General features: G+C 65.5%; 203 protein-coding genes, 1 tRNA gene and 3 pseudogenes (1 of these 207 cut by a window edge). 63 read left to right on the top strand and 144 right to left on the bottom strand.

What is annotated here, in order from left to right:
• Together ACQR03_RS03850 and eutC are read left to right on the top strand one after the other, a co-directional pair.
• Positions 1 to 654, top strand: the final stretch of a protein-coding gene (locus tag ACQR03_RS03850) for an ethanolamine ammonia-lyase subunit EutB (RefSeq protein WP_315749873.1). The gene continues 732 nt to the left of window position 1, outside the view; only the last 654 of its 1386 coding nucleotides appear in the window; the start codon falls outside the window, past its left edge; the stop codon is at positions 652 to 654.
• Positions 654 to 1445 carry an ethanolamine ammonia-lyase subunit EutC gene (gene eutC, locus ACQR03_RS03845; RefSeq protein WP_315749872.1) on the top strand — a complete coding sequence of 264 codons (792 nt, stop codon included), beginning with the start codon at positions 654 to 656 and terminating at the stop codon, positions 1443 to 1445. Before ACQR03_RS03850 ends, eutC begins: the two co-directional genes overlap by 1 nt.
• A gap of 20 nt (positions 1446 to 1465) precedes the next feature.
• Here the strand turns inward: eutC and ACQR03_RS03840 are convergent, their stop codons facing one another.
• Genes ACQR03_RS03840 through ACQR03_RS03805 form a run of 8 tightly spaced genes read right to left on the bottom strand, consistent with a single transcriptional unit; the run spans position 1466 to position 9851 of the window.
• Entirely contained in the window at positions 1466 to 2185 is a 720-nt protein-coding gene (locus tag ACQR03_RS03840) for an ABC transporter ATP-binding protein (RefSeq protein WP_315712527.1), read from the bottom strand.
• Positions 2178 to 2933 carry an ABC transporter ATP-binding protein gene (locus ACQR03_RS03835; RefSeq protein WP_315749871.1) on the bottom strand — a complete coding sequence of 252 codons (756 nt, stop codon included), beginning with the start codon at positions 2931 to 2933 and terminating at the stop codon, positions 2178 to 2180. Before ACQR03_RS03835 ends, ACQR03_RS03840 begins: the two co-directional genes overlap by 8 nt.
• The gene (locus tag ACQR03_RS03830; protein WP_315749870.1) at positions 2930 to 3931 is read right to left on the bottom strand and encodes a branched-chain amino acid ABC transporter permease; all 1002 of its coding nucleotides are present in this window, start codon (positions 3929 to 3931) and stop codon (positions 2930 to 2932) included. Before ACQR03_RS03830 ends, ACQR03_RS03835 begins: the two co-directional genes overlap by 4 nt.
• Entirely contained in the window at positions 3931 to 4803 is an 873-nt protein-coding gene (locus ACQR03_RS03825; protein ID WP_315712531.1) for a branched-chain amino acid ABC transporter permease, read from the bottom strand. Before ACQR03_RS03825 ends, ACQR03_RS03830 begins: the two co-directional genes overlap by 1 nt.
• Positions 4804 to 4813: 10 nt before the next feature.
• On the bottom strand, positions 4814 to 6064 hold the full coding sequence (locus tag ACQR03_RS03820) for an ABC transporter substrate-binding protein (protein WP_315712532.1): 1251 nt from the start codon (positions 6062 to 6064) through the stop codon (positions 4814 to 4816).
• Between the two features lie 24 nt (positions 6065 to 6088).
• Positions 6089 to 8464, bottom strand: coding sequence for a xanthine dehydrogenase family protein molybdopterin-binding subunit (locus ACQR03_RS03815; protein ID WP_315749868.1), 2376 nt, complete (start codon positions 8462 to 8464; stop codon positions 6089 to 6091).
• Positions 8461 to 8994 carry a (2Fe-2S)-binding protein gene (locus ACQR03_RS03810; protein WP_315749867.1) on the bottom strand — a complete coding sequence of 178 codons (534 nt, stop codon included), beginning with the start codon at positions 8992 to 8994 and terminating at the stop codon, positions 8461 to 8463. Before ACQR03_RS03810 ends, ACQR03_RS03815 begins: the two co-directional genes overlap by 4 nt.
• Entirely contained in the window at positions 8991 to 9851 is an 861-nt protein-coding gene (locus tag ACQR03_RS03805; protein ID WP_316202201.1) for an FAD binding domain-containing protein, read from the bottom strand. Before ACQR03_RS03805 ends, ACQR03_RS03810 begins: the two co-directional genes overlap by 4 nt.
• Before the next feature lie 264 nt (positions 9852 to 10115).
• Here ACQR03_RS03805 and ACQR03_RS03800 point away from each other — a divergent pair, with 264 nt between their 5' ends.
• Positions 10116 to 10754, top strand: a complete 639-nt coding sequence (locus ACQR03_RS03800; RefSeq protein ID WP_315749866.1) for a TetR/AcrR family transcriptional regulator — start codon at positions 10116 to 10118, stop codon at positions 10752 to 10754.
• Between the two features lie 22 nt (positions 10755 to 10776).
• Here ACQR03_RS03800 and ACQR03_RS03795 read toward each other — a convergent pair whose 3' ends face one another.
• The 5 genes from ACQR03_RS03795 to ACQR03_RS03775 all read right to left on the bottom strand — a co-directional run bounded on the left by ACQR03_RS03795 (position 10777) and on the right by ACQR03_RS03775 (position 14648).
• On the bottom strand, positions 10777 to 10983 hold the full coding sequence (locus tag ACQR03_RS03795; RefSeq protein ID WP_315712536.1) for a hypothetical protein: 207 nt from the start codon (positions 10981 to 10983) through the stop codon (positions 10777 to 10779).
• Between the two features lie 193 nt (positions 10984 to 11176).
• Positions 11177 to 12622, bottom strand: coding sequence for a cytochrome c oxidase accessory protein CcoG (gene ccoG / locus ACQR03_RS03790; protein WP_316173881.1), 1446 nt, complete (start codon positions 12620 to 12622; stop codon positions 11177 to 11179).
• 37 nt (positions 12623 to 12659) lie between these two features.
• Positions 12660 to 12863, bottom strand: a complete 204-nt coding sequence (locus ACQR03_RS03785; protein WP_315827454.1) for a YgaP family membrane protein — start codon at positions 12861 to 12863, stop codon at positions 12660 to 12662.
• Between the two features lie 61 nt (positions 12864 to 12924).
• On the bottom strand, positions 12925 to 13365 hold the full coding sequence (gene trxC / locus ACQR03_RS03780; protein ID WP_315749863.1) for a thioredoxin TrxC: 441 nt from the start codon (positions 13363 to 13365) through the stop codon (positions 12925 to 12927).
• Entirely contained in the window at positions 13362 to 14648 is a 1287-nt protein-coding gene (locus tag ACQR03_RS03775) for an NAD(P)/FAD-dependent oxidoreductase (RefSeq protein ID WP_315712541.1), read from the bottom strand. The genes trxC and ACQR03_RS03775 overlap by 4 nt, the downstream gene beginning before the upstream one ends.
• A gap of 120 nt (positions 14649 to 14768) precedes the next feature.
• Here ACQR03_RS03775 and ACQR03_RS03770 point away from each other — a divergent pair, with 120 nt between their 5' ends.
• The 4 genes from ACQR03_RS03770 to ACQR03_RS03755 all read left to right on the top strand — a co-directional run bounded on the left by ACQR03_RS03770 (position 14769) and on the right by ACQR03_RS03755 (position 19767).
• The gene (locus ACQR03_RS03770) at positions 14769 to 15068 is read left to right on the top strand and encodes an ArsR/SmtB family transcription factor (protein WP_315827472.1); all 300 of its coding nucleotides are present in this window, start codon (positions 14769 to 14771) and stop codon (positions 15066 to 15068) included.
• Positions 15069 to 15194: 126 nt separating this feature from the next.
• Positions 15195 to 16184: an efflux RND transporter periplasmic adaptor subunit gene (locus ACQR03_RS03765; protein WP_434840966.1), complete on the top strand. Its 990-nt coding sequence runs from the start codon at positions 15195 to 15197 to the stop codon at positions 16182 to 16184.
• On the top strand, positions 16181 to 19402 hold the full coding sequence (locus tag ACQR03_RS03760; protein WP_316170374.1) for an efflux RND transporter permease subunit: 3222 nt from the start codon (positions 16181 to 16183) through the stop codon (positions 19400 to 19402). Before ACQR03_RS03765 ends, ACQR03_RS03760 begins: the two co-directional genes overlap by 4 nt.
• An 8-nt stretch (positions 19403 to 19410) precedes the next feature.
• Entirely contained in the window at positions 19411 to 19767 is a 357-nt protein-coding gene (locus ACQR03_RS03755) for a carboxymuconolactone decarboxylase family protein (protein ID WP_315712545.1), read from the top strand.
• Between the two features lie 8 nt (positions 19768 to 19775).
• Here ACQR03_RS03755 and ACQR03_RS03750 read toward each other — a convergent pair whose 3' ends face one another.
• The 6 genes from ACQR03_RS03750 to ACQR03_RS03725 are packed head-to-tail and all read right to left on the bottom strand — an operon-like array spanning position 19776 to position 27234.
• The gene (locus tag ACQR03_RS03750; RefSeq protein ID WP_315827452.1) at positions 19776 to 20990 is read right to left on the bottom strand and encodes a M20 family metallopeptidase; all 1215 of its coding nucleotides are present in this window, start codon (positions 20988 to 20990) and stop codon (positions 19776 to 19778) included.
• A gap of 17 nt (positions 20991 to 21007) precedes the next feature.
• Positions 21008 to 22582 (bottom strand): ABC transporter ATP-binding protein, encoded by a 1575-nt coding sequence (gene nikE, locus ACQR03_RS03745; protein ID WP_316170373.1) that lies wholly within the window; start codon positions 22580 to 22582, stop codon positions 21008 to 21010.
• Positions 22579 to 23409 (bottom strand): ABC transporter permease, encoded by an 831-nt coding sequence (locus ACQR03_RS03740; protein ID WP_316170372.1) that lies wholly within the window; start codon positions 23407 to 23409, stop codon positions 22579 to 22581. The genes nikE and ACQR03_RS03740 overlap by 4 nt, the downstream gene beginning before the upstream one ends.
• On the bottom strand, positions 23402 to 24349 hold the full coding sequence (locus ACQR03_RS03735; protein WP_316170371.1) for an ABC transporter permease: 948 nt from the start codon (positions 24347 to 24349) through the stop codon (positions 23402 to 23404). The genes ACQR03_RS03740 and ACQR03_RS03735 overlap by 8 nt, the downstream gene beginning before the upstream one ends.
• A gap of 15 nt (positions 24350 to 24364) precedes the next feature.
• Positions 24365 to 25915: an ABC transporter substrate-binding protein gene (locus ACQR03_RS03730; protein WP_316170370.1), complete on the bottom strand. Its 1551-nt coding sequence runs from the start codon at positions 25913 to 25915 to the stop codon at positions 24365 to 24367.
• Complete coding sequence (locus tag ACQR03_RS03725; RefSeq protein WP_316170369.1) at positions 25915 to 27234, bottom strand: M20 family metallopeptidase; 1320 nt, start codon at positions 27232 to 27234, stop codon at positions 25915 to 25917. Before ACQR03_RS03725 ends, ACQR03_RS03730 begins: the two co-directional genes overlap by 1 nt.
• A 66-nt stretch (positions 27235 to 27300) precedes the next feature.
• Here ACQR03_RS03725 and ACQR03_RS03720 point away from each other — a divergent pair, with 66 nt between their 5' ends.
• Positions 27301 to 28077 carry a GntR family transcriptional regulator gene (locus ACQR03_RS03720; RefSeq protein WP_316170368.1) on the top strand — a complete coding sequence of 259 codons (777 nt, stop codon included), beginning with the start codon at positions 27301 to 27303 and terminating at the stop codon, positions 28075 to 28077.
• Between the two features lie 12 nt (positions 28078 to 28089).
• On the opposite strand, the gene dhaK is transcribed toward ACQR03_RS03720, so the two are convergent.
• The 14 genes from dhaK to ACQR03_RS03650 all read right to left on the bottom strand — a co-directional run bounded on the left by dhaK (position 28090) and on the right by ACQR03_RS03650 (position 39385).
• Entirely contained in the window at positions 28090 to 29079 is a 990-nt protein-coding gene (gene dhaK / locus ACQR03_RS03715) for a dihydroxyacetone kinase subunit DhaK (RefSeq protein WP_315749856.1), read from the bottom strand.
• Complete coding sequence (locus ACQR03_RS03710; protein WP_315712557.1) at positions 29076 to 29528, bottom strand: hypothetical protein; 453 nt, start codon at positions 29526 to 29528, stop codon at positions 29076 to 29078. The genes dhaK and ACQR03_RS03710 overlap by 4 nt, the downstream gene beginning before the upstream one ends.
• Positions 29525 to 31144, bottom strand: a complete 1620-nt coding sequence (ptsP, locus tag ACQR03_RS03705; protein ID WP_315749855.1) for a phosphoenolpyruvate--protein phosphotransferase — start codon at positions 31142 to 31144, stop codon at positions 29525 to 29527. Before ptsP ends, ACQR03_RS03710 begins: the two co-directional genes overlap by 4 nt.
• A 2-nt stretch (positions 31145 to 31146) precedes the next feature.
• Positions 31147 to 31449: an HPr family phosphocarrier protein gene (locus tag ACQR03_RS03700; RefSeq protein WP_315749853.1), complete on the bottom strand. Its 303-nt coding sequence runs from the start codon at positions 31447 to 31449 to the stop codon at positions 31147 to 31149.
• 12 nt (positions 31450 to 31461) lie between these two features.
• Positions 31462 to 31860: a dihydroxyacetone kinase phosphoryl donor subunit DhaM gene (gene dhaM / locus ACQR03_RS03695; RefSeq protein ID WP_284416623.1), complete on the bottom strand. Its 399-nt coding sequence runs from the start codon at positions 31858 to 31860 to the stop codon at positions 31462 to 31464.
• Complete coding sequence (gene dhaL / locus ACQR03_RS03690) at positions 31857 to 32468, bottom strand: dihydroxyacetone kinase subunit DhaL (RefSeq protein ID WP_315712561.1); 612 nt, start codon at positions 32466 to 32468, stop codon at positions 31857 to 31859. Before dhaL ends, dhaM begins: the two co-directional genes overlap by 4 nt.
• Positions 32469 to 32471: 3 nt before the next feature.
• A complete protein-coding gene (locus tag ACQR03_RS03685) occupies positions 32472 to 33482 on the bottom strand; it encodes an ABC transporter ATP-binding protein (RefSeq protein WP_315749851.1) in 1011 nt (336 codons plus the stop codon).
• Positions 33475 to 34587, bottom strand: a complete 1113-nt coding sequence (locus ACQR03_RS03680; protein ID WP_434840965.1) for an ABC transporter ATP-binding protein — start codon at positions 34585 to 34587, stop codon at positions 33475 to 33477. The genes ACQR03_RS03685 and ACQR03_RS03680 overlap by 8 nt, the downstream gene beginning before the upstream one ends.
• A gap of 4 nt (positions 34588 to 34591) precedes the next feature.
• Complete coding sequence (locus tag ACQR03_RS03675; protein WP_434840964.1) at positions 34592 to 34810, bottom strand: hypothetical protein; 219 nt, start codon at positions 34808 to 34810, stop codon at positions 34592 to 34594.
• Positions 34807 to 35760 (bottom strand): carbohydrate ABC transporter permease, encoded by a 954-nt coding sequence (locus ACQR03_RS03670; protein WP_315712568.1) that lies wholly within the window; start codon positions 35758 to 35760, stop codon positions 34807 to 34809. The genes ACQR03_RS03675 and ACQR03_RS03670 overlap by 4 nt, the downstream gene beginning before the upstream one ends.
• Complete coding sequence (locus tag ACQR03_RS03665; protein ID WP_315712570.1) at positions 35757 to 36719, bottom strand: carbohydrate ABC transporter permease; 963 nt, start codon at positions 36717 to 36719, stop codon at positions 35757 to 35759. The genes ACQR03_RS03670 and ACQR03_RS03665 overlap by 4 nt, the downstream gene beginning before the upstream one ends.
• Before the next feature lie 124 nt (positions 36720 to 36843).
• Positions 36844 to 38175: an ABC transporter substrate-binding protein gene (locus ACQR03_RS03660; protein WP_315749849.1), complete on the bottom strand. Its 1332-nt coding sequence runs from the start codon at positions 38173 to 38175 to the stop codon at positions 36844 to 36846.
• A 331-nt stretch (positions 38176 to 38506) separates the two neighbouring features.
• Positions 38507 to 39154, bottom strand: coding sequence for a 4'-phosphopantetheinyl transferase family protein (locus ACQR03_RS03655; protein ID WP_315749848.1), 648 nt, complete (start codon positions 39152 to 39154; stop codon positions 38507 to 38509).
• Complete coding sequence (locus tag ACQR03_RS03650; protein ID WP_434840963.1) at positions 39155 to 39385, bottom strand: hypothetical protein; 231 nt, start codon at positions 39383 to 39385, stop codon at positions 39155 to 39157. It lies immediately after the preceding gene.
• Positions 39386 to 39616: 231 nt separating this feature from the next.
• Between ACQR03_RS03650 and recQ the strand changes: the two genes are divergently transcribed.
• Entirely contained in the window at positions 39617 to 41422 is a 1806-nt protein-coding gene (recQ, locus tag ACQR03_RS03645; RefSeq protein WP_315749846.1) for a DNA helicase RecQ, read from the top strand.
• Positions 41423 to 42159: 737 nt separating this feature from the next.
• Here the strand turns inward: recQ and ACQR03_RS03640 are convergent.
• A pseudogene (locus ACQR03_RS03640) lies at positions 42160 to 42530 on the bottom strand (hypothetical protein).
• 217 nt (positions 42531 to 42747) lie between these two features.
• Positions 42748 to 43398 (bottom strand): hypothetical protein, encoded by a 651-nt coding sequence (locus tag ACQR03_RS03635; RefSeq protein ID WP_315749844.1) that lies wholly within the window; start codon positions 43396 to 43398, stop codon positions 42748 to 42750.
• A 171-nt stretch (positions 43399 to 43569) separates the two neighbouring features.
• Here ACQR03_RS03635 and ACQR03_RS03630 point away from each other — a divergent pair, with 171 nt between their 5' ends.
• Positions 43570 to 44307: a hypothetical protein gene (locus tag ACQR03_RS03630; protein ID WP_315749842.1), complete on the top strand. Its 738-nt coding sequence runs from the start codon at positions 43570 to 43572 to the stop codon at positions 44305 to 44307.
• 24 nt (positions 44308 to 44331) lie between these two features.
• Entirely contained in the window at positions 44332 to 45912 is a 1581-nt protein-coding gene (locus ACQR03_RS03625) for an endonuclease/exonuclease/phosphatase family protein (protein ID WP_315749839.1), read from the top strand.
• Positions 45913 to 46837: 925 nt separating this feature from the next.
• Here ACQR03_RS03625 and ACQR03_RS03620 read toward each other — a convergent pair.
• The 6 genes from ACQR03_RS03620 to ACQR03_RS03595 all read right to left on the bottom strand — a co-directional run bounded on the left by ACQR03_RS03620 (position 46838) and on the right by ACQR03_RS03595 (position 51467).
• The gene (locus tag ACQR03_RS03620; RefSeq protein WP_315749838.1) at positions 46838 to 47656 is read right to left on the bottom strand and encodes an HlyD family efflux transporter periplasmic adaptor subunit; all 819 of its coding nucleotides are present in this window, start codon (positions 47654 to 47656) and stop codon (positions 46838 to 46840) included.
• Positions 47657 to 47911: 255 nt separating this feature from the next.
• Positions 47912 to 48613 carry a VIT1/CCC1 transporter family protein gene (locus tag ACQR03_RS03615; protein WP_315749836.1) on the bottom strand — a complete coding sequence of 234 codons (702 nt, stop codon included), beginning with the start codon at positions 48611 to 48613 and terminating at the stop codon, positions 47912 to 47914.
• On the bottom strand, positions 48610 to 49014 hold the full coding sequence (locus tag ACQR03_RS03610; RefSeq protein ID WP_315750037.1) for an OsmC family protein: 405 nt from the start codon (positions 49012 to 49014) through the stop codon (positions 48610 to 48612). Before ACQR03_RS03610 ends, ACQR03_RS03615 begins: the two co-directional genes overlap by 4 nt.
• 141 nt (positions 49015 to 49155) lie before the next feature.
• Entirely contained in the window at positions 49156 to 49722 is a 567-nt protein-coding gene (locus tag ACQR03_RS03605) for a cytochrome b (protein ID WP_315718501.1), read from the bottom strand.
• Between the two features lie 81 nt (positions 49723 to 49803).
• Positions 49804 to 50712: a sigma-70 family RNA polymerase sigma factor gene (locus tag ACQR03_RS03600; protein ID WP_315749835.1), complete on the bottom strand. Its 909-nt coding sequence runs from the start codon at positions 50710 to 50712 to the stop codon at positions 49804 to 49806.
• Complete coding sequence (locus ACQR03_RS03595; RefSeq protein ID WP_315749833.1) at positions 50709 to 51467, bottom strand: SDR family oxidoreductase; 759 nt, start codon at positions 51465 to 51467, stop codon at positions 50709 to 50711. The genes ACQR03_RS03600 and ACQR03_RS03595 overlap by 4 nt, the downstream gene beginning before the upstream one ends.
• A 143-nt stretch (positions 51468 to 51610) precedes the next feature.
• Here ACQR03_RS03595 and ACQR03_RS03590 point away from each other — a divergent pair, with 143 nt between their 5' ends.
• Complete coding sequence (locus ACQR03_RS03590) at positions 51611 to 52816, top strand: M20/M25/M40 family metallo-hydrolase (protein ID WP_434840962.1); 1206 nt, start codon at positions 51611 to 51613, stop codon at positions 52814 to 52816.
• A 578-nt stretch (positions 52817 to 53394) separates the two neighbouring features.
• Positions 53395 to 53775 carry a hypothetical protein gene (locus ACQR03_RS03585; RefSeq protein ID WP_315718505.1) on the top strand — a complete coding sequence of 127 codons (381 nt, stop codon included), beginning with the start codon at positions 53395 to 53397 and terminating at the stop codon, positions 53773 to 53775.
• Positions 53776 to 54041: 266 nt separating this feature from the next.
• Here the strand turns inward: ACQR03_RS03585 and ACQR03_RS03580 are convergent, their stop codons facing one another.
• From ACQR03_RS03580 to ACQR03_RS03530, 11 genes are all read right to left on the bottom strand, one after another.
• Positions 54042 to 54506 carry an RbsD/FucU family protein gene (locus ACQR03_RS03580; RefSeq protein WP_316202124.1) on the bottom strand — a complete coding sequence of 155 codons (465 nt, stop codon included), beginning with the start codon at positions 54504 to 54506 and terminating at the stop codon, positions 54042 to 54044.
• A gap of 106 nt (positions 54507 to 54612) precedes the next feature.
• Complete coding sequence (locus tag ACQR03_RS03575; protein WP_315718526.1) at positions 54613 to 54957, bottom strand: hypothetical protein; 345 nt, start codon at positions 54955 to 54957, stop codon at positions 54613 to 54615.
• Positions 54958 to 55788: 831 nt separating this feature from the next.
• On the bottom strand, positions 55789 to 57486 hold the full coding sequence (locus tag ACQR03_RS03570; protein WP_316170522.1) for an FAD-dependent oxidoreductase: 1698 nt from the start codon (positions 57484 to 57486) through the stop codon (positions 55789 to 55791).
• Positions 57487 to 57488: 2 nt separating this feature from the next.
• Entirely contained in the window at positions 57489 to 58199 is a 711-nt protein-coding gene (locus ACQR03_RS03565) for an SDR family oxidoreductase (RefSeq protein ID WP_315827432.1), read from the bottom strand.
• Entirely contained in the window at positions 58196 to 59185 is a 990-nt protein-coding gene (locus tag ACQR03_RS03560; protein ID WP_316170359.1) for an NAD-dependent epimerase/dehydratase family protein, read from the bottom strand. Before ACQR03_RS03560 ends, ACQR03_RS03565 begins: the two co-directional genes overlap by 4 nt.
• A gap of 10 nt (positions 59186 to 59195) precedes the next feature.
• Positions 59196 to 59618 (bottom strand): cupin domain-containing protein, encoded by a 423-nt coding sequence (locus ACQR03_RS03555; RefSeq protein ID WP_315718509.1) that lies wholly within the window; start codon positions 59616 to 59618, stop codon positions 59196 to 59198.
• A gap of 70 nt (positions 59619 to 59688) precedes the next feature.
• Positions 59689 to 62268, bottom strand: coding sequence for a branched-chain amino acid ABC transporter ATP-binding protein/permease (locus ACQR03_RS03550; protein ID WP_316170358.1), 2580 nt, complete (start codon positions 62266 to 62268; stop codon positions 59689 to 59691).
• Entirely contained in the window at positions 62265 to 63134 is an 870-nt protein-coding gene (locus tag ACQR03_RS03545; RefSeq protein WP_315739227.1) for a branched-chain amino acid ABC transporter permease, read from the bottom strand. The genes ACQR03_RS03550 and ACQR03_RS03545 overlap by 4 nt, the downstream gene beginning before the upstream one ends.
• A gap of 46 nt (positions 63135 to 63180) precedes the next feature.
• Positions 63181 to 64419, bottom strand: coding sequence for an ABC transporter substrate-binding protein (locus tag ACQR03_RS03540; RefSeq protein ID WP_316170357.1), 1239 nt, complete (start codon positions 64417 to 64419; stop codon positions 63181 to 63183).
• A gap of 42 nt (positions 64420 to 64461) precedes the next feature.
• A complete protein-coding gene (locus ACQR03_RS03535; protein ID WP_316202125.1) occupies positions 64462 to 66252 on the bottom strand; it encodes a thiamine pyrophosphate-binding protein in 1791 nt (596 codons plus the stop codon).
• 30 nt (positions 66253 to 66282) lie between these two features.
• Positions 66283 to 67737 carry an aldehyde dehydrogenase family protein gene (locus ACQR03_RS03530; protein ID WP_316202126.1) on the bottom strand — a complete coding sequence of 485 codons (1455 nt, stop codon included), beginning with the start codon at positions 67735 to 67737 and terminating at the stop codon, positions 66283 to 66285.
• A gap of 156 nt (positions 67738 to 67893) precedes the next feature.
• Here ACQR03_RS03530 and ACQR03_RS03525 point away from each other — a divergent pair, with 156 nt between their 5' ends.
• Positions 67894 to 68865 (top strand): LysR substrate-binding domain-containing protein, encoded by a 972-nt coding sequence (locus ACQR03_RS03525; protein WP_315718515.1) that lies wholly within the window; start codon positions 67894 to 67896, stop codon positions 68863 to 68865.
• Between the two features lie 66 nt (positions 68866 to 68931).
• Here the strand turns inward: ACQR03_RS03525 and ACQR03_RS03520 are convergent, their stop codons facing one another.
• From ACQR03_RS03520 to ACQR03_RS03485, 8 genes are all read right to left on the bottom strand, one after another.
• Positions 68932 to 69465, bottom strand: a complete 534-nt coding sequence (locus ACQR03_RS03520; RefSeq protein ID WP_315718516.1) for a GlcG/HbpS family heme-binding protein — start codon at positions 69463 to 69465, stop codon at positions 68932 to 68934.
• 93 nt (positions 69466 to 69558) lie between these two features.
• Positions 69559 to 70857 (bottom strand): MFS transporter, encoded by a 1299-nt coding sequence (locus ACQR03_RS03515; protein WP_434840961.1) that lies wholly within the window; start codon positions 70855 to 70857, stop codon positions 69559 to 69561.
• 265 nt (positions 70858 to 71122) lie between these two features.
• Entirely contained in the window at positions 71123 to 71992 is an 870-nt protein-coding gene (locus tag ACQR03_RS03510) for a transporter substrate-binding domain-containing protein (RefSeq protein WP_434840960.1), read from the bottom strand.
• Positions 71989 to 72261 carry a hypothetical protein gene (locus ACQR03_RS03505; RefSeq protein WP_434840959.1) on the bottom strand — a complete coding sequence of 91 codons (273 nt, stop codon included), beginning with the start codon at positions 72259 to 72261 and terminating at the stop codon, positions 71989 to 71991. Before ACQR03_RS03505 ends, ACQR03_RS03510 begins: the two co-directional genes overlap by 4 nt.
• A 9-nt stretch (positions 72262 to 72270) precedes the next feature.
• The gene (locus ACQR03_RS03500; protein WP_434840958.1) at positions 72271 to 73707 is read right to left on the bottom strand and encodes an MmgE/PrpD family protein; all 1437 of its coding nucleotides are present in this window, start codon (positions 73705 to 73707) and stop codon (positions 72271 to 72273) included.
• A gap of 17 nt (positions 73708 to 73724) precedes the next feature.
• The gene (locus ACQR03_RS03495; protein ID WP_316192682.1) at positions 73725 to 75182 is read right to left on the bottom strand and encodes an MmgE/PrpD family protein; all 1458 of its coding nucleotides are present in this window, start codon (positions 75180 to 75182) and stop codon (positions 73725 to 73727) included.
• A complete protein-coding gene (locus ACQR03_RS03490) occupies positions 75172 to 76203 on the bottom strand; it encodes a PdxA family dehydrogenase (protein ID WP_434840957.1) in 1032 nt (343 codons plus the stop codon). Before ACQR03_RS03490 ends, ACQR03_RS03495 begins: the two co-directional genes overlap by 11 nt.
• A 5-nt stretch (positions 76204 to 76208) precedes the next feature.
• Entirely contained in the window at positions 76209 to 77519 is a 1311-nt protein-coding gene (locus ACQR03_RS03485) for a cation:dicarboxylate symporter family transporter (RefSeq protein ID WP_434840956.1), read from the bottom strand.
• A gap of 136 nt (positions 77520 to 77655) precedes the next feature.
• On the opposite strand from ACQR03_RS03485, the gene ACQR03_RS03480 reads away from it, so the two are divergent.
• On the top strand, positions 77656 to 78591 hold the full coding sequence (locus ACQR03_RS03480) for a LysR family transcriptional regulator (RefSeq protein ID WP_315749806.1): 936 nt from the start codon (positions 77656 to 77658) through the stop codon (positions 78589 to 78591).
• 273 nt (positions 78592 to 78864) lie between these two features.
• Complete coding sequence (locus tag ACQR03_RS03475) at positions 78865 to 80397, top strand: PLP-dependent aminotransferase family protein (protein ID WP_434840955.1); 1533 nt, start codon at positions 78865 to 78867, stop codon at positions 80395 to 80397.
• A gap of 121 nt (positions 80398 to 80518) precedes the next feature.
• On the opposite strand, the gene ACQR03_RS03470 is transcribed toward ACQR03_RS03475, so the two are convergent.
• From ACQR03_RS03470 to ACQR03_RS03460, 3 genes are all read right to left on the bottom strand, one after another.
• Complete coding sequence (locus tag ACQR03_RS03470) at positions 80519 to 81163, bottom strand: FMN-binding negative transcriptional regulator (RefSeq protein WP_434840954.1); 645 nt, start codon at positions 81161 to 81163, stop codon at positions 80519 to 80521.
• Between the two features lie 70 nt (positions 81164 to 81233).
• Positions 81234 to 81452 carry a rubredoxin gene (locus ACQR03_RS03465; RefSeq protein WP_316184772.1) on the bottom strand — a complete coding sequence of 73 codons (219 nt, stop codon included), beginning with the start codon at positions 81450 to 81452 and terminating at the stop codon, positions 81234 to 81236.
• 184 nt (positions 81453 to 81636) lie between these two features.
• Complete coding sequence (locus ACQR03_RS03460; RefSeq protein ID WP_315749801.1) at positions 81637 to 82062, bottom strand: DUF6194 family protein; 426 nt, start codon at positions 82060 to 82062, stop codon at positions 81637 to 81639.
• An 86-nt stretch (positions 82063 to 82148) separates the two neighbouring features.
• On the opposite strand from ACQR03_RS03460, the gene ACQR03_RS03455 reads away from it, so the two are divergent.
• A complete protein-coding gene (locus ACQR03_RS03455; protein ID WP_434840953.1) occupies positions 82149 to 82718 on the top strand; it encodes a PadR family transcriptional regulator in 570 nt (189 codons plus the stop codon).
• Between the two features lie 214 nt (positions 82719 to 82932).
• Here the strand turns inward: ACQR03_RS03455 and ACQR03_RS03450 are convergent, their stop codons facing one another.
• The 7 genes from ACQR03_RS03450 to ACQR03_RS03420 form a co-directional block, all read right to left on the bottom strand.
• Positions 82933 to 83415 (bottom strand): hypothetical protein, encoded by a 483-nt coding sequence (locus ACQR03_RS03450; RefSeq protein ID WP_434840952.1) that lies wholly within the window; start codon positions 83413 to 83415, stop codon positions 82933 to 82935.
• 38 nt (positions 83416 to 83453) lie between these two features.
• Positions 83454 to 85058 (bottom strand): glutamine-hydrolyzing GMP synthase, encoded by a 1605-nt coding sequence (guaA, locus tag ACQR03_RS03445; protein WP_434840951.1) that lies wholly within the window; start codon positions 85056 to 85058, stop codon positions 83454 to 83456.
• Positions 85059 to 85460: 402 nt separating this feature from the next.
• Complete coding sequence (locus tag ACQR03_RS03440; RefSeq protein WP_434840950.1) at positions 85461 to 86762, bottom strand: RsmB/NOP family class I SAM-dependent RNA methyltransferase; 1302 nt, start codon at positions 86760 to 86762, stop codon at positions 85461 to 85463.
• 15 nt (positions 86763 to 86777) lie between these two features.
• Positions 86778 to 87119, bottom strand: coding sequence for an MAPEG family protein (locus ACQR03_RS03435; RefSeq protein ID WP_316225333.1), 342 nt, complete (start codon positions 87117 to 87119; stop codon positions 86778 to 86780).
• A 139-nt stretch (positions 87120 to 87258) separates the two neighbouring features.
• Positions 87259 to 88281 carry an NADP-dependent oxidoreductase gene (locus ACQR03_RS03430; RefSeq protein ID WP_434840949.1) on the bottom strand — a complete coding sequence of 341 codons (1023 nt, stop codon included), beginning with the start codon at positions 88279 to 88281 and terminating at the stop codon, positions 87259 to 87261.
• 152 nt (positions 88282 to 88433) lie between these two features.
• Positions 88434 to 89921: an IMP dehydrogenase gene (guaB, locus tag ACQR03_RS03425; protein WP_315827414.1), complete on the bottom strand. Its 1488-nt coding sequence runs from the start codon at positions 89919 to 89921 to the stop codon at positions 88434 to 88436.
• 263 nt (positions 89922 to 90184) lie between these two features.
• A complete protein-coding gene (locus ACQR03_RS03420) occupies positions 90185 to 90433 on the bottom strand; it encodes a hypothetical protein (protein WP_315749790.1) in 249 nt (82 codons plus the stop codon).
• Positions 90434 to 90569: 136 nt separating this feature from the next.
• On the opposite strand from ACQR03_RS03420, the gene ACQR03_RS03415 reads away from it, so the two are divergent.
• Complete coding sequence (locus ACQR03_RS03415; protein ID WP_316192689.1) at positions 90570 to 92057, top strand: MDR family MFS transporter; 1488 nt, start codon at positions 90570 to 90572, stop codon at positions 92055 to 92057.
• Between the two features lie 16 nt (positions 92058 to 92073).
• Here the strand turns inward: ACQR03_RS03415 and ACQR03_RS03410 are convergent, their stop codons facing one another.
• Positions 92074 to 93267 (bottom strand): sialate O-acetylesterase, encoded by a 1194-nt coding sequence (locus ACQR03_RS03410; RefSeq protein ID WP_316202145.1) that lies wholly within the window; start codon positions 93265 to 93267, stop codon positions 92074 to 92076.
• A gap of 113 nt (positions 93268 to 93380) precedes the next feature.
• Between ACQR03_RS03410 and ACQR03_RS03405 the strand changes: the two genes are divergently transcribed.
• On the top strand, positions 93381 to 94805 hold the full coding sequence (locus ACQR03_RS03405) for an O-antigen ligase domain-containing protein (protein ID WP_434840948.1): 1425 nt from the start codon (positions 93381 to 93383) through the stop codon (positions 94803 to 94805).
• On the opposite strand, the gene ACQR03_RS03400 is transcribed toward ACQR03_RS03405, so the two are convergent.
• The 11 genes from ACQR03_RS03400 to ACQR03_RS03350 all read right to left on the bottom strand — a co-directional run bounded on the left by ACQR03_RS03400 (position 94790) and on the right by ACQR03_RS03350 (position 106858).
• Positions 94790 to 95848 (bottom strand): acyltransferase family protein, encoded by a 1059-nt coding sequence (locus ACQR03_RS03400; protein WP_316164621.1) that lies wholly within the window; start codon positions 95846 to 95848, stop codon positions 94790 to 94792. The genes ACQR03_RS03405 and ACQR03_RS03400 overlap by 16 nt on opposite strands.
• A gap of 324 nt (positions 95849 to 96172) precedes the next feature.
• A complete protein-coding gene (locus ACQR03_RS03395) occupies positions 96173 to 98149 on the bottom strand; it encodes a glycosyltransferase family 2 protein (RefSeq protein ID WP_434840947.1) in 1977 nt (658 codons plus the stop codon).
• A complete protein-coding gene (locus ACQR03_RS03390) occupies positions 98149 to 99366 on the bottom strand; it encodes a hypothetical protein (protein WP_316192694.1) in 1218 nt (405 codons plus the stop codon). Before ACQR03_RS03390 ends, ACQR03_RS03395 begins: the two co-directional genes overlap by 1 nt.
• Entirely contained in the window at positions 99363 to 100838 is a 1476-nt protein-coding gene (locus ACQR03_RS03385; RefSeq protein WP_434840946.1) for an HlyD family secretion protein, read from the bottom strand. The genes ACQR03_RS03390 and ACQR03_RS03385 overlap by 4 nt, the downstream gene beginning before the upstream one ends.
• 196 nt (positions 100839 to 101034) lie before the next feature.
• Entirely contained in the window at positions 101035 to 102534 is a 1500-nt protein-coding gene (locus ACQR03_RS03380) for a tripartite tricarboxylate transporter permease (RefSeq protein ID WP_315714419.1), read from the bottom strand.
• Complete coding sequence (locus tag ACQR03_RS03375; RefSeq protein ID WP_315714420.1) at positions 102534 to 103028, bottom strand: tripartite tricarboxylate transporter TctB family protein; 495 nt, start codon at positions 103026 to 103028, stop codon at positions 102534 to 102536. Before ACQR03_RS03375 ends, ACQR03_RS03380 begins: the two co-directional genes overlap by 1 nt.
• Complete coding sequence (locus tag ACQR03_RS03370; protein WP_315714421.1) at positions 103025 to 103993, bottom strand: Bug family tripartite tricarboxylate transporter substrate binding protein; 969 nt, start codon at positions 103991 to 103993, stop codon at positions 103025 to 103027. Before ACQR03_RS03370 ends, ACQR03_RS03375 begins: the two co-directional genes overlap by 4 nt.
• Positions 103994 to 104158: 165 nt before the next feature.
• Positions 104159 to 104518, bottom strand: a complete 360-nt coding sequence (locus tag ACQR03_RS03365; RefSeq protein ID WP_315714422.1) for a hypothetical protein — start codon at positions 104516 to 104518, stop codon at positions 104159 to 104161.
• A gap of 81 nt (positions 104519 to 104599) precedes the next feature.
• A complete protein-coding gene (locus ACQR03_RS03360; RefSeq protein ID WP_315714423.1) occupies positions 104600 to 104878 on the bottom strand; it encodes a DUF3551 domain-containing protein in 279 nt (92 codons plus the stop codon).
• A 102-nt stretch (positions 104879 to 104980) separates the two neighbouring features.
• Positions 104981 to 105676 carry an RlmE family RNA methyltransferase gene (locus ACQR03_RS03355; RefSeq protein ID WP_315714424.1) on the bottom strand — a complete coding sequence of 232 codons (696 nt, stop codon included), beginning with the start codon at positions 105674 to 105676 and terminating at the stop codon, positions 104981 to 104983.
• A 108-nt stretch (positions 105677 to 105784) separates the two neighbouring features.
• Positions 105785 to 106858, bottom strand: coding sequence for a Ppx/GppA phosphatase family protein (locus ACQR03_RS03350; protein ID WP_315827407.1), 1074 nt, complete (start codon positions 106856 to 106858; stop codon positions 105785 to 105787).
• Positions 106859 to 107058: 200 nt separating this feature from the next.
• On the opposite strand from ACQR03_RS03350, the gene ACQR03_RS03345 reads away from it, so the two are divergent.
• Positions 107059 to 109434: a xanthine dehydrogenase family protein molybdopterin-binding subunit gene (locus tag ACQR03_RS03345; RefSeq protein WP_315827406.1), complete on the top strand. Its 2376-nt coding sequence runs from the start codon at positions 107059 to 107061 to the stop codon at positions 109432 to 109434.
• A gap of 388 nt (positions 109435 to 109822) precedes the next feature.
• Here the strand turns inward: ACQR03_RS03345 and ACQR03_RS03340 are convergent, their stop codons facing one another.
• Positions 109823 to 110623 (bottom strand): hypothetical protein, encoded by an 801-nt coding sequence (locus ACQR03_RS03340; protein WP_316225327.1) that lies wholly within the window; start codon positions 110621 to 110623, stop codon positions 109823 to 109825.
• A 125-nt stretch (positions 110624 to 110748) separates the two neighbouring features.
• Between ACQR03_RS03340 and ACQR03_RS03335 the strand changes: the two genes are divergently transcribed.
• The 3 genes from ACQR03_RS03335 (at position 110749) to ACQR03_RS03325 (ending at position 114266) form a co-directional block, all read left to right on the top strand.
• Entirely contained in the window at positions 110749 to 111252 is a 504-nt protein-coding gene (locus tag ACQR03_RS03335) for a YaiI/YqxD family protein (RefSeq protein WP_315714429.1), read from the top strand.
• A 4-nt stretch (positions 111253 to 111256) separates the two neighbouring features.
• Positions 111257 to 113068, top strand: a complete 1812-nt coding sequence (locus ACQR03_RS03330; RefSeq protein WP_315714430.1) for an ABC-F family ATP-binding cassette domain-containing protein — start codon at positions 111257 to 111259, stop codon at positions 113066 to 113068.
• A 118-nt stretch (positions 113069 to 113186) separates the two neighbouring features.
• Positions 113187 to 114266, top strand: coding sequence for a D-TA family PLP-dependent enzyme (locus ACQR03_RS03325; RefSeq protein ID WP_316164617.1), 1080 nt, complete (start codon positions 113187 to 113189; stop codon positions 114264 to 114266).
• 423 nt (positions 114267 to 114689) lie between these two features.
• Here the strand turns inward: ACQR03_RS03325 and ACQR03_RS03320 are convergent, their stop codons facing one another.
• The 9 genes and pseudogenes from ACQR03_RS03320 to ACQR03_RS03280 form a co-directional block, all read right to left on the bottom strand.
• Positions 114690 to 115934, bottom strand: a complete 1245-nt coding sequence (locus tag ACQR03_RS03320; protein ID WP_434840945.1) for an NAD(P)/FAD-dependent oxidoreductase — start codon at positions 115932 to 115934, stop codon at positions 114690 to 114692.
• Positions 115935 to 116030: 96 nt separating this feature from the next.
• Positions 116031 to 116948: an SDR family NAD(P)-dependent oxidoreductase gene (locus tag ACQR03_RS03315; RefSeq protein WP_316192698.1), complete on the bottom strand. Its 918-nt coding sequence runs from the start codon at positions 116946 to 116948 to the stop codon at positions 116031 to 116033.
• Between the two features lie 132 nt (positions 116949 to 117080).
• On the bottom strand, positions 117081 to 117557 hold the full coding sequence (locus ACQR03_RS03310) for a MaoC family dehydratase (RefSeq protein ID WP_434840944.1): 477 nt from the start codon (positions 117555 to 117557) through the stop codon (positions 117081 to 117083).
• Between the two features lie 6 nt (positions 117558 to 117563).
• Entirely contained in the window at positions 117564 to 119294 is a 1731-nt protein-coding gene (locus ACQR03_RS03305) for an AMP-binding protein (RefSeq protein WP_316192700.1), read from the bottom strand.
• Positions 119294 to 120202, bottom strand: a pseudogene (gene mmsB / locus ACQR03_RS03300) (3-hydroxyisobutyrate dehydrogenase); the annotation flags it as partial. The gene ACQR03_RS03305 and the pseudogene mmsB, both read right to left, overlap by 1 nt.
• A 10-nt stretch (positions 120203 to 120212) precedes the next feature.
• A complete protein-coding gene (locus ACQR03_RS03295) occupies positions 120213 to 121289 on the bottom strand; it encodes an enoyl-CoA hydratase/isomerase family protein (protein ID WP_434840943.1) in 1077 nt (358 codons plus the stop codon).
• A complete protein-coding gene (locus ACQR03_RS03290; RefSeq protein ID WP_316192702.1) occupies positions 121286 to 122431 on the bottom strand; it encodes an isobutyryl-CoA dehydrogenase in 1146 nt (381 codons plus the stop codon). Before ACQR03_RS03290 ends, ACQR03_RS03295 begins: the two co-directional genes overlap by 4 nt.
• Positions 122432 to 122615: 184 nt before the next feature.
• Complete coding sequence (locus ACQR03_RS03285; protein WP_316192703.1) at positions 122616 to 124112, bottom strand: CoA-acylating methylmalonate-semialdehyde dehydrogenase; 1497 nt, start codon at positions 124110 to 124112, stop codon at positions 122616 to 122618.
• Positions 124113 to 124298: 186 nt separating this feature from the next.
• The gene (locus ACQR03_RS03280) at positions 124299 to 124955 is read right to left on the bottom strand and encodes a TetR/AcrR family transcriptional regulator (protein ID WP_316192704.1); all 657 of its coding nucleotides are present in this window, start codon (positions 124953 to 124955) and stop codon (positions 124299 to 124301) included.
• 154 nt (positions 124956 to 125109) lie between these two features.
• Between ACQR03_RS03280 and ACQR03_RS03275 the strand changes: the two genes are divergently transcribed.
• The 3 genes from ACQR03_RS03275 (at position 125110) to ACQR03_RS03265 (ending at position 128576) form a co-directional block, all read left to right on the top strand.
• On the top strand, positions 125110 to 125880 hold the full coding sequence (locus ACQR03_RS03275; RefSeq protein ID WP_315714441.1) for an enoyl-CoA hydratase: 771 nt from the start codon (positions 125110 to 125112) through the stop codon (positions 125878 to 125880).
• A 138-nt stretch (positions 125881 to 126018) separates the two neighbouring features.
• Entirely contained in the window at positions 126019 to 127206 is a 1188-nt protein-coding gene (locus ACQR03_RS03270; RefSeq protein ID WP_316192705.1) for a thiolase family protein, read from the top strand.
• 86 nt (positions 127207 to 127292) lie between these two features.
• A complete protein-coding gene (locus ACQR03_RS03265; protein WP_316192706.1) occupies positions 127293 to 128576 on the top strand; it encodes an MFS transporter in 1284 nt (427 codons plus the stop codon).
• Positions 128577 to 128578: 2 nt separating this feature from the next.
• Here the strand turns inward: ACQR03_RS03265 and ACQR03_RS03260 are convergent, their stop codons facing one another.
• Together ACQR03_RS03260 and ACQR03_RS03255 are read right to left on the bottom strand one after the other, a co-directional pair.
• A complete protein-coding gene (locus ACQR03_RS03260; protein WP_315749753.1) occupies positions 128579 to 130138 on the bottom strand; it encodes an acyl-CoA carboxylase subunit beta in 1560 nt (519 codons plus the stop codon).
• Positions 130068 to 131054 (bottom strand): IclR family transcriptional regulator, encoded by a 987-nt coding sequence (locus ACQR03_RS03255; protein WP_316164610.1) that lies wholly within the window; start codon positions 131052 to 131054, stop codon positions 130068 to 130070. Before ACQR03_RS03255 ends, ACQR03_RS03260 begins: the two co-directional genes overlap by 71 nt.
• A 384-nt stretch (positions 131055 to 131438) precedes the next feature.
• Here ACQR03_RS03255 and glsA point away from each other — a divergent pair, with 384 nt between their 5' ends.
• Positions 131439 to 133298 carry a glutaminase A gene (gene glsA, locus ACQR03_RS03250; protein ID WP_316185944.1) on the top strand — a complete coding sequence of 620 codons (1860 nt, stop codon included), beginning with the start codon at positions 131439 to 131441 and terminating at the stop codon, positions 133296 to 133298.
• Positions 133299 to 133973: 675 nt separating this feature from the next.
• Here the strand turns inward: glsA and ACQR03_RS03245 are convergent.
• The 4 genes from ACQR03_RS03245 to ACQR03_RS03230 form a co-directional block, all read right to left on the bottom strand.
• Entirely contained in the window at positions 133974 to 134330 is a 357-nt protein-coding gene (locus ACQR03_RS03245; RefSeq protein WP_316172012.1) for a Zn-ribbon domain-containing OB-fold protein, read from the bottom strand.
• Positions 134327 to 135463 carry a thiolase family protein gene (locus ACQR03_RS03240; RefSeq protein ID WP_315749747.1) on the bottom strand — a complete coding sequence of 379 codons (1137 nt, stop codon included), beginning with the start codon at positions 135461 to 135463 and terminating at the stop codon, positions 134327 to 134329. Before ACQR03_RS03240 ends, ACQR03_RS03245 begins: the two co-directional genes overlap by 4 nt.
• 184 nt (positions 135464 to 135647) lie before the next feature.
• Positions 135648 to 136814: an acyl-CoA dehydrogenase family protein gene (locus ACQR03_RS03235; protein ID WP_315749745.1), complete on the bottom strand. Its 1167-nt coding sequence runs from the start codon at positions 136812 to 136814 to the stop codon at positions 135648 to 135650.
• A 4-nt stretch (positions 136815 to 136818) separates the two neighbouring features.
• A complete protein-coding gene (locus ACQR03_RS03230; RefSeq protein WP_315749743.1) occupies positions 136819 to 138024 on the bottom strand; it encodes a CaiB/BaiF CoA transferase family protein in 1206 nt (401 codons plus the stop codon).
• Positions 138025 to 138280: 256 nt separating this feature from the next.
• Here ACQR03_RS03230 and ACQR03_RS03225 point away from each other — a divergent pair, with 256 nt between their 5' ends.
• Complete coding sequence (locus ACQR03_RS03225; RefSeq protein WP_315749742.1) at positions 138281 to 138706, top strand: GFA family protein; 426 nt, start codon at positions 138281 to 138283, stop codon at positions 138704 to 138706.
• A 678-nt stretch (positions 138707 to 139384) separates the two neighbouring features.
• A complete protein-coding gene (locus ACQR03_RS03220; RefSeq protein ID WP_315749740.1) occupies positions 139385 to 139948 on the top strand; it encodes a DinB family protein in 564 nt (187 codons plus the stop codon).
• Between the two features lie 214 nt (positions 139949 to 140162).
• Here ACQR03_RS03220 and ACQR03_RS03215 read toward each other — a convergent pair whose 3' ends face one another.
• The 7 genes from ACQR03_RS03215 to ACQR03_RS03185 all read right to left on the bottom strand — a co-directional run bounded on the left by ACQR03_RS03215 (position 140163) and on the right by ACQR03_RS03185 (position 147943).
• Entirely contained in the window at positions 140163 to 140717 is a 555-nt protein-coding gene (locus ACQR03_RS03215) for a GNAT family N-acetyltransferase (protein WP_316173940.1), read from the bottom strand.
• A gap of 200 nt (positions 140718 to 140917) precedes the next feature.
• The gene (locus ACQR03_RS03210) at positions 140918 to 142087 is read right to left on the bottom strand and encodes an acetyl-CoA acetyltransferase (protein WP_316173942.1); all 1170 of its coding nucleotides are present in this window, start codon (positions 142085 to 142087) and stop codon (positions 140918 to 140920) included.
• A 75-nt stretch (positions 142088 to 142162) separates the two neighbouring features.
• Positions 142163 to 143146: a D-erythronate dehydrogenase gene (gene denD / locus ACQR03_RS03205; RefSeq protein ID WP_316192707.1), complete on the bottom strand. Its 984-nt coding sequence runs from the start codon at positions 143144 to 143146 to the stop codon at positions 142163 to 142165.
• A gap of 220 nt (positions 143147 to 143366) precedes the next feature.
• Positions 143367 to 144275 carry a carbohydrate ABC transporter permease gene (locus ACQR03_RS03200; protein ID WP_315714455.1) on the bottom strand — a complete coding sequence of 303 codons (909 nt, stop codon included), beginning with the start codon at positions 144273 to 144275 and terminating at the stop codon, positions 143367 to 143369.
• Positions 144272 to 145225 carry a carbohydrate ABC transporter permease gene (locus tag ACQR03_RS03195; protein ID WP_316192708.1) on the bottom strand — a complete coding sequence of 318 codons (954 nt, stop codon included), beginning with the start codon at positions 145223 to 145225 and terminating at the stop codon, positions 144272 to 144274. Before ACQR03_RS03195 ends, ACQR03_RS03200 begins: the two co-directional genes overlap by 4 nt.
• 266 nt (positions 145226 to 145491) lie before the next feature.
• Positions 145492 to 146814: an ABC transporter substrate-binding protein gene (locus ACQR03_RS03190; RefSeq protein ID WP_315714457.1), complete on the bottom strand. Its 1323-nt coding sequence runs from the start codon at positions 146812 to 146814 to the stop codon at positions 145492 to 145494.
• Between the two features lie 67 nt (positions 146815 to 146881).
• Complete coding sequence (locus tag ACQR03_RS03185; RefSeq protein WP_315714458.1) at positions 146882 to 147943, bottom strand: ABC transporter ATP-binding protein; 1062 nt, start codon at positions 147941 to 147943, stop codon at positions 146882 to 146884.
• 285 nt (positions 147944 to 148228) lie between these two features.
• Between ACQR03_RS03185 and ACQR03_RS03180 the strand changes: the two genes are divergently transcribed.
• The 7 genes from ACQR03_RS03180 to ACQR03_RS03150 all read left to right on the top strand — a co-directional run bounded on the left by ACQR03_RS03180 (position 148229) and on the right by ACQR03_RS03150 (position 154798).
• The gene (locus tag ACQR03_RS03180; protein WP_316194065.1) at positions 148229 to 149308 is read left to right on the top strand and encodes a LacI family DNA-binding transcriptional regulator; all 1080 of its coding nucleotides are present in this window, start codon (positions 148229 to 148231) and stop codon (positions 149306 to 149308) included.
• Positions 149309 to 149446: 138 nt separating this feature from the next.
• Positions 149447 to 151270: an IlvD/Edd family dehydratase gene (locus tag ACQR03_RS03175; protein WP_315714460.1), complete on the top strand. Its 1824-nt coding sequence runs from the start codon at positions 149447 to 149449 to the stop codon at positions 151268 to 151270.
• Between the two features lie 141 nt (positions 151271 to 151411).
• Positions 151412 to 152146: an SDR family oxidoreductase gene (locus ACQR03_RS03170; protein ID WP_315749728.1), complete on the top strand. Its 735-nt coding sequence runs from the start codon at positions 151412 to 151414 to the stop codon at positions 152144 to 152146.
• Between the two features lie 115 nt (positions 152147 to 152261).
• Positions 152262 to 153008, top strand: coding sequence for an SDR family NAD(P)-dependent oxidoreductase (locus tag ACQR03_RS03165; protein ID WP_315714463.1), 747 nt, complete (start codon positions 152262 to 152264; stop codon positions 153006 to 153008).
• A gap of 201 nt (positions 153009 to 153209) precedes the next feature.
• The gene (locus ACQR03_RS03160) at positions 153210 to 153599 is read left to right on the top strand and encodes a GFA family protein (protein ID WP_315714464.1); all 390 of its coding nucleotides are present in this window, start codon (positions 153210 to 153212) and stop codon (positions 153597 to 153599) included.
• Between the two features lie 55 nt (positions 153600 to 153654).
• Positions 153655 to 154335: a site-2 protease family protein gene (locus tag ACQR03_RS03155; protein ID WP_315714465.1), complete on the top strand. Its 681-nt coding sequence runs from the start codon at positions 153655 to 153657 to the stop codon at positions 154333 to 154335.
• A 61-nt stretch (positions 154336 to 154396) separates the two neighbouring features.
• Positions 154397 to 154798 carry a hypothetical protein gene (locus ACQR03_RS03150; protein WP_315714962.1) on the top strand — a complete coding sequence of 134 codons (402 nt, stop codon included), beginning with the start codon at positions 154397 to 154399 and terminating at the stop codon, positions 154796 to 154798.
• Between the two features lie 21 nt (positions 154799 to 154819).
• Here the strand turns inward: ACQR03_RS03150 and ACQR03_RS03145 are convergent, their stop codons facing one another.
• From ACQR03_RS03145 to ACQR03_RS03115, 7 genes are all read right to left on the bottom strand, one after another.
• The gene (locus ACQR03_RS03145; RefSeq protein WP_315749724.1) at positions 154820 to 155608 is read right to left on the bottom strand and encodes a cell envelope integrity protein TolA; all 789 of its coding nucleotides are present in this window, start codon (positions 155606 to 155608) and stop codon (positions 154820 to 154822) included.
• 16 nt (positions 155609 to 155624) lie between these two features.
• On the bottom strand, positions 155625 to 156089 hold the full coding sequence (gene exbD / locus ACQR03_RS03140; protein WP_315749723.1) for a TonB system transport protein ExbD: 465 nt from the start codon (positions 156087 to 156089) through the stop codon (positions 155625 to 155627).
• Positions 156090 to 156095: 6 nt separating this feature from the next.
• Positions 156096 to 157034: a tonB-system energizer ExbB gene (gene exbB, locus ACQR03_RS03135; protein WP_315749722.1), complete on the bottom strand. Its 939-nt coding sequence runs from the start codon at positions 157032 to 157034 to the stop codon at positions 156096 to 156098.
• Between the two features lie 11 nt (positions 157035 to 157045).
• Positions 157046 to 157735 (bottom strand): Fe2+-dependent dioxygenase, encoded by a 690-nt coding sequence (locus ACQR03_RS03130; RefSeq protein WP_316172022.1) that lies wholly within the window; start codon positions 157733 to 157735, stop codon positions 157046 to 157048.
• Between the two features lie 2 nt (positions 157736 to 157737).
• A complete protein-coding gene (locus tag ACQR03_RS03125) occupies positions 157738 to 160158 on the bottom strand; it encodes a TonB-dependent receptor (protein WP_434840942.1) in 2421 nt (806 codons plus the stop codon).
• A gap of 259 nt (positions 160159 to 160417) precedes the next feature.
• Entirely contained in the window at positions 160418 to 160678 is a 261-nt protein-coding gene (locus tag ACQR03_RS03120; protein ID WP_316172024.1) for a hypothetical protein, read from the bottom strand.
• Positions 160679 to 161055: 377 nt separating this feature from the next.
• Positions 161056 to 161517 carry a MarR family winged helix-turn-helix transcriptional regulator gene (locus ACQR03_RS03115; protein ID WP_315749714.1) on the bottom strand — a complete coding sequence of 154 codons (462 nt, stop codon included), beginning with the start codon at positions 161515 to 161517 and terminating at the stop codon, positions 161056 to 161058.
• Between the two features lie 146 nt (positions 161518 to 161663).
• On the opposite strand from ACQR03_RS03115, the gene ACQR03_RS03110 reads away from it, so the two are divergent.
• Together ACQR03_RS03110 and ACQR03_RS03105 are read left to right on the top strand one after the other, a co-directional pair.
• The gene (locus tag ACQR03_RS03110) at positions 161664 to 162845 is read left to right on the top strand and encodes an efflux RND transporter periplasmic adaptor subunit (protein WP_410052832.1); all 1182 of its coding nucleotides are present in this window, start codon (positions 161664 to 161666) and stop codon (positions 162843 to 162845) included.
• Entirely contained in the window at positions 162842 to 165985 is a 3144-nt protein-coding gene (locus tag ACQR03_RS03105; protein ID WP_316172026.1) for a multidrug efflux RND transporter permease subunit, read from the top strand. Before ACQR03_RS03110 ends, ACQR03_RS03105 begins: the two co-directional genes overlap by 4 nt.
• A gap of 18 nt (positions 165986 to 166003) precedes the next feature.
• On the opposite strand, the gene ACQR03_RS03100 is transcribed toward ACQR03_RS03105, so the two are convergent.
• Positions 166004 to 168283, bottom strand: a complete 2280-nt coding sequence (locus tag ACQR03_RS03100; RefSeq protein ID WP_434840941.1) for a sulfatase-like hydrolase/transferase — start codon at positions 168281 to 168283, stop codon at positions 166004 to 166006.
• Between the two features lie 167 nt (positions 168284 to 168450).
• Here ACQR03_RS03100 and ACQR03_RS03095 point away from each other — a divergent pair, with 167 nt between their 5' ends.
• The 4 genes from ACQR03_RS03095 to ACQR03_RS03080 all read left to right on the top strand — a co-directional run bounded on the left by ACQR03_RS03095 (position 168451) and on the right by ACQR03_RS03080 (position 172257).
• Positions 168451 to 169158, top strand: a complete 708-nt coding sequence (locus ACQR03_RS03095; RefSeq protein WP_316192716.1) for a TetR/AcrR family transcriptional regulator — start codon at positions 168451 to 168453, stop codon at positions 169156 to 169158.
• A 182-nt stretch (positions 169159 to 169340) separates the two neighbouring features.
• Positions 169341 to 169414, top strand: a tRNA-Gln gene (locus tag ACQR03_RS03090).
• Positions 169415 to 169638: 224 nt separating this feature from the next.
• A complete protein-coding gene (locus ACQR03_RS03085) occupies positions 169639 to 171867 on the top strand; it encodes a tetratricopeptide repeat protein (RefSeq protein ID WP_316192717.1) in 2229 nt (742 codons plus the stop codon).
• Between the two features lie 231 nt (positions 171868 to 172098).
• Positions 172099 to 172257 carry a hypothetical protein gene (locus ACQR03_RS03080; protein WP_315714481.1) on the top strand — a complete coding sequence of 53 codons (159 nt, stop codon included), beginning with the start codon at positions 172099 to 172101 and terminating at the stop codon, positions 172255 to 172257.
• Positions 172258 to 172329: 72 nt separating this feature from the next.
• Here the strand turns inward: ACQR03_RS03080 and ACQR03_RS03075 are convergent, their stop codons facing one another.
• Positions 172330 to 172848: a hypothetical protein gene (locus ACQR03_RS03075; RefSeq protein WP_315749704.1), complete on the bottom strand. Its 519-nt coding sequence runs from the start codon at positions 172846 to 172848 to the stop codon at positions 172330 to 172332.
• Here ACQR03_RS03075 and ACQR03_RS03070 point away from each other — a divergent pair.
• Positions 172848 to 173024 carry a hypothetical protein gene (locus ACQR03_RS03070; RefSeq protein WP_316172358.1) on the top strand — a complete coding sequence of 59 codons (177 nt, stop codon included), beginning with the start codon at positions 172848 to 172850 and terminating at the stop codon, positions 173022 to 173024. The two genes, ACQR03_RS03075 and ACQR03_RS03070, sit on opposite strands and share 1 nt — an antisense overlap.
• 6 nt (positions 173025 to 173030) lie before the next feature.
• Here ACQR03_RS03070 and hpaD read toward each other — a convergent pair whose 3' ends face one another.
• Entirely contained in the window at positions 173031 to 173948 is a 918-nt protein-coding gene (gene hpaD, locus ACQR03_RS03065) for a 3,4-dihydroxyphenylacetate 2,3-dioxygenase (RefSeq protein WP_315714484.1), read from the bottom strand.
• Positions 173949 to 174117: 169 nt separating this feature from the next.
• On the bottom strand, positions 174118 to 174639 hold the full coding sequence (locus tag ACQR03_RS03060) for an Hsp20/alpha crystallin family protein (protein WP_315714485.1): 522 nt from the start codon (positions 174637 to 174639) through the stop codon (positions 174118 to 174120).
• A 479-nt stretch (positions 174640 to 175118) separates the two neighbouring features.
• Here ACQR03_RS03060 and ACQR03_RS03055 point away from each other — a divergent pair, with 479 nt between their 5' ends.
• Positions 175119 to 176873 (top strand): ATP-binding protein, encoded by a 1755-nt coding sequence (locus ACQR03_RS03055; protein ID WP_315827377.1) that lies wholly within the window; start codon positions 175119 to 175121, stop codon positions 176871 to 176873.
• Positions 176874 to 177032: 159 nt separating this feature from the next.
• Entirely contained in the window at positions 177033 to 177617 is a 585-nt protein-coding gene (locus ACQR03_RS03050) for a peroxidase-related enzyme (protein WP_315749700.1), read from the top strand.
• A 5-nt stretch (positions 177618 to 177622) separates the two neighbouring features.
• Here ACQR03_RS03050 and ACQR03_RS03045 read toward each other — a convergent pair whose 3' ends face one another.
• Positions 177623 to 178249: a ParB-like protein gene (locus ACQR03_RS03045; RefSeq protein WP_315714488.1), complete on the bottom strand. Its 627-nt coding sequence runs from the start codon at positions 178247 to 178249 to the stop codon at positions 177623 to 177625.
• Positions 178250 to 178486: 237 nt separating this feature from the next.
• Between ACQR03_RS03045 and ACQR03_RS03040 the strand changes: the two genes are divergently transcribed.
• The 7 genes from ACQR03_RS03040 (at position 178487) to ACQR03_RS03010 (ending at position 183816) form a co-directional block, all read left to right on the top strand.
• A complete protein-coding gene (locus ACQR03_RS03040) occupies positions 178487 to 178837 on the top strand; it encodes a hypothetical protein (RefSeq protein WP_315714489.1) in 351 nt (116 codons plus the stop codon).
• 217 nt (positions 178838 to 179054) lie between these two features.
• Complete coding sequence (locus ACQR03_RS03035) at positions 179055 to 179336, top strand: acyl carrier protein (protein ID WP_006609130.1); 282 nt, start codon at positions 179055 to 179057, stop codon at positions 179334 to 179336.
• Between the two features lie 9 nt (positions 179337 to 179345).
• Complete coding sequence (locus ACQR03_RS03030) at positions 179346 to 179816, top strand: 3-hydroxyacyl-ACP dehydratase FabZ family protein (RefSeq protein ID WP_315714490.1); 471 nt, start codon at positions 179346 to 179348, stop codon at positions 179814 to 179816.
• Positions 179813 to 181018, top strand: coding sequence for a beta-ketoacyl-ACP synthase (locus ACQR03_RS03025; protein ID WP_316171234.1), 1206 nt, complete (start codon positions 179813 to 179815; stop codon positions 181016 to 181018). The genes ACQR03_RS03030 and ACQR03_RS03025 overlap by 4 nt, the downstream gene beginning before the upstream one ends.
• A 38-nt stretch (positions 181019 to 181056) precedes the next feature.
• Positions 181057 to 182331, top strand: coding sequence for a beta-ketoacyl-ACP synthase (locus ACQR03_RS03020; RefSeq protein WP_409977896.1), 1275 nt, complete (start codon positions 181057 to 181059; stop codon positions 182329 to 182331).
• A 16-nt stretch (positions 182332 to 182347) separates the two neighbouring features.
• A complete protein-coding gene (locus tag ACQR03_RS03015) occupies positions 182348 to 183280 on the top strand; it encodes a lipid A biosynthesis lauroyl acyltransferase (protein ID WP_434840940.1) in 933 nt (310 codons plus the stop codon).
• 158 nt (positions 183281 to 183438) lie between these two features.
• On the top strand, positions 183439 to 183816 hold the full coding sequence (locus ACQR03_RS03010) for a VOC family protein (RefSeq protein ID WP_315714493.1): 378 nt from the start codon (positions 183439 to 183441) through the stop codon (positions 183814 to 183816).
• A gap of 134 nt (positions 183817 to 183950) precedes the next feature.
• Here ACQR03_RS03010 and ACQR03_RS03005 read toward each other — a convergent pair whose 3' ends face one another.
• The 13 genes from ACQR03_RS03005 to ACQR03_RS02945 form a co-directional block, all read right to left on the bottom strand.
• Positions 183951 to 185057, bottom strand: a complete 1107-nt coding sequence (locus ACQR03_RS03005) for a polyamine ABC transporter substrate-binding protein (protein WP_434840939.1) — start codon at positions 185055 to 185057, stop codon at positions 183951 to 183953.
• A gap of 10 nt (positions 185058 to 185067) precedes the next feature.
• The gene (locus ACQR03_RS03000; RefSeq protein WP_315714495.1) at positions 185068 to 186231 is read right to left on the bottom strand and encodes an aminotransferase; all 1164 of its coding nucleotides are present in this window, start codon (positions 186229 to 186231) and stop codon (positions 185068 to 185070) included.
• 9 nt (positions 186232 to 186240) lie between these two features.
• Positions 186241 to 186570: a rhodanese-like domain-containing protein gene (locus tag ACQR03_RS02995; RefSeq protein ID WP_315714496.1), complete on the bottom strand. Its 330-nt coding sequence runs from the start codon at positions 186568 to 186570 to the stop codon at positions 186241 to 186243.
• Positions 186571 to 186678: 108 nt separating this feature from the next.
• A complete protein-coding gene (locus ACQR03_RS02990) occupies positions 186679 to 188601 on the bottom strand; it encodes a potassium transporter Kup (protein ID WP_434840938.1) in 1923 nt (640 codons plus the stop codon).
• Between the two features lie 151 nt (positions 188602 to 188752).
• Positions 188753 to 190651 (bottom strand): potassium transporter Kup, encoded by a 1899-nt coding sequence (locus ACQR03_RS02985; protein WP_434841201.1) that lies wholly within the window; start codon positions 190649 to 190651, stop codon positions 188753 to 188755.
• Positions 190652 to 190930: 279 nt separating this feature from the next.
• Positions 190931 to 191761, bottom strand: a complete 831-nt coding sequence (locus ACQR03_RS02980) for a flagellar motor protein MotB (RefSeq protein WP_315714498.1) — start codon at positions 191759 to 191761, stop codon at positions 190931 to 190933.
• 36 nt (positions 191762 to 191797) lie between these two features.
• Positions 191798 to 192571 (bottom strand): motility protein A, encoded by a 774-nt coding sequence (locus tag ACQR03_RS02975; RefSeq protein WP_315714499.1) that lies wholly within the window; start codon positions 192569 to 192571, stop codon positions 191798 to 191800.
• Between the two features lie 163 nt (positions 192572 to 192734).
• A complete protein-coding gene (locus ACQR03_RS02970) occupies positions 192735 to 193097 on the bottom strand; it encodes an Hpt domain-containing protein (RefSeq protein WP_315749694.1) in 363 nt (120 codons plus the stop codon).
• Positions 193094 to 195283, bottom strand: a complete 2190-nt coding sequence (locus tag ACQR03_RS02965; protein ID WP_434840937.1) for an ATP-binding protein — start codon at positions 195281 to 195283, stop codon at positions 193094 to 193096. Before ACQR03_RS02965 ends, ACQR03_RS02970 begins: the two co-directional genes overlap by 4 nt.
• Before the next feature lie 289 nt (positions 195284 to 195572).
• A complete protein-coding gene (locus tag ACQR03_RS02960) occupies positions 195573 to 196292 on the bottom strand; it encodes an RraA family protein (protein ID WP_316192722.1) in 720 nt (239 codons plus the stop codon).
• A gap of 109 nt (positions 196293 to 196401) precedes the next feature.
• Positions 196402 to 197292 carry a CDP-alcohol phosphatidyltransferase family protein gene (locus ACQR03_RS02955; protein ID WP_315714503.1) on the bottom strand — a complete coding sequence of 297 codons (891 nt, stop codon included), beginning with the start codon at positions 197290 to 197292 and terminating at the stop codon, positions 196402 to 196404.
• An 88-nt stretch (positions 197293 to 197380) separates the two neighbouring features.
• Entirely contained in the window at positions 197381 to 198115 is a 735-nt protein-coding gene (locus ACQR03_RS02950) for a phosphatidylserine decarboxylase (RefSeq protein ID WP_315827468.1), read from the bottom strand.
• A gap of 93 nt (positions 198116 to 198208) precedes the next feature.
• Complete coding sequence (locus tag ACQR03_RS02945; RefSeq protein ID WP_315827368.1) at positions 198209 to 200179, bottom strand: ABCB family ABC transporter ATP-binding protein/permease; 1971 nt, start codon at positions 200177 to 200179, stop codon at positions 198209 to 198211.
• A 244-nt stretch (positions 200180 to 200423) separates the two neighbouring features.
• On the opposite strand from ACQR03_RS02945, the gene ACQR03_RS02940 reads away from it, so the two are divergent.
• Positions 200424 to 201026 carry a TIGR00730 family Rossman fold protein gene (locus ACQR03_RS02940; protein ID WP_315749687.1) on the top strand — a complete coding sequence of 201 codons (603 nt, stop codon included), beginning with the start codon at positions 200424 to 200426 and terminating at the stop codon, positions 201024 to 201026.
• A gap of 4 nt (positions 201027 to 201030) precedes the next feature.
• Here the strand turns inward: ACQR03_RS02940 and ACQR03_RS02935 are convergent, their stop codons facing one another.
• From ACQR03_RS02935 to cysS, 5 genes and pseudogenes are all read right to left on the bottom strand, one after another.
• Positions 201031 to 201408, bottom strand: coding sequence for a VOC family protein (locus tag ACQR03_RS02935; RefSeq protein ID WP_315749685.1), 378 nt, complete (start codon positions 201406 to 201408; stop codon positions 201031 to 201033).
• Between the two features lie 115 nt (positions 201409 to 201523).
• Positions 201524 to 203137, bottom strand: coding sequence for a citramalate synthase (gene cimA, locus ACQR03_RS02930; RefSeq protein WP_315749684.1), 1614 nt, complete (start codon positions 203135 to 203137; stop codon positions 201524 to 201526).
• A complete protein-coding gene (locus ACQR03_RS02925) occupies positions 203134 to 203637 on the bottom strand; it encodes a GNAT family N-acetyltransferase (RefSeq protein WP_315781082.1) in 504 nt (167 codons plus the stop codon). Before ACQR03_RS02925 ends, cimA begins: the two co-directional genes overlap by 4 nt.
• Before the next feature lie 113 nt (positions 203638 to 203750).
• Positions 203751 to 203990, bottom strand: coding sequence for a CysS/YqeB C-terminal domain-containing protein (locus ACQR03_RS02920; RefSeq protein ID WP_434841200.1), 240 nt, complete (start codon positions 203988 to 203990; stop codon positions 203751 to 203753).
• Positions 203991 to 204203: 213 nt separating this feature from the next.
• Positions 204204 to 205481, bottom strand: a pseudogene (cysS, locus tag ACQR03_RS02915) (cysteine--tRNA ligase); the annotation flags it as partial.
• Positions 205482 to 205870: 389 nt separating this feature from the next.
• Here cysS and ACQR03_RS02910 point away from each other — a divergent pair.
• Positions 205871 to 206179, top strand: a complete 309-nt coding sequence (locus ACQR03_RS02910) for a hypothetical protein (RefSeq protein WP_315714511.1) — start codon at positions 205871 to 205873, stop codon at positions 206177 to 206179.
• A gap of 153 nt (positions 206180 to 206332) precedes the next feature.
• Positions 206333 to 207490, top strand: coding sequence for a DUF2865 domain-containing protein (locus ACQR03_RS02905; RefSeq protein WP_316185896.1), 1158 nt, complete (start codon positions 206333 to 206335; stop codon positions 207488 to 207490).
• Positions 207491 to 207504: 14 nt separating this feature from the next.
• On the opposite strand, the gene ACQR03_RS02900 is transcribed toward ACQR03_RS02905, so the two are convergent.
• Genes ACQR03_RS02900 through ACQR03_RS02890 form a run of 3 tightly spaced genes read right to left on the bottom strand, consistent with a single transcriptional unit; the run spans position 207505 to position 210644 of the window.
• A complete protein-coding gene (locus ACQR03_RS02900) occupies positions 207505 to 208890 on the bottom strand; it encodes a nitrilase-related carbon-nitrogen hydrolase (protein ID WP_316185895.1) in 1386 nt (461 codons plus the stop codon).
• A gap of 12 nt (positions 208891 to 208902) precedes the next feature.
• A complete protein-coding gene (locus ACQR03_RS02895; protein ID WP_315827363.1) occupies positions 208903 to 209256 on the bottom strand; it encodes a diacylglycerol kinase in 354 nt (117 codons plus the stop codon).
• Entirely contained in the window at positions 209256 to 210644 is a 1389-nt protein-coding gene (locus tag ACQR03_RS02890; RefSeq protein WP_315714515.1) for a class II 3-deoxy-7-phosphoheptulonate synthase, read from the bottom strand. The genes ACQR03_RS02895 and ACQR03_RS02890 overlap by 1 nt, the downstream gene beginning before the upstream one ends.
• A gap of 174 nt (positions 210645 to 210818) precedes the next feature.
• Between ACQR03_RS02890 and ACQR03_RS02885 the strand changes: the two genes are divergently transcribed.
• From ACQR03_RS02885 to ACQR03_RS02875, 3 genes are all read left to right on the top strand, one after another.
• Positions 210819 to 211691, top strand: coding sequence for an alpha/beta hydrolase family protein (locus tag ACQR03_RS02885; protein WP_434840936.1), 873 nt, complete (start codon positions 210819 to 210821; stop codon positions 211689 to 211691).
• A 727-nt stretch (positions 211692 to 212418) separates the two neighbouring features.
• Positions 212419 to 213471, top strand: a complete 1053-nt coding sequence (locus ACQR03_RS02880) for an alpha/beta fold hydrolase (RefSeq protein WP_434841199.1) — start codon at positions 212419 to 212421, stop codon at positions 213469 to 213471.
• 90 nt (positions 213472 to 213561) lie between these two features.
• Positions 213562 to 214539, top strand: coding sequence for a sensor histidine kinase (locus tag ACQR03_RS02875; RefSeq protein ID WP_434840935.1), 978 nt, complete (start codon positions 213562 to 213564; stop codon positions 214537 to 214539).
• 38 nt (positions 214540 to 214577) lie between these two features.
• Here ACQR03_RS02875 and ACQR03_RS02870 read toward each other — a convergent pair whose 3' ends face one another.
• The 3 genes from ACQR03_RS02870 to ACQR03_RS02860 form a co-directional block, all read right to left on the bottom strand.
• Complete coding sequence (locus ACQR03_RS02870; RefSeq protein WP_316164582.1) at positions 214578 to 215159, bottom strand: hypothetical protein; 582 nt, start codon at positions 215157 to 215159, stop codon at positions 214578 to 214580.
• Between the two features lie 432 nt (positions 215160 to 215591).
• Entirely contained in the window at positions 215592 to 219083 is a 3492-nt protein-coding gene (locus ACQR03_RS02865) for an indolepyruvate ferredoxin oxidoreductase family protein (RefSeq protein WP_434840934.1), read from the bottom strand.
• Between the two features lie 315 nt (positions 219084 to 219398).
• Positions 219399 to 220043: a trimeric intracellular cation channel family protein gene (locus ACQR03_RS02860; protein ID WP_315749670.1), complete on the bottom strand. Its 645-nt coding sequence runs from the start codon at positions 220041 to 220043 to the stop codon at positions 219399 to 219401.
• A 149-nt stretch (positions 220044 to 220192) separates the two neighbouring features.
• On the opposite strand from ACQR03_RS02860, the gene ACQR03_RS02855 reads away from it, so the two are divergent.
• Positions 220193 to 220597, top strand: a complete 405-nt coding sequence (locus ACQR03_RS02855; RefSeq protein ID WP_434840933.1) for a hypothetical protein — start codon at positions 220193 to 220195, stop codon at positions 220595 to 220597.
• Positions 220598 to 220768: 171 nt separating this feature from the next.
• The gene (locus ACQR03_RS02850) at positions 220769 to 221086 is read left to right on the top strand and encodes a hypothetical protein (RefSeq protein ID WP_434840932.1); all 318 of its coding nucleotides are present in this window, start codon (positions 220769 to 220771) and stop codon (positions 221084 to 221086) included.
• Positions 221087 to 221188: 102 nt separating this feature from the next.
• Here the strand turns inward: ACQR03_RS02850 and ACQR03_RS02845 are convergent, their stop codons facing one another.
• Together ACQR03_RS02845 and ACQR03_RS02840 are read right to left on the bottom strand one after the other, a co-directional pair.
• Positions 221189 to 222007 carry an isocitrate lyase/PEP mutase family protein gene (locus ACQR03_RS02845; RefSeq protein WP_434840931.1) on the bottom strand — a complete coding sequence of 273 codons (819 nt, stop codon included), beginning with the start codon at positions 222005 to 222007 and terminating at the stop codon, positions 221189 to 221191.
• A 46-nt stretch (positions 222008 to 222053) separates the two neighbouring features.
• Positions 222054 to 222368, bottom strand: a complete 315-nt coding sequence (locus ACQR03_RS02840) for an NIPSNAP family protein (RefSeq protein ID WP_434840930.1) — start codon at positions 222366 to 222368, stop codon at positions 222054 to 222056.
• A 75-nt stretch (positions 222369 to 222443) separates the two neighbouring features.
• Here ACQR03_RS02840 and ACQR03_RS02835 point away from each other — a divergent pair, with 75 nt between their 5' ends.
• Together ACQR03_RS02835 and ACQR03_RS02830 are read left to right on the top strand one after the other, a co-directional pair.
• Positions 222444 to 223142 carry an ArsR/SmtB family transcription factor gene (locus tag ACQR03_RS02835; RefSeq protein ID WP_434840929.1) on the top strand — a complete coding sequence of 233 codons (699 nt, stop codon included), beginning with the start codon at positions 222444 to 222446 and terminating at the stop codon, positions 223140 to 223142.
• A 111-nt stretch (positions 223143 to 223253) separates the two neighbouring features.
• Complete coding sequence (locus ACQR03_RS02830) at positions 223254 to 224258, top strand: alpha/beta fold hydrolase (protein ID WP_434840928.1); 1005 nt, start codon at positions 223254 to 223256, stop codon at positions 224256 to 224258.
• A 98-nt stretch (positions 224259 to 224356) separates the two neighbouring features.
• Here the strand turns inward: ACQR03_RS02830 and ACQR03_RS02825 are convergent, their stop codons facing one another.
• Complete coding sequence (locus tag ACQR03_RS02825) at positions 224357 to 224716, bottom strand: twin-arginine translocation signal domain-containing protein (protein ID WP_434840927.1); 360 nt, start codon at positions 224714 to 224716, stop codon at positions 224357 to 224359.
• 1573 nt (positions 224717 to 226289) lie between these two features.
• On the opposite strand from ACQR03_RS02825, the gene ACQR03_RS02820 reads away from it, so the two are divergent.
• Positions 226290 to 226988, top strand: coding sequence for an N-acetylmuramoyl-L-alanine amidase (locus tag ACQR03_RS02820; protein WP_315749658.1), 699 nt, complete (start codon positions 226290 to 226292; stop codon positions 226986 to 226988).
• The last annotated feature ends 415 nt before the right edge of the window (positions 226989 to 227403 follow it).

The following is a 227403-nucleotide window of genomic DNA, read 5'->3' as shown; positions in this document are numbered from 1 at the left end:
TTCCAGTCCCTGGCCGGCAGCGAGGAGGCCAATCGCGGCTTCGGCATCACGCTGTCGCTGCTCGACGAGGCGCTCGCCGCGGCCGAAGGCCTGCAGCGCTGCCCCGTCGGGGGCAACGTGATGTATTTCGAGACCGGACAGGGCAGCGAGCTCTCCTCCGGCGGCCATTGCGGCGTCGACCAGCAGACCTTGGAAGCACGCTGCTACGCGGTCGCGCGGCGCTATCGGCCGCTGCTCGTGAACACCGTGGTCGGATTCATCGGTCCGGAATATCTCTACGACGGAAAGCAGATCATACGCGCGGGCCTGGAGGATCATTTCTGCGGCAAGCTGCTGGGGCTGCCGATGGGCTGCGACGTCTGCTACACCAACCACGCCGAAGCCGACCAGGACGACATGGATGCGCTGCTGACCCTGCTTGGCGTCGCCGGCTGCACCTACATCATGGGTGTGCCGGGCGCTGACGACATCATGCTGAACTATCAAAGCACCTCGTTCCATGACGCGCTCTATGTGCGCAAGGTGCTCGGCAAGCGCGCGGCGCCGGAGTTCGAGACCTGGCTCGCGGCCACCGGCCTCAGCGATGCCAAAGGCGAGCTGCGCTTCGAGCCGGCGCGGCTGATGCCGGCGCTGCCGCTGCTGGAGGCCAAGTGATGGGCGGCTCCGACAAGAGCGACTCGCCGGCAACGTCGTCATCGGACGATTGGCGCTGGCTGTCACGCTATACCGAAGCGCGGATCGCGTTGGGACGCTGCGGTCCTGGCCTGCCGACATCGGCACATCTCGCCTTCCAGGCTGCCCACGCCGAAGCGCGCGATGCCGTGCTGAAGCCGTTCGACGCCGAGCGCTTTGCCGCCGAGGCGACCGCGCATGGCTGGCCGGCCCTTGCCGTGCACAGCCGCGCTGCCGATCGCGCGACCTATCTGCAGCGTCCCGATGCAGGGCGCCTGCTGTCGCCGGCGTCGGAAGCGCTGTTGTCCGAGCCGCGCGCGCCGGCAGACATCGTGCTGGTGGTGGCTGATGGCCTGAGCAGCCGCGCGGTCCAGGTCAACGCCCTGCCCGTGCTCGACATGTTGATGCCGCGCCTGGCTGCAACCGGCAGACGGCTGTCGCCGGTGATCGTTGCTTCGCAGGGCCGCGTCGGGCTCGCCGATCATGTTGGCGAGCTGTTCGGCGCGTCGGCCTCGATCATCTTGATCGGCGAGCGCCCGGGCCTGAGCGCGGCCGATTCCCTTGGCCTCTATCTCACCTGGATGCCGCGCCGGGGCCGCGTCGATGCCGAACGCAACTGCATCTCCAACGTCCGCCAGGGCGGCCTCGCACCGGCGGATGCGGCGAGCCAGGCGGCCGAACTGATCCAGCGCATGTTCCTCCACCAGGCCGCCGGCGTCAGCCTCGCCCGGCTGCCGCAGCTGCCGGCGCCGGATGGAGATGGCGCGTCATGATGCCGGCGCAGTCCGAAACATCACACCGCGCAATAGCGGTCCTGGATATCCTTGTCGGCCAGCAGCGCCGCGGCGCTGCTCTCATGCACGACCTCGCCCTGGTCGATGATGACGGCGCGATCGGCGAGCCGCAGCGCCCATTCGACGTTCTGCTCGACCAACAGCAGCGTCTTGCCCTGGTCGCGCAATCGCCGGAACAGCACGCCCATCTCTTCGACGAGCACCGGCATGATGCCTTCGGACGGCTCGTCGAGCAGAACCATGCGCGGCCGCGCGATCAAGGCCCGCGCGATCGCCAGCATCTGCTGCTCGCCACCCGACAGCGTGACGCCCTCCTGATCCAGCCGCTCGTTCAATCGTGGAAAGGTCTCCGCAACCTCGGCGAACGCCGCGCGCTCCTCGATATCGGCGCTGGCGGCGACCAGCCCAAGCCGCAGGTTCTCGCGCACCGACAGGCCCGGCACGATGCGGCGCTCCTCCGGAACATAAGCGAGCCCGAGATGAAAGCGCTTGTGGGCCGCAAGCGGCAGCAGATCATGGCCGGCAAAGCGCACGCGCCCCGCGGCCCGGGGCATCAGCCCCATGACGGTGCGCAATGTCGTGGTCTTGCCGGCGCCGTTGCGGCCGACGAGCGCGACCACCTCGCCCTCGCTCACGCGCAGCGAGATGCCGTGCAGGACGTGGCTGGCGCCATACCAGGCCTGGAGGCCGTCGAGCTCGAGCAACGCGGTCTCAGCCATAGCCTTCACTCTGTCCCAGATAGACCCGGCGCACGTCGGGGTTGGATCGGATGTCCTCAGGACGACCGTCGGCGAGCAGCCGGCCGTGATGCAGCACCAGCACCCGCTGGCTCAGGCCGAGCACCATCTTCATCTTGTGCTCGACCAGCAGCACCGTGCGCTTCTCCGCCAGCCGCTCCAGCAGCGCCACCATCTCCTTGGTCTCTTCCGGCCCCATGCCCGCGGTCGGCTCATCGAGCAGCAGAAGCTCCGGTTCGGAGACCAGCGCAATGGCGATCTCCAGCGCGCGCTGCTGGCCGTGGGCGAGATACTTCGCGAGCTCGCCACACCTGCCGATCAGGCCGACCGCCATCAGGGCCGCATCGGCGCGTTCGCGGAGTTCGGCAAGATCGGCGCGCTTGCGCCAGATGTCGTAGCTTACCCGCATGGCCTGGGCGGCGACCCGGACATTCTCGTGCACCGACAAATCGGGAAAGATGTTGGTGATCTGGTACGAGCGCGAGATGCCCTGATGCACGAAGCGATGCTGTGGCAGGCCGTTCAGCTCGCGGCCCTTGAACCGCAGGGTGCCGCTGCTCGGCGACAGCGTGCCGGAGAGAATGTTGAAGAAGGTGCTCTTGCCTGCCCCGTTCGGGCCGATGATCGAGGTCAGCTCACCGGCCGCGAACGCGACTGAGATGCCTTCGAGCGCGACGAAGCCGCCGAAGCGACGGCCGATCCCGTCCGCGCGCAACAACTCGGTGCTCATCGGCGTTGCCTCGCGATCGGCAGCACATCGAGGAACGTGCCCCAGATGCCCTTGGGCAGGAACAGCACGAACACGACGAAGATGGCGCCGACCACGATCTGCCAGTGCGGCGTCCACAATGACACGACGTCCTCCAGAATCAGGAAGACCGCGGCCCCGACGAACGGCCCGAAGAAGCTGCGTGCGCCACCGAGCAGCACCATCATCACGATCATGCCGGAGGTCTGGTAGTGCAGGATGTCGAGCGGCACGATCGACAGATGCAGCGCCGACATGCAGCCGCCGACGGCGGAGATGGCACCCGACAGCATGAACACGATCAGCTTGCAGCGCTCGACGTCGTAGCCGCACGCCCGCGCGCGCTGCTCATTCTCCCTGATCGCCTCGATGACCGCGCCGAACGGCGAGTTGAGGATGCGCGACTGAACCCAGATCGCGATCGCCGCGAGCACCATCAGCACGTAATATTTGTTCACGGGATCGAGGAAGTTGATCTGCGCGCCGAACAGACCGATGTGGTCGACCGTGAAGCCGCGCAGCCCGTTCTCGCCGCCAGTGAAGGAGGAGGCCTGCAGCGCCACGTAGTAGACGAGTTGCGCCAGCGCGAGCGTGACCATGGAGAAATAGATGCCGCGGGTGCGCGTCGAGATCGTTCCGATCAATGCGGCGAGCGCCATGCTCGCCGCGATCGCCAGCGGCACTGCGGCAAACCACGGCAGGCCCCAGCGGCCGATGGCGATGCCGGTCAGATACGCGCCGGTGCCGAAGAAGGCGGCGTGGCCGAACGACAGCAGCCCGGTGTAGCCGAACAGGAGATTGTAGCCCATCACCACGACGCCGTAGATCAGGACGTTCACGGCGAGCGCCTTCGACGGCAGCAGCCAGGGCAGCAGCGCCAGTGCGAGCAGCGAGACCAGCACGCGGTGATCCGCGAGAAGCGCGAAGAGGCGCTGCGCCTGAGGAAGCGGCGGTGCTTCGCCGGTCGAATGCACCGTCATCACGCTCTCCCCTTGAGGCCGAACAGACCCTGTGGCCGGATCAGCAGGACCGCGGCCATGAGCGCGAACATCACGATCGTCGCCATCTCGGGCGCAAACAGCGCGACCATGCTGATGCAGATGCCGACCATCAGCCCCGCGACCACGGCGCCGACGATCGAGCCGAGGCCGCCGATCACGGTGACGACGAAGGCCTCCGCCAGCACCAGCGTTCCCATCTCGGGATTGACGCTGCGCATGGGTCCCGCCAGCACCCCGCCGAGCGCGGCAAGGCCGACGCCGAGGCCGAAGATCGCGAGCCACACCTTGCCGATGTCGACCCCGAGCACCCGCATGATCAGGGGATCACGGGCGCCGGCCCGCACGATCAGGCCGACCCGGGTCTTCTCCAGCATCAGCCAGAGCACCAGCAGCACGACGGCGACCAGCGCGATCACGAACAGACGATATTTGGGGAAGAAGCCGACGCCGAGATCGACGACGCCGATCAATTGGGACGGTGTCGGAAACGGAATACCGTCGCTGCCGAACACGATGCGCACCCCCTCGACCAAGATGTAGCTGAGACCGAAGGTGAGCAGCAATGGATCATCGATCGACCGGCCATACAGGCGCCGGACCAGGACGAGTTCGATCAGCATGCCGAACGCGCCGACCAGAATTGGGGCGAGCAGCAAGCCCCACCAGAAGCTGCCGGTCAGCGATGCCAGATACAGACCGGCATAGGCCCCGATCATGAACAGCGCCCCATGGGCGAAATTGACCACGCCGAGCATGCCGAACACGATGGTCAGGCCGAGCGCAGTGATGACCAGCACCGCCCCAAGGGCGATGCCGGAAAACAGCTGCATGATGATCAGCGAGAGGTCCATGCGATCAGGATCAGGTGGCGTGGCCGAGTTCGCCGCAGCTGCGCAGCATCTCGTCCGCCCCGGGATCGCTGGCCACGATCGCGAACAGGTCGTTCTCGCTCGCCATCGCCGACTTCTTCTTGGATTCCAGCACAAGCACCGATTGCACCGACTGGTGGTCGCATTTGCGGTAATGCTGCGGGCCCTTGGTCAGATCGTATTGCAGCCCCTCCAGCACCGCGATGACCTTATCGGTGTCGGTGCCACCGGCGGCCTGCATCGCCTGCAGCAGCGAGCCGACGCCGGAGTAGCCATAGGCGCCGTAGTCGGTCGGGATCGCGCCGCCATTGGCGGCCCGGAACGCCTTGTTGAACTCGGCCGCGGTCTTGTTCTGTGTCTCAAGACCCCAATAATAGTTGGCGCCGCCGACGACGCCCTCGAACACGTCGGGCCCGACGGCGAGGCGCTGATTGTGCAGGATCACCGGCACCACGATCTTCATCTGCTGCTTGATGCCGAAATCCACCGCCTGCTTGATCGCGTTGGCCTGGTCGCGGCCGAAATTGCTGATGCACAGCACGTCCGGCCGCAGCGACATCAGCCGCGGCATGAAGGTCGAATAGTCGGCTGCACCGAACGGATGCAGGATCTCGCCGACGCTCTCGGCACCGATCGCCGTCTGCGCCCGCTTGAAGCCGCGCAGCATCTCATGGCCATAGGCATAGTCGGCCACGAGATGGGCGACCTTCATGCCCTTCTTGATGGTCTGGCGGGCCACGGCCGCCGTGGTCATGTGCGGGTTCAGCGCCTCGTGGAAGGTGTATTTGCTGAAATCCTTGACCTCGTTGATGGTGTCGGACTGGCTGATCGACACGTAGATCACGCCGCGAGCGCGCGTCACCTCGTTGACGGCAAGCTGGACGGCGCTGGAGAGCGCGCCGACGATAGCGTGCACCTTGTCCTTCTCGATCAGCTCGAGCGTCCGCGTCGCCGCCTCGCCGGCGTTGAGCTTGTCGTCGCGCACAAGCAGCTCGACCTTGCGGCCGGCGACGCCGCCTTTGTCGTTGACCAGCTTGACGGCGAGTTCGGCGCACTTGACCTGGTCACGCGCCTCGGCGGCGAACGGACCGGTCAGCGGCGTCGGAAAGCCGATGCGGATGGTGTCATCGGCGGCACGCCCCAGGCGCGGCATCGCGAGCGTGGCGACACCTGCCGACATCCCCATCAGCGCCGTGCGGCGGGATATTCCTGCGCGTCGCAACTTCGTCTCGTAGACTTGCATGATGTCCTCCCTAACCTTGTTTTCTTAGTATCGATTGAGCGTCTTGAGCACGCGCGCTGGCGTGATCGGAATGGTGTTGATGGAGGCGCCGAAGGGCATCAGCGCATCATTGACCGCATTCAGCACACAGGCCGACGCGGCCGCGGTGCCGGCCTCGCCGCAGCCCTTTGCGCCGAGAATGGTGTCCGCCGTCGGCGTCTCGACGTGATCGATGGTAATGTCTGGCATCTCCATCGCCATCGGCACCAGATAGTCGGCCAGCGATCCGTTGAGCAATTGGCCGGTCTCACTGTAACGGCATTCCTCGAACAGCGCAGCGCCAAGACCCTGTACGACACCGCCGCGCAACTGCTCGTCGACCAGCATCGGATTGATGATGCGGCCGCAATCCTCGACGACATAGTGCTTCAGCAGCTTGATGAAGCCGGTTTCGACATCGACTTCAAGGTAGCTGCCCTGGATGCCATTAGTGAAGGCAAAGGGGTAGCCCTGCGGCGCGAAATGATGGCTGACCGTCAGTTGCGCCTGAGTGCCCGGTGGCAAGGTGTCGGACCGGAAATAGGCGATGCGCGCGATCTCAGCGACCGGCAGACGCGGCTGCCCCGTCGCGACACTGACGATCTGGCCATCGATGACGTCGAGCGCAGCAGGCTGCTCCTGCAGCACCAGCGCGGCGATCTCCAGAATGTTCGCCTTGAGCTTTCGCGCGGCCTGCAGCGCCGTCTCGCCGCCGATGCCTGCACCGCGGCAGGCCCAGGTCGCACCACCATGCGGCGTGACCTCGGTATCGCCGGTGATGATCTTGACACGCTCCTGGGCGAGACCAAGCTGGTCGGCGACGATCTGGCTGATGATCGCCTCGGTGCCCTGGCCCTGCTCGGTCACGGAGATCGCACAGCGCACCTCGCCCGACGGCGTCAGGCTGACGGTCGCGCCATCCTGCGAGGAAATGCGCGCGCCGCCGACGCCGTAGAACGCAGGGCTCGGGTTGGTGATCTCGACGAAGGTCGCAATGCCGATGCCGCGATAGATGCCGCGCCGACGCAGCTCGGCCTGCTCGGCGCGGAGCGCGTCATAGTCCATGATCCCGCGCAGCCGCCGCAGGCAGACTTCGTGCGACAGCGCCTCGAACCTGTAGCCGGTCGGCGATGCCGTCGGATAGGCGCTGTCGACAATCACGTTCCTGGCGCGCATCGCGAATGGATCGAGCCCGACGCGGGCAGCAGCGAGATCCACCATGCGCTCGGTGACCGCGCAGGCGATGGGATGTCCAACCGCGCGATACTGGCTGGTCTGCACCTTGTTCTGGAACACGACCTCGAGCGCGGCGCGGTAGGATTTGAAATCATACGGCGCACCGATCAGGCGGATGACCTGATTGCCTTCGACGACGCTGGTGCGCGGATAGGTCGAGAACGCGCCGATCGCCGTGGCATCGTGGACGTCCATGGCAAGGATCTTGCCGTCGGCGTCGACGGCCATGCGCGCGCGGACGTGGTGATCGCGGGCATGAATATCCGACACGAAGGACTCGATGCGATCGGCGACGTATTTGACCGGGCGCCCGAGCAGGATCGACAGCCCGACAACCGCCATGTCCTCGTGGTAGACATGCAGCTTCATGCCGAACGACCCGCCGATATCGGGCGCGATCACGCGCACGCTGGCTTCCGGGATGCCGTAGTGGCGAGCGTACAGATCCTGGAACTGGTAGGGCGTCTGCGTGGCGTGGTGCACCGTCAGCGCGCCGCTCTCGGAATCATAGTCCGCGACGATGGCCCGCGGCTCGAGCGTGACCGGGGTATGACGGCCGAAGCTGAATTCTTCCTCGATCACATGCGCGGCCGACGCGAAGGCCTCATCGACGCGGCCGCTGTCGAGCTGCGTGCGGAAACAGATGTTGGACGCCGCAACCGGATTGACCAGCGGCATCCCCGGCCGACGCGCGGCGTCGAGATCGACCACCGCCGGCAGCTCCTCGTAGTCGACCGAGATCAGCTCCAGCGCATCCTCCGCGATCGCCCTGCTCTCGGCGACCACGGCAATCACGGCCTGCCCAGCCCAGACGACGCGATCCAATGGCAACGGCAGCTGCGGCTCGGACATCATGCCCTTGAAATGATCGAGCGTCCCGGTCCACGGTGTGCAGATCTTCGCCAGATCGGCGCCGGTCGCAACCAGATGCACGCCCGCAAGCGCCCGCGCCGCATCGACCTCGATGCCGGTGATCCGTGCATGAGCATACGGGGTGCGCAGGAAGGCGGCATACAGCATGCGCGGCAGGCGAATGTCGGTCACATAGCGCCCGCGTCCGGCGAGCAGCCGCTTCGCATTCGGTCGCGGCACGGAGCGGCCGATATAGGAATTCGGGCGGTCCAGCGACGTCAGCGGCGGGCTCATGGCGACGAGCCCTCCGCGCCCTGCGATGCCGTTGCTGCCCGTGCCGCGGCGACCGCGGCGATGGCGTCGACGATCGCTTCATATCCGGTGCAGCGGCAGAAATTGCCCGAGAGCGCGTCGCGAATGGTCTCGCGACTCGGCCGTGCCACGTGGGTCAGCAGCTCATGAGCGGTGATCAGCATGCCCGGCGTGCAGAACCCGCATTGCAGCGCATTGCGCCGATGAAACTCGGCTTGCAGGTCGGCGATCACGCCGCTCTCCGAGAGCCCCTCGATCGTATCGATCCGCGCGCCATCGGCCTGCACGGCGAACATCAGGCAGCCATGCACGGCAGCGCCGTCGAGCTGAACCAGGCAGGCGCCGCAGGCCCCCATCTCGCAACCGGCATGCGTGCCGGTCAGCTCGAGCTGCTGGCGAAGACAATCCACCAGCGTGTCGCGAGGCGCGACGTCACACGCCACCTTGCGGCCGTTGACGATGAGGCGAATGCGGACCTGCTCCTCGGTCTCGATGTTGACCGGCGGGCTCATGCGGCTTCTCCGATCCGTCCCAGCAGCCGGCCGAGCAGAACGCGCGCCAGATGCAGACGCATCGCCGCCGGAACATCGTCGCTGTCAGCGGGCGAGAGATCGGCGTCGAGCGCAGCCTGCGCCGCCGCAATCCGTGCAGCATCGATCCGGTTGCCGGTGAGCGCTGTCTCCGCGTGCCTCGCACGGGTCGGGACGTTGCCGACCGAAAAGAATGCAATGCGGATGCGCTCGATCAGATCGCCCTGGCAGGTCGCGAGCAGGCCGCAACCGACCAGTGCATAGTCGCCGCGCCGGCGGGCCAGCTCATCGAACGCAACGCGCTGGCCGGCTCTGAAGAGAGGAACATGAACCGCGACGAGGATCTCGCCGGGCGCGATCGCCGTCTCGAAAAGATCGGTGAAGAAGTCATCGGCTTTGACGCGGCGCCGGCCGGACGCGCCGGCAATCTCAATCTCGGCGTCGAGCGCCAGCACCATCGCCGGAAACTCGGAGGCTGGGTCGGCCAGCGCGACACTGCCGCCAAAGGTCCCGCGATTGCGGATGGCAGGATGCGCAACGAACGGGGCTGCGGCGCGCAACAGCGGCGCAAACTCAGCGATCAGCGGATCGGTCAGCATCTCGCAGTGCCGGGTCAAGGCGCCGATCCGCAACCATTCGCCGTCCCGCGTGATGCCGCGCAGCTCTGCAATGTGGTTGATATCGATCAGAATTCGCGGGGCCTGAAGACGCAACGCCAGCGCCGGAACCAGGCTCTGACCACCAGCAATGAAGCGCACATCGTCGCCCGCGCCCGCATGAGCTTCGAGCGCCTCGCCGATCGTGTGTGCACGAAAATAGCTGAAAGCCCTCGCTTTCATCCGTTTCCTCACCGCCAGGGCTCGCCAGCCCGGATTCCCAAATTTGTGACCATCTGGTCTCAAAAGAGTTGCACGCAGCGGCACCGCGGTCAACCAGAAACGAACGATTGGTCACAAATCAGCTTTCGGCTATCAAGCAGGCTGTCGCCGCAATCGATAGAGACCATGGCTAGGACCCCGAAGACAGCGAGCGCTGAGACAACAGGCCGAGTTGATGGACGCCCGCGCAGGTCCGAGAACCGTCCTCAGGCGAGGCGCCGCAACATGCGCGCCGCCGACCGCGAGCGCGTGATCGTGGATGAAGCGATCCGCTTTTTCGCCGAGCGCGGCTTCGAAGGCCAGACGCGGGAGCTCGCCAAGCGCATGGGCATCGCGCATTCGGTGATCTACCGGCACTTCCCCAGCAAGGAAGCCCTGATCGAGCGCGTCTATCAGGAGGTCTATCTCAGCCGCTGGTCGCAGGACTGGGGCCCGCTGATCCGCGATCGCAGCCTTCCACTCAAGGCGCGACTGACCGGCTTCTATCTCGACTACGTGGCACGCGTGTTCGAATACAACTGGGTGCGGATCTTCGTGTTCTCCGGCATGAAGTCGTTCGGCATCACCGGCCGCTATCTCGACCTCGTCCGGCACGAGATCATCGAGCCTGCCGCGATCGAGCTGCGGCATGAACTGCAGCTGCCAGACGCCGCCACCTGCCCTCTCGGCAGCCGCGAGACGGAGATGTTCTGGGGACTGCACGGACGCATCTTCTATCTCGCGATCCGAAAGTTCATCTACGAGACACCGGTTCCATCAGATCTCGAGCAAACCGTGCGTGATGCGATCGACCTCTTCATGGACGGCGCCAGACTGGCGCTCCCTCGGCTCCTGCGCGACGATCAGGCCGGACCAGCACGATGATCCGGCCCGTCGTCGATGACCGTCACGCCGTCCGGCCGCGCCCGCCCTTGATCTTCGCGGCGACGAGATAGGATAGCGGCATGGCGACGACGAATCCGACCAGCGCCGCCAACGGCAGGTCTTTCATCGGACTCGCGACCAGCCCCTGCACCGTCAACAATGCCGTCACCGCGCTGCCTGCCAGCACCGTGCCCAGCATGACCCAGATGAGAATTGCGACCTTGAACATCTGTCTTTCTCCGTCAGTAGGAAAGCTTCCGATCCCTTGACGCGAGAATGCTCTGCCTGCGGCTTCCGAGCGGCATTGATTTGGAACAACCGGACTCGGCAATCGAGGGAGGAGCGACCTGCTCCTCCCTCGATCAGTCCGTATAAGCCAACGGCCTATCGCTGGCGCCTCGCAATCGGCGAACGACGATGGTCTATCGTGTCGCCGGAACGAAGTGATCGCGCTTGCTGACCGACGTCCCGGTCGCCGGATCCGTGATCTTGATCTCGATGTCCACCGGCGCGGAGGGAAGGTCGGCCCCCTTGGCCTCGATCGACATGCGGATCTCGCGGGTCTGATCCTGGCCGACGTCGATCACCATACGACCGTCCTGCTCGCGCGTTTCGCCGGCCACCGTCACCTTGGCGTTCGGAAGCCCCACGACGTCCAGCACGAAGTCGCGCGGCCCGCGCTTGTTGAGCAGACGAACCGTGTAGTCGTTGCGGACGCCGCCATCCGACAACTGCACGAACAGCGGGTTACGTTCATGCAGCACGTTGATGCCCATCGTGCCGCGCGTCACCAGCGAGTACAGCATGATCCCGCCGACGATCGCGATGAAGGTCGCATAGATGATCGTGCGCGGTCGGATGATCCGGTAGATCTCGGGCTTGCCTTCCTTGCGGCGCTGGACGTTGATGTCGGTGTCGTAACCGATGAGGCCCGTCGGACGGCCGATCTGGGTCATCACGCTGTCGCAGGCATCGATGCACAGGCTGCACTGGATGCAGCCGAGCTGGATGCCGTGGCGGATGTCGACGCCGGTCGGGCAGACGTTGACGCATTGATGGCAGTCGATGCAATCCCCGGCGGGTGCGCCCTGCAGCCGTGCAGCTTCCGCCTTCTTGACCGACATGCGCGGCTCGCCGCGGTCGCCCTTGTAGGTGACGTTGAGCGCCCACTCGTCGGTCAGCGCCGCCTGGATGCGCGGCCACGGGCACATGTAGATGCAGACCTGCTCGCGAGCGTGGCCGGCGAACACATAAGTCGTCGCCGTCAGGATGCCGATCCAGAGATAGGCGGTGAACGGCGCCTGGAAGGTGGCGAGGTCCTTCACCAGGGTCGGCGCATCGTCGAAATACAGCACCCAGGCGCCACCGGTCCACCAGCCGATCATGATCCAGAGGAAATGCTTCAGCGCGGCCTGGCGGATGTGGGTGAAGGTCCAGCCGCGCTTGTCGCTGAGCATGCGCTCACGGCGGTCGCCCTCGGCCCAGCGCTCGACGGCGTAGAACAGGTCGGTCCACACCGTCTGCGGACAGAGATAGCCGCACCACAGCCGGCCGGCGACCGCGTTCATCAGGAACAGGGCGACCGCCGCGATGATGAGCAGGCCGGTGAAGTAGTAGACCTCCTGCGGCCACAGCTCGATGAAGAAGAAGTAGAACCGGCGATGCGGGAAATCGACCAGCACCGCCTGGTTCGGCATGCCGGGTCCGCGATCCCAGCGGACGAAGGGCAGCAGGTAGTAGATGCCGAGCGTGATGCACAGGATCGTCCACTTGATGCGCCGGAAGCGGCCGTGCACGGCCGCCGGATAGACCTTGTCGCGCGCCTTGTAGAGCGGCCCGACGATATAGGTTTCGTCCGAGTCAGCCATGATATCCCCGCTTCATCTTGCCGTCCTTCCGACCGATTCAGGAGAACGCGTTGCCGCTTTTGAGCCCCAGCTTCTTGAAGACGATCGCCGCCGGGCAGAAGCCCGTGAACGAGGCCTGGATCATGTTCACGCCCGCAAAGGCCGCCAGCAAGAACCAGTAGGGACTGACGTACCAGCCCAGCGTCAGGCTGAGCAGGACGACGACGCCCGCGAAGGTGAGAACTGCTTTGTCGACGTTCATGACATACTCCTTCATGGTTGCATTTGAGCGTAATCAAGCAAGTGCCGGCCCGGCCGTACGGCTACTGCCGCAGGCCGGACAGTGTCCAGGCGACGATTCGTTGCGAGTCCATCGCACCCGAGATTCGCGCCAGCTCCCGCCCCTGCTGCAGCAGCAGCATGGTCGGAATTCCGGAGATGCCGAACCGCGCCGACACCTCCGGCGCCTCGTCCGAGTTCAGCTTCAGAAGCTGCACACGCGGCTCCAGCTCTTGCGCAGCGCGCGCGAACATCGGCGCCATCGCGCGGCACGGGCCGCACCATGGCGCCCAGACGTCGACGAGCAGCGGCAGACTGCTATGCGCGACATGGCGTTCGAACGCGGCCTGGTCGACCTCGATCGGATGGCCGCTGAACAGCGGCGTATGACACTTGCCGCATTTCCCCTGCGTCGGCGCCCGGTCCGCGGGCAGACGGTTGATCTGCCCGCAATGGCCGCACACGATCTGCAAACCGTTGCTCATGTGCCGGTCCTGACTTCCTTGATCTTGGCGATGTTGAGCCGGTCGAGCAGGAACTTTTCGTAGAACGGCTCGGGCGTCCCGCGCCTCATCTTGCGCAGGAAGTACTTCTCGAAGGCGACCTTGGCATAGTGCACCCACTCTCCCTTCGACGACCAGTTGACGTTGCGCGGCGGGATCTGCGGCTGGGCCAGGAAGGCGACGCCGGAATCGCCGAAATCGGCAAGACAGATCGCGTTCCAGGTCGGCTCGGCTTTGGGCTCCTGGCCGCGCAGCAGCGCCCCGATGTTCAAGGCCGTCGCCGTCACCATCGATTCGATCATGAAGCCGGTCTTGGGCACGCCGACCGGCACCGGAGTCGGCCCGATCGGCGGAATCGCAACGCAGACGCCGATGGCAAACACGTTGGGGAAGGTCGGATTACGCTGATGCTTGTCCACGACAACGAAGCCGCGGGGATTGGTGAGCTTGTCGATGCCGCGGACGGCCCCCACGCCGCGAAAGGCGGGCAGCATCATCGAATAGGCAAACGGTAGCTCGTGCGTCTTGCGGACGGTGCCGTCGTCGGCGACCTCCTCCACGAACATGCGGCCATCCTCGACCTTGGTGACACGCGCGCTGGTGATCCACTTGATGTGCTTTTCGCGCATCTCGCTTTCCAGCAGACCCTTGGTGTCGCCGACGCCGTCGAGGCCGAGATGGCCGATATAGGGCTCGGACGTCACGAAGGTCATCGGCACCTGATCGCGCATCTTGCGCCGGCGCAGCTCGGTTTCCAGGATGAACAGGAATTCGTAAGCGGGGCCGAAGCATGAAGCGCCCTGTACCGCACCGACGATCACCGGCCCGGGTTTCTCGGCGAGCCTGTCAAAGGCCGCCTTGGCATGAGCGGCGTGGTCGACGTGGCACACGGATTGCGTATGCCCATCGGGTCCAAGCCCCGGGATTTCGTCGAAGGCGAGTTCGGGACCGGTGGCGACGACGAGATAATCGTATGCCACCATGCCGCCGTCCGTCAGCTCGACCTGGTTCTCGGCCGGATGCACGCGCTTGGCGCCCTGCGTCAGCAGCCGGATGCCCTTGCGCTGCATGACGTCGACCAGATCGATCTCGATCTCGTCGCGCTTGCGCCAGCCCACGGCCACCCAGGGGTTGGATGGCACGAAATGATAGGAGGAGCCCTGCGAGACGACGGTCACGCGATCCTCCTTCCTCAGTTGCGGCAACATTTCATAAGCCATCAGCGAGCCGCTCAGCCCCGCCCCGATCACCACGATTTCCGCCATTGGGATCCTCCATCCGCACTTGATTCATTCTTGCTTCATGTCACCGCGGCGCCGCCGCCGGCCTTGACTATATATTCGAATATCTGTATATACGCAACTATGAAAATTAACGCTGACATCATGGAAGCGGCGGCGGACCAGGCCAGCGACCTGCTGAAGGCGCTGTCGAACCGCCATCGCCTCCTGATCATCTGCCAGCTGGTCGACGACGAGCGGTCGGTCGGAGAACTCGCCGAGTTTCTCGGCCTGCGCGATTCGACCGTGTCGCAGCACCTGGCGCTCCTGCGCAAGGACGGCCTGGTCACCGCCAGGCGCGAGGGGCAGACGATCTACTATTCGATCACAAGCGATCCGGCCCGCGAGGTCCTCAAGACGCTCTATCAGGTGTACTGCGGGCCGAGACCGTCACCGAGACTATGAGGATGCCGGACCGGCATCTTGACCGATATCAAACGGGAACTCCCATCCAGGTGAGATGTCTGCAGCCGGCTGCGGACGGCTCGCCCGAACCTCACAAATCGAATCAAACCAGACAGGAATAGGCTGATGCGCAGATTATCGGTCCTGAGCTTGATCGCCGCGATGGCGTGGCAGGCAGCACCGGCCCTTGCGGAGACGCTGACGGTGGCGCCGCGGCAGGTCGCCGACGAGAAGGCGGTGTTCGCGACGGTGGAGAGCATCAGCGTGGTCCCTGCCCGCGGCCGCATCGGCGGCACCATCGTGCAGCTTTCGGTGCGCGAAGGCGACCCAGTCAGGCGCGGCCAGCCCATCGCCTTGATCGGCGACGACAAACTGGCCCTGCAGATCAAATCGCTCGACGCCCAGATCGAAGCGCTGCAGGCGCAAGCGAACCAGGCGCAGATCGACTTCACCCGCACCGAGGGCCTCGTCGAGCGCGGCACCCTGCCCCGCATCAAGCTCGACGAGACGCGCACGGCGCTGAACGTCGCCGAGAACGGGCTGCGGGCTAAGACCGCCGAGCGTGCCGTGGTCAACCAGCAGATGACTGAGGGCCAGGTGCTGGCTCCCGATGACGGCCGCGTGTTGAAGAAGTTGGTTGCCGTCGGATCTGTGGTTCTGCCCGGAGATCCCGTGGTCACGGTGGCGCAGCAGAACTTCAAGCTGCGACTGCGCGTGCCCGAGCGCCACGCTCTCTTTCTCAAGGCCGGCGACAAGGTCCGGGTCGACGGTGCCGAGTTCGGCGACAGCGCCGACAAATGGGGGGTGATCGACCTGGTCTATCCGCAGATCGAGGAAGGCCGTGTCGTGGCCGACGCGATCGTCTCCGGTCTCGGCCAGTATTTCGTCGGCGACCGGCTCCGGGTCTGGATCTCCGGCGGCCAACGCGATGCCTACGTGATCCCGCAGCGCTACGTCACAACGCGGTTCGGCATCGATTATGTCCAGTTGCAGCAAGGGACGCAGAAGGTGAGCGTTCCGGTGCAGCGCGGCCGCGCTCTGCCGAGCACCGATCTCCCCGATGGACTCGAAATCCTGTCCGGCCTGCGCGCCGGCGACCAGTTGGTGCAGCCGTGAAACTCGGACTCTCAGGCAAGCTTACCCAGGCGACCATCGCCTCGCCGCTGACGCCGCTGTTCCTGCTCGCGGCGCTCGTGGTCGGCCTCATCGCCGTCGTCGTGATCCCGCGCGAGGAAGAGCCGCAGATCAGCGTGCCGATGGTCGACATCCGCGTCAACGCCGACGGCCTGCGTGCGCCTGACGGCGTCGAGCTCGTGACCAAGCCGCTGGAGACCATCGTCAAGGCGATCGATGGCGTCGAACACGTCTACAGCCAGACCGAGGACGACCGTGTCATGGTCACCGCGCGGTTCCTGGTGGGGACCAAGTTCGAGGACGCGATCCTGCGCGTCCACGAGAAGCTACGCGCCAACCTCGACCGCATCCCCGTCGGCATTCCCGAGCCGCTGATCGTCGGCCGCGGCATCAACGACGTCGCCGTCACCGTGCTGACGCTGTCGCCGAGGCCGGAGGCCGCCGGGCGCTGGTCGGACAAGGACCTCTACGAGCTCGCCGACAAGCTGCGTGCGGAGCTGACCAAGGTCGACAATATCGGCCTGACCTATATCTCCGGCGGCGGCGCCCAGCAGATCCGGGTCGAGCCCGATCCGGAAAAGCTGTCGCTGTTCGGCGTCACCCTGCAGCAGCTCGTCGCCAAGGTGAAGGACGCGAACCGCTCGTTCCTGGCCGGAGACGTTCGCGACGGCGGTATCGTGCGCAACGTCGCCGCGGGCCAGACGCTCACGGGCATCCCGGACATCGGCCTGCTGCTGATCTCGACGCGCGACGGCCGTCCCGTCTATGTGCGCGACGTCGCCACCGTCGTCATCGGGCCCAACCTCGCAGAGCATCGCGTCTGGGACGACGCCCGCACCGACAAGGGCGACTGGCACCGGGTGCCGGCGGTGAGTCTTGCGCTCGCCAAGCGCGCCGGCGCCAATGCCGTGGTGGTGTCTCACGACATCGCGCAGCGCCTCGAAGGGCTGAAGGCCAGTCTCATTCCGAGCGACGTCGCAGTCACGGTGACGCGCGACTACGGCGAGACCGCCAACGAGAAGGCCAACGAGCTGCTGTTCCATCTCGGCCTCGCCACGATCTCGATCGTCGTGCTGATTGCTGTCGCCATTGGCTGGCGCGAAGCCCTCGTCACCTTCGTGGTGATTCCGACCACGATCCTGCTGACGATGTTCGCCGCCAATCTGATGGGCTACACGATCAACCGGGTCAGCTTGTTTGCCCTGATCTTCTCGATCGGCATCCTGGTCGACGACGCCATCGTCGTGGTCGAGAATATCGCGCGCCATTGGGGCATGCATGACGGCCGGCCGCGCCTGCAGGCCACCATCGAGGCGGTCGCCGAAGTCGGCAACCCCACCGTTGTCGCGACCTTGACCGTGGTCGCCGCCCTGCTGCCGATGCTGTTCGTGTCGGGACTGATGGGCCCCTACATGGCGCCGATCCCGGCCAACGCCTCGGCGGCGATGCTGTTCTCGTTTTTCGTCGCCATGGTGGTGGCGCCGTGGCTGATGCTGCGGCTGGCGCCGAGGTCCACCAGCGCCTCGGCGGACTCTCATGACGCGCATGGCGAAGGCCGTCTCGGACGCATCTACCGCAGCGTCGCGCGCCCGATCGTCGCCAGCAAGCGCTCCGCCTGGATCTTCCTGCTCGGCGTCGGCATCGCCACCTTGCTGTCGATGACGCTGTTCGCCACCAAGTCCGTCACCGTCAAGCTGCTGCCGTTCGACAACAAGTCGGAGATCGCGGTGATGGTCGATCTGCCCGAAGGCGCGAGCCTGGAGGATACCGAGCGCACGCTGTTCGCGGCCGCCGACATTGCGCATGGGCTGCCGGAGATCACGACCGTGCAGAGCTATGCCGGCACGGCGGCCCCGTTCAACTTCAACGGTCTCGTGAGGCACTACTATCTGCGGGAGCGGCCCGAGCTCGGCGAGCTCCAGGTCAATCTCGCCGCGCGCGGCGACCGCAAGCGCGCGAGCCACGACATCGCGCTCGAGCTGCGCCAGCGGCTGAAGAGCATCCCTGTGCCGGCCGGCACCAGCATCAAGGTGGTCGAAGTGCCGCCCGGGCCTCCGGTGCTCGCCACCCTGCTGGCGGAGATCTACGGTCCGGACGCGGCGACCCGGCGCGCCGTCACCACCGAACTCAAGAAGGTCTTCGCCGACGTTCCCTTCATCGTCGACATCGACGATTCCATCGGTCAGCGACGGCCGCGTCTGCGACTGTCGATCGACCAGGACAGTCTCGAGTTCTTCGGTGTCGAGCAGCGCGACGTCTACGACACGATCCAGACGCTGTTCGGCGGCGTCTCGGTCGGCTACTCGCATCGCGGCGAAGACCGCAATCCGATCGAGATCGCCGTGCGTCTGCCGAAGCACGACAAGAGCTGGAGCCAGGCCCTGGCCTCGACGCCGGTGCCCGCCAACACGGTGCCCGGCAGCAAGACCGTCGTCGAACTCGGCCAAGTCGTGAAGGCCACCATGGAAGAGGGGTCGCCGATGATCTTCCGCCGCGACGGCCGCTTTGCCGACATGGTGATGGCAGAACTCGCCGGCCGCTTCGAGGCCCCGCTCTACGGCATGCTCGCGGTCGCCGACCGGATCGACGCCCATGACTGGGGCAAGCTGCCGAAGCCCGTGATCGGCTTCCACGGCCAGCCCAAGGACGAGTCCCGTCCGACGCTGCTGTGGGATGGCGAATGGGAGATCACCTACGTGACCTTCCGCGACATGGGCGCCGCATTCGGCGCGGCCATCCTCGGCATCTACGTTCTGGTCGTGGCGCAGTTCAAGAGCTTCCGGCTGCCGCTGGTGATCCTGACGCCGATCCCGCTGACCCTGATCGGCATCCTGCTCGGCCACTGGTTGCTGGGCGCGCCGTTCACGGCGACGTCGATGATCGGCTTCATTGCTCTGGCCGGCATCATCGTCCGCAACTCGATACTGCTGGTCGACTTCATCCGGCACAGTGGCGGCGAGGGCAAGACCCTGCGCGACGTCGTGTTGGAGGCCGGCGCCGTGCGCTTCAAGCCGATCCTGCTGACGGCGCTCGCGGCGATGATCGGTGCTGCGACGATCCTGCTCGACCCGATCTTCCAGGGGCTGGCGATCTCGCTGCTGTTCGGCCTGGCCTCCTCCACCCTGCTCACCGTACTCGTGATCCCCGCGATCTACATCGCACTGCGCGAGCCCGGCAAACCCACCACGAAGATGTCGTAGGAGCTATCATGACCAAGCTGTACAGCGAGATCTGCAAGGACATCTCGGGTAACCTGAAGACGCTGCGCAAGGACATTCCGGACGTCATGCAGGGCTTCTCTGCACTGGCGAGGGCCGCCGCCGCTGATGGCGCGCTCGACAAGAAGACCAAGGAGCTGATCGCGCTGGCGATCGGGGTTGCCGTTCGGTGCGACGGCTGCATCGGCTTTCACGCGGAGGCGCTCGTCCGTCTCGGTGCAAGCCGGCAGGAGGTCGAGGAGACGCTCGGCATGGCGATCTACATGGGCGGCGGACCGTCGTTGATGTATGCCGCCGATGCGATTGCGGCGTTCGAGCAATTCCAGCAACAGGCAGCCGCCGCCTGAGCGCGGGTTCAGCCGCAGATATCGAGAATGGCCAGCATGTAGATGCGGATCATGTCGAGATAGTCGGGAATGTCGACGCGCTCGTCCGGCATCGTGTTGTAGCGGCCGCCCGGTCCGCAGACGATGCCCTCCATGCCGCCATAGGTATAAAGATGGCCGGCATCGGTGCCATAGAAGCAGCTCGGCGTCACCGGGCCTGTCGGCTGGGCGGCGCCGCGCACGACACGATAGGCATTGTTGACGGCACGGACGATCGGGCTGTCCGGCGCGACCTCGAACGGCGGCATGGTCGGCACGCCGGCGCGGTCCTCCGACATCAGATGGGCCTTCAGGCCGGGAAAACGCCCCTCCAGCGCATCGAGCTCGCGCCGCATGTCCGCGAGCGCGCCCTGCTCGGTCTGCCCAGGAGCGTAACGACCGGAGCCCTTGATGCGGACGAAATCCGCGACCTGCGGCGTTCGCCATTCGTGCAACTCACGACCGAGCGCGCCGTGCACGACGCCGACATGAACGCGGTTGATGGCCTCATGTGCCGGCGAACGCGCGCCGGAGAACCGCATCGCATTGAGGCGCGGAATGAGATCGCAGGCGGCGGTGATGGCGTCCACCGCCTCCTCGCGCTTCGACAGATGCCGCGTGTTGCCGACGAGCTCGATGATGAACATGAATGCCGCGGCATGCATCGTCATCGCCTTGAGGTCGGTTGGCTCGGAATTGATGAAATAGTCCGCGCGCAGCCCCTGCTCCAGCAACGAATAGGTGCCGACTCCGCCTTGCAGCTCGCCGACCACATAGGTCAGAACGACATCACCCCTCAGCCTGACGCCGGCCTCGATCAGCGTCTTGACCGCGCAGAAATAGGCGGCGTCGCCGGCCTTCATGTTTGACACGCCGATTCCGTAGACGAAGTCGTCGTCCACCTTCCCCGCCCAGGGATCGAGGGTCCAGCCCTCGGTCACCGGATTTGTATCGACATGGCCGTTGAAGAGCAGGCTCTTGCCGCCGCCGGTGCCGTGCCAGCGGCCGACCGCGTTGACACGGCCCTCGGCCCCGAACGGGGCGACGGCGGCATCCAGGCCGATCGCGCTCATCTGTTCAGCCATGAAGGTCGCGAGCTGCTTCTCGCCCTCGGTCTTCGAATAGCTCTTGTGCTGAACCATGCGCGACAGCAGCGCGAGCGAAGCTGGAATGTCGATGCGGGCGAGCAGGTCGTTGCGATCCATGGGGGCAATCCTTGCGGTCAGCCAACGGGCGCTGGCGAGGCCGCCATCAGCTCGCGGGTGTAAGGGTGAACGTCGTCTGCGCCGAAGGCATCGACGGCACGGCTGTCGACCAGCCGGCCGTGGCGCATCACGACGATGCGGTGCGCGATCTGCCTGATCAGGTTGAGATCGTGGGTGATGAAGAGATAGGCCGCACCCGTCTCGGCGCGCAAAGCCAGCAGCAGCTCGATGATCTGGGCCTGGACCGAGACGTCGAGCGGCGCCGTGATCTCGTCGCAGATCACCAGGCGCGGCCGCGCCGCAAAAGCACGCGCGATCGCGACGCGCTGCTTCTCGCCACCCGAGAGCTGGTGCGGCCAGCGCATGGCATACGACGCCGGCAGCCGGACCTGTTCGAGCAGGCGCGGCACGGCGGCGACGTCGCCGCCATAGAGCTTCAAGGGGCGCGACAGGATCTCACCGATCCGGTGGCGCGGATTGAGCGAGGAATCCGGGTGCTGGAACACGATCTGGACATCGCGCCGATAGGCACGGTTCATGTCACCGGCCCTGCGCAACGTTCGGCCGTCGAAGCTGATCGTGCCGTCGAAGCGGGCAAGCCCGGTGAGGGCGCGAGCGACGGATGACTTCCCCGAGCCGGATTCACCGACGAGGCCGACGATTTCGCCGGCACGGACGCGGACATCGACGGCCCTGGTCGCCGGTGGCGGAGCCGCACGGAACAGCCCGCCCCTGCCGTAATGGACTTCGATGCCGCGTGCGTCCAGCACCAGGGCCGCGCCCGGCTGATCGTTCACGAGCCGCCGCTCCGGACGCGGCACGGCGGCGATGAGAGCCTTGGTGTAGGCGTGCTGCGGCGTCCTGAAGATGTCAGACGCGGGCACCTGCTCGACGATGCGGCCGTGCCGGATCACCGCGACACGATCGGCGACCCGGGTCATCATCGCGAGATCGTGCGAGATGTAGAGCGCAGCGACGCCCGTCTCCGCACGCAACCGCGCAAACAGCTCGATGATGCGGGCACCGGTGATGACGTCGAGCGCCGTCGTAGGCTCATCGAACAGGATGACATCGGGCCGGCACCCGAAGGCCGTCGCGATGACTACCCGCTGCTTCTCGCCGCCGGAGATCTCGTGCGGATAGCGCCGCAGCACCGCCACGGGGTCGCGCAGCTCGACATGGCCGAGCAATTCGATCGCGAGGTTCCTGGCGGCCCGCGCATTCAGATCGCGATGACGCATCAGCGCCTCGGTGATCTGGCGGCCGATGGTCAATGTCGGATTGAGCGCGGTCGACGGATCCTGGAACACCATGCCGATGCGGCGGCCACGGACCGCGGTCAGTCGCTTCAGGCTGAGGGACCGCAGGTCGAGGTCACCCAGACACAGGGAGCCCGAGACCTCGCGGGCATTGGCCGGCAGATGCCGCATCAACGCCCAAGCCAGCGAGCTCTTACCGGAGCCGGATTCGCCGACGAGGCCGAGCACCTCGCCGGGCGCGATCTCGAGCGACACGTCACGCAGCACCTCCACAGCGCCCGCCGGGGTGACGTAATCCAGTCCGTAAGCAGTGATGGCGAGCGCCGGCTTCATCGATCGTCCCGCGGATTCAGCGCGTCGCGCAGGGCATCGCCGACGAGATTGAAGGCGATCGCCGACAGCGCGATCGCGGCCGAGGGCGCGATCAGGATCCATGGCGCCCGGTGCATGTATTGGCGCGCATCGGCCACCATCAGGCCCCATTCCGATGCCGGCGGCTGTGCACCCAGGCCGAGGAAGCTGAGCGTCGCGAACAGCATCACCGCAAATGACACCCGGATGGTGGCCTCGATGATGATTGGGCCCATCACGTTCGGAAGCATCTCGCGGAAAATGATCTGCGATGCCGCTTCGCCGCGCGCGATGGCGGCCTTGACGTAGTCCTGACTGCGCACAGCAAGCGCCACGGAGCGCGTGACCCGCGCCATGCCCGGCGCAAACGCAAAGGCAATCGCGATCACCGCGTTGACTGCCCCATTGCCGAGCGTGCTGACCAGCAGCAGCGCCATGAGGAGGCCAGGAACGGCCATCACAGCATCGTTGGTGCGCATGATGAATTCGTCGGCCTTGCCGCCGAGATAGGCCGATGCGACGCCGACCACGGCGCCCATCGCGCTGCCGGCGAGCGTCGCCGCGAGCGCCATCGGAACGGTGGCGCGCGCGCCGGACAGCAGCCGGCTCAGCACGTCGCGGCCGAACTGATCGGCGCCCAGCCAGTTCTGCCATCCCGGCGGGCGGAAACGGCCGAGAAAATCCATCTTCTCCGCCCCATAGGGCGCGAGCCACGGGCCGAGGATGCAGACGATGGCGAGGGCAACGAGCAGCATCACGCTGATCGCCCCCTGCGGCTTGCGGATCATCCTGCCGAGCAGCTCAGTCATAGCTGATCCGCCTGTCGAGCAGCGCGTAGACGACATCCGCCAGCGTGTTGGTGATCGCATAGGTGACCGCCATGATCATCGCGCCGGCCTGGATCGACGGCAGATCGCGGGTGGTGATGGCGATCATCAATGCCCGGCCGATGCCGGGAATGGCGAAAATCTCCTCGATGACGATGATGCCGCCCAGGAGATAGCCGACGTCGAGCGCGACGATGGTGATGACCGGCAGCAGCGCGTTGCGCATCACGTGCCGCACCAGCACCGTCCGCTCGGGCAGGCCTTTCAGCCGCGCCGCGCGGACGTAGTCGGACTGCAGCACGTCCAGCGTCTCCGAACGCATCATGCGCATCACATGCGCGACGAGAATGACCGAGACGGTCAGGACCGGAAGGATCAGATGGCGCAGCGCCGGCCCGGCATCCTCCAGCGGCGACACGTAGCCGGTCGCCGGCAGCCATGGCAGAATGTCGGTCAGCAGCAGCGCGAGCACGGTTGCGGTGACGAACTCCGGCAGGGAGACCCCGAGATAGGCGACCACGCTGGTGGCCGTATCCGCCGGCCGCCCCTTGCGGAGCGCCGCGAAGATTCCGAGCGGGACCGCGATCAGGAGGGTGACGACGAGTGCGCCCGCTGCCAGCAGCAGCGAGCGCGACAGCGCCGTCAGCATCTCCGGCGCAACCGGCAGGCCGGTGCGCATGGAGACACCGAAATTGCCGATGGCCGCGTGCGCGACCCAATGCGAGAATTGCAGCCAGACCGGGTCGTCGAGCCCGAGCCGGCTGCGAATTGCGGCCAGCGCCTCCGGCGAAGCGTTCTCGCCAAGCAGCGTCTGCGCGGCATCAGCCGGCAGCGCCTGTGTGATGGCAAACACCAGCACACTGACGACGACGACCGTATAGACCATCAGGAGCAGCCGCCGCAGCAGCCAGGCGAATGACACCGCTCGGATCCCGTCTCAGCTGCGCCTGGGCGCGCCTGCGCCGAGCGAGACGAGATCGAGCCGGAACACCGATCCGCGCGGATGCAGCTGGTATCCTTCCACATAGGCGCGCTGCGCCGCCAGGATGTCGAAGAAGACCGGAATGACCGACGGCACCTCCTCGCTCATCATCGTCTGGGCCCGCGCATAGAGCGCGGCGCGATTGGCATCGTCGGTCTCGCTACGCGCCGCATTGACGATCTCGTCGAAGCGCGCATTGTTCCAGCGTGTCTCGTTCCAGGCGGCATCCGAGGTGTAGAGCAGCTTGAAGATCGCGTCGGCGGTCGATTGCATGTTGTAGAATCCGACGTAGAAATTGCCCTTCTTCCAGACCTGGTCGAGATAGGTCGCGTGCGGCATCGTCTGAACGTTGATGCGGAAGCCGGCCGGTGCCGCCATCTCACGGATCGCAACGCCAAGCTGCGTGCGCGTGTCCGGTTTGTCGGATGCCACCATCGTCAGGTCGATGCCGGAGGGATAGCCGGCATCGGCGAGCAATTGCCTGGCTTTCGCGATGTCGGGCTTCTTCAGCTTGCTGTCCTGATAGAACCGGTAGGCGGGGCTCAGCGGCGTGTCGTTGCCGGGCGTGCCGTAGCCGCCGGCCACGAAGCCGGCCATGGCCTCGCGATCGATGGTCAGCGCCAGCGCCTGGCGCACGCGAACGTCGTTGAACGGCTTCTGATCGCAGCCCATGTTGACGTTCAGAAACTGCCCCGAGGGGACCCGCACCGCCTTGACGCCGCTGGCCTTGCCGAGCCGCTCATATTCGCCGGGCGTGGTCGACAACATGAGATCGATGTCGCCCGAAATCAGAGCCGATGCTTCGGCGGTGCGGTCGGGATAGACGAGAATCTCGACGCGATCGAGCAAAGGCCGCGCCGGATCGTAATACGCCGGGTTGCGCTCGACGACGATCTTGCGGTCCGGCTCATAGGACACGAGCTTGAACGGCCCTGAACCATTCGCCTTTGTGGCGAGGCTGGCGAGATCGGCAGCAACGACTTTCGCAGGCACGATGCGCGCATTGTTGTAGGCGAGCGCGACCGGAAAATCGGCAAAGGCAACCGACAACGTGAACCGCACGGTCGACGCATCGACGGCAGCGACATCCTTGATCGGGCCGACATTGGTGCGCGCCGGTGATGCGGTCTTCGGATCGAGGATCGCCTTGAAGGTCGCGACGACATCCTCCGCCGTCAGCGGCGAGCCGTCGTGGAAACTGAGATTGGGCCGCAGCCTGAACGTCCACTCGGTGAGCCCCGCGCCGGCCTGCCACGACAAGGCGAGGTCCGGCTCGACCGACATGTCCGGCTTCAACCGGGTCAAGTTGGAATAGAGCAGCTCGGTGATGAGGTATTCCGGATTGACACGCGCGAGCAGCGGATGAATGACCGCCGCGCCCTGGTCGACCGAGATCCGCAACACGCCGCCGTGCTTCGGCACCTCGGCAGAGAGAGAGACTTGCGGCAGAGCACCAAGCACGAGCGCGGAGCCGGCAAGGAAATGACGACGGGTCACGGACGGCATCAGGCGAAGTCCTTTTCAGGCGTGATGGCTTCGGGACAGAGTTCGGGACGGAACTCGGCTGCAAGATAGGCGAGCACCGATTTCGCCAATGCGACGATGTCGGCGAGCGTCGTGGATTCGCCCGGCGCATGAATGCGGCTATCGGGCCTGCCGAGGCCCGTGAGCAGCACCTCCTGCACGCCCGTGGCCTGCTGCACCCAGCCGAAATCGGAGCAGCCGGCCGCCCCCCAGCGAGCGAAGTCTTCCGCGGCATAGCCGAAGCCGGCCGACAGCGCCTGCTGCCAGCGCGACCAATGCGGCCCGCCGGGATCGGATGTCGGCATCAGATGGCCGGTGAGGATGATCTCGACGTCGAGGGTGCCGGCCGCCTGCCGGACGGCCGTTTCGATCTCGCGGCGTGCAGCGGCGAAGTCCTCCTCGGGCGTGTATCGGCGGCACAGGAGAATCTCGACCAGCGAGGGGATCTGTCCGCCGCATTGGCCGCCATGAATGGCTGAGATGTCGAGGCTCGCGGCGAGCGGTCCAGCCGCCTGCGGCGGTGGCGGCAACGCCGACGTCCGCTGCGCGATGACCGGCTCGAGGGCCGCGAGCGCATTGAGGATCGGCAGCGCCGCCTCGATCGCGTTGGCGCCGGCGCGGCGCTGCTCGCCGGCATGCGCTGCCTTGCCGTGAACCCGCACCGTGAGCGTGAACAGGCCGAAGCAGCCGGCCCAGATCCGCGGCATGGCACTGCCGTTGAAATTCAGAATATGCCCTTCGAGACGGCCCTGCTCGGCAAGGTAACGCACGCCGGGATAAAGCCCTGCCTCCTCGTCCGTGCACAGCAGCAACATCGGATCATAGGCCAGCGGCAATCCAGTCTGCTGCGCGCCGCGGAGTGCGAGCAGCGCCGCCGCAATCGATCCCTTCATGTCGGCCGCGCCGAGTCCGATCAGACGGTCACCGTCGCGGCTCAGCTGCAGCGGATCGGTGGCCCAGCCGGGCGCCGCCGGTACCGTGTCCACATGGAAATAGAGCCCGAGCACCGGTCTGCCGGCGCGGCGCCGTGCGATCAGATTCGTCCGCGATCCGCGCGCCCCCGGTGCGCGCCATAGGTCCTCCGGAACGATCACGCGCTCGCTATCCAGTGCCAGCGGGGCAGCGAGCTGCTCCATCACGTCGGCAAATGCATCGTAGCCGGCCCCCGGAGGAAAGCTGGTGTCGACCGCCACCATCTTCCGCAGGTCCTCGACCGCCGTCTCGGCCATGGCGTCGATCGCGGCAAAAGCGCTGGCCAGGCTGCGCGCGCCCCGGTCCGCTGGAATGCCCTCAGAAATCATTTGCCGCCAGCTCTATCCTATATTCTATATAGAAATAGAATTCACGACGCGGCGTTTGTCAATTCCATGAAAAAGGCAGCTGTGGCCAGCAAAGCGGCAGACGGGGTGGGGGCGGGTCCGGGCGCGCTGCCGGTGCCGCTCTACGAGCATGTCAAGCGCCAGATCGCCGAGGCGATCCTGATCGGCGACATGCCGCCCGGCACAGTGCTGCCCGGCGAGGTCGCGCTCGCCAATCAATATGGCGTCGCCGTCGGCACCATCCGCCGCGCGCTGGCCGATCTCACCGCGGGCGGCATGCTGATGCGCCGGCGCAAGACCGGCACGGTGGTGACGGGCCGCGCGTCGCAGCATGGGCTCAGCTTCTTCTTCCAGTACTTCCGCCTGCTCGCCGCGGACGGCAGCCTGCTGCACTCGGAGGCCGAGGTGCTGTCGGTGACGACACGCGCCGCCGAGTCACGCGAAGCCGCGCTGTTCGCGATGGCCGAGGGCGGGCCGCTGCTGCATCTTCATCGCATCCGCCGCGTCGCTGGCGCGCCGGTGCTGCATTCGCGGATCTCGATGGTCGCGAGCCGCGTGGCGGGATTTCCGGCCGAGCCGAAGAAGGTCCCTGCCCTGATCTACCGGCATCTGCTCGAGGCCTATGGCATCCGGATCGCCGCGGTGCGCGAGAAGGTGACGGCGGAGGTCGCCACCAAGGAGGACCGCAAGCTGCTCGGCCTGCCCGCTCCGAGCGCCGTGCTGGTGATCGACGAGGAGGCCTACGACCAGACCGGCGCGCTGGCGATCCTCAGCCAGCACCGCGCCACGACGGCGCAACACTACTACTCGAACGAGATCCGCTGAGCACGTATCGCTTCAGCAGCCCCAGCGCAGCGCCGCGGTGTGCACCGGCGCGTCCCACAGTCCCAGCGATGCATCATCGAGCGCGGTCACGGTGAGCGAGCAGCCGGCCATGTCGAGCGAGGTGACGTAGGAGCCGACCAGCCCGCGCGCGATGGCGAGCCCGCGCCCTTCCAGGATGCGCCGCGCCGCATTGGCCATCACGTACAACTCCATCGCTGGCGTAGCCCCGAAGCCGTTGACCAGCAGCAGGCACGGAGTCCCGGGCTTCGCTGCAAGATCGGCCAGGATCGCGCCCATCATCTCCTCGGCGATGGCGTCCGCGGACGCCAGCTTGACCCGGCGCCTGCCGGGCTCGCCATGGATGCCGACCCCCATCTCCATCTCGTCCTCGCCGAGCGTGAAGGTCGGCTTGCCCGCGGCCGGCACCGTGCATGAGGTCAGCGCCACGCCCATCGAGCGGGTGCGCCTGTTGACGTCGTCACCAAGCGCCTTCAGCGCGTCGAGATCGCGGCCCTGCTCGGCCGCAGCACCCAGCATCTTCTCCACGATCAGCGTGCCGGCAACGCCGCGGCGGCCGGTCGAATAGGTCGAGGTCTCGACCGCGACGTCGTCGTCGGTAATGACGGTCGCGACCTTGCCCTCCATCATCTCCGCGGCCATCGCGAAATTCATCACGTCGCCTTCGTAGTTCTTGACGATGAACAGCGCGCCCGCGCCGGTGTCCACGGCCTGCGCGGCCGCGAGCATCTGGTCAGGCGTCGGCGAGGTGAAAACCTGGCCCGGACAGGCGGCATCGAGCATGCCCGGCCCGACGAAGCCGGCGTGGAGCGGCTCATGGCCGGAGCCGCCGCCGGAGATCAGCGCGACCTTGCCCGGTTTGAGGCTCTTGCGGCGAACGAACTTGTTGTCCTCGCCCAGCGTGACGATGTCGCCATGCACGGCGGCAAAACCCTGCAGGCTCTCGGTCAGCACGTCGGAAACGGCGTTGATCAGCTTCTTCATGGCTTCCCTCCCGGTTCGGCGTCGTCGTTGTTTTCGTTGGCTGAGATCAGCGCGGTGATGCCGCGCGCGACGCCGGTGATGATGCGGTCGGCATGGGCGTTGAGCGCGGGGTCGCCGAAGTCCGGCAGCTCGACCACGAGGCGCCGCATCGGCCGCTGCGCCTCGACCTCGTCCAGCCGGCCCGGATGGGCGGCGCGGTAGGCGGTCAGAAAAGCCTGCTGCTCATGCGGCGAGAAGTGACAGATGTGGAAGATGGTCTCGAGATGCTGCAGCGGGATCGGCGTCGCATAGGCCGGATTGACGATCTGCGAGATGAAGCTGCGATTCTTGCCGATCGCCTCCGCCAGCCGCTGCCGTGTACCGGAGGGACGGCTGTCGATCACCGCGCGCAGGATCGCCTTGTATTCGGCGAGCGGACTCGCGGCCCCCGATGCATCCTGGTCACTCATGCGCCCTCTTCCGCGGTCTTTTCCGTGCCCTTGGCGAGGTCAAGCTCGCGGATCGCCGCCTTCACCAGCGGCAGCAGGCCCGGCGCGACCGACAGCGCGCGCACACCGAGCTCAAGCAGCGCCGGCATGGCTCTGACATCACCGGCGGCGTCGCCGCAGATCGAGACTTCCACGCCCCGCGCGCGACCAGCGCGCACCACATGGGCAATCATCGCCAGCACCCCGGGATGCAGCACGTCAGCATAGTCGGCGACCTCGGCGCCGTCACGCGAAGCAGCGGTCGCGTATTGGGTCAGGTCATTGGTGCCGATCGAGAAGAAGTCCGCAGCGAAGTCATGCGCTGCCAACGCAGCAGCCGGCACCTCGACCATCATTCCGAAGGCCGGCGCGGCGAACGCGACGTTGCCGGCGGCCAAGTCGGCGAGCACGGCGCGGAGATGGCGACGCGCCACGTCCAGCTCCGCTGCATTGGTCACCATCGGCAGCATCACCTTGAGCGGTCCGAGCGCAGCGGCGCGAGCCAGCGCGCGCAGTTGAACGCGGAAGATCTCGGGGTGACGCAAGGACAGACGGAGGCCACGAAGGCCGAGAAACGGGTTGCTCTCGCCATCGATCGTGTAGCCCGGAATCGGCTTGTCGCCGCCGGCATCGAGCGTGCGGATCGTGACCGGCCGGCCTTCGGCCCAGCGCACGAGCTCGGCATAGGCGTGATATTGTGCCTCCTCGTCGTGAAGCAGGTTGCCGGTGAGAAACTCGGTGCGTGCCAGGCCGATGCCGTCGCAGGCTGCGGCCGGAAGCAGCGTCATGTCGGCAGGGCCGGAGATGTTGACGAGCACCGAGACGCGGGTGCCGTCGCGCGTCAGTGCCGGTTCGTGCTGGCGCGCGATCGCGTCCGCCTTGCGGCGCGAGGCGGTCGCATCCTCCGCCCGGGCGGCAGCGATACGCTGCGCACTGGGATCGGCAATGACGACACCGCGACCGCCATCGACCAGCAAATCCCCTGTCAGCTTGTCCCAATCGTGACCGAGCCCGACCACCATCGGCACGCCGCGGCTGCGCGCCAACATCGCGACATGGCTGGTCGGGCTGCCCTCGCCGAGCGCGATGCCCCCTCCATTCGTCCACTCGATGGCGAGGAAAGCCGATGGCGCCAGATCACGCGCAACGACGATCGCCCCCTTCGGCAACTTGCCGTTCTGCTGCAAGCCGAACAAGTGTCGCAGCACGCGATCCCGGATGTCGGCGAGGTCGCCGGCGCGGGCGCGGAAATATTCGTCCTCAGCGGACTCATACCCCGCCATCTCCTCCGCCATCGCCGCACGCCAAGCCGCATCCGCAGCGACGCCGCCCTCGATCTGGACGTAAGCCGCCTCGGTCAGCGCATCGTCTTCGAGCAGCGCGAGCTGAAAGCCGATCAGCTCGGCCGCGTCTCCTTCGAGCCTGTCGATCAGCTCGGCCACGGCCTCGCGCGCATGCGCGACCGCTACGGCGAGCGCTTCATGCTCCTCGGCGATCGCCCCTTTCGTCCGGCTGGCGCCCTCCAGCGCATGCAGGATCGCCGCGGGCCCGATGGCCATCCCGTCCGACGCCGCCCGCCCGAAGATACGCCGCTCCATCGTCACTCCTCGTCGAACTTGCGGTTCACCAGATCGACCAGCGCGGCGATGGCGGCCTCGGCATCGGTTCCATTGGCGCGCAGGAACAGCGTCTCGCCCTTGGCGGCCTTGACGCGCATGATCTTCACCGGGCTCTTGGCGTCGGTCCAGGGCCCGTCGGCCGCGATCGCGACTTCGATGCTCGACGCAAAGCGCTTGGCGAGCTGGGTCAGCTTGACCGAGGGCCGCGCATGCAGCCCGACCTCGTTGGTCAGCAGCGCGTGCGCCTTCGCTTCCTGCATGCCGATCTCTCCACCGTCAGCCATTGTCGTTCCCGCTCATCCGCCCATCAGCTCTTCGGCGGTCGCGCGCACCGCATCGAGCGGCGAGCCGCCGGAAGCTTCCGTCGCCGCCATCACGGCGCCCTCGACCAGCGGCGCGTTGCAGATCACGATGCGCTCGCGCCGCTCCTCCGGCATCATCTCCACCGCCATCTCGCTGTTGGTCTCGGCGCCGCCGAGATCGACCAGGATCGCAACGCCCGACTCCGACCATGCCTTGTCGATCGCGCCCATGATGGCGCCGACATCGGTGCCGAGCCCGCCATCGGCATTGCCGCCGACCGCCGCGAGCGGCACGCTGTCGCCGACCATCTGCCGGACCATGTCGGCCGCGCCTTCCGCCACCTTGGCGGAATGCGACACGATGACGATGCCGACATTCTTCTGCTCACTCATGTCCAGGCCTCATTGAATACGCCGCAGATCGCCTGCACCAGCAGGCTGGACGAGCGCGCGCCGGGATCCATGTGCCCGATCGAGCGCTCGCCGAGAAACGAAGCGCGGCCGCGGATCGCCAGCATCGGCACCGTCGCGTCGGCGGCTTCGGCAGCGATCGCGGGCAGCCGAGCGGCGAGATCGTCGCCACCGGCCGCAAAAGCGACCTGCACAGGGATCAAGACGTCGAGCATGGTCTTCTGACCTGCTTCCGACTTGCCACGCGCTTTGACGTCCGCGATGGCGCGACCGAGCGCCGCCGCCGCTTCGGCGGCAGAGGGCTCTGATGGCAGCGCCTTGCCAAGTCCCATCGCCAGCGTGCCATAGAGCGGACCGGACGCACCGCCGACCTTCATGACCAGCGCCATGCCGACCGCCTTCAGCGCCTCGGGAAGAGGCTTGGCGGAGATATTGTCCACTTCGGCGAGCACGGCCTCGAAGCCACGCTTCATGTTGAGGCCGTGATCGCCGTCGCCGATCGCCGAGTCGAGCGCGGTCAGTTCCTCGGCATGGGCGATGATGACATCGGCCATCGCCACGATCACCTTGCGCTTGAACGCCTGGTCCATTGTCTATCTCACCCGCTGGCCCGCCCGGTCGAACAGCAGCGGCCGGGTGAACTCGATAGCGACGGAGTCGCCGACTTTCAATTCCGTATCCGGCTCCACCAGGCTGACGATGGTCTGGTCCTGCAGCGTGATATGCAGATGATTCTGATCGCCGAGATGCTCGATCCATTTCACCCGTGCGTCGGCACGGCTCTCGGCGCGCCGGACCGTCATGTGCTCGGTGCGCGCGCCGATCGTCGCGACGTCGCCCGGCACCGCAAGATCCGGAAACAGCCCGCGCGGCAGCAGATTGATGCCGGGACTGCCGAGCCGGGTCGCCACATAGGTATTGGCCGGATCCTCATAGACCTCCCGCGGGCTGCCGACCTGCACCAGCCGGCCCTGCTCGATCACGCCGATGCGGTTGGCGAGCGTCATCGCCTCGATCTGGTCGTGGGTGACGTAGAGCATGGTGGCGCCGAGATCCTGCTGGATACGCTTGAGCTCGATGCGCAGCTCGGAACGCAGCTTGGCGTCGAGCGAGGACAGCGGCTCGTCTAGCAACGCGATCGCAGGTCTGCGCACCAGCGCGCGGCCAATCGCCACGCGCTGCATCTGGCCGCCGGAGAGCTGAGTAGCGCGGTTGCCGAGCTTGTCCTCGATCCGCAGCATCGCCGCGACGTCACCGACGATGCGCCTGATCTCAGCCTCCGCAATCTTGCGCACCGGCGAGCGCAGTGGAAAAGCCAGATTGTCGTACACCGACAGATGCGGATAGAGCGAATATTGCTGGAACACGAACGTGACGTCACGCGCGGCCGGCGTCGCCTTCGTCTGGTCGACACCGCCGATGGTGATGCTGCCGCGATCCGGCATCTCGAGGCCGGCCACGAGCCGCAATGTCGTGGTCTTGCCGGCACCGGTCGGCCCGAGCAGCACGACGAGCTCGCCATCGCGGATGGTCAGCGACAAATCCCGTACCGCCGGCTTGGAACCGAACGACTTGCTGACGGCGTTGAGCCGCGTCTCAGCCATGATGGCGCCCTCCTCTCACCGGCTGCTCATACAGCGCCGTGCGGACCGCGCGGCCCGTGGCGGCGTCGAACAGCGACAGCCGGTCGGCGCGGAAGCTGAGCCCGACCGGCTCCGCACGCTGCACCCGGACCGCCGCGGGCGCGCGCGCCTTGACGATGCCATGAGACGTCGTGACGGTGATGATCTGGGTGGTGCCGAGATATTCGGCGCCGAACACCTCGCCGCGCAGCACGCCTTCGGCGCTGAGCGCCACCTGCTCCGGCCGCACGCCGAGGATCAGCTCATCGCTCCCGGCATCCTCGCGCAGCTCGGGCACACCGATCTCGGCACCGTCGATCCGCACGCAGTTCGCGCCGGCGCCAAGCCTGCCCGCGAAGCGGATGAAGTTCATCGCCGGCGAGCCGATGAAGTCTGCGACGAACATGGTGGCGGGACGGTCGTAGATCTCCTGGGGCGTTCCGAGCTGCTCCACGACGCCGCGGTTCATCACCGCGATCGTGTCGGCCATCGACATCGCCTCGAGCTGGTCGTGAGTCACGAACACGGTGGTGGCCTTGAGCCGGTCGTGCAGGGCGCGCAGCTCGCCGCACATGATGTGACGGAACTCCGCATCGAGCGCGCCGAGCGGCTCATCCATCAAGAACGCTTTCGGCTCGCGGACGATGGCGCGGCCGAGCGCGACGCGCTGGCGATCGCCGCTCGACAACCCGCTCACCGGACGGTCGATCAGATGGTCGATGCGCAGGATGCGCGCGGCTTCCTCGACCCGCCGCCGGATCTCCCCCTTGGGCACCCCCATCGAGACCAGGGGAAAAGCGATGTTCCGGCGCACGTTCATGTGCGGGTAGAGCGCGAACAGCTGGAACACCATGGCGATGTCGCGCTCGCGTGCGCGGCGGAAGGTGACGTCCTCGCCGCCGAGCCTGATCGTCCCCGAGGTCGGCAGCTCCAGGCCTGCAATCATGCGCAGCGTCGTGGTCTTGCCGCAGCCGGACGGACCGAGCAGGCAGAAGAACTCGCCGTCGGCGATCGTAAAGCTTGTGCCGCGCACGGCGGCAAAGCCGCCGAACTCCTTGAACAGATTCTCGATCCGGATCTCGGCCATGGCGTCAGTCCGGAAACTTGGAGACGATGGTGAACATCACGACGCCGGCGAGCGTGGTGATGAAGGAATAGGTGTAGAGCACCAGTGCGAACGGCTGCAGCAGCATCAGCACGCCAGCCGCAATGAGGATCGTCGCCAGCGTCTCCATCGGGCCGCGCCGCAACGCCCGTGGCCAGCGCGAGTGCGCCGAATCGGCCGGCTGATCTTGTGCCATCTCGCTCATTTGCGCACCGCTCCGAAGGTGATGCCGCGCAACAGATGTTTTCGCAGCAGCACCGTGAACACGACGATCGGGATCAGGAACAGCGTGGTGCCCGCCGCGACCGCCGGCCAGTCCTGCCCCCCCTCGCCGATGATGATCGGGATGAAGGGCGGCGCGGTCTGCGCCGTGCCCGAGGTCAGAAGCACCGCGAAGGCATATTCGTTCCAGGCGAAGATCAGGCAGAAGATCGCGGTGGCGACGATGCCGGTGGTGGCCTGCGGCAACACGACCTTGAAGAAGGCTTGCAGGCGGGTGTAGCCGTCGACCATCGCCGCCTCCTCGTATTCGCGCGGGATCTCGTCCATGAATCCCTTGAGCAGCCAGACCGCGAGCGAGATGTTGACGGACGTATAGAGCAGGATCATGCCGAGCCGCGTGTCGGACAGGCCGAGCTCGCGATACATCAGGTAGATCGGGATCGCGACCGCGATCGGCGGCATCATCCGGGTCGACAGGATGAAGAACAGCAGATCATCCTTCAACGGCACCTTGAAGCGCGAGAACGCGTAGGCCGCCAGCGTGCCGAGCACGACCGACAGCGCCGTCGAGCCGAACGCGATCACCAGCGAATTCACGTAGCGTGGGATGTAGTTCGATGGACCCGCGACCACCATGTTGCGGCCGCGCGAGATGCGGTCGCACAGACTGGCAGCCGGCGGCAGCTTGGCCATGTACTCCGGCGCCTGCCGGGTCCGGGTCGTGAACAGGTTGCAATAGCCCTCCAGGCTCGGCTCGGCGACGAGCTTCGGCGGATAGGCGATCGCGTCCGACGGCGACTTGAATCCGGTCATGAAGATCCACAGCAGCGGCACCAGAGTGATCAGCGCATAGGCGATCACCACGGTTGCCGCGATCCGCTTGGTCAGCGGCGACGGATCGACGACGGAATGGGCGGTTGCGAGACCGGTCATCGGCTTTTCACCCGGTTGAGCGCCTTGACGTAGATGTTGGCGAGGCCGAACACGGTGACGAACAGGATGATGGCGAAGGCCGAGGAATAGCCGGTCCGCCACTTCTCGAACGCCTCCCGCTTCAGGGTGATCGAGGCGACCTCGGTCGTCGAGCCTGGACCGCCGCCGGTCAGGAGGTTGACCATGTCGAACATCTTGAAGTTCTCGATGCCGCGGAACAGCACCGCCAGCATGATGAACGGCAGCGCCATCGGCAAAGTGATCGACCAGAACTGCCGCCACGGCGAGGCGCGATCGACCTCGGCCGCCTCATAGATGTAGTCGGGAATCGAGCGGAGACCTGCAAGGCAGATCAGCATCACGTAAGGCGTCCACATCCAGGTGTCGACGATGACGATCGCCCAGGGCGCGAGCGGCACTTGCGCCAGCATCTGGAAAGACGATGCGGGCGCGCCCGTCGCGGCGGAGATGACGTAGTTGAAGAGCCCGATCTGCGGCTGGTAGAGGAACGTCCAGAAGTTGCCGACCACAGCCGGCGACAGCATCATCGGCAGCAGGATCAAGGTGGTCCACAGGCCGTGGCCGCGGAACTTCTTGTCGATCAGCCAGGCTAGCGTAAAGCCCAGCAGGGTCTGGATCAGGATGGTCCAGAACACGAAGCGCGCGGTCACCGTCATCGCCGCCCAGACGTCCGGATCGGTCAGGATCGACTGGTAGTTGGCGAGTCCGATATCGAGCACGGTGGCGTTCGGACGGTTCGCGCGATAATTGGTAAAGGACAGCCGGATGGTCCAGATCAACGGGAAAATGTTGATCGCGAGCAGCAGCAGCATGGTCGGCATGATGAATAGCCAGGCGATGGCGCGCTCGGACAGGCCGCGCACGCGCCCCGCCACGGCGGGCGGCGTCACCAGGGCGGCGCGGTCGACGAGGCTGCTCAGTCCGGTTTGGTCGGTCATGCGAGGGGCTGCTTCACTGGCGGCTTCGGGCTGGCGGTGAGACTGGCTGGTCCGCCCGGCAAGCCGAAGCTCGCCGGAGGGATTGTCGTGGCGGATCTCGCTTGCGCGAGAGGTGCCGCCTCCATCACAGCTTGCCGTCCTCCTTGAACACCTTGGTCCAGTCGGCGATCAGCCCGTCGAGCGCGCCTTTCGCCGTACCCTGGTCGGCGACGACATAGTCGTGGACGCGCTTCTGCATCGCGAGCAGAAGCTGGGCGTAGGACGGCTCGGCCCAGAAGTCGACCACCTGGTCCATCGCCACCAGGAAGTCGGCGGCGAACGGCGCGGTGTTCTTGAAGTTGGGATCGTTGAGCACGCCCTTGTGGCAGCTGTAGCCGCCGAGCGCCCACCACTTCTTCTGGGTGTCGAGCGCGGCGAACCACTTGATATATTCGAGCGCTTCGGCGCGGTTAGGCGAATATGCCACCACCGAGATGCCCTGCCCGCCGAGCTGCGAGCCCTTCTCCTTCTGCGCGGGGTTGACGAAGAAGCCGATCTTGTCGCCGCCGACATTGGGGTCCTTGTAGAGGCCCGGGAAGAAGGCGAACCAGTTCATCTGCAGCGCGACCTGGCCGGACTTGAAGGCATCGAGGCCTTCCTGCATGTAGCCGTTGGAATAGCCGGGCGGCGTGCAGCATTTGTACAGCGCCTTGTAGAACTCGAGGCCCTTCACCGCATCGTCCGAGTTGACGAAGCCCTGCATGTCATACGGCTTCTTCGGGTTCTGATACTTGAAGCCGAACGGATAGAGCGCGTTGGTGACGCCCATGGTGATGCCTTCCGAGCCACGCTCGGTGAAGATGGCCGCGCCATAAACGGTCTTGCCGTCGATCACCCGCTTCTGGAAGAACTCGGCAATGTCCTTCAGCTCTTCCTGCGTCTTCGGCACCTCGAGCTCGCGGCCGAACTTCTTCTTGAATTCCTCGCGAATCTCCGGCCGCGCGAACCAGTCCTTGCGATAGGTCCAGCCGTTGGCGTCGCCCATCGCCGGCAGCGCCCAGTAGTTCGGCGAGCCCTTCGGCCATTCGGCGTAGCCGGCGACGGTGGCCGGCATGAAATCAGAGATCTTGATGCCTTCCTTGTCGAAGAACTCGTTGAGCTTGACGTATTGGCCATTCTCGGCCGCGCCGCCGATCCATTGGGAATCGCCGATCATCAGGTCGCACAGCTTGCCCTTGGAGTTGAGCTCGTTGAGCATGCGGTCGGCGAAGTTCGGCCATGGCACGAACTCGAACTTCATGTTGACGCCGGTCTTGGCGGTGAAGTCCTTGGACAGCTCGACCAGCGCATTGGCCGGGTCCCAGGCGGCCCAGCACAGGGTGATCGTCTTTCCTTCGGCGCGCGCCGGCGCGGACGCGCCGAGCACGGTCGCGGCGGCGACCGTCGCCGCCAGTGCAAATGTCTGCAGCAACTTCATCTGGCACTCCCTCCCTGTTGGCGCCGTCCCCGCTTCGCGTGGGTGACGGCGATGCATGGCCCGCGGCGAGCGGCGCCGTCACAACGACAGCGCGAGCCGCAAGCGTTTCCCCTGGCCCTCGGATCATCCGTCCGAGTTAAGTATTTTGTTTAGTAGATTGCGAACGACTAAACATGTCAAGCGCGTTTTCGCGACGTTTGCAGCGCATCATGTTTAGCGACTGCGGTAAGCTGCTCGTCGTCCGGAGGTTTGCCGGGATGGCGATGGCGCGGCTCACCGGCGCAGCTGCCAGGACGCAGGCTCGGCCCAACTCCAGGCTGCATCCGCGTGATCAGCCCTTCGCCAACGTCACGCCGCAACTGACCCGGCCGTCAGCGATGAAGAAGCGTCCGGCAAGGCGAGCAACGGCGGCCGGCCAATCCTCTCTCATGACACGCACCTCGAAGGTGCCCGCCGCCCATGCGATCGCGAGCTCGACATCCTGGAAATCCAGGAAGCCGCGCGTGAGCGGATACTGGCATTTGTAGTAGGCTTCCTTGGCGCTGAAGATCACGATCGGCAGCATCGGCTGCAACGCGTCGGGCTGGCCGCGAAGCCATTGCCGTTCGGCCGGCGTGAGCACAAGATCGCGCATCGACGGATCGAGCTCGCGCAGGTCCTCGACATCCAGTCCAAGGGACGGGACATCCCTGCTTCGGGCCACGGCCACGGCGCAATGATCGGCACAATGGGAGATGCTTCCCGCATAGCCCGACGGCCACACCGGCGCGCGATCCGGCGTCGGGACGAGCGCGACCGGCGAAGCTCCCAGCGACGCCAGCGCCCTGCGCGCCAGGATCCGCGCGGTCGCGAACTCGGCGCGCCGCTTGGCGACCGCGGCCTGGATATGCGCGCGCTCTTCGGGAAACAGCTCATCCTCCGCCAGCGAGAGGCTGGACGCCGCCACCACGACCGGACCGTCAAACAGATTTGCAAGCACTCACATCACCAACTCTGCACGCGCGTCTCTTTGCGGACCGGCCTCGACCAGCCGCCACCGTATACGAAACGGCGACGTCGAAGCGAATTCCAACGATTCAACATGTCTCGCGATCTCGCGGCGCCACGCCCCCGAGCTTTGCATGGCGAGCGCACGCTGCCGCTCGGCGAGCTGCACCACCGACCACTGCGGATCGGCATCGACCAGCACTTGCGCCCGGCGAGGTGCCAATGCACCCGGCTCCCCCCGGGAGCCCATGGTTGGATCAGGATCAGAACATACTGCGATGCAAGTCGATTCTGCCATAACTCGCCGGCTTGTCCAACGCGCCCCGGCCGCTGTCCCCCGGTCCATGCTTTTCGGCCCCGCTGACATGCGCGTCGGCGGCCAGCTTTTGCTTGACGGCAGCGGGCTGCAACGGGACTTATCCAGTCCCTCTGTCTGCCGAAGAAGTGCGTTCCCATGGCCGCCGATCCGCTCTCGATCCTCAAGACCGTGTTCGGTTACGACAGTTTCCGCGGCCGGCAGCGTGACATCGTCGAGCACGTGATCGCCGGCCACAATGCCTTCGTGCTGATGCCGACCGGCGGCGGCAAGTCGCTGTGCTACCAGATCCCGGCGCTGGCGCGTCCCGGCCTCGGGCTGATCATCTCGCCGCTGATCGCGCTGATGGAGGACCAGGTCACCGCGCTCCGGCAGGCCGGCGTGAAGGCCGCGGCGCTGAACTCGCGGCTCTGGGGCGCCGAGAAGGACCTGCTGTGGCAGGACATCGAACGCGGCGAGCTCGATCTCCTCTACATGGCACCCGAGACGCTGCTCAAGGCGGAGAACCTCGAGCGGCTCAAGACCGCACGGTTGTCGCTGATCGCGATCGACGAGGCGCATTGCGTCTCGCAATGGGGCCATGATTTCCGTCCCGAATACCGCGCCCTCGACTGCCTCGCCGGGCTGTTCCCGACCATCCCGCGCATCGCACTCACCGCCACGGCCGATGCGCCGACGCGCGCGGAGATCGTCGAGCATCTTTCGATCGGCGACGGCAACAGCTTCATCGCCGGCTTCGACCGGCCGAACATCCGCTATGGCGCAGCGGAGAAAACCAGCACGATGCAGCAGATGCTGGCCTTCCTGAAATCGCGCGAGGGCGAGAGCGGCATCGTCTATTGCCTGTCCAAGCGCAAGACCGAGGAAGTCGCCGCCTCGCTCAGCGATCATGGCTTCCCGGCGCTGCCCTATCATGCCGGCATGGAGATGAAGGCGCGCGAGAAGAACCAGCGCCGCTTCCAGCTCGAGCAGGGCCTGATCATGGTCGCCACGATCGCCTTCGGCATGGGCATCGACAAGCCCGACGTGCGGTTCGTTGTTCATGCCGATCTGCCCTCCAGCATCGAGGCCTACTACCAGGAGACCGGCCGCGCCGGGCGCGACGGCCTGCCCTCCGAGACTCTGATGCTGTACGGGGCGGAGGACATCGCGCTGCGCCGCCGCTTCATCGATGAGTCCGACGCGCCCGATGCGCGCAAGCGCACCGAGCGCCGCAAGCTCGATGCGCTGCTCGGCTTCGCCGAGACCTGCCAGTGCCGCCGCCAGGTGCTGCTGCGCTATTTCGGCGACGATTGCGCTCCGTGCGGCAATTGCGACATCTGTCTTGACCCGCCGGAGACCTTCGACGGCACCATCGCCGCGCAGAAGCTGCTGTCCTGCATCCACCGCACCGGCGAGCGCTTCGGCCAGGCCCACGTCATCGCGGTGTTGCTCGGCGAGACCGACGAGCGCATCGAACGGCTCGGCCACGACAAGCTCTCGACCTTCGGCATCGGCAAGGAGCACGACCGCAACGCCTGGCGCTCGATCGTCCGCCAGCTCGTCGCGCATGGTCTGATCAGCGTCGACGTCGCCGGCCATGGCGGCCTGTCGATCTCGCCCGAGGGCCGCCAGTTCCTGCGCGACAAGCCGCAGCTCAGCCTGCGCGTGCTGAAGAAGCCGCGGCGCGACCGCAAACCCCGGGAGCGGCAGACCACGGCGGCATTTCCCGACCTCGACCGCGACCTGTTCGAGAAGCTGCGCGTACGCCGGATGGAGCTCGCCAAGGCGCAGAACGTCCCGCCCTATGTCATCTTCCACGACAAGACGCTGGCCGAAATGGCGGCCCGCCATCCGCGCTCCGTCGCGGAGCTTGCGAGCATCCCCGGTGCCGGCACGGTCAAGCTCGCGCGCTACGGCGAGGCCTTCGTGGCGGTGATCAATGCGCATGATGCGGGCGCCTGAGCCGGCCATCGTCCAGCAGCACCGCGGCTCCTTCGCTCGACGATCAGACGGCACACATGGCTCACACATGGCCTCGCGATCCCGCCGCTGATGACGCCCGGGTTATGCAACTGAAGTCCCCTTCTCCTCGAAGAAGAGGCGCAGGGAAGACCGGGTATCAGCTGATACCCGCGGTCCGCGTGCAGCAAAAAGCACGCGGCAGAACCACAGGTTCAGCCCAATATCCGGCCTTCCCTGCGCGACGGTTTGACGACTTATAGGCGCTCTCCCCGGGGATCGGCTGTCTTGCCCCCGTCGCCGGCGGATCATCATCACCGCCGGTTTGGCATCAGCACCGCGATGCCAGGACCACACCACTTCGCCGTCGCATCGCTCCGTTCGTCGGCGCGGGCTTTGACACCCGGCTGCGGAGCAACGCGCCCGTCGCCTCCCCGGCTCGACGCTCGTGACGATCGCGAAACGTCCCTCTTCAGCGAGCCGGGATAACAGGAAATGTGGATGTGATTTGCCCGACGGTGCAAGTGATGAGTTTGCGACAAACTGGCACGACGGGCAGTTGGCGCATACGCGCCATGCAGAGATTGCCCGTCGTGCAGCTCGGGATGGCGCGAGTTCGTCGGGTCACAGCAGCCGGTCCCATCGACGCCTTCAAACGTCTTCAGTGATTGGAATGCACCGTCACAGTGATGAGCTTGGCTCCGGCACCGAGCTGCCGGGTCGGCAAAGCACGAGCCATTCTACTTCTCCGCGTGCCCGGCGGCACTGGTCCGACCGCATGGAAGTTCGGGCGGGGCCGGAAGATCGATGCTGCCAATCAGGTCCGAGCGCAACGTTTCAGCGGCGGCCGTCGCCGCCATGGTCTGTCGCAAGGTGCTGACGTTCGATCCGAGCGAAACGATGCCGCCGAGCACCGCGGCAATCGTCCCGAGGACGACGACCGCATTGGACCCCAGCAGGCCCAGCACCGCCCCGAGCAGCAACGCGGCGCAGCCGGATATCACGATCTTCGAGGCCATGATGATCTTTCGACACCGCTCGGCCGCGTCGGCCAGCTGTTCGATCCGCGCCTCGATGAGGGAGATTGATCGCTCGGGTCGTCCTCATCCATCAGACCAACTGTTCTCCACGGTGTTGCTTTGGGCTAATTCCGTCCCCGCCCACCAACGTACGGCCATTGGTTGGACAATCCAAGAGATGGTTTGCGGCCGTGAGGCATCGACCTTGATGAAGCTCGCGATCATCTGAGATATTACAGGCCTTGGATCACACCAACGCATGGCATCTGGCTTTGTTACGGCGCGACCAAGCCGAGGAGCCTCTCGAAACTAGGCCGGCACGGGAACCCCGGCTTTCTTCTCCAGCGCGGCCACCCGGTCGCGAAGGCTGCGGATCTCCGCGACCAGGTCAAGGACGTCCGGCGCGGGTTGATGCCCCATCATCCCGACATGGCTCGTTGTCACACGAATGGTCGACGAGCTGATCTCCATGCTGGTGCGGGAGCTCGCAACTGATAGACCCGGTTGCAATGCGGGCGGTGCGGGGACTGCGATCGTAACGCCACCCGCGACAATTCCGTCTGGAGCGGTAACGGTTTTCTCGAACCGCGCGGCGCCTTTAACGGTCACGTCTTCGAGTTTCGCCGCACCGTGAATCGAAACGCCCCCGGCGTAATGCTTGCCATCGTTGAGAACAAGTTCGTCAGCCTGGGAGTGAGAGAGCGCCGCGCGCGCCGCCGGAGGCACTTTCGGGCTCTGGAGCTGCACGGTCTCGACGTTGCATGCCATTATCGCTCGCCCCAACCAAGCCGGGGCTAGCAAGAGACGTCCCGCGTGGGCCGCCGCGCCGTCAAACTCGATTCTGAGCATGCCGGGATAGCCCTGCGCGTCGACGGGAACCCTGACATTGCCGCTCTGCAGCACAGTCGTTGATCCTTCCAGGATGACCGACGTGTCGGTGAGTTTGATGTCGCTCGTCATGTTCGCCGCCTCCCGCTGAAGATGTAACTTAAAATATCGTCAACTCGGCCGCCGCAGTTTGATTCACGTCAACGCTCCATCGGCTGGCGCCTGCGACCGTTAACTACGAAGTAGGATGTTCTGGCGCGCGCCAGGCCGCGCTCAGAACATGGGAACTGGCGGGGTCTTGAAATGCCCAATGATCTGCACACCGTCCTGAGCGGCATTCACGGATTGAAGGTCGACGCAGTCGAGAGGTCGGTTCCGGCCTGCGCGGACCATGCCTTCGCCTGGGCAGGCAAGCTGCTCCCCACGCCCCACGTTCGAGCCCGCGCCGATTTCAGCTCGGCTCATCAGCGGGCTTGGCTCGAGGCCATGAGCAATCTAAGTGCATGGAAGACGCGGCAGATCGATCTGAACCTGCCGGCATCGGGGAAGCTGCTGATTGTCGGATGGTACTTCCCGGAGCTCGCTAGCCTGCTCGGCACTGCGGACAAAAAGCATGTGATCGTTCTGGTATCGAATGATGCTCCCTGGCTCTCCGAGTTGAAGGACGCAGGCACCACACTGAACTTCCGGGCCGCAGGCGGTGCGGAGGCGCTCGCCGCGTACATGCGCGAAGGCCGCAACGTGTTCGCGATGATGGACAATATTCATCCGGGCACCGAGTTCATCCGCAGCCCATTCTTCGGGCGCCCCGCCAAGACTCCGGCCGCCATTCTGAGGCTTGCGATCCGCAACGGCTACACGCTGGCGCTGATAGCGCCCAGGGACAGCCGCGTGGAAGTGGTGGCGACGCTGCCCACCGCCGGCAAGCAGCCGGAGGATCTCGCTGCCTGGGTGAACCAGAAGATCGAACAGGAAGTCAGACGGGCGCCGGAACGCTGGCTGTCGTGGCCGACGCTCGCCTACCGCTTCCAGGCAAGCTGATTCACCAGTCAGGAGGACGCGCGCATGCCCACCACGTCGTTCAATCAGCTCGCGCAGCAGGCCGACGCACTTTACCCGCCGCAGTCGATGCACAGCCTGTTGTCCAGGCTGCGCTACCCCGGAGCGGCACCGGGAACGACCCTGCCGACGGCTTCGTTCGCCGAGGCGGCTTGGCGCCTGTCGGGCCCCTCCACGACACGAATTTCATTCCTCCACTACAACATCTGGTGCCTGCGCGCGAAGATCGGATTGAAGGAGATCGTCGCCGCTGCCGGAGGGGTGGGCCACTTCGCGGCTTGTCTTGGGGTCTCATCGGCTGAGTTCATCGGCAAGGCACTGGAGATGATCGGGGCCGACATCGGAGATGTCTGCGACCGCATCTTCCCGCCGATCGTGGAAGTCTGCGGCGTTTCCGCCAACCCGCTGAACGATGCCTGCAAGCTGGTGGGCAACAGCCTCTCGCTCGGCGGATACATCATCGAAAATCTCAGTTCCGACCTCGACTGGCTGATAAGCCTCTTCTCGATCCCCGAGGAGGTCGTATTCGAGGTGCTGATGCAGTTGGTCGCGCCGGTGCTTGGCGTGTTCGAAGTGAGTGTCATGGAGAAGCCGGTCATCCCCGAGCGCGCCGGCGAAATCGGCCGGAGGGTGTTCGCCTACGACCTCGTATCGCTGGTCGAGGCTTGGGACCAGGATACGCGGGATACGATCCTGGCACATGGCACCGCGCAGCATGTCGACGGACCGACCGGCTCCCTCGCCTACAAGCAACTGCAGAGCGGGATCCTCGTCCTCAGCCCGACGCGGACGATCGAGAATGGCGGCGGGCATGTCTATGCCGCGGACGGCGTGTCGCGAGTGATGCCCGGCGGATGCGAGATGGGCTACATGTTCGATTCTGACAAATGGGCGAACAAAGGGGTGCAACTCACGCGTATCCCGGTCGGCTTCGGTGCGATCGAGCTCTATTCGACGCATGTTTATGCCGGCGATGGCGGCCTTCTGCCGCCCGGCCCAACTGACGCGGAGAAGATCGACGTCAGGCGCAGGCAGATTGATGAGTTGATTGCCTTCATCAAGGCGACGCACCTTCCATCCAACGTGGCCATTGTCGCAGGAGATTTCAACATCGGTGCTGATACCGACGAATACCACAACCTGGTCGCGGCGATGGAGCAGGCCGGCTTCTATGACCTGTGGAGCGTCCCGTACGATACGATGAAAAGCGACGGTTTGACCGACCGTCACGGCGAGGGCGACGAGCCGATCTACAACGACTTCAATACCAACTGTAAGGTCTATCGCGCCAGCGAGGCATATCGGCAAGCCTACGATCCGGCCGTTGCCACGCCGACGATGTCAGATGATGTCGATTATTACTGCGACGACATGCAGCCAGACGACGCGAATCCCACCGGATCGAGGATCGACTACCTGTTCATGGAACGTGCGACTGCATTTCACGGCTTCAATCTCGACGTCTCACGTGTGCGCCGGCGTGCTTTCAAGTCACGCATTCGCTGGGTCGTCACCCCCGGCCCGCAGGACTACCTTTCGAACCACATCGGACTGGAGGCGACTTTGTTCGCCAGCTCAAGGCACTAGAGCTCCGGGCGTTCAAGAAGCGCGGCAGAGGCTCGGAGTCACAGAATGGGTCACTCATCGTCGACAATGCCGACTTGGCCGTCTGCGCAGCGCTTGTCGGCGGGGATGCCAAGTTGAGGCGTCTTGGCACTCGACCTGGTAAACGGTAGGCGATTAGCATCACCAACCTCTCGCCGACCGCTGAGCATAAGGGTTCGGCCAGCTTCATGTTCATGCGCGCCGGCAGACCGCCGACCTCGTGGTGCGACTTGATCGTCACCGACAGGCCGCCGGTGAAGAAGACGCTCTCGATCACGTCGAGATAGGGCCGCAGATCACCTTGCGACTGCCCACTTTGTGCGGGACATCGCACGACCGCGTGTTGTACGTTTCAAACAGCAGGCAAGGCTGAGCCATCTCGCGGCGGCATCCGCCCGAGTTGTCATCTTGAGTGAACCTCTTCCTCCGAAGAAGAGACGCAGGGAGGACCGGGTATCAGCTGATACCCGCGGTCCGCGTGCAGCAAAAAGCACGCGGCAGAACCACAGGTTCAGCCCAATATCCGGCCTTCCCTGCGCGACGGTTTGACGACTTATAGGCGCTCTCCCCGGGGATCGGCTGTCTTGCCCCCGTCGCCGGCGGATCATCATCACCGCCGGCTTGGCATCAGCACCGCGATGCCAGGACCACACCACTTCGCCGTCGCATCGCTCCGTTCGTCGGCGCGGGCTGTGCCCCCCGGCTGCGAAGCAACGCGCCCGTCGCATCTCCGGCTCGACGCTCGTGACGATCGCGAAACGTCCCTCCTCAGCGAGCCGGGATGCGCGAGAATGTGAGGGTGATTTGCCCGACGGTGCAAATGATGAGTCCGCGACAAACTGGCACGACGGGCAGTTCAGGCATGAGAGGCATGCACGGATTGCCCGTCGCGCAGGAATGGCCGTGGTCAGATGCGCCGCTGCACCGACGCGGGCTGGAGATCCTGCTCGCAGTGGCAGGTCCTCTGCGCCCTCTCCCGCAGGATCTGCGAGACCATCCGCTCCGTCCCGGTCAGGCCGGTCAGGATCGTCGCGCCGACAGCCATGCCCGATCGCAATCCGGCGGGCATGGCCGCCTTCAGCAGGCTGATCTTCAGCGCGATCCGCGCTTCGCCGGTTGGCGAGCCGGACGCCGCGCCGATCCACTCAGCATCCGCGACATGTCCATAGAGCCGGACGGGCAGGCCCGGCACGTCGATCGTGACCGCCTGTCCGATCGCGACATAGGTGATCTCGGAAACCGCGAGAGCTGCGATGACGTGGGGCTCGCCTGGCGTGACCACCGCCATCAACGACCGATCTGTCGTCACGGCGTCGCCGACATGGAGACCGCTTGCAGCCACGACGCCGGCGACGGGAGCGATGACGTCGTTCAGCGCGACCGTCGAAGCGCGCTCGTCCCGGTGCTCGATCCGCGCGAGAACCTGTCCCGCAGCGATCTCCTGATTGTCGGTCACGAGCAGGTCCCTGACCAGGCCGGACACCGCCGACCTGACCGGGATCTCGTTCATACTGACATAGGCGTCATCGGTGTGAACCAGATATTGGCCCACGGTCACATACTCGACCATCCACGGCACCGCGACCAGCATTCCGAACATCAGGCTGAGCGCGGCGAGCAACCACAGCGCACGTCCTGCGGACGCCCCGGCGCGCGGCTCCGCTGGGGGACGCTCCTGATGCAGAATGACCGGCCGGGATCCACCCGGCGCTTGCTGTCCGTCCACCACTCGCTCCTCACGACCACGGCATGGGGCGCGTTGCCGCCTCGGCGGCATCCTGTTGACGTCAGGGTCGCACCCATCGAATGCCCGTGACGCGAGATGTGGCGGCTCGCGGGCCGGTTGATAATGGCGCCTGGACCGAATTGGGTCTTCAATTTCTCGAAATAATGCCCGTGTCGACGACACCGCGACACCGCCGCAGCCTCGACACGAGACGGGGGTAACGCCGTTGACCGTCGCGCAAGCTTTGCCAGCGCTTCAAACAACGGCCCCAAACAGCCTTCCGATGCCTGCGGTGAGACCCAGGGCGAAGGCCCCCCAGAACGTCACGCGAAAGGTGGCGCGCGGAATGTTGGCCCCGCCTGCCTTTGCGCCGATCGCTCCCAGCACCGCGAGAAAGGCGAGAGAAGCCGCGGAGACGATCGGGACCAGCAAATTGGCGGGCGACACGACGACCATCAGCAAGGGCATGGCGCCCCCCACCGAAAACATCATGGCCGAGGTCAGGGCAGCCTGGATCGGCCGCGCTGCGGTGATCTCCGAGATTCCCAATTCGTCGCGGGCATGAGCCGTCAGTGCGTCTTTCGCCATCAACTGCTCGGCCACCTGCCGCGCAAGGGATTGATCCAGACCTCGCTTGACGTAGATTTCGGCAAGCTCGTCGCGTTCGAATGCGGGGTTGTCGCTCAGCTCCTTGCGTTCCCGGGCCAGGTCGGCCTGCTCCGTATCCGACTGCGAGCTGACGGAGACATATTCACCGGCGGCCATCGACATCGCTCCGGCGACCAATCCCGCCACGCCTGCGATCAGGACGTCGTTTCGTGTCGCTGCTGCCGCAGCAACACCGACGATCAGGCTCGCAGTCGAAATGATGCCGTCATTGGCTCCCAGAACGGCCGCTCTGAGCCATCCGATCCGCGCCACCAGATGGCTTTCGGGGTGGACGTGAAGGCGGCTCATGTCTTTCTCCTGATCACGCCTTGCAACTTCGTGGCGGCCGCCACGGTGTTGGAAATCGTTCCATACTTCCTGACATTCTGATGAAGCAGCTCGAGCCGGCGGTCGTCTTCGTCGGTGTCGACGATCAGCTCGTAATCGATCGACGCCATCATCGGCGGGCTGTCCTGACGGAAGCCGATCAGTCGCACCTCGACGCCACGAATATGGAACTTGAGCATCGGCGTCACGCGTTCGATTCCCTTGATCATGCAGGCGGCAACCGCGGCGAGAAGAAGCTCGGCCGGGTTGAACGCATCCCGCCGTCCCTGGACATCGGTGTCGAGCACCACGGTCGCATCCTTGCAGTCAGCCACGCTTTCATGCGCATCGATCCGTCGGGCGTTGACGCGATACTCTAGCATTGGGGGAGTCTCCGGGCCGCGTGTCCTTGGGGTTGGCAATCCGAACCATGAGCGGAGTGATCGATCGGATCGCGACCGTCCGGTTACGGCGGCGGAAGCGACCGGCGCAATCCATGGTTTCCGACAGGCGTGTCGCCTTCCCTAGTCGTCCGAGTGAGGCAGCATGCGAAGCAGCGTCCGATCCCGGAAGATCCAGTGATGGATCAGCGCGGCGGCCGCATGCATTGCGGCCACGATGACGAGGGCGTGGGCGAGAATTTCATGCACTTCCTTGACGTTGTGAGCAAACGCGCGGTCCTTGGGCCAGGGCGACGCGATCTCGGCAATGCCAAACAGCGGCAAGGAATCACCGCGCGCAAACTGCAACACGATGCCAACGACGGGCACGGCAAAGAGCAGCGCATAGAGAACGTAGTGCGCGAAACGCGCGGCCGGATCCTGCCACTTTCCCATCCATGTGGCGAATTCGGTCGCTTCGGGCGGCGGAGAAGGATCGGCCAGCCGCCAAGCCAGGCGCACCGCCAGAAGCATGAGGATCGCGATCCCAGCCGTGACATGGACGAGCAGGCCGGACTCGCGCGGCGCGCCCTTGGGCAGCACGTCACCGAAGACCCCAAGCGCCCAGGCGACGGCCACGAGAACGACCGTCAGCCAATGCAGCGTCTGCGGAATCGCCCCGTAGTCCCTCGTCGAGTTGAAGAGCTGCATCTCAGACCTCTTTGATCAAAAGATGCTCCTGGCGCGACCGTCCCTCGTTGATGTGGATCAAGCCCTTGCCGGTCTGGGTGCTCAGGACGGCGGGGCGAGTGCCAGCTCTGCATCGGCGATGACATAGCGGACGTAGCGGTAGTCGCGGATGAAGCTGATCTTGCCGTCGCGCCAGCTCAGCCACATGACGTAGCTGGGCCGCGGATCGCCCTGGCGTTCGAACACGGCGATCACTTCCCGGCCCTCGAGCCAGGCCGGCGCCAGCCAGACGCCGTCCATCCCGGCGTAAATGCTGAAGAACATCCCGACATCGGCCGGGCCGACACGGACGGGATGAGTGGACTGGTGCAGTTTGACGTCGTGTGCCAGCAGCGCGCGCAGGCCGTCCCAATCACGCCGGTTGAACAGGCTCACATAGCGTGTCGCCGCATCGGAGGCGGGTCTCGCCGCCGGCCGCGCCTCGGCCACAGCGTTGATCTCGGAGAGCCGCGCCCGGGCGCGGGCGAGATGCGCCTTCACCGAGTCCACCGTCAGGTCGAGCAGCGCCGCGATGTCGGCGAGCGACTCATCGAGCACATCCTTCAGAACGAGGACACTCCGCTGAGGGATCGGAAGCTCCGTGAAGCGCGACACCGCGGTCCGGATCGCCTCGTCGCGCATCATCGCCTCCACGGCATCCGGCACGGTGTCGTCGGCGACACCGTCAGCCGCCTCCATCGGTTCGGCGGCCCGGATCGCACGGCTGCGCAGCAGGTCCAGCGCCCGGTTATGCGCGACCCGGAACAGCCAGGCGCGCAGCATCACGACGTCGCGCATCTCGTCCACCGCGACGAGCGCTTTTGTCAGGGTGTCCTGCACGACGTCCTCGCCGTCGATCACAGAGCCCATCAGGCGCGCGCAATAACGATGCAGCTCGGGCCGCAGCTGCTCTGCGAGGGCCACGAGCTCGGCGCTGCGCGCGCCGCGCGAAGCATGTCCGCCGTCGCTCAAGCTGCCGCTCCTTCCATCACCGTCACGCCGGAATCTCCGTTGAGACCGAACACGACGCCGTCGACGAACCGCGGGTCCTCCAGCACTGCGACCACACGATCGCCGAACGCCCGTGGCGGCATCGGCGCGCCGAAGCGGGCAACGAACGCTTCCGGCGCAATGCCCATGGACCCGGCATAAGCACCCGCGGCCGTATCCCCCACTCCCGTGCCGAGGATCATCATACGCGGCACGATCGCCTGGAAGCGGATGCCGAGCCTGTCGTCCTGCGACACGCCGTTGGCGTATTTCGCCATGAACCAGAGCATGCGCTTGGCGCCGCCGTAGCCGCCTGACATCTGCGAACCGCCCACCGCCGCGCCGCTCGATCCGACCAGGACGCGGCTTCCTGGTTTCAGGGGGAGCTTGAGCGCCGCCTGGATCCAGTACAAGCCCGCCTTGACGTCCGTTTCCCAGGCAACCGAGAAATCCCTCCAGGTCAGCCGATCCAGCCGGTCCATGTGCGGCGTTGTGCCGGCGTTCAAGATCAGGATGTCGGGGCTGATATCGCCGACGATGCGATGCGCAGCGGCCTCGTCGGTGACGTCGGCCGCGATCGTGGCCACACCCAGGCGCGCAGCAATCGCGTTCAGCGCCTCGGTTCCGCGCGCGACGACGGTCACCTTGGCGCCGCGATCGACGAGGGCCTCCACGACTCCCAAGCCAAGGCCGCGGCTTCCGCCGGTCACGACGATCGTCTTGTCTTTCAGGCTCATGATGATGCTCCAATGTCCAGATGACATGAAAACGATCGAGGCATCGGAAAAGAGTCAGGCGGCGAAACCAATGCGAGCCCCCTTGCGCAACCGGCCGCCCGGCTGGATGCTCCGGGCACATCGTTCATCACGGGAATCGCTTCATGTCCGTCGACACCACCGCCGCCACCGATCGTCTGATGCGTTTTCTCGCCGTCCAGGGCGTGACCGGACAGGAAAAGGCGATCGGGCGCGAGATCATGGCGGCGCTGAAGCAGGCCGGCGTGCCGGCCAAGGCGATGCGGCTCGACGATGCCAATACGCGCATTCCGCTGCCGACCGAGACCGGCAACCTGATCGTCGAGCTGCCCGGCCGCGGCAGCCAGCACAATCAGCCGCGGATCATGTTCATGACCCACATGGACACGGTGCCACTGTGCGCCGGCGCGCAGCCGAAGATCTCCGGTCGCAAGATCGTCAACCAGGCCAGGACCGCGCTCGGCGGCGACAATCGCTGCGGCTGCGGCATTCTCGTCACGCTCGCGGCCGAGCTGATCCGGCAGAAGCTCGATCATCCGCCGATCACGCTGCTGTTCTGCGTGCGCGAGGAGAGCGGGCTCTATGGCGCGCGGCACGTCAACACCGACGACCTCGGCGCGCCCGAGATGGCGTTCAACTTCGACGGCAGCTCGGCCTCCGCCGTCACGATCGGCGCTGTCGGCGCCGACCGCTGGGAGGTCGAGATCTTCGGCCGCGCCTCGCATGCCGGCGTCGCGCCTGAGCGCGGCATCAGCGCCACCATGATCCTGGCGCTCGCGCTCGCCGAGGTGAAAGCCGGCGGCTGGTTCGGCAAGGTGGTGAAGGGCAAGGGCAAGGACGTGAGGCTTGGCACCAGCAATGTCGGTCCGGTCACCGGCGGCGAAGGCCGCCCCGCGGGCGACGCCACCAACGTCGTCACCGACTACGTCCACGTCCGCGGCGAATGCCGCAGCCACGATGCCAAATTCATCCGCGAGATCACCAAGGCCTACAAGGCGGCCTTCGAGAAGGCGGCCAAGCAGGTCACCAACAGCGAAGGCAAGTCCGGCCGCGTCAAGTTCAAGGCCGAGACCGACTATCATCCGTTCCGGATGAAGGAGACCCTTCCCGTCGTCAAGCGCGCCATGGCTGCCGTTTCCGACATCGGCGCAGCGCCGACCCTGCGCGCCGGCAATGGCGGCCTCGACGCCAACTGGATGGTCCGCCACGGCATCCCCACCGTGACCTTCGGCACCGGCCAGAACGAGCCGCACACGATCGACGAATGGATCAACCTGGACGAATACGATCGGGCGTGTGCGCTGGCGGTCAGGCTGGCGACGATGGGGTGAGACGACGCCATCCGGACACGCACTTGGATGGCTGCAACCTCCTTGCTCCCGCGCAACGTCGTGATGACGGGCTCGCCAGCAAACGCGCATGTTCCGAACAGGTCGAACAGCGAGGCCATGACGTCGCGCTCCCGCGGCGGATGGCACCCAGGCAGAGATTGCCCGTCGTGCAGCTCGGGCTGGCGCGAGCTCGTCGGATCACAGCGGCCAGTCTCATCGACGCCCTTCAAACGTCTTCAGTGATTGGAATGCACCGTCACAGTGATGAGTTGGCTCCGGCACCGGGCTGCCGGGTCGGCAAAGCACGAGCCATTCCTCCTCTGCGTGCCCAGCGGCCCCTGTCCGATCGCATGGAAGTTCGGGCGGGGCCGGAACTCCAAAGCGGGACGGCGGTTCTAGTGCGATGGACCTGCCATTCGCGTTGGACCGTCGCCAACTCCTCGGCGAGGTCAGGTCCAGAACCGCAATCGATCATCCGTTTGCCGGCATTGTACGGCTCTGACGTTCGTCACAGTTCTCGGCAGAGCCGGACACCGGAGACATCAGCCAATCACGGCGCACTTCACTGGAGGCCTGACATGTCGACCAAACTAGCTCTGCTCGGCCGCACGGCCGCAATTGCTTCATTGACTGCACTCGCGATCGGCGCCTTCACCCCGACCAGTGCCGACGCGCGAAATGGGCGCTGGCACGGCGGCGGCGGCGGCGCTGCGATCGGCGCGGCGCTTGCGGCGGGTGCCATCGGCACCGGTCTTGCGATCGCCGCAAGCCGCGACGCCTACGATTATTACGATGGCCCGGTCTATGACGGCCCGGCCTATTACGCGGCTCCGTCCTACTACGGCGTGAACCCCCACGCCTATGGCTATTACCGCAAGGGCGAATACCCCTATCAGGTCTATGGCGGCGACAGCCCGAACGCGGTCTGCGCGCAGGGCACGACCTGGAATTGCCGCTGAGACCGCGTCCAATTGAAACCTCCACGCGGCATCGGGCGAGGTCTCGCGGCGCTCGCCCGGCGCTGGACTCGATTCTCTGCCGTCGGGATCAGTCCCGTAACATGCCATGAGCGCAGCGACATGCGGGACCGATCTCTCGCCGGGTCGCTTCCCCGAAGCCCATTTGAGCCGCGGCGGGCGCTACGCGTCGAACGCGAGGCGGATGACCGATCGCGATACCCTTGCCGGCATGCGCACCGCTGCCCAAATGCGCGCGCCAGCCGGCATCATGATCCCGATGCGACATCCGGCGGGATGACTCCCTTGCTGAAGATGAAGCAGCCGTAGAACCGGCGCTCGCCGGTGGCGATCACGCAATAGGCTGATCTGGCCATCTCATAGAATGCGAAGCGCTCGACGCCGACCAGCGGCCACGACCTGCCCTCGGCGCGGTCGATCACCGCCTGCACCTCCTGCTGCACCGGCGTCACCTCCGCAGGACTGCCCACGACCTCCATCCGCACGGCGGCATCGTCGATGAAGCTGTCGAGCGGCAGCACCGACAGCACGGCCTGGACCGCGCGCGCCGCGCTGACATTATCGATGCGCAGCAGCCCGCCGAACACTGTCTGCCGCGCGATCGCATCCGCCGGAAAATTGGTGTCGCAGATCACGAGACGGTCGCCATGCCCCATCGCGCGGAGCGCATGGAGCACGTCGGCATTGAGCAGTGGATCGATCCCCTTGAGCATGTGGTCTCCCTGTCATTTTCATCGAACGGACCAGGTCGCCGGGCCATCGGCCAAGGGCAACTGCTGCCAACACCTGGAGCGCGTCACGCCATCATCCCATCGCGAACTACACGCTCCCTCGCCTTTCGCCGACCAGGCGAAGATCGATGCTGCCGATCAGGTCCGAGCGCAGCCTTTCAGCGGCGGCCATCGCCGCCATTGTCTGTCGCAACGTGCTGACATTCGATCCGAGCGACACGATGCCGCCGAGCAGCGCCGCAATGGCGCCGAGGAGCGCGACCGCATCGGATCCGAGCAGGCCCAGCACCGCGCCGAGCAGCAATGCGGCGCCGCCCGCTATCGCGATTTTCGAGGCCAGGATGATCTTTCGGCACCGCTCCGCCATCTCGGCAAGCTCGTCGATCCGCGCCTCGATCCGGGATATCTCTCCGCTCGGGTCGTCCTCATCCATCACGCGAGCTGCCCTCCGCGCCATCAGCGCCTCATCCTGAAACGACCCGGTCCCCGATCATGCCACCTGTCACGTGGCGCGCGAGCGTACGACGCCGCCATCCCACCGGCAACCATCCACGGCCTGACTTCACCGCGCACAACAGGTCCCGATGCACGCGGACGCTCCTCCAGGGCCGCGGCCGCAGGCCCGGAACAAAGCCGGCAACTCCGGATTGTCGTACCCGGAATTTCCACACGGCGGATGGGCGGCTCATGCCGAGCGCCCGTTCGGCAACCATCGGCTGCTATTGCCTACACGGCAATGAGCAACTTCTGACCTTGGTGCCAGCAGCTCATGAATGAGAGCTGAGCGGAAACGACAATTCAACTACGAAAGCAGCGCGTCGGCCAGGCGATATCAGGAAAAGGCCGCAGAGGCGCGTGATGCTCAAGGCGCCTCGTTACGGGGACGCGCAACCATATCATCTCGAGTTGCCCAAACACGAGCACCGTCCGCTACTCGCGGCGGCCCGAGCCGTTCGTCAATTGCAAACTTCCCAAGTTGATCCCGTGTTGCACGCGATATAGTAGCGAGCCGGCGGGGATCCGAAGCGGCGCGACTCCACTAGCGAGCCATTTGCGTGCGTCGGCCGGGCGGCGGGTGGGGAAGGCCACCCCACCCTGGACAACGACAACAGTTCTCCTAACCACTGCCGCGTCCCCACTTCAGGCAACAACCCGTGGCCGACTTTCACAAGCCGCGAAGTGTGACCAAGTCGTTCTCATGCCTCCAGGCTCCGAGAGGTCACATCGAGCCATGCCTGGAGCGAGCTCACGAGCATGAGAGCCCTCAAACGTTCGCGCCGGCGACGTTCCTGCCCGCGAGCCAGCCGAAGACCAGCGCCGGACCCAACGTGATGCCGGGCCCGGGATAGGCCCCTTCCATGATCGAGGCCATGTCGTTGCCGCAGGCGAACAGGCCAGGAATGGGTGAGCCATCCGCGCGCAACACCCGCCCGCGCGCATCGGTGACGAGGCCCGCGGACATGCCGAGATCGGCCGGATAGACCGGGACGGCATGGAAAGGCGGCTCCAGGATCGGCGCGACGCAGGGATTGGGATGCCGATCGGCGTCGCCGAGCGCACGCTGATAGATGTCGCCGCCGCGGCCGAAGGCGGGATCTTCGCCGCGCACCGCACCGGCGTTGAACTGGTTGACGGTCGCAGTCAGCGCCTGCGCGGGGACGCCGATCGTCTCCGCGAGCGCGTCCAGGCTGTCGGCACGCTTGAGATAGCCCGCGGCGACGTCGTCAGCGACACTGCGCGTGAACGGCTTGATCTTGCCGAGGCCGTATCTCCACAGGAAGCGGCGATCGCAGATCAGCCAGGCGGGAATGGCCGCAGCGTGATCGAGCTGCGCGCGCACGAACTCGTGGTAGGACACCGCCTCGTTGACGAAGCGGCGGCCGGTGCCATCGACCGCGATCAGGCCGGGTTTGGCGCGGTCGGTGACCGTGTGCGGGAAGACGCCGCTTCTGCCGTCGGCCCGTGTGAAGGTCGAAGCCGGCACCCAGAACGCGCCCGCTTTCGTCGGTGCCGACAGGCACGCGCCCAGGGCCATGGCCAGCCGCGCACCGCGTGGTGCAGCGCCGGGGTCAACGGTGACCGACAGCAGGCCGGCGCCCTGCGGCACATAGCAGCGGCGCAGCTCGGCATCATGCGACAGCCCGCCGGTCGCGAGCACCACGCCGCGCCTTGCGGTGATCCAGGAGCGGCCGGAGCGATCGACAATTTCGAGCCTCGAGACCCTGCCCTGCGCGTCGGCCTCAAGCTGCTGGGCGGAGGTGCCGGTGCGTATCACGACGCCACGATCGAGTGCCGAGCGCAGCAGCCGCGCCGCCAGCGCGTTGCCGAGATAAAGCGTCGTGCCGCGCCGCGCCGTGAGCCGTTGCAGGCCATAGCGCGCGATCAACCTGGCCGCATGCAGAGCCGAGCGCAACGATCGGCCGGCACGGCGCAGATGCGGGATATCCTGGCGGCTGATCATCATGCCGCCGAACAGCATGAACTCCGGCAGCGGATCGCGCAGCAGCGCAAAGGCGTCGCCGAGGCCGCGCGCATCGAATGGCAGCGGCTCCAGCACCCTGCCTCCCGCGGTGGCACCTGGCAGGTCGGGATAATAATCCGGATAGGTCGGCACCGGCTGCAGCCGCAGCGCAGTGCGGGCCTCGAGATCGCGCAAAGCTTCGTCGCCGAATGCAAGGAACGTCTCGAGCCGCGTGCGGTCCTGCCCCGGCACGGTCCGGGCCAAATACGTGCGCGCCGCCTCCAGCGTATCCGCCCGCCCCTCCGCGGCCGCCTTGTGATTGGCAGGAATCCAGACCATGCCGCCGGAGATGGCGGTGGTGCCGCCGATAAATTCGGCCTGCTCCAGCAGCAGCACCGAGCAGCCGTCAGCAGCCGCGATCGTCGCCGCCGTCATGCCGCCCGCGCCGGCTCCGACGACCACGACATCGAACGTCTCGCCGGCGTGCGCCGCCGCCGTCATGCTCACACCATGCCGCCATTGGGCTGCACGATCTGTCCCTGGATCCAGGAGGCCTCGCCGGAGGCCAGGAAGCGCACCACCTCCGCAATCTCGCCCGGCTTGCCGATGCGATTGAACGGGCTCAACGCCGCCATGCGCTGCTTGGCCTCCTCGGTCTTGCCGGCATTGAAAAGTTCGGTGTCGACGGGACCGGGCGCCACCGCATTGACGCGAACACCGCGCGCCGAGAGCTCCTTCGCCATCGACCGCACCAGGCTTTCGACCGCTGCCTTGGTCGCCGCATAGGGCCCGGTGCCCGGCACCGCGTGGCGGACCAGCGACGTCGTGATCGCGACGATGGCGCCGCCGTCGCGCACGCGCCGCGCTGCCTCCGCCAGCACGTTGAAGGCACCTACGACGTTGACCTCCATCAGCAGCCGGAAGTCCTCCGGCCTGAAGCTCGCCAGCGGACCTGCCGGCACGTTGATGCCGGCGTTGGCAATGACGGCCTGCGGCGCACCACCGAAGTCGGCGGCAACTTGCGCGAAGACCTGCACGACCGACGCGGCATCGCGGATGTCGACCTTATATTGCCTGCCGGGCCCTCCGTCCGACGGGCTGGTGGCGTAGGTCGAGGCCACCTGCCAGCCGGCGACGGCAAACGCCTGCGCGCAAGCGGCGCCGATGCCGCGGGAGCCGCCGAAGATGAGAACGATCGGAGAAGAGGTGGTCATTTTCGATTCCCTGATGCAGATGGTGTCTTCGCCATCGCGGCCCGCGTCGCTTCGATCGTCGCCTCGATGCCTTTTTGCAGATCGTAGCGCGGCTGGTAGCCGAGCTCCGCCTTGGCGCGGCCGATGTCGAGCGCGCCCTTGACGGCGCTCAGCACGCGGCCGCCATGATGATAGGGACCGGTGTCGCCGACCGTGATCCTCGCACCGGGAATGGCGCGATTGACGGCGTCGGCCGTGTCGCGCAGCGTCGGAGCCACTCCGGTCGCGACATTGTAGGCGTCGAAGCTGTGATGCGGCTTGTCGAGCGCGAGCAGCACGCCGGCCACGGTATCGTCGATATAGACCTGATCGACCGCGAGATTGCCGCCGTCCTCTTGATGAAATGGCTCGCCGCGCAACGCGGCCTCGATGAAGGTGCGCGGCATGCGCAGGCGCGGCAGATGCGGTCCGTAGACCCAGCAGGTCCGCACATTGATGCATTCGAGGCCGTGATCGCGCGAATAGACGCGGCCATAGTGCTCGGCTGCGAGCTTGGTCACGCCGTAGACGCTGGCCGGCTTCTGTGGGTGCTCCTCGTCGATCACGGCGGATTGGAAGTCGCCATAGGTCTCCTCGGTCGAGATCTGCACGACGCGCCTGACGCCGGAGAGCCGCATCGCCTCGAACAGGTTGATCGCGCCCTCGACATTGACCCGCAGCGCCTTCAGCGGGATATCCGCGGCCTGAACCACGCCGACCACCGCGGCGGCGTGGATGACGGCGTCGGGACGAAATGTCTGGAACGCCCGCAACACCTCATGCCATTCGCCGAGATCGATCGTCGCGGTGACGAGCAGCTGTTGTTGCGAGGCGAGTGCGGCCATGGCCGGCGAGACCATCAGGTCGATGGCGACGACGCGATCGCCGCGGGCGAGCAGCGCCTGCACGATCGCCGAGCCGAGCCAGCCGCAGGCGCCCGTGACCAGAATGGTCTTGCTCGTGGTCATGCCCGGCCCCTCACCGCGGCGCCGGCTCCTCATCGGTCGGCGGGCTGGTGATCACGAGGAACAGCAGCGGGTCGTTGCCGGTGCAGTGGAATTCGTGCACCACGCCCGGCGGAATGTAGGTGACGTCATTGGCACGGACCAACCGGCGCTCGCCGTCGAGGATCAGGATGCCCTCGCCCGACAGCACGTGATAGATCTGCTCCTGCACCTTGTGGGAATGGCTCTCGACATGCGCGCCGGGCTCGTAGGAGGAGATGCGATGGTCGAAGAAGCGGCTGCCGGTGGTGTCCGGCGTCACGATCGCCTTCGACAGCGCCTGGTTATAGTGGCCCGGATACTGGGTCCAGAAAATCTCGGCGAGATTGCGCGTCACCGCCTTCTTCTCTGTCGCCGCATTCGCGTAGGCGTTCGGTCCGGGAACGACGATGGTCATGTCTCATCTCCTCAGGAAGGTTCAGATTGGGCCGGCCAGCCGGTGCCGATGGTCACGAACTCGCAGCTGCTCATGACCGGTTTGCCGCGCGTTGCACTGCATCAGCGGTCTGAGTGATGCCAAGCAAACGCCCTTGCAGCTCGTGATCGGCCGCGAGCGCGGCAGCATCGCCGACATGGGCCACGCGCCCATTCACCAGCACATAGGCGCGGTCCGCCATCGCCAGCACGCTCTCGGCATGATGCTCCACGATGACGAGGCTCGCGCGCGACCTCAATTTGGACACGGCGTCGCGGACCTCCTGCACCACGGCGGGCGCCAGGCCCTCGAACGGCTCGTCGAGCAGAATCAACCGGCTCGGCACCATCAACGCGCGCGCGATCGCCACCATCTGCCGCTCGCCGCCGGAGAGATTTTCGGCACGCGCCTTGTGCAGGATGCGCAGCTTCGGGAACAGATCGAACACGTCGTCGAGCGACGCGCCGCCGGCGCGGCTCGCGAGCTTGAGATTCTCCTGCACGGTCAGATTCGGAAACAGCCGGCGTCCTTCCGGTACCAGCGAGATGCCAAGACGGTTGATCTCGTCCGGCCGTAACCGGTTGAGCTGCCTGCCGTCGAACGTGATGCGACCGCCGCTCGCCGGCACCGTGCCTGTGATGGCCCGCAGCGCGGTGGTCTTGCCGACGCCGTTGCGCCCTAGCAGCGCCACCACTTCGCCAGGCCGCACGGCCAGGTCGAGCCCGTCGAGCACGGTGCCACCGCCGTAGCCGGCGCGCACGCCCTCGAGCCTGAGCAGCGGCTCGGCGGCGGCGCTGCCGGGAAGCGGCGTCACATTGGTCGCCCGCGACGGAGCCGCCGCGATCTGGCCATGGGCGGTGCCGAGATAGGCCGTGACGACTTCGGGATGGGCAGCCACTTCCACCGGCTTGCCGTCGGCGATCAGCCGGCCCTGATGCAACACCGTGATGCGGTCGGACATGGCCAGCACACGGTCGATGTCATGCTCGATCAACAGCACGGCGTGGGACTTCGCCAGCCGCATGATCAGCTCGCCTACGATCTTGCGGTCCGACTCCGCCAGACCAGCCAGCGGCTCGTCGAGCAGCAGGAGCTTGGCATCGATCGCGAGCGACACCGCGATCTCGAGCAGCCGCTTCTCACCATGCGCCAGCGCGGAGCAAAGCTCGGCGGCGCGATCGGCGAGGCCTACGGCATCGAGCAGCGACCACACCTTCGCGTTTGCAGCCGCATCGTCATAGGCATCGCGCCAAAGACCTGTCCATTGCCGGTTGGCAGCTTGGACCGCGATACGCACGTTCTCGAATGCGGTGAGGCTGGGAAACACGCTCAGGATCTGGAACGAGCGGGCGATGCCGAGCCGCGCGCGCTTGTACGGTGACAGCTGATCGATCGGCATGCCCTCGAACAGGATGGTGCCGGCGTTGGCCCGCAGCACACCGGTCAGCAGATTGAACAACGTGGTCTTGCCGGCGCCGTTGGGACCGATCAGGCTGTGCAGTCCGGTCCGGCTCATCTCGAACGACACGTCGTTCTGGGTCACGATCGAGCCGAAATGCTTGGAGAGGTTGCGGATTGCGAGAATCGGCACCTGTGAGGCCGTCGCCGCAGCCTGACGTGCACGATCCGGCGCATAGGGAATGATGTCGCGCGGCCGCGGTGGAATGACATTGCGCGTCAGGGTCCAGCGGCTGCGGCCGGCGATACGCTGGAAGATGCCGTGAATGCCCTCATCTGACAGCAGCGCGAAGGCGATGATGATGGGGGCGAAGACCAGCCACCAATTCTCCGTGATGGCGCTGAGCCGGTCCTCCAAGACGATGAAGACGATGGCGCCCCACAACGGCCCCAGGAAATGATGCACGCCGCCCAGCGCCGCCATCATCACCGGATCACCGGCATGCTCCCAGTTCAGATTGTTGGCGTAGACGCCCTGCAGCAGCAGCGCCATCAATCCGCCCGCGGCGCCGATGCCGCCGCCGGCAATGACGAGCGCAATCAGCTTGGTGCGGTAGGTGTCGAAACCCAGGCTTGCGACCCGCTGCTCATTGTCGCGCAACGCCTGCATCAGTCGGCCGAACGGCGCATGCGCCAGCCGCCACAGCATCCACAATGATCCGATCACCACGACGAGCGTGAAGCCGTGGAAGGCAAGCGCGGAGCGAAACAGCGGACGCGCGACGTTCTGCAGGCCGTTCTCGCCTCCGGTCACCGAGGTCCATTTGAACGCAATCTCGAACGCGATCTGGGAGCACGCCAGCGTCAGCAGCGAGAAGTAGAGTCCGCGCCGGCGAAGGATGATGGCGCCGACGATCAGCGCCAGCAGCAGCGAAAATGCCACCGCGATCGCCAGACCGGTGATTTCGTTGGCGGCCGGCATGAAGCCCAGGCCGATTGCCAGCGCATAGCTCGCGCAGCCGAAGAAGAAGGAGGCGCCGAACGGCACCAGGCCGAGATAGCCGATCAGGAAGTTCACCTCCGCGCCGTAGAGCGTGTAGATCGCGATCTGGGTCACGCGATGGATCGGCATGCCCACAGCGAGCGCGATGCCGGAGGCGAGCGCCAGTATCGCGGCCGCCACGAGCACCGGGTGACTTGCGAGCCGCTGCAGCACGGACTTGGCCGTCGTCATTCGAAACGCTCCCAGCGCTCGCCGAATAGCCCGCGCGGCCGCAGCAGCATGATCGCGAACATCAAGGCATACATCGATGCGGCAGCCGCCTCTGGCCAGAACTGAATGGTCAGCGAGGTGACGATCCCTACCGCGAGTCCGGCGACCACTGCGCCCCGAAAGGAGCCGAGGCCGCCGATGGCCACGATCACGAACGCTGGCATCACCGCATTGGCAGCCATGGACGGCGACACCGTCCACAACGGCGCGGCCAGCACGCCAGCGATCGCCGCCAGCATGCAGCCGAGCCCGAACACTGCGGTGAGCACCCGCGGCAGATTGATGCCGAGCAATTCCACCATCTCCGGGTCCCGGCTGCCGGCACGCAGGATCCGGCCATAGGGTGTGAACGCCAGGAAGCCCCATAGGCCGAGCAAGGTCGCGGTGGTCGCGCCCAGCACGGCCACGCGATATTTGGTGATCAGGAGAGGACCAACTTCGACGATCCCTGCGAAGGCCGGCGGCGGATTGAACGGCTTGCCGTCGGCGCCCCAGGCGTAGCGGATCACCGCTTCGATCAGCAGCGCCAGCGCGAAGGTCACGATCAGGCTGAGCAACGGCTCCTTGCCGTAGAGGCGGCGGATGATCGTCACCTCCACAGCCATGCCGATCAGCCCGACCACTGGCGGCGCCAGGATCACGGCGCTCCAGCCGAACAGCTGGAACAGCTGCCAGGCCACGTAGGCCCCCAGCGCGAAGAAGGCGCCATGCGCGAAGTTGATGACGCCGAGCAGGCCGAAGGTGATCGACAGACCTACGGCGATCAGCACGTAGATGAAGCCGAGCACGAGTCCATTGGCCGCCTGGGAGACGAGAGTGTCGAGCATCGTTCGAGCCTGTCAGTACGCTGCAGGAACAAGGGTCGCCGCCGCCTCAGAGCGAGGGCATGCTGCAGCCGATATCCTCCTTGGTACCGAACGCCTTCGCCGTCTCCTCGGCGGTCGCCGAAGTGTTCTTCAGCACGTCGAAATAGTCGAACTTGTCGGTGATCTGCTTCTTGATCTGGACGATGACGGCCGGGCGCACCAGCTGGTGATCCCAGTCGCGGAAGAAGAACGGAAACTCGCCTTCGGTGTTCTTCCACTGCTCGAGATGCGCCACGAGCTGAGCGGCCTCGGTCGACTTCGCCGCCTCGATCGATTCCAACAGCGCCCGCATGCCGATCCAGCCCGACCACGTCTTGTCCGATGGCGGCTGATTGTACTTCTTCTTGAAATCCTCGATCAGCTTCTGTTCGGCGGCGGTATTCTTCGGATTGTTGTAGTACCACGGCTTGATGTAGATGCCGGTCGAGGCCTGCGGCCCGACGTCCCAGAAGTCGGTGTCCGTGACGGCGACCGCCGCATAGGGGATCTTGTCCTTCATCCCCATCTCGTTCCACTGCTTCAGGAAGTTGGAGAAGTCGCCGCCCACCAGGCCGCCGACGATCACGTCCGGCTTGGCCTGGCGGATCTTGAGGATGTAGGAGCTGTAGTCCGCGGTGTTGATCGGCACCTCGTCGACCCCGACCTCGGTGGCGCCGACCTGCTTCAGCATCGCGCGCGAGGCGCGCAGGATGTCCTGGCCGAAGGCGTAGGACGCCGTGATGAAATAGACCTTCTTGCCGATGCTGGAGACGTAGGGCATCAGGCCGGCCATTTGAACCGGCACGGTCGCCTGGGTGCGGAACGTGTACTTGCTGCAGCTCTTGCCGGTGATCTCGCTGGCCGCGGCGCCGGTCAGGATCAGCGGCACCTTCTCGCGATTGGCAACGCTCATCATGGCGAGCGCCGAGGACGAGTAGTTGCCGCCGACCACGGCGACCACCTTGCTCTCGTCGACAAGCCGCTGCATGTTCTGCTGCGACACCTGGGGATTGGGCTCGTCGAGCCAGACCAGCTCGATCGGGCGGCCCAGCACCTTGCCGCCGGCCTGCTCGACCGCAAGCGCGCTGCCGCGTTGCAGGTACTCACCGATCGAGGCGCCCGGCCCCTGCTTGGCATAGATCATGCCGATGCGGACGGGCCCATCGGACTGGGCTCGCGCGGGACCGCCGACGCCGAGCACGGATGCGGCAGCCACGCCGGCCGACGCGCGCATGAAAGATCGCCGGTTCAGATCACGCTTCAACATGGTGCTCCTCCCTCTCAACGTTGTTATCTTTGTTTTGTATCGTCAGTCGCGTTTGTAAGGCTTGCCGAACACCGGCTCCTTGAATGGGATCGGCGGCAGCTCCCAGGTGCCCGTCGACGGCGGGCGCACCTCGGCGTCGACATGCAGATCGATCACGCAGGGGCGGCGGTTCTTGATCGCGGTCTCGACTGCGCCGCGCAGGTCGGCGCTGCGGGTCACCGTCACGCCGTCGGCGCCGCAGGCGCGCGCCCAGGCCGCGAAGTCGGGGTTGTAGCGATCTCCGCCGGGCCCCTGATTGCCGCGATAGAACGCGGTGCCGAGCTCGCGGCCCTCGAACAGGCCATACTGCAGATCGCGGATCGCGCTCCAGGCGAAGTTGTTCCAGACGATCCAGATGCACGGCAGGTCATATTCGACGGCCGTGGCGACGACGTAGGGTGCCATCATGAAGCCGCCGTCGCCGACGACGGCGACGCAGGGACGGTCGGGCGCGGCCAGCTGCGCGCCGAGCACGCCGCAGACGCCGAACCCCATCGACGAAAAGCCCCAGCTGTTCAGCATGCTCTGCGGCCGCTTCGGCTGCCAGAACTGCATGAACCAGTTGTGATGCACGCCGGAATCGAGCGACAGGATGACGTCGTCCGGCAGCACGTCCTGCAGGGCTCCGACGACATATTCCGGCCGGATCGGCGTAGTGTCGGCGCTGAAGTGCGGCCGCACGAACGCCTCCCACTCCGCCTTCCAGGTCGCGATCTCGTCGCGCCACGCCGCGAAATTTTCGCGGCGGATCGCGGGGCGATGCTCCAGTGCCGCGAGCAGTTGCCCGGCGAAGGTCTTGGCGTCGGCGATGATGCCGAGCGTCGGCGGATAGTTGCGGCCGAGCTCCGCCGGATCGATGTCGACCTGCAACAGCTTCGTCGACGGAAAATTCCACGAGTAGCCCTGGTGCCAGCTCGAGGACGAGCGATCGTCGAAACGCGTTCCGATGCAGAGCACGAGATCGGCGTGACGGCCGGCCTGGTTGGCCGGATAGGCGCCGTTGCGGCCGATGAAGCCGAGCGTCAGTGGATCATCCGCCGGCACGCAGCCCATGCCATTGGGCGAGGTGATGACTGGAATGCCGTAGCGGCTCTGCAGCGCGCTGATCTCGGGACCGGCCTCCGAGAGCGTCGTGCCCTGCCCGATGAAGAACACCGGCCGCCTGGCGGCTTCGATCAGATCGAGCGCCCTGGTGACGTCGGCCTCGCTCGCACTCGGCCGGTGACTGCCGTGAACATGCGACAGCGCCGGCAGCTCGACGTCGGCCTCCTCCTGGAAAACATTGTACGGGATATCGAGATTGACCGGGCCGGGACGTCCCGTGACCATGGTGTCGAAGGCTTGGCGCAGCGCCAGCGGCAGCATGTCGACGCGGCTCGGCTGGAACGAGCGTTTCACCACCGGGCGCAGCACCTGGGCGAAATCGGCCTGGTTGTGCGCGTACAATTCCTGGAACGGCGCGCGATTGGCCTGCGACGTCGGAACATTGGCGGTGATCGCAAGGAAGCTCGAGGAGTCCGACAACGCAGTTGCGAGCGACATCACCATGTTGGCCGAGCCCGGCCCGGTCGAGGTCAGGGTCGCGACCGGACTGTGTTTGACGCGGAAATAGGCGTCGGCCATGTGGCCGGCGCATTGCTCGTGGCGGGGCGAGACCAGCTTGACGCGGTCACGCACCTGGTAGAGCGCATCAAGAATGCCGACATTGCCGTGTCCGCAGATGCCGATTACGAAGGGCACCTTCTGCTTGACGAGATATTCGGCGATGACTTCGCCGCCCTTCATCTTGGTCATGGTCAGATCCTTGTCAGGTGACGGTTCGCGTCATGCGAGGATCGTCACGATACGCTCTTCGCTCATTTCGCGGATCGCGTAATGCGGCCCTTCGCGGCCGAACCCGGAATCCTTGGAGCCGCCATACGGCATAAGGTCCACGCGGGAGCTCGGAGTCTCGTTGATGTGAACGCCACCGACTTGCAATTGCCGCGCGGCCTGCAGAGCCTCGTCCAGGCGTTTTGTGAAGATGCCCGTGGCAAGTCCATAAGGTGTGTCGTTGACGCGCGCGATCGCCTCGTCCAGCACATCGAAGGGCGCGACGCACATCACAGGCCCGAACACTTCCTGGCAGCCGAGCGGGGTCGCCTTGTCGACATTCGTGAGCAGCGTGGGAGGAACCACGGCGCCCACCCGCGCGCCGCCGACCAGACGCCGCGCGCCGCTCTGCTCGGCCAGCGCGATCCAGGACTCGATGCGCTGGGCGGCGGCCTCGCTGACGACCGGCCCAACAACGGTGTCGTCCTCGCCGGGGTCTCCGTAGGGCAGCCCGGCAACGAGCTCTGAAAGTCTCTGCTCCACCTGCCCGATCAGCGAACGCTGCACCAGCAGCACCTGGATCGATGTGCAGACCTGGCCGGCCTTGCGGAAGCCCGCGTTGACGACCTTCGGCAACGCAATATCGAGATCGGCGTCCTCGCAGATCACGCAGTGCGAGATCGAGCCGAGCTCCATCTGCGTGCGGCGCAGTCCCGCCTTGCCCTGGATGATGCGGCCGACGTCCGTGCTGCCGGTGAACGCGAAGAATTTCACTGCCGCCTCGGCCATCAACCAGTCGGCGACCTCACCATCGCCATGCAGCACCGACATCAGCCCCGATGGCAGACCTGCCGCGATCAGGCACTCCGCCATGATGCAGGACGTCATCGGCGTATGCAGCGACGGTTTCAGCACCACGGCGTTACCAGCCGCCAGTGCAGGCGCAACCTTGTGCGCCACCGTATTGAGCGGAGCATTGAACGGCGTAATCGCGGCCACGACGCCGAGCGGCACGCGGATGGTGAAGCCGATGCGGCCCTTCTGGCCTGCGGCCCCTTCCATCGGCACCATCTCGCCGGCCAGCCGCCGCGCCTCTTCGGCGGAGAGCCGAAACGTCGTCGCACAACGCTGGACTTCGCCCATTGCATCGCGGCGTGGAAAGCCCGCCTCCTGGCGCAGCACCTCCACCAGCTCCGACGCACGCGTCTCAAGCTCGACCGCAGCGCGATCGAGGATGAGGCCGCGATCATAGGGCGTCAGTACATTGGCTTCGAACGCCCGCTCCGCGGCGACAATGCAGCTGCGGACCTGCTCGCGCGACGGCAGATGCGCGGACATGGCGGGCCGCAGGCGATATTTGTCGAGCACGGCGACGGTGTGCGGACCATTCACCCATTCCCCGGCGATCAAGAGGCGGCACGATGGCAGACCGGCCGACGCCTGTCCCTGAACCGCAGCGTCCGCCATCGTCTGGTTCCTCCCAAAGGGTCTTCACACCTGTTACCCTCGTCCTTAGAGAGAAATTGACATTAGCAAAAATACTGTTTTGGATTAGTTGCCATAAGCTGAGCATATAGCCCGGCGGCAAGGTCTCGTTCTTCCCAGGCAGTGCGGTTCCCGCTCATGGATTTGCGTCAGTTGCGCTATTTCGCCCAGATCGTCGAGAGCGGCAGCCTGTCGAAGGCGTCGCGCTGCCTGTTCGTTGCGCAGCCCGCACTGAGCCAGCAGATCGCAAAGCTCGAGGAGGAAGTGGGCAGGCCCTTGCTGCAGCGCTCCTCGCGCGGCGTGATCCCGACCGAGAACGGCCTTGCGCTCTACCATCACGCCCGGTTCATGCTGCGGCAGCTCGACCATGCGCTGTCGATCGCCCGCCAGGATTCGGCAGAGGTCAGCGGCATGGTATCGGTCGGCTTGCCCGCGACGACCGTGCTCGCGATCGGGCTGCCGCTCACCAAGTGCATCCGCGCCAAATATCCCGGCATCCTGCTCAACGTCGTCGAGGGAATGAGCGGCCACATCGCCCACATGATGCGGCTTGGCCAGCTCGACCTGGCCATCCTGTTCAACAACGACGTGTCATCCAAGCTCGACGCGATTCCGCTGCTCGACGAGGAATTGTTCGTGCTTCTCCCTGCCGACAGCCCGCTGGTGCCGCGCCACCGTTGCAGCATCACAGTTGCAGAAGTTGCAGAGCTGCCCCTGATCCTGCCGACGGGAACTCATGGCCTGCGCCGGCGTGTAGCTGCGGAGTTCGAGCGGCGCAACATCACGCCGAATGTGGTCGCCGAGATCGACTCGCTCTCGCTGGTGATGAGCTGCGTCGGTGAGGGCATCGGGGTCACCATCAAGCCGATGTCGGCGCTGCAGGCAGGAGGACGAAGCAGCGAGGACTGGCGCGCCCTGCCGATCTCGGACGCCCGGATCACGCGACGCAACTATGTCTATTCAATCAAGCCGGACCTGCTGGCGCCTGCAGCCCTCGCCGTCGCCAAGGAACTCCAGGATACTGCGCGAACGCTCGTCACATCCGGACAATGGCGCGGCGTCAGCTTGGTCGACGACTCCATGTCTTCCGCCATCCCGCCGGCGGCCTAGCGCACGCGCCGACCGTCTGACCGGCGGTCGCGACTGCATCACGCCCCGCCTCCGGCCCGGTCTCGTCTACTTCAGCGCCGCTTGCCCGGCCAGGGATACGACGTTGTCCTGGGCGCCCGACCCACCACTCACACCGACGGCACCGATGATCTTGCCATCCACGACCAGCAGATTGCCGCCTCGCGATGCGATCATGTCATCGAGCGTGGCGAGATAGGCGAAATACGCACCTTTGCCCAGCAACGTCTCGAACACCAGCGTGGGGCGTCGATAACGTGCCGACGTGCGCGCCTTGTGCTGAGACAGGCCGATCGACGCATATTGGCAATTGTCCTGCTTTTCGAAATAGACCAGATCGCCGCTCGGATTGACCACGGAGATGCAGAATGCGTTCCAATTGCGCTTCGTCGTCTCGGCAACGGCCGCAGCAGCCACCTTCTTGGCCATCTCCAGGCTGATCGGCTCGCCATAAGGAGGCGGAGTCAGTGCATCCGCGACCGCGTCGTTGGGATTGTCGGTGTTCGATGTCTGGGCGAGGCTGTTCGATAAGTGCAGAGCTGCGACGCATGCGATGACGCTCAAAATGGTCCGATAGTGCATGTCTTCCTCCCGACCCTGTTGCCTTCTCCGTGCTCTCGTCGGCCAGCCTGGGCGCCTTGTTTCGCTCGACGAGGCGTGTCGTTCTCAGCCTCCTCATTCCGACGGCCGTGCTTGGAGGTTGCCGAGATCTCCCGGCTGCCCTGCTTGCATCTCCAACGGAGTCATACGCTGCAGGTCAGCGCCGCTCGTCTCGGGCAAAGCCATCGCGGCGATGAAAGCAAGTCCATAGGCGGCGAGCGCGCAAAGGCCCATCGACAAGCCAAGAGGATGCGACGCAGCAAGCACGCCCACGGTCGCAGGCACGACCGAGCCAAACCCACGCCCGCCACCGAGGCAGAAACCCTGCCCGCTCGCACGAATCTCGGTCGGAAACAATTCGGCAAAGGTCGGCAACATTCCTGATGCCAACCCACCCTGGAACGCGCCCAGAAAGAAGCTGAGCAGGATCGTCGCGTTGGCGCCGATCGGAGCAAGCAGGTAGATGCTCGCGTTCACGGCCTGGCATAGCAGGAAGATCATGAACGCGGGACGCCGGCCCGTGCGATCCGAAAGCCAGCCATAGAGCAACGGTCCGACCAACGAACCCAGGATGTTCATGGCAAGATAACCTGCACTGCTCCCCACGGTCAGGTTGAGGACGGTGCGCAGATAGGTCGGCAGCCACGTGATCATCACATAGGCACCGCCGAAAATGCCGGTGGCCATCGTGACCGCCGCCACGGTACGCCGCACATGGGCCCTGGTGAAGATCGTCCAGGCGGGCAGTCCGGCTGTCTCGTCCGCGCGGCTTTGACGATAAAGCCCGGACTCCGGCACAAGGCGGCGGATGAAGAACACGAGAAAGGCCGGCGCGATGCCGACCGCAAAGAACACGCGCCAGCCGAGCTCTTCAGAAAACAGCGATGAAATGACGGGGAGCAGCGCGACGGAAATCGCATAACCCACCGCGTAGCTGCTCTGCACCGACGCGGCCACCCGGCCGCGAAGCGCGGGCCTGACGACCTCGCTGATCAGGACGCCACCCACGGCCGCCTCACCGCCGTAGCCGAGGCCCTGGAGAAAACGCACGATCAGCAAGTAGTTGAAGCCGGTCGCGAAAGCCGATGCGAGCGTGAACAGGGCAACCCAGAGGATCGTCAGTTGCAGGACCTTGATGCGGCCGGTGCGATCGGCAAGGATCCCCCCGCCCCAGCCACCGATGGCTGCACCGACGAGGGCTGCGGTCGCGAGATAGCCGGCTTCAGGGCGCGTCAGTCCGATTGTTGCAATCAGCGCCGGGATGACCAGCGCGTAGATCGTCGAATCCAGCGAGTCGAGACCAAAGCCCGCGAAGCAAGCCCAATACGTCCGGCGTTCGACCTCGTCGAGTTCGGAATACCAGCCCAGTTTCATGATCGTTCACTTTCAGGCCAGGACTCGAACCAGATGCGCTTCTTCGTTGGCCGGGAGAACAAGCGCGAGTGCAGTACAATCGGGTGGCCGCATGGACCATGCAGGCGCACTTTCCGAGCGTGCCTGCCGGTCGTGTCCATCATGATTGCCGACAGCTTCATCGCCCGCCGATTGGAGATAGACGGAATTCCAGCACAGCCAAAATACGATTTGGCGTTGGCGCTCATAAGCCAAAGATATGGCTTGGCCGGAGTTCACCACGGCATCACGGGGCGACCTTGGCGGTGACAAATCCACTTTGATCGAGCACTCGGCGCACCGTGCCATTCGCCTTGGCATCTGCAAGAAATCGGGCCGCCCACTCCCGCGCCGTCACTTTGCCCTTCGGGACGACCACGACGACGCCCGTTGATTGGATGACCTCGTTCAAGACCCGGCTGCCCGACAGGCGCCGCGACAGCTCCTCCAAGGCTTCCATGCCCATGGCGAGGGCGTCGAGCCGACCCTGGCCGATCAGCTCAGCGGCCTCTTCAGGCTTGATGAATTTCGTCACGCTGGCACTTTTCATGCTCGCCTCGACCGTTCTGGACGTCGAGGTGCCTTCGATGCAGCCGACCCGGATTCCCGGACGGTCGATATCGGCGACGGCCGTGATGTCCGAGTTCGCGCGAATGAGATACCCGCTCATGTAGGCGACATAGGCAGGTCCTTGATCGACGAACTGCTCCCGCTTGCGATCCGCCGGCATGAAGGACAGATCCCACGCCCCTTTGCTGCCGGCGGCCGCGATTTCGTCCGAGCTCTGATAATCGACGAGCTCAAGCGGCACATTGAGCTTGCCTGCGGCCGCCTTGGTCAGTTCGACTGTCACGCCGACAGGCTTGCCTGTCGCCGGATCGCGTGTCGTCCAGAACGCGGAGGCGGCCGGCCCGACCGCAACAGCGACGCGCAGCACGCCGGTCGGAGCGATCTCGCGCGCATCCTGCGCAGCTGCTCCCGCCATCATGGCCGAGAGGCCCAAGCAAAGACTTGCGATGGCAAAGCAAAGCGATGCGAGCAGACCGGTCGATTTCATGCGTGGTCTGGCGCGATCCGACATCGGTACCGCCGTGCTGACAATGTGCCGGTCCTTCATAGCGTCGGATTCCACGATGATGGGATCAGCCGATAGCCGGCGCCGTCTTTCTCGACGTGTCCGACCGACGGGAACGCGAAGTCGAATCCGATCACGGTCGCCTTCTCCGCCGCTGCATCCGCCTCTGCTTCATGTCTCGTCTCTCCCGCTTCGTCTTCTTTTTTCGTCAATCCGCAGAATGCACCGGAGAAGACCGAGCCGACGCGCTGCCCGCCGCGCCGCCACGGGAATGGATCAGACGATGATGTTCCGTCGCCTCTCATCGCCATGACAGCCGATCACGCCGCGAATAGTGCGCGCAACCGGCCGATGTCGTCGATTTCTTCGAGCCGCCCAACCATGTCGATCAGCTTCTCCGTCTTCTCACGCCCCAGAACGGGCGTCATCAGATCCCTGGTCTTGGCGTTGACGGCCTCCGTGCTCAGCGGATTTTCCCTGGTGCCCGGCGGGTGTTTGGTGAAATGATCGACCTTGCGGCCATCGACCAGAGTCACCTCGACGATCGCACCGCGTGGCGCGGCCGGATCCATCAGATTCTTGTCGCCTACAAGCGTCACCTTCCCACGCTGCTCCAGGATCGTCGGGTCGCGCATCAGCGCGACATCATGACTGTCTCCGAACGAGACCGCCCCCTTGACCAACGCAAGCGCGACGAGATGCTGACAGTTCACGTCGGGCATGGCGCTGTCGCCGACGATTCCCATCGCGTCGGTCGGAAGCTTGACCAGGATGCTGCGGACGTTGTCCGGAGTGAGCCCGTGCTGTCGGCGCAGCGTGAGCAGCGCATCCAGCGGCGACTGGATCGGATAGCCGACCGAAAAGGTCTTGATGGCCGTCTCCGTGACGTAGAAGCGGCTGCCGAGATCCCTGACCATCTCCTCCGGCTTCGGATCGCTCGACAGCGCGATGAACAGGTTGTGGGTGCCATCGAGCACGTCATCGACGCCGGTGAGCCCGGCCATCACCATGTCGACCGCCATGACACCGTTGCGCGCGCCCATTCCGGCGAAATCGAATGCCTTCTCGATGTGGTCCGTGTCCTTGACCCAGCTCCACAGCCCCGAGACCTGCTGCGCCGAATAGGAGATGGCGTGACGCATGCCCCGCTCGTCCAGCCGCGCCAACGAGGCCGCCGCGCCGAGCGCACCGAATGTCGACGACGTGCCCTCGGCACTGCGATGCGAGCCGCGCACGAGGTCCGGTCCGAGCGCCATCAGAAGGCGGCAGGTCAGGTCATAGCCGAGCACAACGGCGCGGATCACGTCGCGCCCGCTGCGATGCTCCCGTTCAGCCATAGCGAGCGCGGCAGGGATGACCGCGCACCCCGGATGCGCCTTGGTGACCGGTTCGAAATCGTCGGTCTCGTCGGCGTGAGCGCACATGGCGTTGGCCATCGCCGCATTGACGGCCGTCGTCCGGACGTCGGAGCCGACGACGGACGCCTGCGGCGCGCCGCCGAGGCTGCGCACGTATCTCAGCGCCATCTCGCCCGGATGCATCCGAGCGCCGGACACCATGGCGCCGAGCGTGTCGAGCATGCGGTGCTTGCATGCGAGCACCACCTGCTCCGGCAGTTCCTGGTCACGCGCCGCAACCATGTAGCGCGCCAGGCGCTCGGTCACGCCCGGGCCGGCGGCCTGGGAGAAACGGATCGGCATCGCCGAGATTGCAGCAAACGCCCCCGCCGATTGCAGCAGACGGCGGCGCGACGGCATGGCGCTCCTCGCCATCGTCAGGCCGACGCCGACATCTTCGCGATGTCGGCAGCATTCGACACACTCTCGACATTCCAGCAGGCGTCCATGATCCGCCGGATCGACGCCGCCGGAACGATGCCGTCGGCGAGGTCCACGAACTTCGCCTCGAGCTGCTGGTCGGTCATCGGCACTTCCACGCTGCCGACGGCGTGCTCGATGCGGCGGCTGAGCTTCCGCCCATCCTTCAGCACGATCGTCATCTCGACCTGCTCCGGCTTGATCTCGGGCGTGATGACCGGAATGACCTTGCTACGCAGCGACAGCACCGTCGGATCGGTTACCGCGCGATCGCTGAACTGCTTCTCTCCGCCCGCGCCTTCCACGATCGCCACGGCCACCGCGTGATAGATGCTGAACTTGCCCTCGAGCCCCTGCTGCGGCGTCTTTTTGCCGGTCAGCTCGAGCACGAGCGGGTTGACCTTGAGATCGACATGGTCGATCTGGTCGGCCGTCAGCCTGTTCTCGTTGCGCAGCTGAATCGCAGCGTCGATCGCCGGATGCAGAACGATGCCGCAGGCGAACGGCTTGTAGGTGTTGAGGGCGGCTTCGTAACGCTTGCCGAGATCGCCGACGATCTCGCCATAGTCCTGCTTCGTGCTGATCGTGTTGGCCCAGCCGCGCTTCGCCTCGATCATCCCGTCCGACGACGTGAAATTCTTCGACGCCAGAAGGGCGGCAAATATGCCGTTTGACGCCGCACGGCCGGGGTTGAAGCTCTTGTTCATGGACCCGAACGATTCGCGCAGGCCGACCGGCTGCGACGCGGCGAGACCCAGCGCCCAGGTCATCTGCCGCTCGTTGAGCTTCAACAGCTTGCCGGCAGCCGCAGCCGCACCAAACACCCCGGCAGTCCCGGTGATGTGCCAGCCGACATCGTAGTGGTTCGGATAGACGGCGTTGCCGATCCTGCACTCGGTCTCGACACCGAGGACGAGCGCATTCAGGAACTCCTTGCCGGACACCGGCTGCATTTCCGAGAGCGCAATGATCGCCGAAACCACCGGGCCGGCCGGATGGATGATCGTCTTCAGATGGGTGTCGTCGAAATCGAAGATGTGGCTGGACACGCCGTTGATGAAGGCGGCGTTCATGATGTCGAACCGCTCGCGCCGGCCGAACAGCGACGCCTGCTGCGGGCCGGAGAACGGCGCCAACGCCGCGACCGCGATATCGACCGTTTCGTGTCGCGACCCGCCGATCGCGACGCCGACCCAGTTCAGCAGCGTCCTCACGCCTTCCTTGCGGACCTTGACCGGCAGAACATCATATCCCGCCGAGACGATGTACCGCGCAAGCGTACGCGTGACCTCCTTGGGCGGCGCCGCGGCGGGCGCCGCCGGTGCCTGAGCCTGTGCAAATGCCGTAGTCGCGCCGACCGCGGACAAGGGAAGAGCGGCGGCGGCCTGAAGCAGGGTCCTGCGATCAGTGTGCATGTGACATCTCCCGGGCTTTGAACGAGGCCAATTGCGCGGCGAGCCGGACCGCGCTTTCGAGCGCGCCGGTGTTTGCGACGCCCTTGCCGACGATGTCGAACGCCGTGCCGTGCGAGGGCGTGGTGAAGACGGTCTCGAGGCCGGCCGTGACCGTCACTCCGCGATTGAAGCCGCGGAGCTTCGTCGCGATCTGCCCCTGGTCATGATACATCGCGACGACGCTGTCGAACTCGCCGGCAAACGCGCGAATGTAAACCGTATCCGCCGGATACGGACCGCTGCAGACAATGCCCTGTTTCGCAATCGCCTCGACCGTCGGCTTGATCATCTCGATCTCGTCGCGACCGAACAAGCCGCCCTCGCCGGCATGCGGATTCAGTGCGGCCACGGCGATCCGCGGCGCGGCGACTCCGGATCTCCGCATCATCCTGTCGACGAGGACCACCGCATCGGTGATCCGCGGCGGGCTGATGTCGTTCAGCGCCTCGCGCAGGGACTGGTGCCCGGTGACGCGCGACATCCATTGTCCATCCAACACGTTCATTTCAGAAAAATACGTACGGTGCCCGAGCAGGTCCGCGAACATCTTGTGCTCGTCCGGGTACCTCCAGCCGCCGTCGAACATCGCCCGCTTGTTCAAGGGCGCGAAGGTGATGGCATCGATCGCGCCGTCCTTGGCAAGATCGATCGCCCGCGACAGCGTCTCTCCGGTGAGCCGCCCGGACTCGGCGCTGGCCTTTCCGATCGGGTGCCTCGACGGGTCGGTGTTGCCGAGATCGATCAGCTGGATCTTGCCGGAAACCCAGGAAGCCTCGCTGGGTGAGCCGATCCGCTCGATATCGAGGCTCACGCCGGCATGCGCCATTCCCATCTCCAGCACGCGGGCATCGCCCACCACGACGAGGCGCGCCGCGTCGGCCAGCCGGTGATCGGAGAGGATTCGCGCCGTCTGCTCAGGACCGATACCGGTGCAATCACCGGGAACCAGCGCCACGATCGGCAAGTCTTCACTGAGAACCATGGATCCTACTTCGCTGCTTTCATCTGGACGACCCGCCCCCAATCGTCGCGGTCGAATTCACCATCCCATTTCGCCACCACGATCGCGGCCACTGCGTTGCCGATGGTGTTGGTGATCGCGCGCGCCAGCGACATGAAGCGGTCGATTCCGAGCAATAGCGCGAGGCCTTCGACAGGCAGCCCGGCCGCAACGACGGTCGCCGCCAGCGCGGCGAACGCCCCGCCCGTGACACCGGCTGCGCCCTTACTGGTGAACAGCATCACGACAAACAGGCTCAACTGCTGTGCCGTGCTCAGCTCGATGCCGTAGACCTGCGCCACGAAGATCGTGCTCAGCGGCAATGTCAGCGCCACGCCGTCGAGATTGAAGGAATAGCCGGACGGAATGACGAGACCGGTCACGGCGCGTCCCACCCCCGCACTTGGCAGCTTCTCCATCATTCCGGGAATCGCCGTCTCCGACGACGACGTTCCGAGCACGACGAGAAGCTCGGGGCGCAACAGCCGGAGCAGGTCCATCAGCCGGATGCCGACCAGACGGCAGATCATTCCCAGGACGACGAAGATGAAGAACGCCATCATCGCCCAGGCCGTCCCGACCAGGAGCGCGAGGGCGTACAATGTGGCGGCGCCGAACTTGCCGACCGTGAAAGCCATGGCGCCGAAGGCCCCGATCGGTGCCAGCATGACGACGACATGGACCACGCTGAACACGAGCTCGGTCAACCGCTCCATGCCCAAGCGCAACGGCAGCGCCTTTTCGCCGAGCATCAGGAGGCCAATGCCGCACAGCAGCGCGAGCACGAGAACCTGAAGCACGTCGCCGCTGGCAAAGGCGCCGAAGAAGCTTTCGGGGATCATGTGCTGGATATAGGCCGACAACGAGCCGACATGGGTCTGCGCATAGCGGGCCACGGCTTCGGCCTGTTGCGGGGTGGCGTGCGCCACACCCGCGCCGGGCTGGACCCATCGCACCACGATGAAGCTGAACAGCAGGCAGAGCGTCGTGACGATTTCGAAATACAGGAAGGCCTTGAGTCCGATGCGCCCGACCGCCTTCATGTCGCCGACCTGCGCGATGCCGGTCACCACGACCAGGAACACCAGCGGCGCAATCGTGACCTTGATGAGCGAGATGAAGCCGTCGGCGAGCGGCTTGAATTCGAGCGCTGCAGCCGGAAACAGCGCGCCGACGAGCGCGCCGAGCACGGCGCCCGCCACGATCAGGACATAAGGCTCCCGCCAAAGCGAGCCGGCACGGGGGGCAGCAGCCTGCGTCGGGAGCGCCTCGGACAAAGGAGTCGTTGTGATCGTCAATTCCGTGTCCTCCCGCCTCGTGCTCTTCGGCGCTGCAAACAGCGTCTCCGCGGCCCTTGTCTTTGGCCTGACATTGGACCAGCCGGTGCCGCGGTGCTAATGCCGTATTGGAATAATTCAATAACAAGCTGGCATCATGGACCTGAGCTGGATCGAGGATTTCCTCGCCATTGCGGAGGACGGCGGCTTCTCCCGCGCAGCGCTGCGCCGGCACGTGACGCAGCCGGCCTTGAGCCGGCGGATCAAGTCGCTGGAAGCGTGGCTTGGAGCGCCTCTGTTCGAGCGCAGCACCCATGTCGTGAAGCTGACGCCGGCGGGGGAGAGTTTTCGCCCGGTGGCGGAGGACGTCATTCGCAGGCTGTCAAACGGCCGCGAGGAGGCCCTGGAAGCGGCGCGCCTCAAGGCCGAGACCGTTCAATTCGTCGCCACCCACGCACTGTCGCAGACGTTCTTTCCGGACTGGATCCGCCGGGTCGACCGCGCGCGATCCGGATCCGCCGTTCAGCTCGTGGCGTCGAACTTCGCCGGGTGTGAGAAGCTCCTGCTCGAGGCCCATGCGCATTTCATGCTGGCGCATTACCATCCATCGCTCGCCAGCCGTCTGAATAACGATCGCTTTCAGCGCATCGATCTCGCCGACGACGTCCTGGTCCCAATCAGCGCGACCGGTTACAAGGCCGTCACGCGCAGCGGTCGCCGGCGGCAATCGATGCCGCGGTTTGCGCTGCCTGGCTCTGCGGACAAGCCGCTGCCCTATCTCGCCTATCATCCGGGTTCCGGCGTGGGCCGCATCGTGACCGCGTTCCTCGCGACGAAGCAGCCGAGCGCCATGCTGCTCCCCAGCTTCTCGGCACCGGTGATGCTGCTCATCAACATGGCCCGAGAAGGCCGCGGGATCACCTGGGCTCCACGCAGCCTGGTCGAGCTCGATCTCCAGAGCGGCCGATTGGTGAGAGCCGGCCCGAAGGACTGGGACATCAAGATCAGCATATGCCTCATCCGCGCGCGGGCGCGGATGATCCATGCCGCTGAGAGTCTTTGGAGCACGGCAAGGAAGTTGGCAGCGACTTAGCCAATTGGCGAAGATGGCTGCATAGCCAGCGTTGCTGGTCAGCCCAGGCAGGGCTTCGGAGTCGCGCTCCATCTCCGCATGTCCAGCGCCTCTTCGACCCGCTACCAGCGGCAGGTTCCGGTATGCGAATTCGTAGCCCGATACCCTGATCGGGGTTCTTTCTCAGTTCAGACCTTCGCAACCCCTCGCAATTGGAGCGAATCCGGCACCGGCGTCTGGAACTGATCTATTGTTTGGTCCAAGATTCGGGAGAACAGTTGGACCAGAGAACCGATGGCACGACGCCGAACCATCATCGCAATTCCCTCGCTGGGCTCGCTCGACCGGACTGCCGGCCGCGTTGGATACCAACTGACTCAAGCGCTTCGCGAGGCGATATCGAAGGGGATCTTGAAGCCTGGCGAGCGACTGCCATCCACTCGCGCCCTTGCCAATTCATTGCAGCTCGCGAGAGGAACCGTCATCGAGGCGTTTCATCAGCTCCATGCAGAAGGCTACCTCGAGGCCCGGGCCAGAGGCAGCACGATCGTCGCGAACGTCAATGCCGACACCGATTTGATGACCCGCGCTCCGGCGTTGATCGAACGCGCAGACCCCAGTCCTCTGTTGCCGGAGAAAGTCGCCCGTCTTGCTGAGGTCGCGCGGACTCTCCGGCCTCAAGACCCGGCGCCGTTTGCGATCGCTCATCCCGCGGGTGCAGTTGCCCCTGGCGACCAATGGCGACGGCTTGGCAATCGCGTCCGGGCTCTGCGGGCAGCCGCCCCGTCGGGCTACATTGATCCGAAAGGAGTACCCGATTTGCGGATCGCAATTGCCGAATATGCACGGAAGGCTCGGGGCGTGAAATGCGAGCCCGATCAGGTCATCGTTACGGCGGGCACGCAACAGGGGCTTTTCATATCGGCGACCGTCCTTCTCTCTGACGGCGATGCCGTGTGGGCCGAAGACCCGGCCTACCCCGGCATCATCGCCGTGCTCGAAAACTTCAATGTCCGGACGTTTCGGATTCCCGTGGATGATCAGGGCATCGACGTCCAAGACGGTCTCGTCCAGTGCCCGAACGCCCGGGTCGCTTTCGTCACGCCTTCGCATCAGTATCCGTTGGGCATGCCCATGAGCATGGTGAGACGCACCGCGTTGCTGTCGTGGGCGCGGCAGAACAATGCCTGGATCGTCGAAGACGACTACGACAGCGAACTTCGCTACGCCGGACATCCATTTCCATCGTTGCAGGGACTTGATCCCGCGCGCGTCGTGTACCTTGGGACGATGAGTAAGGTCTTGTTCTCCTCGATGAGGATCGGATATGCGATCGTTCCCCCTCCCCTGGTCGACGCGTTCGCTGGTGCGCGCGCCCTCATCGATCGCCATTCGCCGGCGGTCGACCAGCACGTCCTCGCGCAGTACATGCGCGAAGGCCATTTCGAAGCCCACATCCGGCGCATTCGCGGCGCTTACGCAGAACGACGCGCCGCCCTGATCTCCGCCCTTGTCAAGGACCTACCGTCCTGGGCAACGCTGCAGCCGAGCGACCAGGGCATGCACCTGTTACTCTGGCTTCCGCCCGGCCTCGACGATGTCACGATCGCGGAGCAGGCGCACAAAGCGGGGCTGGTGGTGCGACCGATCTCGCCCATGTACCATGCGACCCCGCCTCGTGGCGGACTCATGCTCGGGTTCGGCGGCTTTTCGATTGCCGAGCTACAGTCCGCCGTCGTCCGCCTCAGAGGCGTCCTCGATGCATTCGTTGCAGCCAAGGGGACGGCTCGCCCATCCAAGCCCGCGCCGCTGAAGGCGGTCAGATAGGGAGACAGTCGCTCATGCTCACACCGGCGCGCCGGACGTCTCCTCGCACGGCATGGGGACGCTGACAAATACGAAAGCTGGATCGCTCGCGCGTTGCTCTTATCACCTGATTGCCGCGTCTCTACTCCTGGCTTGCCTTGACGGCTGCGGCCGCCAGCATGGCGTCTCCGATGGCATGCTCGCCTCGTTCTTTCAAGGCCTCGCCTGCGGAGCGTATGTCTCGCACCTCCTTGTTCTGGCTCAGCTTGGATTTTCCGACCAGGTTCGTGATTGCGATCTCCAGCCCGACGATCGCCTTGAGCATCGTGTCGATATAGTCCTTCGGACCGTCAGTCATCTTCCAAGGGACCGGTTGAGACGCCTCATGCTTCCGTGTCAAACGGGCGACATTGCCACGCACGTAGCGTTCGTCGTCGTGAATGGTCACGCGCCCGTACGCATGCGCGACGAGATAGTTCCAGCTCGGCACCTGCTTGTGGAAATCCTGCTTGCTCGGGTACCATTGAGGGGAGATATAGGCGTCAGACGCGCGGAACACCACGAGCACCTCAGCGCCAGTGTCCAGATCCCGCCACACCGGGTTCGCGCGCGCCACGTGGCAGTGCAACGTTCCCCACTGCCCCTGCGCTCTGTTCAGCTCGAACGGAATATGATTGGCGTCCAAGCCGCTCTTGCCGTGCGTGATCAAAATGCCAAGCGGATTCTTTTCGATCAGATCGCAGAGCATCTCAGAACGGGCTTCGTCGAAGTGCGAGGGAACGTACATTGCAACTCCTTCGGCAGGAAGAGAACGCCACGTCACCGTTGACGGTCACGCAGCCATTGTCAGGATTTGTTCAGACCTCGACCATCGCGAAGTCGCTCTTGCCTGCACCACAGTCGGGGCAGATCCAGTCTTCGGACACGTCCTGCCAACGCGTGCCGGGTGGAATGCCGTCGTCGGGCCATCCGTCGCGTTCATTGTAGACGAGTCCGCAGAGCACGCATGTCCAACTCTTGTAGACGGGCGCCTCAGCGGTCGTTTCGGAGTTCGGGTGAGCGCTGTCCTTGCTCATGATGGCTTGCCCTTGTGTCAGGAGGCGGTTCACGAGCGATTTAGGTCAGGCCTGCCCCATTCAACAGTGCCAGTTTTTGGCATTATCACTGGACCAGAATTGTCCTTGATGCGGCAGACTCGATGCTTTGCCTGAAGATGAGCTGCTCGTCGCCATTGCCCCTCTCCGAACCACTGCGCTGCAGTCACCAGCTATTCGGCCGAAGCTCTCGAATTTTGCGTGCTCGGGCCAATAGCGTCTTGCACTTCGGCCACACAGAGTCTGGGTTTATCACGCTCACCCAGCGCATCGCGCCATAAACCGGATGAGGGAAGAACGTGTCTGACGCCTGATAGTCAAAGCTCGCTTTTTGGAGATCAGCCTTACCTCTGATTTCCGGAAAGAGACTTTGAAAGGTCTCCTTGTCGGTCGCAAAATTCAGGCGGTATCTGCCCTCGCGGTTCAGTTGCGAGGAACTATCGTGATCTTCGTCACGGGTCACGATAGTCGCGAAAGGGAATTTTGTGTTGCCGTCCGCAAGGAAATACAGGTCAGGCGTGGTGTCATGAACCTCGACGTCATCGAATTCCGTTTGAATCCAGTCGCAAATGTCTTTGAGCGCAATTTCCACAACGATCTCCTCAGGTAGCCAAGTTTGGCTACCTATCTAGCGCGGGAAGTCAAATTTGTCTAGTCTCGAGGCGAAAGGTGCTTATGATGAATGTAGTTAGACTGCTGGTGCTGGGAGTGATCCGGGAACTCGGGCGTTGCCACGGCTACGCCATTCGGCAGACGTTGGAGGAATGGCAGGTGCAAACGTGGAGCCAGCTGCATTCAGGCTCCATCTATCACGCGCTGCAGCAGCTCACAAAAGAGGGCCTGCTAGAAAGCGGCGCTCCCGAACCGGGCAACCGAGGCCCAGGAAAGCTGACCTTCGCGATAAACGAGGCCGGAGAAGTCGAGTTTCACGACCAGTTGCGACAGGCCTTGGCCAGCTTTGACCTCATCGAGTTGAGCGCGGGCATCGCGTTCGTCGGATGCCTACCGGCAGCCGAAGCCAAGTCCCTAATTTCTGAAACCATCGACCGCTTGAGGGACAACGCAGAACGTTTGGCGCTCATCGCCTCTTCGGTCCAGCCGAGCGTCAAGCCGCCCCGCACAAAGAACCTGCTTGATCTCTGGCGCGCAAATTTGGCGACGACGGCTACATCATTGGAAGAAATCCGCGGCACGCTGCATACACTCGCCGCGCCGCCAAAACGTGCCCGCACGACCCGTAGCCACTGAATAACTGCCATGAGAAGCTATCTGATTTGTACGCTATAGCCCGATATCTCCGCATGCATTCACGCTGGGGCTTCAAATCGAATATCTTTCGTCTTCTATCTCCAAATATCAAAACACTGGAGATACGGTATGAGCGCCGCGCAGCATGTCGCCCGCAGGACAATTCGCATTACGGTGACAGTGCACAAAATTAAACACCCGCCCCGCAGCGCCGTCAGATCAGCACCTTGAACGACGCCATGAACTTCCGGTCTGCCGCATCCCAGCCCTCCAGCGGTTTGCGTTTCATGACCTGCACGAGGAAGGTGTGCGGTCCGGAGACCGTCGTCAGGCCGCCTCCCCAGACCTTGTCGCTGCTGAAGGTGAAGCGCTTGGCGGGGAGCATGGCGCCGCTCGCCGACTTGAACTCGGTCTTGTCGATCGAGAGGAATTCGCCCGATACGCGCTCCACCAGTCCGTCGAGCATGGACTGCATCATCCCGGCCGGCTTGCCTTGGATCGGCCAGGACGCATGGAAAACGGCGAAGGCCTTGTTGCCGTCCTTGGCGAGAAACGTCGTCGACGAAAGTCCAAGCAGGCCGCTCGACTTTTCCTCCGGCGGCGTCGGAAATTCGACCGAGAAGAAATGCTCGGCCGGGGCGAACACGCGGCCGGCGAAGGCCGGGGCCGGGATAACGGCGCCACTGAGGATGGCCAACAGATGGCGTCGCGATATCCCGCTCATGACGGCCTACCCTACTCCCACTCAATCGTCCCCGGCGGCTTTGATGTCACGTCGTACACCACCCGGTTCACGCCCTTCACCTCGTTGATGATGCGCGTCGCCGTGTTGCCGAGGAACTTCATGTCGAACGGATAGAAATCCGCGGTCATGCCGTCCGTCGAGGTGACGGCGCGCAGGCCGACGACGTAGTCGTAGGTGCGGCCGTCGCCCATGACGCCGACGGTCTTGACGGGGAGCAGCACGGCGAAGGCCTGCCAGATGGTGTCGTAGAGGCCGGCTTTCCGGATCTCGTCGATGTAGATGGCGTCGGCCTTGCGCAGGATGTCGAGCTTGTCGACCGTGATCTCGCCGGGGCAGCGGATGGCGAGGCCCGGGCCCGGGAACGGGTGGCGGCCGACGAACACATCCGGCAGGCCGAGCTCGCGGCCGAGCACGCGGACCTCGTCCTTGAACAGCTCGCGCAGCGGCTCGACCAGCTTCATGTTCATGCGGGCCGGAAGGCCGCCGACATTGTGGTGCGACTTGATCGTCACCGAGGGACCGCCGGTGAAGGAGACGCTCTCGATCACGTCGGGGTAGAGCGTGCCCTGCGCCAGGAAATCGGCGCCGCCGATCTTCTTCGCTTCCGCCTCGAACACGTCGATGAAGAGTCGTCCGATGGTCTTGCGCTTCGCTTCCGGGTCGGTGACGCCGGCGAGCTCGCCGAGGAAGAGCTTTGAGGCGTCCACATGCACCAGCGGGATGTTGTAGTGGTGCCGGAACAGGTCGACGACGGTCTCGGCCTCGTTGAGCCTGAGCAGGCCGTGATCGACGAATACGCAGGTGAGCTGGTCGCCGATCGCCTCGTGGATCAGCACCGCGGCGACGGCGGAATCGACGCCGCCGGAGAGGCCGCAGATCACCTTGCCCTTGCCGACCTGCGCGCGGATCTTCTTGATCTCCTCGGCGCGGAAGGCGTGCATGGTCCAGTCGCCGCCGAGGCCGGCGATGTTGCGGACGAAGTTGCGGATCAGTTTTGCACCGTCCGGCGTGTGCACCACCTCGGGGTGGAACATCAGGCCGTAGTATTTGCGCTTCTCGTCCTGGATCACGGCGAAGGGCGCGTTCGGCGAGACGCCGGCCACCGAGAAGCCCGGCGGCATCTGCGTGATGCGGTCGCCATGGCTCATCCACACCTGGTGCTGCTCGCCGGTCTGCCAGACGCCCTCGAACAGGCGGCTTTCCGTCTTCACCTCGACGTCGGCGCGGCCGAACTCGCGGTGGTGGCCGCCCTCGACGGTGCCGCCGAGCTGGGCGGCCATCGTCATCTGGCCGTAGCAGATGCCCATCACGGGCACGCCTGAATCGAAGATCAGCTGCGGGGCGCGCGGGGAGCCCTCTTCGTGGACGGATTCGGGGCCGCCGGACAGGATCACGGCCTTGGGCTGCATCTCGCGGAAGGCGGCCTCCGCCTTCTGGAACGGCACGATCTCGCAATACACGCCGTCCTCGCGCACCCGGCGCGCGATCAGCTGCGTGACCTGGCTGCCGAAATCGACGATCAGGATCTTGTCGTGGAGCGCGGCCACGGAGGTGTCAGTGGCGGCGCTGGCGGGGGTGTTGGGCTGGGCTGTCATGGCAAGGAATTACGCCGAGAGCACGAGTCCCGCAACCCTTCGCCGGGGTTGACGCCCTTTCCTCCCCGTCATTCCGGGGCGCGCGGAGCGCGAGCCCGGAATCCATAACCACGACCGGGAGTATGGATTCCGGGCCCGCGCCAAGGGGCGCGTCCCGGAATGACAGCGTGCTTGTGGCAACGCCGTCATGCCCCGCGAAGGCGGGGTATCCAGTACGCCGCGGCGTCTCGGTCGGCCACGACCGGCGGGTGGATTACTGGGTCCCCCGCTTTCGCAGAGGACGACGGTGGAGGATGCCGCGGCTGCCTCCTCCGTCATTGCGAGCGCAGCGAAGCAATCCAGAGTCTCGCGCGCAACCCTGGATTGCTTCGCTGCGCTCGCAATGACGGCGGTGGGTGGAGTTTAGGCCTGCTTCTTCAATACCGACACGAAGAACCCGTCCGTCCCCGTCCGGCGCGGGGTCATCAGCCAGCCCTCCGGCGTCTTCAGCGCGGCCTCGGCGAAGGCCTCGGCCTTGTCCCAGAGGACGGTGGCGGTCTGGTCTGGGGGCTGGATGGCGAAGGCCGGGTGCCGATCCACGAAGGCGCGGACCTGGTCGCCATTTTCGGGCTGCAGCACCGAGCAGGTGATGTAGGCGATGCGGCCGCCGGGCTTGACCAGGGAGGCGGCCCGCTCCAGCACTTCGGCCTGGTCCTTCAGCCGGATATCCAGCGCGCCGGGGCGCATGCGCCATTTGGCGTCGGGGTTGCGGCGCCAGGTGCCGGTGCCCGTGCAGGGGGCGTCGATGACGACGAGGTCGGCCGAGGCCTTGATGTCGGCGAGCGGGTCGGCGTCGCCCTTCGGGCTGCGCACATCGGCATTGTGGACGCCGGCGCGCGACAGCCGCTCGTGGATGGGCGCGAGCTGGCGCTTGTCGTGGTCGGTGGCGATCAGCCGGCCCTTGCCGCCCATCATCGCCGCCAGGGCCAGCGTCTTGCCGCCGGCGCCGGCGCAGAGGTCAATGACCTGCTCGCCGGGCTTGGCGGCCGTGAACAGCGCCGCGAGCTGCGAGCCCTCGTCCTGGACCTCGATGCCGCCCTTGATGAAATCCTCCTCGGCATGGATTCCGGGATTGCGGGCGTCGGCACCGAGCGTGATGCGCAGGCCGATCGGCGACCACGGCGTCGGCACCGCACCGAGATGCTTCAGCGAGGCCTGCACCTTCTCGCGCTTGGCCTTGAGCGTGTTGACGCGGAGGTCGAGCGGCGCGCGGCTGGCCATCGCCATGGCCTCGGCGACGCGGTCGTCGCCGAACACCGCAGTGAGATAAGGGTCGAGCCAGTCGGGATAGTCGCCGGCGACCGGCGGCGGCGCGCCCTCGGTCGTGCGCGAGGCCAGCGCCGTCTCCTCCTGCGCGGTCAAGGGCGGCGGCGCGAAGCGGCTGCCGTCGCACATCGCCGCGATGGTCGGCACATCGAGGCCGCGCTCGAGCTTGAGCATGCCGAGCACCCGCGCCCGCGCCGTGTCGTCCTCCATGACATAGGCGCTGGAGGCACGGCGGCGGAGCACGTCCCAGACCAGGCCGGCGATGGCGGCCCGGTCGCCGGAGCCGGCGAAGCGGTGGCTGGTGCCCCAGTCCTTCAAGGCCTTGGCCGCCGGCGCCCTCTGGGCCTCGATGGTCTCGATGATGTCGATGGCGGCGGACAGCCGGGCGGCGGGGGTCATTCAGGAGGTCCAGTTCTAGATCAGGAGAAGGATCTTGAGGGCGAAATACAGCCACATCGCCAGCAGCACCAGCGCCGAGGCGATCCAGGCGAGCCCGCGCTGGCGGCTGTCCTTGACGCCGCTGACAAGGCCGGCATTGACGAAGCGGGTCACCACGAACACCCAGGACAGCAGCACGATGACCAGATCGGCATGCCGCAGCGGCAGCGCAATCGCGATCAGCGCGTAGAACAGGGTCGGCAGGCCGAATTCGTCGGCGACGTCAGCGGTTTGTGCCCGTGTCCTGTTCCAGAACAGCAGCGCGAAGGTGAGCCCGACCTGCACGAAGACGGGCAGCAGCACCATGGTCAGCGACATGGAAATCCCCCTTGGGAAAGTCGAAGGCCCGGCATGATGCCGGGCCCTCGTGGATGAACCGGTTCCCTCAGGACTCCCGATAAGCGCCCGTGGTTCCCGCTTTTTTCCAGACAGGCTTAAGAATTACATCAGGTGTGGCTCAGGCCTTGTCGGGGCCGACCCGCACCAGCTGCTTGCCGAAATTGGCGCCCTTGAGCAGGCCCATGAACGCGGACGGCGCGTTCTCCAGGCCCTCGGTGACGTACTCCTTGTACTTGACCTTGCCGTCGCGGACCCAGGCCGACATGTCCTTGAGGAAGTCGCCATGGCGGGAGGCGAAATCGCTGACGATGAAGCCGCGGATGGTCAGCCGCTTGGTCAGCACATTGCGCATCAGCGCGCCGGCCCATTTCGGCGCCACCGACTGGGTGTCGTTGTAATGCGCGATCAGGCCGCAGACCGGCATGCGGGCGAAGGCGTTGAACAGCGGGAACACCGCCTCGAACACCGGGCCGCCGACATTCTCGAAATAGACGTCGATGCCCTTGGGACAGGCTTCCTTGAGCTTCGCGGCGAGATCGGGATCGCGGTGGTCGAGGCAGTCGTCGAAGCCGAACTCGGACTTCACGTAGTCGCATTTGTCCTTGCCGCCGGCGATGCCGATGGCGCGGGCGCCCTTGATCTTCGCGATCTGCCCGACCGCCGAGCCGACCGCGCCGGAGGCCGCGGCGACCACCACCGTCTCGCCGGCCTTGGGCTGGCCGATGTCGAGCAGGCCGGTATAGGCGGTCATGCCGGGCATGCCGAGCACGCCCACCGCGGTCGAGATCGGTGCGAGCTTCGGGTCGACCTTGGCGAGGCCCTTGCCGTCGGAGATCGCGTGCGTCTGCCAGCCGGCGCGCGCCAGCACGATGTCGCCGGCCTTGAAGCCGGGATTGTTGGAGGCCACCACCTCGCACACGGTCCCCGCCTCCATCACGCCGCCGACCGGCACCGGCTGGGCATAGGACGGCCCGTTGCTCATGCGCCCGCGCATGTAGGGATCGAGCGACAGCCAGATCGTGCGCAGCAGCACCTCGCCCGCGCCCGGCGTCGGGACGGCGTAGTCCTCGAGACGGAAATCAGTGGGCTTGGGCTCGCCGACGGGACGGGCGGCGAGAACGATGCGCTTGGCTTGGGACATGGTGTTTCCTCTTTTGTTGGTTGTGACGTTCGATGCTAGCCCCACGGGCACCGTCATTGCGAGGAGCGAAGCGACGAAGCAATCCAGGGCTTCACTCGCCGCCCTGGATTGCTTCGCTTCGCTCGCAATGACGGAAAGAGCGGGCGTGCGGCTTACGCCCCGCCCGGATAGTTCGGGCTTTCGCGGGTGATCGTCACGTCGTGGACGTGGCTCTCGCGCAGTCCGGCGCCGGTGATGCGGACGAACTCGGCCTTGGAGTGAAATTCGCCGAGATCCTTGGCGCCGACATAGCCCATGGCGGCACGGAGGCCGCCGGCGAGCTGGTGCATGACGTTGCCGACCGGGCCCTTGTACGGCACCTGACCCTCGATGCCCTCGGGCACGAGCTTCAAGGTATCCTTGATGTCCTGCTGGAAGTAGCGGTCGGCCGAGCCGCGCGCCATCGCGCCGACCGAGCCCATGCCGCGATAGGCCTTGTAGGAGCGGCCCTGCCACAGGAACACTTCGCCGGGGGTCTCGTCGGTGCCGGCGAGCAGCGAGCCGACCATGGCGACATCGGCGCCCGCGGCGAGCGCCTTGGCGAGGTCGCCGGAGAACTTGATGCCGCCGTCGGCGATGACCGGCACGTCGGCCTTCTTGGCGGCCTCGACCGCATCCATGATCGCGGTGAGCTGCGGCACGCCGACCCCGGCGACGATGCGCGTGGTGCAGATCGAGCCCGGGCCGATGCCGACCTTGACCGCGTCTGCGCCGGCATCGATCAGCGCCTGGGCGCCGTCGCGGGTGGCGATGTTGCCGGCGATCACCTGCACCGCGTTGGAGATGCGCTTGATGCGGTTGACCGCCTCGAGCACGCGCGAGGAATGGCCGTGCGCGGTGTCGACCACGACGAGGTCGACACCGGCCTCGATCAGCTTCTCGGTGCGCTCGAAGCCGCCCTCGCCCACGGTGGTCGCGGCGGCGACGCGGAGCCGGCCCTGGCCGTCCTTGCAGGCCAAGGGATGCGCGACCGCCTTCTCCATGTCCTTCACGGTGATCAGGCCGACGCAGCGATACTGGTCGTCGACGACCAGCAGCTTCTCGATGCGGTGCTTGTGCAGGATCTTCTTGGCCTCGTCCTGGCCGACGCCCTCGCGCACGGTGACGAGGTTCTCATGCGTCATCAGCTCGGAGATCTTCTGGCGCGGATCGGTGGCGAAGCGCACGTCGCGATTGGTGAGGATGCCGACCAGCTTGCCGGGGATGCCCTTGCCGCCGCCGGTGACCACCGGGATGCCGGAGAAGCCGTAATCCTTCATCAGCGCCAGCGCGTCGGCGAGCGTGGCGTCGGGCGCGATGGTCAGCGGATTGACCACCATGCCCGACTCGAACTTCTTGACCTGGCGCACCTGGGCGGCCTGGCCCTCGGGATCGAAATTGCGGTGGATGACGCCGATACCGCCGGCCTGCGCCATGGCGATCGCCATGCGCGCCTCGGTGACGGTATCCATGGCGGAGGCCATGATCGGAATGTTGAGCGGGATCTCGCGCGTCACGCGCGAGCGGATGTCGACCTCGGAGGGCAGCACATCGGACAGGCCCGGCTTCAAGAGCACGTCGTCGAAGGTGAAGGCTTCGCGAAGTGTCTGGACGGTCGCCATCGTCAACTCCTTGTCTGCGGCCAAAACGGCCGCGATGCGGGTACGGATGAGCGACGCCGCCGTCGAGACCATGCCTCGCCGTCGAATCGGTGCCCATCGGTGGGGTTGACGCGGGTCGATAGCATGGGCCTGTGACGAATCAAAGGGCCGATCCGCTGTCCTCCCGCGATTGCGAAGAACGGCCCAGACCGGCCCTGATCGGGTCCGAAACGCGCAACAAAAGGTCGCGAAGACCCCGATTCCGGAGCAGAAGTTCCGCGCCTCTAGCGCCATGCGCCCGGCGGTGGCCCGTAGCGGCGGATGGCCTCGACCACCTCGCGGTGCCGCCGGTCCTCCCGCCGCATGTGCACGGCGATCAAAGCGTGCGCCGAGGGCACCAGCAGCAGCACGTGAAAGAACAGGCCGAGGACCAGACACACCAGACACAGCAGCAGGTTGAAGATCGCCGCGAACGGCTGCCCGTTGAGCAGCAGACCCAGCGGCGGCACCAAAGCGGCGAGCAGGTAGATCATCGGCACATCTCCAACAAAACGGGACGCGGCAGCGTCACGCTGCATCTAGGGGGCCATGCCAGCAGCGCAATGGCCTCGTTCGCCGCAGGGTGTTAAAGCCCCGGCGCCCGCCCTCCTCTCCCGCTGCCGACCTCCGATGAACAAGCAACGCGTCATTCCGCTGATCGTCGCCACCGCCCTGTTCATGGAGAACATGGACTCCACGGTCATCGCGACCTCGCTGCCGGCGATCGCCAGGGACATCGGCACCAGCCCGCTGACGCTCAAGCTCGCCATCACCTCCTATCTGCTGTCGCTGGCGGTGTTCATCCCGGCGAGCGGCTGGACCGCCGACCGCTTCGGCGCGCGGCGGGTGTTCTCGAGCGCGGTCGCCGTGTTCATGATCGGCTCGATCGGCTGCGCGCTCGCCAACTCCGTCGAGAACTTCGTGTTCGCGCGCATCCTGCAGGGCATGGGCGGGGCGATGATGACGCCGGTCGGGCGTCTCGTTCTCTTGCGTTCCGTCGACAAGAGCGCCCTGGTCGGCGCGATGGCCTGGGTCACCATCCCCGCGCTGATCGGTCCGGTGATCGGACCGCCGGTCGGCGGCTTCATCACCACCTATTTCTCCTGGCACTGGATCTTCCTGATCAACATCCCGATCGGCGTCGTCGGCATCATCATGGCGCTGCGCTTCATCGATCCGATCAAGAGCGACAATCCCGAGCCGTTCGATCTCTATGGCATGGTGCTGGCCGGCATCGGCCTCGCCGGCCTCGCCTTCGGCCTCTCGGTCGCCGGTCTCAACCTGCTGCCGTGGCCGGTGGTCGCGAGTCTCGTTGCGATCGGCGCGATCTCGATGACGCTCTACGTCCGCCACTCCTGGCGCACCAACTCACCGGTGCTCGACTTCTCGCTGCTGCGGCTGCCGACCCTGCGTGCCTCGATCGTCGGCGGCTTCATGTTTCGCCTGGGCATCGGCGCCCTGCCCTTCCTGCTGCCGCTGCTGATGCAGCTCGGCTTCGGGCTGTCGCCGTTCCAGTCCGGCCTCGTCACCTTCGGCTCCTCCGCCGGCGCAATGGGCATGAAGGCACTGGCCGCGCGCCTCATCCGCGCCTTCGGCTTCCGCCATCTGATGACCGTCAATGCCGTCGTCAGTTCGGTCTTCCTCGCCGCCTGCGCGCTGTTCACGCCGGCGACCCCGCTGCTGCTGATCCTGATCATTCTCGTGGTCGGCGGCTTCTTCCGCTCGCTGCAGTTCACCGCGATCAACACCGTCGCCTATGCCGAGGTCGAGACCGCCCAGATGAGCCGCGCCACGACGCTCACCAGCGTCAACCAGCAGCTCGCGATCTCCGCCGGCGTCGCGGTCGGCGCGTTCTCGGTGGAGACCACGATGTGGATGCACGGCGCGAGCCAGCTCACCGCGGCGTCCTTCGCGCCCGCCTTCATTGTCGTCGCGATCACGTCGGCGCTGTCGTCGATCCTGTTCTGGCAGATGCCTGATGACGCCGGCAGCGAGATCTCAGGCCGCAAGGTGGCCGCGATCGCGAGCCGCAAGGGCGCCGAGAAGGGCGCGGAGAAGGCCGCCAGGAAATCGGCGAGCGAGACCACGCATGATGCGCGGGATCAGAAGCTCGGCTGATCGTCCCGCTTCCGGCTCAAGGACGCCTCGCCCCGGACTTCCAGTAGTCGGCCAGGCGATCGGCCCACATCCGCGCGTGCAGCTCGGTGCCGGCATGGCTCATGTGGCAGCCATCGTGGCGCAGCTTGAGCCCGATCTGGTCGGTATCCGGGCCAGGATAAACGCCGAGTGCCGGGTTCGGCACGGCGGCCTGGGCTGAACGGATGATCTCGTCGGGAACACTGCCGCAGAGCGTCGCCGTGGCGACGAAGATCGGCGCCGTCAGGTCGGCCGCCCGCAGGCCGGCAACGATCTCAAGATAATTGCGCAAGTAGGACAGTCGTCCCGCTTCCTTCATTTTCGCAGTGACGTGCAGGGACGCGCCGTCCTCCGCACCATTGGTGGAGAACGCGAAGGCGTTGTACTCGCCCTGATGCCAGAGCACCGCGCTCGGTTCGAGACCTACGTCGCGCAGGCCGGCGACGGTTGCGAGCAGCACCTCGAAATACTTGCCGCCGCGGGCGCGCCACTCCTCGAGATAAGTCCCGCCGATCGCAACGGGTGCGATCACGACCGTCTTCGCCAGCCCGCGATCGATCAATTCGTCGCCCAACCGGGTGGCGACGTTCTCGCCCTCGCCCGGCGTTCCCAGCAATGGATTGCGCGCCACGTAGCAGCGGCCGTCGAAGCGGTCGAAATTGTAGAACCGGTTGTGAGGCTGATAGAGCCGGCCACTCTGATCGGGCGCGCCGGTGTTGGAGATGTTCGACTGGCCCGCGGTCAGAAGCACCACCAGCCCCTCGCGCGGAATCGCGTCGCAGGCAATCGACGTGGCCCTGGCACGCACAGCCTCGTTGTCCGGCAGGAGGCAGCGCGAGGCGTTGCCGCCCGCGATGAAATCCGCGTCAGAACCGTACAGTGCACGGGCCAGGTTGCGTCCCTGCAGCAGGCTCTGCACCTCCGGGTCGCCGCTCGCGCCATCGATACGACGGTCGATGTCGGCAAAGGCGGCGCGCCGCGTGCGCACCTGCTCCAGCAGTGCCAGGAACCCAGGGGCGGTCGAGATGGGTCCGACGGCGCAGGGAACGCAATTGCCGTCGCGCGATTTGGCCGAGGTGGTCGGCTGGCAGACGTCGCGGGCCGGCAGCACCTCCGCAGCTCCTGCCGTCGCGGTCAACGAGACGGCCAACCACGCTGCGACAAGCGTGGCCACGATTGCGCGTCGCATCATGCTCGCATCACTTCTTTCGTCGCCTCGGCTGACGGCCGCCTCAGGCGCCGGGCATCTGCCTCCCAGCCTCGAACATGCCTGAGGAGACCGGATTTCCATTATAGTCCGACTTCATGAAAGAGAGCCGAATCGATCCGCAGCCGCTCGCGGCGATGGCGATGAACTGTTGGCCGTCCGCGCTTCTCCTGGCAGCGACGGCGCTTGCCGCCCCGGCACTCGGGGGCATCGTCAGACCAGCCTTCATCCTCGGCTGCGCGGTGGCCGGCTGGTTCGCGTGGCGTCGCAGCCCCGCGGCCCACGTGCAGTCGGCGATCCTGATGTTCGCCTTTGCTCCTTTCGTGCGCCGCCTGGTCGACATCTCCGCAGGATTCGATTCGTCCGGCGTCATGCTGAGCGGCCCGCTGCTGTTCATCATCGCGCCAGTTCCGAGTCTGGTGCTTTCGCCCGCGGACAAGGACAGGCCGGGCAATCCCTGGCTCGTGGCGCCCTTCATCGTCCTCGCCTGCATCGTCTATGGCGGCGCGCTGTCGATCTTCCAGAACGACTGGTTCAACGCCGCCAATGGCGGAATGAAATGGGCCGCGCCCGTACTCTATGCGATCGCCCTGCAGCAGCGGGCGCGATCCGACGGCGCCCTGCTCGATGCAATCACGCGCGTGTTCCTGCTGGTGCTGCCGGTCACAGGCCTTTACGGCATCTGGCAATATGTCGATCCGCAAGGATGGGATCGGTTCTGGATGGTGAATGCCAGCATCACCTCGGCCGGCTATCCGCTGCCCTACATGGTGCGCGTGTTCAGCACGATGAACGGCCCGGCCAGCTACGCGACCTTCACGGCCACCGGCCTGCTGCTGGTGGGCTTCCTGCGCCCGGGATGGCCGGCAATGGCGGCGATGGCGCCCGCGGCGCTCGGCCTGTTGCTGTCGCTCTACCGCACCAGCTGGATCACGCTCGCGGTGGGCGTGCTGTTCTGCATGTTGTTCCCCGCGACGCGGCGTCGGGCCGTATCGATCACGGTCGGACTGGTCGGCGCGGTGATCGTCACCGTCCTGTTCACGCCGTTCGCGGAGGTCATCACCTCCCGTCTGGAATCGCTCGGCAGCGTGTCGCAGGACAGCAGCGGCAGCGAGCGGCTGGATGAGTTCGTCACGCTGTGGAATGCGCCGAACAGCATGGTCCTGGGATCGGGCTTCACCATCACCGACGTCGGCGTCGCCGGCGCGATGCCGATCGACGGGCAGATCATCGCAAGCTGGGTGACGATGGGCATTCCGGTCGGACTGATCTGCCTCGCGGCCTATGTCTGGGTTGGGCTCGCCGCCACCGGCGCCGCGTGGCGGATACCGACGCGCGAGGGCGCCGTGCTCGGGGCGCTCGCCATCAGTGCGCTCTTGATTCAGCTGCCGCTGACCAGCATCTCCTCCGGCGAGGTCTCGGCGCTGTTCTGGATGCTCGTCGCGATGGCCTGTCCGCTCGACCAGATGGCCGACGGAACACGGCGCACCGTCGCCGCTCGGCAGCATCAGGCCGGCGCCTGATCGGACGTTGCAGCGCGCGGCGTGATCGCCGCAGTCTGGGGCTTGCGGGAGGCCGGCGGTGCGAGCCCGAAGACGGCCAGCAGATTGAGCCGCCGCAGGATGGCATGTGCGATCAGAGGAAGCACCACGCCGGCCGCCGTTCCGGCCAGCAGATAGACCCATGGCGATGGCGGGATGTGCAGCTTCAGCATGATGATCCGCATGCCCGAGCCGGCAAGGATGTGCAGCACATAGATCGTCATCGACGCGACGCCTGCGGCCGCCAGCCAGCGATGGCTCGTTGGCGCGAGCAGCTTGCAGAGCCCGACCGTGCCGGCGATCCCGAGCACACAGGCCGGCAGGGAGGCGAGCCCGTTGGCGTCCATGCCGGACAGCTGGCCGCCCAGCGCCACTGCGGCCGCAAACGCGATCCCGATCACGGCCAACGCGGACCAGCCGAATGGCCGCCATTCCGCCACGACGCTGACACCGTAGACGCCCGCGACGTAGAACGGCAGATGATGCAGCGTGAGCGCGAGGTCAGGCCGGATCGGCAGCGCGAGGAACACGCCGAGCCCGGCCAGCGCGAGCGTGGTCAAAACCGTCCGCGACGGGACCAGCACCGCGATCACGTGGCAGATCATCAGCGCGTAGAGAAACCAGAACTGTGCGATCGGACGATACCAGATCGCGGCGAGATCGCCGGGATGAATCGGGATGTTGGCATCCCGCGCCAGCAGCATCGTGATCCCGCCCTGGATCAGCGACCACAGCACGTAGGGATAGGCGATGGTCCAGAGCTTGGAGGTGAGGAAAGGACGCGCGCCGCGCCGCAAGCTGTGCTGCACGTTCAAGCCGGCCAGGAAGAAGAACAGCGGCATGTGGAACGTATAGAGCGTGTAGTCCATCCAGCGCGCGACGGCTCCATCCGGGAAGATGCCGGGGCGCACCAGACCGCCAAGCACATGACCGTACACCACCAGGATGACGCCGAGGCCGCGCGCGAAATCGATCCACGCCGTGCGCGCGGTGTCAGCCGTTGCCCTCTGCGTTCCAGCATCCATGCCCGACTTGTCCTGCCTCTGTCGCGCAGCCCGCGTCCGGTCCGCGATGCTGCAAAGTCAGCGCCCCAAGTCATATCGCAGCCGGCTTTGCAGCGCCGTCGGCGCCTGCCAGGACATCGGAGGTATTCTCGCGTTAGTCTTAACCAACCGATAAGCCTCTGCCGGATGGCACGAGCTGGAGGCAATGGCGCTGCCGTGATGCTTCTCCGAGGCGAGCTCGAGGTAACGCCGTGCCACCGTCTCGCGTCCAAGTGCGCGGTTCGACGGGGGGCCCGCTGCCGCCTGCGGCGGCCTCTCTGCCTACCCGACAGCACGATCGGCAACTCACCGCCCGACGAAACCGCGTCGCGCCAGCCCTGCCAGCGCACCGCGCAGGCGGGCGCGATCGGTGATGACGCCGCGGGATGAGCTGAACAGGCGGACCACCAATTGCCGCCGTTGCGCTTCGTCGGGCTGCAGGCGCAGATGCGTGGTCGTCCTGGAGACGGCCTCGACCGACGCCTCGAGCCATCCGAGGCCGTCGAGATGCAGCGGCAATCGGGTGCCCGGCCGGGTCATGCGATGATGCGGTGGACCGGCCACGCGGGCCCACGACAGCGACAGCGCCTCGATCTTGCACGGCACGACCTCGCCGCTCTGCGCCAGCCAGCCCGCCTCGCCGCTCGGAAACAGGTCCTCGCCGCGCGGCAGCTCGAAGCAGACGAGAAACGCGATGAAGGCGATCAGCATCGCGATGCCGGCCCATAACAGATTGAAGTAGTCGATCGACGAAATCTCGCTGGCTGCATTCGGCGACACGAACGCCCAGACGATGGCCGCCGCCGAGCTCGCGGCGATCGCGCCGAAGATCGCGGCGAGCTTGCCGTGGACGCGCGGCTTGGAGCGGTCGCCGCCCTTGTCGGTCACCTTGAAGGGGCGGCCGAACGGCCGGACCAGCGCGCTGAGCAAGGTGGCCGTGACGGCAAAGCAGGTCACTGCATGGGTCGCTTCCATGAACAGCGGCAGGGTCTTGGAACGCGAGATCCAGCCCATGTAGATGATCGTCCCGAGCAGCGCCGGCACGCCGTAGCGCAGGAACGACAGATAGTCGGCCTCGAACGCCGGCAGCCCGGCGAACCAGTAGATCGGCGGCGCGATCAGAAGCAGCACCATGAACGGCTTGCAGGCCCAGTTGAGCACGCCATGCAGGAAGTGCCAGCGCTGGGTGAAGCTGTAGCCGCGGCTGCGCAGCGGACCATCGCGCAAGAGCGCGACCTGGATCGTGCCGAGGCACCAGCGGGCGCGCTGGGTGATGTATTCGGGCACGCCTTCCGCCGAGAGGCCGAAGCTGAGCGGTTCGTTCAGCCAGACCGTGCGATGGCCGCGCTTGAGCAGCGTGTAGGTGAGGTTGAGATCCTCGGAGATCGCCGCGTGCGGGAAGCCGCCGATCTCCATGAGCCGCTCGCGGCGGACGACGAAGGAGGTGCCGACACAAAACGCGCAGCCCCAGGCGTCCTTCGCCGGTTGGAACACGTCGAAGAAGAAGCGCTGGTCGTCGACCCAGTGGCTTGACGCCAGCAGATTGTGTTGGATCGGATCGGGGTTGTAGTAGAATTGCGGCGTCTGCACGACGGCGATATCGGGCTCGGACAGCAGCAGGCCGACCGTCCGCTGGAGGAAGTCGCGGCGCGGGGCGAAGTCGGCATCGAGCACCAGGATCACCGGCGCGTTCGATAGTTGCGCCGTCGCCGCAAGCGCGTTGTTGAGATTGCCGGCCTTGGCGCCCTTGTTGTCGGGCCGCGTCAGATGGCGCGCGCCGACCTCGTCGCAGAAGGCGCGGAGCCGATCGCGCCTGGTGTCGTCGAGCACCCAGACGGTCTTGTTGGGATAGTCGAGCGCGAGCGCGGCGAGGATCGAGCGCTCGACAATCTCCATGGGCTCGTCATAGGTGCAGATGAACACGTCCACGGCCGGCTGCTCGCCCCGTGCGGCCAGCGCAGCTTGCGCGGCGTCGGCCTGTCCCGAGCGGTCGACGCTGCGGGTCAAGATCAGAATCGACATTAGCGTGTAGGAGATCGCCACGATCTCGAGCGTGATGAACAGCCGCGGCCACAGCGCCTGCAGGGTCAGGTCGAACACCGGCAGCGTGTCGTGCCAGCGCCACAGCGTGTAGATCAGGAGGAACGACGCTGCGGTAGCGCCGAACAGCAGGCGGTCGCGCCGGCGCGTCGGATCGAGCAGACGCGCCATCACGAGGAGCCCGAGCAGGACTCCGAGATCGGTGGTCAACACCGAGGCGTCATTGCTGGGGAGCGGAAACATCAGGGGACCCTTGCGCCGGTGAAAGGATTCCAGCCGGTCTCGGCGAGCACGGCCCAGGCGGTGGCACCGAGATGCGGGCGCTTGTAGTAGAAGAAGTCCTGGATGGTGGTCGCGCCCGTCGGGTCGATCGACAGACCCGTGGTGAGGCGCGCGTTGCGCGTCGCGTTCAGCAGTCCCGTTGCCGTGCGGTCGGCACGCAACCCTGCAAGCAGCTCCTCGCTGGCAGCGGCATCTCCGACCATGCGATAGGCCAGCGCCGCCTGCGCGGTGCCCTCGACCCAGACGCCGTCGCGATCGCTGTTGAAATCGAAGCCTCCGTCGACGGCAAGATGAGTTTCGGCAAAGCGCAGCGCCCTGCGCCAGTCGGGCGTATTCGTCACCGCCATCCACGGCCAGAGCTGCACGTCGAGCGCGAGCAGATTGTCGTCGGCGAGGCGGCCATCGGGCTTGGTGCCGAGCAGGAAGCGATCGCCGCGGAACGTGCGATCGAGCAGGCGGCGCGCCGTCTGCGCGGCATCCTGATAGCGCGGCTCCAATGTGATACGATGGAGCCAGGAGGCCACGGCGTAGACATCGGCATTATGCTCGGTCGACATCCAGCTGAGGCGCACCTGCTGCGGATCGTAACCGTGATAACCGCCGCTGAAGCCGTCCGCTCCGTTCGTTGCGCTGGCAATGATCCAGTCCATCAGGCGCCGCGCGCTGGACAAGTAGCCCTCCTCGCCGGTCGCCTGATGCAGCGTCAGCAGCGCCAGCGCTGCCCAGGCGACGTTGCCGGTCGCGGTGCCGTCCTGCGCGGCATCCTCGCCCCAGATCTTCTTCTGGTCGTCCCACCAGCCCGGCAGCAGCGCCGCCCCGGGGCCGACAGGACCGGCGCGATAGGCATTGCGAAGGCGCCCATCGCCGAAGGTGCGATCGTGGGAGGCGGCATGCACCAGCGCGTTGCCGATCACGCGACCCTCGTCGATGCGACCGCATGCGACCAGCGCGATCGCTGCCAGGGCGTTGTCATAGGTGAACGCCGTCGTCGAAAGGCCGAGCGGCGGCCCCTCCTCGTCGGCACCCGGCTCGTAGCTGCGAATGAACGCCGCGTCACGGCCGGCGAGGCCAGGCTCGACGGCCTGCACCAGTCCCGCACAGAGCGAAGTCTCGGCCCGCATCGGCGATGCGCCGCCGAGCAGAGCGATCACCGCCATCGTCATGGAGAGAAGCCTCATTGTGCCGAGACCGCGCGCGCCGTTGGTAGCCACTGCTCGTCCAATACCGGCTGCTGCGCCGGGTGCGACCGCAAGGCGGAGTCGAGCTTGGTGACACCGGCACGGCGCGTCGCTTCGTCCGGCTCAGACGGGTCCAGGTCGGTCAGCGACGCAACGAGGTGGCCGAGCCGGCGCCATGTCACCGACATCGACGGCACGATGCCATTGTCGCGCGTCACGGTGACCCACTGCCCCACCGTGCAGGCCGGTGTCGCCGCGGAGGTCGGCTGCGCCGCCGGCTTTTCGTCGGCAGCATCAGGTGTGATCATGACATAGAGCTCGCGCCGCTCGGTCTGCGGAAATGGCACGGCAAAGCGCTCGTCGACCTTGTCGCTGGTCTTCGGCAGCACGGCGCTGACGATGCCGCTATGGAAGCCGCCGCCATCGATGCGCACCTTGGTGCCCGGCTTCATCGCTTCGCCCTGGCGATAGGAGAAGATCGCGACCACAAAACGCTTGTCGCAATCGACCACCGAGGCGATCGTATCGCCGGCGCTGACGTGGCGTCCGGTGTCGGCGCCCACCGCCAGCACCTTGCCGGGACCGGGCGAGAGCACGTCCGCGGCAGCGAGCCGCGCCAGCCGCGCGCGCTCCGACTTGATCAGGCCCTCGAGATCGTCGAGCACGGCCGCCTGCTGTTTCTCCTCGATCTCCATCCGCCTTGCATCGAGATCGATGTCACGGCGCTTCTGACTGAGCATGTTCAGCGCGACCAGATCCTCGCCGACATAGACGCCGGCGTCGAGCGCCTTCAGCTGTGTCAGCTTCTGGTTCAGCTTGGCAGTCTGCGCATCGGTGTCGTGCAGCGCCGCCGCATATTGTTGCTCGGTCGGCTTCAGCATCTCGACGCTGGCGGCATCGCGCGCGACCATGTGGTTCTGGCGGTCGACGATGGCCTTCTTCTCGCTGCTCTGCGCGTTCGACTGCGCGACGCGGGCACGCAGCTCCTCGATCTGGGACTGCAACTGCGCCTTCAACTGACCGGCTTGGCTCGCGATCTCCTGATCGAGCGAGCTGACATAAGCAACGTCGGACTGATGCTTGGCGCGCGTGGCGTCGAGCTTCTGACGCGCGTCGCCCGCCTTTTCTTCCAGCGAGATGAGCGTGGCGCGGTCCAGCCGCGGATTGGTGATCTCTGCGAGGCGGTCGCCGGACCGAACCTCGCCACCCGGCTTGGCCGTGAGCGAATCGACCTGGCCCGCGATCGGGGACGTCAGCAGCATCACCGGCGCATCGACCACGGCGCGATCGGACTGGTCGGCCACGATCGGCGGCACCACCGCGGTCAGCATCAGCGCCGAGAGGATGCCGGCCACGCCGAGCGCCGACACCCTGAGGATCACGGGGTGGCGCTGTGGCTGGGTTGCGGTCTTCGGAGCGGCGGGACGTTGCGCGGGGGCTGGCTTGAAACCGTCATCGAAGCGATCGGTCATCAGGTCTCTTTCGGTTTGGGGTGACACGCCCCGAAAGACGCTTCCTCGGCTGATCCGGAGTTCCAGGCTCCGGTCTCGATGGCTCAACCCAAACCAGATCGCGGGCACATCGTTTCAAGCTGCGCCCGATCTCCGCGCTCACCTCCGGTCACGTTATGTTGCAGTGCGATGGCGCGGTTTCCGCTTGCGGCCGCGCTCAATCCTCATTCGCCTTGAAGCGTCCGAGTCCCTTCAAGATGAACGGCGCGATCAGAGCAATCAGCGCGACGACCAGAAGCGTTGCAGAGATCGGCGACTGCAGCAGGGTCATGGGGTCCCCAAGGCTGATCGCGAGCGCCCGCCGCAACTGGCTCTCGGCGATCGGCCCGAGGATGAGCCCGACCACGACGGGCGCAATCGGGAAATCGAACCGGCGCATCAGGAAGCCGAGCACGCCGAAGCCGGCCAGCATCGACAGTTCCACGACCGACGGTTTTGCCGCGATCGTGCCCATGGTCGCGAACACGAGGATGCCAGCGTAGAGCCATGGTGTCGGGATCGCGAGCAGCTTCACCCACAGGCCGACCAGCGGCAGGTTGAGGACGAGCAGCATCGTGTTGGCGATGAACAGGCTCGCGATCAGGCCCCAGACCAGGTCGGGCCGCTCGGCGAACAACAGCGGGCCCGGGTTGAGACCATACTGCTGGAAGCCGGCGAGCATCATCGCGGCGGTCGCCGACGTCGGCAGGCCGAGGGTCAGCAGCGGCACCAAGGTGCCCGCGGCAGAAGCGTTGTTGGCGGCCTCAGGGCCGGCGACGCCTTCGATCGCGCCTTTGCCGAATTGGTCGGGATATTTGGTCAGGCGCCGCTCGGCAGAATAGGACAGGAACGTCGGGATCTCCGCCCCGCCCGCCGGCAGCGCGCCGATTGGAAAGCCGAACATGGTGCCGCGCAGCCACGGCTTCCACGACCGCTTCCAGTCCTCGCGCGTCATCCACAGCGAGCCCTTGATGGCCTCGATCTTCTCCTCGGTATGATGCCGGCGCGAGGCGACGTAGAGCGCCTCGCCGACCGCGAACAGGCCGACCGCCAAGGTCGTCACCTCGACGCCATCGAGCAGCTCGGGCACGCCGAAGGCGAGCCGCGCCTGCCCGGTGAGCTTGTCGATGCCGATGAGGCCGAGCGTGAGACCAATGAACAGGCTGGTGAGGCCGCGGATCGGTGAATCGCCGAAGGTCGCGGACACCGTGACGAAGGCGACGCACATCAGCGCGAAGTAGTCCTCCGGCCCGAAGCGCACAGCGATGTCGACGAGGTAAGGCGACAGGAAGGCGAGACCGATGGTGGCGATGGTGCCTGCGACGAAGGAGCCGATCGCCGCGGTCGCCAGCGCCGGGCCGCCGCGGCCGGCCTTGGCCATCTTGTTGCCCTCGAGCGCGGTCGCCATCGAGGCGCTCTCGCCAGGCGTGTTGATCAGGATCGCGGTGGTCGATCCGCCATACATGCCGCCATAATAGATGCCAGCGAACATGATCAGCGAACCGCCGGGATCGAGCTTGTAGGTGACCGGCAGCAGCAGGGCGACCGTGAGCGCCGGCCCGATGCCCGGCAGCACCCCGACGGCGGTGCCGAGGAACACGCCGACCAGCGCATAGAGCAGGTTCATGGGCTGGACGGCGATCGCCATCCCATGCGCGAGCGCGGCAAAGGTGTCCATCAGAGCAGTCTTTCGAGCGGACCGGCGGGAAGGCTCAAGGTCAGGAGGCGGTCGAAGGCGAGATAGATCGTGGTCGTCAGCACCGCGCCGATGACGAAATCGGTGACGAAGGCGCGCCGGCCGAACGCCGCCGACGTCGTCACGAACAGCGCCGTCGTCGCCAGGATGAAGCCGCCGCCGAAGCCGATGATGGCGATCAGCAGCGCAAGTCCGACAAGAATGAGCAGCACCGCGACCGGATCGGAGCTCTCGCGCGGCGGCAGGTTGCCTCTGACGGCATCGATCAGATTGGCCAGTGCAAGAATGCCGAGCCCGATCGCGATCACGACCGGCATGACCTGCGGGCCCATGCCGTACATCGTGGTCGCCGGGATCTGATTGGCGTCGTAGACCAGCACGAGCGCGACGGCCGCCAGGAGCGCCGCAATGACGATGCCGGCCTTGTCGACGCCTCCCGAGGCGGGTGTCTCGGTGCCGGCGCGCTCCGTCGTCATGACTTGACGAGGCCGACCGACTTCAGCACGTCGGTAACGCGGACGTTCTCCTTCTTCAGGAACTCGGCGAAGGCGTCACCCGGAAGATAGGCGTCATCCCAGCCCTTCTGTTTCAGGATCTCCTTCCAGGAATCCGACTTCACCATCTTCTCGACGGCCTCGCTGAGCGTCTTTTTCTGCTCCGGCGTAATGCCGGGCGCAGCGACGACCGAGCGCCAGTTGGCGAGCACGAGATCGATGCCCTGCTCCTTGAAGGTCGGGATGTCGACGCCGGGAATGCGCTTCTCCGAGGATATGCCGATCGCGCGCAGCTTGCCGCTCTTGATCTGCCCGTCATACTCGGACAGGCCGGAAATGCCGGCGGTGACCTTGCCGCCGAGAATCGCCGCCAGCGACTCGCCGCCGCCTGAGAACGGGATGTAGTTGACCTTCTTGGCGTCGGCCCCGACGGCGCCGGCGAACAGCGCGGCCATGACGTGATCGACACCGCCGGCCGAGCCGCCGGCGAAGGTGACCTTGGCGATGTCGGCCTTCAGCGCCGCGGCGAGATCCTGCGCGGTCTTGATCGGCGATGCGGCCGGCACGACGATGACCTGGATCTCCTCGGTCAGCCGCGCGATCGGCGTCACCTGCTCCAGCGTCACCGGCGACTTGTTCATGGCGAGCGCGCCGACCATCACGAAGCCGTTGACCATCAGCTGGTTGCCGTCGCCCTTGGCGCCGGTGACGAACTGCGCGATGCCGACGGTGCCGCCGGCGCCGGCGACGTTGGTCACCTGGACGCTGCGTGCCACACCCGACGCCACGAAGGCCTGCTGCATTGCCCGCGCGGTCTGGTCCCAGCCGCCGCCGGGCGCGGCCGGCGCCATGACCTTCAACTCGAGTTGCTGGGCGAAGGCTGGAGTACCGGCAAGCACAGTCAAAGCGACGACCGCGCCGAACAGGCGCGTACAGAACGAATTCAAAGCGGTCCTCCACGGTCGGCCGAACGAACGGCTCGCGTTTCTTTTGCCTCTGAGGAACGGCATTTCAGCGGGAAATGCGGCCGCTGTCCAGACGGGATTGCTCGCGCCGTCGCCCGCGTTGCAGCAGCAGCCTTGGGAGAACGAGACGGTTGTGGGAGGAGCGGCCTAACCGCAAGTCCAGACCATCCCCACCGGCGTCCGCGTCCAGCACGGGCCGAAGCTGCCGCCATTGTAATGGCCGCGATAGAAGCCGGGCTGGCCGAAATAATGCCACTCGCCGTTGTAGAGCATGTATTTCGGCGTACCGTCGATATACCAATGGCGGCGGCTGCCGCGCGGCCCGTTGCGCATGGCCTCCTTGTCGGCATAGAGCGGCAGGCTGTTGTTGGGCGGCTGCTTGTAGCCGGGCAGGAAGCCATAGCCCTGCCAACGGTGCGCCTTGCGCTTGTGCGACGGCGCCGCGGACGCGATCGCGGGCACCAGCAGCAGAAGCATCACGATCGCGACGATGAAACGATGCGGCATCACGGCAGCCCGATGGATACGAGGGTCTCGAATCTTCAGTTCGATTGCGGCACGGCAACGGCCGTTCCGTCATGAAATGTTTCAGCGATGCCGCCGATGCGCGCGGCGCGGCGGAGGCGACGGCGGGGCGTAGAAGGGATTGAGGTCGCACATCGCCGCACGGCCCGACGCCGTCGCGCGACATTGCGGCAGCGACGTATAGCTGCAGTCGATCCACTCGCCACCGCCAAACCGGCCGCCTTCATAGACCTTCATGCACACGGGATAGCGCGGATCGTAGGCTTGGGCGTGAGCAGAGCCCGATAGGACGGACCCGACCGCCAAACCCAGCGCGAGGGCGCTCCAGTTGAGGACACGCATGCAGGACCTCCGGAATCGACGTCTCGCCGGCCCAGGCCGATTCCCGAGACGGTGATTGCCCCTGCTCTGTATCGCCAGGGCGTCAAGGCCGCAATGACGCCATTACAACAGGTCGGCCTGCTCTCCGCCGCGGAACCCCATCGCCAGCACGTAGCGCTCCGACGAATCCTGCCGGCTCGCCGCCGGCTTGACGTGACGGACGCTGGCGTAATCGCGCTTGAGCTGCGCCATCAAGTCGGCATCGGCGCCGCTCTGGAACGTCTTGGCGAGAAAGCTGCCGCCCGGCTTGAGCACCTCGCTGGCGAAATGCGCGGCGAGTTCGACGAGACCGACAATGCGCAACTGGTCGGTCTTGCGGTGGCCGGTGGTGTTGGCCGCCATGTCCGACATCACCACATCGGCACGCCCGCCGAGCATCGCGCGGAGCTTTTCGGGCGCATCCTGGGCATGAAAGTCGAGCTGGGTGAAGGTGACGCCGGGGATCTCGCCCATCTCCAGCAGATCGATCGCGATCACCCTGCCCTTCCCGGCTTCGGCCCCGACCCGGCGCGCCGCGATCTGGCTCCAGCCGCCGGGCGCGGCGCCGAGATCGAGCACCGTCATGCCGGGCTTGAGCAGATGATGCTTGTCGTCGATCTCGAGCAGCTTGTAGGCCGCGCGCGAGCGATAGCCGTCGCGCTTGGCTTGCGCGACATAGGGATCGTTGAGCTGGCGCTCCAGCCAGAGTTTCGAGGACAGCTTGCGCTTGCCTCCGGTCTTGACCTGCACATGCATGCGGCCGGTGGTGTCTTTTGCCATATGTTTCTCGGTCGTCGTGACCAGACGCGGGAGGCGAAAATCCGTCCACGCTCGAGGTCTGGCGGAACTACAAAGGTCACCCTCCCCCTCCAGGGGAGGGTGAAGTCGCTACGCCGTGCGCAGCGCGCCGTCTTCGCGCATCATCTCGACCAGCATGCCCTCGCGCAGGCCGCGATCGGCGACGCGCAGGCGCGGCAGCGGAAAGGACCGGCGGATGGCGTCGAGAATGGCGCAGCCCGCCAGAACGAGATCGGCGCGGTCGATGCTGATGCAATTGTTATCGGCGCGCTCCTGGTAGCTCATCGCCAGCAGCCTGCCGATCGTCGTCGTGATGTCGGCGTCGTTGATCCAGATGCCATCGACCCGGCGCCGATCGTAGCGCGCGAGGTTGAGATGGATGCCCGCCAGCGTCGTCACGGTGCCGGAGGTTCCAAGCAGATGCATGCCGGCGAGATCGCCGCCGTTCTCGGCCGCGAACGGGCCAACATGCTCGGCCACGGCCTCGACCATCGCGGCATAGATCTCCGGCGTCACATCACGGCCGCCGAACCGCTCGGCCAGCGTCACGACCCCGAGCGGGATCGACATCCAGGCCTTGATCCGCGGCTCGGCGTTGCGGTCGCCCGCATCGCGCTCGATCCGGACCAACTCGCTGGAGCCGCCGCCGATGTCGAACAGGATCGCCCCTCGCCCGCCGGGATCGAGCAACGGCGCGCAGCCCTTGACGGCCAGGGCCGCCTCGGTCTCGCGGTCGATCACCTCGAGCTCGATGCCGGTCTCGGCCGCAACCCGGCTGCGGAACCCCTCGGCATTGGCCGCAGCGCGGCAGGCCTCGGTCGCGATCAGCCGCAGGCGCCTGGCCTTCTTCGACTGGATCTTGTCCCGGCAGATGCTGAGGGCCGCGATGGCCCGATCCATCGCCGCGTCGCTGATGCAGCCGGTGGTCGAGATGCCCTCGCCTAGCCGGACAATGCGCGAGAAGGAGTCGACCACGCGGAAACTGTCGCCCGAAGGACAGGCAATCAGGAGCCGGCAATTGTTGGTTCCGAGGTCCAGGGCCGCGTAGACGCTGCTGCCATTGCTGGCGCAGGAAGGCGTCGCGACGTCCAGACCCGGACGCAAGCCGGGCTCCAAGTTCCCGCGCGGCGTGGGACTCTCCCGCAGCCGCGTGTCATTGATCATTCAAATGTCTTTCCGCTGGCCGAACCGGCCCAGATGGAAGTTCTCTTTCATGAGACATTATCAGTGGATAGCGCCGGCGCAACAGCCCCTCCGTCAGGCGTGATGCACCATTCCTAATCAACCGTTGTCCGGCCGCGGGCGCTGCACTATCTGGGAACAGCCCGCATTTGCGACCAATTCAGCCCCTTGGGTCCTCATCCATGCAAGATCACACCTCCCCGGCCTCCCTCGAAAACGCGATCGCGCTGCAGAAATTCGGCGTCGGGCAGCCGGTCCGGCGCAAGGAGGACGACACGCTGGTGCGCGGTCACGGCAAATATACCGACGATTTCAACCTGCCCGGCCAGGCCCATGCCTGGATCGTGCGCTCCAGCCACGCCCACGGCATCATCAAGAGGATCGACACCGCGACCGCCAAGGCCATGCCCGGCGTGCTCGGGGTGTGGACTGGAGCCGACCTCGCCGAAGCCAACTATGGCCCGTTCACCTGCGGCCTGCCGCTGAAGGGCCGGGACGGCTCGCCGCTGCTGCAGACCAACCGGCCGGCGCTCGCCGCCGACAAGGTCCGCTTCGTCGGCGACCCCATTGCGTTCGTGGTGGCGGAGACCGCGGCCCAGGCCCGCGACGCGGCCGAGGCGGTCGAGCTCGATATCGAGCCCCTGCCCGCGGTCACCAATGCCGAGGAAGCCGCCAAGCCCGGCGCGCCGCAGCTCTACGACCATATCCCCAACAACGTCGCGCTCGATTATCATTACGGCGACACGGCCAAGATCGAAGAAGCCTTCGCCAAGGCCGCGCACGTCACCAAGCTCGACATCGTCAACACCCGCGTCGCCGTGGTGTCGATGGAACCACGCGTCGCGCTCGCGGCGTTCGACGGCAAGACCGAGCGCTTCACCTTGCAGGTGCCGACCCAGGGCGTGTCCGGCAACAAGGCGACGCTGGCGAAGATTCTGAACGTCGCGCCGGACAAGGTCCGCATCCTCACCACCAATGTCGGTGGCTCCTTCGGGATGAAGAACGTCTCCTATCCCGAATATGTCTGCATCCTGCACGCCGCCAAAGAGCTGGGCCGCCCCGTGAAATGGCGCGACGAGCGCACCACCGCCTTCCTGTCCGACAGCCAGGGACGCGATCAGATCATCCATGGCGAGCTGGCGCTCGACGCCGACGGCCGGTTTCTCGCTGTCAGACTGTCCGGCTACGGCAATCTCGGCGCCTACATCATGGGCGTGGCGCCGCTGCCGCTGTCGCTCAACACCGGCAAGAACCTCGCCAGCGTCTACAAGACGCCGCTGCTCGGCGTCGATATCAAGACCGTGCTGACCAACGTCACCCTGATGGGCGCATATCGCGGCGCCGGCCGTCCCGAGGCCAACTACTTCATGGAGCGCTTGATCGACACCGCCGCGCGCGAGATGGGTATCGACCGTCTCACCATCCGCAAGCGCAACTTCATCAAGCCGAGCCAGATGCCGTTCCCGGCCGCGTCGGGCGTCACCTACGACTCCGGCGACTTCGCCGCGGTGTTCGAGAAGGCACTGCAGGTCTCCGACTACGCCGGCTTCGCCAAGCGCAAGCGCGAGAGCCGCAAGAACGGCAAGCTTCGCGGCATCGCGGTCGGCTCGTATCTCGAGGTGACCGCGCCGCCGTCGGGCGAGCTCGGCAAGATCACCTTCGACGCCGATGGCGGCGTGACCCTGACGACCGGCACGCTGGATTACGGCCAAGGCCACGCGACTCCGTTCTCGCAGGTCTTGTCGGCGCAACTCGGCGTGCCGTTCGAGAAGATCAGGCTGGAGCAGAGCGATTCCGATCTCGTGCGGTTCGGCAACGGCACCGGCGGCTCGCGCTCGATCACCGCGACCGGCCAGGCCATCGTCGAGTCCTCACAGCTCGTCATTGCCAAGGGCAAGCAGGCCGCCGCGCATCTGCTCGAAGCCTCGGAAGCCGACATCGAGTTCGCGGGCGGCCAGTTCACCATCGCCGGCACCGATCGCAGCATCGACATCATGGAGCTGGCGCGCCGCCTGCGCGAGGGCAAGATGCCCGACGGCGTGCCAGCCTCGCTCGACGTCGACCACAACTCGACAGTAACGGAATCGACGTTCCCCAATGGTTGTCATGTCTGCGAGGTCGAGATCGAACCGGACACCGGCGTCGCGCAGATCGTGGCCTACACCGCGATCAACGATTTCGGCACGGTGATCAACCCGATGATCGTCGCCGGCCAGCTCCATGGTGGCGTCGCCCAGGGCATCGGCCAGGCGCTGATGGAGCATCTGCGCTACGACGAGAGCGGTCAGCCGATCACGGGATCTCTGATGGACTACGCGCTGCCGCGCGCCTCCGACGTGCCGATGATGACGGTCGACAACCATCCGGTGCCGGCGAAGTCCAACCCGCTCGGCACCAAGGGCTGCGGCGAAGCCGGCTGCGCCGGCTCGATGGCATCCGTGATCAACGCGGTGATCGACGCACTGTCCGACTACGGCGTGAAGCATCTCGACATGCCGCTCACCACCGAAAAGCTCTGGCGCGCGATCCAGGACGGCAAGGCGAGGACCGCGGCGTAGCTGCTTCGCTCGCGATGAGGCGAAAACATCTCATTGCCAAACGAAAAGCCCGTAGCCCGCATGAGCGCAGCGATATGCGGGGTCTCACGGGCTGTGTCGGTGAGCCCGGATGTCGCTCCCGCCTGCACCCGCTGGGCGCCGGCGTGCGCGCATCCGGGCTACGGACTGTCGATCGGGCCGTGGGGCCCTCTCCACGTCATTGCGAGCGTAGCGGCGTAGCGAAGCAATCCAGACTGCCTCCACGGCAACACTCTGGATTGCTTCGCTGCGCTCGCAATGACGGGAGTGTGGGCAAGCAGCGTACCCAGAACTTCGCCGTCATCGTCCGCGCAGGCGGAGCATGACAGCTGTCTTTTGGATGCCGCGTGCCTCTTGCCAAGTCCGTCCGCTAGGCGGCCGCCTGCGCGCGCGGCTGATAGATCGCCACGTGATGGCAATGCGCGAGTGGGCGGTCGCCATTGGCGACCACCAGCGCATCGATCTCGACGAAGCGGTGGCCCTTCTTCTCGTAGTTCGCGACCACCCGGCCACGCGCCGTGATCTCGTCGGCTTCTGCAATCGCCGACAGCAATTGCATTCGGCTGCCGACGTGAATCCAGGGGCCGAGGACGACATTGTCGACCAGCAGCCGGTTCATCACCCTCTGCAACATGCCCGGGTGACCAAGCCGCTCGTTTGCATAGATCGGATCGCGCTCACGAATCTCAGAGAGATAGGCGGTGGCCGCCTGCCCTGGCCACGCGCGTGGCGCCGTGCCGAGCCAGCTGCCGACAGCGAACGACTCCGCGCTGACGAGCGGCCGCACCGCCGCGGCTGGAACCTCTCGATATTCGGCCAGAGCGATGTCGGGCGCTGACGCGGGCAGCGACGCGGAACCGGTGGCGCAGATCTCACCTTTACTCGCGACCTCCAGGCTGAGCCCGTCGCCGACCTCCTCCGCCCTGACCTCGGCGATCTCGCCGTCATAGACCGGCTTGGTGAACCGCGCCTCGATCAGCCCGCGCTCCAGGAATGCCCGGCCCCAGCGCACAACCGGCTGATGCAGCATATAGGCCAGCACCTCGACGCCGGGCACGAGGCCGCCGGCGAAGCCGAACCGGCGCGCCACGCTGTCATCGTGCATCTTGTTCTCGGACTGCTTGGCCGTGTTGAACGCCTCGACCGCATAGGTCGCGATTCCGTCTGCCATCCTTGCCTCCCTTTGACCCTTTTCGGGCGATGGTAGCGGCCGGAAAGGTCCTGGCAAGGCCAGCGTTTGGCTCGCAATTTGGCTGGCGATGGGGTACCAACCGGCCACTCCCAGCAGAACGCCAGATGACGACCGAAACCGCCGAGCTCGCCCCTGTCACGATCTATGTCGACGCCGACGCCTGTCCGGTGAAGGACGAGATCTATCGCGTCGCGATCCGCCACGGCCTGCCAGTGATCGTGGTCGCGGGCGGCTTCATCCGCGTGCCCGAGGATCCCCTGATCACGCGCGTGGCGGCGGGCAGCGGCATGGATGCCGCGGACGACTGGATCGCAGAGCGCGCCGGCGCCGACGACGTCGTCATCACAGCGGACATTCCGCTGGCGAGCCGCTGCGTCAAGGCCGGCAGCGCGGTGATCGCGCCGAACGGCAAGGCGTTCACCGAGGAGTCGATCGGCATGACGCTCGCCGTGCGCAACCTCATGACCGATCTGCGCTCGTCCGGCGAGGTCACCGGCGGGCCGCGCTCGTTCACGCCGCGCGACCGCTCCACCTTCCTCTCCACCCTCGATCAGACCATCCGCCGCATGCAGCGCCAGCGCGCCGCGCGGATGCAGCAGCAAGGCTAGACCCATGGCGCCGCCTCTCATCCAACTCAAGGACATCCGCCTGACCTTCGGCGGCACCGCCCTGCTGCAGGGCGTCGAGCTGTCGGTCTCGCCGGGCGAACGCGTCTGCCTGATCGGCCGCAACGGCTCCGGCAAATCGACGCTGCTCAAGATCGCCGCCGGCCTCGTCGAGTGCGACAGCGGCACGCGCTTCGTGCAGCCGGGCGCCACCGTGCGCTACCTGCCGCAGGAGCCGGACTTCTCCGGCCATGCCACCACGCTGTCCTATGTCGAGGCCGGGCTCGGGCCCGGCGACGATCATTATCAGGCGCGCTATCTCGTCGAGCAGCTCGGCCTCACCGGCGAGGAAGATCCGGCGCATGTTTCCGGCGGCGAGGCGCGCCGCGCGGCGTTGGCGCGCGTGCTCGCGCCCAACCCCGACATCCTGCTCCTGGACGAGCCGACCAACCATCTCGACCTGACCACCATCGAATGGCTGGAGAACGAGCTCGACGGCCGAAGCTCGGCGCTGGTGCTGATCAGTCACGATCGCCGTTTCCTCACCAATCTGTCGCGCGCGACCGCCTGGCTCGACCGCGGCCAGATCAAGCAGATCGACCGCGGCTTTGCGGCGTTCGAGGCGTGGCGCGACGAGGTGCTGGCGGAAGAAGAGCGCGAGCAGCACAAGCTCGACCGCAAGATCGTCAACGAAGAGCACTGGCTGCGCTACGGCGTCTCCGGCCGCCGCAAGCGCAACGTCAAGCGGCTCGCCAACCTGCATGCGCTGCGCCAGCAGCGCCGCGACTATCGCGGCACGGCGGGCGCCGCCAACCTCGCCGCGGCCGAGGCCGACAAGTCCGGCAAGCTGGTGATCGAAGCGAAGGGCGCTTCGAAGAGCTTTGGTGATCGCAAGATCGTCGACAACTTCTCCATCCGCATCCAGCGCGGCGACCGCATCGGCATCGTCGGCCCGAACGGCGCCGGCAAGACCACGCTGGTCAACCTGCTCACCGGCGGCAGCGAGCCGGACAGCGGCAGCATCCGGCTCGGCGTCAATCTGGAGACGGCGACGCTCGACCAGCACCGCGAGAGCCTCGATCCCCGGACGACGCTCGCCGAAGCGCTGACCGGCGGCCGCGGCGATCACGTCATGGTGGCCGGCAAGCCGAAGCACGTCGTCGGCTACATGGAGGACTTCCTGTTCTCGCGCGAGCAGATGCGCACGCCGCTCGAAGTGCTCTCCGGCGGCGAGCGCGGCCGGCTGATGCTGGCGCGCGCGCTGGCCAAGCCATCGAACCTGCTGGTGCTGGACGAGCCGACCAACGATCTCGACCTGGAGACACTCGATGTGCTCGAGGACATGCTCGGCGACTACGAGGGCACGGTGATCCTGATCAGCCACGACCGCGACTTCCTCGATCGCGTGGTCACCTCGGTGATCGTCCCCGAGGGCAACGGCAAATGGCAGGAATACGCCGGCGGCTACAGCGACATGCTGGCGCAACGCGGCGCCGACCTAAAGCGCCAGCATGCCAAGGCGGCTGAGGAGAAGAAGGAAACCAAGCACGCGGCCACGGCGCCTGCGAGCGCGCCGAAGCGCAAGCTCTCCTTCAACGAGAAGCACGCGCTGGAGACCTTGCCGAAGACGATCGCCAAGCTGCAAGCCGAGATCGCCAAGCAGCAGGCCGTGCTCGCCGACCCCGCGCTGTATGCGAAAGACCGCAAGAAATTCGACGCCGCCTCCCTCGCGATCGCCACTGCGCAAGCCGAGCTCACCGCCGCCGAGGACCGCTGGCTCGAGCTCGAAGTGCTGCGCGAGGAGATCGAGGGCGCGTAACGTTCATCGAAATCACTTCGTCATTGCGAGCGACGTGAAACAATCCGGGGCTGCAGCCGGACTCTGGATTGCTTCGTCGCTTCGCTCCTCGCAATGACGGCAACATGGAGTAAATGACATGACCACCCCGCTCGCCGCCAGGATCGCCCGGGAGTACGGCACGCCCTGTGCCGTCATCGACATGGACAGGGTCGAGCGCAACATCGCGCGCATTCAGGCCCAGTGCGAGGCCGCGGGCGTCGCCAACCGGCCGCACATCAAGACGCACAAGAGCCCGGTGCTCGCGAAGCTGCAGATCGAGGCGGGCGCGCAAGGCATCACCTGCCAGAAGATCGGCGAGGCTGAGATCATGGCGGGTGCCGGCATCGACAATATCCTGATCAGCTACAACCTGATCGGCGAGGAGAAGATGGCACGCCTCGCCGCGCTGCAAGCCAAGGCCGACATGACGGTCGCCGCCGACAACGCGACCGTGATCGCCGGCCTGCCGCAGGCGGCAAAACAATCCGGCCGCACGCTCTCGGTCGTGGTCGAATGCGACACTGGGCGCAAGCGCGCCGGCGTCGAGACGCCGACGGAAGCGATCCAGCTCGCGCGCCAGATCGCAGCGTCAGACGGCCTGCGCTTCGCCGGCTTCATGCTGTATCCGACCGAGACCGGCTGGGACGAGGCGCAGCGGTTCTATGACGAGGCGCTGGCCGGCGTCCGCGCCGACGGGCTGGACGCGGCCATCGTCTCGACCGGCGGCTCGCCCAACCTGAAGAATCTCGGCAAGCTCAAGGGCGCCACCGAGCACCGGCCCGGCACCTACATCTACAACGACCGCATGCAGGTCGCCGCCGGTGTCGCGACCTGGGACGACTGCGCGCTGCACATCTACTCGACCGTCGTCAGCCGCGCCGCACCGGAGCGCGGCATCCTCGACGCCGGCTCTAAGACGCTGACGACGGATACCGGCGGCCTCGACGGCCACGGACTGATCCTGGAGCACCCGGAAGCGAAGATCGCGCGCTTCGCCGAGGAGCACGGCTTCCTCGATCTGTCGCGCAGCAATACCCGCCCCAATGTCGGCGACGTCGTGCGCATCATCCCCAACCACGTCTGCGTCGTCGTCAACATGATGGACGAGGTCGTCATGGTCCGCGGCGAGGAGATCCTGGGCACGCTGCCGGTCGCCGCCCGCGGCAAGCTGCGGTAGGGCGAAACTCTCTCGCAGCGTCATTCCGGGGCAGCCGCGCTAGCGGCTGAGCCCGGAATCCATACGCCCGATCGTGGTTATGGATTCCGGGCTCGCCCTCCGGGCGCCCCGGAATGACGACGGTGTGGCCGCCCGCTCGGCTATTCACTGCAACTGTTCCGCCAATCTTCCATGGAATCGTAGATGACGGCCTCGGGCCAGCGAGGATCAAGCTCGCGGCGCCGTGTCCACGTCAAATGGACTTGAGCCACGCAGCCTCCCCCGAGCGCTACAAGAACGTCGTCGCAGTCCTCGCGTCGGGCGGCGATCCTGAGGGACCGATTAGCCAGCGCATGATTGGGACCTACTTCGCGCGCAAGTTCTTCTTCGAACGCGGCGCGGAGCTGATCGTCCGTCATCCAAGACCAGGGCTCGGGAAGCTGGTCAGACATTGCCTGCCATTCCCCCCGCGCGCCACTTCAACACGCCCTTCCCCGCGGCGACCCCGGTCGCAAACGACGCCTGCAGCAGGTAGCCGCCCGTCGGGGCTTCCCAGTCGAGCATTTCGCCGGCGGCGAACACGCCGGGCAGGCGTTTGAGCATGAAGTCGGCGTCGAGTTCGTCACGCGCGATGCCGCCGGCGCTGGAGATCGCGCGCGCCAGTCCGGCGGTGCCCGTCAGCTTGATCGGCACGGCGTTGATCAGTGCAGCGAGACGGTCCGGCAACAGCGATGACAGCGACAGGCCTTGCGCTTTTGCCGCCTCCTGCAGCAGGCCGATCGCGACGGGGGACAGTTGCAGCGCCTTGCGCAGGACATTCGAGAACGACTGCTTGCCGCGGGGCGCTGACGGCCGCTTGACCAGATCGGCGGTCGCAAGATCGGGTCGCAGCGCGACGTCAAGAATGGCCGCGCCTTCCAGAGCGATTGCCTCGCGCAACTCGGCGGACAGCGCATAGACCGCGCCGCCTTCAATGCCGTCGCGCGTGACGATAGCCTCGCCGCGGACGCTGCGATCAGCAAACGACAGCGCGATGCCTTTGAGCGGCTGGCCTTCGAAGCGGCCGCGGAAGATGTCCGACCAGGCGACAGTGAAGCCGCAATTGGCCGGCCGCAGCGGCGCAATCGCGACACCCTTCGCGGCGAGAAGCGATGCCCAGCCCCCGTCGGAGCCGAGCCGCGGCCAGCTGGCGCCGCCGAGCGCGAGCATTGTCGCGTCAGCGGCGACGACGCGCGGTCCTGCCGGTGTCTCGAACGTCAGCTTCCCCTTGCCGTCCCAGCCGGTCCAGCGATGCCTCAGCTCGAAGCGCACGCCTTGCGTCACGAGCCGGCGCAGCCACGCCCGCAGCAGCGGCGACGCCTTCATCGCAGTCGGAAACACCCGGCCCGACGAGCCGACGAAGGTCGGCTCGCCCAGCGCCTCGCACCAGTCGCGTAGCCGCTGCGGCGGGAACGCGCGGATGGCCGGCTCAAGCCAGGCCGCCGCATCGCGATAGCGCGACAGGAAGGCAGGCAGCTCTTCGCTATGCGTGAGATTGAGGCCGCCGCGCCCTGCCATCAGAAACTTGCGCGCGACCGACGGCATCGCATCGTAGACGGTGACGGCGGCACCGCCCTCAGCCAACACCTCGGCCGCCATCAGCCCGGCCGGCCCGGCTCCGATGACGGCAACTTGCTTGGATAAGGTCATGACTGGAGTTTAGGGCCATGGCGTCACCACACAACAGGTCGTCATGCCCGGGCTTGACCCGGCCATGACGGCGGAGGGTGCGATGAGTATGGTGCCTTACAGCTTGATCCCCAGCCGCGCTGCGGCCTGACCGACGTATTTCTGGGTCTGCTCGAACGCACCCTGCAGCGCCCGCGCCTTCGACATGTCGCTGATCTCGGCAAAATGCGCGGCGATCGCGTCCGGCGTCCACTCCTCCGGCGGCAGGTTGATGCCCTCGCTCTCCAGGATCTTGATCACCGCGAAGGAGCCGGCGCCGGCGCCCATGATGGTGCGGGTCGGCGCGTCTTCACTCAGCAGATACTCCACCGCTGGCGTGATCGATTCCGGCTTCATCAGCTGCAGCGCCTGCGGCGGCAGCAGCTCCTCGGTCATGCGGGTCGCAGCCGTCGGCGAGATGATGTTGACGCGGATGTTGGTCTTGCGGCCCTCCTCCGCCAGTACGTTCATCAGGCCAACCATGCCGGTCTTGGCCGCGCCGTAGTTGGCCTGGCCGAAATTACCGAACAGGCCGGACGACGACGTCGTCAGCACGATGCGGCCGTAGTTGCGCTCGCGCATGCCGTTCCACACCGCCTTGCAGCAGTAGAAGCTGCCGACCAGATGCACGTCGAGCACCTTGGCGAAATCCGCCACCTCCATCTTGGCGAACGACTTGTCTCTGAGGATGCCGGCATTGGCGCACATGATGTCGACGCTGCCCCACTCCTTGGTGGCGCGCTCGACCATCGCGGTGACCTGCTCGAAATTCGAGACGTCGGCACCGTCGGCGATCGCGGTGCCGCCGGCTTTGCGGATCTCCTCGACCACCGTCTCCGCCGCGGTCATCGAGCCGCCGGTGCCGTCGCGCGCGCCGCCGAAATCATTGACCACGACCTTGGCGCCGCGGCTCGCCAGCCCCAGCGCATGCGCGCGCCCCAAACCATTGCCTGCGCCGGTGACGATGGCGACGCGTCCGTCGAATCTGATTGCCATGTGTCGTTCCTATTTGTCGCTCGTCATGCCCGGGCTCGACCCGGGCATCCATCCACTTCGAAAGACTCTCGGACTTGATGGATCGCCGGGTCAAGCCCGACGATGACGAAGGGTGGGTTGTGACGAGGTGAGTTAGCTCAGATAGATGAGTCCGATCCAGTCGGCGACCAGCGCGGGCTTGTCCTCGCCCTCGATCTCGACCGTGACGTTGGTGCGCGACTGCAGCTCCTTCGGCTTGCGCAGAGTGGCTTCGGCAAGGACGAAGCGGCCGCGCACGCGTTTTCCCGATCTCACCGGCGAGATGAAGCGCAGCTTGTCGAAGCCGTAGTTCACGCCCATCGCCGTACCCTCGATCGCCGGCATGACCTCATAGGACATGACCGACAGCAGCGACATGGTCAGGAAGCCGTGCGCGATCGTGGTGCCGAACGGCGTCGCCTTGGCCTGCTCGGGGTCGACGTGAATGAACTGATGATCCTCGATCACGTCGGCATAGGTGTCGATGCGCTTCTGATCGAGCACGTGCCATGACGACACGCCGATCTCCCGGCCGACCATGGCCTGATAGGCTGCAAGCGAAATCGGCGGCTTCTTCCAGATCTTGTTCATGCGTTCCTACACCTCGTGCCCGGATGGCCTCGTTTTCAACTCCGGGAAATCCTCTTCCTTGAATTCCGTGCCGCGCAGATGGTCCGTGCGGTTGTCCTCGTGCTCAAGCCGGCGCAGCTGCACCCTGCGGATTTTTCCGGAGATCGTCTTCGGCAGCTCGCTCACGAGCTCCAGCCGGCGGATGCGCTTGAATGGCGCCAGGCGCGCCTGCAAATGGGTGAAGATCGACAGCGCCGTGGCGCGCGAGCGCTCCGCGCCCGCCGTCAACAACACATAGGCTTTCGGTATCGCAAGACGGATGGGATCCGGAGACGGCACAACGGCAGCCTCGGCGACGGCCTCATGCTCCAGCAGCACGCTTTCCAGTTCGAACGGCGAGATGCGGTAGTCGGACGATTTGAATACGTCGTCGGAGCGGCCGACGAAGGTGAGATAGCCGTCATCGTCCTGGAACACGACGTCGCCGGTGCGGTAGCGCATGCCATCGGCGCCGGACAGCTTACCGTCGTCGCCCTGATAGCCCTGCATCAGACCGGCCGGACGCTCGCCGGTGAGCGCCAGCGTGATCTCGCCTTCGCCGGCGAGATTGCCGTCGATGTCGGCGACCTCGACGCGATAGCCTGGCAGCGGCCGCCCCATCGAGCCGATCTTCAGTTTCTGGCCCGGCGAGTTGCCAACGATCGCCGCGGTTTCGGTCTGGCCATAGCCGTCGCGAATCGTCAGCCCCCAGGCGGCCCGCACCTGATCGATCACCTCCGGATTGAGGGGCTCGCCGGCGCCGCAGGCCTCGCGCAGCGAGACCTGGAAGTCGGCGAGATGCTCCTGGATGAACAGCCGCCACACCGTGGGCGGCGCGCACAGCGTCGTGACGCCGCAGCGCTTGATGATCGCGAGCAGCCCCTTGGCGTCGAAGCGCGGCTGATTGACCACGAATACCGTGGCGCCGGCATTCCAGGGCGAGAAGAAGCAGCTCCAGGCATGCTTGGCCCAGCCCGGCGAGGAGATGTTGAGGTGCACGTCGCCCGGCTGCAGGCCGAGCCAGTACATGGTCGAGAGATGGCCGACCGGATAACTGCGATGGCTGTGCCGCACCAGCTTCGGCTTGGCCGTGGTGCCGGAGGTGAAATACAGCAGCATCGGATCATCCGGCTGCGTCGGCCCATCCGGCGTGAACGCCTCGGCCGCGTCGGCCGCCTGCTCGAACGGCAGCCAGCCGGCAGGTGCCGCCGGCGCGCCGACGACGATGCGGACGAGATCATCGACGCCCAGATCGGCGAACTTCGCAACCTGATCCTGCGCCGCGACCACGGCCTTTGCGCGGCCGCGCTCCAGACGATCGCGCAACTCGTCGGTGGTCAGCAGCGTCGTCGCGGGGATCACGACGACGCCGAGCTTCATCGCCGCCAACATCGTCTCCCACAGCGGCACGACGTTGCCGAGCAGCAGCAGCAGATGGTCGCCGCGCTTCAAGCCCTGCGCGCGCAGGAAATTCGCGACCTGGTTGGAGCGGCGCGACAACGCCGCAAACGACAGCTTGGTCTGGCGGTCCTGCGCGGCGTCGAAGATCCAAAGCGCGGTGCGGTCGCGGCTCTCCGGATCGGACGCGAGTTCGGCATCGAACCAGTCGAGCGCCCAGTTGAACGGGACGGCATCGGGCCAGCGGAAACCCTTCACGGCCGCATCGTAGTCGGTACGATGCGCCAGCAGAAACGCGCGTGCGTCCTTGAATGTCGTCATCAGGTGGTCCCGGCGAGCTTGCGAACGTGCTGAATGATCCCGGAAAAATCGACGCCGCCATGGCCGCCGGCCTCGAACGCCTTGTAGATCTCCTGCGCGTGCTGGCCAAGCGGGGTCGCCGCGCCGGCGGCCTTGGCGGCGTCCTGCGACAGCGTGAGGTCCTTCAGCATCAGCGCGGTCGCAAAGCCGGGCTTGTAGTCGTTGTTGGCCGGCGAGGCCGGCACCGGGCCTGGCACCGGGCAATAGGATGTCAGTGACCAGCACTGCCCCGACGAGGTCGAGGCGACGTCGAACAGCGCCTGATGCGACAGGCCGAGCTTTTCACCCAGCGCAAACGCCTCGCTGACCGCGATCATCGAAATGCCGAGGATCATGTTGTTGCAGATCTTGGCCGCCTGCCCCGCGCCGGCGCCGCCGCAATGGACGATCTTCTTGCCCATCTTCTCAAGGATCGGCTTGGCCGCAGCGAACGCGCTCTCCTCGCCGCCGCACATGAAGGTGAGCGTTGCGGCCTTGGCGCCGCCGGTGCCACCGGACACCGGCGCGTCCACGGCGGCGATGCCGTGCTTCGCGGCCAGCGCATGCGCGGCGCGCGCGCTCTCGACGTCGATGGTCGAGGAATCGATGATCAGCGCGCCCTTCAACATCGCCGGCACGACCTCGTTCCAGACTGCCTGCACATGCCTGCCGGCCGGCAGCATGGTGACGACGGCATCGGCGCTTTTGGCCGCGGCGATGGCGCTGTCGGCGATTTCGGCGCCATCGGCCTTGGCCTGGGCGCGCGAGGCCTCGACCAGATCGAACGCGACCACCTTGTGGCCGGCCTTGACCAGGTTGGCGGCCATTGGTCCACCCATGTTGCCGAGGCCGATGAATGCGATCGTTGCCATGGTTCGTTCTCTCCCCTCGACCTGATTGTTATCTGCTCTGCGGAAAGGTCAGCTCGTCGGCGCCAATCTCGGCAAGATATGGCGCCAGCATGTCCGGTGTCACCTGATCGACATCAGGCGGCGTCCATCTGGGATTGCGGTCCTTGTCGATGATCGCCGCACGCACGCCCTCGCGGAAATCATCGCTGCGGAACACTTCGAGCGCCGCACGATACTCGCGCACCAGGCATTCCTCCAGGGACGCCGCACCGCGTGCCAGTCGCAGCAGCTCGAGCGTCACGACCATGCCGCGCGGCGACTTCTCCTGCAGCGTCTTCAGCGTCGCCAACGCGAGCTCCGAGCCGTCCGCTTTCAGCGCGGCAAAGATGTCGTGCATGCTGTCATGGGCAAACCAGGCGTCGATCTTGGCCTGCTGCGCCGCCACCGGGCCGGACGTCTCCGACGTCGCGAAGCCTGCGATCAGCCGGTCGATCTCGATCGACAGCGTCCCCGGCCTGACTTTGGTCAGGACATCGCGCAGCGCCGGCCATTTCTCGGTCGGCACCACAGCATCGGCAAAGCGCGCATGGATCGCGTCGGGCCCGTTCATGGTCTGCCCGGTCAGGCCGAAATAAGCGCCGAGTTCGCCGGGCGCGCGCGACAAGAGCCAGGTGCCGCCGACGTCGGGAAAGAAGCCGAGACCGACTTCGGGCATTGCGAGCTTGGTCTTCTCGGTCACGATGCGGTGGCGGCCATGCGCCGACAGCCCGACGCCGCCGCCCATCACCAGCCCGTCCATGTAGGCGACATAGGGTTTTGGAAACGCCGCGATGCGCGCGTTCATGATGTATTCCTGGCGCCAGAACACCTTGCCGAGATCGCCATTCGTCTTCGAGCTCTCATAGAGCCCGCGGATGTCGCCACCCGCGCAAAGTCCACGCTCGCCCGCGCCTTCGAGCACGACAATTGCGACGGCCGGATCGCCCTCGAACCGATCCAGCGCGGCGTCGATGCCCATCGACATCTCCAGCGTCATCGCGTTGATCGCCTTCGGCCGGTTCAGCCGGATGATGCCGGCCGAGCCTTCGCGGCGGACGATCAGGTCGCCCTCGATAGCCTCGCTCATCGCGCCGCCTCGATCAGCTTGCGCGACACGATGAGGCGCATGATCTCGTTGGTGCCTTCGAGGATCTGGTGCACGCGCAGGTCACGCACGATCTTCTCGATGCCGTATTCGCTCAAATAGCCGTAGCCGCCATGCAGCTGCAGCGCCTGATTGGCGACCTCGAAGCCGACATCGGTCCCGAAGCGCTTGGCCATAGCGCACAACATGGTCGCGTCAGCATCCTTGCGGTCGAGCGCAGCCGCCGCGCGCCAGACGAAGGTGCGCGCCGCCTCCAGCTCGATCGCCATGTCGGCGATGCGAAACTGCAGCGCCTGGAATTCGTCGAGCCGCTTGCCGAACGCCTTGCGCTCTTTCGTATAGGCCAGCGTCTTGTCGAGCGCCGCCTGCGCGCCGCCGAGCGAGCACGCGGCAATGTTGAGGCGGCCGCCGTCGAGCCCGGCCATGGCGATCTTGAAGCCGATGCCCTCCTCGCCGAGCCGGTTGGCCACCGGCACGCGCGCATTCTCGAAGATCACGGCCCGGGTCGGCTGCGCGTTCCAGCCCATCTTGCGCTCATTGGCGCCGAACGACACGCCGGGGGTATTGGCATCGATCACCAGGGTCGAGATGCCGCCGGGACCGTCGGCTCCCGTGCGCACCATCGCAACGAGGATATCCGTGGCGCCCGCGCCGGAGATGAACTGCTTCTGGCCGTTGAGCACGTAGTCGTCACCGTCGCGCACCGCGCGCGTGCGCAGCGCCGCCGCATCGGAGCCCGCGCCCGGCTCGGTGAGGCAATAGCTCGCGATCAGGTCCATGGCGCAGAGCTTCGGCAGGTAAGCCTGGCGCTGGGCCTCGGTACCGAAGGTGTCGATCATCCACGAGGCCATGTTGTGGATCGAGATGAAGGCCGACACCGTGGGGCAGCCCGTCGCCAGCGCCTCGAAGATCAGCGCCGCATCGAGCCGGCTGAGACCCGAGCCGCCGACATCGTCGCGGATGTAGATGCCGCCCATGCCGAGGCTTGCGGCCTCTCGCATCACATCGACGGGAAAATGCTTCTCCTCGTCCCAGCGCAGCGCATGCGGCGCGATCTTCTCCGCCGCGAAGGCGCGCGCCATGTCGCGCACCGCGATCTGATCCTCGTCGAGAGCGAACTGCATCCGTTCTCCGCGTTTCCTGGTCTTGTTTGTTGGCCGTGGCGCCTCTTCACACTCCGTCATTGCGAGCGAAGTGAAGCAATCCAGAGTCCTTCCGCGGAGGCAGCCTGGGTTGCTTCGCCGCTTCGCTCCTCGCGATGACGGAGTGGGAGCCCTAGCGGGCTCCCACTGTTGTCAGTTCATCTCATCACTTCATCAGCGGGATCGAGAATTCCGCGCCTTCCTTGACGCCGGACGGCCAGCGCGAGGTAACCGTCTTGGTCTTGGTGTAGAAGCGGATCGAATCCGGGCCGTGCTGGTTGAGATCGCCGAAGCCGGACTTCTTCCAGCCGCCGAAGGTGTAGTAGGCGATCGGCACCGGGATCGGCACGTTGATGCCGACCATGCCGACATTGACCTTGGCCGCGAAGTCGCGCGCGGCGTCGCCGTCGCGGGTGAAGATCGCGACACCGTTGCCGTAATCATGCTCCGACGGCAGCGCCAGCGCCTCAGCATAGTCCTTGGCACGAACGACCGACAGCACCGGCCCGAAGATCTCCTCCTTGTAGATCCGCATGTCCTTGGTGACGTTGTCGAACAGACAGCCTCCCATGTAGAAGCCGTTCTCGTAGCCCTGCATCTTGAAGCCGCGGCCGTCGACGGCGAGCGTCGCCCCCTCCTTGATGCCGATGTCGACGTAGTTCTTCACGCGCTCGACCGCCTCGCGGGTGACCAGCGGGCCGAAATCGGCCGATGGGTCGACTGACGTGCCGATCTTGAGGCTTTCCACGCGCGGGATCAGCTTCTCCATCAGCCGGTCGGCCGTGGTCTTGCCGACGGGCACCGCAACCGACACCGCCATGCAGCGCTCGCCGGCCGAGCCGTAGCCGGCGCCGATCAGCGCATCGACGGCCTGGTCGAGATCGGCGTCGGGCATCACGATGGCGTGGTTCTTGGCGCCGCCGAAACACTGGCAGCGCTTGCCGTGGGCGGCGGCGCGCTCATAAATGTACTGCGCGATCGGCGACGAGCCGACGAAGCCGATCGCCATGATGTCCGGATCCTCGAGGATGGCGTCGACCGCCTCCTTGTCGCCGTTGACGACGTTGAGGATGCCCGGCGGCAGACCGGCCTCGATCATCAGCTCGGCGAGCTTCATCGGCACGCCCGGATCGCGCTCCGACGGCTTCAGGATGAAGGCATTGCCGCAGGCGATGGCGGGAGCGAACTTCCACATCGGAATCATCGCCGGGAAATTGAACGGCGTGATGCCGGCAACGACACCGAGCGGCTGGCGCATCGAATAGATGTCGATGCCCGGACCGGCACCTTCGGTGTACTCGCCCTTCATCAAATGCGGAATGCCGCAGGCGAACTCAACCACCTCGAGGCCGCGCTGGATGTCGCCCCTGGCATCTGGAACGGTCTTGCCGTGCTCGCGGGCCAGCAGCTCGGCGAGCTGGTCGTAATCGCGCTGCGCGAGCTCCAGAAACTTCATCATGACGCGCGCGCGGCGCTGCGGATTGGTGGCGGCCCAGGCCGGCTGCGCCGCCTTGGCGTTCTCGACCGCGGCCCGGAGCTCGGCGCGGGACGCCAGCGCGACCTTGGCCTGAACGTCGCCGGTCATGGGCTCGAAGACATCGGCCGTCCGTCCAGACGTGCCCTTGACCTCTTTGCCGCCAATAAAATGACCGATCGAACGCATGGGGTATCCTCCGCAGGGGTAAGCAGTGCCGAATTGGCCGGCATCTTGCAGTCTTTGCGACGTTTGGGAAGGGTCTAAGCGCTGATCGGCGCTGCGAAAATGCCGCCCCTTCGCTCGGTCGGCACGATCACTGCAGACCCCGCGGCGTGCAGCGTGCCGCGTCCCGCATCCGAGCCGCGCGACGGATTAGCGCTTCGCGGCTACCGCCTTCTTCACGGGCCTTTTTGCGGGTGCCCGCACAGGTGCCCTGCCCGCCGGCCCACCTCCGCTGGCGACGGCCAGCGCCACCTCGCGCCCGGAGTTCAGGATATCGTCTGACAATTCGCCGCTGCCCATGAGTCGCGCCATCACGAGCGTCCCCGCCAGCGTCGCGAGCATCGCCGAAGCCCGCTTTCGCGCAGTCTTGGCCGGTACGTCGACGATGTACTCGGCGAACAGGTCGATCAACTCTTCCAGCTTCGCAGCAAAGGCCTTGCGGGTCTTGGCGCTCTCGCGGGCGATTTCCGCTCCGAGCGCAGGAACCGCGCAGCCGTGACCGACATCGTCGCGATGGCCGGCGGACAGATAGCCGTCGACGATGGCCGAGAGCCGCTTCTGCGGCGGCAACTGGTCCAGCAGCTTGCGCCAATGCTCCATCGAACGATCGATCGCATAACCGAACGCCTCCACGACCAACGCCTCGCGCGAATCGAAATGCGCGTAGAAGCCGCCGTGAGTCAGTCCGGCCTCCTTCATCAGGTCTGCAACCCCGACACCATGAGCGCCACGCTCGCGCAGCCGCACCGATGCCTTGCGCACGATCCGCGCGTGGGTTTCCGCCTTGTGTTCCGGAGAGTAACGCATTGCCGTCCCATTGAATGTCTGCGGTCATACTATAACAGCTCTGCGTCCTGCTCGCTGCAGCTATTTGATGAATTCGAGTTGATCTAAATCAACTTCGCTGGCCTGATTTATTCCCGGCACACCCCTGTTGCCCAGGAACCCGACGAGGACGACCATGGACATGCTCAATTCCCACTGCGGCGTGAGTCGTGACGGCCAAGGCGTCGTCCGGCTGACGATCTGCAATGCAGGCGCGCTCAACATTCTCGGTTCGGCGGCGATTCTCGACGTGGAAGCCGGGCTGCGATCGCTCGCCTCCGACGCCGCCATTCGCGTTCTCGTTTTGGCCGGCGAAAGCGGGAAGAGCATGATCGGCGGCGCCGACATCAAGGAGATGGCAACGCTGGACCAGGCTTCAGCGGAAACCTTCATCTCGCGACTTGCCGGGCTCTGCGAAGCGGTGCGACATTTTCCTGCCCCCGTGATTGCGCGGATGCCGGGGTGGTGTCTGGGTGGCGGATTGGAGGTCGCAGCGGCCTGCGATATCCGTGTCGCGGGACACGACGCCAAGTTCGGCATGCCCGAGGTGCGTGTCGGCATTCCCTCGGTCATTCATGCCGCGCTGCTGCCACGTCTCATCGGCTGGGGCCGCACGCGCTGGCTGCTGATGACCGCCGAGACGATCGACGCGCCGACCGCTCTCGCCTGGGGCCTCGTCGATGCCGTCGCCGCCGAGGGAGAACTCGACATCGCGGTCGAGAAGGCCGTGGCATCCCTGCTCGCCTGCGGTCCCGAAGCGCTGCGGACGCAGAAGGCTCTGCTGCGGCAATGGGAGGAGCTGCCGCTGAAGGAGTCCATCGAGATATCGATCGGCGCCTTCGGACGGTCGTTCCTCACCGACGAGCCGAAACGGCTGATGCAACATTTCATCGACCGCAAGCGATAGCAAGTTTCTCCAAGTCTCGCCTCGCAGATCCCGGCAGCCTCGCGCCAGCTTCACGACGGTTCAGCAGGGACCGTCGGGGTTTCCTCTTGCGAGAGATTATTATATGATGATTATCATATTTCATCAGAAAGCCTTGTCATGGCCTCGTCCGATTCCGTCGTGATCCTGTCCGCCGCCCGCACGCCGTTGGGCCGTTTCATGGGCGAATTGTCGCCGCTGAGTGCGAACAAGCTCGGCGCGCACGTGATCGGATCCGCGCTCGAACGCGCCACCGTTTCGCCCGATGCGGTCCAGGGGGTGTTCATGGGCAACGTGCTGTCGGCCGGCCAGGGCCAGGCTCCGGCACGGCAGGCCGCGCGCGGTTCCGGCCTGCCGGACGCCACCGGCGCCACCACCATCAACAAGGTCTGCGGCTCCGGAATGAAGGCCACGATGCTGGCGCACGACATCATTCGGGCGGGCTCCGCCGAGATCGTCGTGTCGGGCGGCATGGAGAGCATGAGCAATGCGCCATATCTGCTGACCAAGGCGCGCGGCGGCTATCGTGCTGGCCACGATCGGATCCTCGATCACATGATGCTGGATGGCCTGGAGGACGCTTATGAGACCGGACGCTCGATGGGCGATTTCGGCGAGGCCACGGCCGAGGCCTATCAGTTCACCCGCGCCGACCAGGATGCCTACGCCATCGAGACGCTGACGCGTGCGCGCAAGGCGGTCGAAGGCGGGGCGTTCAAGGCCGAGATCGCCCCGATCACGATCGTCGAGAAATCCGGCCCGCGCCTGGTCGCCAACGACGAGCATCCGCTCAAGGTCGATCCGGTGAAGATCCCGGCGCTGAAGCCGGCGTTCCGCAAGGACGGCACGATCACGCCCGCAGCGTCCTCCGCGAACGCGGATGGTGCCGCGGCGCTCGTGCTCGCCGCGCGGTCGCGTGCCGATTGCGACGGGCTGCCTGTCATCGCGGAGATCAAGGGCCACGCCACCCACAGCCAGGAGCCGCAATGGTTCACGACGGCGCCGATTCCGGCGATCAGGAAACTGCTCGACAAGGTCGGCTGGCGCGTCGAGGATGTCGACCTGTTCGAGATCAACGAGGCCTTCGCCGTCGTTGCCATGGCCGCGCAGCGCGACCTTGGCATCCCGCGTGACCGGCTGAACGTCAACGGCGGCGCCTGTGCGCTCGGCCACCCGATCGGCGCCACCGGCGCGCGGCTGATCGTGACGCTGCTGCATGCGATGGACGCGCGCGGGCTGAAGCGCGGCGTGGCCGCACTGTGCATCGGCGGCGGCGAGGCGACTGCGATCGCCGTGGAGCGACCCTGATGTCCTGAAACGAGGGAACTTAGCCATTTATGTCATTTGGGCGCCCTGGCAGAATGGGCGCGCAACCCCATTGTACTGAGAGCCTCATGATCTCGAACCAACTTGCAGCGATCCTTGGACGGCGCAACATCCATTACGGCTGGGTGATGGTCGCCGTGACGTTCTTCACGGCCCTGGTGTCCGCCGGCACGGTGGGCGCACCCGGCGTGTTCATCGTGCCACTCCAGCAGGAATTCGGCTGGAGCACCGCGGAGATCTCCTCGGCGCTCTCCATCCGCTTCGTGCTGTTCGGGCTGATGGCGCCGTTCGCCGCCGCCCTGCTCAACCGCTACGGCCTGCGCAACATCACGCTGCTGGCCCAGTTGATCGTGGTGTCGGCGCTGCTGGCGTCGCTCGCGATGACACAGGTGTGGCACCTCGTGCTGCTGTGGGGCGTCGTGATCGGCATCGGCACCGGCATGACCGCCTTGGTGCTGGGCGCGACCATCGCCACGCGCTGGTTCGTCGCGCGGCGCGGCCTCGTCGTCGGCATTCTCACGGCCAGCGTCGCCACCGGACAGCTGGTGTTCCTGCCGCTGCTCGCCAGCCTCACCGAGCGGCTCGGCTGGCGCGTCGCGCTCGGGCTGATCTGCATCATGCTCGGCGTTTCCGCCACCGCCGTGCTGCTGCTGATGCGCGATCGCCCGAGTGATCTCGGCCTCCGACCCTATGGCGACAACGACACCGACCCGATCGCCGCCCCCTCGCCCGTCACCACGCCGATCCTCGCCGCCGCCCTCGGCACCCTCCGCGACGCCTCGCGGGCGCCGGTGTTCTGGATGCTGTTTGCGACGTTCTTCATTTGCGGCGCCTCGACCAACGGCCTTGTCCAGGTGCATCTCATCCCGATGTGCCTCGACTTCGGAATTCCTCAGGTGGAGGCGGCGAGCCTGCTCGCCGCGATGGGCATGTTCGATTTCGTCGGCACGATCGTCTCGGGCTGGCTGTCGGACCGGTACGACAATCGCTGGCTGTTGTTCTGGTACTACGGCCTGCGTGGTCTCTCGCTGCTGTTCCTTCCGTTCACCGACTTCTCGTTCTATGGCCTGTCGCTGTTCGCGATGTTCTATGGCCTCGACTGGATCGCCACCGTGCCGCCGACGGTGCGGCTGACGGCGCAGCGGTTTGGGCCCGAGCGGGCCAACCTGGTGTTTGGCTGGGTGTTCGCCGGACATCAGCTCGGCGCCGGCACCGCCGCGTTCGGCGCCGGCCTGTCGCGCACGCTGCTCCAGAGCTACCTGCCGGCGTTCTTCACCGCCGGCGCGCTCTGCATCGTCGCGGCGCTTCTGGCGCTGGCGATCGCGCGGCAGGCGAAGCCCGCCGCGGCGTAAGCTCACGGCCGCGTCGTCATCGCCGTGGGCGGCCCGGGCGTGCGCAGCGGCTCGGCGAGGCGGGCGAACTCGCACAGCAGCGCGCGCGTCTTGCGGGGATCGATAATCTCCTCGACCCAGAACTTCTCGGCCGAGCGGAACGGCGAGCGCAGCTTGGTCAGCCGCTCCTCGATCTCCTTGAGCTTGGCCTTCGGATCCGGCGCGGCGTCGATCTCGGCGCGATACGCCGCCTCGATGCCGCCCTCGAGCGGCAGCGAGCCCCAATGGGCCGACGGCCAGGCATAGCGGATGGAGAATCGATCGGCCGGCTGATGAACGACGCCAGCGACGCCGAAATTATTGCGCACGATCACCGTGCACCACGGCACCGTCGACTGGTTGACGGCGGCCATCGCGCGCACGCCGTGGCGGATGGTCGCGGCCTTCTCCGCCTCGAGGCCGACCATGAAGCCGGGGCAATCCATCAGGTAGACGATCGGCAGATGGAAGGTCTCGGCGAAGTCGACCCAGCGGATCACCTTCTGGCAGGCGTCCGCCGTCCATGAGCCTCCGAAGTGATAGGGATCGCTCGCCAGAACCATCACCGCGCGGCCCTCGAGCCGCGCGAGGCCGATGATGATCGGACGGCCATAGTTCTGCGCCACCTCGAAGAACGAGCCGTTGTCGACGACGGACTCGATGATCGGCCGCATCTTGTAGACGCGCCGGCGATCCCGCGGCACCGCGCTGATGAGCTGCTCGTCGACGCGCTGCGGATCGTCGGTGCAAGGCAAGGTCGGCGGCAGCTCGTAGACCGACGACGGCAGATAGGACAGGAAGCGCCGCGCGCAGGCGAACGCCTCCGCCTCGGTGTCCACAGCATGATCGACGCCGCCGGCCTTGGTCTGGATGTCGGCGCCACCGAGCTCCATCTTGCCGAGGTCCTGGCCCAGGCGCTTCACGACCGGCGGCCCGGCGACGAACATCGCCGACTGCTTGGTCATCACCGAGTAGTGGCTCGCCGCGAGCCGCGCTGCGCCAAGCCCCGCGACCGAGCCGAGGCCGAGCGCGACCACCGGGACCAGCGACATGTTCTCGGTCGTGTAGCGGTACCAGCGATTGCCGCCGATGCCGCCGGGCAGATTGGCCGCGCCTTTGGTCTCGATCGTCTTGACCGAACCGCCGCCGCCGGAGCCCTCGATGATACGGATGATGGGCAGACGGAAGTCGTGCGCCATCTCCTCCGCCATCAACGGCTTGGCGGCGATTGAGGCATCGGCCGAGCCGCCACGCACGGTGAAATCGTCGCCGACCACGACCACGGTGCGGCCGTCGACGCGGGCGCGCCCGAACACGCAATTGGCGGGCGTGACGTGCTTGAGCTCGCCCTGCTCGTCATACTCGCCGAGGCCGGCGACCGCGCCGATCTCGTGAAAGCTGCCGGGATCGACGACGCCGTCGATGCGCTCGCGAACGGTGAGACGGCCCTGGTCGTGCTGACGCTTGACCTTGTCAGGCCCGCCCATCTCCCGCGCGAAGGCCTCGCGCCGGGCCAGTTCCTCGAGCTCCGGCTGCCAACTCATTCGTTCCCCCTGCCCCGGTGATGGTCTTGTTCTTGTGGTTAGTCTTCGCGTTCACCTGGAGCGGTTTTCTGTCCATCCGGTTGTTGAAGACGTCGGCTTCCGCGCCCTGCAGCAGCGCGGCGATGCTGCGGCCGAGCTCGCGCATCGGCTGGGCGACCTCGTCATGCAGCCGCTGCTCGTCGTACATCGCCGACAACAGCCCGATCGTGAGCACGACATAGGTCTGGTATTGCGGCGACCACAGCGGCAGCGCGACGCCATTGATGTGCGGACTCCACAGGCCGCAGGCCACGACGTAGCCATGCTCCTTGAGAAACTGTCTGTTGTGCTCGAGGCGTGGCCGCAGCAGCTTGGCCGCGTCAGGCATCTCGCGCTCCATCTCGGCCAGCAAGGCGTCGCCGACCTCCGGCTCGAGCGCGGCGACATAGGCATGACCGGCCGCGGTCGAGGCCATCGAGATGCGGCTGCCGGTGGTCTCATGCAGTCCGAGCGCATTCGCGGCGCGGCCGAACTCCAGATAGACGAGGTGGAAGCGATCGGGAATCACGAAGCCGACGGTGCCGGGCAACTGCTCCGCGACGTCCTGCAGCCGCTGCCGGATCAGATTGCGCAGCTGCAAGCCTCTGGTCATCGACGTGCTCATCGCCACGGCACTCGGGCCGATGCGGTATTTCTGATCGCGCGGCAGGTAGACCAGCTGGCCCATGCGCGTCAGCGTGTGCGTCAGCCGCGACACCGTCGACCGCGGCAGGCCGCAGCGGTTGGAGATTTCGAGATTGCCGAGCCGCGCCTCGTGCCCCTCGAAACAGCGAAGCACGTCGAACGCCCGCGACACCACCTGAATGACCTCGCCCTCGCCGGCGAGATCTCCGGGCAGCATGCTGCCCCTGCTCAATCGCTCAGACCGTCGTCCCATGCGTTTCCCACCAATTCCGTCATGCGGAATGATATTCCGCTTGTTGAACAAGCTAGCCCAGCCGTTTTGCCGTCACAACAGCAGACCGTCTCCAAAACCCGCCATTCTTCAGCGTGTTGGCACAAGACTCGGCATCCTCAGGCAATCGGCTGCAGGATGCGGGAGGGACGATCGTCGCCGGTTCCAACGCGCGGTACCGCAGCGGCGGCTTTCGATGGGCATCGCCTCTCGCGCATGGCAACACGGGACGGTCATCGCGCCCGCAAACCCGCTCAATCGGTGAGCAGCGGCAACATTTGACCAGCGTTGCGACAAGTGTGGGCTGGCTGCGCCGTCGCGGCTGCGACATAACCGGCGCGAGACCTTGTTCCCGCCGAGCTTGCCATGACCACCCACCCGAGGCCGATCCGACATCCGCAGCATTGGGCGACGGCCGCGATGCCGCCGCTGCAGCGCTTCCTGTCGGCCTGCCATGCCGACTTCTGGCCCGATCATGACGGCACCGTTGCGAACTACATCCCCGAGCTCGGCAAGGCCGACCCGGCGCATTTCGGCATCGGCCTCGCCACATTGGACGGCCACGTCTACGAGGTCGGCGACAGCCGCGTGCCGTTCACGATCCAATCGATGTCGAAGCCGTTCGTGTTCGCGCTCGCGCTCGATACGCTCGGCTCCGACGAGGTCGAGCGCGTGATCGGCGTCGAGCCGTCCGGCGATCCCTTCAATTCCATCCGGCTCAATGCGGAGAACCACCCGTTCAATCCGATGGTCAATGCCGGCGCGATCGCGTGCAGCGGTCTGATCCGCAAGGCACGTCAGAATGACGCCTTCGAGACCATCCGCGACGCGCTCGGCCGCTTCGCCGGCCGCAAGCTCGATGTCGACGACGCGGTGTTCGCGTCGGAAGCCGCCACCGGCGATCGCAACCGCGCGATCGCCTATCTGCTGCGGACGTCGGAGGTCATCAGGGAGCCTGTCGATGACGTGCTCGCGGTCTACTTCCGGCAATGCGCCGTGCTCGTCACCGCGCGCGACTGCGCGATCATGGCGGCCACGCTCGCCAATCGCGGCATCAATCCCGTCACCGGCGAGCAGGTGGTGACGCCCTATGCGGTGTCGCGCACGCTGTCGGTGATGACCTCGTCGGGCATGTATGACTTCGCCGGCGAGTGGATCTACCGTGTCGGCATTCCTGCCAAGAGCGGCGTCGGCGGCGGCATCCTGGCGAGCCTGCCCGCGCGGCTCGGGCTCGGCAGCTATTCGCCCAGGCTCGACGGTCACGGCAACAGCGTGCGCGGCATCAAGGTCTGCGAGGCGCTGTCGGCGCATTACGGCCTGCACATGCTCAACCGTTCCGACGATGCGCGCACCACGATCATCGCCGACTACGACATCGGCGCCAGCCCGTCGCGGCGCAGCCGCCGCGCGCAGGAGCGCAACATCCTCGCCGCACATCCGGACGCGGTGCGCGTGCTCGAGCTGGTCGGTACGCTGTCGCTCTCCAACGTCGACTACGTCTCGCGCCAGCTTGCGGCGAGCACGCGACCGCAATTCGTCATCGTCGACCTCCATCGCGTCACCGCGATGACACAAGCAGGCGTGCGCCTGCTTTCCGAGCTGTTTCACGAGCTCGCCGACTTCGACGTGACCGTCGTGCTGTCGGGCATCCGCCGCAGCTCGCCGGAATGGCAGGAAATCGCGGCCCGCACCGGCGACATCAGGAACGTCCGCGACTTCTACCTGCTCGACGCCGCGATCGAATGGGCCGAGGACCAGATCGTCTATCGCTATGGCGGCGCCATCGATTTCCTCGAAACCACCGAGCTCGCCGAGCAGCCGCTGCTCGCGGGGCTCTCCGCGGACGAGCGCCATGAGCTCGCGGCACTGGCGATCATCCGGCACTATCGGCAGGGCGAACGCATCCTTGCGGCCGGCGATGCTGCGGCCTCGCTGTTCTTCCTGCGCTCCGGCGTCGTCCACGTCACCCTGCCCGACGGCATCCGGCTCGCGACGCTGACGGCAGGGCAATGCTTCGGCGAGATGGCACTGCTGGAGCCCGTGCGCTCCGCCGACGTCGTCGCGGATTTCTCCGCCACCGCTTTCGAGATCTCGCTGGTGGATTTCGAGCGTTTCCGCGTGCGCCATCCGAAAGCCGGCGAGCGCATCATGCGCAATCTGGCGCAACTGTTGGCGGAGCGCCTGACGGTCGCCAATGCGCGGCTCAACCTGCTCGCGGCAGACTGATTTCAGTGCGTCGAAGTCCGTCATCGACGTGTCGCACGCGGTCGAAGCAAACAAATACTCAAGGTTGCAATTCACAGTAACTAACAGCTTCCGGTCGATAATTCGCATCACTCGTATTTGTACGGGCTCGCCTAAACGTTACCGGGACTCGGTCGCAGGACAACCATAAGCGAGCCCAATTCACGCCGCATTACCCGACGATGTTCTGAACCGTCGATGAACGCCGAGTGGGGACTCGCGAAGCGAACGTCGAAGTGGGGTGTTCCGAGTAAAATTCCAGCCGACGTAGCGTGTGTATTTGCGCCACGGAGAGTCGTGTCCAGTGTCCAGGGAGGAAACGGCATGAAGGAAGCCACTAAGAGGGCAACGTCGGAGGCACTCGCGCATATGCTGGCGGTGACATCCATGATCGTCATCGCCAGCGTCCTGTTCTACGGGCGATGAAGGGCTGTCTGGAGGTTCTGCGTCGCAGTTTCTTCATCGCCCGTAGGTAGGAATGTGAGCTTGATTGCTCACGCGAACGACCGAGTTGAGTTGCGTTTGAGTTAGTAGGCGTAGCGTAACAGTATTGTGTCAATCGCGCGGCGATCCGGGTCGGGACGAATTTTTCATGCGTATCGTCCCGCCTCGGCCGCCCGCGGTCGACCTTTTCAGACGTCGTTCTGTTCCCCATCTTCATTTGACTTTCCCGAAGTACGGCACGATGCCGCCTGCGAAGGTGACGAAGCAGGCCATGACGAGATCGCCGATCGCAAGTTCGTGGTCGCCATGGGCCATGATGCGAAAGCCCTCACGCATATCCACCAGCACGATGTTGTAGGGCACATGCGCGCGCGTCTCCGGCGTCGCGGCACGACAGACCAATGATGCCGCATAGATGGTACCTTCGCCCGTCGCCGCGTGATCGGTGAGCGCAAGCGAGCCGCAGGCCGCGCAGAAGCCGCGGCGGAAATACTGCAGGTGGGCACAGCACGCACAGCGCTGAAAGCGAATCGCTGCACCCCCCCTGGTCCAGTCGGACGATTCGCTCATCGCACACGCTCCCAGAACATGCTGACATGCGACGACAGCACGCCGCCATCGCCGTGCAGCAGCGCCAGCGCTGCTTCGCGGACTTGGCGAGGTCCGGCGCGCCCCGTCATCTGCAGATGCGCTTCGCTCAGATGCGCCATGGCGCCGCCGACGCCGCAATGACCGTAGCTGAGCAGCCCGCCATGGGTGTTGAGCGGCACGGCGCCGTCGCGGCTGAAATGACCGGCCCTGACCCGCGCCGCCGCCTCGCCGCGGCCGGCGAGGCCGAGATCCTCGAGCAGCATGCAGAGCGTGATGGTGAAACTGTCATAGACGGCGGCGTAGTCGACGTCTTTGATGTCTACACCCGCTGCTGCCTTCGCCTTCGCGATCGCGATTTCGGCACCAAGCTCGCTCAAGGCCGGCGCCGCCGTGACGTGCTGATGCGTATGCGCCTGGGCACAGCCGCGCACGTGCACCGCAATCGCTCCGGTCGGCTCGCGGCTGACGACGATGGCGGCGCCGCCGTCGGACACCGGACAGCAGTCGAGCAGCTTGAGCGGCCGCGCCACCGGCTTCGATGCCATGACGTCCGCGATGGTGATCGGCTCATGGAATTGCGCGCCGGGATGATCGAGCGCATGCGCCCGCATCAGCACGGCGAACTCGGCGAGGTCATGCTCGGTGACGCCGTATTCGTGCATGTAGCGCGAGGCGACGAGGCCGTAATAGGCAGGGATGGTCGGCCCGAGCGGCAGCTCATAATCGGGATGGCCGACCTGGGCCAGCGCCTGGATCGACGCATCGCGGCTCTGCCCGGTCAGCCGGTTCTCTCCGGCGACCACGAGCATGTGCCTGACGACGCCGGCTTCGACCAGGTGATGCGCGAGCATCACCATCGCGAGCCCGGTGGCGCCGCCGACCTGCACCGCATGGGCGTAAGAGGGTGTGATGCCGAAGTGCTCGGCGAACACGGTTGCGAGCATGATGTGCGGCGACACCGTGGAATAGCCGCACAGGATGCCGTCGATGTCGCGCCGCGTCAGCCCGGCATCATCCAGCGCAAGCTGCGCCGCCATGCTCATCAGGTCGAGCGACGAGCGGCCGTCATGCCTGCCGAACGAGGTAAGCCCGGTGCCGGTGATGTAGGTCATGGTCCCCACCACGAGCGCCGCTGCGCCCCCCTCCCCCTTGTGGGGCGGGGTCGGGGGTGGGGATGGCCGCACGACGAGCCTTCGTGGGGTACCCCCCTCCCTGCCCCTCCCCCACAAGGGGGGCGGGAATGCAGGCATTGTGCGTCCATCACGATTGCGTTCATCATCTCAGTCAGAACCCATCTCAATACGACTTCGGCAAACCGAGGACCTTCTCAGCGATGAAGCTGAGGATCAGTTGCGGGCTGATCGGGGCGATGCGGGGGATCAGGGATTCCCGCAAATAGCGCTCGACGTGATACTCGCGCGCATAGCCGAAGCCGCCATGGGTCATCACCGCCTGCTCGCAGGCGTGGAAGCCGGCTTCGGCGGCGAGATATTTCGCGGCGTTCGCCGCCGGGCCGCAAGGCCGGCCCTGGTCGTACTGCCAGCCGGCCTGCAGCACCATCAGCCACGCGGCCTCCAGCTCCATCCAGTTCTTCGCCAGGGGATGCTGGATGCCCTGGTTCTGGCCGATTGGGCGATTGAACACGTTGCGCACCTTCGCATAGGCCGACGCGCGCGACAGTGCGAGATGACCGAGCCCGACGGCTTCGGCGGCAATCAGGATACGCTCCGGATTCATGCCGTGCAGGATGTAGTCGAAGCCGCGCCCCTCCTCGCCCAGGCGATCCTCGACCGGAATCTCGACATCCTCGAAGAACAGCTCATTGGAGTCGACCGGCTTGCGGCCCATCTTCTCGATCTCGTGCACCTTGATCCGGCTGCGGTCGAAATCGGTGTAGAACAGGCTGAGCCCATGGGTCGGGCGCTTCACCTCCTCCAGCGGCGTCGTGCGCGCCAGCAGCAGAATCTTCTCGGCGACCTGCGCGGTCGAGATCCACACCTTCTGGCCGTTGACGATGTAGCGGTCGCCCTTGCGCACGGCACGCGTCTTGAGCTGGGTGGTGTTGAGGCCGGTGTTCGGCTCGGTCACGGCGAAGCAGGCCTTCTCGCTGCCATCGACGATGCCCGGCAGCATCCGCGCACACTGCTCTTTGGTCCCGAACACGACGACCGGATTGAGCCCGAACACGTTCATGTGGATCGCCGAGGCACCGGACATGCCGGCGCCGGATTCGGCGATGGTGCGCATCATGATCGCAGCATCGAGAATGCCGAGCCCGGAGCCGCCATACGCCTCCGGGATGCAGATGCCGAGCCAGCCAGCCTCGGCCAAGGCCCTGTGGAAGTCGGCGGGAAAACCGCCCTCCTTGTCCTTCTTCAGCCAGTAGGCATCGTCGAAGCGAGCACAGATTTTGGCCACCGCATCGCGGATCGATTCCTGGTTGGCGGAGAGCGCGAAATCCATCGTCTCACTCCCTGGCAGGCGCCGGCGTCGTCACGCCGTCGCGGATCATCGCGGCGATCTCCTCGTCCGAGAAACCAAGCTCGTGCAGGATAACCGCGCCATGCTCGTTCGGCCGTGCCGCCAGACGCAGCGGCTCGGCCTTGGTCTCGGACCAGGTCGCGGACACGCGGGTGCTGCGGATCGGACCTTCGGTCGGATGTTCGACCACGGGAAAGAAATCGGTCGCCACGAGGTGCGGATCGTTCAGCAGGCTTTCGAGGTCGTGCATCGGCATGACCGGCACATCGGCGGCATCCAGCAGATCGGTCCATTCGGCCGTGGTGCGCGTCTGAAAGATGCGCGCGAGCTCGGCATAGACGAAATCGATGTTGGCGGCACGCCGGGCAAAGCTGTTGAACCTGTCATCCGCGCGCAGGTCGGTGCGGCCGGACGCGGTGAAGAACGCGTCCCATTGCTTGTCGTTGTAGACGATCACGCAGATATGGCCGTCGGCGGTCTTGTAGGGCCTGCGGTCGGGCGACAAATGCCGCGCATAGCCGCCCTTGTCGAGCGGGGGCTGGTAGGTGAGCCCGCCCATGTGGTCGCCCATGATGAAGGCCGACATGGTCTCGAACATCGGCACGTCCAGGCGCTGGCCGCGCCCGGTGCGGTCACGGTGCACGAGGCTGGCGCAGATGGCACCGACCGCCGTCAGGCCGACGATGCGGTCGACCAGCGCATTGGGCACATAACGCGGCGTGCCGTCACCGGCGACCGCCATCAGATGCGACAGCGCCGCCCCGCCCTGGATCAGGTCGTCATAGGCCGGTTTGGCCGCATAGGGACCATCCTGGCCGAAGCCGAACACACCGGCATAGACCAGCCGCGGATTGAGCGCGGAGACCACGTCATAGCCGAGGTTCAGCCGCGCCATCGCCTGCGGCCGGATGTTGTAGAGCAGGACGTCGGCGTCCTTGATGAGCCGCAGCGCGGCCTCGCGTCCCCTGGGCTTCTTGAGGTCGAGGCAGATCACGCGCTTGCTGCGGTTGGTATTGAGATAGACCGGCCCCATGCCCGGATGATGCCACGGGCCGATCTTGCGGGTGACGTCTCCTTCCGGCGATTCCACCTTGATGACATCGGCGCCGTAGTCGCCGAGCGTCTGGGCGGCATACGGCCCCATCAGCACGGTGGTCATGTCGATGACCTTGATGCCCGCAAGCGGTCCCATCGTGGCGTCGGCTCCCTCGATGCTTGTTGTCGCCAGAGCTAACGGCACCTGATGTTCCCTAGCAAGCCGCCGCGCGGGTATGGGGCCATGCGTCAGATCCCCCGCCGCAACATTCCGTGTCGCGGATCACGGACGACGACCGCCGCGCTGCACCAGATGTTCCCCGCCGCGAGCTGCATTCTAGGATTCCATTTCAGCGTTCAGGTGTGTCAGCATGCCGGTCCAACATCCAAAACAAACACGAGGGAGAACACTCATGACGCTCTATCAGGGCAAATGCTTCTGCGGCGCGGTCGAGATCGAGGCCGATGGCGAGCCGGAGGCGATGGGCTATTGCCACTGTTCGTCGTGCCGCTCCTGGTCGGCCGGTCCGGTCAACGCCTTCACCCTGTGGAAGCCTGCGAACGTGCGGGTGACCAAGGGGGCTGACGCGATCGGCAGCTATCACAAGACCGACATGAGCCACCGCAAATACTGCACCAAGTGTGGCGGGCATCTGATGACCGACCACCCGCCGCTCGGCATGATCGACGTCTATGCCGCGACGATTCCGACGCTGAAGTTCACGCCCGGTGTGCACGTCAACTACGCGGAGACGGTGCTGCCCATCAGGGATGGCCTGCCGAAGCTGAAGGATTTCCCGGCGGAGTTCGGCGGCTCCGGCGAGATGATGCCGGAGTGAGACAAGGTCTGCTTTTCGCAAGCACCCAAGCATCGATGGCCTCGCGACAGGATCTGTCCGAGCTGTGCTGATCGAAGCCGCCCCCTTCGAAACAGAGGGCGCAGGGAAGGCCGGGTGCCGACTGGCACCCGTGGCCCCCGTGCGAAAGAAAGCACGGGGAGAGAACCACAGGTTCAGCCGGACCGACCCGGCCTTCCCTGCGCGATGGTTTTCACGCTTATTTCGCGCTCTCCTCGGTGCGCCGGCTTTTGGCCACCGTCGTCCTTGGGGATCATCATGCCCCGCGAACTTGGCATCAGCGTCGGGATGCCGGGACCACGCGACTTCACGTCCGCGCCATGCCGTTCGTCCGCGCAGACAAGCTACGCTGCGACACGTCGCGGCCACCGCCTCCCTGCCTCAACGTTCGTGACGATCGCGAAGCGCCCCTCGTGGCGAAGCAGGATGGGGAGAGTGAAGCATATTTTCTGGAAAAGCGAAACATGAATCTTTTTGACCAGGGGACTGGACAGGCCAAATCAGCCTGAAGGCCCTGGAGAAAATCGCCGCTTGGCCGATCCCGGCAGAGTTCCGCAAAAGCGCATGGGGATGATGCGCTCCGGCCCGCCGAAATGGATGGTGAAGGGAGCACGGAGTTCCGTATGATCTGCGGCGAGCCATCACGGGGTGCCCTGATCAATGCCCGCCGATCTCGTCCAGACCTTCCGCGCGTTCGCCTACAACAATGCCTGGGCCAATCACCGGCTGCTGACCGCCTGCGGCCAGCTCAGCGCCGAGGATTTCGCTGCCGAGCGCACGGGCTTTTTCCCCAGCCTGCAGCGGACGCTGAACCACATCTACATCATCGACCTATTCTACATCGACGCGCTGGAAGGCGGCTGGCTCGGCCCGATGGCGTGGCAGAACGAGGTGCCGTTCCCGCGCCTCGCAGATCTTGCGAAGGCGCAGGGCGCGATGGACCGCCGGCTGATTGCATTCTGCGAGGCGCTGACGCCGGCGCGGCTCGACGACACCGTCCGCATCAACCGCGAGAGCCGGGTACAGAACGAGCGCTGCGACCGGCTGCTGCTGCACCTGTTCCAGCACGACATCCATCACCGCGGCCAGGCGCATGCCATGCTGTCGAGCACGTCAGTGAAGCCGCCGCAGCTCGACGAGTTTTTCCCTGCGGATGATTCAAGCTTGCGGGCGAAGGATTTCGTCGAGCTGGGGTTCAGCGAGGAAAAGGTGTGGCGGAGCTGATGCACGCGTGGCTTCCCTCCCTCCGTCATTCCGGGGCGCGCGCAGCGCGAGCCCGGAATCCATAGCCACAACCGGCCGTGGGGCGCGAGATGCTCGTGGCGCCTGCCTTCGACACACCTCGTCCTGTGGTTATGGATTCCGGGCTCATTCGCGCTGCTTCAAAATGGCTTCGCCATTTTGCGCGCGAATGCCCCGGAATGACTGGGAGGAGAGATCAGCACGAGGCATTGGCCCACACCTCGCGCGGAAGCCGGTACATCACCTGCCGGCGCAACGGGCTGTCCGCCTCGACTCGCGGATGATCGAAATCCGACGCCTCGTTCCTGATCATGCCGAGCTTGCGCATGACGTTCTGTGACGCCTGATTGGCCGGCGCGGCATAGGCGATGATCTCGTGGAGGCCGAGCTCATCGAAGCCGAACGTGAGCGACGCCCGCGCCGCCTCGGTCGCAATCCCCCGCCCCCAGGCCGCGCGCGACAGCCGCCAGCCGATCTCGACCGCCGGCGTGAACGGCGCATCGAAGGCGACGCGGAACAGGCCGGTGGCGCCGAGGAAAGTGCCGGTGGCGCGATCTTCGACCACCCAGAAGCCGAAGCCGTGCGCGGCCTGATGGGCGATCTGGAAATCGATCCACCGGTCCGAGTCCTGCCGCGTTGGCAGCGCGCGGAGGAATTGCATCACGGCCGGATCGGCGGACATCGCCGCGAACGGCGCGCGATCGTCGTCGCGCCACTCGCGCAAGGTCAGGCGTTCGGTGGAGATGATCATGATGGGCAATCGGACCAGTCAATGACAAAGAGCTTCCGCATCGCGGAAGCTCTCCTGTATCACCGTCATTGCGAGGAACGCAGCGACGAAGCAATCCAGAGCGGCACGCGCGGCCCCGGATTGCTTCCGCCGCCGCCTTTCGGGCGATGGCGGACAAGTCGCTTCGCTCGCAATGACAAACGATAGACGGTCGTTGATCCTTACTTCGCCGGCTCCAGGATCGAGACGTAGTTGGCCACGGCCGCACCGCCCATGTTGAAGATGCCGCCAAGCTTGGCATTGGGGAGCTGCATGCCTTCCGGCGCGGAGCCGGTGAGCTGCATGGCGGTCATGACGTGCATGGAGACGCCGGTGGCGCCGATCGGGTGGCCCTTGGCCTTGAGGCCGCCGGACGGATTGACCGGCAGCTTGCCGTCCTTGAGCGTCCAGCCCTCCTTGATGGCGCGGGCACCCTGCCCCCGCGGCGTCAGGCCCATCGCCTCGTACTCGATCAGTTCGGCGACCGTGAAGCAGTCATGGGTCTCGACGAAGGAGAGATCGGACAGCGTGACGCCGGCTTTCTCCAGCGCGCGCTGCCAGGCCACGGTGCAGCCCTCGAAGGCGAGGATGTCGCGCTTGGACATCGGCAGGAAATCCTGCGCGTGCGCGGTCGCGCGCACGTTCACTGCTTTCGCGAAGGACTTCGCGGTCTCGCTGTCGGTCAGCACCAGAGCGGCGGCGCCGTCGGACACCAGCGAGCAGTCGGTGCGCTTCAGGGGGCCGGCGACGTAAGGGTTCTTCTCGCTCTCGGAGCGGCAGAACTCGAAGCCGAAATCCTTGCGCATCTGCGCGTAGGGATTGGCGACGCCGTTCTTGTGGTTCTTGGCGGCGATCAGCGCCAGCGCGTCGGACTGGTCGCCGTATTTCTGGAAATAGCCCTGCGCGATCTTGCCGAACACGCCGGCGAAGCCGCCGACGGTGTCGCCGTCCTCCGGCAGGTAGGACGCCTTGAGCAGGTTCTTGCCGATCTCCGGGCCCGGTGTGCGCGTCATCTGCTCGACGCCCACGACCAGCACGATTTTCGCGGCGCCGGCGGCGATGGCGCGGATGCCCTGGTGCACGGCGGCCGAGCCCGTCGCGCAGGCGTTCTCGACCCGGGTCGCCGGCTTGAAGCGCAGCGCCGGATCGGCCTGCAGCACCAGCGAGGCGGTGAAATCCTGGGGCGAGAAGCCCGCGTTGAAATGGCCGAGCACGATCTCGTCGACGTCACCGGCCGAGATGCCGGCGTCGGCGATCGCCTCGTTGGCGACCTTGACGACGAGGCTCTCGACGGTCTCGGCGTCGAACTTCCCGAATGGCGTATGCGCCCATCCGACGATGCTGGCGGTCATGCTCTCTCTCCCGAATGTCTCCCTGCCCCTCAAATGGCGCTTTGCGCCATGTGAGTCCAGAGGCTGGCGGCCGTCTCAGGCCACGAACTTGCCACCGAGCTCATCCTCAATGTGAATCCGGATGATGTCGTCGAAGGTCTTTTCCTCGGTGGTGAAGCCGAGTTCGCGAGCCCGCTTGGCCTCGAAATTCCGCGGCCAGCCGGCGACGATGCCCACAATGAAGGGATCCGGCTCCCGCTTGATGCGATCCGCCACCTTGTCGCCTGCCACGCGACGCAGGGCTGCGATCTGCTCGCCAACCGTCGCCGACAGGCCGGGCATGGTCAGGTTCCGGCGTGGGCCGATCTTGGCCGTGTCCATGGTTGCGGCATGCAGGAGGAAGCCGACCGCCGAGCGCGGCGTGGCGTGCCAGTGGCGGACGTCCTCGGACACCGGCAGCACGGCCTCCTTGCCGGCCAAGGGCTCGCGCAGGATGTTGGAGAAGAAGCCGGAGGCGGCCTTGTTGGGCGCGCCGGGGCGGATGCAGATGGTCGGCAGGCGGATGCCGACGCCATCGAAGAAGCCGCGGCGGCTGTAATCGGCCAGCAGGAGCTCACCGATCGCCTTCTGGGTGCCGTAGCTGAGCAGCGGCGCGTTGACGAACTCGTCGCCGATGGCCTCGGGGAACGGCGCGCCGAACACCGCGATCGACGAGGTAAAGACCAGCCGCGGCTTGTAGCCGTCGCCGATCAGCCTGACCGCGTCGAACAGCATCCGCGTGCCGTCGAGATTGATGCGGTAGCCCTTGTCGAAATCGAGCTCGGCCTCGCCGGAGACGATTGCGGCGAGATGGAAGATCACGTCGGGACGGTCGGCGACCAGCTTCTCGGCGAAACCGGGCACGGCGAAATCGCCGGCGATGGTGTCGACGGCGATGGACGTGTCGGGCTTGGCCGGCGCGACGATGTCCTGCAGCGTCATGCGAGTGATGGCCTTGTCGCCGAGGCGGCCGTCGCGGACGAGACGCTCGACCAGCTTGCGCCCGACCATGCCGGCGGCGCCGAGAACGAGAATATGCAAGGGTATGCTCCTTCAAATGCAACGATTGGGCGTGGTCTCAACGTTCGTCATTGCGAGCGAAGCGACTTGTCAGCCATAGCCCGAAAGGCGACGGCGGAAGCAATCCAGAGTCATCGGAATGGCTCTGGATTGCTTCGTCGCTTCGTTCCTCGCAATGACGGGAGTTGAGATCCGCGTGAGCAGCAAGCGACGCCTTGACCCGGCTCGCGGACAAAGCCGCCTACTCCTTCACCGCGCCGGTCATGGCCGACACATAATGCTCGACGAAGAAGGCGTAAAGAATGACCAGCGGCAGCGAGCCGACCAGGGCGCCGGCCATCAGCGATCCCCATTTGTAGATGTCGCCGTCGACGAACTCGTTGACGATGGCGACCGGCACGGTCTTGTTCGGCGTCGACTGCAGGAAGGTCAGCGCGTAGATGAACTCGTTCCAGCACAGGGTGAACGAGAAGATGAAGGCCGAGATCAGGCCGGGCACGGCGAGCGGCACCACGATCTTCACCAGGATCTGCCAGCGGCTGGCGCCGTCGATCAGCGCGCATTCCTCGAGCTCGAACGGGATGGTCTTGAAGTAGCCCATCAGCAACCAGGTCGAGAACGGGATGAGCAGCGTCGGATAGACCAGGATCAAGGACAACGGCGAGTCGAACAGCCCATAGGCCTGGATCACCGAGGCTAGCGGGATGAACAGGATCGACGGCGGCACCAGATAGGCGAAGAAGATCAGCACGCCGACGGTGTCGGCGCCCTTGAAGCGCAACCGCACGATCGCATAGGCCGCGAGCACGGAAGCGAAGATCGACAGCGTGGTGGCGCCGACCGCGACATACATCGTGTTCCACAGCCAGCGCGGATACTGCGTCTCGAACAGCAGCTTGGAGATGTGCTTGAAGGTCGGATGCACCACCCAGAACGGATTGTACTTCTCCATGTCGATCAGCTGCTCGTCCGGTTTGATCGACGTCAGCCCCATCCAGTAGAACGGGAACAGCAGCACCACGAGGATGATGCCGAGCGGCAGATACAGCGTGATCAGCCGGCGCGGCAGCGACTCGAGGTAGCTCATGCCCTCGGATTCGTCGGTGCCGGCCGTGGTGGGCGCCTTGGCGTGCAGCGTGGTGTCGGTCATTGGTCGGATCCTTGCTGCCATTTGCGCCGTTGCATGCCAAACCAGGAGATCGCGATCGCCGCCATCAGGAACGGGATCATCGCGGTGGCGATCGCGGCGCCCTCGCCGAGCCGTCCGGAGATGATGCCGCGCTGATAGCTCAAGGTCGCCATCAGGTGCGTGGCGTTGACGGGGCCGCCACGGGTGAGCGCCCAGATCAATTGGAAGTCGGTGAAGGTGAACAGCACCGAGAACGTCATGACGACCGCGATGATCGGCGTCAGCAGCGGATAGGTGATGAAGCGGAAGCGCTGCCAGCTGGTGGCGCCGTCGAGCGTGGCGGCCTCATAGAGCGAGGGCGACACGGTCTGCAGGCCGGCCAGCAAGGTGATCGCGACGAACGGCACGCCGCGCCAGATGTTGGCGATGATGACGGAGGCGCGCGCCCAGGAGGTGTCGCCGAGGAAGTTGATGTTCTGGGTGATGACGCCGAGCTTGATCAGCGACCAGGAGATGATCGAGAATTGGGAATCGTAGATCCACCAGAACGCGATCGCCGACAGCACCGTGGGCACGATGAAGGGGATCAGCACGATGGCGCGGATCATCGCCTTGAACGGCATGTGCCGGTTCAACAGCAGCGCGAGATAGAGCCCGATGGCGAATTTGATGGCGCTCGCCACGATCGTGTAGAGCAGCGTGTTGAACACCGACAGCCAGAAGATCGAGTCGTCCCACAGCCATTCGTAGTTCTCCAGACCGACGAAGACGCCGCTGCGGCCGATCTTCTCGTCGGTGAAGCTCATCCAGACGCCGAGCCCCAGCGGATAGGCCAGGAACAGGATCAGGAAAGCCGCCGCGGGCAGCATGAACCACAGCGCGATCACGTTGCGGTTGGTCTTGATGCGCACCCATGCCGAGGGCTCGCCGACGGCGGCGCCTCGTGGCAACGAGGTCTGAATGGTACTCATTTATCCAGCAGCTCCCTTCGAACCGTGGGGTGAGCGACGCGCGCCCACCGGCGTTCGGGACGGATAGAGTTACTCCGTCATTGCGAGGAGCGAAGCGACGAAGCAATCCAGAGTCCAACGTTCGGCCCTGGATTGCTTCCGCCGTCGCCCGTCGGGCTATGGCGGACACGTCGCTGCGCTCGCAATGACGGTGGGCACGGCGCGTTGCGCCTTGCCCACCCTCCGACGATGGCGACCGGCGCTCTCGCGCGCCGGTCGGCCTCGCCTCAGCGGAAGATGCGCTTGGCGGAGCGCTCGGCGCTCGCCATCGCCGTCTTCACGTCCTCGCGGCCCGTGCAGTAGTTCGCGAACATGTCGACCAGGACGAAGTCGGCGATCGCGGCCGCAGCGGCCTCGCCGAGCTTGCCGACGCCGGCCGGCGTGGTCGCGGTCGCCGCGACGTCGCGATACGGCGTGTTCTTCGGATCGACGGTCCAGATCGGGTTGGCGTCATAGGCCTTGAGGAAGTGCGACAGGTAGCCCTGCGCCGCCTCGATCCACGGATTGAACTGCTCCGGTTCCAGCATGAAGGCGGTGAACGCCTTGCAGGTCTGCGGATACTTCGAGAAGTTGAACACCAGGATCGGGAAGCCCAGATGCATCTCGCGGGTCTTGCCGTCGAGGCCGGGCGGCAGATGCGCGTGGTTCATGTCCTCGGCGATCTGCGGCGCCTCCTTCTTGGCGGTCACGTAGATCGAGATGCCGTTGACCGTCGCGTAGAGCTGGCCGGCCAGGAACGCCTTGTTGTTGGAGCTATCGTTCCACGACGCGGTGCCCGGCACGAAATTGTCGTACAGGCCCTTGACGTATTCGAGCGCCTTGGCGGTCTCCGGCGAGTTGATGACGACCTTGTTGTCCTTGTCGATCAAATTGCCGCCGTGCGCCCACAGCGCCCAGTGCACCCAGCCATTGGCGTCGCCCGAGGCATGGCCGAGCGCCATGCCGCCCGGGGTGCCGTTCTTGTTCATGGCCTTGAAGAACTCGGACATTCCCGCGAGATCCTTCGGGAACTCCTTGAAGCCGGCCTTTTCAGCCGCCGAGACGCGGTAGTTGATGAGACCGCCGGTGGCCGCCACGGGAATGCCGATCCACTTGCCGTCGAGCATGCCATAGGCCTTGCCCGAGTCGGTCCAGCCGCCGCACTTCTTGCCGAGGTAATCGGCGACGTCGGTCATGTCGACGCACTTGTTGGAGAACAGGAAGGGCAGCGTGTAGAGGCCCCACACCATGTCGAGCCCCTGCCCCGTATTGGCCGCGACCGAGGCCTTGGGCTGGACGTCGTCATAGGATTCGTTGGAGACGTTGATGGTGACGTTGTTGGCCTTCTGGAAGGCGTCGACGATCTTCATGAAGGCCACGTCCTCGGCCTCGACGAAGCGCTTCCAGCGCATCATGTTGATCTTGGCGCCGGGCTCGGGCTTGAAGGGCGAGGTCTGCGCCCAGGCCTTGGCGTAGCCGAGCAGGTCCTCGGCCGACATGGTCGCGGCAGCCGCCAGCAAGGTCGCGCCGCCCTTGAGCAGAGACCGTCGATCGGTGGGGAAATGAGCCATCTGAAGTTTTCTCCCGTTGAGTATTTTGCTTGTTTTGTTTGTTGTGTCGTTGCGTCGAGCGGCCGGCTCAAATCCTCCGGCCGCTATCCTTGTCGAACAGATGCGCCGCCGACGCGCGCGGGCGCAAATGGATCTTCTCGCCGGGATTGACCTCGTGGCGATCGCGGAACACCGCGATGATGTCCTGGGTGCCGATGCGGGCGACGATCTGCGTCTCCGAACCGGTCGGCTCGACCACGACGACCTCGGCTTCGATGCCGTCGCTGGCGAGCTCGAGATGCTCGGGCCGCACGCCGTAGACGACGGGGCGGCCGTCGGAGGCAGCCGGCGCGGTGAGGATCGGCAGCCGGGCGCCGTTCTCGGTCTCGACATAGACCGAGCCGTTGGACTTGAGGTGGCCGTTGAGGAAGTTCATCGCCGGCGAGCCGATGAATCCGGCCACGAACTGGTTGTCCGGCTTGTCGTACAGATCGAGCGGCGAGCCCATCTGCTCGACGATGCCGTCATGCATCACGACGATCTTGTCGGCCATCGTCATGGCCTCGATCTGGTCGTGGGTGACGTAGACGGTGGTGGTCTTGAGACGCTGATGCAGCTCCTTGATCTCGGTGCGCATCGCGACGCGCAGCTTGGCGTCGAGGTTCGACAACGGCTCGTCGAACAGGAACACCTGCGGATCGCGCACGATGGCGCGGCCCATCGCGACGCGCTGGCGCTGGCCACCGGAGAGCTGGCGCGGATAGCGGTCGAGCAGCGGCGTCAGCGCCAGGATCTCGGCGGCGCGCGCGACGCCCTTCTTGATGTCCTCCGGCCGTGCGCCGCGCAGCTTCAGCGAGAAGCCCATGTTGTCGGCGACCGTCATATGCGGATATAGCGCGTAGTTCTGGAACACCATCGCGATGTCGCGCTCTTTCGGCTGCACGTTGTTGACGACGCGCTCGCCGATCGAGATGGTTCCGGCGGTGATGTTCTCGAGCCCTGCGAGCATGCGCAGCAGCGTCGACTTGCCGCAGCCGGACGGCCCGACCAGCACGACGAACTCGCCATCCTCGATCGGAATCGTCACGCCGTGCAGCACTTCGAATCCGCCGAATGATTTGCGCACGTCGCGAATTTGCACCGACGACATCAATTTCCTCCTCAAAGACCGACAGCATTGGCTGCTTGCCGGCGGCATTCTGACCGTTGTTCTCGGCCGTTTGATCAGGCCGCTTGTCGTTTTGTAGTCCTGGTCGTGCAGTCTTGTTTTTGATGGTCTTGTTGGCTCTGGTCGTTCCGACCGGCTCCGAAACAGGGCCAGTGCGGCCGACATTGTCCGCAGTTCAGTTCGCTTCCGCAATGCCTCGCTTAGCAACCGCGTGATAGCGCTGTCAATATCGCTTGTGTACCAGACCGCCTATGCTATGAGCGAGGCATGGGACGGAAACGCATCGAGCCGGGCAAAGTCCGGCTGACCGAAGTTGCGGCACTGGCGGGCGTCAGCCCGATCACGGTGTCACGCTTCTTCCGTAATCCCGACACGGTCTCGGCCGGCCGCCGCACGAGGATCGAGAGTGCCGCCAAGGAGCTCGGCTATGTGCCGAACCTCGCCGCGCGCGCTCTCGCATCGCAGCGCACCGAAGTGATCGGCGTGCTGATACCCTCCCTCACCAACAACGTGTTCTCCGACGTGCTGCGGGGCATCTATGATGCGTTCGAAGGCAGCCGCTACAGCATCCAGCTCGCCAACACCCGCTACAGCGTGTTGCAGGAGGAGCGCCTGCTGCGGTTGTTCCTGATGCAGAAGCCGGCCGGCCTGATCGTGACCGGTCTCGACCAGACGGCGGAGAGCCGGTCGATCATCCAGGCAGCGGACTGTCCCGTCGTGCAGATCATGGAGCTCGGCGCCGACCCGATCGACATGATGATCGGATTTTCGCACGTCGATGCCTGTTTTGCAGCCATTTCACACCTTCTCGCGCAGGGCTGCCGCCGCATCGGCTTCATCGGCGCCCGCATGGACCCAAGGGTGCAGCGCAGGCTGCAGGGCTATCAGAACGCGATGAAGGAGGCCGGCTTGTTCGACCCGCGTCTCATCGTCACGGCGCCTGTTCCGACCTCGACCACAATGGGCGGCAGCCTGTTCTCCGATCTGCTGATGAAGGCGCCGGATCTCGACGCCGTGTTCTGCGCCAACGACGATCTCGCGCTCGGCGTGCTGTTCGAATGCCAGCGCCGGCACATTGCGGTACCCGAGCAGATCGCGATCGTCGGCTTCAATGACATGGAATTCATGGCCGCGGCGGTTCCGACGCTCACCAGCGTGCGCACCAATCGCTACGAGATGGGTCGGCGTGCGGCGACGATGATCATGGACGCCGTCGAAGGCCGTCCCGTGGCGCAGCGCGTCGTCGATCTCGGCTTCGAGGTGATCGAACGGCAGAGCTCGACCTTGCAGCGCGCCGCCGCAAGTCCGCAGCCCGCGTCGGGGCGCGCTTCCGGAACAAAATGGTAGCGCAACCAAAAGCCATGAACTAGAACCACTCGAACCAACGACGACTTGAACGAAAGACGTAGGCGATCTTCGACAGCGGGCCGATGGCGCGCAGACGACGGACCGGCCTCGCCACGTTTGCACTGCGGGAGAAAACACATGACGAACTCGAACGGGCATGCCGGCAACGGCGCTGACAAAAGCCGCAAGCTGCGCTCGCAGGCGTGGTTCAACGATCCGCACAATCCGGGCATGACCGCGCTCTATCTCGAGCGCTATCTGAATTACGGCCTGACCCGGGCTGAGCTGCAGTCGGGCAAGCCGATCATCGGCATTGCCCAGACCGGCAACGATCTCTCGCCCTGCAACCGCCACCACATCGAGCTGGCGCACCGCGTCCGCGAGGGCATCCGCGCCGCCGGCGGCATCGCGATGGAATTTCCGACCCATCCGATCCAGGAGACCGGCAAGCGCCCGACGGCCGCGCTCGACCGCAACCTCGCTTATCTCGGCCTGGTCGAAATCCTGTTCGGCTATCCGCTCGACGGCGTGGTGCTGACGACCGGCTGCGACAAGACGACGCCGGCCTGCCTGATGGCCGCGGCGACCGTGAACATCCCCGCCATCGTGCTGTCGGGCGGCCCGATGCTGAACGGCTGGCACGAGGGTCAGCGCACCGGCTCCGGCACCGTGGTGTGGAAGTCGCGCGAGCGGCTCGCCGCCGGCGAGATCGGCTATGAGGAGTTCATGGAGATCGTCGCCTCCTCGGCGCCGTCGGTTGGCCATTGCAACACCATGGGCACGGCATCGACGATGAATGCGCTGGCCGAGGCGCTCGGCATGTCCCTGCCCGGCTGCGCCGCGATCCCCGCGCCCTATCGCGAGCGCGGCCAGATCGCCTACGAGACCGGAACGCGCATCGTCGACATGGTGTGGGAAGACCTGAAGCCATCCGACATCCTGACACGCAAGGCGTTCGAGAACTGCATCGTCGCCAACTCCGCGATCGGCGGCTCGACCAACGCGCCGATCCATATCAACGCGCTGGCGCGCCATGTCGGCGTCGAGCTCGACATCGACGACTGGCAGAAGGTCGGCCACGACGTGCCGCTGCTCGTCAACATGCAGCCGGCCGGCTTCTATCTCGGCGAGGAATTCCATCGCGCCGGCGGCGTGCCGGCCGTGATCGGCGAGTTGATGCGGCACAAGCGCATCCACGAGGACGTCATCACCGTCAACGGCCGCAGCATGGGTGAGAATTGCCGCGAGGCAGCGAAGCCCGACGGCGACGTGATCTGGTCCTACGACAAGCCGCTGGTGAAGGATGCCGGCTTCCTGGTGCTGCGCGGCAACCTGTTCGATTCCGCGATCATGAAGACCAGCGTGATCTCCAAGGAGTTCCGCGACCGCTATCTCAGCAATCCGAAGGACCCGAACGCCTTCGAGGGCCGCGCCATCGTGTTCGAGGGGCCTGAGGACTATCACGACCGCATCGATGATGAGCAGCTTGCGATCGACGAGCACTGCGTGCTGTTCATCCGCGGCGCCGGTCCGATCGGCTATCCCGGCGGCGCCGAGGTCGTGAACATGCAGCCGCCGGCGGCGCTGATCAAGCGCGGCATCCTGTCCCTGCCCTGCATTGGCGACGGCCGGCAGTCCGGCACCTCGGGCTCACCGTCGATTCTCAATGCGTCGCCGGAGGCCGCCGCCGATGGCGGGCTCGCAATCCTCAAGACCGGCGATCGCGTGCGCATCGACCTCAACAAGGGCTCGGCCAATATCCTGATCTCGGACGAGGAGCTTGCGAAGCGGCGCGCCGAGCTGAAGGCCAAGGGCGGCTTCCCGCACCCCGCCAACCAGACGCCATGGCAGGAGCTCTATCGCAACACCGTCGGCCAGCAGGCCACCGGCGCCTGCATGGAGCTTGCCACGCGCTATCACAACATCGCCGGCACCGTGGGTGTGGCAAGGCATAATCACTAGACCCAACTGCCGTCATTCCGGGGCGCGCGAAGCGCGAGCCCGGAATCCATACTCCCGATCGTGGTTATGGATTCCGGGCCCATCGCTTCGCGATGTCCCGGAATGACGATAACTAAGAAGTCAATTCCCAAGGGAGACTCCATGTCCGACCGTCTCAAGGGCAAGCGCGCCTTCGTCACTGCCGCCGCTGCCGGCATCGGCCGCGCCTGTGCCATTGCCTTCGCGCGTCAAGGCGCCACCGTATTCGCCACCGACATCGATGAGAACGGCCTGAGCACGCTGAAGAGCGAAGGCATTGCCGAGGTCGCGACGCTCGACGTGCGCAACACCGCGGCCGTGAACGCGATGGCCGAGCGGGTCGGCAAGGTCGAGATCCTGCTCAACGCTGCCGGCTTCGTGCACAACGGCACCATCCTCGACTGCTCCGACGACGACTGGGATTTCTCGTTCGATCTGAACGTCAAGTCGATGCATCGCACCATCCGCGCCTTCCTGCCGAAGATGCTCGATCAGGGCGGCGGCGCCATCGTCAACATCGCCTCCGCCGCGGGCGTGTTCAAGGCGGCACCGAACCGCTACGTCTACGGTGCGACCAAGGCCGCCGTGGCGGCGCTGACGCGCTCGGTCGCCGCCGATTTCGTCGGCAAGAAGATCCGCTGCAACTGCATCTGCCCGGGCACGATCGAAACGCCCTCGATGCTCGGACGCGCGGCCTCGGCCGGCCCGAACGGGCTGGAGATGTTCATCTCGCGCCAGCCGATGGGCCGGCTCGGCACGGCGGAGGAGATCGCCCATCTCGCGGTCTATCTTGCCAGCGACGAGAGCGCGTTCACGACCGGCGTCGCGCATACCATCGACGGCGGCTGGACGCTGTAGTTCTGCTCCGTCATTCCGGGGCAGCCCGCAGGGCTGAACCCGGAATCTCGAGATTCCGGGTTCGCGCTGCGCGCGCTCCGGAATGACGACAACAAAGATCGACCGGGGAAACATCATGAACCACATCGACCTTACCAACCGCTGCGCCGTGGTCACCGGCGGCGCGCAAGGTTTTGGCCGCGCCATCACCGAGCGCTTCAAGTCGTCGGGCGCGAAGGTTGCGATCTGGGATCACGACATCGCGCTGGCGGAGAAGACCGCGCAGGCGATCGGTCCGGAGGTGCTGGCGCTGCAGGTCGACGTCACCGACACCAAAGCGGTCGAAGGCGCCCGTGACGCGACGCTGGCCGCGTTCGGCAGCATCGACATCCTGGTCAACAATGCCGGCATCGCCGGCATCAACAAGACGGTGTGGGAGACCGATCTCGAGGAGTGGCGCAAGGTGCTGCGCATCAATCTCGACGGTCCCTTCATCTGCGCCAAGGCGATCGTGCCGGTGATGCTGAAGCAGGGCTATGGCCGCATCGTCAACATCGCCTCGATCGCCGGCAAGGAGGGCAACCCGAACGCTGCGCACTACTCCGCGTCCAAAGCCGGCCTGATCGCGCTGACAAAGTCGCTCGGCAAGGAGCTGGCGCAGCACAACATCACGGTCAATGCGGTGACGCCCGCCGCGGCGAAGACTGCCATCTTCGACCAGATGACGGAAGCGCACATCAACTTCATGCTGTCGAAGATCCCGAAAGGCCGCTTCGTGCTGGTGGAAGAGCTCGCCGCGCTGGTGTCGTGGCTCGCCTCGGAAGAGTGCTCGTTCTCGACCGGCGCCGTATTCGACATTTCCGGTGGCCGCGCAACTTATTAGTCGGCGTGCCGATCGATAGAGCCCGTCCTCACCGAGAAATCGTCATTGCGAGGAGGCGAAAGCCGACGAAGCACTCCAGAGCTCCTCGCGCGGCCCTGGATTGCTCCGCGGCGCCGCTGCGCTCGCAATGACGGCGATAGGCAGAACCGTTCCGGTACTGCTGACGATCGCGAGAGATCATGACCAGTTGGAGGTCCCACCATGACCCACCACGGCGGCTGCTTCTGCGGCGCGGTGCGCTTCCAATGCACCGGCGAGCCGATCAACGTACGCGTCTGCCACTGCCGCAACTGCCAGCGGGCGACGGGCGCGCCGTTCTTCGCCCGCGCGCTGTTCGCGCACGACGCGCTGACGATCACCGGCGAAACCGCGCGCTTCCCCTCCTCCGACGCGCTCGATCGCATGTTCTGCCCGCGCTGCGGCGTCAGGCTGTTCTCATGGCGCAGGACGCGCCCGGTTGTCGGCGTGGCCCTGGCCTGCTTCGACGACCGCAACGCCTTTGCCCCGACCGAGCACATCTGGGTCTCGGAAAAGATGGATTGGGTGCAGCTCAGCGACGGCCTGCCGCAATTTCCGGAGAATCCCGCGTAGCATCGGGGAACCATCGTGCCTATGTAAGGCGGTAACGCGTCCGGAACCCCGATCCTTGAACATCTCGCTCTACGGCATCTCCGTCTGGATCCTGCCGATCATCATCGCCATCACCTTTCATGAGGCTGCTCACGCCTTCGTCGCCTGGCGGTTCGGCGACGACACCGCGTTGCGACTCGGTCGCGTCAGCTTCAACCCGCTCAAGCACATCGATCCGTTCGGCACCGTCCTGCTGCCGGGCATGCTGCTGCTGTCCGGCTCGCCGTTCCTGTTCGGCTACGCCAAGCCGGTGCCGGTCGATTTTCGCAATCTGAAGCCGCTGCGCGCCGGCATGGTGATGGTGGCGCTGGCCGGACCGGCCACCAACATCGCGCTGGCGCTGGCGGCCGGACTGGCGTTCCACGCCCTGCCGCTGGTTCCACCGGAGGCGGCGCGGTGGGTGGCCAGCAATCTGTGGAATATTTTCTCGTTCAACATCCTGCTCGCCGTGTTCAACATGCTCCCGATACCGCCGCTCGATGGCGGCCGGGTCGCGGTGGGCGTGCTGCCGGCGGCGCTGGCGCGGCCGCTTGCCCGGCTCGAGCCGTATGGCATGCTGATTCTGATCGGATGTCTGATCCTCCTGCCGCTGGCGGGTTCCCAATTTGGTCTCAATCTTGATCTCGTGTCGGGGCTGCTCCGCGCCACGACCGATTCTCTGAAGCAGCTGCTTCTGCTATTGACGGGTAATGTCTAGATCTACCCGTCAGGGATGGTAACGAACGAGCCCCGAGGCACTCTTGGTCAAAGCCGCTGACATGATGATCGCACGCCGCGCCGACACCCGCGCCCGTGCCGATTTCGCGACCTGGAAGATGATCGCCAAGCTGAACGGCGCCTCCGGCCTGCCGCCGGCGGCGCAGGACTTCCTGGCAAGCTACAAGGCCCGCCTCGGCGACATGCCGGAGGACGAGGCGACCGAGGCCACCATCCGCGAGATGTACAAGGCCTATTATGCCGAGATGGGCGGCGGCGGCGCCCCGCCCGAGGTCAAGCCGGTCGCCGCCGAGCCGGTGACCGGCAATGTCACCGCCTTCCGCAAGCTGCCGCCGAAGAAGGCGGCGCAAAGCGGGACGACCGCTCCGCGCAAGCTGCCGGTTGCGCTGATCTTCGCCGCGCTCTGCGTGGTCTACGTCGGAGTCAGGCTGTATTGGCAGTGAGGTCAGCCGAACCCCACCCGCTCATTTCGGCGGGTTGAACTTGACCGGCAGGATGAAGGAGAACTCGTCGTCGGTGAGGCCCGCGGGAGGCTTTGGCACGGGATCCGAACGGCGGACCATGCTGAGGGCGGCCTGATCGAACTCCGGATCGCCGGACGTTTCCTTGACGTCCACCGAGACGACACGGCCGAGCCGATTGAGCACGAGCGCCAGCTTGAGCTGGGCAGCGGCCTTCTTTCCGGATGGATACTTCTTGTGCAGTTCGAAATAGGCGCTGATCTTGCGGCCCCAATTGGCCGTCAGCCTTTGCACGTCCTTGCCGATACCGGCATTCGGCGCTTTGGTCTTCTCGGCTTCAGGAACCTTCTCGTCCAGGGCCTTGCGCGCGCTGTCTTCGGAGGCTTCCTGCGCCTCCGACGCCTGTGTCTGGACCGTCGCGACCTTCTGCTCCTCGGTCGGCTTCTTCACGTCAGAGGTCGTGACCTCGCGGTCGGCCTCCTCGGTCGTGGTCGGCACATCCTTCTGCAGATCGGTCTGCTCGACCTCGGCCTTCTGCTCCTGCATCTGCGGAGCGGCGGTCTGCGCTACCGAGTCCTGTCCGACCGGAACCTCGTCGTCCTCGACCTTCGGCGAGCCCATATCGATGTCGATGACCTCGGCGCCCGCCGCGCCGAGGCCGCCGGCGTCCTCGTCGTCGTTCAGATGCGTCAGCGCCAGCGCGGCCCCGCCGACATGCAGGATCAGCGCGCCCATGATCGCCAGAAACCAGAGACGGCGCGAGGGGGAGTGCCCGACGTCGAGGTCGCTCATCACAAGTCGGCGCTCCTCACGGCTGCGCGGGCTGGGCCGGCACCTGGGCGGGCGCGGCGGGCGGCGCTTCCAGCGCCACCAGCTTGATCTTGGTGTAACCGCCGGCGCGCAGCAGTTCCAGGACGCCCATCAGCTCGCCATAGGGCACCAGCTTGTCAGCGCGCAGGAAGATCGGCCGGTCCTTCGGCTGATCGGTCATGGCATCGAGCTCGCGCACGAGATCGACGCGCTTGACCAGATTTTCCCCGATCGCCAGCGACAGGTCCGGCTTGATCGAGACATAGGTCGGCTTGTCCGGCTTCTTCTGCGGCGTGGCGCTCGAGGACGGCAGGTCGATCGGCAGGTCGACGGTCGAGAGCGGCGCGGCCACCATGAAGATGATCAGCAGCACCAGGATGACGTCGATGAACGGCGTCACGTTAATGTCGTGGGTCTCGTCGAAATCGTCGTCGAGATCGCCTTCGGAGAGCGAGACGGCCATCCTCGGCTACTCCGCCGCCCGGACGTGAAGGCCGGTATGGCTGCGATCGAGATCGCGCGACAGCAATCGTCCGGTGGTGCCGGAGGCGCGGTTGACGAGCTCGAGATAGCCCTTCGTGACCCGCGAGAAGTGATTGTAGATAATCACGGCCGGAATCGCCGCGGCCAGACCGATCGCGGTCGCCAGCAGCGCTTCCGCGATGCCCGGCGCGACCACCGCGAGGTTGGTGGTCTGCGATCTGGAAATGCCGATGAAGCTGTTCATGATGCCCCAGACGGTACCGAACAGTCCGACGAAGGGCGAGATCGCGCCGACGGTGGCGAGCAGGCCCATGCCGGTGCGGACCCTGCGCGCTTCGGCTCGAACGATCTCGGTGAAGCTCGAGGCTGCGCGCTCCTTGATGCCCTCGTCACTGCCGAGCCCGGCCGACAGCCGTGCCTCTGATATCGCAGCCTGCAGCAGCAATGCCGCGACGGTCTTGCCTTGACCAAGCGCAAGATGGGCCTCGGCCAGCGACTTCGCCCCGGTCAGCTTGCGCAGCGCGACGACCAGCCGGCGGCGCAGGACGGAGAATTCGAGGCTCTTGGCGATCAGGATCGTCCAGCTTGCGATCGAGGCCAGCGCCAGCATGATCATGACCGCTTTGACGACGATGTCGGCCTTGAGAAACATGCCGAACGGCGACAGCTCGTCCAGCCCGGTGGTCACCGACTTGCCATTGCGGGCGCCGGTCTCGATGCCCACCGGGGCGGCAGCCGTTGGGGCGACCTGTCCCGACGCGGGAGGGGCCATCGTCAGGGCTGTGCCCGGCGCCGGCGCGGACAGATCGGTCGAGACCGCCGGGGCGGACCTGGCCGGCTCCTGCTGCGCATGTGCAGGTAGCCCCGCAGCAACAGACAGACATGACAGGACGATTGCAAACCTAACGAGGAACGATGTCATCATATCTCGGCCCATTAGACCTCGGCCCATTGCCGGATCAGATTGTGATAGATGCCGGTCAGCTTGACAGCATCGGGATCGTCCCTCCCGAGGCGGTCGGCCAAGCTCTGGATCGCCGCGTCCAGATCGAAGATCATGCTCCGGACGTGGGCATCCCGTATCATGCTCTGCATCCAGAAAAAAGAGGCGACCCGGGCGCCGCGCGTGACCGGCGTGACCATGTGAAGGCTCGATGACGGATACAGCACCGCGTGCCCCGCGGGCAACTTGACTTCGTGCGAGCCGTAGGTGTCCTCGATCACAAGCTCCCCACCGTCATAGCTGTCGGGCTCGGCCAGGAACAAGGTCATCGACAGATCGGTGCGGATGCGCAGGCCGGTCAGCGGATCGCCGCGCACGGCATTGTCGACATGGATGCCGAAATGGTCGCCGCGCGAGGCGGTGTAGCGGTTGAACAGAGGCGGAAAGATCTGCAGCGGGATCGCCGCCGACAGGAAGCGCGGATTCTTCGTCAGTGCCGTGATGATGCGCTTGCCCAGCACCCGCGCCGCCTCGCCGTCGGGCGGCAACTGCTCGTTGCGCTTGACCATGGCCGACTGCGCCCCGGCCGTCGAGCGGCCGTCCTCCCAATCCGCCTCATCCATGACGCGGCGGAAGTCGGCGACCTCGTCTTTCGACAGAACGTCCGGGATGCAGATCAGCATGATCAGAACTTCGCAGTGGTGACGATGTAAAAGGCGCGCCCCGGGGCCACGGCGACGAACGGCACCGCGCTCCGATACAGCGTGTCGTAGTACAGCTTGTTGGTCAGGTTCTGGGCATAGAGCTTCATGGTCCAGTTCGCGTCGAGCTTCTTCTCGACGAAGGCGTCGAAGCGCCAGTAGCTCGGCAGCTCGTTGCCGGTGTTGGCCGCGAAGGTGCCGCCATAGACCTTGGAGCGGTAGACCGCCTGCCCGCCGATCTCCCAGCCATTATCGAGCTTGTACTTCGACAGCATGCTGAACGACTGATGCGCGATGTTGGCGAGCTGCAGGCCGATGTTGGAGGCGACGCCGCTCTGCGTGACCTTCGACTGCATCAGCACCAGGCCGCCGAAGATGCTCCAGCGATCGGTGAGCTTGCCTTCCGCCTCGATGTCGATGCCCTGGATGCGATAGGCCGCGCCCGAGGTGAGCAGGCCGCCGACGGTCTCGCGGGCATTGTCCTTGGTGGTCTGGAACAGCGCGGCTGAGACCAGCAGATGGCGGTCGACCAGCTCCCATTTGGTGCCGAGCTCGGCCGCCTTGTTGCGCTCGGGTCCGAGCAGGACCGCGGTGTTGGCGGGCACGCCGCCGTAATCGGTGCCGGTGGCGTCGAGTTCGGAGCCGAACGGATTGGCCGAGGTCGCATAGGCCGCGTAGATGCTGCCGATCGGCATCGGCTTGTAGACCAGGCCGACATTGTAGTTGACCAGGTCGGCGTTCATCTTGAGGTATTTCGGCGAATTGGTCGACGAGCTCATGTTGTAGCCGTCATAGCGCACCCCACCGTTCAGGATGACCGTGTCCTGCCAGTTGGCCGTGTCCATGACGTAGACGCTGTTGGTGTTGACGCCGTAGCGCGTCGGGTTGCCGATCAGCGACGGCGTATTGCTGAATGGGATGTAGGTGTATTGCGGCGAGTACACGTTGACGCCGGTAACCGCGCCCGAGCTGGTCGAGCCGCCGCCGAACAATTCGGACGAGAGTCCGGTGTAGCGATCGATCGAGATGTTCTCGTTCGAGAACTCGGTGCCGAGCACCGCGGTGTGCTTGACGCCGCCGGTATCGAGCTTGAACGTCGCATCGTTCTGGTTGGCCCACACGTCCACCGTCTGGTAGCGGCTCTGCGCACTCGCCGTCGTGGTCCAGAGCAGCGGATTGGGGCTGGTCGTGTTCGGATTCTGCGGCAAGGTGCCGATATAGTTGAGAAGCGAGTGCTCGCCGCGGAACTTGCTGCTGAGGGTGATCGCCTCGTTGACCTTGTACTCGGCCGCGGCAGTGCCGAAATCCTGCCGCGCCGTCTGGAAGTCGCGATTGAGGAAGCCATACCAGGTGCCGCGCGGAATGCCCGCCGAGGTCACGGGGACGTTGCCTTGCTTGTAGTAGGGTACGCCGAAATCCGGATAACCCGACAGATCGGTATGGACATAGTTCGTCGTGATCTTGAGATCGTCGATCGGCGTCCACTTGGTCGAGAGGAAGGCGCCCCAGCGGTCATCGGTGACGAAGTTGCGCCCCGCCACATTGGAGTCCTGGAACAGGCCGCCGGTGCGCACCGAGAAGGTCGGCGAGATCACCTGGTTCACGTCGAGCGTGACGCGCTTCTGCTGGTCGGTGCCGAACTCGGTATCCATCCGCTTGAAGTTCGTATCGCCAGCCTGCTTGGTGACGATGTTGATGGCACCGCCGGCGGTGCCGCGGCCGGCATAGGACGAGGCCGGACCGCGCAGGATCTCGATCTGCTCGGTGAAGAAGTTCTCGCGGATCGACACCGCGGGATCGCGGATGCCGTCGATGAAGACGTCGTTGCGGGCATCGAAGCCGCGAATGAAGAAGCGGTCGCCGAACGCATTGCCGCCCTCGCCCGAGCCGAGCGTGACGCCGGCGGTCGAACGGCCGATCTCCTTGAGCGCGGTGACGTGCTTGTCGGCAAGCACTTCCTTGCTCATCACGGTGATCGTCTTCGGCGTGTTCAGGAGCGGCTCGGGAAACTTGCCCGACGCCTGCACGCGGTTGACCTTGTAGGGCTCGGCTGCGTCCGCGTAGGGGTTGGCGTCCGGCGCGGACAGTCCGCCTGCGTTCGGGAACGCCACCGCGGCCTGCTGCGCCGCCTGCTGACGGGCCGCCGCGCGGCGCAGGGCATTGCGCGCGCGGACCTGCTCGGCGGTCGGCTTGGAGGACGTCGGCTTGGCCCGCGCGATCGGCGCATCGACGTTGACGGGCGGCAGGTCGGACGCCGGCTGCGCCTCGGCCGAGGACATCGATGCCACCGCCATCAGCCCGGCCACTGCCGACACCTTGGTGACGGAGGGCCCCTCTCCGCGTCCGTCATTGAACTTCATCGCTGCGACCCCACGCAGCGAACGCGGTGCTATCACCTGTCCCATTTTATTTTCACGCGCCCCAGATCTTCATTCCACATCGCTTACGCGGATCATTCGCAGTGCGACGATGCGTCGTTGGTATCGGGCGCGTTTCAGGGGGTCAATTTGAGGAGCCCTAATTTGGCCTTGAATAGTTCCAGATCAAAACAATTCTAAAAACGCTCAACTAACAACATGCGGAACTTGAAATCGTTCTAAATAGCGCGATTTGGCTCGCGCTGTCGTCGAATCAGCACTGCGCCGGGCGTAACTCCGGCGCTTGTCAGTTCGACGAGTCAGCCGGCTCGTCGGGGCTCGGCGGCTTCATCAGCGAGAACAGCTCGTCCACGGTCTGCACCGCGATCTGGCGCACGCGATCGGAATCATCGACCCCCGCGATCCGCACGCCCTTGACGACGGCCCTGATCTCATCGCGAAAATCGGTCAGGAAACGCAACGGATCGCGCTGCTCGTTGGCGACGCGCGCGATCAGGCCGGTGACCAGGATCTGGCACGCGAGCATCTTTCCATTCAGTTCTTCCATCGTGAGCTCCCCATTCGCTATCGTCGCACGGCGCATCGTCGGCGACGCAGCCTCGCTCCGGTTGGATCCTGCCGCTGCCCGACGGCGCCATGACGGCGGCTGGACTCATCGGCTTCTAATCAGCTCCCATCGGGCGCGACAAGACGGCGAGAATAGGTCGGAGTGCGGCATTCGCACGAGAGAACCGCGCGGCCGGCGAATGGTCCGGCGCGGCGCGCCAGCCGACGATGGCGGCAGAGGATCGCCGCAGACCGCCCTGCTCTCGCGCAGGCCACGCCGCGGCAACGGCAAGCTTCCCCGCCATTTTTCGCACTCAAGATGTTTTATTATACGACGCAACTCAAAATGGGATCAGAACGGTCTGCGCCGCGGCTCGGCTATTTGAGCGCCACCTCGGCTTTCGGATCGGACAGCGTCTTGATCCGATCCTTCAGGTCCCTGAGCGTGGACAGGCTGGTGGCGACGGCCTCGTCCGGAATGTCGTGCAGAACGTCGCCGGCGATCGCATCGCGCAGCTCGTCGAGATCATCGACGAGCTCTCGTCCCGCGGCGGTGAGATGGAGACGGTTCGCGCGGCGATCCCTCGGATCGTGCCGGCGCTCCAGCAGCCCCTGCTCGACCAGCCTGTCGAGCAGACGCACCAGTGAAATCGGCTGCAGTTCCAGCACTTCTGCGAGATCGACCTGTGACATCCCCTCATGCGCGCGCAGCCGAAACAGCACCACCCATTGGGCGCGGGTCGTGCCGCGCTGTTTGGCACGATGATCAATATAGTTGCGCAGGATGCGCGAGCTTTCGACAAGCTGCGCAACCAGCTGACGTCTCATATCCAGCGACATGGCTGTGAACTCCCTTGCGCTTCCTCGAAGCTTGCCGATTGTTTAGGTTTGTCCACGCGCTCGTGTGTTTACACATTAATTGCGTGCGTACTATATCTGGCATGCTGGGAATGGTTTTAAAGACCGGTTATCCTGTTCATCTCAGCATGTGGGCCAGCATGAAGACATCACGAACCCTCGGTTGGATCCTGCTTGTCGCGGCTCTCGGCGGCGCCGGCTATTACGGCTGGCAGCGTCATCAGGGCGCCGAGGCAGCGAAGAAGACCGCTGAGCAGACATCGGCCCGACCGCAGGCGGTTCGGGTCTCGACCGTGCCGGTCGAGAAGACGGACTTCCCGGTCTTCCTCACCGGCCTGGGGACCGTGCAAGGCTTCAACACCGTCCAGGTCCGCACCCGCGTCGACGGCCAGATCGACAAGATCGCCTTCGCCGAAGGCCAGCTTGTGAAAGAGGGCGACCTGCTGGTCGAGATCGACCCGAGGCCGTTCCAGGCCGCGCTCGACCAGGCCAAGGCCAAGCGGGCGCAGGACGAGGCCAATCTCAACAACGCCAATCTCGATTTGCAGCGCACCACCAAGCTCGGCGAGTTCGCGACCAGGCAGCAGCAGGACACCCAGCGCGCCACCGTCGCACAGCTCACGGCACAGATCGCCGCCGACGACGCCGCGATCGCCAATGCCCAGACCCAGCTCAGCTACACCCAGGTCAAGGCGCCGATCTCCGGGGTCGCCGGCCTCCGCCAGGTCGACATCGGCAATATCGTCAACGCCTCGAGCCAGACCGGCATCGTTTCGATCGCGCAGATCGAGCCGATCGCGGTGATCTTCACCGCGCCGGAGGAGCAGTTGCCCTACATCAACGAGGCGCAGAAGACCGCGCCCTTGAAGGTGATCGCGTTCACCACCGACGGCAGGAAGCAGCTCGCCGAGGGCAAGCTGATGGTCGTGAACAACCAGGTCGACACGTCGAGTGGAACGATCCGGCTGAAGGCGGTGTTCGACAACAAGGACCACGTGCTGTGGCCCGGACAGTCGGTCTCGACGCGGCTCCTGGTGCGGACGCTCAAGGATGCCACGGTGGTTCCCGACGACGCCGTCCAGCATTCGACCAGCGGGCTGTATTCCTACACGGTGAGCCCGGACAACAAGGCCGAGCTGCGCAAGGTGAAGGTCGGCGTTTCGCTCGATGGCCGCACCGTCGTCGAAGAGGGTCTGACCCCCGGTCAGCAGGTGATTACCGGCGGTCAATTCAAAGTGCAGCCAGGCTCGGTCGTGACCACCGCGGTGGCCAGCTCGGAGCTGGCGCCAGTTAAGGTCCGGCAGGAATGAACGGCGGCGGCATCTCGGCACCCTTCATCAAATACCCCATCGGCACCTCGCTGCTGATGGCAGGTATCCTGTTCATCGGCCTGGTCGCCTACCCCCTGCTGCCGGTCGCACCGCTGCCGCAGGTCGACTTCCCGACCATCCAGGTAACCGCCAATCTGCCGGGCGCCAGCCCTGAGACCATGGCGACCTCGGTCGCCCAGCCGCTGGAGCGGCAATTCGCACAGATCCCCGGCATCGCCCAGATGACGTCGACGAGTTACCTGGGCACCGCATCGGTCACGATCCAGTTCGACCTGAACCGCAACATCGACGGCGCCGCCAACGACGTCCAGGGCGCCATCAACGCCGCCTCGGGCCAGTTGCCCAAGACTCTGCCGTCGCCGCCGACCTACCGCAAGGTCAACCCGGCGGACGCGCCGATCCTGATCTTGTCCGCCACGTCCGAGACGCTGCCGCTGACGACGGTCTCCGACTCCGTCGATGCGCAGCTCGCGCAGCAGATCAGCCAGATCTCGGGTGTTGCCCAGGTGATCATCGGCGGCCAGCAGAAGCCGTCGATCCGTATCCAGATCGACCCGGCCAAGCTGGTCGCCAAGGGCCTCTCGATGGAGGACGTGCGCAGCCAGATCGCGATCACCACGGTCGACAGCCCGAAGGGCAACATCGACGGCGAGCATCGGGCCTACACCATCTACGCCAATGACCAGCTCACCGAGTCGAAGGACTGGAACGACGTCATCATCGCCTACCGCAATGGCGGTCCGTTGCGCGTCCGTGACATTGGCCGGGCGGTGACCGGGCCGGAGGATGCCAAGCAGGCCGCCTGGGCCAACGGCAAGCGCGGCGTGTTCCTGGTGGTCTTCAAGCAGCCTGGCGCCAACGTCATCGAAACCGTCGACAAGATCAAGGCGACGCTGCCGCGCCTGGTTGCGGCGATCCCGCCGGCCATCAAGGTCGAGCTGATGTCGGATCGCACGACGACCATCCGTGCCGCGGTCGAGGACGTCCAGTTCACGCTGCTCCTGACCATCTTTCTCGTGGTCATGGTCATCTTCATCTTCCTGCGCAGCTTCTGGGCCACGGTGATCCCGACGATCACCGTGCCGCTCGCGCTGCTCGGCGCCTGCGCGATGATGTGGGGGGTCGGCTATTCACTGGACAATCTGTCGCTGATGGCGCTGACGATCGCGGTCGGCTTCGTCGTCGACGACGCCATCGTCATGCTCGAGAACATCTCTCGCTATGTCGAGGAAGGCGAGTCCCCGATGGCGGCCGCCTACAAGGGGGCCAAGGAGATCGGCTTCACCATTGTCTCGATCTCGATCTCGCTGGTCGCCGTGCTGATCCCGCTCCTGCTGATGGGCGGCATCATCGGGCGCCTGTTCCGCGAATTCGCGGTCGTGCTGGCGATGACGATCTTCATCTCGATGTTCGTCTCGCTGACGTTGACGCCGATGATGGCCTCGCGTTTCCTGCGCGGCGGCCACCAGGCTCACGGCAAATTCTACCAATGGAGCGAGCGCGGCTTCGAGGCGCTGCTCAGGGCCTACGAGAAGGGATTGGACATCGCACTGCGCTGGCGCTTCGCCACGCTGATGGTGTTCTTCGCCACGCTCGGCCTGTCGATCTACCTGTTCGTGCTGATCCCCAAGGGTTTCTTCCCGCAGCAGGACAACGGCCTGATCACCGCCGCGTCGGAGGCGTCGCAGGACATCTCCTTCAAGGCGATGCAGTCGCGCCAGGAGGCGCTGGCCAAGATCGTGCAGGATGATCCGGGCGTGGCCAGCGTCGCAATGGCGATCGGCGGTTCCGGCCGCGCCGGCAATACCGGCAATCTGTTCATCACTTTGAAGCCGCGTGACGAGCGTGATGCATCGGCGCAGCAGATCATCGCACGCCTGAGGCCGCAGCTCGAGAAGGTCGAGGGAGCCCGGCTCTACATGCAGGCCGCGCAGGACGTCCGCCTCGGCGGCCGGCCGTCCCGAACCCAGTTCGAGTTCACGCTGCAGGACTCCAATCTCGCCGAGCTCAACGAGTGGGCGCCGAAGATCCTGGAGAAGATGCGCTCGCTGCCGCAGCTGCGCGACGTCGCCACCGACCAGCAGGCCGACGGCACCACCGTGCAGCTCACGATCAACCGCGACACCGCCTCGCGGTACGGCATCTCGCCGCAGCTGATCGACGACACGCTGTATGACGCCTTCGGCCAGCGCCAGGTCGCGCAGTACTTCACGCAGCTCAATTCCTACCGCGTGATCCTGGAGATCCTGCCTGAGCTGCAGGGCAATATCGACACGCTCAACAAGCTCTACGTGAAATCGCCGACCACCGGCGACCAGGTGCCGCTCTCGACCTTCGCCAGTTGGACCAATGTGCCAGTGCGGCCGCTGTCGATCAGCCACCAGGGTCAGTTTCCGTCGATCACGATCAGCTTCAACCTCGCCCAGGACGTCGCGCTCGGCCAGGCCACCGATGCGGTGCAGCGCGCGATGGTCGAGCTCGGCGCGCCGGCAACCTTGAACTCGAGCTTTCAGGGCACTGCGCAGGCGTTCCAGCAGTCGCTGTCGACCGTGCCGCTCTTGATCCTCGCCGCCCTCGTCGTGGTCTATCTGATCCTCGGCATCCTCTACGAGAGCTACATCCACCCGATCACGATTCTCTCGACGCTGCCCTCGGCCGGCGTCGGCGCGCTCGCAATCCTGATGGCGTTCGGCTACGATTTCAGCCTGATTGCGCTGATCGGCGTCATTCTGCTGATCGGCATCGTGAAGAAGAACGGCATCATGATGGTCGACTTCGCCATCGCCGCCGAACGTGACCAGCATCTGCCGCCCGAGCAGTCGATCCGCCAGGCCGCCCTGCTGCGGTTCCGTCCGATCATGATGACGACGATGGCAGCCCTGCTCGGCGGCGTGCCCCTGATGCTCGGCAACGGCACCGGCTCGGAGATCCGCCAGCCGCTCGGCTATGCGATGGTCGGCGGCCTGATCGTCAGCCAGATGCTGACGCTGTTCACCACGCCGGTCGTCTATCTCTATCTCGACAAGGTCAACAACGCCTTCGCGCGCTGGGGCCGCACGCATATCGACCACGAGCCCGAGACCGCGGCCGCAGGTCCGGTCAAGGAAGCGGCGGAATAGTCCGCCGCTTGTCGTCGCCTACTGCCGCGCCATCTCGGCGTTGGCGACGCCCTCGCCGTCCAGACTCTGTTCATCCTGCATCGTCACGGTCACGTGGGAGAGCCGTCCGGTGAACGCAAACGGCGCCGCATAGTCCGACACCGGGCTGCCGCGGTCATGGCCGATGTCGAGCCCCGACCAGGAGATCAGCGTGTGGAAGGCGAGCTGCGTCGTCAGCGCGCCGGCCTCCTCGCCGTCGATCAGCAACGTGTACCGGCTCATGCCGGTGCGCGCGCCCTTGGCCGGCTCGGTCTGCCGCCTGAGACGTTCGACGCGGACACCCAGGCGATGCGATCCCGCCGGCACCGGGCGTGTCGAGCTGATGATCTCGTGCCGGCCGCCGATGTTGAGATCGTGCACGAGATGACCGTCCTTGACGTAGAGGCTGTAGCCCGACGTCGCATCGCCATGGGCGATGAGCACGCCCGATGCGCCCTCTGCATCGATCTCGACATGGGCCTCGATCAGATAGTCGCGGCTGCGCACGTCGGGCGCGACGTCGGTCGGCACATGGCCCATGCCGGCGTGGAACGTAAAGCGCGTGCGCGCGCCGTGGAAACGCGCCGCGTTCTCGGCAAAGCGCGGGCCGAAGCGATCGTCGAGCGGCAGCACCTGGTGCGCCTCCGCCTGCTCCCACCACAGCTTCACCAATGCCGCGAGCCGCTCTGGCTCGGCGGCGGCGAGATCATGCGTCTCCGAGAAATCCTGCGTGAGATGAAACAGCTCCCATCTATCGTTGTCGAACGGCGTGCCCGACGGGTGAAAGGCCACCGCCTTCCAGCCGTCGTGCCAGAGGCCGCGATGGCCGAACATCTCGAAATATTGCGCGACCTGCTTCGACGGTGCCGCCGGATCGGAGATCGAGGCGGCGAAGCTCACGCCCTCGAGCGGCATCTGCGGCACACCCGCGATCGTGGCCGGCGCATCGATGCCGATCAGGTCGAGCAGGGTCGGCACGAGGTCGCAGGCATGGACGAACTGGTGGCGGACTTCGCCGCGCGCCGCGATGCGCTGCGGCCAGGAGACGATGAAGGGATCGCGGATGCCGCCGCCATGGGTGTTCTGCTTGTAGCGGCGCAGCGGCGTGTTCGACGCCATCGCCCAGCCATGCGGGAAGTTCGAGTGCGTATCCGGCCCGCCGATGTCGTCGATCCGCGCGAGCTTCTCGGCGATCGGCTCCGGCTTGAAGTTGAACGGTCCCATCGCGTTGACGAAGCCGAGCGGCCCGCCCTCCTGGCTGGCGCCATTGTCCGACATGACGATCACGAGCGTATTGTCGCGCTGGCCGGTCTTGTCGAGAAAAGCGAGCAGCCGGGCCAGATGCTGGTCGGCATGATCGAGCATACCGGCGAAGGCCGATTGCAGCCGGGTGAAGACGCGCCGCTCATCCTCGGAATGGGCCTCCCAGGGCTTCACGCCATCATTGCGCGGCGGCAGGTCCGTGCTCTCCGGCACCAGCCCCATCGCCTTCTGCCGCGCCAGCCGCTGCGCGCGCTCGGCATCCCAGCCATGGGCGAAGACCGCGTCGTAGCTCTCGATGATGTCGTGCGGCGCCTGATGCGGCGCGTGGCAGGCGCCGAGCGCGAGCCAGGTCAACCATGGCAGCTCGGGCCGGTCGGCCGTGTGGTCGGCGATGAAGCGGATCGCCTGATCGACCAGGTCGGCAGTCAGGTGATAGCCGTCGGCGTAGCTGCCGGGCGGGCTGACATGGGTGTTGTCGAGCACCAGCTCCGGCGCATATTGATCGGTCTCGGCGTCGAGGAAGCCATAGAAGCGGTCGAAGCCGCGCCCCAGCGGCCAGCCGTCGAACGGCCCGGTCGCGCCGCTCTCGGTCAAGGGCGTGACGTGCCATTTGCCGACCATGTAGTTGCGATAGGCATGGGCGCGCAGCATCTCGGCCAGCGTCCCCGCCTCGCGCGCGATCTTGCCGCGATAGCCGGGATAGCCCGAGTCGAAATTGGCAAGGCAGCCGACGCCGACTGAATGATGGTTGCGACCGGTCAGGAGTGCCGCCCGTGTGGTCGAGCACATCGCTGTGGTGTGGAAGCCCGAATAGCGCAGGCCCTGCGCGGCCAGCCCGTCGATCGCGGGGGTGCGGATCCGCGAGCCGTAGCAGCCGAAATCGGAGAAGCCGACATCGTCGAACAGCACCACCAGGATGTTGGGCGCGCCCTTCGGCGGCTGCTGCGGCGCCGGCCACCAGGGTCTGGAGCCTGCGATGGTCCTGCCGATCCTACCGCCGAATGCGGGCTCGCTCATGCCTCGTCCTCCCTCTCGCTCGCGTCCCGGCTGCGCCTCGCAGCCCGTACGAGTTTATCGTTGTGATTGCTCTGGGATCCGCGACGCCCCGGGGCTGGGTGGCACGGCCAGGCTTGCCTCGGATCATAATCATAATTATTATTATTATTCCAGATGGAGCCAGCGACATGCCGCAGCGGATCGCGCCGGACCACCTGCCCGGCGTGACCCCGTCGCGGCAGCAGCGCAGCCGCGAGACGACGCTTGCCCTGCTGATGGCCGGCGAGGAGCTGCTGCGCACGCGCAGCCTCGCGGAGCTGTCGATCAGCGACCTCTGTGCGCATATCGGGGCAACGGTCGGCGCCTTCTACAGCCGGTTCGACAGCAAGGAGGCCTACTTCAACGCCCTGCTCGCGCTCACTTTGGCGGACGGGCGGAAACAGCTCTTGAGACTCCCGCCGCCCGATCCCGTCCGCGCGGGCGACCCGCAATGCCACCTGCTGGTGCGCGGCACCGTGCTGTGGATGCGCCGTCACAAGGGCGTGCTACGCGCAGCGCTCGTGCGCAGCGAGCCCGGACCGAACCACTGGAGCGGCTTCAAGGAGCTGGCACAGGCACTGTCGGAGCGCGCGGCGCTGCTCCTGCTGCCTGCGGGCCGGCGCGCCGGCCCGGCCTCGCGCACGCGGTCGCGAACAGCGGAGGCGCGAAAGACGGTCGCGTTCGGCGTCCAGGTCGTGCTCGGCACCCTGGTGAACGCCGTCCTCAACGATCCCGGCCCGCTGTCGATCGACGATGACGAGATCGGGGAACGGCTCGGCGCCTGCCTGGTCCTGCTGCTGCGCGCCGGCCCGGACGGCGCGCCGCGAAAGCCGCAGGCCGCGAGAGGCAAGCGCTAGACCCTGCCGGCCCGGTGGCGCGGCGGGGCGGCAGAGCACGTTGGAAATCCGTCATCCAGCGGCTTGCCAAAGCCTGAGACATGCGGGTAGAAGGACCCGTCGTCGCCGCCCTGCTTTGCCGGCCGGCGCGCAAAACGGTGCCAGACAGTCCGGCAATTGCTTGAAACTGCAGGGCATTCCGTTGGGGAATGGTGTAACGGTAGCACAACAGACTCTGACTCTGTTTGTCTTGGTTCGAATCCAGGTTCCCCAGCCAGCTTGACCACTGCCGCGACGGCCTGAAAGCACGACAGCCTCATCCTCGTGATCTGAGAAGTATCGGGGTCGTTTTGCCTCGGGATCCATCCCCAGGCGCGGACACGCTGCGGCGTCCACCACCCCTTCGGCACGCGTCCCGCGCGTTAACGTCTGCTCATTGCGAATCGGCGATGACGGAACAACCATTGCGAGCAATGGACCGGTTCTGTGGAGGAAAACACTTTGCAAAGCAGCGTCGGCTCCCGTGCCTTCCAGAACGCAAGGCTGCAAAAGCGGGCCAAGAAACAGGCGGACGTGCTGTTGCCAGCGGCGGTCAAGGCCTACCGCGAAGGCCGGCATCCGGAGGCTCAGGCCCTGTGCCAGCAGATCCTGCAGGACCTGCCGCAGCATTTCGGGGCCCTGCATCTGCTCGGCGTCTCCGAACGGGACTGCGGCCGGTTCGACCAAGCCGTGCGCGTCCTGGCACGGGCGACCGAGGTCGACCCGCGCTCGGCCGAAGCCCAGTCCGATCTCGGCCTGTCGCTGTTCCGGCTCGGCCGCTATGACGAGGCTCGCACCCGTTACGAACGCGCCATCGGACTCCAGCCGAACTTCCCGACCGCGCTCACCAATCTCGGCAACACGCTGATGAGCCTGTCGCGTTTCGAGGAGGCGATCACCGCGCACGACCGGGCCATCGCGCTGAAGCCCGGCTATGGCGACGCGCACGCCAATCGCGGGATGGCGCTGCTGCTCACGGGCCGGTACGAAGACGCCGGTCAGAGCTTCGATCGCGCGCTCGCGCTGCAGCCGCGGCTGCTGACGGCCCTGTTCGGCAAGGGCCTGGTCAGCATGAACCTGCGGAACTTCGATACTGCAGTGGCCGCGCTGACGTCGGCACTGGCGATCAATCCGACTGCGGCCCCTGCCCTCGCCCAGCGCGGGCGAGCCTATCAGGAGCAGGGCAAGTTCGCCGAGGCGGAAGCCGATTTTGACGCGGCATTGGCCCTCGAACCGCTGCTGGAAGACGCCCTGCGCGGCAAGGCCACGGTTTCGCTCGTCCGCGGCAACATCGCCCTGGCGACCTCGCTCATCGACAAGATGCTGGCGCAGAACCCGAAGCAGGAGAGCGCCTGGACCCTGCTCGGGGTCTGCTCCGCGATGCAAGGCGACATCGCCACGGCGATTGCGGATTACGACCGCGCGCTCGCGATCAATCCGGACTACGAGGACGCGATCACCAAGAAGATCTTCGCGCTGGATTTCCTGCCCGACGTCGGGGTCGAACGTCTCCAGGCAGAACGGAGACACTGGTGGGAGGCGATCGGCTCGCGGTTGCCGCGTCTGCCGCTCGGCGAGCGGAATCTGGACCCGGACCGGCGCCTTGTCGTCGGCTACGTGTCGTCCGATTTCCGTGAGCATTCGGCCGCTCTCGGCTTCCTGCCGATCCTTCGCCATCACGATCGCGCCAAATTCGAAATCGTTGCCTATTCGTGTTCACCGACGAGGGACGCCAAGACCGAGCTGTGTCGTTCGCTGGTCGATCGCTGGGTCGAGGCCTGGCAGTTGACCGACGACAAGCTCGACGAGCAGATCCGGGCCGACAAGATCGACATCCTCGTCGACCTCTCGGGACATTCCGCCGGCCACCGGCTCACGCTGTTTGCGCGCAAGCCTGCCCCGATCCAGGTCTCGGCCGTCGGCAGCGTCACTGGCACCGGATTGCCCGTGATGGATTATCTGCTGGCCGATGCGGTGACGATTCCGGCCGCGGTCCGGCATCTGTTTGCCGAAAAGATCTACGATCTGCCGTCGCTGATCACGATCGAACCGCCGCCTCCAATTCCGCCGTCGCCGCTGCCGATGCTTCGCAACGGACACGTCACCTTCGGCTCGTTCAATCGCGCCGACAAGTTTTCGGAGCCGACTCTGGCTCTATGGTCGAAGCTGATGGCTGCGACGCCGGGCTCGATGATCGTCGTCAAGAACCATGCGATGAACGATCCCCTGCTGCGCGACGGCTTGATCGCCCGCTTCGTCGCCCACGGCATCGCCGCGGAACGCGTCCGTTGCGTCGGAAAGACGTCGCGCGAGGAGCATCTTGCGACGTTCGCCGATATCGACATCGCACTCGATCCGTTCCCGCAAAATGGCGGCATCTCGACGTGGGAGGCGCTGCAGATGGGCGTGCCTGTCGTCACCAAGCTTGGCAGCACCCCCTCGGCACGGGCGGGCGGCGCGATCGTCAAGGCAGTCGGCCTCGACGCGTGGGTCGCCGATGACGACGAAGGCTATCTCGCGACAACGCTGAAATTCTGCTCGCGGCCCGGCGAGCTTGCCGCGCTCCGGGCCGAGCTGCCCGCCAGGGTGTTGAATTCAGCCGCCGGAAACGGCGCGCTCTACACGCAGCATGTAGAACAGGGATACCGGACGTTCTGGCATGACTATTGCGCACGAGCGACGACCGGCTAGCGCTTGAATCAGATCTCGTCCGGCCGGCACAGCGTCGCGCCCGTGCGCCGTTCGACCCATGCCGACGCTTGCGATGCGTCGACGACGCAGTCCCGCCGGTCCATCGTCGGCTCGCCGGGACGATCCTTCCAGCGTGCGCCCGATCACGGAATTAACCCGTCATTCACCACGATCCTCATCCGGCCGGAACGATGCAATTTGCTTCAAATTGTCTGGCCAGGGAGACGGGACATGACCAAGCTGATGGACCTCGACGATCAGATCGAGCGGGCCGAGCGGCTCGAGCGGAGCATCACCGACGCGCTGACGATCGAGCGGCTGCGCCAATTCGCGGCCGGGTGCCGGCGCGAGCGCGAGCGGCTGTCGCAGCACCAGCAGCGCGCGGCCTGAGCAGGCGCGACGACCTGCAACGCAGCCGTGGTCAACGGGCTGCCCGCGACGGAGCTCGGCGAGCGCACGCTGTCACGAGCAGGTCGTCACCATGTTGGTGCAGAGCTGCCGGGTCCAGCCGATGCCCTTCTTGACGCGGATCTTGGCGAAGTCGCCAAAGCAGCCGAGCAGCTCGACCGACTGGTCACCGCTCGCATGCGGGTCGAGCTTCGCGCTCGACGTGGCGTGATCGCGGTAGATCGCCGCGCCGTTCTGCAGGCCGCCGGCGCCGACGATGCTCCGATGCAGGAAGCCCCTGCCCTGAAAGATCACGGTCTCCTTGCCCTGATCGACGTCGTTCAGCATGGCCCGGTCGATCTCGAACCAGTCGCCCTGCTGCGCGACGAGATGCACGACGATCCAGCCATCGCTGGTCGGATTTTTCAGGACCTTGACGATGCTGCCGCCAGGCTCGGCACGGACATTGGCACCATTCGGATCGCGGTCGGTGACGTCGGCCTCGACGTTGCAGGCTTCGCGATGCGGCGCCTGCGCAGTGGCAATGCCCGGCGCGATGAGCATCGCGGTCAGCAGCAGAATTCTCGTCAGCATTGAACGGTCACCGGCCTCCGATCCGTCCCGCATTGGTCGCGCGGCCGACGCGGCGGTTCAACACCGAGCATTCAACACCGAGCAAATGGCGGCGACCAGCCGAGCTCACGGCGACCGCCGATCAGATCTATCCCGAGGACATCATCGAGGTGCTCCGGCATCCGGAGGTCTGGTGAGAGGCGCTACAGCCGACCGCCCGCGAGTGCGGCGGCGCGCGGCCGGCCGACGTCGTCGAGCACATGCGGCATCGGCGAGACCGGAAACACCGCGTTGATCTGGCCCGTCCCCGATGACGGGAAGAACGGCGTCACCACCTCGACGCCGCGGTCGTAGTGGTTCCAGCCGAGCGCGCCGAGCAGCATGGCCGTATCGTGCATGAAGCCCTCGCCATGGCCCTTGCTGGCATATTCCGGCAACATGTCGCAGAAATCCGGCCACTCGCCGTGCTCCCACATCTGGATCACCTCGTGGTCGAGCCGCTCCAGGAACGGGCTGAACATCCGGTCGCGATACTCGTCGGCGGTGCCGTTCTGGGCAAAGCGATGGCTCAGCGAGCCCGAGGCGAAGAAGGCCACCGTGCCGTCGTAATGATCCTCGACCGCGCGGCGGAAGGCCCAGCCGAGCTTGGCGCTGTCGGCGAGATAATGCGAGGTGCACAGCGCCGAGACGGAGACGACCTTGAAGTGGCGGTCGGGGTTCATGTAGCGCATCGGCACCAAGGTGCCGTATTCCAGCGCCAGCGACGTCGCATCGTGGGCCATGGTGGCAACGCCATGGGCGTTGGCGCCCTCGGCGAGGATGTGGCCCAGCTCCGGGTTGCCGTCGTATTCATAGGTCATGTTGGCGATGAAGTGCGGCAGCTCGTTCGAGGTGTAGAGCCCCTCGAAATGCGGCGCGCAATTGATGTGGTAGCCGGCATTGACCAGCCAATGGGTGTCGAACACGACGATGGTGTCGACGCCGGCCTCGCGGCAGCGCCGGCCGATCTCGATATGACCGTCGATCGCCGACTGTCGCTTGCCCTTGGCCGGACCATCCAGCTCGCTGAGATACATCGACGGCACGTGCGTGATCTTGGCCGCCAGTGCGAGCTTGCCCATCCTCTCGTCTCCCTTCCGGTCGTTCCCCGGCCGGCATCGCCGACCGTTTGCTTGGAAGGCAGATTACCCCTGCAGCTCCGCGAAAAAAAGGGCCGCACGCGCGGCCCTTCCTTGGTGTCCGATCCATCGTCTGTCCCATGATCATGGGACGGACAGCCACGAGATGCGGTCACGCCGCCTTGATGTCGATGGTCTTGGCGGCCTTCTGTACCTCGGGCTTCTTCGGCAGGGTGACCTTGAGCACGCCCTGCTTGAACACGGCCTCGATCTTGTCGGTGTCGACGCCGTCGGGGATCTGGAAGGAGCGTTCGAACGAGCCGAAGCTGCGCTCACGGACGTAATAGTCCTTCTTCTTCTCCTCCTTGTCCTCCTGCTTCTCGCCCTTGATCGAGAGCACGCCGCTCGCAACCTTCACCTCGACGTTCTTCTCGTCGAGGCCGGGCAGCTCAGCGGTGACCTCGTAGGCATTGTCGTGCTCGGCGACGTCGACCGCCGGCGCCACGGCAAAGGACCGTGCGCGGGCCAGGCCCGGCAGTTGGTCGAACAGCGACGGCGTGCGCCAGATCCCGCCGTGGAAGTCCTCGAACACGCGATCGATCTCGCGGCGCAGGTTCTCGAACGGCCGCCATCCCTGCATGGATGGCGCACCTGCCTTCTCGGTGTTGACGGGCAGCTTGGTAGGTTCAGCCATAACATCATCCTCCTGCTTCACGCGAGGATCGGGTCCGCAACGGCATGGGCGCGACCGATTTCGTTGATCGGCCGGCATCCGCTCCCTCGCGCTTGACGGGAAAAATATAGCCGGCACGCCCGGGTTCCAGATTGATTGCGATCAAATCGCTGAGCGGCTGGAGGTTCGGATCGGCGCGGCAGCCCCTCCAGGTTTCTTTCGGCGCCGGGGCCTCCACAGCCGAAGAGCCGTTCAGGAAGAGCCTTGGAGATGGTGAACCGGACGTTAACCCGAACGGTTCGCGCGACGCTTGAGGAAAGGATTGAGAAAGCCTTACAGTGCAAGGCCTTAGGTCCCATTGAGGAGGTGCGATCGCAACGCCCCGCGCGACCCTCCGACCACCGGGCTGGGCGGGCGGCACAGTCACAAACGTTGCCCGCTTAACAAATTTTCCAGTCCCAGCAGAGAAGGTGTCAATTCAACAATTCACCACAGGTTTCATGACCGTGACATCCTTCGGACGCGTGATCTCGGTGCGGGGCTCCCAGGCCCGCGTCGGCATTCTGTCGACACAGCAGATGAACGTCTCCGATATCCGCGCGACAGTCGGCCGTTTCATCAGCATTCGCTGCCCGAGCGCCACGATCATTGCGATCATCACCGAGGTGACCAGCGAGGACCTCTCGCGTGCCAACGAATACGTCGCGACGGCTTCGGTAGACCTGCTCGGCGAGATTCTCGGACCGGCCGAGCGGCCCAAGTTCCAGCGCGGCGTCACCCACTACCCGACCATCGGCGACGCCGTCGACATGATCACGAGCGAGGAGCTGCGCACGATCTACACGCCGACCGCCGGCGACCACATCGACATCGGCGCGCTGCAGCAGGACACCTCCGTGCGCGCCTGCGTCAATGTCGAGGAAATGCTGTCGAAGCACTTCGCCGTGCTCGGTTCGACCGGCGTCGGCAAATCGACCGGCGTGTCGCTGCTGCTCAACGAGATCCTGAAGGCGCGGCCGAACCTGCGCATCTTCCTGCTCGACGTCCACAACGAATATGGCCGCTGCTTTGGTGAAAAGGCGCTGGTGCTGAACCCGCGCAACCTGAAGCTGCCGTTTTGGCTGTTCAATTTCGAGGAGATCGTCGACGTCCTCTTCGGCGGCCGGCCGGGCGTGCCGGAAGAGCTCGACATCCTGGCCGAAGTGATCCCGCTGGCGAAGGGCATCTACACCCAATACCAGAACACGGACCGCATCGGGCTCAAGCGCATCGACCCGAAGACCGTCGGCTACACCGTCGATACGCCGGTGCCCTACCGCCTCGTCGACCTGATCAACCTGATCGACGAGCGCATGGGCAAGCTCGAGAACCGCTCCTCGCGCATCATCTATCACAAGCTGATCTCGCGGATCGAGACGGTACGCAACGATCCGCGCTACGCCTTCATGTTCGACAACGCCAATGTCGGCGGTGACACCATGGCCGAGGTCATCAGCCACCTGTTCCGCCTGCCGGCCAACGGCCGGCCGATGACGGTCATGCAGCTCGCCGGCTTCCCGGCCGAGGTGGTCGATTCCGTGGTCTCGGTCGTGTGCCGCATGGCGTTCGATTTCGGCCTGTGGAGCGACGGCGTCTCGCCGCTGCTGTTCGTCTGCGAGGAAGCGCACCGTTACGCCTCGGCCGACCGCTCGATCGGCTTCGGCCCGACCCGCAAGGCGATCTCGCGCATCGCCAAGGAAGGCCGGAAATACGGCGTCTATCTCGGCCTGATCACCCAGCGGCCGGCCGAGCTCGACGCCACCATCATCTCCCAGTGCAACACGCTGTTCACGATGCGGCTCGCCAACGAGCGCGACCAGTCGCTGCTGCGTTCGGCGGTGTCGGATGCCGCCGCCAACCTGCTCTCCTTCGTTCCCTCGCTCGGCACCCGCGAGGTGCTGGCGTTCGGCGAAGGCGTCGCGCTGCCGACCCGGCTGCGCTTCAAGGAGGTGCCGCTGCATCAATTGCCGCGCAGCGAGGCGACGATCGCGACCGTCCGCTCGGTCAATGCCGGACACGACATGCATTTCGTCAGTGCGGTGCTGGAGCGCTGGCGCGGAGCGACCTCGAGCCGGGACGCGTCGAGCGGCGACAGCGGCGCCGGCAACCTCGGAGATCGCGGCAGCCTGTCCGCCTCGCTGGACGCGCCAATGCTGCAGCCATCGATGGGTCTCGACCCGGACCGCTTCTCCCTGCTGAAGAAGCCGCTGCGCTAAAGCCGGCGGCGGCCCCTCTTTAATCCCGACCGACGACGGCTGCCGAGGAGGCGTTGCGGGCGCTCCACCACTGGCGGGTGATGGACCGAGCTGGACCGTTGCGCCTGCGCCGCGATCGACTAAGGTTCGCCCCCTGCCACGCATGCCGGACCCGTTGCCATGACCCAGCCCGCCATCAGCCGCTTCCCCGTCCCCGCAATCAATGCGCTGCCGGACGACATCCGCACCCGCCTGCTCGGCGTGCAGGAGAAGAGCGGCTTCGTGCCCAACGTGTTCCTGACACTTGCGCACCGGCCGGACGAGTTCCGCGCGTTCTTTGCGTATCACGACGCGCTGATGGAGAAGGACGGCGGGCTGACCAAGGCCGAGCGCGAGATGATCGTGGTCGCGACCTCGAGCGCCAACCAGTGCCAGTATTGCGTGATCGCGCACGGCGCGATCCTGCGCATCCGCGCCAAGAATCCCCTGATCGCCGACCAGATCGCGATCAACTACCGCAAGGCCGACATCACGCCACGGCAGCGGGCGATGCTCGATTTCGCGATGAAGGTGGCGCTCGAGGCGCAAACGGTCGGGGATGCCGATTTCAAGGCGCTGGCCGGCCACGGCTTCGGCGACGACGACATTTGGGACATCGCCGCGATCGCGGCGTTCTTCGCGCTGTCGAACCGGATCGCGAATGTCACGGGCATGCGGCCCAACGACGAGTTCTACCTGATGGGGCGGCTGCCGAAGACCAAGTGAGACGATCAGTCGTCCGACGCCGGCCCGCACCAGCCCGGCAGATAGACCGCGTCGTGGCTCTTTGCGGCCGCCAGCGCGTGCTCCATGGCGGCGGCGAAATGGGTCTCGACCGTCTTGCGCTTGACCTTGCGGCGCAGGAAGTCGGCCCATAGGAACTCGCTGAACGGCGTCGTGTCCTTGGCGAAGCCTCCGGCGCGGCGCAGCTCGCCGGCCAGGCTGCGGAACGGATCGTCCTTCAGATTCGCGACGGACTTCGGCAGATCCTTGAAATGCCGCCGCTCGCCCTTGGCGTCGTAAGGATAGACCCAGCGCTTGTTGTCCATCACGCCCCAGAACGCCTCGCGATCGACCATCGAGAGGTCGCCGATCACCGTGACCAGCACGTCCTTGACGCCCTCGTCATGGAGCGCGCGGGCGAGGTGATGGTGGTCGACGACGTAGTGCCGCTCATCGGGACCAAGCACCACCGGGATCATGTGCTTGCCGAGCAGCTCGGCCTGCTTCTTCTTCGACTTGTGCTCGCGCCAGCGCTCGCGTTTCTCCTTCACCTCGCGCATGCCCACGGTCATCTGCGTCGGGCGCAGCGACAGGATCGGCACGGGATGAAGCAGCGGCTCGCGGGTATTGGCCATGGCTGGGCTCCGGGGGATGATCAGCATTATGCCACGCCTGCCGAGCCGTTCCAGCGCATCTGCCCGTAGCTGCGACGCCGTTCGGACCGGCCGCGGCAGGTTCCAATCACCCGCGGAGCGGGCGCCGATTGGATGCATTCGAGGAGCGAGATGCTTTGCTGATGCAGCTCAATTATGGCAAAGTTTCTTTGTGAGAGGTCGGGCCTGCGTGCTAGAACGGACCATCGGAGTCGAGGCATGAAGTCCCAGCGCCCCATTGCAGCGGAGGAAGAGCATCGCGTGGTGCCGTTCCGGCCGCGCAGCAGTCCGGTGCGGCGCGTCACCGAGGGCGGCAGTCCGCCGATTCAGCTGCATCGGGGCGAGCGACCGACACTCGATCTCTCCCGGTATGAGCAGCCCCGCGAGGAGCCCGATGACTTCCGTCACCGCATCCTGGCCAACATCGCCGCCATCGCCTTCACGGTCGCGTTGACCGCGATCGGCATCTGGCTGGCGATGAGCATTGCCGACCTGCGCAAGACCCAGGACTGCCTGCTGACCGGACGGCGCGACTGCGCCCGCATCATCACCGAGACCTACACGCCCTGATCCCCCTGCTGGACGCGGCTGCCGCGGCCGACGAGGCATCACAATCCCGCCACAACCGCCGTGTCCGGCTCCATTGAACTCACCGCGTCGCTCCGATATACGGGCACACGACTCCCGGGCGACGGGGGTAGAAGGGCTCGCATCAGACGGCCCCGGGGGCGCGGTGTCCTCCCGTCGCCACCTACCGGATTAGCTCCAAAATATCAAAGGCTTAGTGATGTCCTCAACATTCGATCAGGTCGCCACGATCATCGCTGAAACCTGCGACATCCCGCGCGACACGATCACGCCGGATAGCCATGCCATCGACGATCTGGGCATCGACAGCCTCGATTTCCTCGACATCGCATTTGCGATCGACAAGGCCTTCGGGATCAAGCTGCCGCTCGAGAAGTGGACGCAGGAAGTCAACGACGGCAAAGCCAGCACCGAGCAGTATTTCGTGCTGAAGAACCTGTGCGCCCGCATCGACGAGCTGGTCGCCGCCAAGGGCGCGTGAGCGCCCGCCATGCAGATCGAATACTTCCTGCTCATCGACCGCATTCTCGATCTCCGGCTGGACGAGAAGACCATCACCGTCGAAGCCAAGGTCCCCACCGAAAGCACGATCTTCGAAGGACATTTCCCGGGCTATCCGATCATGCCCGGCGTTCTCCTGATCGAATCGATGGCGCAGACATCGGGCTGGCTGCTGCTCGCGCTGATGAAGTTCGAGCGGATGCCGTTCCTTGCCGCAGTCAAGGAGGCCAAGATGCGCGGCTTCGTGTCGCCGGGCGAGGTGCTGACCGTCGAGGCCAACGTGCTGCACGAGGGCTCCGGTTACGCCATGACCGAAGCGCGCGTGAAGGTCGGCGGCAAACTGCGTTCGAATGCGACCATCACTTTCAGTCACGTCCCCTTCCCCAATCCGGAGCTGCGCGGGCACATGGACGCCGTCGCCGAGCGCGTCGGCTTTCCGCAACAGGTCCTGCAGCGATGAGTGAGACGACAACCGTGACCTCCGAACCCGTCGAAGTCTGGATCACCGGTATCGGTCTTGCGACCTCGCTTGGCGAGGGACTCGATGCGAACTGGGACGCCCTCAACTCCGGCCAGATCAACGTCGATGAGCAGGGTTTCGCGCCCTACATCGTGCATCCCTGGGCCAAGGTGAATCTGGAAGCGCAGATCCCGAAGAAGGAGCAGCGCCAGATGGAGGCGTGGCAGCGCATCGGCACCTATGCCGCCGGGCTTGCGCTGGATTCCGCCGGCCTCAAGGGCAACAAGGACATCCTGTCGCGGATGGACATGATCGTCGCCGCGGGCGGCGGTGAGCGCGACATCTCCGTCGACACCGCGATCCTCAACGCGGAAGCCCAGGGCAATTGCACGCCCGGCTTCCTGAACGATCGGCTGATGAGCGACCTGCGCCCGACCCTGTTCCTGGCGCAGTTGTCCAACCTGCTCGCCGGCAACATCGCGATCTCGCACGGCGTCTGCGGCACCTCGCGCACCTTCATGGGCGAGGAGGTTGCGGGCGTCGACGCGTTCAAGATCGCTTTGGCCCGCATCGCCGGCGGCCAGAGCGACATCGCGCTGGTCGGCGGCTCGCACAATGGCGAGCGCAAGGATCTGCTCGTGCTGTACGAGTTCGGCGACTACAATCTGAAGAACGAATTCAAGCCGGTCTGGTCCCGCAAGGACCATCCGGGCTTCGCGCTCGGATCGGCCGGCGCGTTCCTGGTGCTGGAATCCAGGCCGCATGCCGAGGCCCGCGGCGCCAAGCCGCTGGCCCGGCTCAGCAAGGTCGTCGCCGACCGCGCCCGCCGCAAGGAGGCAGGCGCGGTGACGGGAACGCTGGACCGTCTGTGGTCGGCGCTCGACGTCCACGAGGCCCCCGGCGCCATCATCACCGGCGCGACCGGCGCCGAGCCGGTGACGTCGGAGGAGCGCGCATTCCTCGACCATCACAAGGCGTTCGCGGTGCGCTCGAGCGGGACCCGCTTCGGCCATTCGATGGAGGCGCAGTTCGCGCTCGGTCTCGCGCTCGCTGCGCTCTCGATCTCGCGCGGCGCGCTGTTCGCGCCGGGTGACGCCTCGGGCGTGGAGACCGACATGAAGGATGCTCCGGCCCAGATCGTGGTGGTCGGCGCCGGCCATTACCGCGGCGAAGGCATGGCCTTGGTCGAAGCAGTCAAGTGAACGCGGCACGGCCTTAAGAAGACACGACGGGGGACATCATGAGTGTACGCGACAAGTTTGGACGCCCCATCGTGGTCGTGACCGGGATGGGCATCGTCACCTCCCTTGGGGCCGGCAAGTCCGATAACTGGAACAAGCTCGTGGCCGGCGAGTCCGGAATCCGCACCATCACGCGGTTTCCGATCGACGGCTTGAAGACGACCATGGCCGGCACGGTCGATTTCGTCCCCGTGGCGCCGTTCACGTCGACGGGACTGTCCGAGCGGCTCGGTCACATGGCTGTCGAGGAAGCCATCGCGCAGGCTGGAATCGGCAGCAAGGGCGATTTTCCGGGCCCGCTGTTTCTCGCCGTGGCGCCGGTCGAGATCGAGTGGCCCCAGCGTCTGGAGCTCGCGCACGAGGTTGGCGGCACTCAGTTCACCTATGACGACCTGCTGAAGGTCTGCGGCGGCGGCAAGTTCGTCAACTATCACCACCGCTTCCTGTTCGGCTCGGTCGCCGATTCGCTGTCCGACACCTTCGGCACCAAGGGCTCGCCGATCTCGCTGTCGACCGCCTGCGCCTCCGGCGCGACCGCGATCCAGCTCGGCGTCGAAGCCATCCGACGCGGTGAGACTGACGTCGCGCTATGCGCCGCCACCGAAGGCTCGGTCAATCCGGAAGGGCTCGTGCGCTTCTCGCTGCTGTCGGCGCTGTCGACCCAGAACGACCCGCCGCAGGCCGCCTCCAAGCCGTTTTCCAAGAACCGCGATGGCTTCGTGATGGCCGAGGGCGCCGGCGCGCTGGTGCTGGAAAGCTACGACGCGGCCGTGGCGCGCGGCGCCAAGATCCTCGGCGTCGTCGCTGGCTGCGGCGAGCTGACCGACTCCTTCCACCGCACCCGTTCCTCGCCGGACGGCAAGCCGATCATCGGCTGCATCCGCAAGGCGCTCGCCGATGCCGGCATGGCCCCTGAGCAGATCGACCATATCAATGCCCACGGCACCGCCACGCCCGAGAACGACAAGATGGAATATGTCGGCGTCTCCGCCGTGTTCGGCGAGCACACCAGCAAGATTCCAGTGTCGTCGAACAAGTCGATGGTCGGCCACACGATCTCGGCAGCCGGCGCGGTCGAGGCGATCTTCTCGCTGCAGACGCTCGAGCATCAGCGCATTCCGCCGACCATCAACTACGACATTCCGGATCCCGCGATCCTGTTCGACGTCGTCGGCAACAAGGCCCGCGATGCGCGCGTCACCACCGTGATGTCGAATTCGTTCGGCTTCGGCGGCCAGAACGCCTCGCTGATCCTGACGCGCGAACCGGCCTGATCCGCCGCTGCCATCGATGAGTCTCCTGCCCCTCCGGACCAAGCTCGTGATCCGCCGAGCCGTGAAGTCGGCCGGGGCTTCCGCCGTCGGCGCGCTGACGGTCGGAATGCTCAGGACCACGCGCTATTTCGACCCGCAGAAGACGGCCGACCGCTTCGCGCGCATTGCGCAGATGATCGGGCCACGCCTGCGCGAGCAGCGCATTGGTCGCGACAATCTCACCGCGGCCTTCCCGGAGAAATCGCCCGACGAGATCGAGAGAATCCTCGCCGGCGTGTGGGACAATCTCGGCCGCGTCGGCGCCGAGTTCGCCCATCTCGACAAGATCTGGGATTACGACGAGGCGCATCCCGAGCGCAGCCGGATCGAGCTGTCGCCGCGCACCCATGAGCTGTTTCATCAGCTCCGTCTCGACGGCAAGCCAGCCCTGATCTTTGCCAGCCATCTCGCCAATTGGGAGATGCCGGCGCTGGCGGCGGTCGCCCATAAGCTCGATACGGCGATCCTTTATCGTCGACCCAACATCGCCGCCGCCGACCGCATCATCCAGGAGATACGGCAGGTCAAGATGGGCACACTCGTCCCGGCCGGCCGCGATGCGCCGCTGCGGCTGGCACAGGCGCTCAAGAACGGCCAGCACGTTGCCATGCTGGTCGATCAGTACCTGACCGGCGGCGTCGAGGTGACGTTCTTCGGCCGCAAGACCCGCGCCAATCCGATGCTGGCCCGCCTCTTACGCCAGGTCGAATGCCCGGTGCATGGCGTGCGCATCATCCGCCTCCCCGGCAATCGCTTCCGCGCCGAAGTCTCGGAGGAAGTGAAGCCGGTACGGACGGCCGACGGACAGATCGACATCCAGGGCACGACGCAGGCGATCACCGACGTCGTCGAGAGTTGGGTCCGCGAATATCCTGAGCAATGGCTCTGGCTGCACCGGCGCTGGCGGTAGTCGGCGCCCGGGCAAATTCCACCACGAGGAAGTGGGACTGCAGCATCTTCTACCGCTGACGGGCCATTCGAAGAAAACTCTTACCTCTTCCATCGCCGCTCGCTACCTTTGCCGCGTATCCGACGGCTGTTCGGAAGCTCCAGGGAGGACAAGCGCGAATGTTTTCGCACGTGATGATCGGCACCAACGACCTCGACAAGGCCAAGGCCTTCTACGACAAGCTGCTGGGGACGCTGGGCGTGCGCCCCGCCAGGGTCGACGGCCACCGCATTTTCTACATCACACCGACCGGCATCTTCTCGGTGTCGAAGCCGATCAACGGCCAGCCCGCGACCCCTGCCAATGGCGGCACCATCGGCTTTGCCTGCAGCTCGCCCGAACAAGCCGATGCCTGGCATGCGGCGGGGCTCGAAGCCGGCGGCACCACCTGCGAAAACCCGCCCGGTGTTCGTGAAGGTTCGGCCGGCAAGCTGTATCTCGCCTACCTGCGCGACCTCGACGGCAACAAGCTCTGCGCGATGCACCGGATGACGTGATCGATCTCAACCGATTTGTCAGATCAAACCAAGCGATCAAGTCTCGGCATTCCGGGGCGATGCGCAGCATCGAACCCGGAATCTCGAGATTCCGGGTCTGGTGCTTGCGCACCATCCCGGAATGACGGGAGTCATCACCTGCCCGTCTTCACCCTGGTCCAGAGCCGGTTGATGATCCGCTGCGTCGCCGGCTCACGTGCGGTGATGACGAACAGCTTCTTCAAGGTCGCGTCGTCCGGATAGATGTTCTTGTCGCCAAGGATCTTCGGGTCGATCAGCTTCTGGCTGGCCAGGTTGCCGTTGGCATAGGACAGGAAGTCCGAGTTCTTCGCCGCGACCTCGGGCCGATACAGATAATTGATCAGCTGATAAGCCTCGGCGACGTGCTGGGCGTCGGCGGGAATGGCAAAATTGTCGAAGAACATCTGCGCGCCCTCTTTCGGGATCGCATAGCCGATCTCGATGCCGTTCTTCGCTTCCTCGGCACGGCTCCTCGCCTGCATGATATCGCCGGACCAACCGACGACGAGGCAGATCTCGCCGGTGGCGAGCGCGCTCAGATATTCCGACGAATGAAACTTGCGCACCGATGGCGCGACCTTGCCGACCACCTCGGCCGCCTTCTCCAGGTCGGCCTGCCTGACCGAGTTCGGGTCGATGCCGAGATAGTTCAGCGCCGCCGGAAAGATGTCGTCGGCGGAATCCAGCATGTGGACTCCGCAATCCTTGAACTTGGCGAGGTTCTCCGGCTTGAACACCATGTCCCAGCTGTCGATGCGCGCGCCGGGACCCAGGATCTTCTCGACCGCCTTGACGTTGTAGCCGATCCCGGTCGTGCCCCACATGTAGTTGACGGCGAACTGATTGCCGGGATCGTAGGTGGCGAGACGCTCGGTCACGACAGGCCAGGCATTGGCGAGATTCGGCAGCTTCGACTTGTCGAGCGGCTGGAAGATTTTTGCCTTGATCTGACGCTGCAGGAAGTACGCGGTCGGCACCACGACGTCGTAGCCGGATTTGCCGGCGAGCAGCCGCGTCTCCAGGGTCTCGTTGGCGTCGAACGTGTCGTAGACCACCTTGATGCCGGTCTCCTTGGTGAAGTCGTCAAGGACACCGGGCGCCATGTAGTTCGACCAGTTGTAGAAGTTGACGACGCGCTCCTCGGCGCGCCCCGCCGTTACGGAAAGCGTCAACGCCGCGACGGCCAGCGCCAGAGCCGAACCCATGCAGCCGCGCGTCATCACTTGTCTCCTAGCGCCGGTGGATGGCGTCCGACAGGCGCTCCAGCGCCGTATCCAGGGTTGCGTCCTTCTTGGCAAAGCAGAACCGCACCACGGAGGTCACGGCATCCGTCTCGTAGAACGCCGACACCGGGATGGCGGCCACCTTGTAGTCGTGGACGATGCGGCGGCAGAACTGCTCGTCGGTCTCGTTGAGGCCGAGTGGCGAAAGGTCGACGGTCAGGAAGTAGGTTCCCTGCGCCTTCAGCACGGGAAAGCCCAGGCTTTCGAGACCGGCCGTGAGCCGGTCGCGGCTGCGCGCAAGCTCGCTGCGCATGTTGACGAAATAGTCGTCCGACTTGCCGAGGCCGTAGGCGACCGCGACCTGCAGGTTCGGCGCGGTCGTGAAGGTCAGGAATTGATGCACCTTGGCGGCCACGCGCAACAGATGCGGCGCGGCGCAGACGAAGCCGATCTTCCAGCCCGTCAACGAGAAGATCTTGCCTGCCGAGCCGACCTTGATGGTGCGGTCGCGCATCCCGGGAATCGCGATCAGCGGAATGTGCGCGCGGCCGTCGAACACGACGTGCTCCCAGACCTCGTCGCAGATCGCGACCGCGTCGAACTCCTGGCAGAAGCGTGCCAACAGCTCGAGGTCCTCGCGCGGGTAGACCACCGCGGCCGGGTTGAGCGGGTTGTTGAACAGCACCGCCTTGGTCTTTGGTGAGAACGCCTGCCGCAGCATCTCCTCCGAGAGCCGCCAATGCGGCGGCTCGAGGCGGACGAGGCGCGGAATGCCGCCGGCCTGGCGGATGATCGGCAGATAGGAATCATAGACCGGCTGAAAGCAGATCACCTCGTCGCCCGGCTCGACCACCGACAGGATCGCCGACGTCAGCGCTTCGGTGCCGCCGGAGGTGACCATGACCTCGCTCATCGGATCGAGATCGAGCTTGTGCCAGTGCTTGTAGTGCGCGGCGATGGCCTGGCGCAGCTCCGGCAGGCCCATCATCGACGGATACTGATTGTAGCCGTTGAGGACCGCGTCGGCTGCGGCGCGGCGGATATCCTCCGGACCCGGATCGTCGGGAAAGCCCTGCCCCAGATTGATGGCGTCGTTGTCGCGCGCGAGCTGCGACATCTGCTCGAAAATGGTGACGGGCAGGTCGGCGAAGACCTTGTTCTGCGAGATCATGATCGCCTGTCAGCCGCCGGTCCTGGTCGGCAGGCCGGCCGCCTTCCAGCCGAGCATACCGCCCTGGAGATGCTTGTCGTAGGGCAGCCCGGCGGCCTGCGCGGCGAGCGATGCCGTCACCGAGCGCTTGCCAGAGCGGCAGGCGAACACGACGTCCTTGCCTTGGGGATCCGGGATCAGCTTCGGGTCGAAGCCCGACAGCGGAACGACGACGCCGTCGGGATAGGCTTCCGCGGAAACTTCATTCGGCTCGCGCACGTCAACCAGAAGAATTCGCCCTTCCGCGATCCCCTGGGCCACGTCCTGCGGGGTCAAATCGTGCACAACAGCCACGCCCATCCTCCAAGCCTTCAGCGGGGCCGTATCGGCCCTGATCCGGCCGCCAAACTCACCCCAGACGCTGCGAAAATCAAGCGCTTCGGCACGCTGACGGGATGGGTCTCGAGCTCAGATCGTGACCTGGGTGCCGACCTCCACCACCCGCCCGCTCGGGATCTGGAAATAGTCGGTCGCATCGTTGGCGGAGCGGCTCATCGAGATGAACAGGTGATCCTGCCAGCGCGGCATGCCCGAGTGCGCAGCCGGCTTCAGCGCACGGCGCGACAGGAAGAACGAGGTCGACATGATGTCGAACTGCCAGCCGAGCTTGCGCGCGATCGCCAGGGCGCGCGGCACGTTGGGCGATTCCATGAAGCCGAAGCGCAGCGTCACCTTGGAAAACGTCGGACTGATCTGCTCGAGGCGAACGCGTTCGGACGGCTCGATGCGCGGCGTCGGCGCGGTCTCGATCGTTAGGATCACGTTCTTTTCGTGCAGCACCTTGTAGTGCTTGAGGCTGTGCATCAGCGCGGTCGGCGCGCTCAAGGGATCGCTGGTCAGGAACACGGCCGTGCCGGCCACCCGCTGCGGCGGACGCTTCTCAAGCATGGTCACGAGATCGGCGAGCGGGAATTCGAGCTTGCGCGACTTGTCGAACAAGAGCCGGCTGCCGCGCCGCCACGTGTACATCAGCGTCATCACGAAGCCGCCCAGCGCCAGCGGCACCCAGCCGCCTTCGAACACCTTCAGGAGGTTCGCCGCCAGGAAGGTCAGGTCCAGGAACAGGAACGGCGCAATCAGCGCGGCGGCCGCGAACGGCGACCACCGCCAGACCTTCCAGATCACGACGAAGCCCATCATGGCCGTCACGACCATGGTGCCGGTGACCGAGATGCCGTAGGCCGAGGCCAGCGCGCTGGACGACTTGAACATCAGCACGAGCAGCATGACCGAGATCAGCAGCAGCTTGTTGATGCGCGGAATGTAGATCTGGCCAGAATGCGCCTCGGAGGTGTGACGGATCTCGAAGCGCGGCAGCAGGCCGAGCTGGATCGCCTGCCGGGTCAGCGAATAGGCACCGGTGATGACGGCCTGGCTCGCGATGACGGTCGCCATGGTGGCGAGCGCGACCATCGGGATCAGCGCCCAATCCGGGAACATCAGGAAGAACGGGTTCTCGATCGCCTTCGCGTCGGCGATCACCAGCGCCCCCTGCCCCAGATAGTTCAGCGCCAGCGACGGCAGCACGATGAACAGCCAGGCGGTCTGGATCGGCCGCTTGCCGAAATGGCCGAGGTCGGCATACAGCGCCTCGGCGCCGGTGACGGCCAGGAACACCGCGCCGAGCGTGATGAAGCCGATGATCCCGTGATGAAGCATGAACGACACGGCATGCAGCGGGTTGATCGCCCACAGCACCTCCGGATGGTGCAGGATCGGCGGCAACGCCGCGATCCCGATCACCAGGAACCAGATCAGCATGATCGGGCCGAAGAACGCCGCCACCTTGGCCGTGCCGCGCACCTGGACCGCGAACAGCATGACCAGGATGATGACCGTGAGCGGCACGACGTAGGGATCGAACGCCGCCGTCACCAGCTTGATGCCCTCGATCGCCGACAGGACGGACAGGGCCGGCGTGATCACCGCGTCGCCATAGAACAGCGCGCCGCTGACGATACCGAGCAGAACGATGACGCTGGCGCCGCGCGTGACCGCGCGCTGGGCGAGCGCCATCAGCGCCAGCGTTCCGCCCTCGCCGTGGTTGTCGGCGCGCAGCAGGATCACGACGTATTTGAGGGTCACGACGACGATGAGAGCCCACAGGATGAGCGAGATCACCCCCATCACGGCGTGAGGCGCAGGTTCGCCGCTGCTGCTCGCAGCCATGACCGCTTCGCGCAACGCGTACAGCGGGCTGGTGCCGATGTCGCCATAGACGACACCGATGCTTCCCAGTGTCAGCGCCGCAAAGCTCGCCGTGGAGTGTGCGTTGCCATGCCCGTTGGTCGCCGGCGCTTCCGCGGGCGTAGCTGCGACGTCGACTGTCATGGGGTAGCCCCCTCGAGGACTCGTTAATGCTTCACTGCACAACGCGGCAGAGCGCGCGGCTTATAGCGGCAGCGCGTTGCGACGGACCTGTCGGGAATGCGCCTCAGCCATGCATTTAGGCATACATGGGACATCAGGGAAGACCAACCGATCAAATCGTTACCTGGGTACCGACCTCGACGACCCGGCCCGTGGGAATCTGGAAATAGTCCGTGGCGTCGTTGGCCGACCGGCTCAGACCAATGAAGAGATGGTCCTGCCAGGTCGGCATGCCCGACTGGGACGATGGCTTCAACGAGCGGCGCGAGACGAAGAACGACGTCGACATGATGTCGAACTGCCAGCCGAGCTTGCGCGCCACCGCGAGCGCGCGCGGCACGTTCGGGGATTCCATGAATCCGAAGCGCAGCCGCGCCTTGGAAAACTTCTCGCTGATCTTCTCCATGCGCACGCGCTCCGAGACATCGACCCGCGGCGTCTGTGCGGTCTCGATGGTCAGGATCACGTTGTGCTCGTGCAGCACCTTGTTGTGCTTGAGATTGTGCAGCAATGCGGTCGGCACCGAGGTCGGATCGCTCGTGAGAAACACCGCCGTGCCCTTGACGATGTGAGGAGGCCTCTTCTCCAGGCTGGTGATCAGGTCATCCAGCGGAACCTCGATCTTGCGCGTCTTGAGCACCAAGATCGCCGAACCACGCCGCCAGGTCCAGATCGTCACGACCATCGCGGCACCGAATAGCAGCGGAACCCAGGCTCCTTCGAGGAGCTTCAGCAGGTTGGCGCTGAAGAAGGTCATATCGACGATGACGAAGGGAGCGATCACGGCAGCCGCCACGGCCGCACGCAAGTTCCACAGCTTCCAGATCACCACGAAGCCCATGATGCCGTCGGCGACCATGGTGGTGGACACTGCGATGCCGTAGGCGGAGGCGAGATTGCTCGAGGTCCGGAACAGCAGGACCAGCAGCAGCACGCCGATCAGCAGCAGCCGGTTGACCCGCGGCAGATAGATCTGGCCGGCATGGCTCTCCGACGTGTAGCGCACCTCGAAACGCGGCAGCAGGCCGAGCTGGACCGCCTGGCTGACCAGCGAATAGGCGCCCGTGATCACGGCCTGGCTCGCGATGACAGTGGCGGCGGTGGCCAGCACCACCAGCGGCAGCAGCAACAGTTCAGGCACCATCCGGTAGAACGAATTCTCGATCGCGGCGGGATCGGACAGCACCAGGGCGCCCTGCCCGAAATAGTTGATCAGCAGCGCCGGAAGCACGAAGAACAGCCAGGCCGACTGGATCGGCTTGCGGCCGAAATGACCGAGATCTGCATAGAGCGCCTCGCCGCCGGTGACCGCGAGGAACACCGCGCCCAGGGTGACCAGCCCGATCGTGCCGTGCGAGAGCAGGAACTGCACCGCATAATAGGGATTGATGGCCGCGAGCACGGAGGGGTCGTCGCGGATGTGGACCAGCCCCATCACGGCGAGGGCGGTGAACCACGTGACCATGACCGGGCCGAAGGCGGAGGCGACGCGCGCCGTCCCCTTGCTCTGGACCGCGAACAGCACGACCAGGATGAACACGGTCAACGGCACGACATAATGCTCGAGCGCAGGCGCGGCGAGCTTGAGGCCTTCGACCGCCGACAACACCGAGATCGCCGGCGTGATCATCGAGTCTCCGATGAACATCGAAGCGCCGATCACGCCCAGCGACATCAGGAACAGGCTGCGCCGACCCAAAGCCCGCTGTCCGAGCGCCATCAGCGACAGCGTTCCGCCCTCGCCGTTATTGTCGGCGCGGAGCAGCAGCAGGACGTATTTGGCTGTCACCACGATGAACAGCGACCAGAGGATCAGCGAGAGCACGCCGAGCACGATGATCCGCGACACCGGGTGCCCCTGAGCAGCGCCGTGCGCGGCCTCGCGAAAGGCGTAGAGGGGCGAGGTGCCGATGTCTCCGAACACCACGCCGATGCTGCCTAGCGTCAGCCCCCAGAACCCCGACGTACTCGCGGTGTCCTGTCCTTCGGTCGATGTCGCGCTGGCCGTCATGTGCTCGGAACGCATCTTCCCTGTTTGGCCCGGCGCGTGTGAACGTAGACCGTTCGCAGGTCAAGTCTCTACCGTAAGCAGACCTATGTTCCCAGCCCGCAACCAAACGGCACGGCTGACACAGATGTCGCATGCCGCATCGCGGCAAGTGCCTTTAGCCCAAGCACCCTGAGGCAGATGTCGGATCTGCCTCAGGCGAATCAAGTGCCTGCTGATGCTCCTCGTTGCCGTTCGCAGTCGCCCGTGCGGCAATATGATGCGGGAAGCGAAGCGTCCCGGCTACGGCTTCAGATCGGGCGGCAATGGCGGGTCTTCCCGCATCAAGGTGATCGTCACGCGGCGGTTGGCGGCCAGCGAGGGATCGTCCGGGAACAGTGGCTGGCTATCCGCCTTGCCGGAGACCGCGTAGATGTGGCTCGCCGGCAACCCTTCCCGCTCCAGGATCTGGCGTACTGCGTTGGCGCGGTCCGCCGACAGGTCGAAACCATCATAATCGCTCCGGGCGGGAACGAAGCCGGCGGCCGTGTGCCCGGTGATCTGGACCCGAAGCGGTGTCGCCTTGAGCGGTGCGGCCAGCTTCTCGATCAGGCGTCGCGTGCGGTCGAAGGGCACCTTCGAGCCATCCGCGAACATCGACCGCCCGTCCTGGTCGACGATCTCCAGGTTGAGCCCCTGCTTGGTCTCTTCGAACATGATGTGCTTGGAGATCTCGGTCATCTCCGGCATGTCCTGCAGCGCCTGACGCAGCGAGGCGGACGCCAGCGCGAACTGGCGATCGATCTTCAGCTTGGCGCCATTGGTATGCTGGCGCTCCTCCTGCTCGGGGCTGGGCTCGCGCGCGGTCTCCTCCGGCGAGATGTGGGCGGCGTTCTTGAGCTTCGGCCGGGTCGGCAGGCCGTCGGATTCCACGATGCCCGAATAGCGCGACTCGGACTGCACGCCGAAGGCGTCGCGCATCGAGCCTGCGACGACTTTCAGCTTGTTGTTGTCCATGGTCGAGAACGCGACCAGCATCACGAAGAAGCTGACCAGAAGTCCCATCAGGTCGGCAAAGGTCACGAACCAGCCGTGACCGCCGCCATGCGCATCGCCCCTCTTCTTCTTGGCCATTGCCTACCCCACCCCGGATCGCCCCGCCGCAGCCGATCAGGCCGGCACGGGCTCGCCTTCGGCATGGCGATGCTTCTCGGGCAGATAGGCCAGGAGCATTTCGCGGACCAGGGCGGGGCTCTTGGAGTCGCGGATCATCAGAATTCCGTCGATGATCAGCGTCCGGTTGGTTTCCTCGTCCAGCAGCTTGCCATGCAGCTTGTCGGCGATCGGCAGACAGATCAGGTTCGACACCAACGCGCCGTACAGGGTCGCGAGCAGCGCGGTCGCCATGAACGGGCCGAGCTTCGAGGGATCGGTCATGTTGGCGAACATCTGCACCATGCCGATCAGCGTGCCGACCATGCCGAACGCCGGGGCGCAGTCGCCGATGGCGCGATAGATCTTGCTGCCTTCGTCCAGGTGCATCAGGAAATTGTCGCGGTCACGCTCGAGATTGTCGCGGATGAATTCGAGGTCGTAGCCGTCGGCCACGTAGCGGATTCCCTTGGCGAGGAACGGCTCGTCGGTCTCGACCTTTTCCAGGCCGACCGGGCCCTGCTTGCGCGCGATCTCGGCAATGCGGGCGAGCTCGTCGACGAGTTCGCGGGCCGACAGGCGGCTCATGGTGAAAGCGTACTTCATTCCAAGCGGAACGCCGTGCAGCATGACGCCCAGCGGGAAGCGAATCATGGTGGCTGCGATCGAACCGCCGAAGATGATGATTGCGGCGTGCTCGCTGACGAACATCTCGAGATCGCCGCCCAGCAGCATCATCGTCGCGATGACGATCACGCCAGCCACGAGCCCCGCACTCGTCATAATATCCATGAGTCAACTCCACCCGCGTACGCAAACCACGACCCTGCCGGACCGACGCGGTGCTTCTGGACCGCATGTCACGAGACTAGATGTCCGCCATTAAGGACGAGTTACTGAATTCGGTAGGCATAATGAAAGGTAAACAGCAGCGCCGCAGACCACGCCGACTCGCTCAAGCGGCTGAGGATCCGGACTTCAGCAGGTTCGCCGCGGCGAAGACGGCCGACTGATCGAATGATCGCTGCATCTTGTGGACCATCTCCAGCATCTGCGCCGGCTCCATCGTCGCCGATCCCACCTCGAGTTCACGCGACAGGCGCGACAGCGCCGAGAAACCGAACGTCGCCGACGAGCTCTTGATCGAATGCGCCTCACGCCTCAGTTCGAGGCGATCCTCGAACTTGGCCGCAAGCGTGCCGAACTTTCCGGACGTATCGTCGAGGAACGTGCGCAGGACCTCCAGCGCATCCTCTTCGCCGAGCTCGGAGACCAGGATCTGATAGACGGATTCGTCGAATTGCACCCAGTCGGTCATGCGACAAGCCTTTCCTTGTGTGTAGCAGCGGCCGCGCGAAGCAGAGCGGCATTCAGTCGATCGCGCGTGACCGGCTTGGTCACGAAGTCGTTCATGCCGGCGTCCGTGCAAGCCAGATGATCCTGGCTGGTGGCGTTGGCCGTCAGGGCAACAATGTAGATGTCCTGGGCGGGCGGCGGCAGCGAGCGGATCATCCGCGTCGCCGTCAGCCCGTCCATCTCGGGCATCATCATGTCCATCAGCACGAGATCGTAGGCCTGCCTCTGCACGGCCGCGATCGCCTGGGTTCCGTTCTCGACGATGTCGTAGCGGTGACCGAGCTTGTCCAGGAGCTTCTTGATGACGAACTGATTGGTCAGATTGTCCTCGGCAACGAGGATCTTCAGCGGCTCGAGGCTGCCCGGACGTTCCTCGGCGATCGTCTCACCGACCGGCACGATGGTCGCCTCGGGCGCGCTCACCTGCTCGACGTCCGGCTGCGTCTGGACCTGGATCGAGAAGGTGAAGGTGCTGCCCTCCCCCACCTTGCTCTGCACCGTGATGTCGCCGCCCATGCAGGTGACGAGGCGCTTGCAGATTGCGAGCCCCAGACCGGTGCCGCCAAAGCGGCGCGAGATGGAATTGTCGACCTGCGAGAACTGCTTGAACAGCCGGCTGACGGCGTCTGCGGGAATGCCGACGCCGGTATCGGCGATCGAGAACACCAGCGTCAGGTGCGGCCCGGCAAGGTTCTCGGCACGGACATCGATATGGACGCCGCCCGATTCGGTGAATTTGAGCGCATTGCCGACCAGGTTGAACAGCACCTGGCGCAATCGCGCGGGATCGCCGACCACGTAGTTCGGCACTTCCGGCGCAATCGAGGTCGTCAGCTGCAGACCCTTTTCCTTGGCGCGGGACACCAGCAGCTCGGCGGTCGCCGTCACCGACCGGTGCAGGTCGAACTCGATGTGCTCGATCTCCAGACGATCGGCATCGAGCTTGGAGAAATCGAGGACGTCGTTGAGCAGCTGCAACAGATAGTCGGCCGACTCGCGCAAGGTGGTCGCGATCTTGCGCTGCTCCGGCGCGAGGTCCGCCGACAGCAAGAGATCGGCAAGGCCGATGACGCCGTTCATCGGCGTGCGTATCTCATGGCTCATCATCGCCAGGAATTCGGAGCGCGCCCGCGTACCTGCCTCGGCGGCATCACGCGAGGCGGCAAGCCCCGCCTGATAGCGCGCAATCAGGATCGTGATGATGCCGATGACCACCGTCAACAACGCTCCGACCAGCAGATCACGATCGCGGTTGAGCTTGAAGGCGCTGAAGATCTCCTCGGAGGCCTGACCGACGATGACCACCAGCGGCAGATCCTTGATGCGCTGGAACGAGTAGATGCGCGTGACGCCGTCGATCAGACTATTGAAGGTGTAGAAGCCGCTGCTTCTGTGCTGAATGGCGCTCATCACCGGGCTGCCGGCGAGCGAGGATCCGACGCCCCCTGGACCCGCAGAGGCCCGTGCGCGCACGATGCCGTCGAGACCGAGCAGTGTGACATTGCCCTTCTTGCCGAGATCGACCGAATTGTAGAAGCTCGACAGATATTCGGGGTCGAGCGAGACCACCACGACGCCGCCGAACGAACCGTCCGGCATGATGATGCGGCGGGTCAACTGGATCGACCATTTGTTGGAGACACGGCCGAAGATCGGCTTGCTGATGAAGAGAAAATCATCCTTGCCGTCGGCATGAACGCGGAAGTGCTCGCGGTCGCGCAGGTCGAGGCCCCGCATCTTCGGATCGATGTTGCTGGACAGCATGATGCCGTCCTTGCCGATCACGACGACCTGAAACGAGAAGTCGGACAGGAACTGGCTGTTCTTCGACCATAGCGACATGTCGAAGTTGTGCGGGTCCCTGGCATAGGAGTCGCGGACGTAGAGCAAGGTCTGATCTGCCGCGCGGATCGAGCGGATGATCTGCTCCTCGAACGCGCGGGCCAGATTGGCGCCGTTCTTAAGCGCCGACTGCTCGGTGCGCGTATGCTCTTCAGAGATGGTGTAGAAGATGCCGGCCCACACCAGGGCGATCGCCGAGAGGCCGATCGCGGCGCTGCTGAAATGTCCGATCAGCCGAACCATCTTGTCGACGGTCCGGTCGAGCCGCCCGAACAACGGCCCGGATTTCGATATCAGCCTGCGCATGTCCTTCGCCCTCGGGCGACATGCCTATCGGGACAGGCTAGCCATCAGGTAAAGCTTGATGGATAAAATCTTCTCAACGAGCGACGGCCGCTCAACCTTCGGCGAATTCCGGCCTGTTTGCGGGTAATTCGTCACCGTGTGCGATATTTTCGGCGGAGGGTCAGCCGTCACCCCGTAGTCATCCGGATGCGGTTGCAGCGTCGCAGTTCGGCGAGCGCCCAGCGCAAGGCCGGCGGGCCGCACCGCCGCGCGGTACGGCTCGCCCATTGGGACCGGAGTGAAGCGACGCTCAATGAATCTCCGCCGACCGCTTCAAAGCGGCCTTGAGCTTCTCGAGCGAGAAATCCGCAGACCGCGCGATCTCCAGGATCGGCGTTTCACGGCGCGCGCACAACTCGGCCGCCTCGGGAAGCTTCGCCGCGATGTCGGCGGGGATGACGATCGCACCATGGCGATCGGAGTGGATCAGGTCGTCCGAGCGCACGGTCATCCCGGCGACGCGGACCTCGCCGCCGAAGCTCTCGGCATGCACCCACGCATGCGACGGACCGATCGAGCCCGCCAGTGCCTGGAAGCCGGCAGCCCATTGCGGGATGTCGCGGATCGATCCATCGGTAATCACGCCGAGGCAGCCGAGCGCCTTGTGGACGTTGCTCTGTACCTCGCCCCAGAATGCGCCGTAACCGATGTCGGGGCCATCGATATCCTGGATCACGACGATGCGGGGACCATGACCGGTGCCGACATATTCGTAGTAGTCGGTGCGTCGCCTCGCCTGCTCCTCCGCCGGCAATCCCGATTTGACGACGGACCGGATCGTCGCCGTCCGCGCGTAGCCGACCATGGGCGGCAGATCGGGGAACGGACACACCAGCGGCTTGGTCGTGTAGCCGATCAGGCGCCGCTCGGGCGCCACGATCTCCATCGCGTTGCAGATGGTCGGCGTATCGTAGCGCGCGAGCGCCTCGAGGACGGAAGCAGCGAGGGGCGCGGCGGCAGTGCTTGTCACGGGCGTTTTCTCCGGATGATGCGGACGGCATTCGCGGCCGTCCTTGGCCATCCGGTATAACTGAGGCGCCCAAGCCGGCAAAGCGCGCGCCGGGTCTTGGGCCCTGCGCTCAGTGCAGCCGTTCCGGCGGCCGCTGCCCCTGCTCCACCGCTGGCGCGCCGGTCGGCGCAAAAGCCGTCGTGGATGAAGACGAGGCGTGCGACGCCGCAGCCGCGGCACCAAGGACCGCGGCGTGCCGCGCCGCCTGGTGCCGATACAGCCGCCAGCCGAACGGAAGGCTCAGGATGTAGAGGATCGATCCGGCCGACAGGATGTGCCAGGGATAGACCACCAGCAGCGCCACGAAGAACACCACCGAGGCGAACACCGGCAGCACGAGTTCGGGCGAGACACGCATCCGCGTGGTCTTGCCGGAGAACACCGGCAGCCGCGACACCATCAGGAAGGCGATCAGCAGGGTGTAGAACGCCGTCACCAGCGCCGGCGGCCTCGGCAGGTCCAGGAACGCCAGATAGACGGGCAGCAGCACGGTGATGGCGCCGAGCGGTGCCGGCACGCCGGTGAAGAAATTGGCGGCGAAGGGCGGCTTGTTGGGATCGTCGATGCTGGCATTGAAGCGCGCCAGCCGCAGGCCGCCGCTGATGGCGTACATCATGGCGGCGATCCAGCCGCCGTCGCGCAGCTCATGGAGCTGCCAGAAATACAGGATCAGGCCCGGCGCCACGCCGAAATTGACGAAATCGGCCAGGCTGTCGAGCTCGGCGCCGAACTTCGACTGGCCCTTGATCATGCGGGCGATGCGGCCATCGATGCCGTCCAGGAAGGCGGCAAAGACGATGGCGCCGACCGCGAGCTCCATCCGTCCCTCGGTCGACAGCCGGATCGCGGTCAGGCCGGCGCAGATCGCCAGCAGGGTGATCATGTTCGGCACCAGCAGCCGCACCGGGATCGGACGGAAACGGCGGCGGCGCAGTTCGGGAGAGTTCACGTCGAAGCTCATGATCACACCACGTGTGGTTTGGGCCGGAACCTTGTGCCTGAACACAGCTCAAGGTCCCCTTAATGGGTCACCAGCGGGCAGCGACGGTTCACTGGCTCCGGAACGTCAGGCCGGGCACGGGGACGTCGAAATCGGCCAGGATCGTCTCGCCGGCAATGGCCGTCTGCCCCTCCGAGACCAGAACGTCCGTGCCGTCGGGGAGATAGACGTCGAGCCGCGAGCCGAAGCGGATCAGGCCGAAGCGCTCGCCAGCCCCAATGGTCTGCCCCTCGCGCACGAACGACACGATCCGGCGCGCCACGAGGCCTGCGATCTGGACCACGCCGATGCGGCCATGCGGCGTCGAGATCGCGAGCGAGTTGCGCTCGTTGTCCTCGCTCGCCTTGTCGAGCTCGGCATTGATGAAGGCGCCCGGACGGTAGGCGATCTTCTCGATCCGGCCGGCCACCGGGCTGCGGTTCACATGCACGTTGAACACGCTCATGAAGATCGAGACCCGCAGCAGCGGTCGGTCGCCGAGGCCGAGCTCGGCCGGCGGCAGGGCGCGCGTGATCATGGAGATGCGCCCGTCGGCCGGCGCCACCACCAGCCCTTCCCGCTGCGGCGTGACCCGGATCGGGTCGCGGAAGAACAGCGCGCACCAGACGGTGAGCAGCGTGCCGATCCAGCCGAGCGGGGTGAATATCCAGAACAGGATCAGGCTGACGAGGGCAAATCCCCCGATGAAAGGATAACCTTCCGGGTGGATCGGCGGGATCTGAGCGCGGATGGAATTGCTGATCGACATGGCCTGCTTCGTTGAGTGTTGTCGCTCTGACCTCAGAGCGGACCGCCGCCTTGACTAGGTCGATGGCCGGCGAAGGTCAAAATGAATCCTTAATGGATTCTTGAGTTCAGATCAGGGCGGTTCGCGGCATCATTCGGCGGCACTCGCCACCTGTCCGGTCCGATCGGGCCCGGCCGCGTCCGGCTCGCTCCGATCCGGCGGATTGCGGTTCGGCGCCCCCGCATCGTCGCCGATCTGCGCCAGTTTTTCGCGCGCCTCCTCAGCCTCGCGCTGCCGGTTCCACATGCCGGCATACAGCCCGCCTTTGGCCAGCAGCTCGGCATGAGTGCCGCGCTCGGCAATTCGCCCCCGGTCGAGCACGATGATCTCGTCGGCCGCCACGATGGTCGAAAGCCGGTGCGCGATCACGAGCGAGGTACGATTGCGCGACACACCATCGAGCGCCTCCTGGATCTCGTGCTCGGTATGGCTGTCCAGCGCCGAGGTCGCCTCGTCCAGCACGAGGATCGGCGGCCCCTTCAGGATGGTGCGGGCAATCGCAACGCGCTGCTTCTCGCCACCGGAGAGCTTGAGGCCGCGCTCGCCCACCTGGGTCTCGTAGCCCTTCGGCGCCATCCGGATCAGACCGTCGATCTGGGCCAGCCTCGCTGCCTCCTCGACGGCGGCGTCGTCCGCATCCCAGCGTCCGTAGCGGATGTTGTAGCGGATGGTGTCATTGAACAGCACGGTATCCTGCGGGACCATCCCGATCTGGGCGCGCAGCGACACCTGGGTAACGTCGCGGATGTCCTGGCCGTCGATCAAGATGCGGCCGCCGGAGACGTCGTAGAGCCGAAACAGCAGCCGCGAGATGGTCGACTTGCCAGCACCGGACGGCCCCACGATCGCGACCGTCTTGCCCGCCGGCACCTCGAAGCTCAGCCCCTGCAGGATCGGCCGCTCCGGCTCATAGGCGAAGCGGACATCGTCGAAGCGGACATTGCCAGAGGTGACCACCAAAGGCGTCGCTCCGGCCGCGTCCTTCACCTCGGCATCGCGCGTGAGCACGCCGAACATCTTCTCGATGTCGATGATCGCCTGCTTGATCTCGCGATAGACCATGCCCATGAAGTTCAGCGGCTGGTAGAGCTGGATCATCATGCTGTTGATCATGACGAAGTCGCCGACCGTGTTGCGTCCCTGACGCACGCCCTGGGCGCACATCAGCATGGCCACCGTCAGCCCGATCGTGAAGATCACGGCCTGCCCGGCGTTGAGCACCGCGAGCGAGGTATAGGTCTTCACGCTGGCCCGCTCGTAGCGCTCCATGGAACGGTCATAACGCTCGGCCTCGCGCGCCTCGGCGCCGAAATACTTCACTGTCTCGTAGTTGAGCAGCGAGTCGATGGCCTTGGTATTGGCATCCGTATCCGAGTCGTTCATGCGGCGCCGGATCTCGATGCGCCACTCGGTCGCAATGTAGGTGTAATAGAGATAGGCCGCGACCATGGTGAGCGTGACCAGAACGTAGCGCCAGTCGAACTGCCACAGCAGCACCGCCGTCAGCAGCGAGACCTCGACGATGGTCGGGATCAGCTGCAGGATCACCATGCGCACGATGGTCTCGATCGCGTTGCGGCCGCGCTCGAGCACGCGGGTCAGGCCGCCGGTCTTGCGCTCGAGGTGAAAGCGCAGCGATAATTCATGCATGTGGACGAAGGTGATGGTCGCGAGCTTGCGCACGGCATGCATGGCGACGCGGGCAAAAATACCGTCGCGCCACTGCGTCAGCACCGCCATCAGCACCCGAATCCCGCCGTAGCTTGCCGTCATGACGATCGGCGAGGCCACCAGCCAGAACGCCCAGTTATCGGGCGCGATCGGCGCGGTATTGGCGCCGGTCAACGCGTCGATCGCCCATTTGAAGGTGAAGGGCAGGACCAGCGTCGCGACCTTGGCCACGATCAGCAGCACCACCGACCATAGCACGCGCATCTTCAGGTCGGCGCGATCGCGCGGCCAGATGAAGGGCCACAAGTGGCGCAGCGTGCCGGCCAGCGTTCCCTGCTCGAGGGACGAAGGCTGGTTGGCGGCTGGTTCGGAGGAGGAATCGGGCGGCATCAAACGTTCTGGAGCAGCGAGTGTTTTGGCATGTTGTGATGCCGGGCGTTGCCTGCGTCATATAGAGTGTCCGGGCGCCGGATGCACCGGTACGTCGCCGGAATCCGTTGCCGCGGCGCAGTATTTGCATACTTGTTTTCGGACAAATGGACCCATTCAGCCTGCATCAATCCGTGAAAGCCCGCGAATCCACGTCCTCCGCCCTCGTCTTGACGCCTTTCAACTGCAGTGTCACACCGCTCCAATGACTGAAATCCGCACCGTTTGCGTCTATTGCGGCTCCGGCCCGGGGACGAATCCCAGCTTCATCGAATCGGCGAAAGCACTCGGCAAGGCGCTTGCCGAGAACGGCGTCAGGCTCGTCTATGGCGGCGGCTCCATCGGCATGATGGGCGCGGTTGCCAAGGCCGTGCTCGACCATGGCGGCGACGTCACCGGAATCATTCCGGACTTCCTGGTGAAGAAGGAAGTCATGATGCCGCTCAAGGATCTCATCATCACGCCCGACATGCACGAGCGCAAACGGCTGATGTTCGAGCACTCCGACGCGTTCGTGGCGCTGCCCGGCGGCATCGGCACGCTCGAGGAGCTCGTCGAGCAGCTGACCTGGAAGCAGCTCGGACGCCACGCCAAGCCGGTGCTGATGGCCAATATCGACGGCTTCTGGGAACCGCTGTTCGGGCTGCTCGCGCACATGCGCGAGACCGAGTTCATCCGCCCCGGCTTCCAGATCGAGCTGCTCAGGGCCGAACGCGTCGAGGACATCCTGCCGCGCCTGCGCGAGGCCGCCGCCCGCGTCGCCAAGGAAGAGACCGAGATGGCGCCTGAGATCGCCAAACGGCTCTGAGCCCCTACTCGCTCGGGAATGTGACCGCCTCGATCCGGTTGCCATCGGGATCAAGCACAAAGGCCGCATAATAGCGCACGCGATCATGCGGCCGCAGTCCTGGCGCACCGTCGGAAACTCCGCCCGCCTCCAACGCCGCCGCGTGAAGCGCATCGACCTCCGCCGTGCTCCTGGCTCGCAGGCACACATGAGAGCCGGTGTCGGCCGGCACGCGCGCCATGGCGGGGCGTAGATTGATCCAGAATTCCGGATAGGCCTTCCCGAAGCCGATGGTCGTGGGACGCTCGATCAGCCGCGTCAGCCCGAGCGGCGCCAGCGCACGCTCATAGAACCGCGCGCTGCGGACGAGATCGCTGACACCGACGGAGACGTGGTCGATCATGCGTTTGCTCCTGGCCTCTCCAGGTCATTGCGAAGAGCGAAGCGACGAAGCAATCCAGAATCGCGCATTCAGGCCTGGATTGCTTCGCTTCGCTCGCAACGACGGATGCATCATCTCACCCCTTCGCGCCGGACTTCACCAGCTTGTAGAATACCGAATCCATCAGCGCCTGGAACGAGGCGTCGATGATGTTCGGCGAGACGCCGACCGTGGTCCAGCGCTCTCCCTTTTCGTCCTCGCTCTCGATCAGCACGCGCGTGACCGCCTCGGTGCCGCCATTGAGGATACGGACGCGGTAGTCGATCAGCTTGAGGCCGTCGATGAAGCCCTGGTACTTGCCGAGATCCTTGCGCAAGGCGACGTCGAGCGCATTGACCGGGCCGTTGCCTTCCGCCGCCGAGATCAGCCGCTCGCCAGCGACGTCCACCTTGACCACGGCCAGCGCCACCGTGACGCGTTCACCGAGCGCGTTGTAGCGCTGCTCGACATTGACGTCGAACTGCTCGACCCGGAAATACTCCGGCACCGAGCCCAGCGTACGCCGCGCCAGCAGCTCGAACGAGGCGTCGGCGGACTCGTAGGCGTAGCCCGCGGCCTCGCGCTCCTTCAGCTCCTCGACGAGGCGCGTCAACTTCGGATCGCTCTTGCTGAAGGGAATGCCGCCGCGCTCCAGCGCCGCGATGACGTTGGATCGTCCGGCCTGGTCGGAGACCAGCACCTTGCGATGATTGCCGACGCGCTCGGGCAGGACGTGCTCATAGGTCTGCGGATCCTTCAGCACGGCCGACGCATGAATACCGGTCTTGGTGACGAAGGCGCTCTCGCCGACATAAGGCGCGTGCCGGTTCGGCGCACGGTTCAGCATGTCGTCGAGCGTGCGCGAGACCTTCATCAGGCCGGCGAGCTGCCGGTCCGATACGGCGATCTCGAACCGATCCGAGAACTCCGTCTTCAGCTTCAAGGTCGGGATCAGTGAGCACAGATTGGCATTGCCGCAGCGCTCACCGAGTCCGTTCAAGGTGCCCTGGATCTGCCGCACGCCAGCGCGGACCGCGGCAAGCGAGTTCGCCACCGCCTGCTCGGTGTCGTTATGGGCGTGGATGCCGAGGTGATCGCCCGGCACGTGCTTGGCGACCTCGCCGACGATCAGCTCGATCTCGTGCGGCATGGTGCCGCCATTGGTGTCGCACAGCACGACCCAGCGCGCGCCGGCCTCATAGGCCGCGCGGGTGCAGGCCAGCGCGAACTCCGCATTCTCCTTGTAGCCGTCGAAGAAATGCTCGCAGTCGAGCATCACCTCGCGCCCCGCAGCCTTCGCGGCCGTCACGCTGTCGCGGATCGAGGCGAGATTCTCCTCGTTGGTGGTCTCCAGCGCGACGCGCACCTGGTAGGCGGATGACTTCGCGACGAAGCAGATCGCGTCCGCCTTGGCCTCCAGCAGCGCCGCCACGCCCGGATCGTTGGACACCGAGCGTCCCGCCCGGCGCGTCATCCCGAAGGCGGTGAAGCGGGCGTGGCCGAGCTTCGGCTTGGCGGCGAAGAACTCGGTGTCGAGCGGGTTGGCGCCGGGATAACCGCCCTCGACATAGTCGATGCCGAGATCGTCGAGCATGCGCGCGATGGCCTGCTTGTCGGCCAGCGTGAAATCGACACCGTTGGTCTGCGCGCCATCACGCAGGGTGGTGTCGAACAGATAAAGCCGTTCCCTGCTTGTGCCTGCCCTGCTCATGCCTGCGCTCCCCCGGAGCCGAGCGTCTTCTTCATCGTCGTGTTGGCGAGCCACTCGCCATTGATGGAGACGCTATTGCGCTGCTGCGCGACGTAGCCGCGCTTGCGAAAGAATTCGACCGCCGTGTCGCTAGCGTCGACCGACAGACCGGTCGTGCCGCGCGCGCCCGCCAACTTTTCCAGCGCGTCGCATAGCAGGGCCCCGACGCCCTGCCCGGCCGCATTCGGATGGACATAGAGCATGTCGATGTGATCGTTGCCCTTCAGCGCGGCGAAGCCGACCGGCGAGCCCTGCAGGGTCGCAATCAAGGTGAGCTCGGATGCCAGCCTCTTGCCAAAACCCGTCTCATCCTCAGCAGCGGACGCCCAGGCCTCCTGCTGCTCCTCGCTGTAATCGTCACCGGTCAGCTCCTGGATGCTGGCGACGAAGATCGCGGCCAGTACCGGCGCATCAGCGGGAAGAAACGGCCGGAGCGCGGGCCTCGGGAGAGCCTGTCCCATGCGTCACCACATGCCGTAGAGTTTCGTGACCAGCGCCACCGCGCCCGCGATCAGCACCAGCTTGAGCAGGATGTAGTACAGCCAGTGCCGCGGAAACGGGGTGTCGGGCTTGCTCATCGCGCAATCTCCCAGGTCGTCCGATCTTTGGCGTCTTTCAACACAATCCCAACGCCCAACAACTCGTTTCTGATCTGATCAGTTTTCGCGAAATCTCTCTTTGCACGTGCAGAAATCCGATCTGCAATCAACTGATTGAGGCGAGCGATACCGATAGTATTTTCGACATGCTTTCGATCTTCGACGGACAAGTATCCCTGGTGATATTTCGTCCACGCATCCACCACACCGTACATAATTGGTCGAGACGTGATCAATTCATAGGCACTGGCTACCGTCGGAGCCGAATTTGCAGAAGAAGAAAGCGTAACTGAGAACGTCTGTAGCGCGTCCTCAATTTGAGAATGGAAATCCAATATCCGGCGCGGATCTGATACATTGATGAGATTTAGTTTTTGGTTGACGAGAGTAGCGATCTTGGTCGCGTCCTCATATTGATTTGGTAGAAGTCCGAGAAAAACCAGGTTTGCATACAGATTCTCCCGCACCCACACCCCTTTGCGCGCGTGCTTTGCCAGTTCGTGCAATTCGAACAGCGCTCCGGGCAAATTGAGATCATCCGCCAGAGCATCTATGAGCCTCTTAGTTGGCTTAATAGAAGGGCCTCGCGGGCGCACATTAGCTACAGCCTCTCTCCAATCCGAAAGCATCTGTTCAGCTTCCAGGAGCCCTTTAACTGTCCAGTCGATTGGAGCGCGATAATGGCTTTTCAGCATGGCAAGGCGCAGAACTTCGCCTGACCACTTCCGTCCGCCAAATCTATCCGTCGTTAGCAATTCATTGATCGTCACGAAGTTGCCGAGGCTCTTCGACATCTTCTCACCTTCGACCTGCAGGAAGCCGTTGTGCATCCAGACATTGGCCATGCGCGGCGTATTGAACGCGCAGCAGCTCTGCGCGAGTTCATTCTCGTGATGAGGAAAAACAAGATCAACTCCCCCACCGTGAATATCAAACTGGTGGGGATGGTTTTGCGCTTCAGGCGACAAAGTCGCCTTGATGCTTTCCCACAGGAGTGTGTTCGACATGGCCGAGCACTCGATGTGCCAACCGGGGCGCCCCTCGACGGCAATGCCGGCTGGCGACGGCCAGGACGGCTCACCAGGCTTCGACGGCTTCCACAGCACAAAGTCGGTGGCGTCCCTCTTGTAGGGCGCGACGTCGACGCGAGCGCCGGCAATCATTTCGTCGAGCGAGCGGTTAGCGAGCGCGCCGTAACGCGGCAGTACTGAGTTGACCTCGTTCATCGCCGCATTCATCGCCGCAGGCGAGAACAGCACGTGGTCCTGCTCGACATAGGCGAAGTGGTCGACGACTAACTTGTCGATGATCGCGCGCATCTCACCGATATGCTCAGTCGCACGCGGCTCGACGTTCGGCCGCAAGCAGCCGAGCGCGTCGACGTCCTCGTGGAACTGCTGTTCGGTCACCTCGGTGACCTTACGGATCGCCTCGTTCAGCGGCAGCCCGGGAAAGTCGCGCGCGGCGCGGGCGTTGATCTTGTCGTCGACGTCCGTGATGTTGCGGACGTAGGTGACGTGCTTCTCGCCATAGAGATGCCGCAGCAGCCGGAACAGCACGTCGAAGACGATGACCGGGCGCGCGTTGCCGATATGGGCGAAGTCGTAGACCGTCGGTCCGCAGACATACATGCGGACATTGTTCGGATCGAGCGGCACGAAGGGGCGCTTCTCCCGCGACGCGGTGTCGTACAAACGCAAGTCCATGGTCCGTCCCCGAATGCCCTGTGCTCACCGCCCCGCCGGACCGACAGTCCATGACGAAGCGCAACGGAAGTCCTACGCCGCACGACCGCCCGCGAGCGGGCCGCCACGGCACGAATCACACTTCCGACCTGCCGGCCGGGCGTCCTGATCATCTCTGTTGAGAAAAGACGGCCTCAGCCAGCGAATCGCTAGCGCGTAATCTCGCGGCAAATGCAGCAGATGGCGAGGAAACCGTTCATGAAACTCACCATGCTGCAGCAGACTGTCTCCGTCAAGAGCCGCAAAACGGCCGTTTTCACTGCCCAAATGCTCGCGCCCCGCCTCATGGTTAATCATTTTTAAGCTTTTGGGCCTAACCATGAGTTGTCTCCTACACCCACCGGTGCACCATGCGAATCTCCCCGGCGCTGCTCGCCTGCTGTGTTCTCCTCGCCGCCGCGACCACCGCCACGGCGGAGAGCCGCATCTTCATCATCGCCAACGAAGCCGACGGCTACGGCGTCGACCAGTGCCTCGCCAAGGGCGACCGATGCGGCGCCTCGGCCGCGCGGTCGTACTGCCAATCACGGGATTTTGCACAGGCCTCCTCCTATCGCCGCGTCGACCCCGATGAAATCACCGGATCGGTGCCGAAAGCCGGCGCAAACTGCGCCCGTGGCGGCTGCAGCGACTTTGTCGCGATCACCTGCCAGCGCTGAGACGGCCGGGAACAGCGGTTCCCGCCACCCCGGCGCCCTGGAAACGACGTGACGATGCCCGACAAAGCGGCTATGGGATGCCCGCCGCTGCCGCGATTTTTCCGAATTCTGTGCTAGTCCCGCGGCTGCACCCATGGACCGGAATACCGCATCTTGATCGCATCCCTGTCTCCGCGCCTGCTGGCCGTGTCTGCGCTGCTCGGACTGACCCTGACCGGCTCGCACGCCCTGGCGCAATCCAGCTCCGATTCCTATGCGCAGATGCCGCCGGGCCCGCCCGGACCGCAGGCCGGCGTCAATCCGATCTGTCCGCGCCTGGAGGCGCAGCTCGCCTCGATCGATCGCGGTGGCGGCGATCCCGCGCGTGAGGACCAGATCCGGCGCTATCAGGATGCTGCCGCCAAGCAGCAAGGCGAGCTCGACCGCGTCAGCATGCAGGCCAAGCGCATGGGCTGCGACAGCCCGGGCTTCTTCTCGATCTTCAACGGCCGCTCGGCCGAATGCGCCCCGGTGAACAACCAGATCCAGCAGATGCGGTCCAACCTGGACCAGATCATGAGCAGCCTGGAGCGGCTCCGTGGCGGCGGGTTCGGCGGCGAGCGCGACAACCAGCGCCGCTCGGTGCTGGCAGCCCTCGGCCAGAACAATTGCGGCCCGCAATATCAGCAGTACGCTAACGCCAATCGCGGCGGCGGCGGCGGCAACTTCCTGACCAGCCTGTTCGGCGGCGGTGCCGACAGCAATCCCGCCGCATCGCTGCCGCCGCCGAGCGCCGATCTCGCGGCGCCGCAGGGCACCTACCGGACCGTGTGCGTGCGTAGCTGCGACGGCGCCTATTTCCCGATCTCGTTTGCCACCGTTCCCGGCCGCTTCGCCGACGACGAGCGCGCCTGCAAGGCGCAATGCCCCGCCGCCGACGCGACGCTGTTCACCTATCGCAATCCCGGCGAGGACATGAACCAGGCGGTCTCGGTCAACGGCCAGCCCTACACCGCGCTGCCGAACGCCTTCAAGTATCGCACCGAGTTCAACCCGAGCTGTTCCTGCAAGGCGCCCGGCCAGACCTGGGCCGACGCGCTGAAATCGATCGACGACCGGGCCACAGCCGCCGAGCAGGGCGACATCATCGTTACCGAGGAGAGCGCCAAGCGGATGCAGCAGCGCCAGACCGGCAAGCCGCCGGCGAACGCCGCCCGCAAAGGCGCCGCACCGGCCGATGCGGCAGCGCCCGCGACCGCGGACGCCACGACGGGCGCCGGTGGCGACAAGCAGATCCGCACGGTCGGACCGACCTTCATTCCCGCGCGTTGAGCGAGATCGCCGGGTCATCCTTCGAACGCATCTGAGGACGCGCGGCCAGCGAGATCGGGCGACATGACTTCGACCGACGGCCCTAGCGCGTTCGCAGGCTTCCAACGATTGCGCAGCGCTGCGAGACGAACGATCTCGGCCTGGGACACGCCGTCGACGAGAGTGGCACCGCCAGTCGCGTCACCGATCTCGCAGCCATGCCGGTCCGACGTCTTGCGAGGCACGACCGCGAGCGCACCGGAGAGGCTCGCCAAGGCCAGCAGCAGCGAGCCGCGCACGCGCGCCAGGAGAGCGTGACGGGCGTCGCCCGCCAGCGGCCCGGGGAGAACCGTTTCGAAGCCTGCCACTGCCGGTGCGATCGGCAACGTCTCGGCGGTGACGCCGAACCGCGCCGCGACTGCAATAGCCGGCGATTCCTGCGGCATGTCCGGCCCGGACAGCACCACACCGCGCACCCTCGCAGCTCCGAGCGCATCGACGGCCATCGCCAATGACAGCGCGGATTCGATGCCTCCGGTCAGAGCCAGCACGATCCCGGTGAAGCCATGCTTCTCGACGTGGTCGCGCAGGCCGAGCACGCGGGCCGCGTAGTCCGCCTCGTCGCCCTCGCTCGGCGTGGTGACCGGTCCCCGACACTGCCAGCCGTCTCCCCTGCTCCATGCCAAGGTCGTGACCTCAGCGGCGAAGCCCGGAAGCTGCGCGGCCACCGAGAGATCGGCGTTCAGCGCGAACGATGCGCCGTCGAACACCTTGCCGTCCTGACCGCCGACCTGGTTGAGCCAGACGAGCGGCAGATCGCTTTCGGTGACGCGGGCGACCGCGGCCGACAGGCGCCGGTCGCCGCCGCTGCGCAGGTAGCATGAGCGGCTCGGCACGACGATGAGTTCGGCCCCGGTTTCCGCCAGCGTCTCGATGACGTTTTCGTCGTTCGAGGATTCTTCGGGCGAGATGTCTTCGCCGATCGCGACGCCGATGCGGACGCCCCGCACGCTGAGCGGGCCGGCCGCCGGGCCGCGCATGAACACGCGCTTCTGATCACCATCGGCCAGGTTGGCCTTGAAGCGCGTCGCGGCGATGCGGCCGGTGTCGAGCAGCACGCAGGCATTGTAGAGCTTGCCGTCGTCGATCCAGGGCGTGCCGATCAGCACCGCCGGCCCGCCATCGGCGGTCTCGCGCGCGAGAGCCTCGATCGCGGCCCGGCACGCGGCCTGAAATGCCGGCTTCAGCACCAGATCCTGGCATGGATGCCCCGCCAGGAATAGCTCCGGCAGCACCACGAGATCAGCGCCGTCGGCCGCCGCCCTCGCCCGTGCCTCGCGCGCCTTCGCGGCATTTCCTGCGATGTCGCCGACCGTCGGGTTGAGCTGGGCCAGCGTGATCCTGAAGATGTCGGCGGCCATCGCTCAACTCGTTCAAAGCAGCCCGAGCCGCTCGGCGATCGCGAACAGCCAGAAGCAGCCGGACATCAGCAGCGCGACGCCGACGGCGGCCGAGCCGAGATCCTTGACCCGGCCGATCTGCAGATCGTGCTCGGTGGTGAGGCGGTCGGCGAGCTTCTCGATCGCGGTGTTGAGCAGCTCGACGACCAGCACCAGCACCACCGCGCAGACCAGCTCGACGCTGCGCATCGCCGTCGCGCCGACGACATAGGCCAGCGGCAGCGCCAGCAGGAACGCGACCACCTCCTCGCGCACCGCCTGCTCGGAGCGGAGCGCGAAGGCCAGGCCGTTGCGCGAGTTGACCGTCGCGCGCCACAGACGCAGCATCAGAAGCCCGCGACGGCCGGCATCGGTGCGGTCTTGCCGCCGCGCTGCTGCTTCAGCAGCTCGGCGATCAGGAACGCCATGTCGATCGACTGCTCGGCGTTCAGCCGGGGATCGCACACCGTGTGATAGCGGTCGTTGAGATCCTCGTCGGTGATCGCGCGCGCGCCGCCGATGCATTCGGTGACGTCCTTGCCGGTCATCTCGAGATGGATGCCGCCGGCATGGGTGCCCTCCGCGGCATGCACCGCGAAGAACGCCCGCACCTCGGATACGATGCGATCGAACGGCCGTGTCTTGTAGCCCGAGGTCGAGGTGATGGTGTTGCCGTGCATCGGATCGCACGACCACACCACCTTGCGCCCTTCCCGCTGCACCGCGCGGATCAGTCCCGGCAGATGATCGCCGACCTTGTCGGCGCCGAAGCGGTTGATCAGGGTCAGCCGGCCCGGCTCGTTGTCGGGATTGAGGATGTCGATCAGCTTCAGCAGCTCGTCCGGCTTCAGCGACGGGCCGCATTTCAGGCCGATCGGGTTCTTGATGCCGCGGAAATATTCGACATGGCCGTGGTCGAGCTGGCGGGTGCGGTCGCCGATCCAGATGAAATGGCCCGAGGTCGCGTACCAGTCGCCGGTGGTGGAATCGACCCGGGTGAAGGCCTGCTCATAGCCGAGCAGCAGCGCCTCGTGGCTGGTGTAGAAGTCGGTGGCGCGCAGCTCCGGATGGCTCTCGAGGTCGAGGCCGCAGGCGCGCATGAAGTTGAGCGCGTCCGAGATGCGGTCGGCCAGCTCCTTGTAGCGCCGCGACTGCGGGGAATCCTTGACGAAGCCGAGCATCCACTGATGCACGCTGCCGAGATTGGCGAAGCCGCCGGTGGCGAACGCGCGCAGCAGGTTCAAGGTCGCCGCCGACTGCCGGTAGGCGTCGAGCTGGCGCTGCGGATTGGGGATGCGCGCCTCGGGCGTGAAGGCGGTGTCGTTGACGATGTCGCCGCGATAGCTCGGCAGCTCGACGCCATTGATCTTCTCCGTCGGCGACGAGCGTGGCTTGGCGAACTGGCCGGCGATGCGGCCGACCTTCACCACCGGCACCGCGCCGGCATAGGTCATGACCACGGCCATCTGCAGCAGCACGCGGAAGAAGTCGCGGATGTTGTTGGCGCCGTGCTCGGCGAAGCTCTCGGCGCAGTCGCCGCCCTGCAACAGGAATGCCTCGCCCGCCGCCACCCGCGCCAGCGCCTTCTTCAGGTTGCGCGCCTCGCCGGCGAACACCAGCGGCGGGAAGGTCGCAAGCTGCGCCTCGACCTCGGCGAGCGCCTTCTGGTCGGGATAGTCAGGCACCTGCTGCACCGGCTTGGACCGCCAGCTCTCCGGGCTCCAGCGCTCGGTCATGGCTCTCTACTCCCTCTCGGCAACTGCACGCCAAATTCCCCGCGCGGCGGCGCGCGCCTTATACACAGCCTGCTCCCGTGCCGCCACTTGGAATTTAGGGCGCGGACACAAGGGCTTGCACCGCCACCCGAATTTGACTTTGCTGCGGAAGGGCAAGTGATGGGAGGACGAGGCGTGGCTGAGACGGGATCCGACGGCGTTTCGAGCGAGGATCTGACCCTTCCGGCCGTCGATGGCTTTGCGCTCGCGGGCACCCTGTTCATGCCGCGCGGCACGCCGGCGCATGCCGTGCTGATCAATTCCGGCGCAGCGATCCCGCGCCGGATCTATCGCGGCTTCGCTGCTCATCTTGCCCAGCAGGGTTGCGCGGTTCTGACCTACGACTATCGCGGGATCGGCGGCAGCCGTCCCCGCTCCCTGAAGGGCTTTGCGGCCTCGATGACCGACTGGGCCGCACTCGACATCACCGGCGCGGTCGGTTGGATGCGTGCGCGCTATGGTGCGCTGCCGCTGCGCTATGTCGGCCACTCCTTCGGCGGCCAGACGCTCGGCCTGCTCGCCAACAACACCGAGGTGTCGCGCGCCCTCTTCATCGCCTCGCAGGCCGGCTATTGGAAGCTGATGGCCCCGGGCGAACGCTGGCGCGTGGCGACGATGCTCAACGGCGTTGGCGTCCCGCTGACTCATGCGCTGGGTTACACGCCGGGCTGGAGTGGCGTCGGCGAGGACCTGCCGAAGGGTGTCTTCCTGCAATGGGTGCGCTGGATCATGAGCCCGCGCTATCTGTTCGATGACGCATCGCTGCCGCTTGCCAACTACGCCAACTTCAAGAGTCCCGTCCGGGCGCTGTGCCTCGCCGACGATCCCTGGGCCACGCGGCCCGCGGTTGAGCTGCTGTGCGCTGGTTATACGGGCACGACGCCGGAGCTGCTCGACATCGCGCCGCAGGACGTCGGGGCGTCCGCAATCGGCCATATGGGCTTCTTCCGCGCGGCGCATCACGACACGCTGTGGCGCAGCGCGACGGAGTGGCTGCTCGAAAGCTGACGCGATCGGTTCGTCATAGCCCATGAGCGAGCGCTCCCGCGGCAGATGCTGCCCGAGCTGTGCTGATGTCGTTCACCCTCATCAAGTCGGAGGGCGCAGGGAAGGCCAGGCGTCGGCTGACGCCTGCGGCCCGCCTGCGAAAAAAATGCAGGCGGCAGGTACCACAGGTGCAGCCGAGAACGCCCGGCCTTCCCTGCGCGACGGTCTTAACGCTTATACGCAGTCTGCCTGGTGCGCCGGGCTTGTTGGCCACCATTCGCGACAATGCTTGCGCATTGCGCGGGACACCAGCATCGGGGTGTCAGCACGCTGCGACTTCACGTCCGCACCATGCCGTTCGTCGGCGCGTCCGAAGACACGCTGCGGCACAAGTGCGGCCATCGCTCCCCGCCTCGCGTGTCGTGACGATCGCGCGCAACGCCCCTCCGGCCGAGGCGGGATGCGCGCATCAAAGCACAATTTCTGAATTTCGTAAAGTAGATTCTGCCCGACGGGCCGTTTGCGCAAGGCACATCTGTGGGGAGTCCTGCCTCGATCCGCCGGGTGCAGAAGCCGGACCGATTGCGCTGGTCGAGCTCGGCCGGAACGCTCGGAGGTCGACCTACACCCCGGCCATGCGCGCCAGGACGGCACAACGGAACGAACCGCGTGACCGGCCGTTGCTCCTGCGCTGCATCATTTCTCGGATCCTCCAGATGTCGTGCACGCCTTTCCATGAGGGCAGATGATGACCGCAGCCCGGACCACAGCGCGCGCGCTCGCGGCGTCGACGCCCAGCCGCCTGACCAACTCGACACCATCCCTCCAGCCGCTGGCGCGTCGCAGCCGGTCGCTGGCGAAGACTCATCCATTTCTTCTGGCGGCAGCGGCGGCCACGGCCGTCCTGGCCATCACGGCGCTCGTCAATCGCCGCCTCGCCAAGTCTGCCGAGCGGGCCAATCCTCCCGCCGGCCAGTTCATGGACGTCGACGGCGTCCGGCTGCACTATGTCGAGCGCGGCATCGGCGTGCCGCTGGTGCTGCTGCACGGCAACGGCAGCATGATCCAGGACTTCGCCTCCAGCGGCCTGATCGATCTGGCGGCGCAGAACTACCGTGTCATTGCGTTCGACCGGCCGGGCTTCGGCCACAGCGACCGGCCGCGCAACGTCGTGTGGACGCCGACGGCGCAGGCCGGGCTAATCAAGAGCGCGCTCGATCGCCTGGGCGTCTCGGAGGCCTTCGTCCTGGGTCATTCCTGGGGCGCATCCGTCGCCGTCGCGCTCGCCCTCGAACATCCGGCCATGGTCAAGGGCATGGTGCTCGCCTCTGGCTATTACTATCCGACCTTCCGGTCCGACGTGGTGGCCGGATCGGCTCCGGCCATTCCCTTGCTGGGCGATATCCTGCGCTACACCATCTCCCCTCTGATCAGCCGGATGATGTGGCCGCTGCTGATGGCCAAGCTGTTCGGCCCGCGATCGGTTCCGGCGAAGTTTGCCGGCTTCCCCAAGGAAATGGCGGTTCGCCCGTCGCAGATCCGCGCCTCCGCCGCGGAGGCCGCACTGATGATTCCCGATGCTTTCCGCTTCAGGAGAGCGTACGGTGAGCTGAAGATGCCGGTCGTGATCGTTGCCGGCGATCAGGATCGCCTGATCGACATCGACGCCCAATCCAGACGGCTTCATCACGACGTCAGCCAGAGCACCTTTCGCCGCGTGCGCGGCGCCGGCCACATGGTGCATCAGACGGCGACCGAGGCCGTCATGTCCTCGATCGACGAAGTCGCAGCGGCGGCGTAGTCGGAGTGCGGCTGCCGGATTGCGGGATCCGTAGCTTGCAGAGCGGCGAAGAAAGCGGGGATCGAACTCATGGCGGCCGAGGACGCGTGCATGCCGATCTGGCACGAAAAGCATCTGCGCGCTGCCACCAAAGCTGCCGGCGTGGCCCTGTGGTCGTGGAACGTCGACACCGACGCGATCACGATGGACGAGCGCGCCTATGAGCTGTGGGAGGTGCCCAAGACCAAGAGCAGGATCACATTCGAGGTGCTCTCCCAGAACATTCACCCCGCCGATCTCGAACGGGTGAGATCGGCGTTTTCGGCGACACGGGCGATCGTCGGCGCTTATGAGATCGATTTTCGCATTCTCGCGGATGGCGAAATCCGCTGGATTTCCGCCCGCGGCCAAGGCGACGATGCCGACATCGCCGAGCGGCTGATGTTCGGCATCTTCCTCGACGTGACCCAGCGCAAGCAGGCCGAAGAAGCCAACGAGCTGCTGGCGGGCGAGATGAGCCATCGGGTCAAGAACCTGCTGACGATCGCCACCGCGCTGACGCAGATGACGTCGCGCACGGCGGCGACAAAGGAGGACATGGCCCACGAGCTCGCCAGCCGGTTGATCGCGCTGGGCCGTGCCCAGGATCTGATACGTCCGCGGCCGGGCGGGACGAACCAAGCAGCCCTGCTCGGCGATCTCGTCTCGGTGCTGCTTGCCCCCTACGACGAGAAAGGCGCCAGCGTCCGCATCCGCGTGTCGGTGCCCAAGATGAATGTCGGAGAACGCTCGAGCACGACATTGGCACTGGTCATCCACGAGCTCGCGACCAACTCGGCGAAATACGGCTCGCTGTCGGTTTCGAGCGGCACGCTGGACGTGTCGTGCAACGCGCATGCCGACGAAGTGGTGATCATGTGGACCGAGCGCGGCGGGCCGCCGAAGTCGGCCGACACCACCGAAGGCTTCGGCAGCAAACTGATCCATCGCAGCATGAACGCCCAGCTCGGCGGCACCATCGCCTTCGACTGGTCCGCCGAAGGCCTGGTCGTGACGCTGCGCATGAGCCGGGAGCGGATGGCGAACTGACGCCCCTGGCCGCCCGTGTCGCTTCGTTCACGTGGGCACTATATGCAATCCTCCCAGGACATGACCGCCGGCAAGATTCCCGTCCTCCAGTAGATCACCTTATCATCCCGGGTCTCGAAAATGATCGCTCTCTTGGCATCCGGGCTCTTGGCGATCACCCAATGATTGGGTGCGGGTGGCGGCTCCGTGACACCCTGCTTCAGCCGCTCGGCCTTGTCTTCCTCGGTCTCCTCGCTCTCGTATGGCGCGAATGTCCGCTCCGTCGCTCCATAGGCACCCGCGATGTCGGCCTCCGTCGACCCCACTCCAACTCCGTTCGCGTCGACGATCTTCGGATCTGGTCGACGCCCATCGTCGAGAAAGAGGTAGATCACGGCAATCCTGCCATCGACGATCACGTAGGACAGCGCTTCGTCCTTGCCGTCGGCGCGACTGGCGACATAGCACTCCTTCGTGTACGGCGGCTCCATCGGACCAAGCTTTGCGTTCAACGCACGCTCGGCCTCGGCAACGGTCATGCCCAGGTCGACCGGCCCCACGCCACGCCAGGACATGACCTCGGCGTGGCTCGAGGTCGATATCGCCGCGATAGCCGCGAACAAGAAAACCAGAACTCGCATGGATCACCCCTATCGACGCCTCCATGCATATAGCAACATGTAGTGAATACGGCAGATTTATGCGACATCCGCACAAGTGGGTGAACGGGAGTCATCCAGAGTTGGGCAAGGACGCTAGATTGCTTCGCTACGCTCGCAATGACGGTGGTGTGAGCGCACGACACACTCCCAGGCGTCATTCCGGGGCAGACCGCTCGACAAAATAGCGGAGCCATTTGACGTGAGAGCTGAGCGCGGGTTCCAGAGCCACGACGGGCCGCTGCGACGACGAAAGCGAAAATCTCGCGCAATGATCCCGTCTGTGGTTATGGATTCCCGGCTCGCGCAGGCGCGCACGAGCGCCCCGGAATGACGAGAGGTATACAGATCGCATGATGGTGGGCACGGCGCTCGCGCGCCTTTGCCCACCCTACGGCACGTCGCCTGGAGTGCCTACTCCGCCGCCATCTGCCGTGGCGCCGGCGGCGGGCTGGCGAGGTCGGCGGCGAGTTGCGCATAACGCACTTTCGCGTCGTTCACCGCCTTCTCCTTGACGGGGCCGTAGCCGCGGATCTTGTCGGGCAGCGACAGCAGCTCGACGGCGATCTCGGCATTGGCCGGCGACAACAAGTTCAGCACCGTCGCGACGTCCTTCTCATAGCCCGCGATCAGGTCGCGCTCCATCCGGCGCTCGGCCGCATAGCCGAAGATGTCGAGCGGCGTGCCGCGCAGGCCCTTGAGCTTCGCCAGCAGCCGGAACAGCTTCATCATGCCCGGGCCGAAGCTGCGCTTCTTCGGCCGCCCCTGGGGATCGAGGCCGGAATTGAGGATCGGCGGCGCGAGGTTGAAGGAGATCTTGTAGTCGCCCTCGAAGGCGTCGTGGAGCTGCCTCTGGAAGGTGCCGTCCGAGAACAGCCGCGCCACCTCGTACTCGTCCTTGTAGGCCAGCAGCTTGGCGTAGTTGATCGCGACCGCGCGCGGCAGCGCCTCGCCGTAGCCGCCCTTGTCGGCGGCCTCGCGCACCTGATCGACCAGCTTGCGGTAGCGCTTGGCGAGCCGGCCGTTCTGGTAGGCCGTGAGATAGGTCATGCGGTGGGCGATGATCTCGTCGAGCGTCATCGCCTCAAGCGATTTCGGCGGCACCGCCTCGTCCTTGCCGGTCATCATGTCGGCGAGCCGCTCCGGGTTGACCACCGCGAGGCGGCCGAGCCGGAACGCCTCGGTGTTCATCTTGACCGCGACGCCGTTGATCGCGATCGCCTTCTCGATCGCCTCGGCCGACAGCGGCAGCAGGCCCTTCTGGTAGGCGTAGCCCATCATCATCATGTTGGTGGCGATGCTGTCGCCAAGCAGCGCTTCGGCCGGCTTGGTGAAATCGAGGAAGGTCGAGTCCTTGTGCAGCGCCGTTTCCAGCAGGCTCGTCACCTTGCGGTTCTGGAAATTGAAGTCGCGGTTGAGCACGAAATCGGCGGTCGGGATCAGATGGCTGTTGATGACACCATGGGTGCGCTCGGCATCGCACAGCGTGATCGTCTCCTTGGCACCCGCCACCACTTCGTCGGCGGCGATGACGAGGTCGGCGGTCCCGGTGACGATGCGCGAGCAGGTCACGTCAGCCGTATTCTCGGAGAGGCGGACATGGCTGAGCACCGCGCCACCCTTCTGCGCGAGGCCCGACATGTCGAGGATCATCGAGGCCTTGCCCTCGATGTGCGCGGCCATGCCGAGCAGCGCGCCGATCGTCAGCACGCCGGTGCCGCCGACGCCGCCGACCGCGACGTTGTAGGGCCGCTCCAGTGACGGCTTGGTCAGCGGTTCCGGCATCTCGCCGATGTCGCCGAGCTCAGCGGGCGCGCGGCTGCGCGGCTTGCCGCCATCGATGGTGACGAAGGACGGGCAGAAGCCCTTCACGCAGGAATAGTCCTTGTTGCAGGAGGACTGGTTGATGACGCGCTTGCGGCCGAGCTCGGTCTCCAGCGGCTCGACCGAGATGCAGTTCGACTGCACCGAGCAGTCGCCGCAGCCCTCGCAGACGGCGGGATTGATGAAGACGCGGCGCTGCGGATCCTCCATCGTGCCGCGCTTGCGGCGGCGGCGCTTCTCGGCGGCGCAGGTCTGCACGAACACGATGGCCGAGGCGCCCTTGGTCTCGCGCAGCGTCTTCATGACGTTTTCGAGCTCGTCGCGGTGCGCAAGCTTGACGCCGGGCGCGATGCTGTCGGCCGGATAGGCGTCTGGATTCTCCGAGACCAGATAGATCTCGCGGATGCCCTCGGCATGCAGCTGGAAGGTGATCTGCTGCGGCGACAAATCGCCGTCATGGCGCTGGCCGCCGGTCATCGCGACCGCGTCGTTGTAGAGGATCTTGTAGGTGATGTTGGCCTTGGAGGCGATCGACTGGCGGATCGCGAGGCTGCCGGAATGGAAATAGGTGCCGTCGCCGAGATTGGCGAAGATGTGCTTCTCGTCGGTGAACGGTGCGATGCCGACCCACGGCACGCCCTCGCCGCCCATATGGGTGAAGGTCTCGGTGTTGCGGTTCATCCACAGCGACATGAAGTGGCAGCCGATGCCGGCCAGCGCGCGGCTGCCCTCGGGCACCTTGGTCGAGGTGTTGTGCGGACAGCCCGAGCAGAAATACGGCGTGCGCGCCACCGGCGAGACCAGTTGCATCTGCGAGGCGTCGCGGCCGTTGAACCAGTCGGCCTTGGCGCGCAGCATCGCCTTGATCTCGGGGTTGAGGTCGAGGCGGAGAAGACGCTCGGTGAGCGATGTCGCGAGCGAGGCGACGGAGAGCTCGGTGGCAAACGGCAGGAAGCGCTTGTCGTGGTCGTCCATCTTGCCGACGATGCGCGGGCGGACGTCGTCGCGCCAGTTGAACAGCTCCTGCTTGACCTGGTTCTCGACGATCTCGCGACGCTCCTCGATGATGAAGATCTCCTCGAGGCCGACCGCGAACTGCCGCACGCCTTCCGGCTCCAGTGGCCAGGGCATGCCGATCTTGTAGAGGCGAAGCCCGATCCTGGCGGCGACCTCCTCGGTGATCCCGAGCTCGCGCAGCGCCTGGCGGATGTCCTCATAGCTCTTGCCCGACGCCATGATGCCGTAGCGGGCGTTCGGTGAGTCCATCGTGATGCGGTTGACCTTGTTGGCGCGGGCAAAGGCGATCGCGGCAAAGCCCTTGTAGTCCTGCAGCCGCCGGTCCTGCTCAAAGCGGTCATCCGGCCAGCGCAGATTGAGGCCGCCCGGCGGCATCTCGAAATCGGCGGGGATGACGAACGGCGTCATCTCGTCGTTGAGGTTGATCTCGGCGGTCGTCTCCACCGTCTCGGTGATCACCTTCATTCCGACCCAGCAGCCGGAATAGCGCGACATCGCGATGCCGAGCAGGCCCATCTCGATCATCTCGTGGATCGAGGACGGATAGAGATAGGGCATCAGCGCCGAGATGAAGGCATGGTCGGACTGATGCGGCACGGTCGAGGATTTGGCGCCGTGGTCGTCGCCGGCGAGACAGAGCACGCCGCCGTTCTTGGCGGAGCCGGCCGCATTGCCGTGGCGAAACACGTCGCCGCAGCGGTCGACGCCGGGGCCCTTGCCGTACCAGATGCCGACGACGCCGTCATACCTGCCGCCGGGCGACAGTGCGAGTTGCTGCGAGCCCCAGATCGCGGTCGCCGCGAGGTCCTCGTTCACGCCGGGCTGGAACTTGATGTTGTACTGCTCGAGATGCTTGCGGGCCGAGAACAGCTGCTGGTCGTAGCCGCCGAGCGGCGAGCCGCGATAGCCGGAGATGAAGCCGGCGGTATGGAGGCCGGCGGCGCGGTCGCGCCGGATCTGGGCCATCGGCAGCCGCACCAGCGCCTGGATGCCGGTCAGGAAGATGTGGCCGGAGCTTGCGGTGTATTTCTGGTCGAGATTGATCTCGCTCTCGTTGAGTCCCATTCCGCCCTCTTGCCGTGCCTTGTCAGGGTGCGCGGCTGCCGCCGGCCGGCGGAAGCGCGCGTTCTGCCAATCATTTATGTCTGCTTTTGAAGAATGCGCATCACAAATCTCGTCTGCGCAGGGCAGCCAACCGAAATCGCAATTTCGTGGCGGGAGCCGGCTGCGGCTTTTGCGGTTTGTGTCGAAAACGGCCACTGCCGCGAAATGGGATGATGCGCACCATGGCTTTGGCGGCTCGGCGGACGGTGACTGAACCGTAGTGGCCGGCACGATTCCGGCCCGAACGAATTGTGCGATGCGATAAGATCGCCTTCTTCAGCCCCGATCGTCGCCCGCAAATACGAAGCGCGGCATGTTCCATTTGTAGCGGATCGCGAGCAGCCGGAACGACAGTCCGAGCGCGAAGGTCAGCGCCGTCCACCATCCGCTGGCGATGCCGAGCGACAAGCCGGTCGCATAGACCAGGCCCGTGACGAGGGACACGCTGGCGTAGAGCTCGGCGCGAAACAGCAATGGCACGTCATTGCACAGGATGTCGCGCAGCACGCCGCCGGCGCAGCCCGTGATCATCCCGGCGACGATGACGATGCCGATCGGCACGTTCATCTGCCAGGCGATGTCGCAGCCCGTCATCGTGAACACGACGAGGCCGACCGCATCGAGAACGAGGAACGCCATGGTCAGCCTGTGAACCAGGCGCGCCATGGCGATCGTCACGAACGGCGCCAGCACGGTCAGCAGCAGCAAGGACGGCTGCTCGACCCAGGCAAGCGGATAGTGGCCGAGCAGCACGTCGCGCAAGGTGCCGCCGCCGAGCGCGGTGATCGCCCCCAACAAGCAGACGCCCATCCAGTCCATGCTGCGGCGTCCCGCCGCCAGCGCGGCCGTCATCGCCTGCGCCGCCAGCGCCACCCAGGTCAACAGATGCAACACGCTGTCACCGGGCGGCAGGTTCCACATCGAAGGCTCCAACAAAAGGACGGAGAATCGCAGTGCACGCGAGGCACCTTAGCGCGCGGTGCAACGGATCGACTGGGGATTTCGTAAGGTTTCGCGGAACAGAGCCGGGGCCCGACTGGTTGTCGGGTGACAATCGCAAGGAGGACATCATGGCCAACGAACGGCTCCCGAACGAACGCTATCCCGACGGCATGAACCGGCCGGACATGACGACGCGGCCCGGCATGCCCGGTGCCGACATGACCGGCGCCGACTACGAGCGCGCGGCGCGGACGGACAGCCAGCTGCAGCCCGATCCCGAGTTGAGGGAAGGCTCCGCCTCGACCGGCCGGATCGCAGCGTACGCCCTGGGCATCGCGATCCTGCTCGGCGCCGTGTTCTACGGGCTGAACAACATGTCGATGCGCAACGATCAGGCGAGCACCACGCCGGCCGCGCAATCCGCCTCGACCACCAAAGATAACACGTCGTCCGGCGTGACGACCGGCGCCGCGGGAGATCGCACCACACCGCCGCCGGCGGCCCCGAGCGACAAGCCCAACGCCGTCAAATAATCTCGCGGACGGCAATCAGCGGTCCCACTCCTGGGCGGCGGGTGAGCAATCACCCGCCGCCGTTTTTTGGCGAGTCCTCCAACAAATTACGCGAAGCGTGCGAGGGCCGCCATGGAACCATAGCAGCGCGAACCGGTTGGCTCATTGACACTCTCACCCAGGAGATACGTAATGAAAGCTCTCTCCATAGCTATCGCAGCCGCGGCAAGCACGCTGGCCGTGACCGCCGCTTCGGCGGCACCGATCTCTCCCGCAGCCTCGGCGGTCCCGCAACGAGACATCCAGAACGTCCGGATGGTCTGTAACGAGGAAGGCCGCTGTTGGCGCGAGCGCAGTGAACGCCGCGTCATCATTCAAGGCGAAGATCGCGATTCCTACGCGTACGCTCCGCGTGAGCGCTACATCGAGCGGCGCGGCTACCAAGACCGCGGCGGCATCGGCTTCCGCGCCCCGGGCGTCAGCGTCGGCATCGGAACGGATCGCTACTAAGCGATTTCAGCAAATCAGACTGAAAAGCCGCGGCAGAGTCCGCGGCTTTTCTACAGGCAGATGAGATCAGTATCTGCGGGAGGACGGGCGCGCAGCCTGATCTCAACCGAAGAGCTTGTTCAGCTCGCCCCCGGGATAGCCGTTGGCCAGTTCGGTGAAGGTGCCCTGCTCGGCCATCTCCTTGGCCGCCCGGACGAAGCCGGCCCAGGCCACCCGCGCCAGCGAACCGCCGACGCTGATGCGGCGCACGCCGAGCTCGGCGGCTTGGCTCAATGACAGACCCGACGCGCCGATCAGCAGGTTCACAGGCTTGGGCGCCACCGCGTTGACGACAGCCGTGATCTCCTCGACCGTCTTGATCCCCGGAGCGTACAGACAATCCGCGCCGGCCTCGGCATAGGCCGCGAGGCGATCGGTCACGAGCTTGAGGTCGGGCTTGCCCCAGAGAAACGCCTCGCAGCGGCCGGTCAGCAGCACGTCCCCACCGCTTGCATCGATCGCCTGACGTGCGGCGCGGATGCGCGCAACCGCCAGTTCGCGCGCGTAGAGCGGATCATCCTTGTCACCCGTGGAGTCCTCGATCGACAGACCCGCGACGCCGGTGGCAACCGCGCGCGTGACGTTGGCGGCCACGCCCTCGGGGGCATCGGCGAAGCCGCCCTCGAAATCGGCGTTGACGGGAATGTCGACCGCCGCGGACAGCGCCGCCAGATGCGCGAGCATCTCGTCGAGCGTCGTGCCGGTGTCCGCCTTGCCGATCGACCACGCGAAGCCGGCGCTGGTCGAGGCGACCGCGTTGAAGCCGAGATGTTGCAGCATTTTGGCCGTGCCGGCGTCGAACGGGTTCGGCAGCACGAAGCAGCCGGCCGCGTGCAGCTTGCGAAAGGCCGCGCGCTTGTCCGCCGTGTTGATCAACGTCATGTCATCCTCCCATGCATCCTCGCGTTGCGGCAGCATAGAGCCGCGATCATTGCGCCGCCACGACGTTGCGCAAGAATGTTCGCTCTTCGCCCAGAATGAGCTTGTGCTCCTCGGCCAGCGCAAAGTTCGCCCGGCCCTCGGCATCGCCGCGCAAGGCTGCGCGATAGCGCTCGTAAGCCGCGAGACTGTCGAATGAAATCAGGCCGTAGGCGATGTCGTTGGTGCCTTCATGAGGCATGAAATAGCCGATCAGGTCGCCGCCGCAACGGGGGATGATCGACAGCCAGCGCCTGGCATAGGCCTCGAACACGTCGCGTTTGAACGGATCGATGCGATAGCGGATGAAGACGGTGATGGTCATGACAACCTCCGGTGAGTTCTGTATCGTCGACACTATCCGCTTGCCGGGCGAGAATACTTCGGCTAGCATCGAAGTATGAAATCAGGTCCGGACATTGCGATGGTGGCGGCGCTGGTCGGCGATCCCGCCCGCGCCAACATGCTGACTGCGCTGCTCTCGGGCCGTGCGCTGACCGCGACCGAGCTCGCCCAGGAAGCGGGCGTGACGCCGCAGACGGCGAGCTCGCATCTTGCCAAGCTCGAAGGCGGCGGCCTGGTCGAGCCGGAGAAACAGGGCCGTCACCGCTACTACCGGCTCGCCGATCCCGATGTCGCCGACGTGCTGGAGAAGCTCGCCGGCCTTGCCGCGCGCGCCGGCCACATGCGGATGCGCACCGGGCCGAAGGAGCCGGAGCTGCGGCGCGCGCGCATCTGCTACGACCACCTCGCCGGCGATCTCGGCGTGCAGATGCTCGACAGCATGACGAGGCAGAAGCTGGTCCGCCGGCGCAAGCAGGAGATCGTGCTGACCGAGGACGGCAGACATTTCCTGGCGCAGCATTTGCGGATCTCGCCGGAAATGCTGGCGCATCCGCGCCGGCCCGTCTGCAAGGCCTGCCTCGACTGGAGCGCGCGGCGGCATCATCTCGCCGGCACGCTCGGCGCAGCGTTGATGAAGCGCTTCACCGAGCTGAAATGGGCGGCGCGCGATGCCACCCCAGGCAGTCGCGTGGTCAATTTCAGCCGCGCCGGCGAAAAGCATTTCGCGGCGCTGTTCGGTCCGGCCGACGACTGACGATCACGCGCTCTTTATCGCAGCGCGGCCCTCGTGCCTTGCGGCCAAGGCGAACGCGGGGCACCGCGTGACGGTTGACGACCATCTCGTCACGTCCGTCGTGGAGTCTTCATGTCCCGTTTCGCTGTCGCCTTCTGTGCCGCCCTGCTCGTCCTCGCCCCGACCGTCGCCCCGGCGGCGGAGGCGCCGCGCGAGCCCTATGGCATCAATCTCGAAGGTTTCCCCTATCCGTATCCGGTCAGCCTGCTGCCCCTGGTCAATGACGGCGAGCAGCTGCGCATGGCCTATATGGATGTGGCGCCGGCGCAGCCGAACGGCCGCGTTGCCCTGCTGCTGCACGGCCGCAACTTCCCCTCGAGCTACTGGGCGCCCGTGATCAAGACACTGACCGACGCCGGCTTCCGCGTCGTGGTGCCCGACCAGGTCGGCTTCGGCAAATCATCCAAGCCTGCAGGCGAGCTGCATTTCGACACGCTGGCGCGCAACACCATGACGCTGCTCGATCACCTCGGCATCGCCAAGGTGGATATCGTCGCGCATTCGATGGGCGGCATGCTGGCCGTGCGCATCGCCCGCGCCTATCCCGACCGCGTCGCGCATCTCGTGCTGACCGCGCCGATCGGGCTCGAGGACTATCGCGTCTACGTGCCGCCGATCCCGTCGGAAAAGATCATCGAGAGTGAGGACCGGCTGACGGCGGACGGCTATCGCAAGCAGTTGGAGACCAACTACGCGCTGAAGCTGCCGCCGGAGCAGGTCACGCCGTTCATCGATGCACGCTTCAACCTGAAGCAAAGCGCCGACTATTCGCGCTGGCTGAAGAGCTTCGTCAGCTCCTATCAGATGATCTACCGCGAGCCGGTGGTGCACGAGATCCCGCTGCTGGCGCAGCCGACGCTGTTCATCATGGGCGCGGACGATCACAACGCGCCGGGGCGGCCCAACGCGCCCGAGGCCTTGAGAGCGAAGATGGGCCAGAACGCCGAGCTGGCAAAGGGCCTGGCCAGCCGGATGGGCGATGCGCGCGCCGAGGTGGTCGCCAATGCCGGCCACATCGTCTTCCTCGATGCGCCGGACAAATACGACGCACTGCTGCTGGACTTCCTCGGCAGGTGAAAGCAAACAATGAGCGACAGGGATCGCGCCACGCCGACCCCTGCCGTGTTGCGGTCACACGCCAGAAACTGCGCTTTCTCGCAATGCGGCTGCGCCGATCACCAATGGTGGCGGCGATGCCAATGGCGGTGCCAGTGCCGATGATGGTGGCGCCAGCCCCAATGACGGCGCCGCCAACCCCAATGCCGCCGGCGCCAGCCCCAATGGTGGCCGTGACCATGGTGTCGGTGATGATGACCGTGATGCCCCCAGCGAACCTGCTCCGGCGCGAGCCGGTCGGCCTCATCCTGCGAACCGACCGCGGGCTCGACGTGCTGATCCCTGGCTGAAGGCGCCGCCTCGTTCAGCGGCAATGGCGCGAGCGGCGCAGCGACTGCATCGGTGGTGCGGAGCACGGCGCCGGCCGCCGCCGCGCAGCCGAACCCCAATGCCAGCTTGAGGAAGTTCCGTCGTTCCATCGCACGCCTCCATGATGCACGAGCCAGGGCATGAAGGGAGTATTCGACCGATCACCTGAACGTGAGCTGAACTTAGTCGATCACAGCCAAATGGCGCGCACATGATACCATCGACACGTCGTCCCCGTGATCCGAAAGGGCTTCTTCCGGCGGCACCGAGCATGCGTCGACCGTCTGCGCCAGCACGACCTCGCGCGCATACGCGTCACACCCGGCCGATCGCGATTGAAGTCCGCGATCAGCCGCGACATCTCGCGCCGCCGATCGCGCGCTCCACCGCGGCGCCATCGTCGAGCGGCGCGGCTGACGGCGGTGCAGCGGCCGACGGGGTTGCAACGAGTGCGACGCTTGCGGCGACCATACACCCCAATGCCATAGCCACGTGCAGCAAGCCCCGACGTTCAATGTTGCCGACTACGATTCAGGACGACGCTTGTGAGTGAACGCTTGAATAGGCGGAGAACTACGCGTTCGGATGACCAGCACGTAACGATCGGACATGGCGCAGCAATAGTGATCCGGCCTCGGGAGACGCGTACGCGGTCCAGGTCGAGTATGGCTTGATCAGCCGCTGGCGAGCGGATTAGACTGAGCACCCGAATTGAAAAACGTTCAGAGCAAGCAGTGTTTTATCGTGCCATTACCTTGGTGTTGTTGAGCTCCCTAGCCTCAACCGTCGGCGCTCAGGCGCAGGGCGATCCAACACAGATTTTCAACGGCGTGTGGGTGGCAGTTAACCCGCCGGGACCGCACGTCGTGTTTAATACGATCAGCCTGGGTCAAAGAGAGGCTAGTTTGCCGATACTAGGCCAAGCCACGATAGGTCCATCCAATGGAGAAGACGGATCAAATTTCCGAATCTCGGGCCCAGGGTTCACCTGCTTCTACCTAATACTCACCACCAACCAGCGGACAAGAATGGTCTGGGAGCTGAAGAGCGGTGGGGACGTCTGTTTCAAGTCAGCTGCTTTCGAGCAAGCCGATAGCCCGGTACCGGTACCGGTACCAGTACCAGTACCGGCACCGACACCGTTACCGCCACCTCCACCGCCTCGCCCCCCCGTCTCTCCGAGCTTCTCCTGCTCCGCGCGCTTGAATGAGGCGGAACGAACTGTCTGTTCAGACAGCGGCCTAGCTCAGCTCGATCAAAATCTTGACGCTTTGTATACATCGGCTCAGGCTTACGCTCGCAGCAACGGTGACGCGGCCAGCTCTTCACGACTGGCTGCAACCGAGAAGAGTTGGTTGTCCAACGATCGAAATGCCTGTGCTACGAATATAACTTGCTTGGCGAGCGCCTATTCGAGGCGGATTTCCCAGTTGAAAGCCTGCTTATCTCGGCTTCGCAGTGGTGACGGCTGCTAACAGTTCCCTCGAACAACCGTATGATTGATCGGATCGGTCTCCATCGGCAAGTGCATTAGAAGCGGTGCTTTGGACCGGGGCCTCCATGCGAGCATTATCTTGCCTTCGAGCTGTCCTTCTCGCGAGCAGCCTTAGCAGTATCGCTCTGATACCGACCGCAGCATCACAGTCAGCGTCTGTGCCGCACTGCACATCGATCGCGAAGGTTATGCTGGACGTCGGCCACACGCCTGAGCAACCCGGAGCGACTAGCGCGCGCGGCGTGCCGGAGTTTGAGTTCAACCTCAACCTCGCTCGCAGGGTTTCATTGGAACTTGCAAGGTCGGGGTACCTTGTGAGCGTGCTGGTCGTACACGGCATAGGTCAAGAACAGCTACTCAACCGCGTCGCCCAGGCAAAACGCTATTCTCCAACTCTATTTATCTCCATTCATCACGATTCAGTTCAGCCGCTATTCATCCATGAATGGAGCTTCGCCGGACGAGCAAACCATTACAGCGACGAATTTTCCGGCTTTTCGATCTTCCTGTCTGAGCTCACTCCCAAGTTTGCCGAAAGCTTAGCGGCTGCCCAGATTTTGGCAGATGAACTGATCAGGCAAGGACTGCGGCCTTCGTTGCACCATGCGATGAAGATTCCCGGTGAAGGGCGAAAACTCATTGATCGGCAGCGCGGGATCTATCTGAATGATCGGTTAGCCGTGCTGAAGGAAGCTTTCTATCCGGCTCTGCTCCTTGAGGCGGGCGTGATCGTCAACCGAGCGGACGAAATCAATCTTCAAACGGAGACAATGCAGGCTCAAATAGCGCAAGCAATCACTCAAACCGTCAGCAGACGTTTTTGCGGGACCAATGGATCAAAAGCCCCGCCGGGACTGCTCGATGGACACGATTCAGAACGGAAGTAGCCCCAGTCGCTTAGGGCTCCACCCGCCGGTAATCGCCTGCCGCGGCTCTACAGGCCACGTCCGGCCCACCTGTACGGAACGAGAGATTTAGTCCTTCACCGGCAAAAGCATACCGGTAGGCACACCTAAAGCGCGGCCCGACTAGGCAAATATTCGCGCCGCCATCGGCACACCTCTCGACCGATCCGACTCCGTTGAAAACGGTTGCCGCCCCGGAAAACGAAATGTTCAAATCACCATTTGACAGAAAGCGAATATTGTCTCCGGATCCACTCTTGAGCCAGTTGCCGAGCAACCGACCATCGAGAAGGCCTTGAGTTTGCGCTTGGGCTTGAGGCAGGAAAAAGGCTGCGCAGAGGCCGGCCATCAGAAGCTTCGAACAGAAATCACTCTTCCATACCCTAACTATCAACAT

The sequence above is a fragment of the Bradyrhizobium sp. HKCCYLS3070 genome, assembly GCF_051167575.1.
GTDB lineage: Bacteria > Pseudomonadota > Alphaproteobacteria > Rhizobiales > Xanthobacteraceae > Bradyrhizobium.
This window is presented reverse-complemented; position numbering and strand designations above follow the sequence as displayed.

Excerpts from the sequence above, each read along its gene's own strand:
- eutC (WP_315749872.1), top strand. The coding sequence starts at position 654 with ATGGGCGGCTCCGACAAGAGCGACTCGCCGGCAACGTCGTCATCGGAC.
- ACQR03_RS03840 (WP_315712527.1), bottom strand. The coding sequence starts at position 2,185 with ATGGCTGAGACCGCGTTGCTCGAGCTCGACGGCCTCCAGGCCTGGTAT.
- ACQR03_RS03835 (WP_315749871.1), bottom strand. The coding sequence starts at position 2,933 with ATGAGCACCGAGTTGTTGCGCGCGGACGGGATCGGCCGTCGCTTCGGC.
- ACQR03_RS03830 (WP_315749870.1), bottom strand. The coding sequence starts at position 3,931 with ATGACGGTGCATTCGACCGGCGAAGCACCGCCGCTTCCTCAGGCGCAG.
- ACQR03_RS03825 (WP_315712531.1), bottom strand. The coding sequence starts at position 4,803 with ATGGACCTCTCGCTGATCATCATGCAGCTGTTTTCCGGCATCGCCCTT.
- ACQR03_RS03820 (WP_315712532.1), bottom strand. The coding sequence starts at position 6,064 with ATGCAAGTCTACGAGACGAAGTTGCGACGCGCAGGAATATCCCGCCGC.
- ACQR03_RS03815 (WP_315749868.1), bottom strand. The coding sequence starts at position 8,464 with ATGAGCCCGCCGCTGACGTCGCTGGACCGCCCGAATTCCTATATCGGC.
- ACQR03_RS03810 (WP_315749867.1), bottom strand. The coding sequence starts at position 8,994 with ATGAGCCCGCCGGTCAACATCGAGACCGAGGAGCAGGTCCGCATTCGC.
- ACQR03_RS03805 (WP_316202201.1), bottom strand. The coding sequence starts at position 9,851 with ATGAAAGCGAGGGCTTTCAGCTATTTTCGTGCACACACGATCGGCGAG.
- ACQR03_RS03800 (WP_315749866.1), top strand. The coding sequence starts at position 10,116 with ATGCGCGCCGCCGACCGCGAGCGCGTGATCGTGGATGAAGCGATCCGC.
- ACQR03_RS03795 (WP_315712536.1), bottom strand. The coding sequence starts at position 10,983 with ATGTTCAAGGTCGCAATTCTCATCTGGGTCATGCTGGGCACGGTGCTG.
- ccoG (WP_316173881.1), bottom strand. The coding sequence starts at position 12,622 with ATGGCTGACTCGGACGAAACCTATATCGTCGGGCCGCTCTACAAGGCG.
- ACQR03_RS03785 (WP_315827454.1), bottom strand. The coding sequence starts at position 12,863 with ATGAACGTCGACAAAGCAGTTCTCACCTTCGCGGGCGTCGTCGTCCTG.
- trxC (WP_315749863.1), bottom strand. The coding sequence starts at position 13,365 with ATGAGCAACGGTTTGCAGATCGTGTGCGGCCATTGCGGGCAGATCAAC.
- ACQR03_RS03775 (WP_315712541.1), bottom strand. The coding sequence starts at position 14,648 with ATGGCGGAAATCGTGGTGATCGGGGCGGGGCTGAGCGGCTCGCTGATG.
- ACQR03_RS03770 (WP_315827472.1), top strand. The coding sequence starts at position 14,769 with ATGGAAGCGGCGGCGGACCAGGCCAGCGACCTGCTGAAGGCGCTGTCG.
- ACQR03_RS03765 (WP_434840966.1), top strand. The coding sequence starts at position 15,195 with ATGCGCAGATTATCGGTCCTGAGCTTGATCGCCGCGATGGCGTGGCAG.
- ACQR03_RS03755 (WP_315712545.1), top strand. The coding sequence starts at position 19,411 with ATGACCAAGCTGTACAGCGAGATCTGCAAGGACATCTCGGGTAACCTG.
- ACQR03_RS03750 (WP_315827452.1), bottom strand. The coding sequence starts at position 20,990 with ATGGATCGCAACGACCTGCTCGCCCGCATCGACATTCCAGCTTCGCTC.
- nikE (WP_316170373.1), bottom strand. The coding sequence starts at position 22,582 with ATGAAGCCGGCGCTCGCCATCACTGCTTACGGACTGGATTACGTCACC.
- ACQR03_RS03740 (WP_316170372.1), bottom strand. The coding sequence starts at position 23,409 with ATGACTGAGCTGCTCGGCAGGATGATCCGCAAGCCGCAGGGGGCGATC.
- ACQR03_RS03730 (WP_316170370.1), bottom strand. The coding sequence starts at position 25,915 with ATGCCGTCCGTGACCCGTCGTCATTTCCTTGCCGGCTCCGCGCTCGTG.
- ACQR03_RS03725 (WP_316170369.1), bottom strand. The coding sequence starts at position 27,234 with ATGATTTCTGAGGGCATTCCAGCGGACCGGGGCGCGCGCAGCCTGGCC.
- ACQR03_RS03720 (WP_316170368.1), top strand. The coding sequence starts at position 27,301 with ATGAAAAAGGCAGCTGTGGCCAGCAAAGCGGCAGACGGGGTGGGGGCG.
- dhaK (WP_315749856.1), bottom strand. The coding sequence starts at position 29,079 with ATGAAGAAGCTGATCAACGCCGTTTCCGACGTGCTGACCGAGAGCCTG.
- ACQR03_RS03710 (WP_315712557.1), bottom strand. The coding sequence starts at position 29,528 with ATGAGTGACCAGGATGCATCGGGGGCCGCGAGTCCGCTCGCCGAATAC.
- ptsP (WP_315749855.1), bottom strand. The coding sequence starts at position 31,144 with ATGGAGCGGCGTATCTTCGGGCGGGCGGCGTCGGACGGGATGGCCATC.
- ACQR03_RS03700 (WP_315749853.1), bottom strand. The coding sequence starts at position 31,449 with ATGGCTGACGGTGGAGAGATCGGCATGCAGGAAGCGAAGGCGCACGCG.
- dhaM (WP_284416623.1), bottom strand. The coding sequence starts at position 31,860 with ATGAGTGAGCAGAAGAATGTCGGCATCGTCATCGTGTCGCATTCCGCC.
- dhaL (WP_315712561.1), bottom strand. The coding sequence starts at position 32,468 with ATGGACCAGGCGTTCAAGCGCAAGGTGATCGTGGCGATGGCCGATGTC.
- ACQR03_RS03685 (WP_315749851.1), bottom strand. The coding sequence starts at position 33,482 with ATGGCTGAGACGCGGCTCAACGCCGTCAGCAAGTCGTTCGGTTCCAAG.
- ACQR03_RS03680 (WP_434840965.1), bottom strand. The coding sequence starts at position 34,587 with ATGGCCGAGATCCGGATCGAGAATCTGTTCAAGGAGTTCGGCGGCTTT.
- ACQR03_RS03675 (WP_434840964.1), bottom strand. The coding sequence starts at position 34,810 with ATGAGCGAGATGGCACAAGATCAGCCGGCCGATTCGGCGCACTCGCGC.
- ACQR03_RS03670 (WP_315712568.1), bottom strand. The coding sequence starts at position 35,760 with ATGACCGGTCTCGCAACCGCCCATTCCGTCGTCGATCCGTCGCCGCTG.
- ACQR03_RS03665 (WP_315712570.1), bottom strand. The coding sequence starts at position 36,719 with ATGACCGACCAAACCGGACTGAGCAGCCTCGTCGACCGCGCCGCCCTG.
- ACQR03_RS03660 (WP_315749849.1), bottom strand. The coding sequence starts at position 38,175 with ATGAAGTTGCTGCAGACATTTGCACTGGCGGCGACGGTCGCCGCCGCG.
- recQ (WP_315749846.1), top strand. The coding sequence starts at position 39,617 with ATGGCCGCCGATCCGCTCTCGATCCTCAAGACCGTGTTCGGTTACGAC.
- ACQR03_RS03635 (WP_315749844.1), bottom strand. The coding sequence starts at position 43,398 with ATGACGAGCGACATCAAACTCACCGACACGTCGGTCATCCTGGAAGGA.
- ACQR03_RS03630 (WP_315749842.1), top strand. The coding sequence starts at position 43,570 with ATGCCCAATGATCTGCACACCGTCCTGAGCGGCATTCACGGATTGAAG.
- ACQR03_RS03625 (WP_315749839.1), top strand. The coding sequence starts at position 44,332 with ATGCCCACCACGTCGTTCAATCAGCTCGCGCAGCAGGCCGACGCACTT.
- ACQR03_RS03615 (WP_315749836.1), bottom strand. The coding sequence starts at position 48,613 with ATGAGCCGCCTTCACGTCCACCCCGAAAGCCATCTGGTGGCGCGGATC.
- ACQR03_RS03610 (WP_315750037.1), bottom strand. The coding sequence starts at position 49,014 with ATGCTAGAGTATCGCGTCAACGCCCGACGGATCGATGCGCATGAAAGC.
- ACQR03_RS03605 (WP_315718501.1), bottom strand. The coding sequence starts at position 49,722 with ATGCAGCTCTTCAACTCGACGAGGGACTACGGGGCGATTCCGCAGACG.
- ACQR03_RS03595 (WP_315749833.1), bottom strand. The coding sequence starts at position 51,467 with ATGAGCCTGAAAGACAAGACGATCGTCGTGACCGGCGGAAGCCGCGGC.
- ACQR03_RS03590 (WP_434840962.1), top strand. The coding sequence starts at position 51,611 with ATGTCCGTCGACACCACCGCCGCCACCGATCGTCTGATGCGTTTTCTC.
- ACQR03_RS03585 (WP_315718505.1), top strand. The coding sequence starts at position 53,395 with ATGTCGACCAAACTAGCTCTGCTCGGCCGCACGGCCGCAATTGCTTCA.
- ACQR03_RS03580 (WP_316202124.1), bottom strand. The coding sequence starts at position 54,506 with ATGCTCAAGGGGATCGATCCACTGCTCAATGCCGACGTGCTCCATGCG.
- ACQR03_RS03575 (WP_315718526.1), bottom strand. The coding sequence starts at position 54,957 with ATGGATGAGGACGACCCGAGCGGAGAGATATCCCGGATCGAGGCGCGG.
- ACQR03_RS03570 (WP_316170522.1), bottom strand. The coding sequence starts at position 57,486 with ATGACGGCGGCGGCGCACGCCGGCGAGACGTTCGATGTCGTGGTCGTC.
- ACQR03_RS03565 (WP_315827432.1), bottom strand. The coding sequence starts at position 58,199 with ATGACCACCTCTTCTCCGATCGTTCTCATCTTCGGCGGCTCCCGCGGC.
- ACQR03_RS03560 (WP_316170359.1), bottom strand. The coding sequence starts at position 59,185 with ATGACCACGAGCAAGACCATTCTGGTCACGGGCGCCTGCGGCTGGCTC.
- ACQR03_RS03555 (WP_315718509.1), bottom strand. The coding sequence starts at position 59,618 with ATGACCATCGTCGTTCCCGGACCGAACGCCTACGCGAATGCGGCGACA.
- ACQR03_RS03550 (WP_316170358.1), bottom strand. The coding sequence starts at position 62,268 with ATGACGACGGCCAAGTCCGTGCTGCAGCGGCTCGCAAGTCACCCGGTG.
- ACQR03_RS03545 (WP_315739227.1), bottom strand. The coding sequence starts at position 63,134 with ATGCTCGACACTCTCGTCTCCCAGGCGGCCAATGGACTCGTGCTCGGC.
- ACQR03_RS03540 (WP_316170357.1), bottom strand. The coding sequence starts at position 64,419 with ATGTTGAAGCGTGATCTGAACCGGCGATCTTTCATGCGCGCGTCGGCC.
- ACQR03_RS03535 (WP_316202125.1), bottom strand. The coding sequence starts at position 66,252 with ATGACCAAGATGAAGGGCGGCGAAGTCATCGCCGAATATCTCGTCAAG.
- ACQR03_RS03530 (WP_316202126.1), bottom strand. The coding sequence starts at position 67,737 with ATGGCGGACGCTGCGGTTCAGGGACAGGCGTCGGCCGGTCTGCCATCG.
- ACQR03_RS03525 (WP_315718515.1), top strand. The coding sequence starts at position 67,894 with ATGGATTTGCGTCAGTTGCGCTATTTCGCCCAGATCGTCGAGAGCGGC.
- ACQR03_RS03520 (WP_315718516.1), bottom strand. The coding sequence starts at position 69,465 with ATGCACTATCGGACCATTTTGAGCGTCATCGCATGCGTCGCAGCTCTG.
- ACQR03_RS03515 (WP_434840961.1), bottom strand. The coding sequence starts at position 70,857 with ATGAAACTGGGCTGGTATTCCGAACTCGACGAGGTCGAACGCCGGACG.
- ACQR03_RS03510 (WP_434840960.1), bottom strand. The coding sequence starts at position 71,992 with ATGAAGGACCGGCACATTGTCAGCACGGCGGTACCGATGTCGGATCGC.
- ACQR03_RS03505 (WP_434840959.1), bottom strand. The coding sequence starts at position 72,261 with ATGGCGATGAGAGGCGACGGAACATCATCGTCTGATCCATTCCCGTGG.
- ACQR03_RS03500 (WP_434840958.1), bottom strand. The coding sequence starts at position 73,707 with ATGCCGTCGCGCCGCCGTCTGCTGCAATCGGCGGGGGCGTTTGCTGCA.
- ACQR03_RS03495 (WP_316192682.1), bottom strand. The coding sequence starts at position 75,182 with ATGCACACTGATCGCAGGACCCTGCTTCAGGCCGCCGCCGCTCTTCCC.
- ACQR03_RS03490 (WP_434840957.1), bottom strand. The coding sequence starts at position 76,203 with ATGGTTCTCAGTGAAGACTTGCCGATCGTGGCGCTGGTTCCCGGTGAT.
- ACQR03_RS03480 (WP_315749806.1), top strand. The coding sequence starts at position 77,656 with ATGGACCTGAGCTGGATCGAGGATTTCCTCGCCATTGCGGAGGACGGC.
- ACQR03_RS03475 (WP_434840955.1), top strand. The coding sequence starts at position 78,865 with ATGGCACGACGCCGAACCATCATCGCAATTCCCTCGCTGGGCTCGCTC.
- ACQR03_RS03470 (WP_434840954.1), bottom strand. The coding sequence starts at position 81,163 with ATGTACGTTCCCTCGCACTTCGACGAAGCCCGTTCTGAGATGCTCTGC.
- ACQR03_RS03465 (WP_316184772.1), bottom strand. The coding sequence starts at position 81,452 with ATGAGCAAGGACAGCGCTCACCCGAACTCCGAAACGACCGCTGAGGCG.
- ACQR03_RS03455 (WP_434840953.1), top strand. The coding sequence starts at position 82,149 with ATGAATGTAGTTAGACTGCTGGTGCTGGGAGTGATCCGGGAACTCGGG.
- guaA (WP_434840951.1), bottom strand. The coding sequence starts at position 85,058 with ATGACAGCCCAGCCCAACACCCCCGCCAGCGCCGCCACTGACACCTCC.
- ACQR03_RS03440 (WP_434840950.1), bottom strand. The coding sequence starts at position 86,762 with ATGACCCCCGCCGCCCGGCTGTCCGCCGCCATCGACATCATCGAGACC.
- ACQR03_RS03435 (WP_316225333.1), bottom strand. The coding sequence starts at position 87,119 with ATGTCGCTGACCATGGTGCTGCTGCCCGTCTTCGTGCAGGTCGGGCTC.
- ACQR03_RS03430 (WP_434840949.1), bottom strand. The coding sequence starts at position 88,281 with ATGTCCCAAGCCAAGCGCATCGTTCTCGCCGCCCGTCCCGTCGGCGAG.
- guaB (WP_315827414.1), bottom strand. The coding sequence starts at position 89,921 with ATGGCGACCGTCCAGACACTTCGCGAAGCCTTCACCTTCGACGACGTG.
- ACQR03_RS03420 (WP_315749790.1), bottom strand. The coding sequence starts at position 90,433 with ATGATCTACCTGCTCGCCGCTTTGGTGCCGCCGCTGGGTCTGCTGCTC.
- ACQR03_RS03415 (WP_316192689.1), top strand. The coding sequence starts at position 90,570 with ATGAACAAGCAACGCGTCATTCCGCTGATCGTCGCCACCGCCCTGTTC.
- ACQR03_RS03410 (WP_316202145.1), bottom strand. The coding sequence starts at position 93,267 with ATGATGCGACGCGCAATCGTGGCCACGCTTGTCGCAGCGTGGTTGGCC.
- ACQR03_RS03405 (WP_434840948.1), top strand. The coding sequence starts at position 93,381 with ATGAAAGAGAGCCGAATCGATCCGCAGCCGCTCGCGGCGATGGCGATG.
- ACQR03_RS03400 (WP_316164621.1), bottom strand. The coding sequence starts at position 95,848 with ATGGATGCTGGAACGCAGAGGGCAACGGCTGACACCGCGCGCACGGCG.
- ACQR03_RS03395 (WP_434840947.1), bottom strand. The coding sequence starts at position 98,149 with ATGTTTCCGCTCCCCAGCAATGACGCCTCGGTGTTGACCACCGATCTC.
- ACQR03_RS03390 (WP_316192694.1), bottom strand. The coding sequence starts at position 99,366 with ATGAGGCTTCTCTCCATGACGATGGCGGTGATCGCTCTGCTCGGCGGC.
- ACQR03_RS03385 (WP_434840946.1), bottom strand. The coding sequence starts at position 100,838 with ATGACCGATCGCTTCGATGACGGTTTCAAGCCAGCCCCCGCGCAACGT.
- ACQR03_RS03380 (WP_315714419.1), bottom strand. The coding sequence starts at position 102,534 with ATGGACACCTTTGCCGCGCTCGCGCATGGGATGGCGATCGCCGTCCAG.
- ACQR03_RS03375 (WP_315714420.1), bottom strand. The coding sequence starts at position 103,028 with ATGACGACGGAGCGCGCCGGCACCGAGACACCCGCCTCGGGAGGCGTC.
- ACQR03_RS03365 (WP_315714422.1), bottom strand. The coding sequence starts at position 104,518 with ATGCCGCATCGTTTCATCGTCGCGATCGTGATGCTTCTGCTGCTGGTG.
- ACQR03_RS03360 (WP_315714423.1), bottom strand. The coding sequence starts at position 104,878 with ATGCGTGTCCTCAACTGGAGCGCCCTCGCGCTGGGTTTGGCGGTCGGG.
- ACQR03_RS03355 (WP_315714424.1), bottom strand. The coding sequence starts at position 105,676 with ATGGCAAAAGACACCACCGGCCGCATGCATGTGCAGGTCAAGACCGGA.
- ACQR03_RS03350 (WP_315827407.1), bottom strand. The coding sequence starts at position 106,858 with ATGATCAATGACACGCGGCTGCGGGAGAGTCCCACGCCGCGCGGGAAC.
- ACQR03_RS03345 (WP_315827406.1), top strand. The coding sequence starts at position 107,059 with ATGCAAGATCACACCTCCCCGGCCTCCCTCGAAAACGCGATCGCGCTG.
- ACQR03_RS03340 (WP_316225327.1), bottom strand. The coding sequence starts at position 110,623 with ATGGCAGACGGAATCGCGACCTATGCGGTCGAGGCGTTCAACACGGCC.
- ACQR03_RS03335 (WP_315714429.1), top strand. The coding sequence starts at position 110,749 with ATGACGACCGAAACCGCCGAGCTCGCCCCTGTCACGATCTATGTCGAC.
- ACQR03_RS03330 (WP_315714430.1), top strand. The coding sequence starts at position 111,257 with ATGGCGCCGCCTCTCATCCAACTCAAGGACATCCGCCTGACCTTCGGC.
- ACQR03_RS03325 (WP_316164617.1), top strand. The coding sequence starts at position 113,187 with ATGACCACCCCGCTCGCCGCCAGGATCGCCCGGGAGTACGGCACGCCC.
- ACQR03_RS03320 (WP_434840945.1), bottom strand. The coding sequence starts at position 115,934 with ATGACCTTATCCAAGCAAGTTGCCGTCATCGGAGCCGGGCCGGCCGGG.
- ACQR03_RS03315 (WP_316192698.1), bottom strand. The coding sequence starts at position 116,948 with ATGGCAATCAGATTCGACGGACGCGTCGCCATCGTCACCGGCGCAGGC.
- ACQR03_RS03310 (WP_434840944.1), bottom strand. The coding sequence starts at position 117,557 with ATGAACAAGATCTGGAAGAAGCCGCCGATTTCGCTTGCAGCCTATCAG.
- ACQR03_RS03305 (WP_316192700.1), bottom strand. The coding sequence starts at position 119,294 with ATGACGACATTCAAGGACGCACGCGCGTTTCTGCTGGCGCATCGTACC.
- ACQR03_RS03295 (WP_434840943.1), bottom strand. The coding sequence starts at position 121,289 with ATGAGCGAGGCTATCGAGGGCGACCTGATCGTCCGCCGCGAAGGCTCG.
- ACQR03_RS03290 (WP_316192702.1), bottom strand. The coding sequence starts at position 122,431 with ATGCAGTTCGCTCTCGACGAGGATCAGATCGCGGTGCGCGACATGGCG.
- ACQR03_RS03285 (WP_316192703.1), bottom strand. The coding sequence starts at position 124,112 with ATGCGTTCGATCGGTCATTTTATTGGCGGCAAAGAGGTCAAGGGCACG.
- ACQR03_RS03280 (WP_316192704.1), bottom strand. The coding sequence starts at position 124,955 with ATGCGTTACTCTCCGGAACACAAGGCGGAAACCCACGCGCGGATCGTG.
- ACQR03_RS03275 (WP_315714441.1), top strand. The coding sequence starts at position 125,110 with ATGGACATGCTCAATTCCCACTGCGGCGTGAGTCGTGACGGCCAAGGC.
- ACQR03_RS03270 (WP_316192705.1), top strand. The coding sequence starts at position 126,019 with ATGGCCTCGTCCGATTCCGTCGTGATCCTGTCCGCCGCCCGCACGCCG.
- ACQR03_RS03265 (WP_316192706.1), top strand. The coding sequence starts at position 127,293 with ATGATCTCGAACCAACTTGCAGCGATCCTTGGACGGCGCAACATCCAT.
- ACQR03_RS03260 (WP_315749753.1), bottom strand. The coding sequence starts at position 130,138 with ATGAGTTGGCAGCCGGAGCTCGAGGAACTGGCCCGGCGCGAGGCCTTC.
- ACQR03_RS03255 (WP_316164610.1), bottom strand. The coding sequence starts at position 131,054 with ATGGGACGACGGTCTGAGCGATTGAGCAGGGGCAGCATGCTGCCCGGA.
- glsA (WP_316185944.1), top strand. The coding sequence starts at position 131,439 with ATGACCACCCACCCGAGGCCGATCCGACATCCGCAGCATTGGGCGACG.
- ACQR03_RS03245 (WP_316172012.1), bottom strand. The coding sequence starts at position 134,330 with ATGAGCGAATCGTCCGACTGGACCAGGGGGGGTGCAGCGATTCGCTTT.
- ACQR03_RS03240 (WP_315749747.1), bottom strand. The coding sequence starts at position 135,463 with ATGACCTACATCACCGGCACCGGGCTTACCTCGTTCGGCAGGCATGAC.
- ACQR03_RS03235 (WP_315749745.1), bottom strand. The coding sequence starts at position 136,814 with ATGGATTTCGCGCTCTCCGCCAACCAGGAATCGATCCGCGATGCGGTG.
- ACQR03_RS03230 (WP_315749743.1), bottom strand. The coding sequence starts at position 138,024 with ATGGGACCGCTTGCGGGCATCAAGGTCATCGACATGACCACCGTGCTG.
- ACQR03_RS03225 (WP_315749742.1), top strand. The coding sequence starts at position 138,281 with ATGACGCTCTATCAGGGCAAATGCTTCTGCGGCGCGGTCGAGATCGAG.
- ACQR03_RS03220 (WP_315749740.1), top strand. The coding sequence starts at position 139,385 with ATGCCCGCCGATCTCGTCCAGACCTTCCGCGCGTTCGCCTACAACAAT.
- ACQR03_RS03215 (WP_316173940.1), bottom strand. The coding sequence starts at position 140,717 with ATGATCATCTCCACCGAACGCCTGACCTTGCGCGAGTGGCGCGACGAC.
- ACQR03_RS03210 (WP_316173942.1), bottom strand. The coding sequence starts at position 142,087 with ATGACCGCCAGCATCGTCGGATGGGCGCATACGCCATTCGGGAAGTTC.
- ACQR03_RS03200 (WP_315714455.1), bottom strand. The coding sequence starts at position 144,275 with ATGACCGACACCACGCTGCACGCCAAGGCGCCCACCACGGCCGGCACC.
- ACQR03_RS03195 (WP_316192708.1), bottom strand. The coding sequence starts at position 145,225 with ATGAGTACCATTCAGACCTCGTTGCCACGAGGCGCCGCCGTCGGCGAG.
- ACQR03_RS03190 (WP_315714457.1), bottom strand. The coding sequence starts at position 146,814 with ATGGCTCATTTCCCCACCGATCGACGGTCTCTGCTCAAGGGCGGCGCG.
- ACQR03_RS03185 (WP_315714458.1), bottom strand. The coding sequence starts at position 147,943 with ATGTCGTCGGTGCAAATTCGCGACGTGCGCAAATCATTCGGCGGATTC.
- ACQR03_RS03180 (WP_316194065.1), top strand. The coding sequence starts at position 148,229 with ATGGGACGGAAACGCATCGAGCCGGGCAAAGTCCGGCTGACCGAAGTT.
- ACQR03_RS03175 (WP_315714460.1), top strand. The coding sequence starts at position 149,447 with ATGACGAACTCGAACGGGCATGCCGGCAACGGCGCTGACAAAAGCCGC.
- ACQR03_RS03170 (WP_315749728.1), top strand. The coding sequence starts at position 151,412 with ATGTCCGACCGTCTCAAGGGCAAGCGCGCCTTCGTCACTGCCGCCGCT.
- ACQR03_RS03165 (WP_315714463.1), top strand. The coding sequence starts at position 152,262 with ATGAACCACATCGACCTTACCAACCGCTGCGCCGTGGTCACCGGCGGC.
- ACQR03_RS03160 (WP_315714464.1), top strand. The coding sequence starts at position 153,210 with ATGACCCACCACGGCGGCTGCTTCTGCGGCGCGGTGCGCTTCCAATGC.
- ACQR03_RS03150 (WP_315714962.1), top strand. The coding sequence starts at position 154,397 with ATGATGATCGCACGCCGCGCCGACACCCGCGCCCGTGCCGATTTCGCG.
- ACQR03_RS03145 (WP_315749724.1), bottom strand. The coding sequence starts at position 155,608 with ATGAGCGACCTCGACGTCGGGCACTCCCCCTCGCGCCGTCTCTGGTTT.
- exbD (WP_315749723.1), bottom strand. The coding sequence starts at position 156,089 with ATGGCCGTCTCGCTCTCCGAAGGCGATCTCGACGACGATTTCGACGAG.
- exbB (WP_315749722.1), bottom strand. The coding sequence starts at position 157,034 with ATGATGACATCGTTCCTCGTTAGGTTTGCAATCGTCCTGTCATGTCTG.
- ACQR03_RS03130 (WP_316172022.1), bottom strand. The coding sequence starts at position 157,735 with ATGCTGATCTGCATCCCGGACGTTCTGTCGAAAGACGAGGTCGCCGAC.
- ACQR03_RS03125 (WP_434840942.1), bottom strand. The coding sequence starts at position 160,158 with ATGGGACAGGTGATAGCACCGCGTTCGCTGCGTGGGGTCGCAGCGATG.
- ACQR03_RS03120 (WP_316172024.1), bottom strand. The coding sequence starts at position 160,678 with ATGGAAGAACTGAATGGAAAGATGCTCGCGTGCCAGATCCTGGTCACC.
- ACQR03_RS03115 (WP_315749714.1), bottom strand. The coding sequence starts at position 161,517 with ATGTCGCTGGATATGAGACGTCAGCTGGTTGCGCAGCTTGTCGAAAGC.
- ACQR03_RS03110 (WP_410052832.1), top strand. The coding sequence starts at position 161,664 with ATGTGGGCCAGCATGAAGACATCACGAACCCTCGGTTGGATCCTGCTT.
- ACQR03_RS03105 (WP_316172026.1), top strand. The coding sequence starts at position 162,842 with ATGAACGGCGGCGGCATCTCGGCACCCTTCATCAAATACCCCATCGGC.
- ACQR03_RS03100 (WP_434840941.1), bottom strand. The coding sequence starts at position 168,283 with ATGAGCGAGCCCGCATTCGGCGGTAGGATCGGCAGGACCATCGCAGGC.
- ACQR03_RS03095 (WP_316192716.1), top strand. The coding sequence starts at position 168,451 with ATGCCGCAGCGGATCGCGCCGGACCACCTGCCCGGCGTGACCCCGTCG.
- ACQR03_RS03080 (WP_315714481.1), top strand. The coding sequence starts at position 172,099 with ATGACCAAGCTGATGGACCTCGACGATCAGATCGAGCGGGCCGAGCGG.
- ACQR03_RS03075 (WP_315749704.1), bottom strand. The coding sequence starts at position 172,848 with ATGCTGACGAGAATTCTGCTGCTGACCGCGATGCTCATCGCGCCGGGC.
- hpaD (WP_315714484.1), bottom strand. The coding sequence starts at position 173,948 with ATGGGCAAGCTCGCACTGGCGGCCAAGATCACGCACGTGCCGTCGATG.
- ACQR03_RS03060 (WP_315714485.1), bottom strand. The coding sequence starts at position 174,639 with ATGGCTGAACCTACCAAGCTGCCCGTCAACACCGAGAAGGCAGGTGCG.
- ACQR03_RS03055 (WP_315827377.1), top strand. The coding sequence starts at position 175,119 with ATGACCGTGACATCCTTCGGACGCGTGATCTCGGTGCGGGGCTCCCAG.
- ACQR03_RS03050 (WP_315749700.1), top strand. The coding sequence starts at position 177,033 with ATGACCCAGCCCGCCATCAGCCGCTTCCCCGTCCCCGCAATCAATGCG.
- ACQR03_RS03045 (WP_315714488.1), bottom strand. The coding sequence starts at position 178,249 with ATGGCCAATACCCGCGAGCCGCTGCTTCATCCCGTGCCGATCCTGTCG.
- ACQR03_RS03040 (WP_315714489.1), top strand. The coding sequence starts at position 178,487 with ATGAAGTCCCAGCGCCCCATTGCAGCGGAGGAAGAGCATCGCGTGGTG.
- ACQR03_RS03035 (WP_006609130.1), top strand. The coding sequence starts at position 179,055 with ATGTCCTCAACATTCGATCAGGTCGCCACGATCATCGCTGAAACCTGC.
- ACQR03_RS03030 (WP_315714490.1), top strand. The coding sequence starts at position 179,346 with ATGCAGATCGAATACTTCCTGCTCATCGACCGCATTCTCGATCTCCGG.
- ACQR03_RS03025 (WP_316171234.1), top strand. The coding sequence starts at position 179,813 with ATGAGTGAGACGACAACCGTGACCTCCGAACCCGTCGAAGTCTGGATC.
- ACQR03_RS03020 (WP_409977896.1), top strand. The coding sequence starts at position 181,057 with ATGAGTGTACGCGACAAGTTTGGACGCCCCATCGTGGTCGTGACCGGG.
- ACQR03_RS03015 (WP_434840940.1), top strand. The coding sequence starts at position 182,348 with ATGAGTCTCCTGCCCCTCCGGACCAAGCTCGTGATCCGCCGAGCCGTG.
- ACQR03_RS03010 (WP_315714493.1), top strand. The coding sequence starts at position 183,439 with ATGTTTTCGCACGTGATGATCGGCACCAACGACCTCGACAAGGCCAAG.
- ACQR03_RS03005 (WP_434840939.1), bottom strand. The coding sequence starts at position 185,057 with ATGACGCGCGGCTGCATGGGTTCGGCTCTGGCGCTGGCCGTCGCGGCG.
- ACQR03_RS03000 (WP_315714495.1), bottom strand. The coding sequence starts at position 186,231 with ATGATCTCGCAGAACAAGGTCTTCGCCGACCTGCCCGTCACCATTTTC.
- ACQR03_RS02995 (WP_315714496.1), bottom strand. The coding sequence starts at position 186,570 with ATGGGCGTGGCTGTTGTGCACGATTTGACCCCGCAGGACGTGGCCCAG.
- ACQR03_RS02990 (WP_434840938.1), bottom strand. The coding sequence starts at position 188,601 with ATGACAGTCGACGTCGCAGCTACGCCCGCGGAAGCGCCGGCGACCAAC.
- ACQR03_RS02985 (WP_434841201.1), bottom strand. The coding sequence starts at position 190,651 with ATGACGGCCAGCGCGACATCGACCGAAGGACAGGACACCGCGAGTACG.
- ACQR03_RS02980 (WP_315714498.1), bottom strand. The coding sequence starts at position 191,761 with ATGGCCAAGAAGAAGAGGGGCGATGCGCATGGCGGCGGTCACGGCTGG.
- ACQR03_RS02975 (WP_315714499.1), bottom strand. The coding sequence starts at position 192,571 with ATGGATATTATGACGAGTGCGGGGCTCGTGGCTGGCGTGATCGTCATC.
- ACQR03_RS02970 (WP_315749694.1), bottom strand. The coding sequence starts at position 193,097 with ATGACCGACTGGGTGCAATTCGACGAATCCGTCTATCAGATCCTGGTC.
- ACQR03_RS02965 (WP_434840937.1), bottom strand. The coding sequence starts at position 195,283 with ATGCGCAGGCTGATATCGAAATCCGGGCCGTTGTTCGGGCGGCTCGAC.
- ACQR03_RS02955 (WP_315714503.1), bottom strand. The coding sequence starts at position 197,292 with ATGAGCTTCGACGTGAACTCTCCCGAACTGCGCCGCCGCCGTTTCCGT.
- ACQR03_RS02945 (WP_315827368.1), bottom strand. The coding sequence starts at position 200,179 with ATGCCGCCCGATTCCTCCTCCGAACCAGCCGCCAACCAGCCTTCGTCC.
- ACQR03_RS02940 (WP_315749687.1), top strand. The coding sequence starts at position 200,424 with ATGACTGAAATCCGCACCGTTTGCGTCTATTGCGGCTCCGGCCCGGGG.
- ACQR03_RS02935 (WP_315749685.1), bottom strand. The coding sequence starts at position 201,408 with ATGATCGACCACGTCTCCGTCGGTGTCAGCGATCTCGTCCGCAGCGCG.
- cimA (WP_315749684.1), bottom strand. The coding sequence starts at position 203,137 with ATGAGCAGGGCAGGCACAAGCAGGGAACGGCTTTATCTGTTCGACACC.
- ACQR03_RS02925 (WP_315781082.1), bottom strand. The coding sequence starts at position 203,637 with ATGGGACAGGCTCTCCCGAGGCCCGCGCTCCGGCCGTTTCTTCCCGCT.
- ACQR03_RS02920 (WP_434841200.1), bottom strand. The coding sequence starts at position 203,990 with ATGTACGGTGTGGTGGATGCGTGGACGAAATATCACCAGGGATACTTG.
- ACQR03_RS02910 (WP_315714511.1), top strand. The coding sequence starts at position 205,871 with ATGCGAATCTCCCCGGCGCTGCTCGCCTGCTGTGTTCTCCTCGCCGCC.
- ACQR03_RS02900 (WP_316185895.1), bottom strand. The coding sequence starts at position 208,890 with ATGGCCGCCGACATCTTCAGGATCACGCTGGCCCAGCTCAACCCGACG.
- ACQR03_RS02895 (WP_315827363.1), bottom strand. The coding sequence starts at position 209,256 with ATGCTGCGTCTGTGGCGCGCGACGGTCAACTCGCGCAACGGCCTGGCC.
- ACQR03_RS02890 (WP_315714515.1), bottom strand. The coding sequence starts at position 210,644 with ATGACCGAGCGCTGGAGCCCGGAGAGCTGGCGGTCCAAGCCGGTGCAG.
- ACQR03_RS02880 (WP_434841199.1), top strand. The coding sequence starts at position 212,419 with ATGACCGCAGCCCGGACCACAGCGCGCGCGCTCGCGGCGTCGACGCCC.
- ACQR03_RS02875 (WP_434840935.1), top strand. The coding sequence starts at position 213,562 with ATGCCGATCTGGCACGAAAAGCATCTGCGCGCTGCCACCAAAGCTGCC.
- ACQR03_RS02870 (WP_316164582.1), bottom strand. The coding sequence starts at position 215,159 with ATGCGAGTTCTGGTTTTCTTGTTCGCGGCTATCGCGGCGATATCGACC.
- ACQR03_RS02865 (WP_434840934.1), bottom strand. The coding sequence starts at position 219,083 with ATGGGACTCAACGAGAGCGAGATCAATCTCGACCAGAAATACACCGCA.
- ACQR03_RS02860 (WP_315749670.1), bottom strand. The coding sequence starts at position 220,043 with ATGTGGAACCTGCCGCCCGGTGACAGCGTGTTGCATCTGTTGACCTGG.
- ACQR03_RS02855 (WP_434840933.1), top strand. The coding sequence starts at position 220,193 with ATGGCCAACGAACGGCTCCCGAACGAACGCTATCCCGACGGCATGAAC.
- ACQR03_RS02850 (WP_434840932.1), top strand. The coding sequence starts at position 220,769 with ATGAAAGCTCTCTCCATAGCTATCGCAGCCGCGGCAAGCACGCTGGCC.
- ACQR03_RS02845 (WP_434840931.1), bottom strand. The coding sequence starts at position 222,007 with ATGACGTTGATCAACACGGCGGACAAGCGCGCGGCCTTTCGCAAGCTG.
- ACQR03_RS02840 (WP_434840930.1), bottom strand. The coding sequence starts at position 222,368 with ATGACCATCACCGTCTTCATCCGCTATCGCATCGATCCGTTCAAACGC.
- ACQR03_RS02835 (WP_434840929.1), top strand. The coding sequence starts at position 222,444 with ATGAAATCAGGTCCGGACATTGCGATGGTGGCGGCGCTGGTCGGCGAT.
- ACQR03_RS02830 (WP_434840928.1), top strand. The coding sequence starts at position 223,254 with ATGTCCCGTTTCGCTGTCGCCTTCTGTGCCGCCCTGCTCGTCCTCGCC.
- ACQR03_RS02825 (WP_434840927.1), bottom strand. The coding sequence starts at position 224,716 with ATGGAACGACGGAACTTCCTCAAGCTGGCATTGGGGTTCGGCTGCGCG.
- ACQR03_RS02820 (WP_315749658.1), top strand. The coding sequence starts at position 226,290 with ATGCTGGACGTCGGCCACACGCCTGAGCAACCCGGAGCGACTAGCGCG.